200 protein-coding genes and 1 pseudogene (2 of these 201 cut by a window edge) are annotated in these 230,686 nt (G+C 55.9%); 107 read left to right on the top strand and 94 right to left on the bottom strand.

The window, feature by feature from the left end; genetic code table 11:
- The 11 genes from fdhF to ACFL9S_RS05100 form a co-directional block, all read right to left on the bottom strand.
- Window positions 1-778, bottom strand: partial view of a formate dehydrogenase subunit alpha gene (gene fdhF, locus ACFL9S_RS05050; RefSeq protein ID WP_405260650.1) — the 5' portion only. The gene continues 1,394 nt to the left of window position 1, outside the view; 778 of the gene's 2,172 nt are visible here — the first part of the coding sequence; the start codon lies at window positions 776-778; the stop codon falls past the left edge of the window.
- 23 nt (window positions 779-801) lie between these two features.
- Window positions 802-1,347, bottom strand: coding sequence for an electron transport protein HydN (gene hydN, locus ACFL9S_RS05055; RefSeq protein ID WP_405260652.1), 546 nt, complete (start codon window positions 1,345-1,347; stop codon window positions 802-804).
- Window positions 1,348-1,676: 329 nt separating this feature from the next.
- Window positions 1,677-2,162: a hydrogenase maturation peptidase HycI gene (gene hycI / locus ACFL9S_RS05060; protein ID WP_405260654.1), complete on the bottom strand. Its 486-nt coding sequence runs from the start codon at window positions 2,160-2,162 to the stop codon at window positions 1,677-1,679.
- A complete protein-coding gene (gene hycH / locus ACFL9S_RS05065; RefSeq protein ID WP_405261062.1) occupies window positions 2,155-2,634 on the bottom strand; it encodes a formate hydrogenlyase maturation protein HycH in 480 nt (159 codons plus the stop codon). The genes hycI and hycH overlap by 8 nt, the downstream gene beginning before the upstream one ends.
- The gene (locus ACFL9S_RS05070) at window positions 2,634-3,431 is read right to left on the bottom strand and encodes an NADH-quinone oxidoreductase subunit B family protein (RefSeq protein ID WP_405260656.1); all 798 of its coding nucleotides are present in this window, start codon (window positions 3,429-3,431) and stop codon (window positions 2,634-2,636) included. Before ACFL9S_RS05070 ends, hycH begins: the two co-directional genes overlap by 1 nt.
- Window positions 3,428-3,985 carry a formate hydrogenlyase complex iron-sulfur subunit gene (locus ACFL9S_RS05075; protein WP_405260657.1) on the bottom strand — a complete coding sequence of 186 codons (558 nt, stop codon included), beginning with the start codon at window positions 3,983-3,985 and terminating at the stop codon, window positions 3,428-3,430. The genes ACFL9S_RS05070 and ACFL9S_RS05075 overlap by 4 nt, the downstream gene beginning before the upstream one ends.
- Window positions 3,986-4,000: 15 nt before the next feature.
- Window positions 4,001-5,725 (bottom strand): NADH-quinone oxidoreductase subunit C, encoded by a 1,725-nt coding sequence (locus ACFL9S_RS05080; protein ID WP_405260659.1) that lies wholly within the window; start codon window positions 5,723-5,725, stop codon window positions 4,001-4,003.
- A gap of 44 nt (window positions 5,726-5,769) precedes the next feature.
- Window positions 5,770-6,723, bottom strand: a complete 954-nt coding sequence (locus ACFL9S_RS05085) for a respiratory chain complex I subunit 1 family protein (RefSeq protein WP_405260661.1) — start codon at window positions 6,721-6,723, stop codon at window positions 5,770-5,772.
- Window positions 6,724-6,733: 10 nt separating this feature from the next.
- Window positions 6,734-8,641: a proton-conducting transporter membrane subunit gene (locus ACFL9S_RS05090; RefSeq protein ID WP_405260663.1), complete on the bottom strand. Its 1,908-nt coding sequence runs from the start codon at window positions 8,639-8,641 to the stop codon at window positions 6,734-6,736.
- Window positions 8,641-9,249, bottom strand: coding sequence for a 4Fe-4S dicluster domain-containing protein (locus ACFL9S_RS05095; RefSeq protein ID WP_405261063.1), 609 nt, complete (start codon window positions 9,247-9,249; stop codon window positions 8,641-8,643). Before ACFL9S_RS05095 ends, ACFL9S_RS05090 begins: the two co-directional genes overlap by 1 nt.
- A 174-nt stretch (window positions 9,250-9,423) precedes the next feature.
- Window positions 9,424-9,891, bottom strand: coding sequence for a formate hydrogenlyase regulator HycA (locus ACFL9S_RS05100; RefSeq protein ID WP_405260665.1), 468 nt, complete (start codon window positions 9,889-9,891; stop codon window positions 9,424-9,426).
- Between the two features lie 326 nt (window positions 9,892-10,217).
- Between ACFL9S_RS05100 and hypA the strand changes: the two genes are divergently transcribed.
- From hypA to rluB, 10 genes are all read left to right on the top strand, one after another.
- Window positions 10,218-10,562: a hydrogenase maturation nickel metallochaperone HypA gene (hypA, locus tag ACFL9S_RS05105; protein ID WP_405260667.1), complete on the top strand. Its 345-nt coding sequence runs from the start codon at window positions 10,218-10,220 to the stop codon at window positions 10,560-10,562.
- Between the two features lie 28 nt (window positions 10,563-10,590).
- The gene (hypB, locus tag ACFL9S_RS05110; protein WP_405260669.1) at window positions 10,591-11,388 is read left to right on the top strand and encodes a hydrogenase nickel incorporation protein HypB; all 798 of its coding nucleotides are present in this window, start codon (window positions 10,591-10,593) and stop codon (window positions 11,386-11,388) included.
- Window positions 11,379-11,663 carry a HypC/HybG/HupF family hydrogenase formation chaperone gene (locus ACFL9S_RS05115; protein ID WP_405260671.1) on the top strand — a complete coding sequence of 95 codons (285 nt, stop codon included), beginning with the start codon at window positions 11,379-11,381 and terminating at the stop codon, window positions 11,661-11,663. The genes hypB and ACFL9S_RS05115 overlap by 10 nt, the downstream gene beginning before the upstream one ends.
- Window positions 11,663-12,823, top strand: coding sequence for a hydrogenase formation protein HypD (gene hypD, locus ACFL9S_RS05120; protein ID WP_405260673.1), 1,161 nt, complete (start codon window positions 11,663-11,665; stop codon window positions 12,821-12,823). Before ACFL9S_RS05115 ends, hypD begins: the two co-directional genes overlap by 1 nt.
- Entirely contained in the window at window positions 12,820-13,842 is a 1,023-nt protein-coding gene (hypE, locus tag ACFL9S_RS05125) for a hydrogenase expression/formation protein HypE (protein ID WP_405260675.1), read from the top strand. The genes hypD and hypE overlap by 4 nt, the downstream gene beginning before the upstream one ends.
- Window positions 13,843-13,944: 102 nt before the next feature.
- The gene (flhA, locus tag ACFL9S_RS05130; protein ID WP_405260677.1) at window positions 13,945-16,059 is read left to right on the top strand and encodes a formate hydrogenlyase transcriptional activator FlhA; all 2,115 of its coding nucleotides are present in this window, start codon (window positions 13,945-13,947) and stop codon (window positions 16,057-16,059) included.
- A gap of 144 nt (window positions 16,060-16,203) precedes the next feature.
- Entirely contained in the window at window positions 16,204-16,524 is a 321-nt protein-coding gene (locus ACFL9S_RS05135) for a metalloregulator ArsR/SmtB family transcription factor (RefSeq protein ID WP_405260679.1), read from the top strand.
- A gap of 51 nt (window positions 16,525-16,575) precedes the next feature.
- Window positions 16,576-17,865 carry an arsenic transporter gene (locus ACFL9S_RS05140; protein WP_405260681.1) on the top strand — a complete coding sequence of 430 codons (1,290 nt, stop codon included), beginning with the start codon at window positions 16,576-16,578 and terminating at the stop codon, window positions 17,863-17,865.
- Between the two features lie 13 nt (window positions 17,866-17,878).
- Complete coding sequence (gene arsC / locus ACFL9S_RS05145; RefSeq protein ID WP_405260682.1) at window positions 17,879-18,301, top strand: glutaredoxin-dependent arsenate reductase; 423 nt, start codon at window positions 17,879-17,881, stop codon at window positions 18,299-18,301.
- A 202-nt stretch (window positions 18,302-18,503) separates the two neighbouring features.
- Window positions 18,504-19,397: a 23S rRNA pseudouridine(2605) synthase RluB gene (rluB, locus tag ACFL9S_RS05150; protein WP_405260684.1), complete on the top strand. Its 894-nt coding sequence runs from the start codon at window positions 18,504-18,506 to the stop codon at window positions 19,395-19,397.
- A 60-nt stretch (window positions 19,398-19,457) separates the two neighbouring features.
- On the opposite strand, the gene cobO is transcribed toward rluB, so the two are convergent.
- Window positions 19,458-20,051 (bottom strand): cob(I)yrinic acid a,c-diamide adenosyltransferase, encoded by a 594-nt coding sequence (gene cobO, locus ACFL9S_RS05155; RefSeq protein WP_405260686.1) that lies wholly within the window; start codon window positions 20,049-20,051, stop codon window positions 19,458-19,460.
- Window positions 20,051-20,812: a YciK family oxidoreductase gene (locus tag ACFL9S_RS05160; protein ID WP_405260688.1), complete on the bottom strand. Its 762-nt coding sequence runs from the start codon at window positions 20,810-20,812 to the stop codon at window positions 20,051-20,053. Before ACFL9S_RS05160 ends, cobO begins: the two co-directional genes overlap by 1 nt.
- Before the next feature lie 206 nt (window positions 20,813-21,018).
- Between ACFL9S_RS05160 and sohB the strand changes: the two genes are divergently transcribed.
- Window positions 21,019-22,068, top strand: coding sequence for a protease SohB (gene sohB, locus ACFL9S_RS05165; protein WP_405260690.1), 1,050 nt, complete (start codon window positions 21,019-21,021; stop codon window positions 22,066-22,068).
- A 36-nt stretch (window positions 22,069-22,104) separates the two neighbouring features.
- On the opposite strand, the gene ACFL9S_RS05170 is transcribed toward sohB, so the two are convergent.
- The 5 genes from ACFL9S_RS05170 to ACFL9S_RS05190 are packed head-to-tail and all read right to left on the bottom strand — an operon-like array spanning window position 22,105 to window position 32,508.
- Complete coding sequence (locus ACFL9S_RS05170) at window positions 22,105-24,132, bottom strand: SWIM zinc finger family protein (protein WP_405260691.1); 2,028 nt, start codon at window positions 24,130-24,132, stop codon at window positions 22,105-22,107.
- Window positions 24,129-25,265, bottom strand: a complete 1,137-nt coding sequence (locus ACFL9S_RS05175; RefSeq protein WP_405260693.1) for a vWA domain-containing protein — start codon at window positions 25,263-25,265, stop codon at window positions 24,129-24,131. The genes ACFL9S_RS05170 and ACFL9S_RS05175 overlap by 4 nt, the downstream gene beginning before the upstream one ends.
- Window positions 25,266-25,274: 9 nt before the next feature.
- Window positions 25,275-27,605 (bottom strand): DUF5682 family protein, encoded by a 2,331-nt coding sequence (locus ACFL9S_RS05180; RefSeq protein ID WP_405260695.1) that lies wholly within the window; start codon window positions 27,603-27,605, stop codon window positions 25,275-25,277.
- A complete protein-coding gene (locus ACFL9S_RS05185) occupies window positions 27,602-28,681 on the bottom strand; it encodes an AAA family ATPase (protein WP_405260697.1) in 1,080 nt (359 codons plus the stop codon). The genes ACFL9S_RS05180 and ACFL9S_RS05185 overlap by 4 nt, the downstream gene beginning before the upstream one ends.
- Before the next feature lie 29 nt (window positions 28,682-28,710).
- Window positions 28,711-32,508 (bottom strand): DUF4132 domain-containing protein, encoded by a 3,798-nt coding sequence (locus ACFL9S_RS05190; RefSeq protein ID WP_405260699.1) that lies wholly within the window; start codon window positions 32,506-32,508, stop codon window positions 28,711-28,713.
- Window positions 32,509-33,122: 614 nt separating this feature from the next.
- Here ACFL9S_RS05190 and topA point away from each other — a divergent pair.
- From topA to acnA, 5 genes are all read left to right on the top strand, one after another.
- The gene (gene topA / locus ACFL9S_RS05195; RefSeq protein ID WP_405260701.1) at window positions 33,123-35,720 is read left to right on the top strand and encodes a type I DNA topoisomerase; all 2,598 of its coding nucleotides are present in this window, start codon (window positions 33,123-33,125) and stop codon (window positions 35,718-35,720) included.
- A gap of 252 nt (window positions 35,721-35,972) precedes the next feature.
- Window positions 35,973-36,947, top strand: a complete 975-nt coding sequence (gene cysB, locus ACFL9S_RS05200) for an HTH-type transcriptional regulator CysB (RefSeq protein ID WP_062743153.1) — start codon at window positions 35,973-35,975, stop codon at window positions 36,945-36,947.
- 503 nt (window positions 36,948-37,450) lie between these two features.
- Window positions 37,451-37,609: a YmiA family putative membrane protein gene (locus ACFL9S_RS05205; RefSeq protein ID WP_405260704.1), complete on the top strand. Its 159-nt coding sequence runs from the start codon at window positions 37,451-37,453 to the stop codon at window positions 37,607-37,609.
- 2 nt (window positions 37,610-37,611) lie between these two features.
- Window positions 37,612-37,779, top strand: coding sequence for an AraC family transcriptional regulator (locus ACFL9S_RS05210; RefSeq protein ID WP_405260705.1), 168 nt, complete (start codon window positions 37,612-37,614; stop codon window positions 37,777-37,779).
- Between the two features lie 546 nt (window positions 37,780-38,325).
- Window positions 38,326-41,007 (top strand): aconitate hydratase AcnA, encoded by a 2,682-nt coding sequence (gene acnA / locus ACFL9S_RS05215; RefSeq protein WP_405260707.1) that lies wholly within the window; start codon window positions 38,326-38,328, stop codon window positions 41,005-41,007.
- Window positions 41,008-41,070: 63 nt separating this feature from the next.
- On the opposite strand, the gene ribA is transcribed toward acnA, so the two are convergent.
- Entirely contained in the window at window positions 41,071-41,661 is a 591-nt protein-coding gene (gene ribA, locus ACFL9S_RS05220) for a GTP cyclohydrolase II (RefSeq protein ID WP_405260708.1), read from the bottom strand.
- A 228-nt stretch (window positions 41,662-41,889) separates the two neighbouring features.
- Here ribA and pgpB point away from each other — a divergent pair, with 228 nt between their 5' ends.
- The 3 genes from pgpB to lapB all read left to right on the top strand — a co-directional run bounded on the left by pgpB (window position 41,890) and on the right by lapB (window position 44,317).
- Window positions 41,890-42,657 carry a phosphatidylglycerophosphatase B gene (pgpB, locus tag ACFL9S_RS05225; protein WP_405260710.1) on the top strand — a complete coding sequence of 256 codons (768 nt, stop codon included), beginning with the start codon at window positions 41,890-41,892 and terminating at the stop codon, window positions 42,655-42,657.
- Window positions 42,658-42,832: 175 nt separating this feature from the next.
- On the top strand, window positions 42,833-43,141 hold the full coding sequence (locus ACFL9S_RS05230; RefSeq protein WP_405260711.1) for a LapA family protein: 309 nt from the start codon (window positions 42,833-42,835) through the stop codon (window positions 43,139-43,141).
- Window positions 43,142-43,147: 6 nt separating this feature from the next.
- Window positions 43,148-44,317 carry a lipopolysaccharide assembly protein LapB gene (gene lapB / locus ACFL9S_RS05235; protein WP_405260713.1) on the top strand — a complete coding sequence of 390 codons (1,170 nt, stop codon included), beginning with the start codon at window positions 43,148-43,150 and terminating at the stop codon, window positions 44,315-44,317.
- A gap of 162 nt (window positions 44,318-44,479) precedes the next feature.
- Here the strand turns inward: lapB and ACFL9S_RS05240 are convergent, their stop codons facing one another.
- A complete protein-coding gene (locus tag ACFL9S_RS05240; protein ID WP_405260714.1) occupies window positions 44,480-45,472 on the bottom strand; it encodes a 2-hydroxyacid dehydrogenase in 993 nt (330 codons plus the stop codon).
- 191 nt (window positions 45,473-45,663) lie between these two features.
- Between ACFL9S_RS05240 and ACFL9S_RS05245 the strand changes: the two genes are divergently transcribed.
- Genes ACFL9S_RS05245 through ACFL9S_RS05255 form a run of 3 tightly spaced genes read left to right on the top strand, consistent with a single transcriptional unit; the run spans window position 45,664 to window position 48,804 of the window.
- Window positions 45,664-48,294, top strand: coding sequence for a YdbH family protein (locus ACFL9S_RS05245; protein ID WP_405260715.1), 2,631 nt, complete (start codon window positions 45,664-45,666; stop codon window positions 48,292-48,294).
- Window positions 48,278-48,469: a YnbE family lipoprotein gene (locus ACFL9S_RS05250; protein WP_405260716.1), complete on the top strand. Its 192-nt coding sequence runs from the start codon at window positions 48,278-48,280 to the stop codon at window positions 48,467-48,469. Before ACFL9S_RS05245 ends, ACFL9S_RS05250 begins: the two co-directional genes overlap by 17 nt.
- Before the next feature lie 11 nt (window positions 48,470-48,480).
- A complete protein-coding gene (locus ACFL9S_RS05255; protein ID WP_405260717.1) occupies window positions 48,481-48,804 on the top strand; it encodes a YdbL family protein in 324 nt (107 codons plus the stop codon).
- Between the two features lie 67 nt (window positions 48,805-48,871).
- Here the strand turns inward: ACFL9S_RS05255 and ACFL9S_RS05260 are convergent, their stop codons facing one another.
- Window positions 48,872-49,477, bottom strand: a complete 606-nt coding sequence (locus ACFL9S_RS05260) for an FMN-dependent NADH-azoreductase (protein ID WP_405260718.1) — start codon at window positions 49,475-49,477, stop codon at window positions 48,872-48,874.
- A 237-nt stretch (window positions 49,478-49,714) separates the two neighbouring features.
- Here ACFL9S_RS05260 and hrpA point away from each other — a divergent pair, with 237 nt between their 5' ends.
- Window positions 49,715-53,614 (top strand): ATP-dependent RNA helicase HrpA, encoded by a 3,900-nt coding sequence (hrpA, locus tag ACFL9S_RS05265; protein WP_405260719.1) that lies wholly within the window; start codon window positions 49,715-49,717, stop codon window positions 53,612-53,614.
- A gap of 74 nt (window positions 53,615-53,688) precedes the next feature.
- Here hrpA and ACFL9S_RS05270 read toward each other — a convergent pair whose 3' ends face one another.
- The 8 genes from ACFL9S_RS05270 to rstA form a co-directional block, all read right to left on the bottom strand.
- Window positions 53,689-54,579 carry an N-acetylmuramoyl-L-alanine amidase gene (locus ACFL9S_RS05270; protein WP_405260720.1) on the bottom strand — a complete coding sequence of 297 codons (891 nt, stop codon included), beginning with the start codon at window positions 54,577-54,579 and terminating at the stop codon, window positions 53,689-53,691.
- 108 nt (window positions 54,580-54,687) lie between these two features.
- A complete protein-coding gene (locus ACFL9S_RS05275) occupies window positions 54,688-55,494 on the bottom strand; it encodes a trypsin-like serine peptidase (protein WP_405260721.1) in 807 nt (268 codons plus the stop codon).
- Between the two features lie 289 nt (window positions 55,495-55,783).
- The gene (asr, locus tag ACFL9S_RS05280) at window positions 55,784-56,251 is read right to left on the bottom strand and encodes an acid resistance repetitive basic protein Asr (protein ID WP_405260722.1); all 468 of its coding nucleotides are present in this window, start codon (window positions 56,249-56,251) and stop codon (window positions 55,784-55,786) included.
- A 207-nt stretch (window positions 56,252-56,458) separates the two neighbouring features.
- A complete protein-coding gene (locus ACFL9S_RS05285; protein WP_405260723.1) occupies window positions 56,459-57,943 on the bottom strand; it encodes a carboxypeptidase M32 in 1,485 nt (494 codons plus the stop codon).
- A gap of 18 nt (window positions 57,944-57,961) precedes the next feature.
- Window positions 57,962-59,251, bottom strand: coding sequence for a two-component system sensor histidine kinase RstB (gene rstB / locus ACFL9S_RS05290; RefSeq protein ID WP_405260724.1), 1,290 nt, complete (start codon window positions 59,249-59,251; stop codon window positions 57,962-57,964).
- Window positions 59,252-59,479: 228 nt separating this feature from the next.
- Window positions 59,480-59,893 (bottom strand): type II toxin-antitoxin system HicB family antitoxin, encoded by a 414-nt coding sequence (locus tag ACFL9S_RS05295; protein ID WP_405260725.1) that lies wholly within the window; start codon window positions 59,891-59,893, stop codon window positions 59,480-59,482.
- Window positions 59,894-59,948: 55 nt separating this feature from the next.
- The gene (locus ACFL9S_RS05300; protein ID WP_405260726.1) at window positions 59,949-60,131 is read right to left on the bottom strand and encodes a type II toxin-antitoxin system HicA family toxin; all 183 of its coding nucleotides are present in this window, start codon (window positions 60,129-60,131) and stop codon (window positions 59,949-59,951) included.
- 146 nt (window positions 60,132-60,277) lie between these two features.
- Window positions 60,278-61,006, bottom strand: a complete 729-nt coding sequence (gene rstA / locus ACFL9S_RS05305) for a two-component system response regulator RstA (protein WP_405260727.1) — start codon at window positions 61,004-61,006, stop codon at window positions 60,278-60,280.
- A gap of 177 nt (window positions 61,007-61,183) precedes the next feature.
- Here rstA and ACFL9S_RS05310 point away from each other — a divergent pair, with 177 nt between their 5' ends.
- Window positions 61,184-61,615, top strand: a complete 432-nt coding sequence (locus tag ACFL9S_RS05310) for a hypothetical protein (protein ID WP_405260729.1) — start codon at window positions 61,184-61,186, stop codon at window positions 61,613-61,615.
- 3 nt (window positions 61,616-61,618) lie between these two features.
- On the opposite strand, the gene ACFL9S_RS05315 is transcribed toward ACFL9S_RS05310, so the two are convergent.
- Together ACFL9S_RS05315 and ydgH are read right to left on the bottom strand one after the other, a co-directional pair.
- The gene (locus ACFL9S_RS05315) at window positions 61,619-63,010 is read right to left on the bottom strand and encodes an amino acid permease (RefSeq protein WP_405260730.1); all 1,392 of its coding nucleotides are present in this window, start codon (window positions 63,008-63,010) and stop codon (window positions 61,619-61,621) included.
- A gap of 210 nt (window positions 63,011-63,220) precedes the next feature.
- A complete protein-coding gene (gene ydgH / locus ACFL9S_RS05320; protein ID WP_405260731.1) occupies window positions 63,221-64,171 on the bottom strand; it encodes a DUF1471 family protein YdgH in 951 nt (316 codons plus the stop codon).
- 518 nt (window positions 64,172-64,689) lie between these two features.
- On the opposite strand from ydgH, the gene pntA reads away from it, so the two are divergent.
- Together pntA and pntB are read left to right on the top strand one after the other, a co-directional pair.
- Window positions 64,690-66,219: a Re/Si-specific NAD(P)(+) transhydrogenase subunit alpha gene (gene pntA, locus ACFL9S_RS05325; RefSeq protein WP_405260732.1), complete on the top strand. Its 1,530-nt coding sequence runs from the start codon at window positions 64,690-64,692 to the stop codon at window positions 66,217-66,219.
- A gap of 10 nt (window positions 66,220-66,229) precedes the next feature.
- A complete protein-coding gene (gene pntB / locus ACFL9S_RS05330) occupies window positions 66,230-67,618 on the top strand; it encodes a Re/Si-specific NAD(P)(+) transhydrogenase subunit beta (protein WP_405260733.1) in 1,389 nt (462 codons plus the stop codon).
- An 85-nt stretch (window positions 67,619-67,703) separates the two neighbouring features.
- On the opposite strand, the gene ACFL9S_RS05335 is transcribed toward pntB, so the two are convergent.
- The 6 genes from ACFL9S_RS05335 to ACFL9S_RS05360 form a co-directional block, all read right to left on the bottom strand.
- Window positions 67,704-67,970, bottom strand: a complete 267-nt coding sequence (locus tag ACFL9S_RS05335) for a DUF2534 family protein (RefSeq protein WP_405260734.1) — start codon at window positions 67,968-67,970, stop codon at window positions 67,704-67,706.
- A gap of 23 nt (window positions 67,971-67,993) precedes the next feature.
- Window positions 67,994-70,018: a TonB-dependent copper receptor gene (locus ACFL9S_RS05340; protein ID WP_405260735.1), complete on the bottom strand. Its 2,025-nt coding sequence runs from the start codon at window positions 70,016-70,018 to the stop codon at window positions 67,994-67,996.
- Window positions 70,019-70,174: 156 nt separating this feature from the next.
- On the bottom strand, window positions 70,175-70,672 hold the full coding sequence (locus ACFL9S_RS05345; protein WP_405260736.1) for a DUF2946 domain-containing protein: 498 nt from the start codon (window positions 70,670-70,672) through the stop codon (window positions 70,175-70,177).
- Window positions 70,673-71,057: 385 nt separating this feature from the next.
- On the bottom strand, window positions 71,058-72,008 hold the full coding sequence (gene uspE / locus ACFL9S_RS05350) for a universal stress protein UspE (protein ID WP_405260737.1): 951 nt from the start codon (window positions 72,006-72,008) through the stop codon (window positions 71,058-71,060).
- A gap of 116 nt (window positions 72,009-72,124) precedes the next feature.
- The gene (locus tag ACFL9S_RS05355) at window positions 72,125-72,880 is read right to left on the bottom strand and encodes an FNR family transcription factor (RefSeq protein WP_133841937.1); all 756 of its coding nucleotides are present in this window, start codon (window positions 72,878-72,880) and stop codon (window positions 72,125-72,127) included.
- A 309-nt stretch (window positions 72,881-73,189) separates the two neighbouring features.
- Complete coding sequence (locus ACFL9S_RS05360; RefSeq protein ID WP_405260739.1) at window positions 73,190-74,113, bottom strand: LysR substrate-binding domain-containing protein; 924 nt, start codon at window positions 74,111-74,113, stop codon at window positions 73,190-73,192.
- 346 nt (window positions 74,114-74,459) lie between these two features.
- On the opposite strand from ACFL9S_RS05360, the gene ACFL9S_RS05365 reads away from it, so the two are divergent.
- Window positions 74,460-75,785: an MFS transporter gene (locus ACFL9S_RS05365; protein WP_405260740.1), complete on the top strand. Its 1,326-nt coding sequence runs from the start codon at window positions 74,460-74,462 to the stop codon at window positions 75,783-75,785.
- A 56-nt stretch (window positions 75,786-75,841) separates the two neighbouring features.
- Here ACFL9S_RS05365 and ACFL9S_RS05370 read toward each other — a convergent pair.
- Window positions 75,842-76,141: pseudogene (locus ACFL9S_RS05370) on the bottom strand (DoxX family protein); the annotation flags it as partial.
- 114 nt (window positions 76,142-76,255) lie between these two features.
- Between ACFL9S_RS05370 and ACFL9S_RS05375 the strand changes: the two are divergent.
- Together ACFL9S_RS05375 and ACFL9S_RS05380 are read left to right on the top strand one after the other, a co-directional pair.
- Complete coding sequence (locus ACFL9S_RS05375) at window positions 76,256-77,785, top strand: carboxylesterase/lipase family protein (RefSeq protein ID WP_405260741.1); 1,530 nt, start codon at window positions 76,256-76,258, stop codon at window positions 77,783-77,785.
- A gap of 238 nt (window positions 77,786-78,023) precedes the next feature.
- The gene (locus ACFL9S_RS05380) at window positions 78,024-79,673 is read left to right on the top strand and encodes a methyl-accepting chemotaxis protein (RefSeq protein WP_405260742.1); all 1,650 of its coding nucleotides are present in this window, start codon (window positions 78,024-78,026) and stop codon (window positions 79,671-79,673) included.
- Here the strand turns inward: ACFL9S_RS05380 and ACFL9S_RS05385 are convergent.
- Window positions 79,670-80,518 (bottom strand): LysR family transcriptional regulator, encoded by an 849-nt coding sequence (locus tag ACFL9S_RS05385; RefSeq protein WP_405260744.1) that lies wholly within the window; start codon window positions 80,516-80,518, stop codon window positions 79,670-79,672. The two genes, ACFL9S_RS05380 and ACFL9S_RS05385, sit on opposite strands and share 4 nt — an antisense overlap.
- Window positions 80,519-80,650: 132 nt before the next feature.
- On the opposite strand from ACFL9S_RS05385, the gene ACFL9S_RS05390 reads away from it, so the two are divergent.
- The 4 genes from ACFL9S_RS05390 to ACFL9S_RS05405 all read left to right on the top strand — a co-directional run bounded on the left by ACFL9S_RS05390 (window position 80,651) and on the right by ACFL9S_RS05405 (window position 83,825).
- Window positions 80,651-81,820 carry a pyridoxal phosphate-dependent aminotransferase gene (locus ACFL9S_RS05390; RefSeq protein WP_405260746.1) on the top strand — a complete coding sequence of 390 codons (1,170 nt, stop codon included), beginning with the start codon at window positions 80,651-80,653 and terminating at the stop codon, window positions 81,818-81,820.
- Between the two features lie 24 nt (window positions 81,821-81,844).
- A complete protein-coding gene (locus ACFL9S_RS05395; protein ID WP_405260747.1) occupies window positions 81,845-82,621 on the top strand; it encodes a transporter substrate-binding domain-containing protein in 777 nt (258 codons plus the stop codon).
- A gap of 70 nt (window positions 82,622-82,691) precedes the next feature.
- Window positions 82,692-83,393, top strand: a complete 702-nt coding sequence (locus tag ACFL9S_RS05400) for a helix-turn-helix transcriptional regulator (protein ID WP_405260748.1) — start codon at window positions 82,692-82,694, stop codon at window positions 83,391-83,393.
- 63 nt (window positions 83,394-83,456) lie between these two features.
- Complete coding sequence (locus tag ACFL9S_RS05405) at window positions 83,457-83,825, top strand: VOC family protein (RefSeq protein WP_405260750.1); 369 nt, start codon at window positions 83,457-83,459, stop codon at window positions 83,823-83,825.
- Between the two features lie 146 nt (window positions 83,826-83,971).
- Here the strand turns inward: ACFL9S_RS05405 and ACFL9S_RS05410 are convergent, their stop codons facing one another.
- The 3 genes from ACFL9S_RS05410 to pepT all read right to left on the bottom strand — a co-directional run bounded on the left by ACFL9S_RS05410 (window position 83,972) and on the right by pepT (window position 86,548).
- Window positions 83,972-84,391 (bottom strand): hypothetical protein, encoded by a 420-nt coding sequence (locus tag ACFL9S_RS05410; protein WP_405260751.1) that lies wholly within the window; start codon window positions 84,389-84,391, stop codon window positions 83,972-83,974.
- A gap of 4 nt (window positions 84,392-84,395) precedes the next feature.
- A complete protein-coding gene (locus ACFL9S_RS05415) occupies window positions 84,396-85,091 on the bottom strand; it encodes a hypothetical protein (RefSeq protein ID WP_405260753.1) in 696 nt (231 codons plus the stop codon).
- A gap of 224 nt (window positions 85,092-85,315) precedes the next feature.
- Window positions 85,316-86,548 carry a peptidase T gene (gene pepT / locus ACFL9S_RS05420; RefSeq protein ID WP_405260754.1) on the bottom strand — a complete coding sequence of 411 codons (1,233 nt, stop codon included), beginning with the start codon at window positions 86,546-86,548 and terminating at the stop codon, window positions 85,316-85,318.
- Window positions 86,549-86,675: 127 nt separating this feature from the next.
- Between pepT and ACFL9S_RS05425 the strand changes: the two genes are divergently transcribed.
- Window positions 86,676-88,268: an ABC transporter substrate-binding protein gene (locus ACFL9S_RS05425; protein ID WP_405260755.1), complete on the top strand. Its 1,593-nt coding sequence runs from the start codon at window positions 86,676-86,678 to the stop codon at window positions 88,266-88,268.
- A 172-nt stretch (window positions 88,269-88,440) separates the two neighbouring features.
- Here ACFL9S_RS05425 and ACFL9S_RS05430 read toward each other — a convergent pair whose 3' ends face one another.
- The gene (locus tag ACFL9S_RS05430; protein ID WP_405260756.1) at window positions 88,441-89,364 is read right to left on the bottom strand and encodes a LysR family transcriptional regulator; all 924 of its coding nucleotides are present in this window, start codon (window positions 89,362-89,364) and stop codon (window positions 88,441-88,443) included.
- 159 nt (window positions 89,365-89,523) lie between these two features.
- On the opposite strand from ACFL9S_RS05430, the gene ACFL9S_RS05435 reads away from it, so the two are divergent.
- Complete coding sequence (locus ACFL9S_RS05435; RefSeq protein WP_405260758.1) at window positions 89,524-90,948, top strand: M20 family metallopeptidase; 1,425 nt, start codon at window positions 89,524-89,526, stop codon at window positions 90,946-90,948.
- A complete protein-coding gene (locus tag ACFL9S_RS05440) occupies window positions 90,945-92,216 on the top strand; it encodes an MFS transporter (RefSeq protein WP_405260759.1) in 1,272 nt (423 codons plus the stop codon). Before ACFL9S_RS05435 ends, ACFL9S_RS05440 begins: the two co-directional genes overlap by 4 nt.
- 35 nt (window positions 92,217-92,251) lie before the next feature.
- On the opposite strand, the gene ACFL9S_RS05445 is transcribed toward ACFL9S_RS05440, so the two are convergent.
- Both ACFL9S_RS05445 and ACFL9S_RS05450 read right to left on the bottom strand, forming a co-directional pair.
- Window positions 92,252-93,286: an acyltransferase family protein gene (locus ACFL9S_RS05445; protein WP_405261064.1), complete on the bottom strand. Its 1,035-nt coding sequence runs from the start codon at window positions 93,284-93,286 to the stop codon at window positions 92,252-92,254.
- A 475-nt stretch (window positions 93,287-93,761) separates the two neighbouring features.
- On the bottom strand, window positions 93,762-95,660 hold the full coding sequence (locus ACFL9S_RS05450; protein ID WP_405260761.1) for an aliphatic sulfonate ABC transporter substrate-binding protein: 1,899 nt from the start codon (window positions 95,658-95,660) through the stop codon (window positions 93,762-93,764).
- A gap of 275 nt (window positions 95,661-95,935) precedes the next feature.
- Here ACFL9S_RS05450 and ssuD point away from each other — a divergent pair, with 275 nt between their 5' ends.
- From ssuD to ACFL9S_RS05480, 6 genes are all read left to right on the top strand, one after another.
- Window positions 95,936-97,108 (top strand): FMNH2-dependent alkanesulfonate monooxygenase, encoded by a 1,173-nt coding sequence (ssuD, locus tag ACFL9S_RS05455; RefSeq protein WP_405260763.1) that lies wholly within the window; start codon window positions 95,936-95,938, stop codon window positions 97,106-97,108.
- Between the two features lie 46 nt (window positions 97,109-97,154).
- Window positions 97,155-98,534, top strand: coding sequence for an FAD/NAD(P)-binding protein (locus ACFL9S_RS05460; protein WP_405260765.1), 1,380 nt, complete (start codon window positions 97,155-97,157; stop codon window positions 98,532-98,534).
- A gap of 86 nt (window positions 98,535-98,620) precedes the next feature.
- Complete coding sequence (locus tag ACFL9S_RS05465; RefSeq protein ID WP_405260767.1) at window positions 98,621-100,030, top strand: LLM class flavin-dependent oxidoreductase; 1,410 nt, start codon at window positions 98,621-98,623, stop codon at window positions 100,028-100,030.
- Window positions 100,027-101,040 carry a methionine ABC transporter ATP-binding protein gene (locus ACFL9S_RS05470; RefSeq protein WP_405260769.1) on the top strand — a complete coding sequence of 338 codons (1,014 nt, stop codon included), beginning with the start codon at window positions 100,027-100,029 and terminating at the stop codon, window positions 101,038-101,040. Before ACFL9S_RS05465 ends, ACFL9S_RS05470 begins: the two co-directional genes overlap by 4 nt.
- Window positions 101,037-101,741 carry a methionine ABC transporter permease gene (locus ACFL9S_RS05475; RefSeq protein WP_405260771.1) on the top strand — a complete coding sequence of 235 codons (705 nt, stop codon included), beginning with the start codon at window positions 101,037-101,039 and terminating at the stop codon, window positions 101,739-101,741. The genes ACFL9S_RS05470 and ACFL9S_RS05475 overlap by 4 nt, the downstream gene beginning before the upstream one ends.
- Window positions 101,738-102,613: a MetQ/NlpA family ABC transporter substrate-binding protein gene (locus tag ACFL9S_RS05480; RefSeq protein ID WP_405260773.1), complete on the top strand. Its 876-nt coding sequence runs from the start codon at window positions 101,738-101,740 to the stop codon at window positions 102,611-102,613. Before ACFL9S_RS05475 ends, ACFL9S_RS05480 begins: the two co-directional genes overlap by 4 nt.
- Before the next feature lie 36 nt (window positions 102,614-102,649).
- On the opposite strand, the gene ACFL9S_RS05485 is transcribed toward ACFL9S_RS05480, so the two are convergent.
- On the bottom strand, window positions 102,650-103,018 hold the full coding sequence (locus ACFL9S_RS05485) for a CHAP domain-containing protein (RefSeq protein WP_405260775.1): 369 nt from the start codon (window positions 103,016-103,018) through the stop codon (window positions 102,650-102,652).
- A gap of 245 nt (window positions 103,019-103,263) precedes the next feature.
- Between ACFL9S_RS05485 and ACFL9S_RS05490 the strand changes: the two genes are divergently transcribed.
- Together ACFL9S_RS05490 and ACFL9S_RS05495 are read left to right on the top strand one after the other, a co-directional pair.
- On the top strand, window positions 103,264-104,727 hold the full coding sequence (locus tag ACFL9S_RS05490) for an MFS transporter (protein WP_405260777.1): 1,464 nt from the start codon (window positions 103,264-103,266) through the stop codon (window positions 104,725-104,727).
- On the top strand, window positions 104,720-105,925 hold the full coding sequence (locus ACFL9S_RS05495; protein WP_405260779.1) for an acyl-CoA dehydrogenase family protein: 1,206 nt from the start codon (window positions 104,720-104,722) through the stop codon (window positions 105,923-105,925). The genes ACFL9S_RS05490 and ACFL9S_RS05495 overlap by 8 nt, the downstream gene beginning before the upstream one ends.
- 83 nt (window positions 105,926-106,008) lie before the next feature.
- Here ACFL9S_RS05495 and ACFL9S_RS05500 read toward each other — a convergent pair whose 3' ends face one another.
- A complete protein-coding gene (locus ACFL9S_RS05500; RefSeq protein WP_405260781.1) occupies window positions 106,009-106,959 on the bottom strand; it encodes a sulfonate ABC transporter substrate-binding protein in 951 nt (316 codons plus the stop codon).
- Between the two features lie 170 nt (window positions 106,960-107,129).
- Window positions 107,130-108,569 carry an aldehyde dehydrogenase gene (aldA, locus tag ACFL9S_RS05505; protein ID WP_405260783.1) on the bottom strand — a complete coding sequence of 480 codons (1,440 nt, stop codon included), beginning with the start codon at window positions 108,567-108,569 and terminating at the stop codon, window positions 107,130-107,132.
- A 380-nt stretch (window positions 108,570-108,949) separates the two neighbouring features.
- Between aldA and rhaT the strand changes: the two genes are divergently transcribed.
- Entirely contained in the window at window positions 108,950-109,984 is a 1,035-nt protein-coding gene (rhaT, locus tag ACFL9S_RS05510; protein ID WP_405260785.1) for an L-rhamnose/proton symporter RhaT, read from the top strand.
- 667 nt (window positions 109,985-110,651) lie between these two features.
- On the opposite strand, the gene rhaR is transcribed toward rhaT, so the two are convergent.
- Together rhaR and rhaS are read right to left on the bottom strand one after the other, a co-directional pair.
- Complete coding sequence (rhaR, locus tag ACFL9S_RS05515; protein WP_405260787.1) at window positions 110,652-111,524, bottom strand: HTH-type transcriptional activator RhaR; 873 nt, start codon at window positions 111,522-111,524, stop codon at window positions 110,652-110,654.
- An 8-nt stretch (window positions 111,525-111,532) separates the two neighbouring features.
- Complete coding sequence (gene rhaS, locus ACFL9S_RS05520; RefSeq protein ID WP_405260789.1) at window positions 111,533-112,360, bottom strand: HTH-type transcriptional activator RhaS; 828 nt, start codon at window positions 112,358-112,360, stop codon at window positions 111,533-111,535.
- Window positions 112,361-112,658: 298 nt separating this feature from the next.
- Here rhaS and rhaB point away from each other — a divergent pair, with 298 nt between their 5' ends.
- From rhaB to rhaM, 4 genes are read left to right on the top strand one after another with little or no spacing between them, the layout of a single operon-like run.
- Window positions 112,659-114,131, top strand: coding sequence for a rhamnulokinase (gene rhaB / locus ACFL9S_RS05525; protein ID WP_405260791.1), 1,473 nt, complete (start codon window positions 112,659-112,661; stop codon window positions 114,129-114,131).
- Window positions 114,128-115,384 (top strand): L-rhamnose isomerase, encoded by a 1,257-nt coding sequence (locus ACFL9S_RS05530; RefSeq protein ID WP_405260793.1) that lies wholly within the window; start codon window positions 114,128-114,130, stop codon window positions 115,382-115,384. The genes rhaB and ACFL9S_RS05530 overlap by 4 nt, the downstream gene beginning before the upstream one ends.
- A 10-nt stretch (window positions 115,385-115,394) precedes the next feature.
- Window positions 115,395-116,237 (top strand): rhamnulose-1-phosphate aldolase, encoded by an 843-nt coding sequence (rhaD, locus tag ACFL9S_RS05535; protein ID WP_405260794.1) that lies wholly within the window; start codon window positions 115,395-115,397, stop codon window positions 116,235-116,237.
- Window positions 116,227-116,541 (top strand): L-rhamnose mutarotase, encoded by a 315-nt coding sequence (gene rhaM / locus ACFL9S_RS05540; RefSeq protein ID WP_405260796.1) that lies wholly within the window; start codon window positions 116,227-116,229, stop codon window positions 116,539-116,541. The genes rhaD and rhaM overlap by 11 nt, the downstream gene beginning before the upstream one ends.
- A gap of 747 nt (window positions 116,542-117,288) precedes the next feature.
- Here the strand turns inward: rhaM and hpxO are convergent.
- The gene (hpxO, locus tag ACFL9S_RS05545; protein ID WP_405260798.1) at window positions 117,289-118,446 is read right to left on the bottom strand and encodes an FAD-dependent urate hydroxylase HpxO; all 1,158 of its coding nucleotides are present in this window, start codon (window positions 118,444-118,446) and stop codon (window positions 117,289-117,291) included.
- A gap of 256 nt (window positions 118,447-118,702) precedes the next feature.
- On the opposite strand from hpxO, the gene ACFL9S_RS05550 reads away from it, so the two are divergent.
- Window positions 118,703-119,335, top strand: a complete 633-nt coding sequence (locus ACFL9S_RS05550) for a hypothetical protein (protein WP_405260800.1) — start codon at window positions 118,703-118,705, stop codon at window positions 119,333-119,335.
- On the opposite strand, the gene ACFL9S_RS05555 is transcribed toward ACFL9S_RS05550, so the two are convergent.
- Genes ACFL9S_RS05555 through ACFL9S_RS05565 form a run of 3 tightly spaced genes read right to left on the bottom strand, consistent with a single transcriptional unit; the run spans window position 119,327 to window position 123,476 of the window.
- On the bottom strand, window positions 119,327-120,511 hold the full coding sequence (locus ACFL9S_RS05555; RefSeq protein ID WP_405260802.1) for an MFS transporter: 1,185 nt from the start codon (window positions 120,509-120,511) through the stop codon (window positions 119,327-119,329). The genes ACFL9S_RS05550 and ACFL9S_RS05555 overlap by 9 nt on opposite strands.
- Entirely contained in the window at window positions 120,508-121,500 is a 993-nt protein-coding gene (locus tag ACFL9S_RS05560; RefSeq protein WP_405260804.1) for a class I SAM-dependent methyltransferase, read from the bottom strand. The genes ACFL9S_RS05555 and ACFL9S_RS05560 overlap by 4 nt, the downstream gene beginning before the upstream one ends.
- Window positions 121,497-123,476, bottom strand: a complete 1,980-nt coding sequence (locus ACFL9S_RS05565; RefSeq protein WP_405260806.1) for a TonB-dependent receptor — start codon at window positions 123,474-123,476, stop codon at window positions 121,497-121,499. The genes ACFL9S_RS05560 and ACFL9S_RS05565 overlap by 4 nt, the downstream gene beginning before the upstream one ends.
- 120 nt (window positions 123,477-123,596) lie before the next feature.
- Here ACFL9S_RS05565 and ACFL9S_RS05570 point away from each other — a divergent pair, with 120 nt between their 5' ends.
- The 3 genes from ACFL9S_RS05570 to ACFL9S_RS05580 all read left to right on the top strand — a co-directional run bounded on the left by ACFL9S_RS05570 (window position 123,597) and on the right by ACFL9S_RS05580 (window position 125,513).
- Window positions 123,597-124,523 (top strand): helix-turn-helix domain-containing protein, encoded by a 927-nt coding sequence (locus tag ACFL9S_RS05570; protein ID WP_405260808.1) that lies wholly within the window; start codon window positions 123,597-123,599, stop codon window positions 124,521-124,523.
- A gap of 69 nt (window positions 124,524-124,592) precedes the next feature.
- The gene (locus ACFL9S_RS05575) at window positions 124,593-125,039 is read left to right on the top strand and encodes a DUF441 domain-containing protein (RefSeq protein WP_405260810.1); all 447 of its coding nucleotides are present in this window, start codon (window positions 124,593-124,595) and stop codon (window positions 125,037-125,039) included.
- Between the two features lie 48 nt (window positions 125,040-125,087).
- The gene (locus tag ACFL9S_RS05580; RefSeq protein ID WP_171148436.1) at window positions 125,088-125,513 is read left to right on the top strand and encodes a hypothetical protein; all 426 of its coding nucleotides are present in this window, start codon (window positions 125,088-125,090) and stop codon (window positions 125,511-125,513) included.
- 238 nt (window positions 125,514-125,751) lie between these two features.
- Here ACFL9S_RS05580 and ACFL9S_RS05585 read toward each other — a convergent pair whose 3' ends face one another.
- From ACFL9S_RS05585 to ACFL9S_RS05595, 3 genes are all read right to left on the bottom strand, one after another.
- The gene (locus ACFL9S_RS05585) at window positions 125,752-126,582 is read right to left on the bottom strand and encodes a sugar phosphate isomerase/epimerase family protein (protein ID WP_405260812.1); all 831 of its coding nucleotides are present in this window, start codon (window positions 126,580-126,582) and stop codon (window positions 125,752-125,754) included.
- A 273-nt stretch (window positions 126,583-126,855) separates the two neighbouring features.
- Window positions 126,856-127,875 (bottom strand): LacI family DNA-binding transcriptional regulator, encoded by a 1,020-nt coding sequence (locus ACFL9S_RS05590; protein ID WP_405260813.1) that lies wholly within the window; start codon window positions 127,873-127,875, stop codon window positions 126,856-126,858.
- A 129-nt stretch (window positions 127,876-128,004) separates the two neighbouring features.
- Entirely contained in the window at window positions 128,005-129,279 is a 1,275-nt protein-coding gene (locus ACFL9S_RS05595) for a Glu/Leu/Phe/Val dehydrogenase (RefSeq protein ID WP_405260815.1), read from the bottom strand.
- Window positions 129,280-129,681: 402 nt separating this feature from the next.
- Here ACFL9S_RS05595 and ACFL9S_RS05600 point away from each other — a divergent pair, with 402 nt between their 5' ends.
- The 3 genes from ACFL9S_RS05600 to ACFL9S_RS05610 all read left to right on the top strand — a co-directional run bounded on the left by ACFL9S_RS05600 (window position 129,682) and on the right by ACFL9S_RS05610 (window position 133,155).
- Complete coding sequence (locus ACFL9S_RS05600; protein WP_405260817.1) at window positions 129,682-131,022, top strand: D-serine ammonia-lyase; 1,341 nt, start codon at window positions 129,682-129,684, stop codon at window positions 131,020-131,022.
- Between the two features lie 192 nt (window positions 131,023-131,214).
- On the top strand, window positions 131,215-132,414 hold the full coding sequence (fabV, locus tag ACFL9S_RS05605; RefSeq protein WP_405260818.1) for an enoyl-ACP reductase FabV: 1,200 nt from the start codon (window positions 131,215-131,217) through the stop codon (window positions 132,412-132,414).
- A gap of 183 nt (window positions 132,415-132,597) precedes the next feature.
- Window positions 132,598-133,155: a hypothetical protein gene (locus ACFL9S_RS05610; RefSeq protein WP_405260819.1), complete on the top strand. Its 558-nt coding sequence runs from the start codon at window positions 132,598-132,600 to the stop codon at window positions 133,153-133,155.
- A gap of 72 nt (window positions 133,156-133,227) precedes the next feature.
- Here the strand turns inward: ACFL9S_RS05610 and ACFL9S_RS05615 are convergent, their stop codons facing one another.
- Window positions 133,228-133,731 carry a phenolic acid decarboxylase gene (locus tag ACFL9S_RS05615; protein ID WP_405260820.1) on the bottom strand — a complete coding sequence of 168 codons (504 nt, stop codon included), beginning with the start codon at window positions 133,729-133,731 and terminating at the stop codon, window positions 133,228-133,230.
- Window positions 133,732-133,837: 106 nt separating this feature from the next.
- Between ACFL9S_RS05615 and ACFL9S_RS05620 the strand changes: the two genes are divergently transcribed.
- Complete coding sequence (locus ACFL9S_RS05620; protein WP_405261065.1) at window positions 133,838-134,722, top strand: LysR family transcriptional regulator; 885 nt, start codon at window positions 133,838-133,840, stop codon at window positions 134,720-134,722.
- 191 nt (window positions 134,723-134,913) lie between these two features.
- A complete protein-coding gene (locus ACFL9S_RS05625; protein WP_405260822.1) occupies window positions 134,914-135,291 on the top strand; it encodes a hypothetical protein in 378 nt (125 codons plus the stop codon).
- Between the two features lie 17 nt (window positions 135,292-135,308).
- Here ACFL9S_RS05625 and ACFL9S_RS05630 read toward each other — a convergent pair whose 3' ends face one another.
- Window positions 135,309-136,340 carry a LacI family DNA-binding transcriptional regulator gene (locus tag ACFL9S_RS05630; protein ID WP_405260824.1) on the bottom strand — a complete coding sequence of 344 codons (1,032 nt, stop codon included), beginning with the start codon at window positions 136,338-136,340 and terminating at the stop codon, window positions 135,309-135,311.
- 111 nt (window positions 136,341-136,451) lie between these two features.
- Between ACFL9S_RS05630 and ACFL9S_RS05635 the strand changes: the two genes are divergently transcribed.
- On the top strand, window positions 136,452-137,456 hold the full coding sequence (locus ACFL9S_RS05635) for a Gfo/Idh/MocA family oxidoreductase (RefSeq protein ID WP_405260826.1): 1,005 nt from the start codon (window positions 136,452-136,454) through the stop codon (window positions 137,454-137,456).
- A gap of 133 nt (window positions 137,457-137,589) precedes the next feature.
- On the opposite strand, the gene ACFL9S_RS05640 is transcribed toward ACFL9S_RS05635, so the two are convergent.
- Both ACFL9S_RS05640 and ACFL9S_RS05645 read right to left on the bottom strand, forming a co-directional pair.
- The gene (locus tag ACFL9S_RS05640) at window positions 137,590-137,889 is read right to left on the bottom strand and encodes a DUF1161 domain-containing protein (protein WP_374760119.1); all 300 of its coding nucleotides are present in this window, start codon (window positions 137,887-137,889) and stop codon (window positions 137,590-137,592) included.
- A 50-nt stretch (window positions 137,890-137,939) separates the two neighbouring features.
- Window positions 137,940-138,287 carry a DUF1283 family protein gene (locus tag ACFL9S_RS05645; RefSeq protein WP_405261066.1) on the bottom strand — a complete coding sequence of 116 codons (348 nt, stop codon included), beginning with the start codon at window positions 138,285-138,287 and terminating at the stop codon, window positions 137,940-137,942.
- Window positions 138,288-138,418: 131 nt separating this feature from the next.
- On the opposite strand from ACFL9S_RS05645, the gene ACFL9S_RS05650 reads away from it, so the two are divergent.
- Complete coding sequence (locus tag ACFL9S_RS05650; protein ID WP_405260828.1) at window positions 138,419-138,745, top strand: YnfA family protein; 327 nt, start codon at window positions 138,419-138,421, stop codon at window positions 138,743-138,745.
- 22 nt (window positions 138,746-138,767) lie between these two features.
- Here ACFL9S_RS05650 and ydfG read toward each other — a convergent pair whose 3' ends face one another.
- The 4 genes from ydfG to ACFL9S_RS05670 form a co-directional block, all read right to left on the bottom strand.
- The gene (ydfG, locus tag ACFL9S_RS05655) at window positions 138,768-139,514 is read right to left on the bottom strand and encodes a bifunctional NADP-dependent 3-hydroxy acid dehydrogenase/3-hydroxypropionate dehydrogenase YdfG (RefSeq protein WP_405260830.1); all 747 of its coding nucleotides are present in this window, start codon (window positions 139,512-139,514) and stop codon (window positions 138,768-138,770) included.
- Window positions 139,515-139,674: 160 nt separating this feature from the next.
- Window positions 139,675-140,103 carry a hypothetical protein gene (locus ACFL9S_RS05660; protein WP_405260832.1) on the bottom strand — a complete coding sequence of 143 codons (429 nt, stop codon included), beginning with the start codon at window positions 140,101-140,103 and terminating at the stop codon, window positions 139,675-139,677.
- Entirely contained in the window at window positions 140,100-140,801 is a 702-nt protein-coding gene (locus ACFL9S_RS05665) for a hypothetical protein (protein WP_405260834.1), read from the bottom strand. The genes ACFL9S_RS05660 and ACFL9S_RS05665 overlap by 4 nt, the downstream gene beginning before the upstream one ends.
- A 261-nt stretch (window positions 140,802-141,062) precedes the next feature.
- Window positions 141,063-141,212 (bottom strand): type VI secretion system tube protein Hcp, encoded by a 150-nt coding sequence (locus ACFL9S_RS05670; RefSeq protein ID WP_405260836.1) that lies wholly within the window; start codon window positions 141,210-141,212, stop codon window positions 141,063-141,065.
- A 442-nt stretch (window positions 141,213-141,654) separates the two neighbouring features.
- Between ACFL9S_RS05670 and guaD the strand changes: the two genes are divergently transcribed.
- The 5 genes from guaD (at window position 141,655) to dcp (ending at window position 149,753) form a co-directional block, all read left to right on the top strand.
- Entirely contained in the window at window positions 141,655-142,986 is a 1,332-nt protein-coding gene (guaD, locus tag ACFL9S_RS05675; protein ID WP_405260838.1) for a guanine deaminase, read from the top strand.
- Window positions 142,983-144,425 carry a xanthine dehydrogenase small subunit gene (gene xdhA / locus ACFL9S_RS05680; protein WP_405260840.1) on the top strand — a complete coding sequence of 481 codons (1,443 nt, stop codon included), beginning with the start codon at window positions 142,983-142,985 and terminating at the stop codon, window positions 144,423-144,425. The genes guaD and xdhA overlap by 4 nt, the downstream gene beginning before the upstream one ends.
- Window positions 144,415-146,781 (top strand): xanthine dehydrogenase molybdopterin binding subunit, encoded by a 2,367-nt coding sequence (gene xdhB / locus ACFL9S_RS05685; RefSeq protein WP_405260842.1) that lies wholly within the window; start codon window positions 144,415-144,417, stop codon window positions 146,779-146,781. The genes xdhA and xdhB overlap by 11 nt, the downstream gene beginning before the upstream one ends.
- The gene (gene xdhC / locus ACFL9S_RS05690) at window positions 146,771-147,544 is read left to right on the top strand and encodes a xanthine dehydrogenase accessory protein XdhC (protein WP_405260844.1); all 774 of its coding nucleotides are present in this window, start codon (window positions 146,771-146,773) and stop codon (window positions 147,542-147,544) included. The genes xdhB and xdhC overlap by 11 nt, the downstream gene beginning before the upstream one ends.
- A gap of 64 nt (window positions 147,545-147,608) precedes the next feature.
- Entirely contained in the window at window positions 147,609-149,753 is a 2,145-nt protein-coding gene (gene dcp, locus ACFL9S_RS05695; RefSeq protein WP_405260846.1) for a peptidyl-dipeptidase Dcp, read from the top strand.
- A gap of 62 nt (window positions 149,754-149,815) precedes the next feature.
- Here dcp and ACFL9S_RS05700 read toward each other — a convergent pair whose 3' ends face one another.
- The 3 genes from ACFL9S_RS05700 to bglF form a co-directional block, all read right to left on the bottom strand.
- On the bottom strand, window positions 149,816-150,799 hold the full coding sequence (locus tag ACFL9S_RS05700) for a nucleoside hydrolase (RefSeq protein ID WP_405260848.1): 984 nt from the start codon (window positions 150,797-150,799) through the stop codon (window positions 149,816-149,818).
- 99 nt (window positions 150,800-150,898) lie between these two features.
- Complete coding sequence (locus tag ACFL9S_RS05705) at window positions 150,899-152,293, bottom strand: glycoside hydrolase family 1 protein (protein ID WP_405260850.1); 1,395 nt, start codon at window positions 152,291-152,293, stop codon at window positions 150,899-150,901.
- Window positions 152,294-152,313: 20 nt separating this feature from the next.
- Window positions 152,314-154,203, bottom strand: a complete 1,890-nt coding sequence (gene bglF / locus ACFL9S_RS05710) for a PTS beta-glucoside transporter subunit IIABC (RefSeq protein ID WP_405260852.1) — start codon at window positions 154,201-154,203, stop codon at window positions 152,314-152,316.
- Between the two features lie 481 nt (window positions 154,204-154,684).
- Here bglF and zntB point away from each other — a divergent pair, with 481 nt between their 5' ends.
- The 4 genes from zntB to dbpA all read left to right on the top strand — a co-directional run bounded on the left by zntB (window position 154,685) and on the right by dbpA (window position 159,059).
- The gene (gene zntB / locus ACFL9S_RS05715; RefSeq protein ID WP_405260853.1) at window positions 154,685-155,668 is read left to right on the top strand and encodes a zinc transporter ZntB; all 984 of its coding nucleotides are present in this window, start codon (window positions 154,685-154,687) and stop codon (window positions 155,666-155,668) included.
- Between the two features lie 279 nt (window positions 155,669-155,947).
- The gene (locus tag ACFL9S_RS05720; protein ID WP_405260854.1) at window positions 155,948-156,118 is read left to right on the top strand and encodes a hypothetical protein; all 171 of its coding nucleotides are present in this window, start codon (window positions 155,948-155,950) and stop codon (window positions 156,116-156,118) included.
- Window positions 156,119-156,234: 116 nt separating this feature from the next.
- Window positions 156,235-157,128 carry a tRNA 2-thiocytidine(32) synthetase TtcA gene (ttcA, locus tag ACFL9S_RS05725; RefSeq protein ID WP_405260856.1) on the top strand — a complete coding sequence of 298 codons (894 nt, stop codon included), beginning with the start codon at window positions 156,235-156,237 and terminating at the stop codon, window positions 157,126-157,128.
- A gap of 551 nt (window positions 157,129-157,679) precedes the next feature.
- On the top strand, window positions 157,680-159,059 hold the full coding sequence (dbpA, locus tag ACFL9S_RS05730; RefSeq protein ID WP_405260857.1) for an ATP-dependent RNA helicase DbpA: 1,380 nt from the start codon (window positions 157,680-157,682) through the stop codon (window positions 159,057-159,059).
- A gap of 59 nt (window positions 159,060-159,118) precedes the next feature.
- Here dbpA and ACFL9S_RS05735 read toward each other — a convergent pair whose 3' ends face one another.
- Window positions 159,119-159,406, bottom strand: a complete 288-nt coding sequence (locus tag ACFL9S_RS05735; protein ID WP_405260858.1) for a putative quinol monooxygenase — start codon at window positions 159,404-159,406, stop codon at window positions 159,119-159,121.
- A 283-nt stretch (window positions 159,407-159,689) separates the two neighbouring features.
- Here ACFL9S_RS05735 and ACFL9S_RS05740 point away from each other — a divergent pair, with 283 nt between their 5' ends.
- The 3 genes from ACFL9S_RS05740 (at window position 159,690) to yciH (ending at window position 161,167) form a co-directional block, all read left to right on the top strand.
- Window positions 159,690-159,962: a DUF333 domain-containing protein gene (locus tag ACFL9S_RS05740; protein WP_405260859.1), complete on the top strand. Its 273-nt coding sequence runs from the start codon at window positions 159,690-159,692 to the stop codon at window positions 159,960-159,962.
- 159 nt (window positions 159,963-160,121) lie between these two features.
- Window positions 160,122-160,838, top strand: a complete 717-nt coding sequence (gene pyrF, locus ACFL9S_RS05745; RefSeq protein WP_405260860.1) for an orotidine-5'-phosphate decarboxylase — start codon at window positions 160,122-160,124, stop codon at window positions 160,836-160,838.
- A 2-nt stretch (window positions 160,839-160,840) separates the two neighbouring features.
- Entirely contained in the window at window positions 160,841-161,167 is a 327-nt protein-coding gene (gene yciH / locus ACFL9S_RS05750) for a stress response translation initiation inhibitor YciH (RefSeq protein WP_405260861.1), read from the top strand.
- Window positions 161,168-161,221: 54 nt separating this feature from the next.
- On the opposite strand, the gene osmB is transcribed toward yciH, so the two are convergent.
- Window positions 161,222-161,440, bottom strand: coding sequence for an osmotically-inducible lipoprotein OsmB (gene osmB, locus ACFL9S_RS05755; protein WP_405260862.1), 219 nt, complete (start codon window positions 161,438-161,440; stop codon window positions 161,222-161,224).
- 406 nt (window positions 161,441-161,846) lie between these two features.
- Here osmB and araD point away from each other — a divergent pair, with 406 nt between their 5' ends.
- Complete coding sequence (gene araD / locus ACFL9S_RS05760) at window positions 161,847-162,545, top strand: L-ribulose-5-phosphate 4-epimerase (RefSeq protein ID WP_405260863.1); 699 nt, start codon at window positions 161,847-161,849, stop codon at window positions 162,543-162,545.
- A gap of 276 nt (window positions 162,546-162,821) precedes the next feature.
- Window positions 162,822-163,691, top strand: coding sequence for a crotonase/enoyl-CoA hydratase family protein (locus tag ACFL9S_RS05765; RefSeq protein WP_405260864.1), 870 nt, complete (start codon window positions 162,822-162,824; stop codon window positions 163,689-163,691).
- Between the two features lie 8 nt (window positions 163,692-163,699).
- On the opposite strand, the gene pdeR is transcribed toward ACFL9S_RS05765, so the two are convergent.
- From pdeR to ACFL9S_RS05780, 3 genes are all read right to left on the bottom strand, one after another.
- A complete protein-coding gene (gene pdeR / locus ACFL9S_RS05770) occupies window positions 163,700-165,691 on the bottom strand; it encodes a cyclic di-GMP phosphodiesterase (RefSeq protein WP_405260865.1) in 1,992 nt (663 codons plus the stop codon).
- 578 nt (window positions 165,692-166,269) lie between these two features.
- Window positions 166,270-168,213, bottom strand: a complete 1,944-nt coding sequence (locus tag ACFL9S_RS05775; protein ID WP_405260866.1) for an exoribonuclease II — start codon at window positions 168,211-168,213, stop codon at window positions 166,270-166,272.
- 123 nt (window positions 168,214-168,336) lie between these two features.
- Window positions 168,337-170,643: an FdhF/YdeP family oxidoreductase gene (locus ACFL9S_RS05780; RefSeq protein WP_405260867.1), complete on the bottom strand. Its 2,307-nt coding sequence runs from the start codon at window positions 170,641-170,643 to the stop codon at window positions 168,337-168,339.
- A 477-nt stretch (window positions 170,644-171,120) separates the two neighbouring features.
- On the opposite strand from ACFL9S_RS05780, the gene ACFL9S_RS05785 reads away from it, so the two are divergent.
- Window positions 171,121-171,843: a YnfC family lipoprotein gene (locus ACFL9S_RS05785; RefSeq protein WP_405260869.1), complete on the top strand. Its 723-nt coding sequence runs from the start codon at window positions 171,121-171,123 to the stop codon at window positions 171,841-171,843.
- A gap of 12 nt (window positions 171,844-171,855) precedes the next feature.
- Window positions 171,856-172,752, top strand: a complete 897-nt coding sequence (locus ACFL9S_RS05790) for a LysR family transcriptional regulator (protein WP_405260871.1) — start codon at window positions 171,856-171,858, stop codon at window positions 172,750-172,752.
- Between the two features lie 2 nt (window positions 172,753-172,754).
- Here the strand turns inward: ACFL9S_RS05790 and ACFL9S_RS05795 are convergent, their stop codons facing one another.
- The 10 genes from ACFL9S_RS05795 to pspF all read right to left on the bottom strand — a co-directional run bounded on the left by ACFL9S_RS05795 (window position 172,755) and on the right by pspF (window position 188,201).
- Window positions 172,755-173,903 carry a CMD domain-containing protein gene (locus tag ACFL9S_RS05795; RefSeq protein WP_405260873.1) on the bottom strand — a complete coding sequence of 383 codons (1,149 nt, stop codon included), beginning with the start codon at window positions 173,901-173,903 and terminating at the stop codon, window positions 172,755-172,757.
- A 285-nt stretch (window positions 173,904-174,188) separates the two neighbouring features.
- The gene (gene sapF, locus ACFL9S_RS05800) at window positions 174,189-174,995 is read right to left on the bottom strand and encodes a putrescine export ABC transporter ATP-binding protein SapF (RefSeq protein ID WP_405260875.1); all 807 of its coding nucleotides are present in this window, start codon (window positions 174,993-174,995) and stop codon (window positions 174,189-174,191) included.
- Entirely contained in the window at window positions 174,995-175,987 is a 993-nt protein-coding gene (gene sapD, locus ACFL9S_RS05805; protein ID WP_405260877.1) for a putrescine export ABC transporter ATP-binding protein SapD, read from the bottom strand. The genes sapF and sapD overlap by 1 nt, the downstream gene beginning before the upstream one ends.
- Entirely contained in the window at window positions 175,987-176,877 is an 891-nt protein-coding gene (gene sapC / locus ACFL9S_RS05810) for a putrescine export ABC transporter permease SapC (RefSeq protein ID WP_405260879.1), read from the bottom strand. Before sapC ends, sapD begins: the two co-directional genes overlap by 1 nt.
- Window positions 176,878-177,406: 529 nt before the next feature.
- Window positions 177,407-180,232: an autotransporter domain-containing protein gene (locus tag ACFL9S_RS05815; protein ID WP_405260881.1), complete on the bottom strand. Its 2,826-nt coding sequence runs from the start codon at window positions 180,230-180,232 to the stop codon at window positions 177,407-177,409.
- Window positions 180,233-180,357: 125 nt separating this feature from the next.
- Complete coding sequence (locus tag ACFL9S_RS05820; protein ID WP_405260883.1) at window positions 180,358-181,536, bottom strand: tetratricopeptide repeat protein; 1,179 nt, start codon at window positions 181,534-181,536, stop codon at window positions 180,358-180,360.
- Between the two features lie 2 nt (window positions 181,537-181,538).
- Window positions 181,539-183,653, bottom strand: coding sequence for a sulfotransferase (locus ACFL9S_RS05825; protein WP_405260885.1), 2,115 nt, complete (start codon window positions 183,651-183,653; stop codon window positions 181,539-181,541).
- A 655-nt stretch (window positions 183,654-184,308) separates the two neighbouring features.
- On the bottom strand, window positions 184,309-185,274 hold the full coding sequence (gene sapB, locus ACFL9S_RS05830; protein ID WP_405260886.1) for a putrescine export ABC transporter permease SapB: 966 nt from the start codon (window positions 185,272-185,274) through the stop codon (window positions 184,309-184,311).
- Window positions 185,271-186,899, bottom strand: coding sequence for an ABC transporter substrate-binding protein SapA (gene sapA / locus ACFL9S_RS05835; RefSeq protein WP_405260888.1), 1,629 nt, complete (start codon window positions 186,897-186,899; stop codon window positions 185,271-185,273). The genes sapB and sapA overlap by 4 nt, the downstream gene beginning before the upstream one ends.
- Before the next feature lie 309 nt (window positions 186,900-187,208).
- Window positions 187,209-188,201, bottom strand: a complete 993-nt coding sequence (gene pspF / locus ACFL9S_RS05840; protein WP_405261067.1) for a phage shock protein operon transcriptional activator — start codon at window positions 188,199-188,201, stop codon at window positions 187,209-187,211.
- A gap of 163 nt (window positions 188,202-188,364) precedes the next feature.
- Between pspF and pspA the strand changes: the two genes are divergently transcribed.
- The 7 genes from pspA (at window position 188,365) to tyrR (ending at window position 194,247) form a co-directional block, all read left to right on the top strand.
- Window positions 188,365-189,030 (top strand): phage shock protein PspA, encoded by a 666-nt coding sequence (gene pspA / locus ACFL9S_RS05845; protein WP_405260890.1) that lies wholly within the window; start codon window positions 188,365-188,367, stop codon window positions 189,028-189,030.
- Window positions 189,031-189,086: 56 nt separating this feature from the next.
- Window positions 189,087-189,314: an envelope stress response membrane protein PspB gene (pspB, locus tag ACFL9S_RS05850; protein WP_133845034.1), complete on the top strand. Its 228-nt coding sequence runs from the start codon at window positions 189,087-189,089 to the stop codon at window positions 189,312-189,314.
- Window positions 189,311-189,658 carry an envelope stress response membrane protein PspC gene (gene pspC / locus ACFL9S_RS05855; protein WP_133845032.1) on the top strand — a complete coding sequence of 116 codons (348 nt, stop codon included), beginning with the start codon at window positions 189,311-189,313 and terminating at the stop codon, window positions 189,656-189,658. The genes pspB and pspC overlap by 4 nt, the downstream gene beginning before the upstream one ends.
- Before the next feature lie 29 nt (window positions 189,659-189,687).
- Complete coding sequence (gene pspD / locus ACFL9S_RS05860) at window positions 189,688-189,894, top strand: phage shock protein PspD (RefSeq protein WP_405260893.1); 207 nt, start codon at window positions 189,688-189,690, stop codon at window positions 189,892-189,894.
- A 224-nt stretch (window positions 189,895-190,118) separates the two neighbouring features.
- On the top strand, window positions 190,119-191,516 hold the full coding sequence (locus ACFL9S_RS05865; RefSeq protein WP_405260894.1) for a YcjX family protein: 1,398 nt from the start codon (window positions 190,119-190,121) through the stop codon (window positions 191,514-191,516).
- A complete protein-coding gene (locus tag ACFL9S_RS05870; protein WP_405260895.1) occupies window positions 191,513-192,580 on the top strand; it encodes a TIGR01620 family protein in 1,068 nt (355 codons plus the stop codon). Before ACFL9S_RS05865 ends, ACFL9S_RS05870 begins: the two co-directional genes overlap by 4 nt.
- 101 nt (window positions 192,581-192,681) lie before the next feature.
- The gene (gene tyrR, locus ACFL9S_RS05875; protein ID WP_405260896.1) at window positions 192,682-194,247 is read left to right on the top strand and encodes a transcriptional regulator TyrR; all 1,566 of its coding nucleotides are present in this window, start codon (window positions 192,682-192,684) and stop codon (window positions 194,245-194,247) included.
- A gap of 3 nt (window positions 194,248-194,250) precedes the next feature.
- Here the strand turns inward: tyrR and ACFL9S_RS05880 are convergent, their stop codons facing one another.
- Window positions 194,251-195,144 carry a LysR family transcriptional regulator gene (locus ACFL9S_RS05880; RefSeq protein ID WP_405260897.1) on the bottom strand — a complete coding sequence of 298 codons (894 nt, stop codon included), beginning with the start codon at window positions 195,142-195,144 and terminating at the stop codon, window positions 194,251-194,253.
- A 97-nt stretch (window positions 195,145-195,241) separates the two neighbouring features.
- Here ACFL9S_RS05880 and ACFL9S_RS05885 point away from each other — a divergent pair, with 97 nt between their 5' ends.
- The gene (locus ACFL9S_RS05885; RefSeq protein WP_405260898.1) at window positions 195,242-195,946 is read left to right on the top strand and encodes an SDR family NAD(P)-dependent oxidoreductase; all 705 of its coding nucleotides are present in this window, start codon (window positions 195,242-195,244) and stop codon (window positions 195,944-195,946) included.
- 123 nt (window positions 195,947-196,069) lie between these two features.
- On the opposite strand, the gene tpx is transcribed toward ACFL9S_RS05885, so the two are convergent.
- Window positions 196,070-196,573 (bottom strand): thiol peroxidase, encoded by a 504-nt coding sequence (gene tpx, locus ACFL9S_RS05890; protein WP_405260899.1) that lies wholly within the window; start codon window positions 196,571-196,573, stop codon window positions 196,070-196,072.
- 119 nt (window positions 196,574-196,692) lie between these two features.
- Between tpx and ycjG the strand changes: the two genes are divergently transcribed.
- A complete protein-coding gene (ycjG, locus tag ACFL9S_RS05895; protein WP_405260900.1) occupies window positions 196,693-197,676 on the top strand; it encodes an L-Ala-D/L-Glu epimerase in 984 nt (327 codons plus the stop codon).
- Here ycjG and mpaA read toward each other — a convergent pair.
- The gene (gene mpaA / locus ACFL9S_RS05900) at window positions 197,656-198,363 is read right to left on the bottom strand and encodes a murein tripeptide amidase MpaA (protein ID WP_405260901.1); all 708 of its coding nucleotides are present in this window, start codon (window positions 198,361-198,363) and stop codon (window positions 197,656-197,658) included. The genes ycjG and mpaA overlap by 21 nt on opposite strands.
- 152 nt (window positions 198,364-198,515) lie before the next feature.
- Between mpaA and ACFL9S_RS05905 the strand changes: the two genes are divergently transcribed.
- The 3 genes from ACFL9S_RS05905 to licT all read left to right on the top strand — a co-directional run bounded on the left by ACFL9S_RS05905 (window position 198,516) and on the right by licT (window position 201,669).
- On the top strand, window positions 198,516-200,132 hold the full coding sequence (locus ACFL9S_RS05905; RefSeq protein ID WP_405260902.1) for an ABC transporter substrate-binding protein: 1,617 nt from the start codon (window positions 198,516-198,518) through the stop codon (window positions 200,130-200,132).
- Window positions 200,133-200,309: 177 nt separating this feature from the next.
- Entirely contained in the window at window positions 200,310-200,633 is a 324-nt protein-coding gene (locus tag ACFL9S_RS05910) for a hypothetical protein (protein WP_405261068.1), read from the top strand.
- Between the two features lie 172 nt (window positions 200,634-200,805).
- Entirely contained in the window at window positions 200,806-201,669 is an 864-nt protein-coding gene (gene licT, locus ACFL9S_RS05915) for a BglG family transcription antiterminator LicT (protein WP_405260903.1), read from the top strand.
- Window positions 201,670-201,731: 62 nt separating this feature from the next.
- Here the strand turns inward: licT and ACFL9S_RS05920 are convergent, their stop codons facing one another.
- Complete coding sequence (locus ACFL9S_RS05920; RefSeq protein WP_405260904.1) at window positions 201,732-202,916, bottom strand: sugar transporter; 1,185 nt, start codon at window positions 202,914-202,916, stop codon at window positions 201,732-201,734.
- Window positions 202,917-203,177: 261 nt separating this feature from the next.
- On the opposite strand from ACFL9S_RS05920, the gene glsB reads away from it, so the two are divergent.
- Both glsB and ACFL9S_RS05930 read left to right on the top strand, forming a co-directional pair.
- Entirely contained in the window at window positions 203,178-204,101 is a 924-nt protein-coding gene (gene glsB, locus ACFL9S_RS05925) for a glutaminase B (protein ID WP_405260905.1), read from the top strand.
- 154 nt (window positions 204,102-204,255) lie between these two features.
- Window positions 204,256-204,432, top strand: coding sequence for a hypothetical protein (locus tag ACFL9S_RS05930; RefSeq protein WP_405260906.1), 177 nt, complete (start codon window positions 204,256-204,258; stop codon window positions 204,430-204,432).
- A 99-nt stretch (window positions 204,433-204,531) separates the two neighbouring features.
- On the opposite strand, the gene ACFL9S_RS05935 is transcribed toward ACFL9S_RS05930, so the two are convergent.
- Window positions 204,532-205,950 carry an MFS transporter gene (locus ACFL9S_RS05935; protein ID WP_405260907.1) on the bottom strand — a complete coding sequence of 473 codons (1,419 nt, stop codon included), beginning with the start codon at window positions 205,948-205,950 and terminating at the stop codon, window positions 204,532-204,534.
- A gap of 116 nt (window positions 205,951-206,066) precedes the next feature.
- Here ACFL9S_RS05935 and ACFL9S_RS05940 point away from each other — a divergent pair, with 116 nt between their 5' ends.
- The 12 genes from ACFL9S_RS05940 (at window position 206,067) to ACFL9S_RS05995 (ending at window position 216,927) form a co-directional block, all read left to right on the top strand.
- Window positions 206,067-206,921: a helix-turn-helix transcriptional regulator gene (locus tag ACFL9S_RS05940; protein WP_405260908.1), complete on the top strand. Its 855-nt coding sequence runs from the start codon at window positions 206,067-206,069 to the stop codon at window positions 206,919-206,921.
- Between the two features lie 62 nt (window positions 206,922-206,983).
- On the top strand, window positions 206,984-207,859 hold the full coding sequence (locus ACFL9S_RS05945) for an NAD(P)-dependent oxidoreductase (RefSeq protein WP_405260909.1): 876 nt from the start codon (window positions 206,984-206,986) through the stop codon (window positions 207,857-207,859).
- A gap of 206 nt (window positions 207,860-208,065) precedes the next feature.
- Window positions 208,066-208,521, top strand: a complete 456-nt coding sequence (locus tag ACFL9S_RS05950) for an RrF2 family transcriptional regulator (protein WP_405260910.1) — start codon at window positions 208,066-208,068, stop codon at window positions 208,519-208,521.
- A gap of 237 nt (window positions 208,522-208,758) precedes the next feature.
- Window positions 208,759-209,103: a helix-turn-helix domain-containing protein gene (locus ACFL9S_RS05955; RefSeq protein WP_133844997.1), complete on the top strand. Its 345-nt coding sequence runs from the start codon at window positions 208,759-208,761 to the stop codon at window positions 209,101-209,103.
- 330 nt (window positions 209,104-209,433) lie between these two features.
- Complete coding sequence (locus tag ACFL9S_RS05960; protein ID WP_405260911.1) at window positions 209,434-210,462, top strand: isopenicillin N synthase family dioxygenase; 1,029 nt, start codon at window positions 209,434-209,436, stop codon at window positions 210,460-210,462.
- A gap of 17 nt (window positions 210,463-210,479) precedes the next feature.
- Window positions 210,480-211,283 carry a MetQ/NlpA family ABC transporter substrate-binding protein gene (locus ACFL9S_RS05965; protein WP_405261069.1) on the top strand — a complete coding sequence of 268 codons (804 nt, stop codon included), beginning with the start codon at window positions 210,480-210,482 and terminating at the stop codon, window positions 211,281-211,283.
- Between the two features lies 1 nt (window position 211,284).
- The gene (locus ACFL9S_RS05970; RefSeq protein WP_405260912.1) at window positions 211,285-212,076 is read left to right on the top strand and encodes a methionine ABC transporter ATP-binding protein; all 792 of its coding nucleotides are present in this window, start codon (window positions 211,285-211,287) and stop codon (window positions 212,074-212,076) included.
- 23 nt (window positions 212,077-212,099) lie between these two features.
- The gene (locus tag ACFL9S_RS05975; RefSeq protein WP_405261070.1) at window positions 212,100-212,732 is read left to right on the top strand and encodes a methionine ABC transporter permease; all 633 of its coding nucleotides are present in this window, start codon (window positions 212,100-212,102) and stop codon (window positions 212,730-212,732) included.
- Between the two features lie 88 nt (window positions 212,733-212,820).
- A complete protein-coding gene (locus tag ACFL9S_RS05980; protein ID WP_405260913.1) occupies window positions 212,821-213,840 on the top strand; it encodes an AI-2E family transporter in 1,020 nt (339 codons plus the stop codon).
- Window positions 213,841-214,044: 204 nt separating this feature from the next.
- Complete coding sequence (locus ACFL9S_RS05985; RefSeq protein WP_405260914.1) at window positions 214,045-215,001, top strand: AEC family transporter; 957 nt, start codon at window positions 214,045-214,047, stop codon at window positions 214,999-215,001.
- Between the two features lie 253 nt (window positions 215,002-215,254).
- Window positions 215,255-216,067, top strand: a complete 813-nt coding sequence (locus ACFL9S_RS05990; RefSeq protein WP_405260915.1) for a hypothetical protein — start codon at window positions 215,255-215,257, stop codon at window positions 216,065-216,067.
- Window positions 216,068-216,462: 395 nt separating this feature from the next.
- Window positions 216,463-216,927 (top strand): fimbrial protein, encoded by a 465-nt coding sequence (locus ACFL9S_RS05995; RefSeq protein ID WP_405260916.1) that lies wholly within the window; start codon window positions 216,463-216,465, stop codon window positions 216,925-216,927.
- Between the two features lie 542 nt (window positions 216,928-217,469).
- Here the strand turns inward: ACFL9S_RS05995 and ACFL9S_RS06000 are convergent.
- Window positions 217,470-217,628, bottom strand: coding sequence for a hypothetical protein (locus ACFL9S_RS06000; RefSeq protein ID WP_405260917.1), 159 nt, complete (start codon window positions 217,626-217,628; stop codon window positions 217,470-217,472).
- A 208-nt stretch (window positions 217,629-217,836) separates the two neighbouring features.
- On the opposite strand from ACFL9S_RS06000, the gene ACFL9S_RS06005 reads away from it, so the two are divergent.
- Both ACFL9S_RS06005 and ACFL9S_RS06010 read left to right on the top strand, forming a co-directional pair.
- Entirely contained in the window at window positions 217,837-218,754 is a 918-nt protein-coding gene (locus ACFL9S_RS06005; protein WP_405260918.1) for a sugar ABC transporter substrate-binding protein, read from the top strand.
- A gap of 182 nt (window positions 218,755-218,936) precedes the next feature.
- Entirely contained in the window at window positions 218,937-219,848 is a 912-nt protein-coding gene (locus tag ACFL9S_RS06010; RefSeq protein ID WP_405260919.1) for a LysR family transcriptional regulator, read from the top strand.
- Here the strand turns inward: ACFL9S_RS06010 and ACFL9S_RS06015 are convergent, their stop codons facing one another.
- Both ACFL9S_RS06015 and ACFL9S_RS06020 read right to left on the bottom strand, forming a co-directional pair.
- Window positions 219,849-220,961, bottom strand: coding sequence for an alkene reductase (locus ACFL9S_RS06015; protein WP_405260920.1), 1,113 nt, complete (start codon window positions 220,959-220,961; stop codon window positions 219,849-219,851). It abuts the gene before it with no gap.
- Between the two features lie 126 nt (window positions 220,962-221,087).
- Entirely contained in the window at window positions 221,088-222,269 is a 1,182-nt protein-coding gene (locus ACFL9S_RS06020; RefSeq protein ID WP_405260921.1) for an MFS transporter, read from the bottom strand.
- A 201-nt stretch (window positions 222,270-222,470) separates the two neighbouring features.
- On the opposite strand from ACFL9S_RS06020, the gene ACFL9S_RS06025 reads away from it, so the two are divergent.
- Both ACFL9S_RS06025 and ACFL9S_RS06030 read left to right on the top strand, forming a co-directional pair.
- Complete coding sequence (locus tag ACFL9S_RS06025) at window positions 222,471-222,941, top strand: ribonuclease domain-containing protein (RefSeq protein ID WP_405260922.1); 471 nt, start codon at window positions 222,471-222,473, stop codon at window positions 222,939-222,941.
- 1 nt (window position 222,942) lies between these two features.
- On the top strand, window positions 222,943-223,227 hold the full coding sequence (locus tag ACFL9S_RS06030) for a barstar family protein (RefSeq protein WP_405260923.1): 285 nt from the start codon (window positions 222,943-222,945) through the stop codon (window positions 223,225-223,227).
- Here ACFL9S_RS06030 and ACFL9S_RS06035 read toward each other — a convergent pair.
- The 3 genes from ACFL9S_RS06035 to ACFL9S_RS06045 are packed head-to-tail and all read right to left on the bottom strand — an operon-like array spanning window position 223,224 to window position 230,019.
- On the bottom strand, window positions 223,224-225,614 hold the full coding sequence (locus ACFL9S_RS06035) for a virulence factor SrfC family protein (RefSeq protein WP_405260924.1): 2,391 nt from the start codon (window positions 225,612-225,614) through the stop codon (window positions 223,224-223,226). The genes ACFL9S_RS06030 and ACFL9S_RS06035 overlap by 4 nt on opposite strands.
- Window positions 225,611-228,595, bottom strand: a complete 2,985-nt coding sequence (locus tag ACFL9S_RS06040; protein WP_405260925.1) for a virulence factor SrfB — start codon at window positions 228,593-228,595, stop codon at window positions 225,611-225,613. The genes ACFL9S_RS06035 and ACFL9S_RS06040 overlap by 4 nt, the downstream gene beginning before the upstream one ends.
- Entirely contained in the window at window positions 228,595-230,019 is a 1,425-nt protein-coding gene (locus tag ACFL9S_RS06045; RefSeq protein WP_405260926.1) for an SrfA family protein, read from the bottom strand. Before ACFL9S_RS06045 ends, ACFL9S_RS06040 begins: the two co-directional genes overlap by 1 nt.
- Window positions 230,020-230,315: 296 nt before the next feature.
- On the opposite strand from ACFL9S_RS06045, the gene ACFL9S_RS06050 reads away from it, so the two are divergent.
- Window positions 230,316-230,686 carry the 5' portion of a hypothetical protein gene (locus ACFL9S_RS06050; RefSeq protein ID WP_405260927.1) on the top strand. It continues 388 nt past the right edge of the window, so only the first 371 of its 759 coding nucleotides appear in the window; the start codon lies at window positions 230,316-230,318; the stop codon falls past the right edge of the window.

Raw genomic sequence — 230,686 nt, forward strand, 5'->3', positions numbered from 1 at the left:
CAACGTTTCTGCGGTATTCCTCGAAGCCTTCGGTGTATTTCGCCACGTAGTCGTGGTCATACAGATTTTCTTCGATCAGCACATGGGCGAACGCATTGACCAGCGCCATGTTGCAGCCGTTTTTGATTTGCAGATGCTGATCGGCAATGCGCGCGGTTTCGATACGGCGCGGGTCACAGACGATAATCTGTGCGCCTTTTTCTTTGGCTTTGATCACGCGGCGCGCGACGATCGGGTGGGAATCGGCGCAGTTATAGCCGATCACCAGCAGGCATTTTGAATTCTCAATATCGCTGATGGAGTTACTCATCGCACCGTTGCCCAGCGTCGCCTGCAAACCGGCGACGGAGGGACCGTGACACACGCGGGCGCAGCAGTCGACGTTGTTGGTGCCGATAACCGCGCGGGCGAATTTCTGCATCACATAGTTGGTTTCGTTGCCAGTACCGCGGGAAGAACCGGTGTGCATGATGGCGCGCGGGCCGTGTTTTTGTTTGATTTCTTTCAGGCGCTGCGCGGTATAGCGGATCGCCTCATCCCAGCTGACCGCTTCAAATTTTCCGCCCTTCTGGCGGCGGATCATGGGCTGTGTCAGGCGCGGGGTCAGCAGTTTGGTGTCGTTCAGGAAATCCCAGCCGTAATAGCCTTTCAGACAGAGTTCGCCCTGATTGGTCACGCCGTTGGCAGCTTCGGCGCGAATGATTTTTCCGTTATCCACAACCAGATTCAATTTACATCCGGCCCCGCAATACGGGCAGACAGTGGTGACTTTTTTCATGTGATGACTTCCTCTATCCGGGGTTAAAACAGCAGGGGAGATGTGCTGTCGAGCGCAGCGCGGCGGCGTTTTTCTGCGTTCATGGCCTGTAAGTGATTACGATCGATGGCGTAAAGCGCGTTGGTCGGGCAGATTGCCATGCAGGCCGGGCCTTCTGCGCGGGTGTGGCACAGGTCGCATTTATGCGCTTCCGCTTTGTCCGACGTGGCAACCATCGCTGCGCCGTTCTGGCGGAAAATCGGTTTGGTGACCACTTCCATCGCGCCATACGGGCAGGCGACGACGCAGGTTTTGCAGCCGATACAGCGTTCCTGCATCACCTGAACGTGGTCGCCGGTGCGCAGGATCGCGCCATTCGGGCAGACGTTGGCGCAAGGTGCGTCTTCGCACTGGCGGCACATCACTGGCGTACTGAGATTCACACCTTTAATGACGTGCAGGCGCGGGGCGAAAGTGGCGGCATTCAGCAGCGAGATGTCCTGAGAATCGCTGTGCGCCATGACGCAGGCAATTTCACAGGTACGGCAGCCGATGCACTTTTTAGGGTCGGCGATGATGAACCGGTTCATGTCTACTCTCCAAATCCCCGTCGTCCCTGGCACCGCAGGTGCGTTGGCTGCGTTCACTCGCCCGAATCACTGACGCATGTCAGCTCATCGGGACTCCTTCGCTTGCCGCCTGCCTGCAATGCCAGTGCCTTAGGGAATTTCTGTGTACTTAAATTGAAGTGGTTAAACGTTTTCATCTACTGCTATACATAAACCATGCCAGTTCTGCGGGAGGGTTTATCTTGCGGTAATTCAATCTGTTACCGTTTTTTTAGCCTGGCGGTGTCGACGCGTGTCACTGACGACATCTCTGCTTCGTCACCGCATCGACAGTTATGTCGATAGCGCGATCAGGCGGTTTCCGCCTGAAACGGCGCGATAACAGTGCCCTGTTCCAGCGTCGGTAACAGCTGATGCAGGCGGCCAACGGCCTGTTCCACGGCGTCGCTCATCGGGTAATAAAATGCGACGACGTCCGGCTGAATGCCGACAAACGTGATCTGCGGGATATCCTCACGCAACTGCTGCATGAGAAACGTCAGCGGCAAATTGTGGGTGGTCATCATGAACATGTCGCCGATGTCGCTTTCTTCGAGAATGCGCATCTCGCCGGGCGCAAGGCCCATGTCGGTGGCGTCCACAATCACCAGATGCGTCGGGCGCAGCTCGCGTAAATAGCCGATGTCGTTTTCCGGTGCGGCACCGCCGTCAACCACCGTCCAGCCGCTGAGCGGCTGTTCCGCGCACAGTTCTGCCAGCCGGGGTCCGGCGCCGTCATCGCCCATCATGCTGTTGCCCACGCACAGCAGCGCGTAGCGGGAAGCGGAATCAGGCATCGTATCTCCTGACCATCAGGTACATCGCAGGGTCGTTTTCGATTTGTCCCAGCAGGGCGATAAGCTGGTCGCTCCAGCTCTGCTGTTCTTCATTCATTTGCGGGCGCGCAGCGCGCAGCGCCAGCGCCAGTAAATGGGTGTGGCTGCTGTCGATATTGATTTCGCCAAACCGCTGCACGCCCGCCAGTTTACGGTACGCTTCGCCCTGTTCGGGCAGGCAGCTGACCCATTGCTGGTAGCCGGTGAGCGGGCATTCGAGGCGGGATTTCAGGCAGTCGATCACCCCGAGGTGGTGGCCGATGGCCAGGCTGTAATACATCACTTCCTGCACTTTCTGCGCGTTGCGCTTTTGCGCACGTTTCTCGTCGACAAATTTGCTGCTCAGCGAGTAAAAAATCACGGTGTTCTTTTCGGCCCGATGGCCGGAAAAAGGCTGATGCTGCGCGTAGCGCTGGTCGTTTCCTGATGTCATCACAAACGCACCTCCCCGCGCAGAACCTGCTGATAAATCCGTTGCAGGTTGCCGACAATTTCAGTGAGACGCAGATCGCCGCGTTCGCGGAGGTAGGTTGAAACGCGCTGCTCCACCGGTTGCAGGCCGGGTGCGGCCACGATAGTCATAAACTCATCGGCAATCTGGCGGCCATAACGGTAACCGGCCATGCGGCGCGCTTCGCGGTCGAGTAACACGCGCAGCGGCTGCGGCAGATCCGGGTGCAATAATTCTGCCGGAACCGCAGCGGCTTCATCGTGCTGCTGGCCGTTGATTTTCTGATCCAGCAAACCGAGCGCCATCGCGAAGCCGTAGATGGTGGCCGCCGGTGTTGGCGGGCAGCCCGGAATATACACGTCGACCGGCACGATTTTGTCGGTGCCGCCCCAGACGCAGTACAGGTCGTGGAAAATGCCGCCGCTGTTGCCGCAGGCACCGTAAGAAATGCAGATTTTCGGATCCGGTGCGGAATCCCAGGCGCGCAGCGCGGGCATGCGCATGGCGCGGGTGACCGCGCCGGTGAACAGCAGAATGTCGGCGTGGCGCGGTGACGGCACGACTTTGATGCCAAAACGCTCGGCGTCGAACAGCGGTGAAATCGCCGCGAAAATCTCAATTTCGCAGCCGTTACAGCCGCCGCAGTCCACGCGGTAAACGTAGGCAGAGCGGCGGATGCTGTGCAACAGGGTGGATTTCAGCTTTGCGATGCTCTCGTCAAGCGTGACGGGCACCGGCAGGCCATTTTCGTCACGCGGTGCAATCGGGTTATGACTCATGAGCGGGCCTCCGTGGTCATATGGCGGCCGAGATCGATACGGTCGGTGGAAGACAGGCTGTGCATTTTTTTGCACGACGGGCAGGTTTCGTACTGGACGCGGCGATCGGCGATTTGCCGGTCGCTCAGCGCCGCGCTTTCCTGTAACAGGCTAAGCGCGAAGTCGATTTCCTTTTGCACGGCGTAAGGTTTGCCGCATTCACGACAATGGCAGACAGGGAAATCCGCCGTTTCGTACAGATCTTCTTTGTGCCATACCGCCAGTTCGAATTCCTGCGACAGCTTGATGGCCGCCGTCGGGCAGACTTCCTCGCAGCGGGCACAGAAAATACAGCGGCCTAAAAACAGCTGCCAGCGCAGGGTTTCGCCGTCTTCCGCCGTCGTCATGGTCAGCGCGTTAGACGGGCAGGCGTTAGCGCAGGCACCGCAGGCAATACACTGCTGTGCGGTGTACTGCGGCTTGCCGCGAAAATTCGGCGCCAGATCCAGCGGCGTAAACGGATAGCCCACGGTGGCTGTGCCCGTTTTCAGCACTTTTTTAATCAGTTTCAGCATGATGTAAGCGATTCCTTAGAGCGGCGAATTTTTGCGTTCGATGCCGTAACGTTCGATCTCTTTGTAAGGGACGATGATGGTCGTTTTCTTACGCACATCGACCACGGTCATGCGGTCGGTGCAGGAATAACAAGGATCGAGGCTGCCGATGATCAGCGGTGCGTCAGACACCGTATTGCCGCGCAGCATGTAGCGCAGCGTCGGCCAGTTGGCGTACGTGGCCGCCCGGCAGCGCCAGCGGAACAGCTTCTGGTTATCGCCGGTCATGCTCCAGTGGATGTCATCGCCGCGCGGGGCTTCGGCAAAACCGAGGGCAAAGCGGTGCGGAATATAGGTAAACCCTTCTACCGCCAGCGGGCCGCCCGGCAGGCTTTGCAGGCCAAATTCAATCATATTCAGGGCGTTGTAGACTTCGTGAATGCGAACTTTCAGACGGGAATAGACGTCGTTGCCGGTTTCGCTGCAAATTTCAAACGGCAGTTTGGCGTAACCGGCATAAGGATGATCCTGACGCATATCGCGGCGGTGGCCGCTGCCGCGCACCATCGGGCCGACGTTACTGAAATCACGCGCCACCTGCGGGTCCAGAATGCCAACGCCGACGCTGCGCTGTTCGGTATTCGGTGTGCTGAGCAGAATATCCACCAGCTCACCCAGGTCACGGCGCATACTGCCCGCCAGCGCAATGGTCTGGATCATGTCGTCTTTTAAGATGTCGCGACGCATCCCGCCGATCAGGTTCATGCCGTAGGTTTTGCGTGCGCCGGTGAGGATTTCGGCCATCTTCATCGACTGTTCGCGGATGCGGAAAAACTGCATAAAGCCGGAGTCAAAACCAACGAAATGGCAGGCCAGCCCGAGGTTCAGTAAATGGCTGTGCAGGCGTTCCACTTCCAGCAGCACCGAGCGGATCATCTGTGCGCGTTCCGGCACCACAATCCCCATCGCATTTTCCACTGACGAGGTATACGCCACGCTGTGGGTAAAGCCGCAGATGCCGCACACGCGGTCGGAAAGGAACGTCACTTCGTTATAACCCATGCGGGTTTCGGCCAGTTTTTCCATGCCCCGGTGGACGTAAAACAGGCGGTAGTCGGCGTCGATAATGTCTTCGCCATCGACAAACAGACGAAAATGCCCGGGTTCGTCAGACGTGACGTGCAGCGGGCCAATCGGCACAATTTTGCTGCCTTCTTTGGCTTCAGAAATAAACGGATAGGTTTCGTCGTCGGTGGTCGGTGCCGGGCGCTGACGGTAATCCATCGAATCTTTGCGCAGCGGGTATAAATCATCCGGCCAGTCATCCGGCAGCACCAGACGACGCTCGTCCGGCAACCCGACCGGGCGCAAACCGTACATATCACGGACTTCGCGTTCGCCCCAGACTGCGGCGGGTACGCGCGGCGTGACGGACGGAAATTCCAGCGAAACCGGATCCACTTCGGCACGCACGGTGATCCAGCACTTCACGCCTTTTTCCATCGACAGCACGTAATACAGCGCGTAGTTGCCGCACAGCGTGCGTTCGTCATTGCCGAATAACACCGAAAGCCAGCCGCCCTGCTGGTAATACAACCACTCGACCACGTCCGGCAGTGCGTTCAGCTTGATGGTCACCGTCGCCTGCGTATCGGTCTGCCATTCGCTGCCTAAGATGGCCGCCGGGAACTGTTTCGCCAGTGCGGCAAGATAATGTTTGCCGACCGGGTGTTGATTTAATGCGTTATTGAACTCACTCATTGCAAAGCCTCTTCCCGCCGTGGCGGGATAAGAAAAATGTCAGGTCAGCCTGCGACCAGCCAGGACACCAGCGCCAGAAATGCCAGCCCGAAGCCCGCCCATGTGGTGCGGGACGTTTTAAGAAAACGCAGACGGGCAACGCTGTTCTCGATCAGCGCCACCAGAAAAACGGCGATCAGCAGTTTCACCAGGCTCAGCACCCCGGCAATCAGCAATGCCACCGGCGTGAGGTGTGCCACCTGTCCGAACGGGAAGAACAGGCCGAGAAACAGCTGCAACACCACCAGCTGTTTCAGGCTGATGCCGATTTTCAGTACGCCCAGCGCGGCACCGGAATATTCGGTCAGCGGGCCTTCCTGCAATTCCTGCTCGGCTTCGGCCATATCAAACGGCAATTTGCCCATTTCGATATAGGTGGCAAACGCACAGGCCAGACCAGCCAGCATGAGCGTCAGGGAAGACGACACCGGCCAGTGCAGCACGCGGGTAGAGATCGCACCCAGCGAGGTGGAACCCGCCACCAGCGCGGCGACCCACAGGCCGAGCAACAGAATCGGTTCGACCAGCACGCCTAACACCGCTTCACGGCTGGCACCAAGGCCGGTGAACGTGCTGCCGGTATCCAGCCCGGCGATGGCGAACACAAAGCGCACCACGGCAAACAGATAAATCACGGTGATCAGGTCGCCCGCCGCGCCCATTGGCGAAGCCAGCGTGACCACCGGCAGGGCGGTGGCGATAACCAGCAACCCACCGGTCAGCAGATACGGCATGCTGCGAAATGCCGGACCGGACGCCGCCGGTGCTACGCTCTGGCGTGTGAGTAATTTGGCGATATCACGGTATTCCTGTAATACCCCCGGCCCGCGGCGGTTGTGCATCCGGGCGCGCATCACGCGGCTGAATCCGGCAAACAGCGGTGCCACCGCCAGCAGCGCGACGGCCTGAATCAGCGCCAGCGGCCACAGAGAACTGTTCAGCAAAAAGGGATAATTCATAGTCAGTTCCTCAGGCAAAAGCCACGACCAGCAACACGGCCAGTTCGATGAAAGCCAGGCGACGGCAGAAAGCCCCGAGCCTGCCCTGATGCAGCGTGCTCACCAGTCTGTCGGGCATGACGTGCTGGCGCAGGCGGTACAGCGAGCCGAACATCACGCGCAGAGGCTGGGTAAAACCGGTCGCGGTGACCACCATGTCAGCGGAATGCCCGTAACCACAGGCCCAGGCCTCGCCGCGCAGCCGGTTTGGCATGCGCGCACCGCGCAGAACGGCGGCAATAATCCACGGCAGCAGCGGCATCCCTAAAAGCAAGATCGCCACCATCGGTGCGGAAACGGCGGAGGTGGTGGAGAATACCGCGCCATGCTGCGCTGCCTGGAGAACCGGAGTGTTCAGAACGGAAGCGGCAACGGCGGCGAAGTGCGCAATACTCCACGGCGAGGCAACACCGAAGACGATGCACAACAGCGCCAGCAAAACGCTGCTCAGCGTCATCGCCAGCGGCGCGGGCGTGGCATCTTCAGCCGCCTTGCTGCGTGGCGCGCCAAGGAACGTCACGCCGAACACTTTCGCCACACACATCAGCGCCAGCGCCCCGGTAAGTGCCAGACCGACCGCCAGCAGCGGGCCGAGCAGACGTGCAATAAACAGCGGCGCAGCGCTCAGCTGGAACAGTGACTGATACAGCAGCCATTCGCTGGCAAAGCCGTTAAGCGGCGGCAGCGCGGCCATCGACATCAGCGCGATCAGCATAGCCACTGCGGTCCACGGCATCAGACGGGCGATACCGCCGAGCTTTTCCATATCCTTTATGCCGGTCTGCATTTCAATTTCACCGGCACCGAGGAACAGCGCGGTTTTAAACAGGCCGTGATTGAACAGATGGAATAATCCGGCCAGCAACGCCAGCGCCGCCAGTTCCGGTAGATCCAGCGCCACACCGGTCATCGCGCCGCCGACGCCAAGCAGAATAATCCCGACGTTTTCCAGCGTGTGATAGGCCAGCAGGCGGCGGATATCGTGTTCCATCAGTGCATACAGCCCGCCGATAAACGCGGTCAGGATTGCCAGCACCAGCACCAGCAGGCCCCACCAGAGTGGCGGTGCGCCGAGCACATCCAGACCGACTTTTACGATGCCAACAATGCCGATTTTCATCAGCACGGAAGAGAACAGCGCTGCGGCATGCGCCGGTGCGCTGGCATGCGACTGCGGCACCCAGGCGTGCAGCGGAATAACCCCGGCGTAAAGCCCGAAGCCCGCCAGCGCCAGCAGAAAGGCCAGTGATTTGGTCCCCGCCGGGAAGGCCGTGTGGCGCAGAACGTCAAAATCCACACTGCCGCTGACGTGATGTAAAACCGTGAACGCCAGAATCAGGCAAACCGTGCCGAGGCGGCCGGATAAAAACTGATTCAGGCCTGCGCGGCGGCTTTTCACATCGTCGGGTTGTACGATCAGGAAGTAGGCGCACAGCGCGGCCAGTTCCATCATCATCAGCAGCTCAATGGCGTTATGCGCAACCGCCGCCGCCGTCAGCGCCGCCATCAGGACATTGCACAACAAGCCGGTGCGGCCACGTTGGCGTGAGGTTGTCCCCGCCAGCCACGCGCAGGCGTACAGGCTGCTGAACAGCGCTGCAACTGACATCGCCAGCAATAACAATCCGTTCAGCGGGCTGAATTCTGCGGTGAAAGGCAGCACGGGCAATGCCGCTGTCGGCACCGCGCCGCCGGGGTGAACGGTCTCAACGGCGGCGACGATGACGGCCGCAGAAGCCAGCATGCCGCCCAGCCCGGAAAGCAGGCTGCTGAGCCGCGCGGCGGCAGAAAATACCCAGCCAGCCACGCCGCTCACCAGCCAGATAAGCAGCGCCAGCGCCAGCAACGCAGCGGGTTCTAAAGCAAACAAAGCCGTCATTATTTGGCCCCCGCATCAGGCGTGGTGAAGGTGGAATAACCGGCAGGGAATGCGTTCATCGCATTCAGGCGTTTTTGCTGGCTGCTGTGCTCGGCCAGACTGGCGGTCACCAGCGTGATGGCCTGCGTTGGGCAGGTTTTGATGCACGCCGGTCCGTCCGGGCTGAAGCTGCATAAATCGCATTTCACCGCCACGGCGCGTAATCCGGGCACGCAATCGAGGAACGGGCTGACGGCGCGCGGCGCACGCGGGGCGGGCAGCGCTTTGGCGGTATGGCAGTCGCGCGGAATATCCAGCGGCGTGCTGCCGGAAAAGGTGATGGCGCCAAACGGGCAGGCAATCCCGCACAGTTTGCAGCTCACGCACAGGCTTTCGTTGAGATGAATGGCCTCGTCCTGACGGGTGATGGCATTGACCGGGCACACCTGGGCGCACGGGGCATCTTCACACTGGTGACACATGACCGGCGCGGAATCGAGCCGGTTGCGCATCACCTGCAAACGGGGCGCAGACTGCAAGCCGTGCAGCTGATGTTCCTGCGAACAGCTGGCCATACAGGTGTTGCAGCCGATACACAGTTTCGGATCGGCGATCACATATTGATTCATGGCGGCGACGCGACTCATGAAGTCTCCTTTCCATTTCGTCAAAGGTGACGAAATCGGCACGTAAATTGACATTTCGACACTTATGTCGGCATTGATCCCCGTAAAAAACGGTAATCAAGCGACGCGGAACCTATTTCCGTCAGACCGGCGTAATACGGTCTGCCTGAATATGAATCAGGCGTGGCTGAGTAATTTTTCTAATTGCGCCTGAATAGGTTGATTGCTGTGCAGAGAGTCGTAAATACACTGATAAATAGCGGAGATCTTATTTAAATAATGTTCCAGTACGGCGTTTTTATCGTGGATATCCACGGTGCCGTCGATCTTGCCTTCTTCGCTCAGCGTGGCGTGGGCAAAGGTGGTGAAAACAGGTTCTTCACTGTTGTGCGCCATGTTCAGGCTGTACACGATGTCCTGACTGTAAAAGTCATCGCTCAGATAGATGCTGACGGTGAAATAGTTGAACAGCGTGAAGCGAATACCCTGATCTTCACTACAGGAGAATTCGTGATTAATCTTTTTATTTGAATGTGTTACTGCCTGAGTCAGGCTGTTCTGGTAAGTGCGCCACTGTGATTTCAGGCGACTATTTTTGCTGGCAATATAGTCGGCCTTCGTGGTCAGTTCGCTGAGAGTGCTCATGTCATACCCTGTTATTGTGTTGTGCGTGAGTGTCATTTTTCATCGCCCCGTGACGACAAAAAAATGGCGCATAACCTTCTAGGGGCATAAAGCGTGCCAGGTGCGATATTTATTTTATTAATGATTTAAATCAGTCTGTTGTCAGGGTTTCTGCCCCTAAGGGGCTGAGGGCAGGCGAATCAATGCGGTGTCGATGACATCTTATTTCGACAGTTATGACGCACAGGTTCCGTCACCGGGGAACGCCGGTGTTTTAATTAGTCTGATGAACTCTGGCATTAATATTGCAAAAGCCCTGTTATCTGACTCCATCGCGAGGGGGGATCATGCACGAAATAACGTTGTGCCAGAATGCCGTGGAAATAATGCAGGAATTTGGCCGGAAAAATAATGCGCGGAGAATTACTGCGGTGTGGATGGAAATTGGGGCTTTTTCCTGCGTTGAGCCGGAAGCGCTGCAATTTTGTTTTGAGCTGGTTTGCCGGGAAACACTGGCCGAAGGCTGTGTGCTGTATCTCGATACGCCCACGGCGCAAAGCAGGTGCCACGATTGCCAGAAAGCTATCCGTCTGTTCCGCCCCGACGTGCTGCTGTGCCCGGAATGCGGCGGCCGCAATGTGCGGGTGATCGCTGACGACGGCATGAAAATCAAACGTATTGAAATCGAATAACGGGTGCCCGTCACCTGGGGAGAAAACTATGTGCAGTACCTGCGGTTGTGCCAGCGGCGAGCTTCGGATTGAAGGCGTCAGCTGCGAACATTCTCACCACGACCATTCTCACCACGAACATTCTCATCCACACGAACACGAACATGGCCATGCGCACGGTGTGCCGTTTGCGCCGCGTCGGCTGGTGGATATCGAAATGGATGTGCTGGCGAAGAATAATCATATCGCCGCGCATAACCGCGAGCATTTTGCGCAGGCTGCCATTCTGGTGCTGAATCTGGTGTCCAGCCCCGGTTCCGGCAAAACGACGCTGCTGACCAGCACGCTGACCCGTCTCGCGCCCAATGTCGACTGCGCGGTGGTGGAAGGCGATCAGCAAACCACTCACGATGCTGACCGTATCCGGGCGACCGGCGTTCCGGCGATTCAGATCAATACCGGCAAAGGTTGCCATCTTGATGCGCAGATGGTGCATGACGCCGTTCATCAGCTGTCGCCGAACAATAACAGCCTGCTGTTTATCGAAAACGTCGGCAATCTGGTGTGCCCGGCCAGTTTTGATCTCGGCGAACGGCACAAAGTGGCGGTGCTTTCCGTTACCGAAGGCGAAGACAAACCGCTGAAATATCCGCATATGTTCGCGGCCTCGCGCCTGATGATCCTTAATAAAATCGACCTGCTGCCGTACGTCAGTTTTGACGTCGAAACCTGCATCGCCAATGCGCGACAGGTGAACCCGGAGATTGACGTGATCTGCCTTTCGGCCACCACTGGCGAAGGCATGGACGCGTGGCTGGCGTGGCTGGAGCAGCAGCGATGTGCATAGGCATTCCGGGGCAGATCGTTGCACTGCATGAGCAACAGCCCGATCACGCCTGGGCGGAAGTCTGCGGCCTGCGGCGTGAGGTGAATATCGCACTGGTCTGTGAGGGCATGAACGAACGCGAACAGCTGATTGGCGGCTGGGTATTGATTCACGTCGGGTTTGCGCTGAGCCGTCTTGACGAGCACGAAGCGCAGGAAACGCTGGCGGCGCTGCATGCGATGGAAGAAGTGGAAGCCGACGTCGCGATGTTCCTCGGCGCGGGGGAGGCGAGATAATGCGTTTTGTCGATGAATTCCGCGACCCGAAACTGGCGAAAACGCTGATTGAACGCCTGCATAAACGGGCTGCCCAGCTGCCGTATAGCGCTGAAAAACCGATGCAGATTATGGAAGTCTGCGGCGGTCATACGCACGCTATTTTCAAATTTGGTCTGGATAAACTGCTGCCCCCGCAGCTGGAGTTTATCCACGGTCCCGGTTGCCCGGTGTGCGTGTTGCCAATGGGCCGGATTGACGCCTGCTGCGAAATTGCGGCGCATCCTGAGGTGATTTTTTGCACCTTTGGCGATGCGCTGCGGGTGCCGGGAAAACAGGGTTCGTTGCTGAACGCGCGCGAACGCGGCGCGGATGTGCGGGTGGTGTATTCACCGCTCGATGCGCTGAAACTGGCGCGGGAAAATCCGCAGCGACAGGTGGTGTTTTTCGCACTCGGTTTTGAAACTACGCTGCCGGTAACGGCGGTCACGCTGCAACAGGCGCGGCGTGAAGGGCTGACCCATTTCAGCGTCTTTTGCCAGCACATCAGCCTGATCCCGACGTTGCGCAGTTTGTTGCAACAAGACGATGTGCGCATCGACGCCTTTCTCGCGCCCGGCCACGTCAGCATGGTGATCGGCACCGCCCCGTACCATTTCATTCCTACGCAATTCGGCAAACCGCTGGTGATCAGCGGGTTTGAACCGCTGGATATGCTGCAAAGCGTTTTAATGCTGGTGGAACAAGTTTGCGAGGCATCGTGTAAAACCGAAAACCAGTACCGACGCATCGTGCCGGAAGCGGGGAATGTGCTGGCTCAAAACGCCATCCGCGAAGTCTTTCAGCTTTCCGGCAGCAGCGAATGGCGCGGGCTGGGGCTGATCGCGGCATCGGGGATTTCCCTGACGGAAACCTATTCGGCCTTTGACGCCGAACGCCGTTTCAGCCCGCAGGCACACTCGGTGGCCGATGATCCGCGTTCGCGCTGCGGCGAAGTGCTGACAGGGCGCTGCAAGCCGCATGAATGCCCGTTGTTTGGCACCGGCTGCACCCCGCATAACGCGTTTGGCGCGCTGATGGTCTCCTCTGAAGGGGCCTGCGCCGCCTGGTATCAGTATCGGCATCAGGAAAATGCCCCCGCACAGGAACAGCACGAGATGAAACAGAGGGTGGCAGGATGAGCGAGCGCAATGACGTTGTGACGATGGCGCACGGCAGCGGTGGCCGCGCGATGCAGCAGTTGATTGAACGGATGTTTCTCCGCGTGTTTGATAATCCGTGGCTCAACGAACGTGAAGACGGCGCGCGGTTATCGCTGGCCGCGCTGAGCCAGCAGGGCGATCGTCTGGCTTTCACCACCGACAGCTATGTCATTGATCCGATTTTCTTTCCCGGCGGCAATATCGGCAAGCTGGCCGTGTGCGGTACGGCAAACGATTTGTCCGTCAGCGGCGCGACACCGGCATATCTCTCCTGCGGATTCATTCTGGAAGAAGGGTTGCCGATGGACGATTTGCAGAAAATTGTCAGCCTGATGGCGCAAACCGCGCGCGACGCCGGGATCGCGATTGTCACCGGCGACACCAAAGTCGTGCAGCGCGGCGCAGCCGACAAGATTTTTATTAATACCGCCGGGATCGGCGTGATCCCCGGCGATGTGGCGTGGGGCGCGGGGCACATTCAGTGCGGAGACAAAGTGATCGTCAGCGGCACGCTGGGGGATCACGGCGCCACAATACTCAATCTTCGCGAGCAGCTGGGTATGGATCTCGGTATCCAGAGCGATTGCGCCGTACTGGCACCGATGGTGGCGCCGCTGCGCGCCGTTTCCGGCGTTCACGCCCTGCGCGATGCGACGCGCGGCGGGGTCAACGCGATTTTGCATGAGTTCAGCGAGGCCAGCGGTTTCGGCATTTCGGTGGATGAAAATGCGCTGCCAGTCAAACCCGCTGTGCGGGGCATTTGCGAACTGCTGGGGCTGGAACCGCTGAATTTTGCCAACGAAGGCAAGCTGGTGGCGGTGGTGTCTGCACAGGCGGAAGACACCGTACTGAAATTGTTGCGAAGCCATCCGCTGGGCGCCGATGCGGTGACGATCGGCGACGTCACTGAAAATCCGCAGGTTTGCCTGCGCGGCGCGCTGGGCGTTTCCCGACAAATGATGCTGCCACATACCGAACCCTTACCCCGCATTTGTTGATTTCATCAGGGGGCTGAGTCCCGCGAAAGGCGTAGACTTTTACGTATTGCCCTTTTTTAACACACCAGGTTATCCCGAGCTAACGCTATGCAAAGTGCAACCATGAGCACCACAAAACACCAAGGATTGCTGGAACTGACGCGCAAACTGCTGCAACAACAGACCATGACTTCGCTGCTGGAAATCCTGACCCAGGTGGTGCGGAGTGCGGGTATTGCAGAATCGGTGACCCTGATTCTGTTTGACAGCAACAGCGAACGCGTCAGCTTTTACGGCTTCGATTCACATCATCAGCCGATGAATTATGAAGATGAAACCTTGCTCGCCACCGGACCGGTGCATGGGTTGCTCAGTAATCCGAAAATACAGGCGTGGCGCAGCGAGGCGCTGCATTTGCGTTACCCGCAGCTGGCCGTGCTCAACCTGTATCCGGCGTTTACCGACTACTGCCTGGTGCCGTTGCTGGCGGCTTCCGGCCTGCTTGGCGGTTGCGAGTTTACCCGTCAGCGCGCGGTGCCGTTCAGCGAAGAAGATAAAAACGGGCTGCATGAACTCTGCATGCTGGCGGCGGTTGCGGTCGAACAGATAACGTTGCGTGAAAATGCGCTGCTGCAGCAATCGCTGCTGCGCCACGAACGCGATGATTTCCGCATTCTGGTGGACATCACCAATGCGGTGCTTTCCAAGCTTGATCTCGACGAACTGACCGGTGAAATCGCCAAAACCATCCATCATTTTTTCCACATTAACGCCATCAGTATTGTGCTGTACGATGCCGACAAAGACAGCGAACAGGCCAGCGTCTACGCCACACATTATGTGCAGACGCATGTCGCTGAACGCGAACTCACGCGCATGACGCTGGCGGGATCGCTGGAACAGCAGGTGATGAAAAACGGCGAGATGCTGCTGACCAACGTGCGGCCTTCCGACGAACCGGAAGGCGATGAGAGCATCCTGTCCCAGCTGTTGTGGCGCGACCAGACTACAACGCTGTGCATCCTGCCGCTGCGTTTCGGGCATAAAACGCTGGGCGTTCTCAAACTGGCGCAGTGCCAGCCGGATAATTTCAATTCCACCAACCTGCGGCTTTTGCAGCAAATCGCTGAACGTATTGCCATTGCGGTGGACAATGCGCTGGCCTATCAGGAAATCAAAAGCCTGAAGGAAAAGCTGCAACACGAAAACCTGTATCTGACCGAGCAAATTAACAGCAATAACCCGGACTTCAGCGACATTGTCGGGCGCAGTTCGAGCATGTCTGCGGTACTTAAACAGGTTGAGATCGTGGCGAAAAGCGACTGTTCAGTGCTGATCCTCGGGGAAACAGGCACCGGCAAAGAACTGATCGCCAGAGCGATTCATAATCTTGGCGATCGCCGCGATCAGCGAATGGTTAAAATGAACTGCGCGGCAATGCCCGCCGGGCTGATGGAAAGTGACCTGTTTGGTCATGAAAAAGGGTCGTTCACCGGCGCAACCGCCCAGCGAATGGGGCGTTTTGAGCTGGCCGATCAGGGCACGCTGTTCCTCGATGAAGTCGGGGAAATTCCGCTGGAGCTGCAACCTAAACTGCTGCGTATTTTGCAGGAACGTGAATTTGAAAGGGTGGGTGGCAACAAACTGATCTCGGTGAATGTGCGCATGATTGCCGCGACCAACCGCGACCTGCGACAAATGGTGGCCGACAAAGAATTCCGCAGTGACCTGTATTACCGGCTGAACGTATTCCCGATTGTCATCCCGCCGCTACGTGAACGCCCGGAGGATATTCCGCAACTGGTGAAATTCCTCACCTATAAAATCGCGAAACGTATGAAGCGGACTATCGACAGTATCCCCGCAGAAACGCTGCGTTTGCTGAGCCGGATGCCCTGGCCGGGGAACGTGCGGGAACTGGAAAATGTGATTGAACGCGCCGTGCTTCTGACGCGCGGAACGGTGCTGGATCTGCAACTACCCGAGCTGAATTATCCGCTGCCGATGGCAGCCGTTGCCGCACCGGCGTTATCTGAACCTGCACCGCAACGGAATGAAGACGACGAGCGCGAGCGCATTATTGCCGTGCTGAAAGAAACCAATGGTATCGTCGCCGGGCCACGCGGGGCCGCAATACGTTTGGGGCTGAAACGCACCACGCTATTATCCAGAATAAAAAAAATGGGGATTGACGTTAATCGTGATGGCCATGTCACCCCGGGTGATCCCCTTTTCTGATGAAATGAGCGTGGCTTGCCGCGTGTTTTTGCCTCACGACGGCCCGATCCCGGCCGCTGACATTCTCCCGTGATTGAGATCTGCTTTTACTTTTAACATATATGAATTAGCATATGTATCCTGTTTTCACGGGAACTCTTGCTTATGCACCCTGTTCAACTTTTCAAACTGCTTGCTGACGAGACGCGGACGACACTGATTTTACTGTTGCGGGAAGCAGGAGAGTTATGTGTGTGTGACCTTTGTGCAGCGACAAGCCAGTCACAGCCGAAAATTTCCAGGCATATTGCCTTGCTGCGTGATGCCGGGTTAGTCCTGGATCGCCGTGAGGGCAAATGGGTCCATTACCGTCTTTCACCGCATATGCCTGCCTGGGTTGCCTCGATTATTGATACTGCCTGGAGCAGCCAGCGCGACGACGTGCGTGAGTCACTGAAAAATGCCCACGCTAAGGTGTGCGGCTGAAAACAAAACACATTCACTAAAACGAATGTGTTTTCCGTATGGGAGATTTCAATGTTACTGGCAGGCGCAATATTTATTCTCACCCTGGGTTTTGTCATCTGGCAACCTCGCGGACTGAGCATCGGCTGGAGTGCGTCGATGGGGGCCGTTCTGGCATTGGCGACCGGCGTTATCCAGTTGGATGACATTCCGGCTGTCTGGCATATCGTCTGGAATGCAACGGCTGCATTTATCGCTGTCATCATTATCAGCCTGTTACTGGATGAATCGGGGTTCTTTGAGTGGTGCGCGTTGCATGTTGCCAGATGGGGTAATGGGCGAGGGCGGCTGCTGTTTACGTATATCGTTCTGTTAGGCGCTTCGGTTGCTGCACTTTTTGCTAATGATGGCGCGGCGCTCATTCTGACGCCCATTGTTATCGCAATGCTGCTGGCACTGGGTTTCAGCAAAGGAACGACCCTGGCTTTCGTTATGGCAGCCGGCTTTATCGCGGACACCGCCAGTTTGCCGCTGATCGTTTCCAATCTGGTGAATATCGTTTCAGCGGATTTTTTCCGACTGGGGTTCACTGAATATGCATCGGTCATGATACCGGTAGATATCGCCGCTATCATTGCCACGCTGATGGTGCTGCATCTTTTCTTCCGTAAAGACATTCCTGCCAACTACGATATTTCGCTGCTGAAATCCCCAACGGATGTCATCAAAGATCCGGCGACATTTAAAATGGGCTGGCTGGTGATGGTTCTGTTGCTGGCGGGCTTCTTCCTGCTTGAGCCGATGGGGATCCCTGTGAGTGCCATTGCCTCGTTTGGCGCACTCATTCTGTTTATCGTGGCTAAACGCGGCCACGCGATAAACACCGGGAAGGTCCTGCGAGGCGCACCCTGGCAGATCGTCATTTTCTCACTGGGGATGTATTTGGTTGTCTACGGCCTGAAAAATGCCGGGTTCACCCACTATCTCACTTCGTTGTTGAATACCTTCGCCAGCGGTGGTCTGTGGACTGCCACCTTTGGCACGGGTTTAGTCACGGCGCTGCTTTCATCAGTGATGAACAATATGCCTACCGTTCTTATCGGTGCGCTCTCAATCGACGCCAGCGCGGCGGAAGGCGTGGTGAAAGAAGCCATGATTTATGCCAACGTGATTGGCTGCAATCTGGGGCCTAAGATGACACCGATTGGCAGCCTTGCGACGTTGCTCTGGCTGCATGTGCTTGCCCAGAAAAACATCAAGATTAGCTGGGGTTACTACTTCCGTGTTGGTGTGGTTATGACACTGCCGGTGTTGCTTGTCACCCTGAGTGCGCTGGCTGTGCGCCTGGCGCTGACCCAATGATAGGAGAATGAACATGACGGATATTACTCTCTACCATAATCCTGCCTGTGGAACATCGCGCAACACGCTGGCGCTGATTCGCAATAGCGGCGTTGAGCCAACGGTGATCCTCTATCTGGAGACGCCGCCCGATCGTGAAAAGCTCGAAGAGTTGATTGCCGCAATGGGGATCACGCCCCGCGCACTGCTTCGTCACAACGTGGAGCCTTATGAGCAACTGGGGTTAGCAGAGGACCGGTTCAGCGATGATGAAATAATCGCGGCTATGCTGGAACATCCGATTCTGATTAATCGCCCGATTGTTGTCACGCCGATTGGCACCAGATTATGCAGGCCGTCAGAAGCTGTTCTTGATATTTTGCCCGACCCGCAGCAGGGCGAATTCAGTAAGGAGGACGGCGAAAAACTGCTCGATAAACAGGGGCGGCGGGTGTAACCCAACAACGCTCACTCTTTCAACGGGTCGCATTGAGTGTGGGGCGACGTTTTAGGCTTTTTTTGAGCCTGTGCGGTGTAAGAAGGTTACACAGTCGTAAAAAGGCTGTATAATGACACGCGATACACACGTTAAGTTATTGAAAACAAAAGAAATTCTGTTTTCACCATGACGCCTGGGAAGGCGACACAGAGGTAGCTCCATGAGCGAGAAATTACAAAAAGTTTTAGCACGCGCCGGGCACGGTTCCCGTCGTGAAATCGAAACCCTGATCTCTGCCGGACGCGTCAGCGTTGATGGCAAGCTGGCTACACTGGGTGACCGTGTTGAGCCAAGCGCATCAATGAAGATCCGTGTTGACGGCCATATTGTTCCTGTTACTGAATCCATTGCCGAAGTGTGCCGCGTACTGGCGTATTACAAGCCGGAAGGCGAGCTTTGTACCCGTAATGACCCGGAAGGCCGTCCGACAGTATTTGACCGTCTGCCAAAGCTGCGCGGTGCGCGCTGGGTGGCCGTTGGCCGTCTGGATGTGAACACCTGCGGTCTGCTGCTGTTCACGACCGATGGTGAACTGGCAAACCGCCTGATGCATCCGAGCCGTGAAGTTGAGCGTGAATATGCCGTACGCGTATTCGGTGCAGTGGATGACGAGAAGATCAAACAGCTGAGCCGTGGCGTGCAGTTAGAAGACGGTCCGGCCGCCTTTAAAACCCTGAAGTTCACGGGCGGCGAAGGGATTAACCAGTGGTACAACGTAACGCTGACCGAAGGGCGCAACCGTGAAGTGCGTCGTCTTTGGGAAGCGGTCGGCGTGCAGGTGAGCCGTCTGATCCGTATTCGCTACGGCGATATCGATCTGCCGAAAGGCCTGCCGCGTGGTGGCTGGACGGAGCTGGAACTTCAGCCGACCAACTACCTGCGTGAGCTGGTCGGTCTGGCACCGGAAACGGTCACCAAAGTCGCGGTGGAGAAAGATCGCCGTCGTACTAAAGCGAACCAGATCCGCCGTGCGGTTAAGCGTCATACCACCACCACCACGAAAGCCAGCAAGCCGGGCAGCAATCGCCGCTCGTCTAAGCGTCAGCAAGGCTAACGTTGCGTGATGTGCATGATGTAAAAAAGGGACCTTCGGGTCCCTTTTGCGTTATAGCACTTACCAGTCAATGCCTTGTTGCGCCTGAATTCCGGCATCAAAGGCATGTTTCACCGGGCGCATTTCGCTGACGGTATCCGCCCGCTCCAGAATCTCCCGGTGACAGCCGCGACCAGTGATAATCACACTCTGATGAACAGGGCGCTGTTGCAACGCCTCAAGCACCTCTTCCAGCGGCAGATAGTCAAAACTCACCATATAGGTCAGCTCATCCAGCACCACCAGATCCAGCGTGGGATCCTGCAACATCCGTTTGCCATGCTGCCACACGCTCAGGCAGGCGGCGGTGTCCGTTTCACGGTTTTGCGTGTCCCAGGTAAACCCGGTGGACATCACCTGGAACTCAACGCCATGAGGCTCCAGCAGGTTACGTTCACCGTTCGGCCATTCGCCTTTGATGAACTGAATCACCCCGACACGCTTCTGATGCCCGACCGCCCGCGTGGCGGTGCCAAATGCGGCCGTGGTTTTTCCTTTACCGTTGCCGGTAAAGACCATCAGGATACCGCGCACATCGGTGGCTGCGGCAATGCGCGCGTCCACCTGCTCTTTCAGCCGTTGCTGGCGCTGTTGATGACGATCTTCTGCGGCCATTATTCTGCCGCTCCGGCTTTACGTCCCGGCTGGGCATCAAAGCTGATCCCGGTTTTACGTTTACTGTCATCGCCCATCAGCCAGAGGTAGAGCGGCATAATGTCGGCAGGGGTTTTTAGCTTATTGGCATCTTCCTGTGGGAAGGCACTGGCGCGCATTTTGGTGCGGGTGCCGCCGGGGTTAATGCAGTTTACCCGCAGCTGGCGTGGGTCGTACTCTTCCGCCAGGACCTGCATCATGCCTTCGGTGGCAAATTTCGATACCGAGTAAGCGCCCCAGCCTGCGCGGCCCTGGCGGCCAACGCTGGAAGAGGTGAACACCAGCGAGGCGGCCTCCGACTTCAGCAGCAGCGGCAGCAGTGCCTGGGTGAGGAAAAACGTGCCGTCGATATTGACGCGCATCACCTGCTGCCAGGTAGCCGGGTCCTGCTGGTCCATCGGCACCACATCGCCTAACAGCCCGGCGTTATGCAGCACGCCATCCAGACGCGGCACCTGAGCGGCCACTGACTGCGCCAGCTGGTGGCAACTTTCCGGCGTCGCGGTTTCCAGGTCGAGGGTAAACCACAGCGCCGGGGCGTTGCCGTGCTGATTCACTTCATCACAGACCCGTTGGAGTTTTTCAGCATTACGGCCCAGCAATACCACCTGCGCACCGTAGCGGGCATAGGAGAGGGCGGCCTCGCGCCCGATGCCATCGCTGGCGCCGGTCACAAGAATAATTCGGTGATTAAGCAGATCGCTTTTCGGTTGATAGTGCACGTAAAGATCCTCTGGCGATGGGGGGATATCCGTGGGGCGGTGAATTGTCGCCTGACGTAAACCCTTGCACGGATTGAACAAAGTGATTTATGCCTGAAAACGGCGATGAGTTCAATCGCGCAGCCCGGATTTAGTGTGAAGTGACGTCAGCAGGCGACTCCGCTACACTGTCGTATCTCTAACATATGTAAATCAAGGCGGTGTGAGTGGACTTACTCTCTTATTATGGACTTTTTCTGGCAAAAACCGTCACTGTGGTGGTGGCGATTGTCGCCATCGCCGTGGTGATCGCTAATCTTGCCATGCGCAAACGTGCCCAGAGCGGCCAGCTAAAACTGACCCACCTGGATGAACGCTACACGGAAATGCAGGATACGATGCGGCTGGCGAAGATGAAGCCGTTACAGCAAAAACTGTGGCACAAAGAGCAGAAGAAAAAAGAGAAGCTGGAGGCAAAAACCGCCAAACAGCAGGCGAAGCTGGGGCGTCCACCGCAAGCGGCGAAACCCACGCTGTATGTGATCGATTTCAAAGGCAGCATGGATGCTGGTGAAGTCTCCTCGCTGCGTGAAGAGGTCTCTGCGGTGATGGCGGTGGCGACGGCCGGGGATGAAGTCCTGCTGCGTCTGGAAAGCCCTGGCGGCGTGGTGCATGGTTACGGTCTGGCAGCCTCTCAGCTTCAGCGCCTGCGTGAGAAAAAAATCCCGCTGACGGTCGCCGTCGATAAAGTGGCTGCGAGCGGCGGTTATATGATGGCCTGTGTGGCGGACCGTATTGTGGCGGCCCCGTTCTCCATCATCGGCTCGATTGGCGTCGTGGCGCAGATTCCTAACTTCAACCGTCTGCTGAAACGCAATGAGATCGACGTTGAGCTGCACACGGCCGGGGAATACAAACGGACGCTGACGCTGTTTGGTGAGAATACCGAGCAGGGACGTGAGAAGTTCCGTGAGGATCTGAATGAAACGCACCTGCTGTTTAAGCAGTTTGTACACCAGATGCGCCCTTCGCTGGATATTGACAGCGTAGCGACCGGGGAACACTGGTACGGCACCCAGGCGCTGGAGAAAGGCCTGGTTGATGCCATCAGCACCAGTGATGACCTGATTATCGATCAGATGGACAAACACCAGGTGATCGGGGTGCGTTATGCGCGCCGCAAAGGGGTGATGAGCCGCTTTACCGACAGCGCCACCGGCAGCGTTGAACGTCTGCTGCTGCGCCTCTGGCAGCGTGGTGATAAACCGCTGCTGTAATCCTCATCACGCCCGCGCCTGCGGGCGTGATGCTGTTTAACTGGCGTCCGCGTCCTGCGGCGTCAGCAGACACTGTTGTTCCAGTTCATCCCGCAGCAACACCACCGCATGTAACGTATTCACCAGCCGCTGTTGATCCGTGCCCGTCAGTAACGCAGGCAGTTGACGAAGCAGGCGCGCCAGCCGTTCAAAACCACACTCATTCAATGCCTGCGCCAGCGTTTCAGCGTCACGACAGACACGCTGTTCCTGGTGGTGCAACCCGTTGTGTAGCCACTGGATCAGCATCTGCTGGCAGCGCTGTAGCAGGGACAGTGTCAACGGTAATGCCGGGGGCGATGAGCGGGCTGGCAGCGTCTGAGACGGCTCGCTTGCGGCATTCAGCACCCAGGCACGCTGGCGCGTCATGATCGCCAGCGGCTCCAGCACCAGAACACCGTCAATCACCGACACCCGGCCGGAGACCTGGCAGGGCGCATCGTCCTGCTGTTGCAGCAGGGCAACCAGGCAGTCAATGGCGTACGGGGCCGCGGGCGTTGCACTCAGTGATAACCGCAGCACATTCTCTTCACCCGCACCGCTGATGATATCCACTTCCAGCGTCTGCCGCCCGGCATCCCAGCGGATGTCCAGACATTCCCCCAGCGGCAGGATAAACAGGTTATCACTGTGATTGAGGGGGCGGGTGAAGGCGGGTTGCTGTTGTCGCAGATGGTGTCGCAGGGCTGCCACGCCCGGCTGGCAAAGAGGGAACTCGGGCATCTCCCACGCGGAGGGCGTGAGGGGGGCAACCGTGCTTAGACGATCGCGGGCAGCCAGGTGCAGCTCCCCGCGTGCATCGCGCTGTGCGGCCTGGGAGATGATTTGCCCGCCAGCCAGGATCGACGCCTGGAACCCCGCAATACGGCGCTGCCAGCCCGGTGCATTCTGCTGTTCTGCCCGCGGCCACTGGCGCGACAGATGCAGGATGCTGCCGGTGTCCGGATCGGTAAACCAGATGCGCACCGCGTAATGGTGGTCATCCTGCCAGCACTCCATGCCCAGCGAGACCAGGCGCAGATGGTCGAGTTTGACCCGATCCTGAATCCCGAGGCCGACGATATTGCGCCAGGGTTGAGCGGGCGTTTTGCCCTCTGAGGCTTCGCGCGCCATCTCGCGGGCGGCCAGCACGCGCGCCGTCAGCCCGGCGAACTGACTGAGAAACGACCCGGCGCGATAATGGGATGCGCGCTGGTGAAAGCGGTCGATACCTTCAGTGACTTGCTGGAGTGACAGTGTCACCCAGCGCCAGCCGGCCTGTTGCGCGCTGCGCTGTGCCTGGGTCAGCAACGGAGCAACGCTAACGGAAGGCTGGCTGATGCCGCCGCTCCACAGCTGATAACTGAGCTGATACAGCTGCGCCAGGCTGTCATCGCTCTCCGCCAGCTCAGCGACATCGTCCTGTCGTTCGCCCTGTAACTGCCAGACGAGGTGCTCAAAACCCGGATGCCGGGCTTCAGCAGCGGCAAAGGCCTGCACCGCGAGAATAATATGTTCACACAGCGCACCCTCAACGCAGTCGCAGCGGGCAAACTGCATGCTGCTGCGCGAGAAAAAGCGCACATCACTCATGGGCAGTTTCGCTGCGGGCACTTTGCCGGGTTCACAGTGTAGCTCTACCACCAAGCCTTTATCCGCCAGCTGCTGCGCACGTTTAAGCGTTGCCGCAGGCAGTGCGCTCAGTTCTTCCAGCCATGCGCCGGGGAGCCAGCGTGCAGGGGCTGCGGCTGCTGTCGCCTCAGTGGCGCACAGTTGCTGATAGCCGAGCACCAGCATCACGCGATGGCGGCACATGCTGCTGGCTCCACAGCTGCAGTGCGCCTCTTTCAGCGCCTGGCCCTGACTCAATCGGGTCTGGATGCCATCGCTAAACTGCGCCGTCAGCACGCCGTCATTATCGCTGAACGACGGCAGGTTTCCGGCGGCGATCTCTTTCTGGCCGCGTTTCACAAAACCGGCATTGCTGAGGGCGATGAGCGCCTGCGGGGTCAGTTCAAGCAGTTCACTGCGCACGGTCACACTCATGATTGCAGGTTCTCCGCCAGCCAGGCCGCCAGTTCACCTGGGGTCATGGCAGCAATCTGCGCCCCGGCATTGACCAGCCGCTGCGCCATTTCACGGTCGTAGCTGGGGGCGGCTTTACTGTCGAGTGCCGCCAGCCCCAGCACTTTGCTGCCGCTCTGCACGCACTGCCTGACCTGATTCACCAGCAGTGAGGGCGACCCGCCTTCAAAGAAGTCGCTGACCAGCACAATCGCGCTTTTCTGCGGCTGTTCGATCAGCTGCCGTGCATACTGCACCGCTTTGCCAATATCGGTGCCGCCCCCCAGCTGGACTTTCATCAGCAGATCAACCGGGTCCTGCACGTCGGCCGTCAGATCCACCACGCTGGTATCGAATGCCACCAGATGGGTGCGAATTCCCGGTAACTGCCAGAGGCAGGCGGCCATCACGGCGGAGTGGATCACCGAATCCACCATCGATCCGCTCTGATCGACCAGCAAAATCAGCTGCCATTTCTCGCTGTGGCGTTTAACCCGGCTGATAAATACCGGGGTTTCAATATACAGCCGCCCGCGCTGCGGGTCCCAGCGGTGCAGGTTATCGCGCAGCGTGCCTTTAAAATCGAAGTTACGCGCAAGGGCAATCGGTGAACGGCGGCGGGGGTCGCGGGTGCCGGAAAATGCCTGCCGGACCTCGGTCGCCAGCCGCGCCATAATCTGCTCCACCACCTGGCGCACCAGACGGCGCGCGGCCTGTAACACCTGCGGGTTCATCAGGTGTTTGGTATGTAACACCGCACGCAGCAGGCCTTCAGAGGGGGCGATGCGTTCCAGTACCTCAATGTTGGTGACCACATCATCGATGCCGAAGCGTAATACGGCGTCACTCTCCAGCCGTTCGATCACCTCAGCCGGAAACAGCTGGTGGATGGCGTTGATCCATTCCGGGGTGGTGAGCTGCGAACCCTGGCTGCCCCCGTGGCGCTCGCCGCGTTGCAGGCGCTGCGGATCGCGGCCGTACAACCATTCCAGGGCGTTATCCACCGCGCGGGCGTGTTCATCCAGGCCGCCGAGGCTGCTTTCCGCCGCGTCCCCCAGCATCAGCCGCCAGCGTTGCAGCGCGGGGCTGGTTAACATATCGGTGAGTTCAGGCATCCGGGGTCCTCAAAGTATGCCCCAGGCGCGCAGCGCAGCGACGGCGCGTTGCTCCTGCTGCTGGTGACGAAGAAAAACGGCAGGTGCGCAGGCTTCCGGCTGCGGGGTTTGTAACAGATGTTCCGGCAGGTGCGAGAGCTGGTAATGCGCCAGCACCTGACGCGCCAGCGCTGCGCGTTCACGCGGTGGCAGCCATGCCAGAGCGGCACGCAGATCGGGCAGGGCGGCAATAAACTGATCGTCCGCCAGCTGCATCAACTGCTGATTAAACCCGGCGACAAACGCCGGGTGTGTCGCCAGCTGGTGGCGTGCCAGCGCGATTAATCCGTGCAGCGCTTCGCCCAAACGTGCGGACGGTAGCGTGGCCAGCAGCGCCAGCGCGGCCTCTGCATCGGCGCTGGGGTGTTCCAGACGGATCAACGCACCCAGCGCCGCGCCGCGACTGAGTGCGCTGGCATCCGCTGCACGAAAACGGCGTTCCAGCACCGCCAGCGCGCGCGGCAGCAGCACCAGACGGTCGTCAGCCTGCGGATGATTCTGTTCATCGCGCAGAATATGGCACAGTGCCTGCCAGCTGTGCAGATGGGCGTTGATCTGCGTGGCATCAATCAGGCCGGTCGACTCCGCCAGCCACAATGTGCGATCTATCGCGGCACGTAAGGTGGTGAGCAGGATGGCGGCATCCCGCATGCCGTTAACGGTGTCGTGACGCCACAGCGCGTAGAGGATCTCCAGCGCTGGCCCCATCTGCTCAAACTCGCTCTCCAGCGCGATCTGCTGCTCCAGACGGGCAAGCAGTTGCAGGCTGAATGCGGACAGCCCGGCAAGGGCGGCACGTTGCAGCCAGGCGGCCAGCGGCGCAATGCCTTCGGCCTCGGTCATCGCGGATTCCAGGCGGTTACGCGCGGCTTCCTCCAGCGTGGCACCGTAGCGTGCAGCTTCGATCAGGGCGGCATGCTGTTGCAATGGCCTGGTCAGCGTCCACTGTTCTTCGCCATCACCGGAAAGCGCCAGCGTGCTGCCCTGCTGGCAGAGAATGCCGGGGATATCCAGTACGGCGAGGCGGTGCAGCACCTGGCTTTGCAGCAATCCTGCTGCATCAAAGCGGTTCAGCGTCAGGGTGGCCGGAAGCGTAATAGTGACGCGTGCCAGCTCGCGGAATGCATCCTGAGGTAACGGCGGTTGCGGCGTGTCGGCGGCCAGTTCGCCAAAGCGATCGCCTGCCAGCACATCCACCAGAGTGACCAGGATCGGATCCGTTCCCGCCTGGAGTTGCCCGCGGTAGCTCCACGGCAGCGGCGTGTGCAGGGCTTCTTTTATTAAGCTGCCCGCCAGCGCATCCAGCCAGTCGTTCCGCAGCGGCAGCCGGTGTCCGCGTAGCGCCGCCAGCGCGCGTGCCATAGAGACAACGTTGGTCATATCCGCCGTTGAGGCGGGCAGATGCTGGCGGCGCAGATGCGTCAGAACGGTCTTCAGCAGATGCTGCCCCGCCTGTTCCTGCCCGTGTTGCCAGCACCAGTGCTGCCACACCGGCGCGGGCATCCCGGAGAGATAGCCTGCCAGCACATCCAGCCGCTTTTCACTGTAAGGGGTCAGATAGCTGCCGGTGACGGCACCGGGAAGGAGGGGTTCCGGCAGGCCGGGTTCCCCGGTGTCTGATACGCTGCGCCACAGGCGGGCAAGGGCAGGTGCATGCCAGCCCCCGCAGACCACCAGTACCGGGCCAGTGTTCTGCGCCATCGCCCAGGCGATCCAGCGCGCCATATACGCCTCACGCTGCCGATCCTGAGGGCTACCGGAATAACCGTCACGTAGCTGCTGAAACCACAGATCCAGCGTGCGGGGGAGGTCGCTGTGCTGAGATTCATCTTCGAACAGATGGTCCCATAACGCATCGCTGCTCTCCATCCCGCAGGCCGCCATCATCGCCTGCTGGCGCTGGTGGTAATGCTGGCTGCCACGGTCGTCGTCTTCATCGTCGGTGGTTTGCGCCCAGATCGGCACATCGATAAAACGCGTTTCCGCGTTCAGCCGTTGCGCCGCCAGCAGGGCCTGCCACTCCGGCGACCACTCGGCAAATGGCGTCCAGGCACCGATGCCCGGCGTATCCTGATCCTGAAACTGGCAGTAACCGTAAATGGCGATCGGCAACTGATGCGGCAGCCGCAGTTCGTCGAGTCGGGGATTAAAATCTGCCGGGCCTTCAATCAGTACCCAGGCCGGGCGCAGCTGTTCGATGCTGTGCTTCACCCACCTGGCGCAGGCCGGGCTGTGGTGGCGGATGCCGATGATCAGCGGTTCACCCGCTGGCGGCAGGCGTTCGGTTGCCGGGAGGGTCATGGCAGCCGGTGACGCGCCTGGTAATAGGCCTGCCAGTGCGCCTCTTTACGGCTGCCAACGCGCTGCTCAAAGTAGCGCTGCAACCGGGCGCGGTCGTCTTCATTATCTTTGACGATGGTGCCGCCAATGCAGTCCACCAGGTCGGCCGGTTCCCCGGCACGCTGTTGCAGGAACCAGGCGCGCACGCCTACCGCATGCGCCACGTTGACCGCTTCGGCCGTCGACATAATGGCGTTCAGGCTGTCCATCGCGCTTTTTTTCTCTCCGCCGCTGCGCAGATCGCGGAAGGTTTGCACCAGCAGTTCCAGCACCGCATCCGGGACTTTATGTGGGATGCCGCTGTGCGTCAGCAGACGTGCTGAGGCTGATGAGACCAGCGCCAGCTCCTGCTGGAAATTCATAATCGGGAAGACGGTTTCAAAATCAAAGCGCCGCTTCAGCGCGGCACTCATCTCGTTAACGCCCCGGTCGCGGGTGTTGGCGGTGGCGATAATATTGAAGCCTTCGCGGGCATACAGCTGGCTGTCATCACCGCTCAGTTCCGGCACGGCCATGACCCGGTCCGATAGCATCCCCAGCAGGCAGTCCTGCACCTCCAGCGGTGCGCGGGTGATCTCTTCGAAACGCACGATTTTGCCATCGCGCATTCCCTGATAGAGCGGGGCCGGGACCAGGGCGTCGGTTGACGGCCCCTGGTTGATCAGCAGGGCATAGTTCCAGGCGTATTTGATCTGATCTTCTGTCACCGATGCGCCCCCCTGGATGGTCAGCCCGGCATCACCGCTGATGGCGGTGGCCAGCAGCTCAGACAGCAGCGATTTTGCGGTGCCGGGTTCACCGACCAGCATCAGGCCACGCCCGGTGGCCAGCGTCACCAGCATGCGCTCAACGCTGGCAATCGACGTAACGACTTTGGCACTGATCCCCCGGGCGTCATCGCCCAGGATAAACGCCCGCGCCGCGGGCAGACTGAGCTGCCAGCCGGGCGGCAGGGGGCCGCTGTCATCCTGCTTCAGCCGCGCCAGTTCAGCGGCGTAAAGGAGCGCGGCCGGCGGCCGCTGTAATACATCAGACATGATCTTTCCTTAACAAACGGCTTCAGGCGTTAATCAAACAATGCATCGATATCACTCAGCATTTCGCTGGCGGTAATCGGGTGCAGCGTTGAGAACGGATGCTTCTGCGGATGCTGCTGGCCCCAGCCATACTGGTGGGCATCGCCGTGCCACAGCCAGAGACTGTCCAGCGACTGCTCCTTGTTAAATTCATCCGGTGCCATGCCCACGCCCAGACCTTCACTCATTTCCAGCACCAGCGTCAGATTCCCCATCGGTTTGAGCATCCAGCAGATCCAGCCCGCATCCTGTGGCACGCCACGCAGCCAGCCTTTGCTGGTCAGCCCGGCCAGGCGTCCACTCGGGCAGAGCCTGCCCTGCCAGCGTTGCAGATCGGTGGCGTCACGCTCTTCAGCGGTCAGCAGATAGCGGTTACGATCCAGCTGGCGGAACGGCGGCAGCAGCTCATAGTCAGCAAACAGTTGACCAAAGGCGGCGGCATCTTCGGGCGGCATCTCCAGAATATGCGGAATGCCGATCTCCACGGCGTGATGGGGCAGCGTGAACAGGTCATCGTCTGCGGTGCTGTAACTGTTGTCTTCCGCCACGCGGAAGCAGCTCAGCAACTGGTTATCTGCATCATAGGCGCCCCATACCAGGCGGCGGGTCAGGTGACCGACCAGCGGATGTCCCACCAGGAACTGGATGAACTGGGCTTCTGTCCAGCGGCGGCGCAGGCACATCGCGCTTTCCAGGCGGGCAATCTGCTGACTGGCGATGGTGCGCGCATCTTTCTTCAGTAACTTAAAGCGGTTCACCGCGTCTGTCGCCAGCGTGGCATCGTCGCTCTTGTTCGGTTTGGGCAGGTCTTTCAGACGGCTGCCGCTGCTGTCACGGACGAAAGGTTTCAGCGATTCATCGAAACTGACGCTGAACTGGCGTGGGCCGAAATCAAGCTGCAATGAGCCGTTGTCATCCAGCCCCAGGTCCGGCGCGAGACGGTCTTCCAGCTCTGCCACGCTCAGTTCGCGTTTTTCGGCTATCTGGCTGATCTTCTCGCGTGCGCGCTCCTGTAGCGCTTTGAACTTCAGCTTCTGCGCAATGCCGTTCAGCTGCATCAGGGCGATATCTGAGCCAATATCCGCCAGAATATCCAGGCCAGCTACGGCGCGTTTATGCTGGGATTCACCCGGCCAGCTGCGGATCAACGGGGTTAGCTGACGGGCGATATCATCATTACCGAACAGCCCCAGCGTGCTGAACGCCCAGCCCTCTTTTGACGGCGCCGAGGCGGCCATCCAGGCGGTATACAGATCCCAGGCAAACGCCGCCAGCGAGTCCGGCGTGCAGGACTCTTTGACCTGAGTCAGCCCAGGGTACAGGCCATTTTCCGTCGGGAAACGCAGCATGGTGCCGAGGTGCATCAGGGCGTCCTCCGGCAGGGCTTTGCCGTTATGCAGCTGCGGGCGCGCCCACAGCACGGGTTGCCAGAAGTCCGGCAGCGCAGGGCGCTTCGCCGGGAAATCATCCAGCGGATCAAGCTGCACCAGGGCAGTGACCGCAGCCAGCACCTCGGGCTGTTGATAACGTCCTGCCACCTCTTCCAGCAGTGCCTGATGCCCGTTGTCCAGCAACAGGCGCAGCGCCAGACGTGCGTGATCCTGCGCTTCTCCGGCTTTGCCGAAGGCAAGCGGTAGCAGACCGGCGACGGTATGTTCCGGGTACTTCAGCAGCCAGTGACGCGCCTCTGCACGCAGGGTTTTTAATTTGGAAAACGCGCGTGAAACCAGCGGCGCGAGGTCGGTGCTACCGACGCAAAGTGCGACGGGCAGCGCTTCCTGCGGCTGTCGGCCGACACTGTTGATAAAGCCGGGCAGGCCGTCCAGGCCGAAGTGGGCCATCACCAGCGCAATACCGGTGTGATGTTCGCTACTGAGGGCATTCCACAGACTCAGTCCTTTCTCACGCGGCAGACCGGGCAAAACGTAGAGGTTCCAGTCGCTGGCATAATGCGGGTGGTTGGTCGCCCAGTCGGCGATCAGCTGGGGATAGTTGCCGGAATCAAACGCGGCGACGGCGGTGTCTGGCAGCGACTGATTCCATGAGTTGAAGCCAAGACGTGCGAGGATCTCTTCCGTCTTCAGCCCTTCCACTTTGATCTTGCGGTGATTGGACCACATCGACAGCTGGTCTTCGGGCACGCCATCGAACTCAGGTGCCACAGGCTGTACTGCTAACGTCAGCAGCGGGATCGTGCCCACCTGTTTTTTGACGGTCCACGGCGGAGATACGAGGATCGCCGGTAACATCTCCGCGCTGGCACAGTCGGTTTTAACGTTCAGGCGTTCAAGGCTGCTCTCGACCAGATCGCGCTCTTCAGCAGAGAGCCAGGGAATGACCTCAGCAGCCAGCTGCGGCTGATTGTGCAGCAGGGCATGAAGCTGGGTACGCCACAGCGCATCTTCTTTGCCGTTCAGCAGACGAACCAGGGCAGCGAACGTGGCGTGCGGGAAGCGTTTACTGGCTTTTGCCGCACGCTCATAGCTGCGTTTTCCCTGACTGGCGGCTTCGATCAACATCATCAGCGCCTGCGGATGGTTGATGTGCATCAGCACTTCGCCGCAGCGGTCACCGTGAGCGTAAGGCGCCAGGCGTGGCAGTGCGCGCACGCCCTGTTCCAGCAGCACGGTGCTGGTGAGTATTTCGCCGTAATACCAGCTGTCAAACAGCTCTAATGCCTGGTAATACTCCAGCACTTGCAGGGTGGCTGCATCGGTGGCAGTCATTTTCAGCCACTCCAGCGCCGTTAAATCCTTGTCGCGCCCGGCGCGCAGGGTGATCTCATCGGCCAGTGCGGGGCGTTCCGGCAGCAGCAGAGACACCAGCGGCTGACGCCAGAGTGGGATCTGCGGCAGGGCGGCGACCAGACGGTCAGCGCAGCGTTGCCACAGATCGGGCTGCGCGGCTGAGAGATGCCAGCGCAGGCGCATTTCATAATCGACAATGTTCTGCTGGTAACCCAATGGTGGGTTATCCGCCGGATAAAACGTGATGTTGCGCGTACGGTAATCACGCTCGAGGCCAATTTGCAGGCTGGCGATGATCATCTCGACGGCATACTCCAGGCCGTAGCTGGCAACGATGGCATCCATCAGCAGCGGGGTATCGCGACCGGCGAAGGTCTGATTGATTTTCATCAGGGCCGCAGCGGCCATCGGGGACGCCTGCGGCAGAGGTTTCGCTTCAGAGAGGCAGGCCTGCGCGATGGCGATGGCCTGCTGCCAGCTGCCGTCACAGTGACTGCCGTCCAGCGTCATGCCGCCGTTCTTTTTAGTTTCCTGGCTCAAGACCTTCAGGCGACGTAACTGCTCTGCGGGTTCTTCAATTTTACCGGCGGGCGGCAGCGGTCGGTCACGGTGACTGAGCGCCAGCACCGACAGTTTCTGCGGCAGCGTAATGGCTTCGTCTTCTGTCAGCCACAGCGGTGCCGTATTGCTGGCCACGACGCTGAGGGGAGCCGCTACGGTTGAAGGGCCTGGCGGTTCGTCAGCCGCCGGGGCGGGGGTGTTTTTAGGCTGAGCTGGTGCCACGGCGGCAGGAACGGAGGCGGTACTGGCTGCGGGTGCCAGGGGGGGATTTTCTTCACCTGCTGCCAGATAGCCTTTTCGGCTCTTCTCTTTTATTAATTTCTTGCACGCTTGAAGGGCCTGTTCATCATCGTCAAAACGTTTTATCTGGCTTTGCCCCTGAGTTCCCACACGTCCCCAGCTGAGATGGAGTTCCTGTTGTTTTTGTACAATGGTCCAGAATTTGTGGGATTTTTCATCCTGATAAATCAAGGTGGTCATGTCGTTTCCATGTGTGTTGAACAGGAGATCGATAGCGCAGCGATATCCGTAAAAGAGAAGCGATTCTCTGCCTCCGGTCACTTTTTTGTAGCCGCAGCATTGGTAGACCGGTTGGTCAATGTAATCAACGCCCGAAAGGGGTTCAAGCGGAAAAATCTCGCTTTTATCAATCGGTTGATTATCCAAATATCATGCCCATCGGAAAAATCGTATTTTCCTTCCTTTATAAGGCTGCCGCCAGGGGGGAACAGATGCTGCACATCGCCGTGCCCGGTTGTGGCGAAAAACGGCACAAATTAACCTCTTTTTGCCGCCTTTCCTGGCGTAAGTGTGGGCTTAATGCTAATTAAGTTGCGTAACAGATTTTATCAGGTAGAGTGTGGGCGTTTCGGGTTCCGGGCGTAAAACAGACTTTACGCTCTGTTAGAGATTCGCTTAACAGACGGTAAAAAGTACTGTTAATCAACTGGTTGCAACGTGCATTATTATGTTGAAATTGATAAAAAGTTAACCGGGTTGAATCTGTTATCCCGATAACCCTATCGTTAGTGCGCGATGTGACGAGTCAAAACGGCACACTTACTCTCGGATGTTTTAATCAGGTAAAGGTAACTATGGGAAAAGCTCTCGTAATAGTTGAGTCCCCGGCAAAAGCCAAAACGATCAATAAATATCTCGGTAATGACTTCGTGGTGAAATCCAGCGTAGGCCATATCCGTGATTTGCCGACCAGTGGATCAACAGTTAAAAAGAGCGCTGACTCTACAACCAGTAAAACAACCAAAAAGGTCAAAAAAGACGAAAAGACGGCGTTAGTTAACCGTATGGGCGTCGACCCTTATCACGGATGGGAAGCGAATTATCAGATCCTGCCGGGCAAGGAAAAAGTGGTCGCCGAACTGAAGGCGCTGGCTGAGAAAGCTGACCATATTTATCTCGCAACGGACCTTGACCGCGAAGGGGAAGCCATTGCATGGCACCTGCGGGAAGTGATCGGTGGCGATGAATCACGCTATAGCCGCGTGGTGTTTAACGAAATCACCAAGAATGCGATTCGTCAGGCGTTTGATAAGCCGGGCGAACTGAACATTGACCGTGTTAATGCCCAGCAGGCGCGTCGCTTTATGGACCGTGTTGTGGGTTACATGGTCTCTCCACTGCTGTGGAAAAAAGTGGCTCGTGGCCTCTCCGCTGGCCGCGTCCAGTCGGTCGCCGTGCGGCTGGTGGTTGAGCGTGAGCGCGAAATCAAAGCGTTTGTCCCGGAAGAATACTGGGATCTGAACGCGGACCTGACCACGCCGAAAGGGGTGGATTTGCCCATGCAGGTCACGCACCAGGGCGATAAACCGTTCCGCCCGGTGAACCGCGAGCAGACTTATGCCGCCGTCAGCCTGCTGGAGAAAGCCCGCTATGTGGTGGCCGATCGTGAAGATAAGCCAACCAGCAGCAAGCCAGGTGCACCGTTTATTACCTCTACGCTTCAGCAGGCGGCCAGTACCCGTCTTGGCTTCGGCGTAAAGAAAACCATGATGATGGCCCAGCGTCTTTATGAAGCCGGTCATATCACCTATATGCGTACTGACTCAACCAACCTGAGCCAGGATGCTGTTGGCATGGTGCGTGGCTACATCGAAGATGAGTTCGGCGCGAAATACCTGCCGAAAGCCGCCAACGTATACAGCAGTAAAGAGAATTCTCAGGAAGCACACGAAGCCATCCGTCCATCGGATGTGAAAGTGCAGTCTGAAGCATTAAAAGATATGGAAACCGACGCGCAGAAGCTGTATCAGCTGATCTGGCGTCAGTTTGTTGCCTGCCAGATGATGCCAGCGCAATACGATTCGACCACCCTGACGGTGGAAGCAGGCGATTTCAAACTGAAGGCGAAAGGGCGCACGCTGCGCTTTGATGGCTGGACGCGTGTGATGGCTGCGCTGCGCAAAGGCGATGAAGATCGCGTGCTGCCTGCCGTGGAAGTGGGCAGTGAGCTGAGTCTTCAGCAACTGGTACCCAGCCAGCACTTCACCAAACCACCGGCCCGCTTCAGCGAAGCCTCGCTGGTTCGTGAGCTGGAAAAACGCGGTATCGGCCGTCCTTCTACCTATGCATCGATTATCTCGACTATTCAGGATCGTGGATATGTGAAGGTAGAAAGCCGTCGTTTCTATGCGGAAAAAATGGGTGAGATCGTTACCGACCGTCTGGAAGAGAACTTCCGTGAGCTGATGAACTATGACTTCACCGCGAACATGGAAGACAACCTCGATAAAGTCGCGAAGAATGAAGCCCAGTGGAAAGCCGTGCTGGATAAATTCTTCAGTGAGTTCAGCGAGCAACTGGCGCAGGCAGAGAAAGATCCTGAAGAGGGCGGTATGCAGCCTAATCAGATGGTCCTGACCTCGATTGACTGCCCAACCTGTAGCCGCCAGATGGGCATCCGTACTGCCAGCACCGGCGTGTTCCTCGGGTGTTCTGGCTATGCGTTGCCGCCGAAAGAGCGTTGTAAGCAGACCATTAACCTGATCCCTGAGAATGAAGTCCTGAATATTCTTGAGGGTGATGACGCGGAAACCAACGCACTGCGCGCCCGTCGCCGCTGCCAGAAATGTGGCACTGCGATGGACAGTTATCTGATCGACCCTCAGCGTAAGCTGCACGTCTGTGGTAATAACCCGGAATGTGATGGTTATCAGATCGAGCAGGGCGAGTTCCGAATCAAGGGTTATGACGGCCCAATCGTTGAGTGTGAGAAATGTGGTTCCGAAATGCACCTGAAAATGGGGCGTTTTGGTAAGTACATGTCTTGTACCAATGACGATTGCAAAAATACGCGTAAAATCCTGCGCAGCGGCGAAGTGGCGCCACCGAAAGAAGATCCGGTGCCGTTGCCTGAGTTGCAGTGTGAGAAGTCAGATGCGTATTTCGTTCTGCGTGATGGTGCGGCCGGTGTGTTCCTCGCGGCCAATACGTTCCCTAAATCGCGTGAGACTCGCGCGCCGCAGGTGGAAGAGCTGCAACGCTTCCGTGACCGTTTGCCGGAAAAACTGCGCTATCTGGCCGATGCGCCAGCGACCGATGACGAAGGCAACAAAGCCGTCGTGCGCTTCAGTCGTAAAACGAAACAGCAGTACGTCAGCACGGAAAAAGACGGAAAAGCCACTGGCTGGTCTGCCTTCTTTGTTGATGGAAAATGGGAAGTCGCCAAGAAGTAACGTTGCGTGAAATCTCCCTGTCGGGGGCGGCAAGTGATTGTCGCCCCCGCCCTTTTTTTCTTCTGATCCCGCTTACGAATTCCCCTGGCTGTGCTATACATATCCCACATTTTTGATATAGTTGTTATAGATAACCCCTTTCTTATTATCTAATTGCATTAGAGCGATTGCCTTATTACAGCGCCAGCCACAGAGTTGAACACTGTTGCTCGGTTTTCGGCGCATTGTTTCAAACCCTGGATGGAACGAAAAATGAAATTGCAGCAGCTGCGTTACATCGTTGAAGTGGTGAATCACAATCTCAACGTCTCTTCAACGGCCGAAGGACTCTATACCTCGCAGCCGGGTATCAGTAAGCAAGTACGTATGCTGGAAGATGAGCTTGGCATCCAGATTTTTGCCCGTAGCGGCAAACATCTGACTCAGGTGACGCCGGCGGGGCAGGAGATCATCCGCATTGCGCGTGAAGTGTTATCGAAAGTGGATGCGATTAAATCCGTCGCTGGAGAGCACACCTGGCCAGATAAAGGGTCTCTTTACGTTGCTACGACCCATACGCAGGCGCGTTACGCACTGCCCAATGTGATTAAAGGCTTTATTGAGCGCTATCCGCGTGTCTCCCTGCATATGCATCAGGGCTCGCCGACGCAGATCGCTGAGGCGGTGTCGAAAGGCAATGCCGACTTCGCGATTGCTACCGAAGCGCTGCATCTTTACGACGATTTGATCATGTTACCGTGCTATCACTGGAACCGTGCCATCGTCGTCACGCCGGACCATCCGCTCGCAGCGAAGAGCAAAGTCTCCATTGAGGAACTTGCAGAATATCCATTAGTGACCTACACCTTCGGCTTTACGGGCCGCTCAGAACTGGATACCGCGTTTAACCGTGCCGGGCTGACCCCGCGTATTGTCTTCACTGCGACCGATGCAGACGTGATTAAAACCTACGTCCGGCTGGGACTGGGCGTTGGGGTGATTGCCAGTATGGCGGTGGACCCGGTGTCCGATCCGGACCTGGTGCGTATCGAAGCAACCGATGTGTTCAGCTTCAGTACCACCAAGATCGGTTTCCGTCGCAGCACCTTCCTGCGCAGCTATATGTATGACTTTATTCAACGCTTCGCCCCACACCTGACGCGCGATGTTGTTGATACTGCTGTAGGTTTGCGTTCGAATGAAGATATTGAAGCGATGTTTAAAGATATAAAACTCCCCGCGAAATAATCACTCAGGTTATGAACAATCCTGCCCGGAGCCGCTATGCGGCTCTTTTTTTTATCCATGGATGCCACCTGAGACTCCATTCGTTAATGTCCTTTGATTATTTTTCCGTAAATGAAACATGTATCACATGTTCTCCTATTGTTATTTCTTAAATGAGAAACAGTACACAGTTTTCATTGTCCCCCTTTGCTCTTGGTTAGGATGATTCTCATACTCTAGTTAAAAGAGGTGGAGATCACCTGTAACTAAAGGATTAGTAATAAAAACTCTAATTTAAAATGGCACTAAAATGAAACGAGCAGGTGTTAATTTGTGTTAAGTGGTAATTAATCAGGTCGAGTTGAGTTAGGACTTTTAATTAATCTTCTTCACGGTTGATTAATCCTGTTAATCGTTTTGTTCAATAAAAATTACTGGATTTTGCAACAGAGAATGTTTAGGATTCATCCTAATTTCTGATTGGTTAAAACAATCGTTTTCAATGCGAGTGATTATCAAAAACTATGGCTACTAGATTATCTGTACAACCCGGCTTCGGGGACAAAACCATCAAGGTTGAGCGTAACAGCAATCTGAAACGCAAAGCCTGGATGACGGTATTCGCTGCCTCAGCACTGTTTTGGGGAGTCGTTGGCTTATTCATATGGCGTATATGGGGGTAACAATGTACCTGAGACAGCCAGAGCAAAAAGCACAGCAAGTCCGCAAAACGAACGATCGTCTCTGTAAAGGCAAAAACAAGGCTCAGGACGCCATTCCGGCATCATGGGATTTGAGTGACCTGCAGCGCAATTTTATTGAGTCAATGTTCGAAGATAAAAAAGTTAAATAAAGCAGTTACTAACATTCACCCGGCGTTTTGCTGAGAATAAAAATTAAAACAGCGTTATTACTCTTTAGGCCGATTATCTGGTCAGGGCATTTTTACGCCCATTTTTGATGCTAACCCCATCATTTAACGGTAAAACCTTCGCATCTAATGTTGACGGTTTAATGTGGTACGTTTTGGTCAGAGATGGCCTGCAGGAGTATTGATATGAACTTAACCCAAATTACCTGGTTCAGCACCTGGACGTTTTCAGCACTGTTCTGGACCAGCGCGGTATGGATTGGAATGATGGTGCGTTAAACGGCCCCAATTAATAATCAATCGCGCAATCACTAATAACGCCTCGCTGACGAGTACAGCGGGGCGTTTTTGTATTTTAATTTCAGTTTGTTTCAGCTGTTGTCAATTAGTGTAGTTAGCAAATCGTTGCGATTCGCGTGTGCTATGTTTAAACAAACCTTGTGCTTGCTAAGGTTTTACCTTTTATCCCTGAAGCAGCATCTCCGGTGACTCAAGGTAAATGTGAAAAGAATACGCAATGGAGGAGCAATGTCGACGACCCTACGCCAACTCAGTCAGGATGTGCTGTCTGTCCACGAGCACCGCTACCAGTATTACAGCCTTAGCCTGGCTGCCGCTGAACTGGGCGATATCTCGCGCCTGCCTAAATCAATGAAAGTGTTGCTGGAAAACCTGCTGCGCTGGCAGGACGGTGACTCGGTGACCGCTGAGGACATCCATGCACTGTCTGGCTGGCTGAAAAATGCCCATGCCGACCGCGAAATCGCTTATCGCCCGGCGCGCGTGCTGATGCAGGACTTTACCGGCGTGCCCGCCGTGGTCGATCTCGCTGCCATGCGTGAGGCGGTAAAACGGCTCGGCGGTGATGTTGCCAGGGTGAATCCACTGTCACCGGTTGATCTGGTGATTGACCACTCGGTGACGGTTGACCACTTTGGTGATGACGATGCGTTTGCAGAGAACGTGCGTCTGGAAATGGAGCGTAACCACGAGCGTTATGTTTTCCTGCGCTGGGGCCAGAAGGCATTCAATCGTTTTAGCGTTGTTCCTCCCGGCACCGGGATTTGTCACCAGGTTAACCTCGAATATCTCGGGCAGGCCGTCTGGCATGAAGAGCAAGCAGGGCAGGAAGTGGCCTGGCCGGATACGCTGGTCGGCACGGATTCACACACCACAATGATCAATGCTCTGGGCGTGCTGGGCTGGGGCGTTGGCGGTATTGAAGCAGAAGCCGCAATGCTGGGGCAGCCCGTATCGATGCTAATCCCGGATGTGGTTGGTTTTAAACTCACGGGTAAACTGAATGCCGGGATCACCGCCACCGACCTGGTGCTGACCGTCACTCAGATGCTGCGTAAGCATGGCGTCGTGGGCAAATTTGTTGAATTTTACGGTGATGGTCTGGATGACTTGCCGCTGGCGGATCGTGCCACTATCGCCAATATGGCACCGGAATACGGCGCGACCTGTGGTTTCTTCCCCATCGATGCCGTGACCCTTGGCTATATGAAACTCACCGGGCGCAGTGAGCAGCAGGTGGCGCTGGTGGAAGCCTATGCCAAAGCGCAGGGCTTGTGGCGGCATCGTGGCGACGAGCCGGTATTTACCAGCACACTGTCGCTGGATATGGGTGAAGTGGAGTCAAGCCTGGCCGGGCCAAAACGCCCTCAGGACCGCGTGGCGCTGGGCGATGTGCCTGCGGCGTTTCATGCCAGTAACGAGCTGGAAGTGAACCACGCGCAGAAAGCCCACAAGGCGGTCAGCTATCAGGATCGACGATCTGGGCAGCGCTATCAGCTTGAGGATGGTGCGGTGGTGATTGCCGCCATTACCTCCTGTACTAATACCTCCAACCCCAGCGTTTTGATGGCTGCCGGGCTGCTGGCGAAGAAAGCGGTTAGCCTGGGGCTGACACGGCAGCCCTGGGTGAAAGCCTCGCTGGCACCGGGATCAAAAGTCGTTTCTGATTATCTTGCCGCTGCACGCCTGACACCGTATCTCGACAAACTCGGTTTTAATCTGGTGGGATATGGTTGCACCACCTGCATCGGTAACTCAGGCCCGCTGCCGGATGAAATTGAAACGGCGATCAAGCAGGGCGATCTCACTGTGGGTGCGGTACTTTCCGGTAACCGTAACTTCGAGGGGCGTATTCACCCGTTTGTCAAAACCAACTGGCTGGCCTCACCGCCGCTGGTGGTGGCTTACGCGCTGGCAGGAAATATGACACTGAATCTGCAAACCGATCCGCTTGGCAATGACACGACGGGTAAGCCGGTTTATCTCAAAGATATCTGGCCCTCGCCGGAGGAGATCGCCGAAGCCGTGCAGATGGTATCGACCGATATGTTCCATAAAGAGTATGCCGCAGTCTTCGAAGGCACCCCGGAATGGCAGCAGATCAAAGTCAGTGAAGCGGCGACCTATGACTGGGATGACAGCTCAACCTATATCCGTCTGTCACCGTTCTTTGATGATATGGAAAAACTGCCGAAGCCGGTGCAGGACATTCATGGCGCGCGTATTCTGGCGATGCTGGGTGATTCCGTGACGACTGACCATATCTCCCCGGCAGGGAGCATCAAAGCCGACAGTCCGGCAGGGCGCTATCTGCTCGATCATGGCGTGGAGCGCACAGACTTTAACTCTTACGGTTCGCGCCGTGGTAACCATGAAGTGATGATGCGCGGCACCTTTGCCAATATCCGTATTCGTAACGAAATGGTACCGGGCGTGGAAGGCGGAATGACGCGTTACATTCCTGGCGATGAACAGATGGCGATCTACGATGCCGCCATGCGCTATCAACAGGCGGGCGTTCCGCTGGCGGTGATCGCCGGGAAAGAGTACGGCTCTGGCTCCAGCCGCGACTGGGCAGCGAAAGGCCCGCGTCTGCAAGGGGTTAGGGTGGTGATTGCGGAATCCTTTGAGCGTATTCATCGATCGAATCTTATCGGTATGGGGATCTTGCCGCTGGAGTTTCCGTCAGGTGTCACGCGTAAAACGCTGGGGCTGACCGGGGATGAGCAGATTGATGTACAGGACTTGCAGCAGTTAACACCGGGAGGCGTGGTCAATGTGACGCTAACGCGTATTGATGGGCGTCAGGAGGTGCTGGAAGCGCGTTGTCGTATTGATACCGGTAACGAACTGACGTACTACAAAAATGATGGCATCTTGCATTACGTGATCCGCAATATGTTGCAATAGCCAGCGCTATCTCTCCCTGGCGACCGGCATGATAGTGGTCGCCAGGGCATCAACCCGGAAAGGTTATTTGGACAACAGATGGCCCATTTTCGCGGCTTTCGTATCCAGGTAATGCGCATTGTTCGGGTTTCTTCCCACAATCAGTGGAACACGCTCAACAATGTTGATACCTGCTTCAGTCAGGATTTCAACCTTGCGCGGGTTATTCGTCAGCAGGCGGACTTCGTGGATACCCAGCAGTTTGAACATATCTGAGCAGATCGTGAAGTCACGCTCATCGGCCGCAAAACCTAACTGGTTGTTGGCTTCAACCGTATCAAAGCCTTTATCCTGCAGCGCATAGGCGCGGATCTTGTTCAGCAGACCGATATTACGGCCTTCCTGGCGGTGATACAGCAGAATACCGCGTCCCTGTTCAGCAATCTGCGTCAGGGCGGCTTCCAGCTGGAACCCACAATCGCAGCGCAGGCTGAACAGCGCATCGCCCGTTAAACACTCAGAATGAACGCGTGACAGCACAGGTTTGCTGTCTGAAATATCGCCGTAAACCAGGGCGACATGATCGTGCCCGGTGGCGATTTCTTCAAAACCGACCATGAGGAAATCACCCCAGGGCGTGGGCAGATTGGCTTCTGCTACCCGTTTAAGCTGCATGAGACTCTCCAGAAACTTCAGGTGTTGCGCTATCATCAGATATCGCTGTGTCAGTTGCCTGACGCAAACAATTGTGCCTATTTTGCCACAACATATCGCGTGGCAGTTAACAGGTTAGAGCGATTGTTTTAATACCGCAGAATTATCACTATCACAATCCTTATGTTATTATTTTTTAAGATAATCTTATAACAAACTCGTGAACACGACGGTTCGGAAGGAAGAGAAATGGCAGAGATCCTCAAACGTACCACCCTCGGCATGCTGGTATTGTTGCTTATGCCAGTTGGGGTGATGCTGTCGGGCTGGCACTGGCAGCCGGTATCAATGGGGTGGGGGCACAAGCTGCTGTTCTGGTTTACCGAAACAGTCACCAGCCCCTGGGGAACGCTGACCAGCGCCATTCTTTGCGGTTGGTTTCTCTGGTGCCTGCGTTTTCGCTGGAAACCCGCGGTATTCCTGCTGGGGATTATTATTGCCACGCTGCTGTCGGGGCAGTACACCAAAAGTCTGATTAAAGAACATGTTCAGGAACCGCGCCCTTATGTACTGTGGCTGGAAAAAACCTACGGTATTAACGCGCAGCAATTCTACGATCAGAAACGCAAACAGCGTAGTGAGATGGTGCTCGCCGCCGTCGCGGAGGATACCCAGCTACCGGACTGGCTAAAAAAACACTGGGCATTTGAAACCGGCTTTGCTTTCCCCTCGGGTCATACTCTGTTTGCTGCCAGCTGGGCGTTACTTGGCGTGGGGTTGCTGTGGCCGCGCAGACGCTACGTCACTATTGTATTACTGATGAGCTGGGCGATAGCGGTAATGGGTAGCCGCCTGGTGCTGGGGATGCACTGGCCGCGTGATTTGATTTTTGCCACGCTTATCAGTTGGTTGTTTATTACCCTTGCGACCTGGCTGGCACAGCGATTCTGTGGACCGCTGACGGTGCCGCCGCAGGAGCAGCAGGAGATAGCGCAGCGGGAAAATGAAACCTCCTGATTGTAAAAGCGCTAAGAGTCCCCATATCTTCTGTTCGGCTGTTTTATTGCCGCTCGATGGCAGCAAGTGCAGGGAAAAGTGGTGAGGTGGCCAGTAGCACGTGACATCAATGCAAGCATAAGGCCGATTTTTTTGGCATAATTCATCTGGTTAACACCAGGGTATGGGATGAACTGTGAAATATTTGCTGATTTTTTTAGTGGTCCTGGCGATTTTCGTCATTTCAGTCACGCTGGGCGCGCACAACGATCAGGTAGTGAAGTTTAACTATCTGCTGGCGCAGGGCGAATTCCGTGTTTCAACGTTGCTGGCTTCACTGTTTGCCGCCGGATTTTTGCTGGGCTGGGCAATTTGTGGGTTATTCTGGCTGCGTGTGCGGGTTTCACTGGCCCATACGCAACGCAAACTTAAACGTCTTCAGCAGCAACTGGGGCAGACAGCGCAATCCGTGACAGCGTCACAGACGCCGGTCGTCAAGGAATAATCATTTATGTTAGAACTGCTGTTTCTGTTACTTCCCATCGCCGCCGCCTATGGCTGGTATATGGGGCGCAGAAGTGCGCAACAGGATAAGCAACAGGAAGCCAGCCGCCTGTCGCGAGACTATGTGACCGGGGTGAACTTCCTGCTCTCTAACCAGCAGGACAAAGCCGTCGACCTGTTCCTCGATATGTTAAAAGAGGACAGCGGCACGGTGGAAGCGCATCTGACGCTGGGGAATCTGTTTCGTTCCCGCGGTGAAGTGGATCGCGCTATCCGCATTCACCAGGCGCTGATGGAAAGCGCATCCCTCACTTACGATCAGCGTTTGCTGGCGATCCAACAACTGGGCCGTGACTATATGGCGGCGGGTTTCTATGACCGCGCTGAACAGATGTTTGGTCAGCTGGTGGACGAAACCGATTTCCGCATCAGCGCTTTGCAGCAACTGCTGATTATCCACCAGGCCACCAGTGACTGGCCGAATGCCATTGAAGTGGCTGAGCGGCTGTTGAAGCAGGGTAAAGATCGCCTGAAGATGGAAATCGCGCATTTCTATTGCGAACTGGCCTTGCAGGCCATCAGCAGTGATGACCTCGATCGTGCCATGAGTTTGCTGAAGAAAGGCGAGTCTGCCGACCGCAACAGCGCCCGCGTCTCTATTATGATGGGCCGCATCCATATGGCGAAGAGTGAATTTGCCAAAGCCGTAGTGAGTTTGCAGCGGGTGATTGAACAGGATAAAGAGCTGGTCAGTGAAACCCTTGAGATGCTGGAAGGGTGTTATGAACATCTTGGTCAGCCTCTTGCCTGGGCCGAATACCTTAAACGCTGCGTAGAAGAAAATACCGGTGCCGCAGCCGAACTCTACCTTGCGGGGATACTCGACCGGGAAGAGGGCGCCGAGGCGGCGCAAACTTATATTACCCGCCAGCTTCAGCGCCATCCGACGATGCGCGTTTTCCATCGACTGATGGATTTCAACTTGCAGGAAGCCGAAGAGGGTCGCGCCAAAGACAGTCTGATGGTGCTGCGCGATATGGTTGGCGAGCAGATCCGCACCAAACCCCGCTATCGCTGCCATAAATGCGGCTTCACGGCCCATGCACTTTACTGGCATTGCCCATCGTGCCGTGCCTGGTCCTCCGTTAAACCTATTCGTGGTCTCGACGGCCAGTAATTCGGGCCGTTTCTTTTTATGCTGCGCCCCTTTTTTAGTTACAACATACTAATTGATGTAAAAAAAACGGTGTCAGTAAGCCGGAGTCGTTATGGGTCTTCAGAGGAAAATGGCATAACCGGGGAGGTTGGCTATGCCAGCGTTTCAGGTCACGAATAGGGATTATGCGGTCAACGCATTGTCACAAGGTTCACCTTTCTCCAGCCGACGCAAATTATCCAGCGTCGTCTCAGAAATGCTGGTCAGGGCTTCTGCGGTCAGGAAAGCCTGGTGACCGGTAAACAGTACGTTATGACAGGCTGACAGACGACGGAACACATCATCCTGGATCACGTCGTTAGATTTATCCTCAAAGAACAAATCACGTTCGTTTTCGTAAACATCCATGCCCAGAGCGCCAATTTTTTGCTGCTTCAGGGCTTCAATCGCTGCCTGTGAATCAATCAGAGCACCCCGGCTGGTGTTGATCACCATGACGCCATCTTTCATCTGTGCAAATGCGCTGCTGTTCAACAGGTGATGATTATCCGCCGTCAGCGGGCAGTGCAGGGTGATAACATCGGACTGGCTAAACAGCGTTTTAATGTCGACGTATTCCGCGCCCAACTCCAGCGCCTGTGGGCTTGGATAAGGGTCGAATGCCAGCAGACGCATACCGAAACCTTTCAGAATGCGCATCGCTGCAATACCAATTTTCCCGGTGCCGATCACCCCGGCAGTGCGGCCATGCATGTTGAAACCGATCAGACCTTCGAGGGAGAAGTTCGCATCACGCGTGCGCTGGTAGGCGCGATGAATACGGCGGTTCAGGGTCATCATCATGCCGACCGCGTGTTCAGCCACCGCTTCCGGGGAGTAAGCAGGAACACGTACCACCTGAATACCCAGTTCACGCGCCGCGTCGAGATCGACATTATTGAAACCAGCGCAGCGCAGGGCAATAAACTTCACGCCCAGTTCGGCCAGCTCTTCCAGCACCTTGCGGCTGCCATCATCGTTGACGAAAATGCAGACAGCGTCACAGCCAACGGCGTTTTTCGCCGTACGTTCACTTAACAGAAAGTCGAAAAACTCCAGTTCAAAACCGAAGCCTTCATTGACCTGTGTGAGGTATTTCCGGTCATACTGCTTAGTGCTATATACCGCAAGTTTCATCGTCTTTTCCTTTCGCAGTGCGTCAGTGATAAAGCAGTGTAACAATAATTTATCCATGCGCGGGAGAAGACCGCTGTCTGGGTGGTGTTAAAAGCAGCGAATCATTTGATTTTTGGCGAAAAACTTCACCCTTCAGGGATTCCATGCCATCATTCAGGAGATAATCACGGAATGAACAGGATGTCACCGCCATGAATCGGGGCTGGAAAATAGCGCTTGCTGTGCTGATGGCAGTTATCCTACTGCTGACCGGCATACTTCTTACTGTTACCCAGTGGCTGCCAAGGCTGGCCGGTATCTGGCTGCCTGCAAAAACCTCCGTCGTCCTTGACGGTAGCCCTGGCTGGCATCAAGGCGCGTTACATCTGCCTGGCGTGCATTATCGGGTCGGTGACTGCGAACTGGTGGGCGTTAAAGGCGTGGCGCTTGGATATCACCAGCGCCGCTGGCAACTGGTTGTCGATGACGCCACGGTGAATACCTCCTGTGCCGCCAACCTCGCCAGCGCTGAGAATCAAGATGCCCCGCGTACGCTGGCCGAATGGCAACAAATGCTTCCCGCCGCCAACGTTACCGTCCGGCAGCTCACGATTACGCCCTGGCAGAACTGGGCCGGGCAGCTTCAGCTTAATCTCGATCCTCAACGCCAGCACCTGCGCTATCAGGGAGACAACCTGTCGCTGGATGCCGAACTGAACGCGCAGCAGCTGACGCTGACCACATTGAACATTCAGGCACCAGGCGTGCCGAAACCCATCAGCCTGAGCGGCACGCTGACGTTGCCGCGTATCCCTGTTGCGTTACCTGAAGGCGGTGCCTTGCAGGGCGATCTGGCACTGGATAGCGTGCCTGAAGCGCTGCACCTGCGTCTCGACTGGCAGCAGCAGAACGGCACGCTGATCGTGACAGCAAAGGATCAAAAAGTACCGTTGCTGACGCTGCCCTGGAACATCACGCGTGAGGAGATTGTGGTGCAACAGGGGCAGTGGAACTGGCCCTGGGCGATGCAGCCGCTTTCGGGTGGTTTCGCGCTGACGGCAAAAGGCTGGCAGCAGGGCTTAGCGGCGACGGAACTGAATGGCCGCTTTAATATGCTGACCCAGGGACGTGGCGGGAAAGGAAACGTGGTATTAACACTGGGACCGGGAAATCTGGACTGGCTCAACAGCCAGCTGCCGTTCCGGCTGACAGGTGAAAGCAAGCTCGCCAGCCTGCAATTCTTTGCCGGTTTACCCGGAGAGTTGCGCGGAGCGCTGCTGGATCCGCAGGTGGTGATGCGCCCTGGTGCGCTGCTGCGAATGAAAGGGCGGCTGCTGTCGACACTGGAAGTGGATGAAGCGCGCTGGCCGCTGGCGGGCGTCTCACTCTCTTCCGCCGGTATTGATGGGCGGTTACAGGCGATCCTCAGTGCTCATGACCGGGAAATGGGGCGGTTCCGTCTACATCTGGACGGGCGCGCCAGCGATTTCTGGCCGGACAAAGGCGAGTGGCTATGGCGCTATTGGGGGGAGGGTTATCTGGCTCCGCTGAGCGCGAAATGGGATGTTAAAGGGCAGGGGCGCTGGCAGGATCGGCTAATTGAATTAACATCGCTGTCGACCGGGTTTGATCATCTGGCCTATGGCAGCGTGACGATGGATGCGCCGCGATTAACGCTGGACCAGCCCGTGCGCTGGCAACGTGACCCGGAGTCCCCCTCGTTCAACGGCCAGCTAAGCCTGAAAGCCAAAGAAACGCACTTCAGCAGCGGCGGCTATCTGCCCCCGTCGACTCTGACCCTGGCTGTAAAAGGGCACGATCCGGAGGCGTTTCTTTTCAAGGGGAGTTTGCAGGCGCAAAAAATTGGCCCGGTTCAGGTCCGGGGCCGCTGGGACGGAGAGCGCCTGCGTGGTCAGATGTGGTGGCCGGAACAACCCTTAAACGTATTTCAGCCGCTGATCAGCCCGGAGCTGAAGCTGGCTATTCAGGGGGGCATGTTAAAAGCCCAGGTCGCTTTCTCTGCGGCCAGCGATCAGGGGCTGAAAGCGGGCGGGCACTGGCTGGTCAGCAACGGCAGCGTGCTGCTACCGGATAATGAATTTGAGGGTATCGACTTCTCGTTACCGTTCCGTATGGAATCTCATCGCTGGTATTTCGGCGCTCACGGGCCGGTGTCTCTGCGGATCAAAAAGATTAAAAACCAGTTTGCGATGCAAAATGTGACGGCCGATCTTCAGGGCTGGTATCCCTGGAGTGATAAACAGCCGCTCACACTGAGTGACGTAAGCCTCGAGTTGCTCGGCGGGCAGCTGAGTATGGCCAGCTTGCAGATGCCACAAACGGAGGCAGCCACGATACAGGTCACTCATCTGAGTTTGTCCGAACTGATCACCTCGATGAAACTGAAACAGCTGGCGATGTCGGGCTACATCAATGGTGCGCTGCCATTGTGGCTGAATAACTCACACTGGCTGGTGAAAGGGGGCTGGATTGCTAACAGCGGGCCGCTTACCGTGCGTATGGATAAAGACATGGCCGATGCCATCAGCCGCAATAATTTTGCCGCCGGAGCCGCAATCGACTGGCTGCGTTATATGGAGATATCGCGCAGCTGGGCAACGATCGACCTCGACAATCTGGGCGTGATGAACATGACCGCCAAAGTGGATGGTACCAGCCGTTTCAGTAATAAAAACCAGCGTGTTTCGCTGAATTACAGCCAGCAGGAAAATCTGTTCCAGCTCTGGCGCAGCCTGCGCTTTGGCGATAACCTGCAATCCTGGGTGGAACAAAATGCCACCTTGCCGTCGCAAAAGGAAAACAGTGATGAAACCCCTCAGTAGCCTGTGGATAGCGGGTGGAACGATGTTGCTTTGCGGGTGTATCCCGCGCATTGAACTGGCCGCCCCGAAAGAACCGATCACCATTAATATGAATGTGAAAATAGAGCATGAAATTCATATCAAGGTGGACAAGGACGTGGAAGCGTTATTAAAAACCCAGAGTGGTCTGTTCTGAGGACGGGACAAATGAAACGACTTAACTGCGCTATATTGCTGGGCTGTTTGCTGCTGTCACCTGCGGTGATGGCACTGACGCTGGATGAAGCCCGCCAACAGGGACGCGTGGGTGAAACGCTGAATGGTTACATTGCGGCGGTGCAGCAGGATGCGGAAACGCTGACGTTGGTGAAACAAATTAACGAGGGTCGTACGCGTCAATATCAGTTGCTGGCGCAGCAAAATAATACCACCACGCGCGAAGTTGCCAGCATTGCCGGTGCGAAACTGGTTGAGAGAGCAAAATCAGGGGAGTACGTGCGAGGCATTAACGGTCAGTGGTTGAAGAAGTAGCGGCGGCACCGACACAGTGCCACCGCGCAGGTTGAGGAGGGTTATCTCAACCTGTATTCTCGGATAATCAGGCAGTAGCGATCTGAGAAATCAACGCTTTTGCATCGCTGGCGGCTTTCGCTGCCACTTCAGGGCCGTAACCAATGCCTTCCGCGAACACGAACTGCACGTCAGTCAGACCCAGGAAGCCGAGGAACAGAGTCAGGTAAGGAGTCAGCAGGTCGCTTGGGGTATCTTTATGGATACCACCACGGCTCGACAGAACCACGACTTTTTTGCCTTTGATCAGGCCTTCAGGACCCTGCTCGGTGTAACGGAATGTCACGCCAGCACGGGCAATCAGGTCGAAGTAGTTCTTCAGCTGAGTTGGGATGTTGAAGTTGTACATTGGGGCGGTGATCACGATGGTGTCATGCGCCTGCAGTTCAGCAATCAGTTCGTTGGACAGGTCCAGCGCTTCCTGCTGACGTGGGGTCAGTGCTGCATCGGAAGGACGCAGCGCGCCCACCAGCTCACCATCCAGAACCGGGATTGGGTTCGCGGCCAGGTCACGTTCGGTGACTTCATCGCCAGGGTGAGCGGCTTTCCACTCGGAAACCAGGTGGTCGGCCAGTTGGCCAGACTGAGAATAACCGGCAAGAATACTTGATTTCAGTACTAATACTTTGCTCATGGCTCTTTTTTCCTGTTGTGTCACGCGGATCACATTCCGCTCAATAGGGAACACTCTACGGATAAATTGCCGACAGTGTAAGTGCGAGTTTTCGATATCAATGTTCGAAAATATTGAATAAGACGCACCGGGCAACTAAAACCCTAAGTGCTTGTCTGTGTTACACTACGCAGAATTCTGATCCCATATTTAATCCATGTTGCCCGATGTCACGGCGACAAAGCGAGCTTTACTACCATGTCTGATACGCCACAATCTGCCCTGACGCCTCTCTATTCGCGGCTGGATTCGCTGATGCTGCGCGACCGCCAGCGTCTACAGCGCCGCCTTCAGGGGGCAAAAAAAATGAAAAACCCAACGGCGCTGAACGCGCTGATTGAGGAGCTGAGCGGCGACATTGCGGCTTCAGAGCTGCGGGTAAGTACGCGTCTTGCTGCAAGGCCAGCTATCCGCTACCCGGAAAATTTACCGGTCAGCCAGAAGAAACAGGATATCGCTGACGCGATCCGCGATCACCAGGTGGTGATTGTGGCGGGGGAAACCGGTTCAGGTAAAACCACGCAGCTGCCGAAGATTTGCATGGAGCTGGGGCGCGGTATTCGCGGGCTGATTGGTCACACTCAGCCGCGCCGTCTGGCGGCGCGTACCGTTGCCGATCGTATCGCCGCCGAACTGGAAACCTCGCTGGGTGGTTGCGTGGGTTACAAGGTGCGATTTAACGATCAGGTTGGCGACACCACGCAGGTGAAGCTGATGACTGACGGTATTCTGCTGGCGGAAATTCAGCAGGACCGTCTGCTGATGCAGTACGACACCATCATCATCGATGAAGCCCACGAGCGCAGCCTGAATATCGACTTCCTGCTGGGTTACCTGCGCGAGCTGCTGCCAAAACGCCCTGATCTGAAAATCATCATCACCTCGGCGACCATCGACCCGCAGCGTTTTTCGCGACATTTCCATAACGCGCCGGTGATTGAAGTGTCCGGCCGCACCTATCCGGTGGAAGTGCGCTACCGTCCGGTGGTGGAAGATGCCGACGATACTGACCGCGATCAGCTTCAGGCCATTTTTGATGCGGTGGATGAACTGGGCAAAGAGAGCCGTGGCGATATCCTGATCTTTATGAGCGGCGAACGCGAAATTCGCGACACCGCCGATGCGCTGATGAAACGCGATCTGCCGCATACCGAGGTGCTGCCGCTGTACGCGCGTCTGTCGAATGCCGAGCAGAATCGCGTATTCCAGTCCCACGTTGGACGGCGTATTGTGCTGGCGACCAACGTAGCCGAAACGTCACTGACGGTGCCGGGCATCAAATATGTGATTGATCCAGGTACGGCGCGTATCAGCCGTTATAGCTTCCGTACCAAAGTGCAGCGCCTGCCGATTGAGCCGATATCTCAGGCGTCAGCCAATCAGCGTAAAGGGCGTTGCGGGCGCGTATCTGAAGGGATCTGTATTCGTCTGTATGATGAAAATGATTTCCTCAGCCGTCCGGCGTTCACCGACCCGGAAATTCTGCGTACTAACCTGGCATCCGTTATCCTGCAAATGACTGCGCTGGGGCTGGGTGATATCGCCGCGTTCCCGTTTGTGGAAGCCCCCGATCAGCGCAATATTCAGGATGGTGTGCGCCTGCTGGAAGAGCTGGGCGCGATCACCCTGAACGAGAGCCAGCATTATCAGCTGACGACGTCTGGCCGGGCGCTGGCCCAATTGCCGGTTGATCCGCGTCTGGCAAAAATGGTGCTGGAAGCGCAGAAATATGGCTGCGTGCGCGAAGTGATGATTATTACTGCCGCGCTGTCGATCCAGGATCCGCGTGAACGACCGGCGGAGAAAAAGCAGGCATCGGACGAGAAGCACCAGCGATTTGCCGACAAAGACTCTGATTTTATCGCCTTCGTTAACCTGTGGAACTACGTGCAGGAGCAGCAGAAAGCGCTGTCTTCCAGCCATTTCCGTCGTCAGTGTAAAACGGACTACCTTAACTACCTGCGGGTGCGTGAGTGGCAGGACATCTACACGCAGCTGCGTCAGGTGGTGCGTGAGCTGGGTCTGCCAGTGAACAGTGTTCCGGCCGAGATGCGCGAAATCCATACCGCGCTGCTGACCGGCTTATTGTCACATATTGGCCAGAAAGATGTGGATAAACAGGAGTTTACCGGTGCGCGTAATGCGCGTTTCGCCATTTTCCCTGGCTCCGGTCTGTTTAAGAAACCGCCGAAGTGGACGATGGTCGCCGAACTGGTGGAAACCAGCCGCCTGTGGGGGCGCATCGCCGCCCGTATTGAGCCGGAATGGATTGAACCGGTGGCACAACATCTGCTCAAACGCAGCTACAGTGAACCGCACTGGGAAAAAGGCCAGGGCGCAGTGATGGCCAGTGAAAAAGTGACGCTGTACGGGCTGCCGATTGTCGCGGCGCGTAAGGTGAATTATGGCCAGATCGACCCGGTGCTGTCGCGCGAGCTGTTTATCCGCCATGCGCTGGTGGAGGGCGACTGGCAAACTCGCCATGCGTTCTTCAAGGCCAACCTCAAACTGCGCACGGAAGTGGAAGAGCTGGAGCACAAATCCCGCCGCCGCGACATCCTGGTTGACGACGAAACCCTGTTTGATTTTTACGACCAGCGCATCAGCCACGAGGTGGTCTCTGCCCGGCATTTTGACAGCTGGTGGCGAACGGTCAGCCGTGAAGAACCAGACCGCCTGAATTTTGCCCGTGAAATGCTGATCAAGCAGGGTGCGGAGAACGTCAGTAAACTCGATTACCCAAACTTCTGGCATCAGGGCAACCTGAAGCTGCGTCTGAGCTATCAGTTTGAACCGGGTGCCGACGCGGATGGGGTGACGGTTTATGTGCCGTTGCCGCTGCTCAATCAGGTCGAAGAGAGAGGCTTTGAGTGGCAGATCCCGGGTGTACGCCGGGAACTGGTGATTGCGCTGATCAAATCACTGCCTAAACCGCTGCGTCGTAACTTTGTCCCGGCACCAAACTACGCGGAAGCGTTTCTCGGGCGTGCTACGCCGCTGGAGCTGCCGCTGCTGGAGTCGCTGGAGCGTGAGTTCCGACGTATGTCAGGCGTTACGCTGGAGCGCGAAGCCTGGCAATGGGAACAGGTGCCCGATCATCTTAAAATCACCTTCCGCATTATTGACGAAAATAACCATAAGCTGGCAGAAGGCAAAGATCTTTCTGCGCTGAAACTGCAACTCAAAGGCAAAGTGCAGGAGACGCTGTCGAAAGTGGCAGATGACGGCCTGGAACAAAGCGGGCTGCATATCTGGAGCTTTGGCGATCTGCCGGACCACTTTGAGCAGAAGCGCGGCAATTACAGTGTGAAAGCCTGGCCTGCGCTGGTGGATGAGAAAGACAGCGTGGCAATCCGCCTGTTTGACTCTCAGCATGAGCAGCAAAAAGCGATGTGGCGCGGGCAACGGCGTTTACTGCTGTTGAATATTCCATCGCCGATTAAGTATCTGCACGAAAAGTTACCGAATAAAGCCAAGCTGGGGCTGTATTTTAACCCTTACGGTAAAGTGCTGGATTTGATTGATGACTGTATTGCCTGTGGTGTTGATAAGCTGATCGCTGAATCAGGTGGCCCAAGCTGGCAGGAGCAGGGATACGGTAAGCTGCATGATAAAGTGCGCGCCGAACTGAACGATACGGTGGTGGTGATCGCCAAAAAAGTCGAGCAGATCCTGACCTCTGTATTCAATATTAATAAACGCCTGAAAGGGCGCGTTGATATCACGATGGCGCTGGCGCTGTCGGATATTAAAGCGCAAATGAGTGGCCTGGTGTATCGCGGCTTCGTGACCGGCAACGGCTGGAAGCGACTGGCGGATACACTGCGTTATTTACAGGCGATTGAACGGCGTATGGAAAAACTGGCGGTCGATCCGCACAGCGATCGTGCGCGTATGCTCAAGGTCGAATCTGTACAGCAGGCATGGACACAATGGTTCAACAAGCTGCCACCAGAACGTAAAGATGATGAGGACGTGCAGGATATCCGCTGGATGATTGAAGAGCTGCGTGTCAGCTTCTTTGCCCAACAGTTAGGAACGCCTTATCCGATCTCGGAAAAACGTATCATCCAGGCCATTGAGCAGGTGGCGTTGTAACAAATGAGCGGGTAGCCCATTACCTTGCAGGTAACAAATACCCTGCCAGCCTGTTCGCGCTGGCAGGGTAAACGTTATAAATCCGTATTACTTACCTGCTGAGTAGAGACAAGTTGCGTACCGCCACGATATTTCTCCACCAGAGCAGCCGCAATAGCCTCGGTTTCTAGATCGGCGATACCGCTATAATCGGCCGGGCGGAAGTGCATCTGAAACACCGCGATAACCTGCTTCGTGGTTGCATCCATAATGCCCGTTTGTGGGATTGAATAACCATAACGGGCCAAATCGGCCTGAATGTTACGGACCGAACCGGCATCATAACGTGCACGACCGGCCAGATACTTCTGCACGGTAGCGCTGTCCGGCCAGGCACCGATGCCTTCACCGGCTAACTGCTTCCACGGGAAGAGCGGGCCTGGGTCAACTTTGCGCGTGGGTGCCACATCGCTATGAGCGAGCACATTATCCGGCGTAATGCCGTAGCGCTTGATGACGTCGCTGGCGAGGCGGGCGACCAATTTGATTTGCCGGGTATCCCACGGATACCATTCGCGTACCATCAATTTCTGTTCGTAGCCCAGATTCACAATTTCGACGCCAATTGAGCTGTCATTCAGATTAGTGCGTCCGTTCCACTCACTAAGACCGGCATGCCACGCGCGCTTATCTTCGGCAACCAGTTGATAAACTGTATTTTGGCTGAGTAACGGGCTGCTGGCAGACGGTACGAGATAATGGGCGCTGACATTACCCTGGGTGAGCAGACGCATTGAATCAGCATCATTTGCCGCCGTGTAATGGAGGATCAGAAATCGTACGCGTTCATTCTGGCTCTGCGAAGGATGCTGGGTGTTAACCCGATAACCAGTCCGTTGGATCTGATTATCGGATTGCGGGGGATTTTGGGTTTTAACACAGCCCGTAATAAAGAAAATCAGGGTTATCAACGCTATTTGTTTCATACCTCATCCTTGATCACTGAAAAGTCAGTGACATTATCGACAAGGGTCTGATATGAGAATATCCATTAAATAGCCATAAAAACCGACTGACCATCCCAACGCATTTTTTTACTGTGCCAGCGCTTCCAGGCTGTCACGAAATGCGGTCACGGCAATCGCCCGGTTATCGGCCAGATAGCGATCTTTGGCCGCAGGTGCTGAGCTTTGGACTGCAATCAACTGCCACTCGCCATCAACCTTTAACAATAACGGCGAACCGCTGTCACCCGGCAACGTATCGCACTGATGTGACAGCACGGTTTTTTGCGCCCAACCGGTGATCAGACAGTCGTTATGCGAGTAGAGCGTATCAAGATGATCTTCCGGGTAACCCGCCTGTGTGACCCGGCGGCCCGTCATTTTTAACGCCGCAGTAAGCTCTTTGCGCGACCCGGAAAACAGGGGAATAGGGACAATCCCGGAAGGGGGGTTACGCAGAATAATCAAACCAAAATCATAAGGTGCAGCAGAAGCCGGAACAATCCAGCCGTCACCGTCTGCCTTCAACTTTTTTCCCAGGGCCGGATCAACACGGGCTTCGATATCGTGGATCTCATAACGCCAGCTGCCGTTATCACCAGAGATAAAGCGCAGGGCAACGGCTTTGTCGGGTTTCCCCGGAGGGGCAAGCAGGCAGTGTCCGGCGGTCAGTGCCAGGTGAGGTGCAATCAGTGTGGCGCTGCACAGGTTACCACTTTCCGTTTCCAACTGGCCGATGGCTTCCCAGGGCGCTGAGGAAGTATTGCTTACTGGCTGACGGTCATCTTTGCCGAAGAATAGCGTTTGGGTATCGGCATCGCTCCTTTCATCTTCATCAGCGTGGGTGTAAAACGAAAAAGCCAGGCAACCCATCAATAACACAACGGTCAGACGCATATTTTTCTCAGGCTGGAAAAACGTGGATATTAGGGATTATCTCAGTGAAGTAACTATAGACGGATAGTGCTGGAAAAGGGAGATTAATTTGAAATATCAGCACGCTACAGCCACCCTTATTAAAGGTAGAAGCTGGCGGCCACCAGACCACATAAGATCATCACAGCCAGAATGATTTCGAATAAATAGCGACGCACCATCATCCGAAACTCCTTAAAGAAACACCCGGCAGAACCGGGTGTTTGAGTGAACTAATGTACGTGAGGTGTGATACCCCGGCCGTCAGTCATTACGCTTTAGGAGCGGTTTTCTTCACTGCTTTGTGGTGTTTTTTAGCAGCCTGCGCTTTCTGCGCTACAGGTTTGGTTGCTGCTTTGTGGTGTTTTTTAGCAGCCTGGGCTTTCTGAGCAACAGGTTTGGTCGCTGCTTTGTGGTGCTTTTTAGCAGCCTGGGCTTTCTGAGCAACAGGTTTGGCTACTGCTTTGTGGTGCTTTTTAGCAGCCTGAGCTTTCTGTGCAGCGGCTTTTTTCGCTTTGTGGTGTTTTTTAGCGGCCTGTGCTTTCTGTACCGCAGCTTTCTTGTGTTTTTTCACATGCTTAACAGATGCTTTCACTGGCGCTGGAGCAGCAGTAGTGGTGGTGGTAGCAGCAACAGTTGGTGCAGCGGTCGTTGCTGGAGCAGCCGTTGTTTCAGCAGCGAAAGCAACAGAAGACAGACCCATTGTAGCAGCGACAACCAGAGCAAATAATTTTTTCATTGCAAAACCCTCAAGGTGTTTTTAGTTCAGGTGTCAGCCCACTCTGGGGCCGGTGAAAAGACTATAAGGGAATACCCGAGTGCTTTCCGTGAGTGATTGGTATCGGCGTGTAACCGATTGTACAAGAGGGGAAAGACGAGGTGCTTAGCGGTGTTTTAGCGCAGTTCGCCCCTGTGCGTGTGCGCAGGGGCAAGTAAATAACCTGGGTTATTTCAGATAACGGCTTTCCAGGTGCTGGCGGAAATAGTGCGGGTTCAGGTCTTCTCCGGTGGCATTTTCAATCAGCTGGCGGGTGCTGAAACGGCTGCCATGCTGCCAGATATTCTGCTGTAACCAGTCAAACACCGGTTGCAGGTCACCCTGGCGGATCTGCTCATCAACCTGCGGGATCGCCCGCTTCAATGCCTGGAACAGCTGCGCGGCATACATCGCGCCCAGTGTGTACGTTGGGAAGTAACCGAAAGCACCGTCCGTCCAGTGAATATCCTGCATACACCCGTCACGGTAATTGCCACGCGTATCCAGGCCCAGCCAGGACAGCATTTTCTCGTCCCACAGCGCTGGGATGTCATCGACTTCAATCTCACCGCCGATCAGTGCGCGTTCAATTTCATAGCGCAGGATAATGTGTGCCGGATAGCTGACCTCATCGGCATCCACGCGGATCAACCCTGGCTTCACGCGCTGGTTCAGGGCGATAAAGTTCGCTTCGTTCAGCTCCGGGCGGTCGCCCAACAGCAACTGTACCTGCGGGCGGATCAGGCTGAGGAACTCCGGGCTGCGGCCGAGCTGTTTTTCGAAGAACAAACTCTGCGATTCGTGAATAGCGGTAGAACGCGCCAGAGCCACAGGCTGATCCGCCCACTGTTTTGGCAGATTTTGTTCGTAGCGCGCGTGACCCGTTTCATGGATCACCCCCATCATGGCGCTGATGAACTCGGCTTCGTTATAGCGCGTTGTGATGCGTACATCCTGCGGCACGCCGCCACAGAAGGGGTGTGCGCTGATATCAAGGCGCCCGGCGTTAAAATCAAAGCCCAGCTGCTGCATAATCGCCAGGCCCAGCTGTTGCTGTGATGCCTGAGGGAATGGGCCTTCAGGGCGGTCGACAATTTCACCGGCCTGCTGTTCAACGATTTGCTGTAACAGATTGGGCAGCCACTGTTTCAGGTCACCAAAGGTTTTATCCAGTTTGGCGCTGGTCATGCCGGGTTCGAACACGTCCAGCAGGGCATCGTAACGTGATTTTCCACTGGCCTGAGCGCGGATCTCGGCTTCCTCACGGCTCAGCTTCACCACCTCTTTCAGGTTGGCGGAAAACCCGCGCCAGTCATTCGCCGGGCGCTGCTGGCGCCAGGCGTGTTCACAGCGTGATCCGACGATAGATTTGGCTTCTACCAGTGATGCTGGCAGCAACGAGGCTTGCTGCCAGGCGCGCTGCATTTCAGCCAGGTTAGCCTGCGCCACATCATCCAGATCTTCCTGCTGTGCCTGTTGCAGCCAGACGCCCACCTCTTTAGCGGTGAGGATTTCATGGCGCAGGACGCTCAGTTCCGCCAGTGCTTCACCGCGTGCACGGCTGCCACCGGCAGGCATCATGGTCATCATATCCCAGCCCGCAATGGCCGACAGATGGCCGAAGCGGGAGAGGCGCTGGAAGGTACGTGTCAGGTTTGCATAGGAAGAAGACATAAATTTCCTTACTTGAGATTAAGAGTGTGGATCGGGCGTGACCGGCCAGCAAAAACGCACGCTGGCCCCCCCAAGCGGACTGCTGTCGATGGTGACATAGCCGCCAAAAGCCTGGGCTACGGAGTGGACAATGGCCAGACCAAGCCCACAGCCTCCGGTGGCGCGATCGCGGCTGGGGTCAAGGCGTACAAAAGGTTCAAAGACTCGCTGACGTTCATCCAGAGGGATGCCTGGGCCGTCATCCTCAACCTGCAGGAACGCCATATCGCCATCAAACCACAGACCAACCCGCAGACGCTGGTCGGCGTAACGCAGGGCATTATTCACCAGATTATCGAGCACGCGCTCCATCAGGCGGGTATCGGCAACACCAATATTTTCCCGCTGCGGAGTATCCAGCGCAATATCAAACGCAGGTTGAACAGAACGCATATCATCCAGCCGTTCGTGCAGCCATTGGGCAAGGTCGAGGGTTTGCAGATTCAGGTTAACCTGTGGGCGGTCGAGGCGGGCATACGTTAACAGCTCCTCGATCAGCGACTCCAGCTGGCCGATATCGCGATTAAGGGCTGCGGACTCTGCTTCCGTCAGGTTATCGCTCATTTCCAGACGATAACGCAGACGCACCAGCGGGGTACGTAACTCATGCGCGATGCCGTCAATCAGCTGTTTCTTACTGGCGACCAGCGTATTGATATTATCGGCCATCTGGTTAAATGCCACGCCAAGGCGCAGCAGACTGGAGGCGCTGTCAAAATGTATACGCTCGTCGAGGTGACCCTGACCAAAGCGCTGCGCGGCATTCTCCAGCTTTAGCATGTCCTGCCAGTGTGGTCGCATCCAGATAAACACGGGCAATGCCAGTGAAATGCCAATAAAGGCCAGCAGCGCAATATCCAGAATGCGCATCTCATGCAGGTAAAACAGATAGGGGATCGGGCCTACAGCCAGCACATAGTGGCTACGAGGAATATGCTGTAAGAAGGTGTATTCATCATCCAGCGCCACGATCTCGCCCGAACGCAGACGGCGTAATGTTCCGGGATCGAGCTGGTATTTGCTCATCGGCTCAATGTGCAGCTTAAACGACAAATTGAGGTCGAGGTTGTCGATGGTTTTGTTCCAGTCACGCGGGGGGATCTCCCGCAGTTCGCTGCGCATCAGGTACAGTGAGCTTTTCATCAGGTCATCCATCGACTGACGCCCGGCACGCTCGGCGGTAAATTTGTATACCAGCCCGACCAGCATTGCCATCACCAGGAAACAGACAAACAGCAGCAGGTAAAACTGGATAAACAGCTTCTTCATGTTTTATGGCCTTTTAATCAATGAATTAGCTACGCTGCTTAAACACATAGGGGGCATTATATCCACTGATGCGCTGATTCAGTAACCCTAACTGATCGCCATCAAGGGCACGTAGCCAGCAGAATACACCGTATAAACCCTCTCTGCATTCTCATGTGTTCCTGACTGGCTAATGAGTGACAATTAAAGCCCCGGCATAACCGGGGCTGGAGAGACGAAGAAGAGGGGTTAACCTGCTTTACGCAACTCTTTTCGGGTAGCCGAGGCAATAAACCCGCTTCTGCTCCTGTACTCGGGTTTGTTTCTAACGGCATCATCAATTTGATGTAACAGACGGTGCGGCAATGTGATATTGACCCTTTCTGCCCTCCCGTCAAATTTGTCCATATCGACCCATACCAGTGCCCACTGACCGCCAACGTATTGCGCCGCATCATTTACGATGTGGTACTGCATAGTTTTGGGAGTGGGAACGTCCATTTCATTCTCTGCCAGCGCTTCAAAGTGCGCATCAATGGCGCTTTGAGCATCAGAATAAGCATCATCGATAGAGTTTCCGGCAAAAATACAGCCATCAACGTCAGGAAACCATCCGCTGGCTGTACCGTCTTTATCGATCTCAATAAATGCTGGGTAGTGCATATTTATCTCCCCGTGGAGTTCATCGTAAAGGAGCGCCCCTAAGGACGCTGCCTGATTACTTGATCCCGGCCTTCTTCAATATCTGCCTGAGGGTTCCAGGTTTAATATCTTTGGTGGGATGGGGTACCGTAACTAAGTTAGGGGAAACTGGACTTTTGAACGTGTGGTGACTTCCTTTAACCCTGATCAATGTCCATCCATTTTCTTCTAACACCTCTATCAGTTTCGAACTCTTCAAGCGTCCTCCGTGTCGCTAACTGACGAAGGTATTATACACATGATGTGTATGATTGGGCGATTGATTCGTGCGCATAGTGTGTGTCATTACATGACTGACTGGACGTTATGAATTCCATCTCTGGTAAAACTGGATAAACAGCTTCTTCATTGCGCATCCCAGGCGTGCGGCGCAAACAGGTAGCCTTTATTACGGATGGTTTTAATCCGGTAAGGCTCAGTGGCGCTGTCCAGCAGCTTCTTGCGCAGACGGGAAATCGCCACATCAATGCTGCGGTCCATGCCGTCGTAGCTGACGCCACGCAGCGTTTTCAGCAGCGCATCACGATTCAGAATGGTACCGGCATGGGTTGCCAGCTCCCAGAGTAGATCGAAATCGGCGGTTGAAAGGGCGACGATGTCATCGGAGAGGGTCACCTGGCGGTTAATCGGATCGATGCTTAAGGTGCCAAAACGCAGGGCTTTCTGACCGGAAACACCGGGGGCAATCTCTTCATGCTGGCTGCTGATCCCGGCCTGGCGCAGATGCAGTCGCAGGCGGGCAAGCAGCACGGCGGGCGGCGTGGTCTTAAGAATATAGTCGTTTGCGCCCATCTCCAGCGACAGGATATGATTCATATCGCTGTCCAGCGACGTCAGCAGCACGATAGGTCCTGACCAGGTGTTACGCGTGCGCAAATCGCGGCACAGCGTCATGCCATCTTTGCCTGGCAGCATAATGTCGAGCATCACCAGATCGGGATTCGCGGCAGCAATAGTCTCTTCCGCACGATCGCCACGGCTTTCTACAATCACGTCAATATCATGCCGACCCAGGTAGGCAGCAATCAGTTCACCAACATCTTTATCATCTTCGACAAATACAATTTTGTTCATAGGGCCGGGTATCTGGCTATTGGAAACCGTAGCTTATCCTTTCCTGCCAGTAACGACTATTAATCAGTGCTAAATGTTGGGGGGAATGGAGTACAAACTCGGCCGAATATGTCATTATATCCCGCGCCTGAAAAGGTGTACTGCGTCGAACCCAGTCAGGGCTGTTCTTGCGTCGAAATGGATAAGGAGAGAAGAGTGTCAGAAGAGAAGCTGGCTTCAGCAGAGTACAGTGATCGTATCTGCCTCAACTATATCGATTTCCTCTCCGCATCCTGTAAAAAACGCTGGAGTTTCGTTGACGCCATTTATGGTGTGATCCCGTTTTTTGGCATGATTACCCGCAAGTCCGCTACCAGCCTGCCGTCATCGACCGAACCTCTGAAAGACCTCGCGTTGCAGATCATCTCGACTCAGGTGAGCGATGAAATCAATATTGCCCGTCTGATCACTCTGGCTCAGCAGCAGCATATCGGGCAGTTTGATATCCTGATGCCTTATCCGTTGTCAGAATCACAGCTGGTCGCGATTCGTCAGGAGTACGCCAGGCCGCTTGACCTGGAGCAGCATGACGATCGCCTGAGCGTGATGCTCCCACAGCTGGCGCACTGACCCTCAGCGGGTCAGCATCCATACGGCTGGCAGGGCGGTGATCACCAGCAGCACCATGATCGATTTTTCAACACGGTGCAATGCAGTCCCGGCGCGGCCGCCACGGCGGGCAAAGAGAAACAGCAGCATCCCCGGCGCGTAAAGCACCACCGACAGCAGCAGATGCATCGGGCCTGATGCGTACAGCAACCACAAACCATAGACGCTGGCACCCAACGCGACCATCATCGCCCCAGGCTTATTTAAGTGACGCGCCACTTTAAACAGATAAGCACCGACCAGCAGATAGGGCACCAGAATCATTTCAGAAGCAATCGTCAGCAACGTGTTGTAATCAGAACCGGTCAGCCAGATCAGGATCAGACACACCTGCACACACCCATTGGTCAGCCACAGCGATGCAGAAGGGGCTCCCCGCGTATTCTGTCGGCTAAGGCCACGCGGGAACGCGCCGTGCTGTGCTGCCACCAGCGGCACTTCCGCCGCCATGATCGTCCAGCTCAGATAGGCTCCGCAGACAGAAACAATCAGTCCGCTAATAATCACCAGATTGCCCCAGGGACCGATCAGCGCGGTCATCAATCCGGCCATTGAGGGATTACGCATTTCCGCCAGTTCGGCACGCGGAACGATCCCCAGTGACAGCAAGGTGACCAGCAGATAGATCGCCAGTGCTGCGCCAACCGCCAGCAGCGTGGCACGGCCCACGTCATGACGGTTTCGCGCTCGCGATGACACGACCACCGCACCTTCAATACCAATAAACACCCACAGCGTGATCAGCATGGTGTCTTTCACCTGCTGCCAGACCGGTTTACCCAGCGCCACACCGCTGAAGTCGAAGCGAAAACGATCGTAATGGAATGCAGCAATCCCCAGCAGGACGAATAAACCCAGCGGCAACAGTTTGCCGAGTGTCGCGACCAGATTAATGCTGGCCGCCGTCTGTACACCGCGCAGGACCAGCGTATGCACCAGCCAAAGCAGTACAGATGCTGCGAGCATGGCTTGCCATGTGTTGCCATTGCCGAAAATGACATGGCCGGGAGAATCCGTGAAGAAACTCATGGCTGAGAAGACGATCACCAGGTAGGACACATTGGCGATCACGGCACACAGCCAGTAACCCCAGGCCGAACAGAAGCCTATGAGTTCGCCAAATCCCGCCTGCGCGTAGGTGAAAATGCCGCCATCTAACTCGGGTTTTAACCGGCTCAGCAGCAGCATAGCCAGTGCCAGCAGCACGATACCCACACCGGTGATGGCCCAGCCAATCAGGAGGGCTGCCGGGCTGGCGACCGCCGCCATATTTTGTGGCAGGCTAAACACGCCCGCGCCCAACATAGAACTGAGTACCAGCGCCGTCAGTGCGGTAAGACCTAACTTTTTGTCCAAAAAAAACTCCGGTTACAGAATAAAAAACCAGTTGTAACGAACATGTTGGTTTTAACTCAGGATTTAAGGCCAGAAAAAGCAACGAAACGCCTGAAAGTGGCGGGGGATTCTACGGACAGCGGCGGCAGGATGCAATGACTTACTATGCAAAAAGAGACGGGAATTATTCAGAATAACGGGGCAACCAGGCAGCTGCCCCGCAGGGACGCGTTACTTGAAGAGGTCCGCAGAGATGGTCAGGTTACCACCGCTCTGATTCGACCACTGACGAGTGACGTGATAATACTTGGCACCTTTGGCGATCGCACGGCGACCCACTTCTTCAGACACTTCCGTTGGTGTGCTGTAGTGGCCGGTGAAGGTCACGCTATCATATGGCTGCATCTGCGCCGCCGTAATGGCATTCACTTCCTGCACACTTTTGCCATCCGGCGTCGTCACTGTATAACGCTTACCGGTAGAGCTTTGGGTTTCATAGAAACGACCCACTTTATTGCTTGGGGTTTCATTAGACGCCACGCCCGGCAGTTCAACCGTTTTCGCTGCCGCACCGCCCGCTGCCAGCGCTGCTTTGCCGGCTTCGGAATCCGCAGGGATCAGGTTAGGGGACTGTACCTTACGCTTAGGCGCATCAGCTTTATAGATGTAAGCCGTGATGATCTGATTGCCACCGCTGTTGGTGTCGATCTGACGCACAATAAAGAAAGACTCTGCGCCTTTATCTTTTGCTGCACGGGTAATGGCATCATTGACATCAGGCTGGCTGCGGAAGAAGCCGCTGGCGCTAACGGTGTCGTAAGGCTCAATAGTAAATGCTTCTGCTTTAGTCAGTTCACGCACGCCATTGATGATGCGATCTTTATTTTTCGGCGCGGCAGGTGCATCGGCATGATAGAGGTCGGCAGTCACATTCCAGTTGCCGCCGTTGCCGTTAGTATCGTTGATACCCTGAATATAGTAAGAGGCTGCACCCAGCGCATCAGCACGTTTTGATACGGCATCGCTGGCTTCGTAAATGGCATTAAAACGCCCGCTAATGGTGACCCGATCAAACGGTTTCAGCGCAGCGGCTTTCTCCGGCGTCAGTTCCTGCGCCGCGTGAGCGGACAATGCTGTGAGTGACAACAGGGCTGATGCCAGAATGGTATTCTTCAGCTTCATAAAAATTAATCCTTCGCCTTACGCAAAAAATGAGTACAAAAACGTGCTGGACTCTTGATGTGCAACAGATTAGCGGATGATTATTGCATGTAATAATGTTCGCTGTCTCAGCCATTTTGTGGGGATTTGACGGCCGCGCAATTCTTATTTTCAGAATAATGAAGAAAGCTGGCTGAATCGTGTCATTTTTCAATCATTAACCACTTAAGCTGGTAATTGTTAACACTTATTACGTTAAGGTGTTGTTAATCAAAGTTTTTTGATAAAAACTATCGGTAATTGTTAAATTCTATCGTAGCAGATCGTGCGTTCTTTTCCCCCTGATTAAGGCTCAATATATCGTTAGCAGGGGGCTGTACTGCTTTTTTATCGGTTAGTCATCACCAGGCACTGACTGTAGCTGGATCGGAACGCGTATTTTCAGTAGGTTATAACCAGTTTGAGCCTGTTACGTTTCGGTCATAAGGGCCGGAATGATGAGAACAAACCATCGTACTCTCTGAAGAAAAGGGAAGATTATGCTTATTGGTATTACCAAAGAGCGGTTGCCCAACGAAGCCCGTGCTGCTGCTACACCGAAAACGGTTGAACAGTTATTAGCACTGGGTTTTCGCGTCGCTGTAGAAAGCGGCGCGGGTAAACTCGCCAGTTTTGAAGACGCGGCCTTTGAAGCGGCTGGTGCAACCATTACCGATTCGGTGAATGTCTGGCAGTCCGATATCGTATTAAAAGTGAATGCACCGACCGACGAAGAGATTGCTCTGACGCGCGCCGGAAGCACGCTGGTGAGCTTTATCTGGCCTGCGCAAAACCCGGAACTACTGGCAAAACTGGCAGCGCGTAACGTCACTGTGATGTCAATGGATGCCGTGCCACGTATTTCACGTGCGCAGTCGCTTGATGCGCTGAGTTCGATGGCAAACATTGCCGGTTATCGTGCCATTGTTGAGGCCGCGCATGAATTTGGCCGCTTCTTTACCGGGCAGATTACCGCTGCTGGTAAAGTGCCACCCGCCAAAGTGATGGTGATTGGTGCCGGGGTGGCCGGCCTGGCCGCTATCGGCGCGGGTCGTAGCCTTGGCGCTATCGTCCGTGCCTTTGATACCCGCCCTGAAGTGAAAGAGCAGGTACAAAGCATGGGTGCGGAATTCCTCGAGCTGGATTTTGAGGAAGAAGCGGGCAGCGGTGATGGTTATGCCAAAGTGATGTCTGAAGCCTTTATTAAGGCTGAAATGGCACTGTTTGCGGCTCAGGCGGAAGAAGTGGACATTATTGTCACCACCGCGCTGATCCCAGGCAAACCGGCACCGACGCTGATCACCGCAGAAATGGTGGCTTCCATGAAGCCGGGCAGTGTGATCGTCGATCTGGCTGCACAAAACGGCGGTAACTGTGAGCTGACCGTGGCCGATACCATCACCACCAGCCCGAACGGGGTGAAAATCATCGGTTATACCGATCTGCCAAGCCGCCTGCCTACCCAGTCTTCTCAGCTTTATGGCACCAACCTGGTGAACCTGATGAAGCTGCTGTGCAAAGAGAAAAACGGTGAAATTACCATCGACTTTGACGATGTGGTGATCCGTGGTGTGACCGTGATCCGTGATGGCGAAATCACCTGGCCAGCACCGCCGATTCAGGTCTCTGCAGCGCCAAAAGCAGCCAAGGCGGAAATCCCGGTCGAAAAACCGGCAGAGAAACCGGCTTCACCGCTGCGTAAGTATGGTCTGCTGGTGCTGGCGATTGTGCTGTTTGGCTGGCTGGCAAACGTGGCTCCCCCTGAGTTCCTGTCGCACTTTACCGTGTTTGCGCTCTCCTGCGTGGTGGGTTACTACGTAGTGTGGAACGTCAGTCATGCTCTGCATACGCCGCTGATGTCGGTGACCAATGCCATTTCCGGCATTATCGTGGTCGGCGCCGTGTTGCAGATTGGTCATGGCGGCTGGGTCAGCTTCCTTTCCTTCGTCGCGGTGCTGATTGCCAGCATCAATATCTTTGGTGGCTTTACCGTCACCCAGCGCATGCTGAAAATGTTCCGTAAAAACTGAGGGGAAGTCCATGTCTGGCGGATTAGTGACTGCAGCCTATATTATTGCTGCGATCCTGTTTATTTGCAGCCTTGCCGGGTTGTCTAAACATGAGACCTCGAAGCAGGGGAATATTTTTGGTGTAAGCGGAATGGCGCTGGCGCTGGTGGTGACCATCTTCGGCCCGGATACGGGCAACGTTGCCTGGATCCTGCTGGCGATGGTGATCGGCGGTGCCATCGGTATTCGTCTGGCGAAGAAAGTCGAAATGACCGAAATGCCAGAGCTGGTGGCGATGCTGCACAGCTTTGTCGGTCTGGCTGCGGTGCTGGTGGGCGTTAACAGCTACCTGGACCACGGTCCTGGCCTGCTTCCGGTGATGGAAAACATCCATCTCACCGAAATCTTTATCGGTATCTTTATCGGTGCTGTGACCTTCACCGGTTCTATCGTGGCCTTTGGTAAGCTGTGCGGCAAAATTTCTTCACGCCCGCTGGCACTGCCTCATCGCCACAAGCTGAACCTGCTGGCGCTGGTGGTTTCACTGGCGCTGTTGATTATGTTTGTGCGCAGTGACAGTACCGGAACCCAGGCCTTTGCCCTGGTGGTGATGACGCTGATCGCACTGGCCTTCGGCTGGCATCTGGTGGCGTCTATCGGCGGTGCGGATATGCCTGTCGTGGTCTCCATGCTGAACTCCTACTCGGGTTGGGCGGCAGCGGCAGCGGGCTTTATGCTCAGCAACGACTTGCTGATCGTGACCGGGGCGCTGGTCGGTTCGAGCGGTGCAATCCTCTCTTACATTATGTGTAAGGCGATGAACCGTTCATTCTTCAGCGTGATTGCGGGTGGGTTTGGTACTGACAGCAGCTCAACCGGTGAAAGCGAAGAGATGGGTGAATATCGCGAAATCGATGCCGCTGGCACCGCTGAACTGCTGAAAAACTCCACCACGGTAGTGATCACTCCAGGCTACGGCATGGCGGTCGCGCAGGCGCAGTATCCGGTGGCAGAAATTACCGCCAAACTGCGTGAGCGCGGCATCAAGGTGCGTTTCGGTATTCACCCGGTCGCCGGTCGTCTGCCTGGCCACATGAACGTCCTGCTGGCCGAAGCAAAAGTGCCGTATGACATCGTGCTGGAAATGGATGAGATCAACGATGATTTCAGCGATACCGACACCGTGCTGGTTATCGGCGCGAATGACACTGTGAACCCGGCGGCGCTGGAAGATCCGCGCAGCCCAATTGCGGGTATGCCGGTGCTGGAAGTGTGGAAGGCGCAGAATGTGGTGGTGTTTAAGCGTTCGATGAATACCGGCTATGCCGGTGTGCAGAACCCGCTGTTCTTTAAAGAGAACACCCAGATGCTGTTTGGTGATGCGAAAGCAACGGTAGAAGCGATTCTGAAAGCGCTGTAACAGAGAGCGGGGCGACCGGGGCATGGTCGCCCAATACAACAAAAGCTGACCTTTAATACGGGGCAGCTTTTTTTTTGCCTGTGATTCAGCCCCGGCTATTGGGATCCTGCTCGCCGATAAACCAGTACCACAGCGGAATAGACAGCAGCACGGTAAACACGGAGCTGTAAATCATAATCATAAAGAACTCAGAAACATACAGCTCCACCGGCCAGGTTGAGAAGGGCATATTATATTCATCGATGGCACCACCGATGATCGCTTTGGTCATCACGATAGCGGCACAAACCCAAAGACAGGCCTGAGCGATAAAGAAATTCCGGCTTTTTTTGCCTGGAGGGAATAATGACATGATGTGTACTCCTTTACGGTTTTCTAAAATTTAACGTTAACTTTGGCCCACCAGGTGCGGCCAGGCTCATTAACTGCAGTATTTGCCGAATAGCCAAAGGCGCTGTTTCCGGCAAGATTAAGGTGTTCGCTGTAGGTCTTGTTCAATATGTTGTCCAGCCCGGCGCTGAGTTTCAGGCTTTTATTGACCTGCCAGGCGGTATTGGCTGAGACGGTGGCAAAGCCTGCACTGCGGTCGAAATCTTTACCCACAACATTCCCTTCATTCTGCGCAATGCGCGACTGGGCGCTGACCATGCGCAGCAAGCCGCTGGTGCTCCAGTTGCCTTGCTCCCAGGTCAGCCCCACGCGGCTCTCCAGCGGGGGCATCTGTGGCAGCGGGCGGTGGTCAGCGGTATTTTCACCCCAGGACCAGGCCAGACTGCTGTCGACCTTCAGGTTATCCGTGAATTGATAACTGAAGCCCGCTTCGCCTCCCATAATGGTGGCATCAACGTTGCCTGCGCGGCTTATCTGAGCATTGCTGGCATCGTAACTGAAGAGAATAAAATCGCTGACATGCCCGACATAACCTGACAGCCAGCCCTCCAGCCGCTCACCCGAATATTTGGTGCCAATGTCCAGCTGCGTGGTTTTTTCCGGTTTTACGGAGTCGAAGGCGCTTGAATGACCATCGGCTCCGGTCGTCGGAGAGAACAGCTCCCAGTAATCAGGGAAACGCTCTGTGTAGCCTACGCCTGCGTAGAGCATCAGCGGCAGGTCTTGCAGAGTATGCTCCAGCCGCATAAATCCTGCGGGCATTGTAGCGTTTCTTGTACCCTGGCCGGAAGCACTGAAATTATCTACCCAGGCGCGGTCGAGACGGGCACCGCTGACCAGCGTGTTGTGCGTATCTGCCGCCCAGCTCAGTTCACCGAAAAGGCCCACATCATGAAAACGGGCATCTTTAATCCAGTTATCCGCGTCGCGGCTGCGATGACTGCTGGTCTGCATATCCATGCCGCTTTTCAACGTATAATCTGACCACAACCAGGTTCCCATTGCGCGGCCGCCAACCGTCCGGCGATCAAGCTGCATCGCCATCCCGGAATGCATGCTCATTCCCATGCCGCCCATGCCGCCCATGCCGCCCATGCTTTCCGGGCTACGCAGGCTGGTATTGTCCATAATATGATTGGCGTAGTTGTAGTACATCTGCGCCTCAAATTTGTCGAATATCTCACCGATGTTCGACTTCTCTACCCGCATGCCAAGGCTTTCCCGTTTGAACTGCGAACCATCCATACTGCGCCCGGCATAGCGTGCTTCCCCGTTGCCACGTCCGGCGGTCAGCTCCACCAGCGTGTCCTTATCCGGGGTCCAGCCCAGCGCTATGTCACTGTTCCACTTATTCCAGTGCGATGGTACGCGGTCGCCATTGCCATCTTTATAATCGCCAGCAATCGAGTGATTGCCGATAACGCGCAGGTAGCCCCGATCGCTACCGACACTGAGATCGGCATTCTGGTCCCAGCGGTTATTGGAGGCGCCAAGCAGGCTGGCATCACCCTGTACGCCTGGTTTATCGAAATGCGGGGTTTCACGCTCAAAACGAACGGTCCCGGCGGAATTACCTGGCCCCCAAAGCACCGTTTGTGGCCCTTTGGTTATCGTCAGCAGGTCGAAACTTTCCGGGGAGATATAAGAACTGGGCGCATCCATCCTCGCCGGGCAGGCACCTGGCATTTCACTGCCGTCCGTCAGAATGCGCAGGCGTGAGCCAAACATTCCACGAAACACTGGATCGCCGTTCGTTCCGCCATTACGTATCTGGGAAAAACCCGGGATAGTCTTCAGATAGTCAGAGCCATCGCTGGCGGGCACGGGCTGACGCGGTGTTTTAGGTGATGTGACAATCTCCAGCGGCGAATTAAGCGGCGCGGTCACCGTCATTACCGCAGGGTCATTGGGCAACTCAGCATTCTGGTGCCCCTCGTCGGCGATAACGGAAGAGCAGACAGACATCAGCGCAACGCTGAGCACCGATAAGCGAAAGTGGCGGTGATTCATTTTTCCATCCTTGTTTGAAATACAATAATCCATGCAATCGCAGACTATTGACGGTAATAATGTCTTATTTTATTGGTTTATTTATGACGTAATAAGGCCTGCGAATATCGCATGTTAATTTCAGGCGCAAGTCGTCCCCGAAATAAAATAACAACCTTAGAAAGAAGATGAAAAGACAGGCGGTGCGCGCGGTTGCGAAATACTCAGGAAGAAGGCAGAGGAGAACCAGGATTGATAGCGTGATGATGGCGCCTGTAACGTCAGACGGAACAGCAGCCAGATTAACGGGATAAAGACGAGGAGCAGTAAGGGGAAATGTACCAGGAGCTGGCAGTAACCGCAGGCAAAGTCATCCATCATTGCCATACCACTCGGCATGGTATGGTGCTGTCCGTGATCAGACGGAGGCGCTGCTGTCATTGACGATGGCGGCGAGTGCAGGGTGGTCATTTCATCCATCGTCATGCCGTTCATGTCTCCATGATGCATCGACGACATCGATGAGTGATCTTCTTGAACAGAGGCATCCGGTGCCGATGCACGCTGATGCTCCAGACTTTTAGAGACATCCGGCGCAATAAAGAGCAGCAGGATCGCCAGGATAGCGATAAATGCAGGTATCCGACGCTGCGACAGGCGATAAAAAGAAACCAACAGGCAACCCATAGCAGAGTGAAAAGGTAGACTGAGTGTAGCGATTTTTATTCATGATGTTAACGAGTAAATTAACTAATCTTCTTATTTTCCTTTTTTCCCCCTTTATTTCTCCACGAACCTCATTGCAGGGCGAATATCAGCCGTTAATAGCCTGTGGCTTTTAGTGACATGACAGAGTTTGTTCAGCGTATGAGACGGTAATGGGTCATATTTCCCCCATCGTACTCTGGTTAGATAAGACTCCGCCGGAACAGAGCGTTATTTTATTGTTACCGGAGAGCATCCATGAATATTATCGCCACCACCGCCTGTCTTTCCGGGCGATCATCATAACGCAGGAGGAAGAGGGCGAACCTGCGGTTCAGGCTCGCCCGTGGTGCCATTAATCGTCTTCGTCATCATCCAGTTCGACCGGGGAAGCGAAGCCGTCAGGCTTAATCGCCAGCAGGTCACAGCGCAGATGGTCAATAACCTGTTCTGCGGTATTACCGAGGAACGCTGCCGACAGCCCGGTACGGCCAATGGTGCCAAGCACCACCACACCCGCATCAAGATGTGCGGCCAGCTCCGGGATCACCTCTTCAGGTAGCCCTTTTTCCACATGGGTAAACTTCTCATCAATGCAGAATGACTGACGCAGCGCCTTCATCGCCACCAGATGCTGACCACGGATGGCATCGTTATAGACGCTCGGATCAAAGTCGGGCAGCTCAATGGCGATATTAATCGGCGTAACGGGATAAGCGCCGACCAGATGCACTTCCGTATGGTTAACCCGTTCAGCCAGCTCCAGCGTTTCTCTGACCAGCTTGCTGTTTAACGGATCGTGGTGCGGCTCTTCGCTGGCGAGGTTTACTGCCACCACCGCCTTGCCGCCTTCAGGCCAGGCTTGGTCTTTCACCATCCAGACCGGGCACGGACATTTGCGCAGCAGGTGCCAGTCGGTTGGGGTAAACACCACCGCCTGTAAGCGGTCATGCTGGTGCGCCATCTTAATGACCAGATCGTGTTTGCTGTTCAGCACTTCCTGGATAATCGCTTCGAACGGACGGTTGTGCCAAATCACCTTGATATCAATTTGCACGCCGGCCGCAAGATAAGCCTGAGCCTGTTCGCGGATCCACTCAGTACGTTGGCTAATCACCCCTTTGCGCATCGTGACGCGTTCATCCGGTGACAGCAGCGTGGTCATCTCGTAGGAGAAGTCGTAAATGGGAAGAAAACAGGTAATCTTGCCGCCAAGTCGCTGATTAAGGTAAACAGCGCGACGAAGTGCGGGCTGGTCGTCCTGTTGCGGATCGATCGCCACCAGAATGTTTTGATATTGAGCCATAACGGTTTCTCCTTGCACTGAGCGTGTCAGTTTAAAGATAGCCCAATCGAGGCAAAGGAAGAAGGGGAAAAGTTGTTGCCGGATCAATAAAATAACAAATATTGATCCGGTAAGGGTCAGGCGATAGCGCGGCTTTGTCCCGCCAGTTCTGACAGAATTTCATGATTTTCGATGGTGATGTATTTGCCTTTCACTGCCAGCATGCCACTTTTCTGGAAGCGGCCGAGCAGACGACTGATGGTTTCTACCGTTAATCCAAGGTAGTTACCAATATCACCACGGGTCATGGTCAAACGGAATTCACGCTGCGAGAAACCGCGCTGGCCGAAACGGCGCGACAGGCCGTAAATAAAGGCAGCCAGACGTTCTTCCGCATTTTTCTTCGACAACAGCAGGATCATTTCCTGGTCGCCCTTAATTTCGCCGCTCATCAGGCGCATCATCTGCTGACGCAGGCTGGGCATTTTACCGGAAAGGTCGTCGAGAGTTTCAAAAGGAATTTCGCACACCATGGCGGTTTCTAACGCCTGGGCAAAGCTGGGATGCTGGTTACCGCTGATGGCATCAAAGCCGACAAGGTCGCCCGCCAGATGAAAACCGGTAATCTGCTCATCACCCTGTTCGGTGATGGTGTAGCTTTTAATGGTTCCGGAGCGAATCGCGTACAGGGAACGCAGTTCGTCACCCGCTTTAAACAGAGTTTGTCCTTTCTGAATCGGTTTTTTACGCTCGATGATGTTATCAAGCTGGTCCAGTTCATGCTCGTTGAGCGTGAAGGGAATACAAAGCTGACTGATGCTGCAATCCTGGCAGTGAATGGCGCAACCACCCGATTGTATGCGTCTAGTGATAATTCGCTTTTCCGGAATCATTATGTACGCTCGATGATAATTGACTAACATCAATTTACCATTTTTCCCGCGCACAAGGGAACTCATCTGAACCGTTTTAGGCACAATAAATATGGGGATGTTATTAATAATCGGTATCCCTGTGAAATTCGTGTGATAAATAATCCGCTATCAGATGATTCGCAGGTTAACCTTCGCCAAAAAGGCTTAATTTTAGCGTTTATCGTTATACGCACCACGGGAGCCACCTCCATGATGCGTATCAAGAAGCGCATAAACACCGCCGGATGACGCGCGGCTGGAACATCACGAATGCAATGCGCTAAAGAGTCAGCCAGAATGGGATTTTCGGATCGTAGCCAGCAGGATCTCAGCACTTAACGTCAGAGACACACCCGAGCGGGTCATGATGCCGACGGCTTCGCCGGGGCCATGTGAGGCAATTGGCAGTGCAGCCAGCGCGTTGTGCAGTAAGTCTTCTTTAATCGCGCCCGATGGCACAAACCACACATAGTTGTAACGCAGCGCCAGCTGGCGTGCCAGAGAGGTTGAGGATGTCTCCACCAGGGTGCCGGGTAACACACAACCTTGTTCCTTCAGCATCGCTTCGGCAATCCGGCGCGGGGCAGTGCCCTCCGGTGAAATCACCACTGGCCAGGAAAGTGCTTTAGATAGCGTGACATTGTCACTTAGTAGTGGGTGTTCCGGCCGTACCACCAGGCGTAACGACTCCAGAAACAGCAGTTCGTAGGTCAGCCCGCTCATCAAATCGGGATCGGCCATGCGCCCAATCCCAACGTCAAATTCTCCGGCTTTCAGCGCGGCGATCAGCACGTTGTTATGCAGCGTGGCCACCTGCACAATCGCCTGCGGCTGTTGCTGGTGAAAACGATCGAGAATGGACGGCAATATACCCAGCGCCACAGTGGTCAGCACACCGAGGCGCATCACCTCAGGGGATTTTTCCTGCGGTAACGTAAACGACTGCCCGGCATGATTCAGTGCATCCAGAACACGCACCGCATGGGTGAGAAACTGCTCGCCCATGGTGGTCAGCTGCGCCCCCAGACGTCCGCGCTCAAACAGCCGCACACCGGCCAACTCCTCCAGCTCGTTCAGTGTTTTCGACAGAGCGGGCTGGCTGAGTGACAAGGTTTCGGCGGCACGCCCCAGCGTCCCTTGCTGTGCAACGGCGACAAAGGTATGTAAATGGCGCAGACGAATACGCTGATTAAACTGATATTTTTTGTCCATCAGGCAGAATAATAACGGCCCGGATACACTGGCAAGTTTTCTATGAGTGTTTTGTTAACCTTATTGCAAAATTTGATTAACATTTGCTGCGTTTCCGACGTTATCCATTACTTCTGGTATGACTACAGAGCGAATGGGTATGGCAGAGATTATTAATCCTTTGAAAAAGTCAGTGAATATCCTAATAGCGCATTGAGATCATCTCCGTCGCATTTCAGAATAAAACCGACATATTTTCCCAGGAGAATTCCATAACAATCCGTTATGATAGCCGGCACTTTTTCTACAAACCTCTGCGACGTTGTCATTCGGGCAGGGTGAACACTGGCCTGTTATGGAGCGCGAAGTGGACAGTACCGCAGCGATCGATATCCGTACGTTGATTAATCAGGGGTCGTTGAGTCGTTATCAAAAACGCATCATCGCCCTGAGTTTTGCCGTTGTGGCAATGGATGGTATGGATATTGCCCTGATGGGTTTCATCGCCCCGGCGTTGAAAAGCGCATGGGGAGTGACTAACCATCAGTTAGGTGCCGTCATCAGTGCCGCGCTGATCGGGCTGGCGCTGGGGGCTATGTTTGCCGGGCCGCTGGCCGATCGGTTTGGCCGTCGGGTAATCATCATTAGCAGCGTGTTCTTCTTTGGCTTATGGACGCTGGCCACCGCATTTTCGCAAAACCTTGACCAGATCATGTTGTTCCGCTTTCTCACGGGGCTTGGGCTGGGCGCTGCCATGCCGAATGTCGGTACGCTGGTGGCGGAATACTCCCCCGAACGTAAACGAGCCTTTCTCATCACCGTGGTGTTCTGCGGGTTTACCTTTGGTGCAGCCAGCGGAGGATTTGCCGCCTCATGGTTAATCCCCAACTTCGGCTGGCATGCGGTGCTGGTGATGGGGGGCATCCTGCCGCTGCTGCTTGTGCCGCTATTACTACGCTGGCTGCCGGAGTCCGTGCGTTTTATGATCGCCCGTAACGCCCCGGCGGCGCAGATCCGGCAAATCGTCGAGAAGATGCATCCAGGCTGCGTAGGTGAAGAGTGCATCTTCACGCGCAGTGAAGCGGCAGCCAGTGAAGGCGCGGTAAAAGTTGTGCTGTCGCGCCGTTACCTCTTCGGCAGCATGATGCTGTGGGGCAGCTACTTTATGGGGCTGTTCCTGGTCTACCTGATAGGCTCGTGGCTGCCGTCGCTGGTGAAAGATGTCGGTATGACGGTGACACAGGCGGCGCTGGTCACCGCGATGTACCAGGCGGGCGGTACCGTAGGCTCACTGTTTGCGGGCTGGATGATGGATCGCTTTAATGCCAACCTGGCGCTGGCGGCGATCTATTTCACCGGCTCCATTGCCACGGTCTGCATTGGCTATGCGCCAGCGGATGTCTGGGTGCTCGGCTCGGTGGCCTTTTGCAGCGGTTTTTGCCTCAACGGGGCCAATACCGGTATGAACGCGCTGTCAGCCAGTTATTACCCAACACATGCCCGTGCCACCGGTTCCAGCTGGATGCACGGCGTGGGGCGTATCGGCGCTATCCTCAGTGCGTTCGCGGGTGCGCAGATGTTGTCGCTCGGCTGGAATATCACGGATGTTTTCTCTTTCCTGGCGATCCCTGCGGTGCTGACCACCCTGATGCTGGTAGCGAAATATCGCTATGGTTACCAGCGCGAGGCATAAATCGAACGGCTTTTCTGGATCAGGGGCCGACTTTTTTCTGGTCGGCCCGATAAAACCTACTGCAACTGACTATTACTGACCATCGTAAACCGACCTGCACCCAGAAACATCACGGCCAGCGCGCCAAAGAAATAGAGTGATTCTCCCTCCAGTGCCCAGGCACCCACGCCGCTGCGATCCCATATCGCGCCTGTTTTCACCAGCAGCGTTGCCACCGCCAGATTCACGGCAATCACAAACGCCGCCGGACGCGTCATCAGGCCAATGATGATCATCAATGGGGCCACGACTTCACCAAGATAAGCGCCATAAGCCACAAAACCGGGGATGCCGTGTGCATGAAGCGGTCTGGCGATCATCGCACTGAGGAGAACACGCGTCATATCAGCATAATCTGCAAATCAGAAGCCGTGATGGACTTTCGCCCCCCGTCTGTAAATAATTAACTCAGAGATGATGCGGAAGGATCTATGAGAAACGAACGATCATTACGGATTATGACGGCGGAAGGCAGCCTGTGCGGGAGTGTGGAAGAGGGGGTTTTCGTCTTCAAAGGGATCCCTTACGCGGCACCGCCGGTGGGCGAACTGCGCTGGAAAGCACCGAAGCCGGTGACGGCCTGGCAGGGAGATAAAGACGCTACGGCCTGGGGAGCGGCCAGCTGGCAAAGTCGGGAGTATTGTCTGGCCGTTGGCGGTGGCGATCCCGGACGTTTTCACGAAGACTGTCTGTATCTCAACGTCTGGACGCCGGAGGTCTCCCCGGCCACACTGCTACCGGTGATGGTGTGGATCCACGGTGGCGGCTACGCCGTTGGCTCCGGTGGGTTAACGCCGTATCTTGGTACGCCGCTGGCGCAACGTGGTGCGGTGATCGTGACCATCAACTACCGTCTTGGCCAACTGGGCTTTTTTGCCCATCCGGCGCTGGACAGCGAATATGCCGACGGTGAAGTGGTTAATAACTTCGCCTTACTTGATCAGATTGCCGCCCTGCAATGGGTACAGCGCAATATCCGTGCTTTTGGCGGGAACCCAAAAAACGTCACGCTGATGGGAGAATCCTCCGGTGCCCGCAGCGTCCTGGCACTCTATGCTTCACCGCTGGCCCGGGGATTATTCCATAAAGGCATTGTCCAGAGCGCCTACGGCGTGCCAGATGTATCACGCGCCGAGGCACTGAAAAAAGGGGAAGCGCTGGCTCGCCACTTTAATCTGCCGCATGCCAGCGCGGAACAGCTGCGGGCCTTACCTGCTGAATCATTCTGGCCGCTGGATCGTGCGCTGGGTATCGGTCCGGTGGCGATCCACGGCGATCGCGTGCTGCCACAGCCGATGCTCAGTGTGTTTGCTGCCGCCCAACAGCAGCGACTGCCGCTGATGATTGGCAGCAACAGTGATGAAGCCAGCGTACTGGCCTATTTTGGCGTGGATGCCGCGAAGGTCATTGCGGATATGCGCCGCAAACATCCGCTGGCGTTAAAGCTGATCAAACTGTTGTACCCGGACGTCTGGGACGATGACGAGCTCGGCAGGCAGGTGGCGCGTGATATGACCTTTACCACGCCAGGCTACATTGTGGCGCTGGCACAGCACCGCGCAGGGATGCCGGGCTGGCGCTACTATTTTGATTATGTCTCTGAAAATGCCCATGATCTCTATCCTCACGGCACCTGGCATGGCAATGAAATTCCGTACGTTCTTAACACGCTGGGGCAGTTAGATCCCGCTGATCCCGCACGTCCTTTTACAGAGGGGGACCATGATTTTTCGCGGCGCGTCAGCGAATACTGGTTACGTTTTGCCCGCGATGCGAGTGCGTTCTCACATCAGATAAACGGAGAAACTGACTGGCCCGCCTGGCATCCCTGGCGCGACGTCACGCTGCGCTTTGGTCGTCACGGCCTGGCCTGTATTGCCCCTGAAAAACGCTTTATGCGGCGCAGAATGCAGGTGTTTCGTTTGCTGATGCGCGTTTTTGTCCATCTTAAACACCAATAAAAACGTTTCTCTGGCAGAATACTTAATATTTTCTGCTGTGTTTTTAATGGCCTAAATCACCATAAAACTGCGTGATAGCAATAGTTTATGTTTTACCCTGGAGAATATAAGGGATAAAACGCAGCAATATAAATCGTGTTAATTTCTTAATTTTTTAAAGTCTCCGTGCCGATAACCTTTCCTGATAGCCCCTTGATAACAACACTTTTAATCGGTATCACCAGGTCACGGAGTCACTATGAAATTATTAAAAAATTATACAATCCGCGCAGTTTTGCTGTGGATTTTGGGTTTTTTCTCCCTGCTTTGGGGCGCTGTGGGAATGTACAGCGTCTATTCACTTAATCAGTTAAGTGAAGGTAATGCTGTCGATCGCCATTTGGTCAGTCAGATGAACACCTTAAGTAAAGGTAACGATCAGTATTTCCGCGTCATCACCCGTTTAACGCGCGCGATAGATTCCAAAAAGCCGGAAGACATGGCTTCGGTACAAAAAGCGCTGGATAACATGACCACGCTGCTGGCTGATTTTAAACAGCAGTCGCCTGGCCCGCTGGATGAGCAGTACGCCGCAGGCGCTATTGCCAGCTGGCAGAAGCTGCTGGATGACGGTGTTACCCCGCAGGTGCGTCTGGCACAGCAGGGTTCACCTGATGACTACCGCCACCATGCGGCCAGCATTACACCCGCCCTGAGCCGTGATTTTGGTGCCAGCATGGAGAAATTCAACGCGGCGGCAGCGGATAAACTGGATGACACTCGTGTCAACGTCGACCATCTGACCAGCATCACTAAAACCGTGCTGGTACTGGCTGTCATTGCAGGGTTGATTATTTTGCTCTTTACCGACCGCTATCTGGTGGTGATGCTGGTGCGTCCGCTCGACACTATCCGCGAGCACTTCCGCGTGATTGCTGAAGGGGATCTGACCCAGCCGGTTAACGACTTTGGCCGTAACTGTGTCGGTAAACTGGTGCCACTGCTGCGGGCGATGCAGGACAGCCTGCGTGAAGCCGTCAGCTCCATTCGCAGCGGTACGGAAAATATTCATCGCGGAGCGGCAGAAATCTCCTCCGGCAACAACGACCTCTCTTCACGTACTGAAGAGCAAGCCTCGGCGCTGGAGCAGACGGCAGCCAGCATGGAACAACTGACCGCCACGGTGAAATTCAACGCCGACAACGCGCGTCAGGCCAGCTCGCTGGCAGACACCGCCTCCGTGACGGCCAGCAAAGGCGGCAAGCTGGTGAATGAAGTGGTTAACACCATGCAGGGCATTGCTGGCAGCTCGAAGAAAATTGCCGAAATCACCACGGTGATTAACAGCATCGCCTTCCAGACCAATATCCTCGCACTGAACGCCGCGGTTGAAGCCGCCCGTGCCGGTGAGCAGGGGCGTGGTTTTGCCGTAGTGGCCAGCGAAGTGCGTAACCTTGCACAGCGCAGCGCCGGTGCAGCGAAAGAGATCGAAACGCTGATTGCGGATTCTGTTTCCCGCGTCGATATCGGTTCGAAACTGGTCGGTGAGGCCGGAAGCACGATGGACGACATCCTGACCTCGGTTGCGGAAGTGACGGAAATCATGAAGCAGATTGCATCGGCTTCCGAAGAGCAGAGCAAAGGCATTTCTCAGGTGGGCACCGCGATTTCAGAAATGGACAGCGTGACCCAGCAGAACGCCTCGCTGGTGGAAGAGGTATCTGCGGCGGCCAGCGCACTGGAGCGTCAGACGGAAGAACTGACACTGTCGGTGGCCAAGTTCCGCCTTTCCGCCAACAGCGAGCCAGGCCGGTCGGCTGCGGCACCTGCTGCACTGAAAAGCCCGCTGAAAACCCTGGGTGCGCCAAAAAACAGCGCAGCCTCCGCTGACGACTGGGTTGCTTTCTAAGGCTGTTCACATAGCCACGCCACCAGCTCATCCAGCAGCGGTGGCGATACTGACGGCGGGCGACGGATCAGACTGTAGACCGCGCCCGTTTTCACACTGCCCGCAAACGGCGCGACCAGGCGCCGCATCGCCAGATCTTCCGCTATCAACGTCACATCTGCCACGGTTACCCCAAATCCCTGAATCGCGGCGCTGATCGCCAGATCCATCGTCGAAAAATGCTGATTCCGTTTCATTGCCAGCGGCTGTTGCTGTGCCTGTAACCACAGCTGCCAGTCGCGATTGTCGGTGGTGGGATGCAAAAAAGTCATCTCTGCCAGCGAGGGTGCGACATTTCCTTCGGGCAACAGCGACGCGGCCATCACCGGCGTCAGCGCCTCTTCAAACAGCAATACGCTGTTACGCGGGCTGCTGCCATACAGAATCGCTGCATCAAAATTATCCAGCTGGCTGCTGTGATCGACGGTAGTGGTTAGAGATACGTGCAGCTCCGGGCGTGCTTTTTCCAGCGCCACCAGTTTCGGCACCAGCCAGCGCATCGCGCAGGTCGGGGCTTTCAGGCGGATCACCGCATTCTGTCTGCTGGCCTGCTGCGCTGCATCATGCATCTGCTGATAACCAGTTTGCAGTGCAGGCAGCAGGCTGGCGCCCTGCGGGGTGAGATTCAAACCGCGTGCATGACGATCGAACAGCGCAAAACCCAGCCAGGCTTCCAGCGCGGCAATTTTACGGCTCACGGCACCCTGAGTAATACAGAGTTCGCTGGCGGCACGCGTCAGATTGAGATGACGGGCGGTAACAATAAAAGCATGGATCGCATTTAATGGCAGCGGGCGCTGAGGCATCGGATTCTCTGAGCTATGATTAAACGTCATGGCTATTATGACAACAATTCGCTTGTCGCCTCAAGTGCCGCCGCGTTGAATAGGGTTAACGAATTTCACCCTGTTTGGCTAATGTCCTGACCTGGAGCTTCCATGACCATCACCTCTTCGGTGCAGCAGCGTTCTAAATTACCCGATGTCGGTACCACTATCTTTTCGGTGATCGGCCAGCTCTCTGCGCAGTACAACGCGATTAACCTGTCGCAGGGCGCGCCTAACTTCCCGTGTGATCCTCAGTTGGTGAACGGTGTGACCCGCGCCATGCAGCAGGGTCATAACCAGTACGCCCCGATGACCGGCCTGGCCGCGCTGCGTGAGGTCCTGGCGACGAAGGTCGAAACGCTGTACGGCCAGAAGTACGACGTCGCCAGCGAAGTGCTGATCACCGCCAGCGCCAGCGAAGGGCTGTACTCGGCGATTGCCGGGTTGGTTCATCCTGGTGATGAAGTGATTTTTTTCGAACCGGCTTTCGACAGCTACGCACCGATTGTGCGTCTGCAAGGCGCAACGCCCATCGGCCTGAAATTGCAGGTGCCTGATTTCGCCATCAACTGGGATGAAGTTGCTGCTGCGATCACGCCAAAAACGCGCATGATCATCATTAATACCCCGCATAACCCGAGTGCTCAGGTGCTCAGCGCTGACGATCTCGACCGTCTGGCCGCGCTGACCCGCAACACGGATATCGTGGTGCTGTCAGATGAAGTCTATGAACATATTCTGTTTGATGGCCGTAAACACCACGGAATGGCAACGCATCCTGAACTGGCGCAGCGTAGTGTCATTGTCTCGTCCTTCGGTAAAACCTTCCATGTGACCGGCTGGCGGGTCGGCTATCTGCTGGCCCCGGCTGAGCTGATGGATGAAGTGGTGAAAGTGCATCAGTTTATGATGTTCTCCGCCGACACCCCAATGCAGGTGGCGTTTGCCGACTATCTGCATCAGCCCGCTAACTATCTGGGACTGGGCGAGTTTTATCAGCGTAAGCGCGATACGCTGGCCACGCTGCTGAAAGATTCACCGTTTACGCTGCTGCCTTCGTCCGGATCGTTCTTTATGTTAGCCAGTTATGCAGATTTCAGTGACGAGACTGACAGTGAAATGGTAAAACGTTTGATTGTTGATCACGGCGTGGCCACCATTCCGCTGTCGGCGTTTTATACCGATGGAACCGACAATAAATTGATCCGTCTTTCTTTCGCAAAAGACGAAGCCACCTTGCAGGCGGGCGCTCGCGCACTCTGTCAGGTCAAGCCTCGCTAACAGCATCACTCTGAGGGTAAATGAATGAAAAAACTGAATGCGTTGTTTGTGGCAGTAGGGTTGCTGACGTCTGTGTCAGCGCTGGCACAGGAAACCCTGCGTTACGGTCTGGAGTCACAGTACCCACCGTTTGAAAGCCGCAACGCCTCAGGCGAGCTGGAAGGGTTTGATATCGAACTGGGCAAAGCGATTTGCCAGGTGGGAAATTTCAAATGCAGCTGGGTGGAAAGCAGTTTTGATGCGCTGATCCCGGCGCTGGCCGCGAAGAAATTTGATGCCATCAACTCGGCGATGAACATCACCGAAGCGCGTATGAAAAGCATCGGTTTCACCAACCCTATTTACCGCATCCCGAGCATGCTGATTGTCAAAACCGGTTCCGGCCTGCTGCCAACCGTTGACAGCCTGAAAGGCAAAAGCATCGGTGTGTTGCAGGGTTCCGTGCAGGAAACCTTCGCCAAAAAACACTGGGAGCCACAGGGTGTGACCGTGACGCCTTACCAGGATCAGAACCAGGTTTACAATGACATGGTCGCGGGCCGCCTTGATGGCACGCTGGTGATGTCGGCTGCCGGGCAGTCTGGCTTCCTGGAAAAACCGCAGGGTAAAGAGTTTAGCTTTGCCGGTAAGGCCGTGGAAGACCAGGTGGTACTGGGCGTGGGTATCGGTTTTGGCCTGCGTAAAGACGATGCCAAACTGAAAGAAGCGCTGGATGCCGCGATTGTGAAAGTGCAGAACGACGGCACCGTCACCAAACTGGCCGCGAAGTTCTTCCCAGGTATTGATGTGGCGGTGAAATAACCTTACGCCACTCCGGCGGCCAGCTTTGCTGGCCGCTCCTTACATTATCCCCGAACCGCCGATAGCCACTATGTCACGTGCTCAACGTCTGCTCGACCTTCTGCAACTGTTGCGTAACCACCGTTTCCCGATTACGGCTGAACAACTTGCCTGCGAATTACGTGTCAGTACGCGCACGCTTTACCGCGATATTGCCACTTTGCAGCAGCAGGGGGCAGACATCGTGGGTGAAGCCGGGTTGGGTTACGTGTTAAAACCGGGGTTTACACTGCCGCCGTTAATGTTTAACACCGCAGAAATCGCGGCGCTGGTACTGGGGTCACGTTGGGTCGCGCGCCGAACCGATAACGAACTCGCGGCGGCGGCGCACTCCGCATTAAGTAAGATTGCCGAGGTTTTGCCAGCCGACCTGCGTTCGCAGCTGGAGTTATCCCCGCTGATGGTTGGCCCGGCGAAAGCGGCGTTGGCTATCAGCATTGATGTCGGCGCATTACGTCAGGCTATCAGCCAGCAGAACATCATTGAAATCGACTATCTTGACCTGAAAGACGTCAGCTCCCGGCGCAGAGTCTGGCCGATTGCGATTGGCTTTTTTGACTCTGCGCAGGTGCTCGTTGCCTGGTGCGAAACACGCGAGGATTATCGCCATTTTCGTCTGGATCGCTTCACCCAACTGCACGTCACCGCGCAGCGCTATCAGCGTGCCCGCACGCAGCTGATGAAAGCGTGGCGGGAACGCCATAATATTCCGGCTCAGGGGTTTGGCTACTGACAAAAACTGTCAGTCGCATCGCATAGTCTGTTCCCGTCCAATCACTGAAACGGGAAACCCCAAATGAAAGCACTTGATTTCACCATTCTGTACGTCGCCAGCCCGGCTAACAGCGCGGCTTTTTACCAGCGGATACTGAACGTCGACGCCATCGAATTTTCACCCACCTTTGCGATGTTTATCCTGCCTTCTGGCGGTCGTCTTGGGCTGTGGGTTACATCAGGAGTGACGCCACCGGTCAGTGCCGGAGCCAGCCAGTCGGAGATTGTGTTTACCGCCGAGAGTCGTGATGAGGTGGACAGTATCTTCAATCAGTGGCAGCAGTGGGGCGTTGAGATCCTCGACCCGCCAGCCACGCTGGACTTCGGTTATACCTTTACCGCCTGCGACCCGGACGGGCATCGTCTGCGTGTGTATGTCTATGAGGAGTAATTATTATTCGGTGACAGGCGGGTTTTAAAAACATCGCGATAAGATGATTATTGTTAGACCGTCTTGCCAGTAACCTGGCAAGACGTCGTTCAAGGTTATATCAGGCAATCGCTAAGCAAAAATTCAATGAGTCGCTGCCTGTTAAATTACATAAAACTGACTTTACTGAGCGTCATTGTCTGCGTTCCCTTATCCAGGGAGAGAGAGAAATAGGGTAAAACCTCATCATTTCTTGTCCACCTTTCCACCGCTCCGTCATAGGATGAAAGGCTGTATCCCAGGGACGTGAGATATTTTCTAATCTCCGCTAAATGCGTATCATCGCGACAAACCATACTGCTTTCATCAGGTTGGCTGCCGTCCTGCGCGGTAAAGATAAAATAGCAAGATTCACTGTCTCTCGGGGCTGAGCGTATATCTTTGTCCGTATGCAGATAGTATGCCCATAAATTTGACTGCGTATATCCCTCTCTATTCTCCGCGACCTTCTGCATACTGCAATCGATCAGAATAAAAATGGCAACAATGACCAGGAAAAGAAGAACAGGTCTTTTCAATGATTTCATTATGTTATTTACCTAGCGCATTAATGACACCCGCTTTTTTACTGGTAAAAATAACAGTGTTATCATTGGGGTGTAATTTATAAGGCATAACCTGCATCATAAATCTCGGTAGTCTGCCTTTATAGGGTTTTGGACAGAGGAGTTTTTCCACAGGATCAGGGAACAGAAGGGGTAAAAAGCCAGTGTTTTTATACCGTCCAATAGGACCATAATGATCCCATCGGCGCAGCGCTGAAGCTTTACTAACAATCTTTAATTCATCCCAATATGTACGGGAGAAATTGGCTCTGTAGAAACCGAATAAATCTGAGATAAGATCTTCGCCACTGAATCCACTGTCAGTATGCCAGCTGAAAAAGGACATCGACTGCCAGTTTTCGAATGCCACAGCAGTGTTCATCATCATAGCTAAAGCGATGCTTCGTTGTTCAGAGAGCGACCTGCCTTTTTTTATGTGCCAAACGTTAAAACGTCCTGTAGCAAACCTGTAAAGTCTCATTGTTTGTTCATAACGAACTGGATAATATGGTTTACCGCTTGATTCACCAGAAGAAAATGAATGCATAAGGCTACGAATATCATCACCCTGTGCATGTCCCATATCAATCCAACCCAATACCTCTGAATAAACAAGTCCATATTTGAGGCCGTTTTCAGAGCTTATTCTGGATGTATCTAAAATATCTTCACGCTTACTCATCCTTGATATCCTTCTTTGTTTGAAAAATCCTTGTTATAGAGGGTGATGTATCACCAGAAACTATACATAATGGTTAACTTAACTCAAATTATTTTGTGGTAACAGATCTTTTTTTCAGCCAGCATTGCCGACCTGATCAGTGGTGCACATCATCAGCACGGGGCGATCGAAAAAGATGATCGCCCCCTACGCAAGGCCGTATTTACCGTTCAGTCCCGGAAAGATTACTCCGCCGCCAGCAGGCAGATTTTTTCCGCCAGCAGGTAAGACTTCACAAACGACGGAATGGGCAGAAACTCAAACTTCGAATGGAAGTTATGCGCGCCGGTAAAGAAGTTCGGCGTTAATAATCCTTTTGCCGACAACGCCGCACCATCGGTGCCGCCGCGCATCGGGATCACCTTCGGTTCAATGTCCAGCTGCTGCATCGCAGCAAAAATAAGCTCAATAGGGCGCTTATCGGCGCCAATCGCGTTACTGATATTGCTGTAGGTATCCGAAATACTCACCTCCACTTTACCCGTTGGATACGCCTGGCGAATGATTTCCGCCACCTGATGCATCTGCTGTTTACGCTGCTCAAAGCTCGCCAGATCGAAATCACGAATCGAGGCCTTGAGGCGCGTCTCGCTGGCGTTGGCCTGCATATCATTAAACCAGGTGTAACCTTCACGCCCGGCGGTATGTTCCGGCGTCTGCTGGCGATCAAAGTGGCCGATAAAGTCCCAGGCCATCAGCAGCGGGTTAACCAGCACGCCTTTGCCCGACATCGGGTGCGCGGTCACGCCGGTCAGGATGATCTCCGCGGCGGCGGCATTGAAGTTCTCATACACCACTTCTCCCAGCTCGCAGCAGTCGATGGTATAAGCAAAGTCGACATCAAAGCGCGTCTTCAGATCCAGCGCTTTCGCGCCGCGCAGGCCGATCTCTTCATCCGGCACAAACGCCACCACAATATCGCCGTGCGGCTGCGCATCAGTCAGGTTTTCCATCAGCGTCATCACCACCGTTACAGCGGCTTTATTGTCGGCACCCAGCACGCTGGTGCCATCGCTGAAAATAATCTCCTGCCCGTGATAAGCGGCGATCTCCGGGTGTTGCGCCTGGCGCAGCCAGATGTCCTGTTCGGCATTCAGGCACAGATCTTTACCCTCGTAACGCAGGGTCTGTGGGTGAATATGTGGGGAGAGACCCACATCCACGGTATCAATATGCGTGATAAAACCGATGCGCGGTGCCCCGGGGCGATTGCCGGGTTTCACGGCGGTCACGGTGGCGAACTCATCAATCACCACGTTGTGCAGCCCCAGCTGAAGCAGTTCATCCGCCAGCAGACGCGCCATATCATGTTGTTCCGGGGTGCTGGGCAGAACGGTGGACGCGGCGTCACTCTGGCTGGTGACCGCCAGATAGCGGTAAAAACGTTGCGTGAGCTGACGTGCCAGTGAATCAGTCATAAGCTTTCCTTATTTGTCTCGGGCAGTATGATTTCGGTAATGTGCAAAATCATGTTATTCATGAATAGGTTATTTACAGGTTTACGCACCACCCCCTGATAATGTCAAATAAAAAGCGAGGATGGAGATGAAGAAAGCGGTATTACGCACGGTTCTGGCGGCTCTGGCGCTGACCGTCACTTCAGCGGTTTCGGCCAAAACGCTGGTGTTCTGCTCTGAGGGATCGCCAGAAAACTTTAACCCGCAGCTGTACACCTCAGGCACCAGCGTGGATGCCAGCGCGGTGCCGATTTATAACCGACTGGTTGATTTTACCCCTGGTACCACCCAGCTGATCCCTTCACTGGCGGAAAGCTGGGATATCAGCCCGGACGGCACGGTTTATACCTTCCATCTGCGTAAGGGCGTGAAGTTTCAGAGCAACAAAAACTACAAGCCGACGCGTGATTTTAACGCCGACGATGTCATCTTCTCGTTTATGCGCCAGAAAGACCCGGCCAACCCGTATCACAAGGTCTCTAACGGCAGTTACACCAACTTCGAAAGCCTGGAGTTCGGCACCTTGCTGAAAGGCATCGATAAAATTGACGATCACACCGTGCGCTTTACCCTGGCTCACGCAGAAGCGCCATTCCTCGCCGATCTCGGCTGGTACTTTGCCTCCATCCTCTCCGCCGAATACGCAGATGCGATGCTGAAAGCGGGCACGCCGGAAAAAGTGGATCGTGAACCCATCGGCACCGGGCCATTCGAACTGGCGCAGTACCAGAAAGATTCGCGCATCCTGTACCGTGCGTTCCCGCAGTACTGGCAGGGCAAGGCGAAGCTGGACCGTCTGATCTTCACCATCACGCCGGATGCCGCAGTGCGTGCCGCCAAGCTGGAGAAAAACGAGTGTCAGGTGATGCCGTTCCCGAACCCGGCGGACCTCAAGCGTCTTGAGGCGAACCCGAATATCACCATGATGCAGAAAGCGGGGCTGAACACCGGATTCCTCGCCTTCAATACGCAAAAAGCCCCGCTGAACAATGTCAAAGTGCGCCAGGCACTCAGCATGGCGATTAACAAGCCTGCGATTATCGAAGCGGTATTCCAGGGTACGGGCACCGCAGCCAAAAACCTGCTGCCGCCGGGCGTATGGAGCGCGGATAAAGATCTGAAAGATTATGACTACGCGCCGGACCAGGCGAAGGCCCTGCTGAAAGAGGCGGGTATTGCTCCGGGGACGACGATCGATCTGTGGGCAATGCCGGTTCAGCGCCCCTATAACCCGAATGCGCGGCGTATGGCAGAGATGATCCAGGCGGACTGGGCGAAGGTTGGCATCAAAGCCAATATCGTCAGCTTCGAGTGGGGCGAATATCTGTCACGGGTGAAAAACGGCGAACATCAGGCAGCACTGATGGGCTGGACCACGGCAACGGGCGACCCGGATAACTTCTTCGGCCCGCTGTTCAGCTGCACCTCCGCCAACGGCGGTTCCAACTCAGCGAAGTGGTGCTATGCGCCGTTTGATAAGCTGATAACAGCGGCGCGTGCCGAGCAGGATCACGACAAGCGGGTAGTGATGTACCGTGAGGCGCAGCAGATCATGCACGACCAGGCACCGGCGGTGATGATTGCTCACTCCACCATTTTCGAACCAGTACGCAAAGAAGTGACAGGTTATGAAGTGGACCCGTTTGGTAAACACATCTTCTATCAGGTGGATGTGAAATAAGACGCAGCGCTGCTGAATGCCGCCTCAACGTCAAAAACGATACGTAGGGGCGGACCTTCTGTTTCGGTCCGCCCGTGCTGATGAGCAGGGTGCAGATCCGGCGTTACGGGGCGATCGGAAAAGATGATCGCCCCCTACGGGTCATGGCTGACTTCCTGGATTACATCTGACCCTAAAAATCAAACGCCGCCCGGATAGCCTCATCCTTCTGCTTCAACTCATGCCGCACAAACTCCAGAAACAGCACCAGTGCCGTCCCCGGTTTACGGCCAATAGCGGTCTGCACCTGTAGCGAACGCTGGCTGAGTTGCTCGGCACCGACCGATTTCAGCACCAGCCCGTGTTCAACCGCCTGATACATCACCGTGAACTGGCTGCAAATGGTGATCGCCGTCGGTGTCTGTAACAGGAACTGATACAGCGTGCTGAAGTTATTGCAGGTCAGCGCCGGTTCCACAAACGTCCCGCTCATCCGGCAGGAGAGGTCAAACAGCTGGCGCACCGTGGTGCCCGCGTCCGGCAAGGCCAGCGGATACGCCATCAGGTCGCTCAGCCGCACCTGCTGTTGCGCCAGCGGATGGCTCTGCTGCATCACCAGCAACACCGGGGCGGGCCAGGCGGCCACCACCTCCACACCGCGTTCCGGGTGCAGACTGAACTGGAAGGCCACATCACATTCTCCACGCCGCATGATTTCCGCCACCTCCAGCGCGCTGGCGACCGTCAGATGAAAGCTGACGCCGGGATGTTGCTCACGAAACTGCGTAAAGAGCACCGGCAGCAGGCTGAATGCCATACCGTCGGTGCAGGCGACCCGCAGCGCGGTGCGGCGAATGGCTTTCAGCCCTTTGATCTCGGCGATGGCATGTTCCATATCCATCATGCTCTTGCGCACATGATTTTCGAAAATCTGCCCGGCATCGTTCAGCACCATGCCCCGCGCATGACGTTCAAACAGCGGCGCGCCCACCCGCGCCTCCAGACGCTGGATCTGGCGGCTGATCGCCGATACGGCAACAAACAGCTGCTGGCTGGCGGCACTCAGCGAACCGCTGTTGGCGACCGCAAGAAAATAGCGAATTTCACTGCTGTGCATCGGGCTGCCTCTTTGTCGTGCATGGTCACTGATCGTGCAGAACAGCGTTGCTTTTAAAGCAACACTAACTTGATTATTTGATGATTGTGGCAAAGAGCGATTCTAGCTTAAAACAGGGGTGCAAACACAAAAAGTAACACAATAAAAACGGACAGACATATGACAGGTGAACAGGCGGTAGCGCAGGCCACGGCGTACTTTGACAGTGGTAAATTCAAACAGGTGCTGGCTCGCCGCGTTGCCCTGCGCAGTGAAAGCCAGCGTGAGGATCGCGATGACGTGATCCAGCGTTATCTCGATGAAGAGATGGCCCCGGCGATGCAGGCACTGGGATTCACCACCGAACAGCTGGCGAACCCGCAGGCACCGTTACGGCCTTTTCTGCTGGCAACCCGCATTGAAGATCCGGCACTGCCGACCGTACTCTGCTACGGCCACGGCGACGTGGTGTTTGGTGATGATGAAAACTGGCGCAGCGGCCTGACGCCGTGGGAACTGGTGGAAGAGGGCGACCGCTGGTACGGACGCGGCAGCGCAGATAATAAAGGCCAGCACTCGGTGAATATCGCCGCGCTGGAGCAGGTCGCGGCGGCACGCGGTGGCACGCTGGGCTTTAACTGTAAATTCCTGTTCGAAATGGGCGAAGAGATCAGCTCCCCAGGCCTGATGGAGCTGTGCCAGCGCCACGGCGAGCAGCTGAAAGCCGATATCTTTATCGCCTCCGATGGCCCGCGCCTTAACGCGGTGCGCCCGACGCTGTTCCTCGGCTCACGCGGCGCAGTAAACTTCCGCCTCAGCATTGAGGCCCGCGACCGCGACTACCACTCAGGCAACTGGGGCGGCTTGCTGACCAACCCCGGCACCCAGCTGGCGAATGCGCTGGCCTGCCTGGTGAATCAGCACGGTCAGTTACAGGTAGCGGCACTGAAACCGCCCGCCATCAGCGCGGCGGTGAAAGCGATCCTCAGCGACATCGAAGTGGGTGATGAAAATGGCCCGCAGATTGATCCGAACTGGGGAGAAGCCGGTCTGACGCCAACCGAACGCCTTTACGGCTGGAACACGCTGGAGGTGCTCTCCTTCCTCGCCGGTAACCCGGCACGCCCGATGAATGCCATTCCCGGCAAAGCAACCGCTGTCTGTCAGCTGCGTTTTGTGGTGGATACCGACTGGAAAAACATCGCAACGCATCTGCGTAAGCATCTGGATGCGCACGGTTTCCCGCAGGTGACGGTGGAGGTGCTGCGCGGCTCCCCGGCGACACGTCTTGACCCGAGCGACCCGCTGGTGGACTGGGCGCTGGAGGTGATTGCCAGCACCAGCGGCAAAAAACCGGCGCTGCTGCCTAACCTCGGCGGCTCACTGCCGAATGACGTCTTCGCCCACGCGCTGGGATTGCCGACGTTGTGGATCCCGCACTCCTATCCGGCCTGTGGCCAGCATGCGGTGGATGAACATATGCTGAAGTCGATTGCCCGCGAAGGATTACAAATCATGACCCGGCTGTTCTGGGATTTAGGCGAACAGGGCAGCACATTGCTGGCCCGTCATCGTGTGCATCGCGCACAGGAGGGAGGCCAGTGAGCACCATCGTACAGCAACAACAGGCGGTGACACCGAACCTGTATAAAACCCTGTTTGCCACCTGCGTCGGTAATGCGCTGGAGTGGTTTGATATCGCAGTATACGGCTTTTTTGCCAGCTATATTGCCCATGCTTTCTTCCCGACGCAGGACCCGTCAGTATCGATGCTGCTGACCTTCGGCAGCTTTGGTGTCTCGTTCCTGATCCGTCCGCTGGGTGCCATTGTGCTCGGAGCTTACGCGGATAGAGTTGGACGCAAAAAAGCCTTGCTGATGTCGATCACCCTGATGATGCTGGGTGGCCTGATGATTACCGTGATGCCGTCCTATGAAACGATTGGCCTGCTGGCACCGATCATGATCCTGCTGGCGCGTCTTATTCAGGGCTTCTCTGCCGGTGGTGAGTTCGGTAGCTCCACGGCTTTCCTGGTGGAACACTTCCCGGAACGTCGCGCCTTCATTGCAAGCTGGCAGTTTGCTACCCAGGGCGCGAGCACCCTGATGGCATCGGCATTTGGCCTGGGGCTGACCGCCTGGCTGACAGAGGCACAAATCCAGGACTGGGGATGGCGCATTCCGTTCGCATTTGGTCTGTTGATTGGTCCGGTGGGCCTGTATATTCGCCGCCATGTGCATGAGCCAGCCAGCTTTGTTGCCCAGCCTAAATCACATGCTCCGTTGAAGGACCTGATGGGACGCCAGAAAACATTGCTGCTGCTGGCAATGGGGCTGATGGTGATCTCGACGGGCGTCAACTACATGCTGAACTATGTGCCGACGTATGCGACAAAAACGCTGCATCTGCCAGGTTCTGCGGCCTTCACCGCCACGCTGGTGGCCGGGATTATTCTGACGGTGGTGACACCGCTGATGGGACTGTGGGCGGAGAAAGTGGGGCGCGTACCGCTGATGTGGGGATCGCTGATCCTGCTGGCGCTGACCATTTACCCTGCCTTCAAGATGGTGGCGGATAACACCACGCCAACCACCTTGATCCTGCTGGTGGGCTGGATGGCCTTGCTGAAATCGGTCTACTTCTCTACCGTGCCGTCAATGATGGCCGACCTGTTCCCGATGTCGACCCGCGCAAGCGGCATGGCGATCAGCTACAACGTCGCGGTAACGGTGTTTGGTGGCTTTGCACCACTGATTTGTACACTGTTGATTAGCATGACGGGTTCCAGCCTGGCACCGAGCTATTATCTGATGTTACTGGCGGTCTTCAGTGCGGTGGCACTGTTTAAAAGTCAGTACCGGGTAGGGCGTTAAACAATGAAAGGGCCGGATAATCCGGCCCTTTTGCTTTAGCTGGTTTTAACGCGGAAGGTCATGGTGGCGCGTTTCTCGATCATCCAGTAAATCAGGTAACCGACAACGGCAGACGCCGCACTGAGGATCACCATCGCCAGATACATCGTGGCGGTACTGGGGGTGGGCATCAGCACATGCAGCACCTTCTGCAATGCGCCCATAAACAGGCGGTGACAAAGATAAATGGAGTAAGAAGCCAGGCCAATACCGGTCACCATGTGCGTAAAGCGGGTCTGATGCTGTGAGGCGAACTCCAGCCCGGTGAGCATAAAGAAACAGACCGACAGCAGCAGTAATTGCGCATAGCCCTGCAACCACAGCGTTGATACCGTCAGCAAGGCAATAATCACGACAAGGGATAATGCATTATGGGCATAACGCTGACTGAAACGTTTTTGCAGCATAAAGCAGACAATCCCACTGAGGAAATAGAGCATGATTCCATTGGTATAGAACTGGAAATAAGGCCGCTGGGAATCGCCTAAAGAACCAAAGGCAATTAAGGCAATAATAGTGATAAAGATAAACCACATTCCGCTGCGCCGATTGAACAACATACCTATGGCAAACACCAGATAGAACAGCATTTCATAACATAGCGTCCAGCCCACAGATAATACCGGTGTCAGTGTATCCAGCTCTTTAATATACACGGATGGAATAAACAGCAGGGACAGAATATCATCCAGTGGTGTTAATATCGTCGACGGGAACCAACCCGGATTGATCACCCAGGCCACAATCGTCAGCAGGGTAAACAGATAGTACATTGGCAAAATACGCACCAGGCGTTTTTTGACAAACAGCCCCATCTTACCCTGACCAAAGTCCTCCCAGTGTACGCAGGCCATCAGGTAACCGCTGATCATAAAGAACAGGTATACGCCGAGTTTGCCCACGGCGCCGCCGTAACCAAACAGCCCGGAAAAATAAGCCGGACTCAATTTGGCAGAAAAACTTTCAGCATGACAAACGACCACCAGCATACAGGCAATGGCCCGTAGATAAGTAATCGACAGGATATTCATTTTCACCGACAATCTCCCTCGGGTTTTTGAGTTTCCAGAAATCAATTAATAGCAAGGATGTAAAATCAAATGTTCTTAAATAAAATTAAGGCAAAAGATGGCTAATAACAGCCGGTTTTATAAGTCTGCTATGGGGAAGAGATTCCCTGGTGTTATTACGCAACCGTATATCATCTCGGAAAATAGCGATCTGACAGGCTGCGGCAAATAAACCTTACTCCACCAGAGCGCTAAATTCCAAAGGTAAACTATTGTCAGGAGGGTATTTAGGATTAACTCGCAGGGTGCTGGAAAAAACTCATTAGCCTTGCCTGACTTATTTATCAGTTTATTTGATGTTTTCTCGTCGAAATAAATCTTATTATCTTTCTGATTTATAACGATAACCTTACGCAATACTGACGGTTACCATTGGAAACATTATCATAAAGGTTAAATTATTCAGACAAACAGGGTAACGAGTAAGCTGTGCTTATCATTGGCCTGACTCACGCCACACGGCATCACGCACATTCACCGCTTTTGGCAGTAATCCCAGCGCAAAAAAACGGTCAGCAATCGCCTGTTGGGCGCGGATTACCGACAAATCCATACGGCGGGTTTGATGGCTTCGGCGCTGTAAAGCCAGTGACAACGCCTGCGGGGAGAGGCCAAGTTCAGCAGAGAGCAGGGCGGCGGATTCATGACGATGAGCATCAATGTAACTGCCGGTCTGGACCAATGCCGCCAGCAATTGATGTAACAAATCCGCGGAATGCGCAGCAAAATCACGGTGCGCCAGATAGAACTGATGGTTGTTTACCCGCCCACGCCCATCGGCAATCACGCGCAGCTGGCCGCTCAGTTCCGCATCGCTCAGCAGCGGGTCCCACATCATCCAGGCATCAACAGCATGATGATCGCTGGGCGTCAGGGGATATTTGGGCGGCGCGTACAGCACGCGCACATCATTCAGCGTCATACCGGCTTCATCCAGCATCTGCACCAGCAGGTAATGCACATTAGAGCCTTTATTCACCGCAATACGCTTACCGCGCAAATCCGTCATCGTCTGGATCGGGCTGTCCTGCGTCACAAGCAGGGCGACACTCTGCGGTGCGGCGGGTTCCCAGGCCACGTACAGCAGCGGGCTGTTGCCTGCCTGGGCGAAAACCGGCGGCACTTCACCGGTGGTGCCAAAATCGATTTCGCGATTGTCCAGTGCATGGAGCAGCTGCGGCCCGGCGGGAAACTCACTCCACAGCACGCTGATCCCCCGATGGGTAAACTCGGCTTCAAGACTCTGGCGCGCTTTCAGGATGCCGAGATTGCCAAATTTCTGATAGCCGATGCGCAGTTCACGATCCTGAGCGTTCGGGCGCGAAGCATCACGTCGATCGGTGTTGACCAGGCTGCGCCGGGCTTTAATCAGCCCAAGATGGCCTAAGTGAGTACGCAGGGTATTGCGGCTGATCCCCAGCAGTGCGGCGGCCTGCAGTTGATTTTCGCCGCTCAGTTCAAACGCATTGCGCACCAGCGCATCCAGCACCCGCTGATACAGCGGCCCGCCGTCGCCCTGCAACTGCTGACGCAGAAACGTATCCAGCGCCTGTTCGCTGACCGGCTGGGGATCGAAAATTTCGGTGTTCAGCCGCAGCTGATGCGGCAAGATCAGCGACTCTTTACTCAGCAGAACGGCGTTGTGCAGGGTATTTTCCAGCTCACGGACATTGCCCGGCCAGGCATAATCCATCAACGTGGCGATGCTCTCTTCGCTGAGCCGCAGCTGCGGACGCCCCAGGCGGCGCGCATACAGCGTGAGAAAGTGATCGGCCAGCAGCGGGATATCTTCGCGTCGCTGGCGCAGCGGTGGCAGGGTCACGGCGGCCACATTAAGGCGATAAAACAGATCTTCACGAAAACGGCGTTCGCGAATAGCATGGGCGAGATCAACGTGGGTGGCGGCAATCACCCGCACATTGACCTTCACCGGACGGCGTGAACCGACGCGCGTCACCTCCCGCTCCTGCAATACACGCAGCAGCTTGACCTGCAACGGCAGGCTCAGCTCCCCAATTTCATCCAGCAACAGCGTGCCGCCCTCGGCCGCTTCAAACCAGCCCTGATGACGTTCGGCCGCCCCGGTAAAGGCGCCTTTCTCGTGGCCGAACAGTTCCGACTCCGCCAGGCTCTCGGTCAGCGCCCCGCAGTTGACAGCCACAAATGGCTGCGACTGACGCAGGCTGTGATGATGCAGATAGCGCGCCACCACTTCTTTGCCGGTGCCGGTTTCTCCGACAATCAGCACCGTGGCGTCAGTCGGTGCCAGCCGATCCAGTACGCTTTGAAACGCAATAGACGCGGGGTCGATCAGTAACGGGCCGGGGTGCGACATGCGGTATTCCTGGGCAAGAGATGGGAGGGAAAGAGTATCCTGGCGCGTCATCCGGGGCGAGAGCGGAAACGGCAGGATTGCTGCAAATGCAACAGCAATCGGTCAGCGGCTGCTGCATTTGCAGCAGGAAAAGCCGATAACAGCGAAAAGCAATATGATGATAAATAAGGGATTTTACAGCAGTAACAGTTGGCACACTTCCTGCTAATGGTTTTATAACCAAAGCGTAACTTTGTATCGAATAAATTCAGATATAGTTATATAGGAAGCAGATAATGAGCGAGTCAGCGCAGGACAATATCAACGTATTCTGGTTTCTCCCGACCCACGGAGATGGCCGCTACCTTGGCACCACCGAAGGCGGGCGTCCCGTCGATCTGCCGTATCTGCAACAGGTGGCGCTGGCCGCCGATAACCTCGGCTATTACGGTGTGCTGATCCCGACCGGGAAAAGCTGTGAAGACGCCTGGCTGGTCGCAGCTGCGCTGGCACCGATCACCAAACGACTGCGCTACCTGGTGGCCGTGCGTCCCGGCCTGCAACCGCCCAGCCTTGCCGCCCGTATGGCCGCCACGCTGGACCGCCTGTCCGAAGGGCGGCTGCTGATCAATGTGGTGACCGGGGGCGACCCGGTTGAGAACAAAGGCGACGGTATTTTCCTCAGCCATGCGGACCGCTACCAGGTCACGCGTGAATTCCTTGAAGTGTATTCACGCCTGCTGAAGGGGGAAAAAGTCGATTTCCACGGCGACCATATCCGCGTGGAAGGTTCGGAGATCCTCTTCCCGCCAGTACAGGAAAATGGCCCGCCGCTCTACTTCGGTGGATCTTCCGATGAAGCCATTGATGTCGCCGCCAGCCAGATCGATACCTACCTCACCTGGGGTGAACCGGTGGCGCAGGTCGCGGAAAAGCTGGCCGTGGTGCGTCAGCGTGCAGAAGAGCGCGGCCGCACGTTGAGCTACGGCATCCGTCTGCACGTTATCGTGCGGGAAACGGAGGAAGAGGCATGGGCAGCCGCTGACCGTCTGATCTCCCATCTGGATGATGACATCATCGCCGCCGCGCAGAAGATTTTCTCCCGTATGGACTCCACCGGCCAGGCGCGCATGAGCGCGCTGCACAGCGGTTCGCGTGAAGACTTAGTGATTGGTCCGAACCTGTGGGCAGGCGTTGGCCTGGTGCGTGGCGGAGCAGGCACCGCGCTGGTGGGTAGCCCGCAGCAGGTGGCGGATCGTATTCGCGAATATCAGGCGCTGGGCATTGAAAACTTTATTCTGTCGGGTTATCCGCACCTGGAAGAAGCCCACCGTTTTGCCGAACTGGTGATGCCGCTGCTGCCGCTGGCCTCGAATGCCGAAACACGCCAGCGTACCGTGAATACCGGGCCGTTTGGCGAAACCATCGGCGGCGACCGCCGTCCGGCGAAAAACAGCAGCGCCAGCTGAAGGGCCTATGCTGACTATCAACTTATCTGAACGGCGGGGTTGAATCATGACTGAGCGTCATATCGTTATCGTCGGCGGCGGTTTTACCGGCACCGCCGTGGCCATCCATCTGGCACGACTCGGTGACGCCGGTCTGACGGTAACGGTGATTGAGCCGCGTTCACAGCTGGCGCGCGGTGTGGCCTATGGCACCCGCGATCCCTCGCACCGCATCAATGTCCCCGCTGAGCGCATGCAGCTCTCGGCGGCGGAACAGGGGGATTTTGATCGCTGGTTCCGCGCGTCACCGGCTTACCTGGCGGACCCGGGCGCACGCTGGCACGACGGCAAAGTCTATCCGCAGCGCGGCCAGTTTGGCGCCTATATCGCCGAACAGTTTGCCCGCGCACAGCTGCACTCCCCGGTCAGATTGCATCATCTCTGTGACCGGGCGATAGCGCTGGAGCAGGGAATGCTGCGCACCGCACTGGGTAAGACGCTTCAGGCCGATGACGTGGTACTGGCGATCAGCCATCCCCCTCCGGCCCTGCCGCGTGCGGTGGCACTGGCGCTGGAAGGGCATCCGGGGCTGATTGCCGATCCGTGGCGTCATGATGCACTGGCCGCGATTGCCCCCGATGAGCGGGTGGCGATTATGGGCAGCGGTCTGAGCATGTCGGACGTGGTGGCAACGTTACACCGTCACGGGCATCGCGGGTCGATTATGGCATTTTCACGGCGGGGCCTGCTGCCGCGCCCGAATCTCAGCGGCCAGTTCGAACCGCGTCCTCTGGATTACCAGCAGCCGCAGCACGCCTCAGCGCGCGCCTGGCTGCAACGTATTCGCCAGGAAGTGGCCGATGCCGCCGGGCAGCAACTGCCCTGGCAGCTGGTGCTCGACGATATTCGCCTTAACGGGCAGCGCCTGTGGCAGCAGCTGTCGCTCAATGAACAACGCCGGTTCCTGCGCCATCTGCGCCCGTGGTGGGATGTGCATCGTTATCGCATTGCGCCGCAGGTCAGCGCGGTACTGGCGCAGCAGCAGCAGAGCGGCCAGTTAACGGTGCAGGCTGCGCGTCTGGCAGGCGTCGCGGCGGCAGGTGCAGAAATCGCACTGCGCCTGCAACCGCGCAGTGGTGAAGCGCAGCACCTGAACGTGGATCGGCTGATTATCACCACCGGACCCGCGCACGGCGGCCTGTTGCAAAGCGATGCGCTGCTGCACCAGCTGGCCTCAGCAGGGATGGTGCAGGCCGATCCGCTGGCGCTCGGCATTCTCATCAATGCCCGTTCGCAAACAGTGCGCCATGACGGCACCGCCAACCCCCATCTCTGGGTCGCCGGCCCGGCCGCCCGCGCTCACTTTGGTGAGCTGATGGGATTGCCGCAGGTGGCGGAGCATGCGGAGAGCGTTGCCAGGCAGTTGCTGGAGCGATGTCCCGCCTGACGCGTTAACTCACCGAATAAATCATCCTAATAAAAACCACCTGTAACAGTTGGGTCGTACCCGGCTGTCTGGAATCTGGAGATCATATGTCTCAACAACGTGAAATTCGCCTGAACGCCTTTGATATGAACTGCGTCGGTCACCAGTCACCGGGCCTGTGGGCACATCCGCGTGACCGCTCTTGGCAGTACAAAGATTTAAGCTACTGGACCGATCTGGCGCGTCTGCTGGAACGCGGCAAGTTCGATGGGCTGTTTATTGCCGATGTGCTGGGGGTTTACGACGTGCTGAACGGCGGTAACGAAGCCGCGATTCGTCATGCCACCCAGGTGCCGGTGAACGATCCGCTGGCGGTGATCACCCCGATGGCGCTGGTCACCGAGCATCTTGGCTTTGGCCTCACCGCCTCGCTGTCGTTTGAACATCCGTATCCGTTTGCCCGTCGTATCTCGACCCTGGATCACCTGACCAAAGGGCGTATCGGCTGGAATATCGTCACCTCCTATCTGGAGAGCGGCGCACGCAATATCGGCCATCAGTCGCAGACCGATCACGATGCCCGCTATGACTACGCCGACGAATATCTTCAGGTGATCTACAAGCTGCTGGAAGGGAGCTGGGAAGAGGGGGCGATCCTGCGCGATCGTGAGCGCCGCATCTTTAGCGACCCGAGCAAAATCCATCCGATTAACCACGAGGGCACCTTTTTCCAGGTGCCGGGCATCCACCTGTGCGAACCCTCGCCGCAGCGCACGCCTGTGCTCTATCAGGCCGGAGCCTCCAGCCGTGGCAAGCAGTTTGCTGCGGAACATGCCGAATGCGTTTTTGTTGCCGCCCCCTCCAAAGTGCTGCTGAAGAAAACCGTGGCCGATATTCGCCGCCGTGCAACAGAAGCGGGACGCGACCCGCGCAGCATCCTGATATTCAACCTGCAAACGGTGATCGTCGATGAAACAGACCAGGCGGCCCAGGCCAAATGGCAGGAGTACAAAAGCTACGTCAGTTACGAGGGCGCGCTGGCGCTGATCTCCGGCTGGACGGGCATCGACTTTGGCCAGTATCAGCCCGATCAGGTGCTCAAACACCTGCACACCAATGCGATCCAGTCAGCCGTGGAAACCTTCTCCACTGCCGATCCTGATCGCCAGTGGACGGTGCAGGCGCTGGCCGACTGGGTAGGGATTGGTGGCTTTGGCCCGCTGCTGGTCGGCAGTGCGCAAACCGTGGCCGATGAGCTGCAAAGCTGGGTGGAAGAAACGGACGTTGATGGATTTAACCTCGCCTATGCGGTGACCCACGAAACCTTCAGCGATGTGGTGGAACACCTGATCCCGGAACTGCAAAAACGTGGCGTCTACAAGAAAGAGTACCAGCCTGGTACTCTGCGCGAAAAGTTGTTCAACCAGGGCGCGCGTCTGGCCGAGCCGCATCCGGGCGCAGGTTACCGCCGTGCATCACAGCCTGCTGCCGTCGCAGAAGATGAGGTCACGCCATGATTGAAATTGACGGCCTGCGTAAACATTACACCGCCGCCGGTGGCCGCACGGTCGAGGTGCTGAAAGGCATTTCACTGACGGTGCCCGCCGCGTCGATCACGGCCGTGGTTGGCCCGAGCGGGGCCGGAAAGTCGACGCTGGCAAAGTGCATCAGCCTGCTGGAGCGCCCGAGTTCCGGCAGCATTCGGGTTAACGGCGAAGATCTCTCACGCCTGTCCGGTGCCGCGCTGCGGCGCGAACGGCGGGCCATTGGCACCGTGTTTCAGTCCTCCGCGCTGCTGCAACGCAAAACCGCCTGGGAAAATGTCGCGCTGCCGCTGGAGTGGCTGGGCGTGGTGCCAGGTGACATTAAACGCCATGTGGGTCAGCTGCTGGACAGCGTCGGGCTGTCGGACAAAGCAGAATACTACCCGGCGCAGCTCTCCGGCGGTCAGCGTCAGCGCGTCGGAATTGCCCGCGCCCTGGCGCTGAAACCCTCCGTGCTGCTCGCCGATGAAGCCACCTCCGGGCTGGACCCGCAGGCGACCGATGCCATCCTGCTGTTGCTGAAACAGCTGCGTCAGCAGTTTGGCTTGTCGATCATCTTAATTACTCACGAGATGGACGTGGTGCGCAGCACCGCCGATGCCGTGGCGGAAATCCGCGACGGTCAACTGGTGCAGCAGGGACCCTTACAGCAGTTGCTCAGTACCCCTGATTCGGCGCTGGCCGCGCAGCTGTTCCCGCTGCGTCCGGTGACCGCCAGCGGCGACCTGTTGCTGCGCCTGACCTGCGCACCGCCGCTGGCAACGGACTGGATCAGTCGGCTCAGCGTGCAGCACAACGTCCAGGTTGATCTGCTGGCGGCGCATGTGGAAGAGGTGGCGGGGCAGCTCGCCGGGCGGATGCAGATTGCGGTGCGTTTTAACCAGCGCCCGCTGTCACCTGAAGCGCTGATTGCTGCCCTGGCGCAGCTGGGTATGAAGGCACAAATCATCGAGGCGCACCCGCGCTTACAGGAGGCCGGATGAAACCCGTTGACGTCACCAGCCAGGATACCCCCTGGAACCAGATCCATGAGCTGATGCTGCCTGCCTACGGTGAAACCTGGCTGATGGTCGGCATTGTGATGCTGTTTGTGGTGACTCTCGGCGGAACGCTGGGTGTGGTGCTGTTTAACACTTCACGCGCCGGATTATTCCCGCAGCCGGGGCTGAACCGCAGCCTGAGCTGGCTGGTGAATATCGGTCGTTCATTGCCGTTTCTGGTGCTGATGGCGGCGATTATTCCGTTCACCTTCTGGCTGACCGGCACCACCATCGGTATTCCGGCGGCGGTGATCCCGATGATTGTTGCCGGAACGCCGTTTTTCGCCCGCCTGGTGGAGAACGCGCTGCGTGAACTGCCGCCGGAAGTGACGGCGGTCGGGCTGGTGTCCGGTGGTTCGCGCTGGCAGGTGATCACCGGGGCGCAGCTCAGTGAAGCGCTGCCCGCTATCGTGGCCGCTATCACCCTGAACGTGATCTCAATGATCGAATACTCGGCCATTGCGGGCACCATTGGTGCCGGGGGCATCGGCTATCTGGCGGTGGTGTATGGCTACCAGCGTTTTGATCATCACATCATGATCGCCACCATTGTGGTGCTGATTGTGACCATCCAACTGATTCAGTTTATTGGCGACCGCCTGGTTGCCGCACTTCAACACTCACAGGGTACACACTCATCATGACGCAGCAGAAATTTGAACTGAAAAAGAAGAAAACCTGGCCGTGGCTGGTCGCTGTTATTGCCATTGTGCTGATCGCTGGCCTGGGCTGGTACTTCACCGCGCAGCAGCGACACAGCGTGACCTTTGGCACCACGCTGAAAGTGCATTTTGAACCGGCGATGGCCGGGGAGCAGCGCTTGATCGACTATGTCGCACAGAGTATTGCGCCGGATTATGGCATCAAGCTGGAAGCGGTCGGGTTGCAGGACCCGGTGCAGGCTGACCGTGCCGTTGCGGAAGGGCAGTATGCGGCAACCATCTATCAGCATCAGTGGTGGCTGAAGCAGGTGGTGGATGCCAACAAGTTCGAACTGACTTCAACTCTGCCGGTGTTCCAGTGGGCATTTGGTATCTATTCTGAACGCTATAAAACCCTCGCTGAACTGCCGGAAGGCGCGGAAATCGTGGTGCCGAACGACGGTGCTAATCAGGGGCAGGCGCTGTGGCTGTTACAACGTATTGGTTTGATTGGGCTTGATCCGGCGGTAGAACCCCGCACGGCGAAATTAAAAGATATTAAAGAAAATCCGCATAAATTTAATTTTAAGGAGCTGGATCTGTTAACCATGCCACGGGCATTAAATTCTGTGGATGCGGCGATTGGTTATGTTTCCCAGTTTGATGCCGGAAAAGTTTCTCGCGATAAAGGCATATTATTCCCGCCTGCGCCACAGACCTTTGCCTCACAGCTGGTGATTGGTACGCCTTATTTAAATGACGAAAATATTATCAAGCTGAAAAAAGCGTTTGCCGATCCCCGCGTGCAGCAGTGGTTAAAAGAAACCACCGATCCGCTGGTGCAGGGTGTTCTGGTGCCGGTTTCGGGGAAATAAAAAATTTTAGCCCGGAATAATCCGGGCTTTTTAACATCAAGGCATTCTGTAAAGGGTAAATAAAGGTTGAGCCTGTCGATAGGCGAGGTCCGGGTACATTGCGCGCTGTCTGAAATCTGAAATCCAGATTGAACCATCAAACATGGCCATGTGGCCGACCGGATCTTCTTCATTATGTGGTTGAATAACAACAATATCACCAGCGTGAGCAATAGCGTCAGCAGGCAACTCGGCAAACCCTGCACGAGATAATGATGCGCTAAAGTTTTTTGCATTATTGGTGCGATGCAGAGTGATTCCACCGGCTTCGATTGCCTGTTTAGTAAATTCGGCACAACTATTTTGGGATGCCACTTTTGCACGGCTTCTCAAGTGTTTTAATGCCTTATCTCTGTTCCATTTCATATCGTTCTCCTTTTAAAATAATCGCGTACTCTAATGAATTTGGCATGCCTCTTGCTAAGCTAATCGTGCTATTTTCATTTATTGTGCTGTTTAAGCGTTTTATTTTGGTCGCATTATGAATTTGACGCACATTCAAATAATTTTTCCTTGTTTGTTGTTACAGATTTTTCTCTTTATAAAAGCATGGTGGCACCTGAAAAATAACAGGTGAACCTGCAAATAAAATAACAAATATTGGGGATACTATGAGTTCAATTAATATTGACGATGGCATTGCAATACCGCCATCCCATTCAACACCGGTTCGATCCGTCAGCGATGTGGCGCAGCTGATTAACACCAGCACCAGTAAAAATAGCTACGCACGCTGGATAGTCTTTCTGGCCCTGGGCGGCGTTTTTCTCGATGCCTACGATCTGACTACGCTCTCCTACGGCATTGACGATGTGGTGAAAGAGTTTGGGTTAACTCCGGCGATCACCGGGCTGGTGACGTCATCTATCATGATTGGCACCATTGTGGGTAATCTTCTGGGTGGCTGGCTGACCGATAAATATGGCCGCTACTCGGTCTTTATGGCCGATATGCTGTTCTTTGTGGTCTCGGCGATTGCTGCCGGATTAGCGCCGAACGTCTGGGTGCTGATCGGTGCCCGTTTCCTGATGGGCATTGGCGTGGGCATCGACTTGCCGGTGGCGATGGCCTATCTGGCTGAGTTCTCGAAGTTCGCGGGTAAAGGCAACAAAGCCGCCCGACTGGCGGCCTGGTGCCCGATGTGGTACGCCGCCTCATCCGCCTGCTTCTTTATTATCTTTGCGCTCTACTTCCTGCTGCCCGCCGAGCATGCCGGCTGGCTGTGGCGCGCATCGCTGCTGTTTGGTGCCGTGCCTGCGCTGTTAATCATCGCCGTGCGCAGCAAGTTTATGAATGAATCCCCGCTGTGGGCTGCTAATCAGGGCGACCTGGAAGGGGCGGCGCGTATTCTGCGGGATTCCTATGGCATTACGGCGCATGCCGCCGAACCGCATGAAAGAGAGCCAGTGAAAAAAGCACCGCCGAAGGTCAGCTTCCGCGTGCTGTTCCAGAAACCGTACCGCGAGCGCACCATTGTCACGGCGGTGATGAATATCTGTATCTCGTTTGAGTACACCGCGATTGCCTTCTTCCTGCCGTCAATTCTGGCGCAGTTCCTTGGCGCGGGCGTGTTCGAAACCATCTCGGCATCGCTGGGGCTGAATGCGCTGTTTGCCTTTACCGGCGGCCTGTTGGGGATGCGTCTGGCATGGAAATTCCCGTCACGTCATGTGGCGATTGCCGGCTTTGCCCTGCAATTTATCGCGTTGATCTCGCTGGCGCTGATTGGTCACCCGAGCGCCACGATTGGCGTGGTGTTCGCCATCCTGATGCTGGGTCTGTGGCTGTTTGCTGAAGGTTTCGGCCCAGGCGCACAGATGATGATCTACCCGGCACTCTCTTACCCCACGCATATCCGCGCCACGGGTGTTGGCTTTGGCCGCTCCCTCTCTGGCGTGGGCAGTGCGCTGGCGCTGTTTATCCTGCCGATTTTGCAGGCCTCTTTTGGCACCAATATGTTCTGGATTGTCTCGCTGGCCGCGATTATCCCGATTATTTTCCTGCTGGTGATCCGTTTTGAACCGACAAAGCAGGACATCGATGACCAATCCGAAAATGGAGAATCCCATGCCTGAATCTGTTGCTGATTACACCGCGCTGGCGGCGCGTTTTCGCCCGGTATTTGCCCGCATCGCTGAAGGCGCAGCCGAACGTGAAGTGAACCGCACGCTGCCGCTGGAGCCGATTCGCTGGCTGAAAGAAGCCGGTTTCGGCACCTTACGCATTCCGCAGGCGCAGGGCGGTTTCGGGGCTACGCTGCCGCAGCTGTTCCAGCTGCTGACAGAGCTGGCGGAAGCCGACTCTAACCTGCCGCAGGCGCTGCGCGCCCACTTTGCTTTTGTTGAAGACAGGCTCAATCAGCCGGACAGCGAAGCGCGCCAGCGCTGGTTCCGTCGCTTCGCGGATGGCGAGCTGGTGGGCAGTGGCTGGACGGAAATTGGCACGCTCAAACTGGGTGAGGTGCTCACCCGCGTCACCCCGTCAGAGAATGGCTGGTTGATCTCCGGCGAGAAGTTTTACAGCACCGGTACGCTGTACGCCGACTGGATTGATGTGTACGCCCAGCGCAACGATAACGGTCGCGATGTGATTGCGCTGGTGAATACCCATCAGCAGGGCGTGGAGCGTAAAGACGACTGGGACGGTTTTGGTCAGCGTCTGAGCGGTAGCGGCACCACGCGTTTCCGTGAAGCGCAGGTGGAGCAGGCGCACGTCTATGATTTTACCGAGCGTTTTCGCTATCAGACGGCGTTCTATCAGCATGTTTTACTGTCGACGCTGGCGGGTATTGGCCGCGCCGTGAAACGTGATGCCGCCGCAGGCGTCGCCAGCCGTAAACGCATCTACAGCCACGGCAATGCCACGCAGGTGAAAAACGACGTGCAGGTGTTGCAGGTGGTGGGGCAGATCTCCAGCTGGGTCTATGCGGTAGACGCCGCCGTTCAGCAGGCGACCCATGCGCTGCAACGTGCTTATGAGGTACATAACAGCGGAGATGAGGCCGTGATCCAGCAGGCGAATGTGCTGGCGGAACTGGAGTCAGCCCAGGCGCAGGTGATCGCCAGCGAGCTGATCCCACGCGCCGCCACCGAGCTGTTTAATGCGCTGGGTGCATCGGATACCCGCGTCAGTAAAGCGCTGGATCGCCACTGGCGTAATGCGCGTACTGTGTCATCGCATAACCCGGTGATTTATAAGATCCGTAATGTGGGTGACTGGGAGGTGAACGGCAAGGAACCGACGTTTATCTGGCAGATTGGGCACGGGGAGTAAAACCCAAACCCAATCACTCTTAGCCGCGGGTCGCCCTTTTCTGGTTGACCCGCGATATCGATTTGGTGGGATTCAGGCCGAAATTATTTCTTATCCAGCGACCACGTCGCCGAACTGACATCGACCTTCACTGGCAACAATCCAATCTGTGTAAACTTATCTGCCAGCGCCTGCTGCTGCTTAAACACCTCTGGCGTCATGCGCTCGGCACCGTACGGCATTCTCGCCAGTGCGCGCTGCCAGATGGACTGTGGCAGGCCGGTCGACGTCGACAGGATCTTCGCGGCGTCTTCCGGGTGGGCGTTAGCCCAGGTACTCAGCGTGCCCAGCTCATCGACAACCTGCTTCGCCGTTTGTGGGTAGGTATCGGCAAACTTACGGCTGGCGAGATAGAAGGTGTAGTGCGGCACCAGACCTTCGGCATTTTTCACCAGACGCGCTTTAGCATTGGTTTCAACTTCAGCGTAGTACGGGTCCCAGATGACCCAGGCATCAACTGCGCCGCGCTGGAAGGCCGCGCGGGCATCGGCCGGAGGCAGGTAAACCGGAGTGATGTCTTTATAGCTCAGGCCAGCATCTTCCAGCGCGCTGACCAGCAGGTAGTTCACGTCGGAGCCTTTGTTGAGCGCCACACGTTTGCCTTTCAGATCGGCAACGGTTTTGATCGGAGAGTGCTCAGGGACCACAATCGCTTCGGTTTTAGGGTTCGCCGGGGAGTGGGCGAGATAGACCAGATCGGCCTGAGCCGCCTGGGCGAAGGTCGGTGGAGCATCGCCTGTAGCGGCAAGATCGATACTGCCCACGTTCAGGCCTTCCAGCATCTGTGGCCCGGCAGGGAATTCCACCCAGCGTACGTCGATACCCTGTTTTTTAAACTGTTCATCCAGCGTGCCGCGATATTTCAGTAACGCGAAGATATTGGCTTTTTGATAGCCGATATTGAGGGTTTTCGGTGCGCTTTCGGCGGCGTTGGCGGAAAAAGTCGAGCTAATAACGATCCCGGCAATCAGACCGCTGAGCAGTGCTTTATTCATGTTATTTCCCCTGGTAATCAGTGCTGTGGGAAAAACATAACAAAATGCATGAAGCGGGCTTAACGAGGAGTTCTGATAACGATAGAACAGAGATGGATAAGGAAGGCGGCGCAGACCTCACGTTGGGGGCGATCGCAAAAAATGATCGACCCCTACGGCAGAAATGTCGGTTACTGATATTGCAGATATGCAACGTGGGTTTGCAGATACTCCTCCAGGCCATGACGGCCATCGGCCCCGCCGATGCCGGACTTACGCCAGCCCGCATGGAAGCCTTGCATGGCTTCGAAGTGCTCGCGGTTAATATAGGTTTCGCCGAACTTAAGCTGCTTCAGGGCCAGCATCGCGGTGTTAATGTTCTGGGTGAAAATAGAAGAGGTCAGGCCATATTCGCTGTCGTTCGCCAGCGCGATGACTTCATCCAGCGTGCTGAATTTCATCACCGGCAGCACCGGGCCGAATGTCTCTTCCTGCATAATGTTCATCTTTTGTGTTACCTGGGTCAGCAGGGTCGGTTCGAAGAAGAAACCGGTGCTGCCCGCACGCTTGCCGCCGGTGACCACCTTTGCCCCGGCCGCTACCGCCTCTGCCACTTTTTGCTCCACGCGTTGCAGTGCCGCTGCCGTGATCAGAGGTCCCATATCCAGCCCTTTCTGGCTGGCCGGGTCGCCCCAGGTAACCTGCTTAAATGCCGCACTCAGGCGCTCAACCACCTCGTCATACACGCCGTCCTGCACGTACAAACGTTCAGCGCAGTTACACACCTGCCCGGTATTGATCATGCGTGATGCCACAATCGCTTTTACCGCCAGATCGAGGTCGGCGTCATTCATAATGATGGCCGGGGCTTTACCGCCTAACTCCAGCGACACCTTGGTAATGTTCTTTGCCGCCGCCTGCATGGTGGCGATCCCGGCGCCTACGCTGCCGGTCAGGCTGACCAGGCCGACTTTCGGATTTGCCGCCAGTTCGTGGCCGACCACCGGTCCGTAGCCGGTAACAAGGTTAAACACCCCGGCAGGCAGGCCGATCTCATCGACAATCTGCGCAAAAATAATCGCATTGTTTGGGGTCAGTTCACTCGGTTTCACCACGATGGTATTGCCCGTCAGCAGCGCCGGAGCCGCCTTACGGGCGATCAGGAAAAACGGGAAGTTCCACGGCAGAATGCCTGTGGTGACACCAATTGCTTTCTTAAATACCAGGATGTTCTCCTGCGGGCGGTCGCTCTGCACGATCTCACCTTCATAGCGGCGCGCCCATCCGGCCATATAGTCGAGGTAGTCCGCTGTAAAGAACACTTCCGTTTCGGCGAGTTCCTGGGTTTTTCCCCCTTCGGCAACGATGGTGGCGGCCAGCTCAGCGGCACGCTGGCGCACACCCTGAGCGATTTTTTGCAACCAGTTACCGCGCGCGATAGCGGGCAATGCTTCCCAGGCGGGCTGGGCCGCCGCTGCCGCATCAATCGCACGTTGTGCATCTTCTGCGCTGCCTTCAGGAATACGTGACAACACGACTTCGGTTGCCGGGTTGATCACCTCGATCCAGCGATCGGCGCGATTTTCGACAAATTCACCATTGATATACATTTGTTGCTGAACTGGGTTCATGGCAGGTTCTCCGTGACACACTTTTTACAGGATTGTTAATGAACAGCGTAAAAACTGTTGCAGGCCTGAGAGGGTGCTACAGCGGGCGGTGAACCACCTTGATGTGGTTGCCATCAATGAGAGCTGGCTGGCAAAAATGGCAAGAACCCCATGCCGGGACTGGCATTATTTCTATTTGGTAATGAATATGAACAACTTAGGGAAAAAAACGATTTAGCAGGTTGCGGCGAATCAGATGATTGATTTGTGACGGCGGAGGGGAGAAGGTGCTCAATTTTGCCAGGTTTGGTGCCAGGAGGGCAACCAGCCTAAGGTTGAGCACCTTACCTTCTCCGTAGACTCCTTCGTCATCAGGGCAAACAACAACGAAGGAATAAAAAATGAGTGAAGCCATTGTCTCCGGTATTTTGTGGCATCTGGTCGGGGCCGCAAGTGCTGCCTGCTTTTATGCACCGTTCAAAAAAGTTCGCAACTGGTCGTGGGAAACCATGTGGTCGGTGGGCGGGATCATGTCGTGGATCGTGCTCCCCTGGACTGTCAGTGCGATCCTGCTGCCAAACTTCTGGGCCTACTACAGTTCGTTCTCGCTCTCGCAATTGATGCCGATCTTCCTGTTCGGTGCCATGTGGGGCATTGGTAATATTAACTACGGCCTGACCATGCGTTATCTCGGTATGTCGATGGGCATTGGTATCGCCATCGGTATCACCCTGGTGGTGGGCACGCTAATGACGCCGCTGCTTCAGGGGCGCTTTGTGGAGCTGTTCAGCTCTTCCGGGGGACGTATGACGCTGCTGGGCGTGCTGGTTGCCCTCGCAGGCGTGGCGATCGTCTCCCGGGCCGGGCTGTTAAAAGAGCGGGCAATGGGCATCACGGCGGAAGAGTTCAACCTGAAAAAAGGGCTGGTGCTGGCGGTGATGTGTGGGATTTTTTCGGCGGGGATGTCATTTGCGATGGACGCCGCTAAACCGATGCATGAAGCTGCGGCGGCGCTGGGTATTGACCCGTTGTATGTGGCGTTGCCGAGCTATGTGGTGATTATGGGCGGCGGGGCGCTGGTTAACCTCGGATTCTGCTTTATCCGTCTGGCGACTAAATCCAACCTGTCGGTGAAAGCAGACTTCTCCGTGGTGAAATCACTGCTGATTGCTAACGTCTGTCTGTCGCTGCTGGGCGGCACCATGTGGTATCTGCAGTTCTTCTTCTATGCCTGGGGCCATGCGCGCATTCCGGCACAGTATGACTTCGTCAGCTGGATGCTGCATATGAGCTTCTACGTCCTGTGTGGCGGCCTGGTGGGGCTGGTGCTGAAAGAGTGGAAGAGCGTTGGGCGTAAGCCGGTGTGGGTACTGAGTGTCGGCTGCATGGTGATTATTCTTGCGGCCAATATTGTGGGATTGGGGATGGTGGCCTGACGGTTGGGCTTGGTTTTGTTTGGTTTGGTTTGGCTTGGCTTGGCTTGGGCTAAGGTCAACGTCAAGGGCGTTTCGCTTTCCCACGTTGTGGGCGAAGCGACCAAAGGGCGGCAGTCGCCCCGCCCTTTGGAATCCGGGCTTGCGGCAGGCGCAGCGCCCGCTTTGCGGGTGCCTTCGTCAGCTCCGCTCACCGACGGACCGCTCGTGACGGGACGTCCCTGTCCCGGCACGACCTTTCCCCGCCGTCCTGGCGGTGAATCCTGGTTCACATCGCCTCCTCAGCGCGGCTTAATTGCCGCCTCAACGTCAAAACCCAATTCAAAATCCAAAACCTAAGAAATAAAAAAACACCAAAAGCCAAAATGGCCAAAAAGGCGCTTTTGTGTCTGGTTTGTTTTTTGGTATGCCTTTGATTTTTCTTTTGGTATTGACCTTTGAGCGGCAATTAAGAAGCCGATAGACTGAGGGAACCCACGCAGTGGGCGATGCGCCTGCCGCAAGCCCGGGTCCCCAGGGTGGTGGCGACTGGCCACCCTGGGTCGCTCAGCCCGCGTAGCGGGAAAGCGAAACGCCCTTGATCTGGAACTTGACCTTGACCTTGACCTTGACCAAACCCAAACCCAAACCCAAACCCAAACCAGAACCCGAACCGGGATCGGGTTTGGTATCACAACGATGACGTATTTTCCGGCCGTAAAGGCAAATGGGCAGGACGCACAAAGCGCTGGCGCCAGGCGCTGGGGGTCAGCCCGGTATCACGGGTAAACACCACGGAAAAATAGTTACTGTCATCGAAGCCGCAGCGCGCCGCCACCTCACCGATCAGGCACTCGCTGGTACGCAGCAGGTGCTTCGCCTGGCAGAGCTGCAGCTGGCGTAAATAGTGCCCGATGGTCATACCGGTTTGCTGACGGAAGAGTTGCTTCAGTGCGCGCTCTGATAACTGGTGCTGGTCGCAAAAGGTGGCAAGCTCAAAGGGGATGGCAATCTGACCCTGAATGGCGGCCATCAGCAGATCGAGCTGTTCCCCCTCCGGCATTTGCCAGGCCCGATCGGACGCATAACGATGCCGTTGCAGCACAAGGGCCAGCTGTAAAAACAGCGCTTCCGTCAGCTGGCGCGACAGCACATCACTTTTCCTGCTTTCCAGTTCAAGCTGCTGGATCACGCCACGCGCCAGCGCCATGCCGCGGGTGGTTAAACGCCAGGCGGCAGATTCACGTGGAGGGATAAGTTGTTGCCAGTCGAGGCTCAGCTGAAAGCGCTCCGGGCAGTAAAGAATATTATCCAGTGCCAGTTCATTGACCGATTCATAACTGTGGCAGTCATTGGCGTTGAGATAGAAGATATCACCGCAGGTGACCCGCCAGGGCCGCTCATTCATCACGTGCAGACCATTACCGCGCCACACCAGGACAATCTCATTGAACTCGTGAACGTGAGGCGGGAAGGAGGGTTGAGAGGTGCGTTCAGCCACCGCGACAGGCATCTGTTCAGAAGGGAAATAGTCAGCTTTTGCCAGTCGCAGGGGAGCTGTCACGGGTCACCTCATTCGTCATTTTGTCGCAGTGTACGTGGAGAACGGCCAAATTCACGCTTAAACAGCGTAGAAAAGTGATTGCTGTCACCAAAACCGCAGTGAAACGCAATATCGGTCACTCGCATCTCACTGTGGCGCAGCAGGTGGCGCGCTTCCAGCAGCCGCAGGCGATTAAGATAACGCTGTGGCGTGCTGCCGGTTTGCTGTTTCAGCTGGCGGTGCAGGGTACGCAGCGACAGCGAGAAACGGTCAGCAAGGTTTTCCCAGTCCACATCCTCACTGTAGTGATCCGCCAGCCAGTCGAGCAATCCACGCAGGCGGCTGTCCTGATCGTCGTTGCTGGTGCTACTGCATCCCTGGCGAAGCAGCACCAGCAGGCGCATAAAATGCATCTCCTGCTCTGCCTGGCTGGCCAGACTGTCACTGAGCGGCGGCTGCTCTAACTGCTCGATTAACTGCCTTGCCTGAGCCAGCACCTTGCTACCGATGCGCCAGTGGGAAGGGTAGTTTCCATCCTGCTCCTGCGGAAGCAGATGCTGAAGGCCGGAGAGAAAACGGAAGGACTCCGGTCCGCGATACAGCACGTTGGTCAGGCACAGATTTTCCGTTTGCTCATACAGGTGGCGATCGTGGCTGCGCACAAAGCAGACGCAGCCGCTGCACAAAGGCTGTGAATGACCGTTAAACACATGAATACCTGAACCCTGCTCAATAATGACAATTTCATGAAAATCATCATGATAATGCTCCGGAAACACGCCCTGCGGCGCACGGGGTTCGATGGCGACCGGGAAATGCCCGGCCGGGAAGAAATCAACGCTGTGTAATACGGTCATGATCGTTTCCTCTTTAACATCCAGGCAACAGAGTCTACTCAGCACGACACCGGGGCACCTTGAATTTTTGACAGGGAAAGCGTCTATCCCGGTGATATTTTTAAGAAAGTAGGGGAAAGAGTAAAAAGTGCGGACAGGGTCACATCCCGTGATTTTGTGCGTCATCAATCAAATTGTGATCTGCTTCACGTTCATCTTTGCCAGACTGCCAGCGGTCAGATCCGGCTGGCAGTAGCGAGAAGGTCGTAAAATCAGGCTCTTTTACACTGGTGACATCGAATCATCAGGAAGCTAACACATGAGCCTTCGTCATTTTGTCGCCATCGATCTTGGCGCGTCCAGCGGCCGCGTTATGCTGGCCCGGCACGACTCTCAGAGTGGTGCGATTACGCTGAATGAAGTCAGCCGCTGCGTAAACCAGCTTGTCACCGTCGATGATCATCAGTGCTGGGATCTTGATGCGCTGGAACAGTTTATGACTGCCGCACTGGAAAAAATTGACCGTCAGGGCATCGTGCCTGAAAGCATCGGGATCGATAGCTGGGCGGTGGATTATGTGCTGCTGGATGCGCAGGGGAACCGGGTGGGCCTGCCCGTTGCCTACCGTGATGGCCGCACGCAGGGCGTAATGGCGCAAGCCTGTCGTGAACTCGGGCATGAGCGTATCTATCAGCGCACCGGCATCCAGTTCCTGCCGTTTAACACCCTGTATCAGCTGCGTGCGCTGTGCCGCGATGCCGCGCCAGAACTGGCGCAGGTGGCTCATGCGCTGATGATCCCGGACTATCTGCATTACCGCCTGACGGGCGAACTGAACTGGGAATACACCAACGCCACCACCACGCAGATGCTGAATATCACCAGTGGTGAGTGGGATGCGGAGCTGCTGCGCTGGAGCGGGGCGAACCCATCATGGTTCGGCAAACCGTCACAGCCAGGTAAACGCGTCGGAGTCTGGACCAGCCCGTCAGGCAAGGCGATCCCCGTGGTGGCGGTTGCCACCCATGACACCGCCAGCGCCGTGCTGGCAACGCCGCTGGTGGGCCACAATGCGGCTTACCTCAGCTCCGGCACCTGGTCATTAATGGGCTTTGAAAGCCGCCAGCCCTTTACCAGTCAGGCTGCGCAGGATGCCAACATCACCAACGAAGGCGGAGCCGAAGGGCGCTTCCGCGTATTGAAAAACATTATGGGTCTGTGGTTGCTTCAGCGCGTATGTAGCGAGCTGGCCATTACCGATCTCTGCCAGCTCATCGCGGATGCAGAGCAGCAGCCCGCCTGTCAGTGGCTGATTAACCCGAATGAAGAGCGCTTTATTAACCCTGCCAGCATGGTGCGAGAAATTCAGGATGCCTGTGCCGGGCAGCGGATGCCGGTGCCGTCCACCCCGGCAGAGCTGGCGCGTTGCATCTTTGATAGCCTGGCATTCTGCTACCGCCAGGTGTTGCAGGAGCTGGAGCAACTGCGCGGTGCGCGCTTCAGTCAGCTGCATATTGTCGGCGGCGGTAGCCAGAACCCATTCCTTAACCAGCTGTGCGCCGATGCCTGCGGCATCCCGGTGTTTGCCGGTCCGGTAGAAGCCTCCACGCTGGGCAATATCGGCAGCCAGCTGATTACCGCCGGTGCGGTGGCCGATGTCACCGCTTTCCGCCAGCAGCTTGGTCAGCATTTCCCTCTTACCCGTTTTGACTCTCACGGTAGTGATGTGTTTCGCCGCAATCTGCCGCGTTTCGTGTCACTGACCTCTTCAGCAAAGGAGCTATGTATATGACCCAGGCAATCGAACAGGCTTTCGCCCTGGCGAAACAGCGTTTCGCCGATATCGGTGTTGATGTAGAAGCCGCACTGTCACAGCTCGACCAGATACCCGTTTCCATGCACTGCTGGCAGGGCGACGACGTGCGTGGTTTTGAAAACCCGCAGGGCGCGCTGACGGGCGGTATTCAGGCCACGGGAAATTATCCGGGCCGGGCGCGTAATGTGGACGAGCTGCGTTCGGACCTCGACCAGGCGATGGCGCTGATCCCCGGCCCGAAACGCCTCAACCTGCATGCGATCTATCTGGAAAGCGAGCAGGCCGTAAAGCGCAATGAAATCAAACCGCAGCATTTTGCCGGATGGGTCGCCTGGGCGCGCGATCGTCAACTCGGGCTGGATTTTAACCCCAGCTGCTTCTCGCATGAGCTGAGTGCCGATGGTTTTACCCTCGCGCACAGCAATGCCGACATTCGTCAGTTCTGGATCGAGCACTGTCAGGCGAGCCGTAAGGTGTCGGCTTACCTGGGTGAGCAGCTTGGCTCCCCTTCAGTGATGAATATTTGGGTGCCGGATGGCATGAAAGATCTGACCGTTGATCGCCTTGCACCGCGCCAGCGCCTGATGGAGTCACTGGATGAAGTGATCGGCGAAAAACTCAACCCGGCTCACCATATCGATGCCGTCGAAAGCAAGCTGTTCGGTATTGGCGCGGAGAGCTACACCGTCGGTTCGAACGAGTTCTGCCTCGGTTACGCCGCCAGCCGCCAGATTGCGTTGACGCTGGATGCCGGTCACTTCCATCCGACGGAAGTGATCTCCGATAAGATCTCTACCGCGATGCTGTATGTGCCACGCCTGCTGCTGCATGTCAGCCGCCCGGTGCGTTGGGACAGCGACCACGTGGTGCTGCTCGATGATGAAACCCAGGCGATTGCCAGTGAAATTGTGCGTCAGCGCCTGTTTGACAAGGTGCATATCGGTCTCGACTTCTTTGATGCCTCTATCAACCGTATTGCGGCCTGGGTGATCGGCACGCGCAATGCCAAAAAAGCGCTGCTGCGCGCCCTGCTGGAACCGGTCGATATGCTGAAAGCACTGGAAAATGACGGGGATTACACGGCACGCCTGGCGCTGCTGGAGGAGCAAAAATCCCTGCCGTGGCAGGCGGTGTGGGAAGCCTGGTGTCTGCGCCATGATGTCCCGGCCGGGGCCAGCTGGTTAAGCGACGTCCGTCATTACGAACAACAGATTCTCAGCCAACGTTAAGGGTAAACACATGAAGCAAATTCTCAACGCCTGGTTCGTCCAGGGCATGGTTAAAGCAACCACCGATATGTGGCTGAAGGGCTGGGATGAGCGTAACGGCGGTAACGTCTCACTGCGTCTGCTGGACGAGGAAGTGCAGCCGTTTGCGGCCGATTTTGACCGCCAGCCGCGCACGCTGGAACTGAGCCAGCCTGCACCGCAGCTGGCTAATGACTGGTTCCTGGTCACCGGTTCGGGCAAGTTTTTCCGCAATGTGCAGCTCGATCCTGCTGACTGTCTGGTGCTGCTGCGCGTCAGTGACGATGGGCGCGCCTTTACCATTCACTGGGGCCTGACCAACGGCGGTGTGCCGACCTCCGAGCTGGCCTCACACTTCCAGTCACACAGCGTGCGTAAGCAGCTGACTAATGGCGCGGACCGCGTGATTATGCACTGCCACGCCACTAACTTTATGGCGCTGAGCTATGTGGTGGATCTCGATTCTGCCAGCTTCACCCGCCTGTTATGGGAAGGCAGCACCGAGTGTCTGGTGGTGTTCCCGGATGGCGTAGGCATTGTGCCGTGGATGGTGCCGGGCACCGATGGGATTGGCACTGCTACCGCTGAGAAAATGCAGTCACATACGCTGGTGATGTGGCCGTTCCACGGTATTTTCGGCACCGGGCCAACGCTCGATGAAACCTTTGGTCTGATCGACACCGCTGAGAAATCCTCCGAAGTGGTGGTGAAGGTTCTGTCGATGGGCGGTATGAAGCAGAGCATGACCACCGAAGAACTGGTGGCGCTGGGTGAGCGTTTCGGTGTTCAACCCTGGCGTGCGGCGCTGGAGGCAAAGCATAGCCATGTTGCGTAAAGCCTTTGTGATGCAGGTGCATCCTGATAAGCATCAGGAATACCAGCAGCGGCATAACCCCATCTGGCCGGAGCTGGCGCAGACGCTGAAGGAACACGGGGCGCACCATTACAGTATTTTCCTCGATGCGCCGCGCAGTCTGTTGTTTGCGGTGGTGGAGATAGAGTCTGAGGAGCGCTGGAATGCGGTGGCTGAGACGGAGGTGTGCCAGCGCTGGTGGCAATCGATGTGTGAGTTGATGCCGTCGCATGCCGATCACAGTCCGGTGAGTGCGGAGTTAACGTCGGTGTTTTATCTGGCGTAAGAAACCGCTGCACGAGGGCATTTAGTTGTACGGCTCGACCCTTATGATGGAACGCCGCACGGGCATTCTGCTGTAGGGGTCGACCATTTTTTCCGGTCGACCCGTGCCAGGTCAAGGGCGTTTCGCTTTCCCATGTTGTGGGCGAAGCGACCTAAGGGCGGCAGTCGCCCCGCCCTTAGGGATCCGCGCTTGCGGCAGGCGCAGCGTCCACTGCGTGGATACCTTCGCAAGCGTTGCTCACCGACGGACCGCTCGTGACGGGACGTCCTGTCCCGGCACGACCTTTCCCCGCCGTCCTGGCGGTGAATCCTGGTTCACATCGCCTCCTCAGCGCGGCTTAATTGCCGCCTCAACGTCAAAACCCAATTCAAAATCCAAAACCTAAGAAATAAAAAAACACCAAAAGCCAAAATTGCCAAAAAGATTTTTGTGTCTGGTTTGTTTTTTTGTCTGCCTTTGCTTTTTCTTTTGATGTTGACCTTTGAGCGGCAATTACGGGACAGGGATGTCCCGTCACACCCGGTCCGGCCGGAAAGCCGGTTGACTGAGGGAACCCGCTTTAGCGGGCGATGCGCCTGCCGCAAGCCCGGGTTCCCAGGGGGGTGGCGACTGGCCACCCTGGGTCGCTCAGCCCGCGCAGCGGGAAAGCGAAACGCCCTTGACCTTAAGACCTTGACCTTAAGACGTTGGCGTTGACCTGGCTCTGGCCGTTGGCCTTAAAACGCGGGCCCTGGCCCAAAACCCATCCTACGCCAGTGGCCCACCCCGAATCGTCTCGCACATCCCGCTGATAATTCGCTCCCCGGTTTCCTGCTTCAGCCCGGCATACCACTCAGCGGTTATCGCCGGGTCCTTTGCATGCGTCACATCGCAGCGCTTACGTGCTTTCAGCACCAGGTCTTTCACCCGATCGGCGCGTTTATGCTGGTAACGCAGCAGGGCATCATCAATTCCCAGCGAGTTACAGTGTAACGTCATCGCCAGCACCACCGCATCTTCCATCGCTGCACAGCCGCCCTGGCCGATATCCGGCGTGGTGCTGTGGGCTGCATCACCCAGCAGCGCCACGCGGCCCTTCACCAGCTGCGCGAAAGGTTCGATGTCATGGATCTCCACGCGGTTGGTGGTTTCCGGGTTCAGCTGCGCAATCAGCTGTTGCACTGGCGCTGCCCAGCCCGCGAAGTAACGGGATAAATCATCGCGCAGGCTGATGCGATCTTCCGCTAACCCCTTCGGCAGCGGTACGTCGAAAAAGAAGTAAAAACGATTACCCGCAATTGGCATCAGCGAAACACGCTTGCCTTCACCGACAAAGGTCGTCCACTGGTTGGCCGGTGCCAGCGACTCATCAATCTCGACCAGCCCGTTCCAGTTCACATATCCGGCGTAACGGCGTTCGCTGGCGTAGCCCAGCACGAACTGGCGCACCACGGAATGGGTGCCGTCACAGGCGATGAGCAAGTCACCGTGCGCTTCGCTGCCATCCTCAAAAAAAGCCGTGACGCCGTCACTTTTTTGCTCCACGCGACTGACGCGTTTACCGAACTGCACGTTATCAAAGCCCCAGCTATGCAGCAGCATCGCCTGAAGTTCGGCGCGGGCCACCGGGTAAGGGCGCTCGCCAGAATCCTGCACCAGCGGATCAAGGCTGAACTGCGTCAGCGTTTCCGCGTTCTGATAATCTTTATAGGCCATCGACTGCATCGGGCCGCCAATGGCGCGCAGGGCCTCTTTCATCCCAAGGTAGTTGAGGCATTTAACGCCGTTGGGCCAGATGGAGATGGCCGCGCCGACCGGTTTGATCTCTTTCACCGCTTCATACACTTCGCTGTCAATCCCGCAGCGCTTCAGCGCGATCGCCGCACACATCCCACCGATACCCGCACCTATGATTATTGCTTTCATCTGTTACTCCTCCTTCTGTTCTATTGATTGAAGAAGCAATTTCCATACCAGCCTCTCAGGGTGCGAAGAATGCCGTTCTACGGGCCACGGACAGGAGAGTGAAACAAAGGTTGCAGTGATTCACCGCGCAATAATGATGCAGCGCACGCTTATGGTGCTTTGACGTTGAAACTTTTGTTCGGGCGTTCACAGTTTCGCTGGCAATTCCTGTCATTTTTGCCAAAGTAACCTTCTGCCCCTTAAGAGAGATGCGGTTATGACCATCATTGCCTGCCTGCATGCAGCCAGAAGCAATATCGAGGTATTTGAGCAGGCGTTAACCACGCTGGATTACGATGATGTTGAACTGCTGCACCGTGTGGAGAGTGAGCTGTTTGCACAGACGCAGGGCGAACAGGGCGTCACGCCCGAGATCGTGGCGGCCACGCGCCGTGCAATTGACGAGTTGTGCCAGCAGGCCGATGCGGTGATTGTTACCTGCACCACGCTGGGTGTGGCGGTGTGGGAAGCGGAGTTCAGCAAACCGGTGCTGCGGGTGGATGCCACGCTGGCAAAAGTCGCCTCTCGCTATCACGGCACAATTTTGGTGCTCTGTACCGCCCAATCGACGCTGGAGTCGACCACGCAGTTGTTCAGTGCGTTTATCCCCGGCGATCGTCTGTATGTTGAGCTGGTTCCCCGTGCCTGGGCCTGGTTTAACCAGGGTGACATCGACGGTTATCATCAGCAAATCGCCGACTATATTCAGCAACGGCCGGAATGCGCACTGGGCTGCATTGTACTGGCACAGGCATCAATGAGCGGAGCAGAGAAACGGGTGAACAGCACGCTGGCGGTACTCAGCGGCCCACAGGTCAGCTTGCAGGCCGCTCTCGATCTTCTACATTAACAGACGCTGACCCATGGCCTGGCGCTGATGCCAGGCATATATCGCCACCAGCAGCGTCAACAGCGCTAACGTCGAGAGCATGGCTCCCGCGCCCAACTGGTCCAGCAGCAGCCCACTGAACATCGGAACCGTCAGGCGCGACAGCGTAAACAGGCTGGCCTGCAAACCGTAATCCACCGCCCGGTTCTCCGCACGGCTGAAGGCCATCATCAGCATAAACATCAGTGCCGACAGCCCGCCAATCGCTGCTGCCATCAGCGTTGAGATCGCCAGCAGATAACGGGCAGGCAGTTGCAGTATCACTCCCAGCGCCATCACGCCCAGCGAGAGACTGGCAAATATCAACCAGCCCGGCAGCGCCGCCGACGCATTGCGGCGTGTCAGCCAGCGGGCGCTGAGTAAACTCACCACCGCCCCCAGCGAACTGCCACCGACGCCGACCCAGAGGATCACCTGTTGCAGCGGCAGCCCGGCATCCAGCAACAGGGGTTTTAGCCACAGCCAGCCGCAGCCCAGAAAGGGAAAGGCCAGCAGGCAGATCGGTAACCAGCTTTTACCGCCAGGCTGATGCAGGAAACCCCGCACCGCCACGGCAGGACGATCGCCCCGGTCGGGTTCCGGCAGCAGGCGCAGCAGCAGGGCACTGACCAACGCCGCCGCACTCATCACCCAGCAGGGAAACGCCCAGCCGAAGTGCTGCCACAGCAGCAGCATCACACCACTGCCTCCCACTGCGCCAGCAAACAGCGCCGCAGCACGTACGCTGCCTGCCCGGGGTTGTTCGCTGTCGCGAAACAGGGCAATCGCCAGCGCATTGACCGGCACATCGCACCAGGCCAGCAGCAGGCTTCCCGCGAGCAGCAGGATAAACAGCACCGTTTTATCCTGCTGCAACGCTATCTGGCTCAGCAGCGCAAAAAGGGCTGCCAGCAGCAGCCATAACAGGCTGCCCCAGTCTTTATAGCGCTGGCGAAACAGACGGCTGCGCTGCACCGGGAACGCCAGCCACAGCTTGATCACGGCGGGCAGGGCGGCAAGCTGAAACACCCCCAGTTCACTGCCGCTCCAGCCCTGCTGATGCAGGATCAGTGGCAGCCCCAGCATCAGCCAGGTGACGGGCAACGTCAGGCTGAAGTTAAACCAGAAAAACAGCAGCTGTAATCCTGCGCGCCTCATGGTGCGCTGCCCTGAAATGCCACATGCACCATCAGCGGTGCCATCGGGAACGGATACTCCTGGCAGCGGATGCCGCTGAATCCGGCACCCTCCAGCAGCTGCGTCATTTCACCGTGATGGAACACATGTTTGCCGCGCAGCATCAGCGGCAGGAAGAACGGCAGCACTTCACGCGCCTGCTCTGGCTGCGAACCAATTTCGGCATGGGCGGCGATCAGCACGCCACCGGGGCGCAGTCGCGCATGCAGCTGGTGTAACGTCTCCAGCGGGTCGGCGACAAAATGCAGGAATGACGAGCACCAGATAATGTCGAAACGCTCATTTTCTGTCAGTTCACTGCGCGCGCTGAAGCGGCCGTCCAGCCCGGCGGCAGTGAGATTTTTTTGTGCCACGGCGGCGGTTAAGGGCAAATCCTGCACCACGCCGTGCAGCTGAGGATAGCGCTGCCCCAGCGCGGCACTGACCAGCCCCGGTCCGCCGCCCATATCCAGCAGAGTCGCCGGACGGGTAAAGTGCGGTAGCGTAGCGGCAATGGTGCAGGCCGTCTCCGCCGTCAGCGCCCGCTGTTCCTGAGCAATCTGCGTGCTGGCGGCTTCGGCCCAGGCGGCATCCTGGGCCAGCTGGGCGCTGAAGCCGGGGCGCGGTTGGCTGACCAGCGCCGCAAGCTGCTGACCTGAGGCGCGCAGTGAACGCAGACGAAAGCGCCAGGCATCGCCCAGATAACGCTCCCCCTGCGGGCAAAGTAATCCCTGCGTCGCCGGGTTTACCACATAGTGTTCGTCTTCGCGATCCAGCCACCCGCCGCTCCACAACAGCTCCAGCAGCGGGGCAGTAGGGTCCGGGTGCCAGCCGAGTATGGCCGCCAGCTGTGCTGCCGTTTGCGGCTGTTGCAGGTGATGGAACAGGCGATGATCCAGCGCCAGAGCCAGCGCATCGGCCATTACGCTACTGGCGGCCAGTCGATCCAGTTTTTTCAGCATCGTCTTCATAGTTGATAGCTCACTTTGAGGCCCATTTCGCGTGCCGGGCTGTAAACACGTACGGTGCCGTTGATATAGCCCACTGCGTCGTACTCTTTATCCGTCAGGTTATCGACGTACAGCGATACATCGAGGTCACGCCAGGCGTAGCCGACGGTCATATCCAGTACGCCGTAGCCTGCCTGCTGATACTGATTGGCGGCATCGAGGAAGCTGTGCCCCACGCCGTGCCATTGCAGCTGGCTGTAAGCACCGTTTTTATGGTCGTAACGCAAACCGAGGCTGGCGGTGGCATCCGGGGCGAAGGGGTTATGGTTTCCGGCGTAGTTATTCGCGCCGTCCTGATAGCGGTCAAAACGCGTATGGTTCAGGCCCAGCGAGCCTTGCACGCGCAGCTCTGGCAGCAGGGCGTAATCCGCCTCCAGCTCCCAGCCGGTTGAGCGGGCTTTGGCGGCATTACCGATGTACACCACGCCCGCCTGGACGATCTGCTGCACCTGCATATCACTGATATCCATCAGATAAACTGAGCTGCTGTAGCGCAGTCGTTTATCGTCGGACAGCCCTTTGATCCCCAGCTCCCAGGACGTCACTTTCTCCGGGTTGTAGCTGGCGTATTGCGTGGCCGGGGAGAACAGGTTAAAGCCCCCGGCCCGGAACCCCTGGCTGTAGCTGGCGTACGTCTGGACATCAGGCAACCACTGGTATTGCACAGCCAGTTTGGGCGACAGGCTGTGCCAGCTGGCTTCGCGCTTATCTGCCGTGGAAGGCGTTACGCTGATGGCGCTGCGTTCGGCGCGGCCGCCCAGCGTCAGGCTCCACGGCCCGCTCAGTGTCTGCGTCCATTCACCAAACACTGCCTGCGTATTGCCGCGCTGTGCGATGCGTTGCCCGGTCAGCATCAGCGGCAGTTTCTGCTGGTAGCGGAAATGATGATCGTCGGCATCAAAATAGAGCCCGGCCAGCCAGCGGTGGCGGTCGCCTTCGCCCTGTAAACGAAACTCTTGCGAACGGGTGGTCAGATGGTAGTCGCGTTGCAGATGCAGACGATCAGCGGCGCTGAAATCCGTGTCCTGCTGCACCCGATCCCAGAAGTCGCTTTGCGCGCTGATGGAGCGGAACTGCCAGCCGTTCTCCAGTAGATGGCGGTAGTCGAGGGAGATCACGCTGGCACGCGAATGGTTCCAGGAATCGGTGCCGCTGTTGACCACCCGGTCACGGCTGGCGACCTGGCCCCACTGCGAGCCGCCGTCGTGATAGTTCTGATGGCTGTAACGCAGACGGAGATCGTCGGCATCGGTGGGCGTCCAGCGTAGTTGCAGCCGCTGGTTATCACGCTCACGGTCATCGGCTTTGCCGCCGCGCAGGGCATTATTAATATCGCCATCCTGGGATTTCCACTCCCCGGCGACGGCCATATACAGCCGATCTTCAACCAGCGGCGTGCTGAAGCTGCCGCGTAGCTGCTGACGGTTGCGGCTGCCATAAATGGCATCGATCCTGCCGCGTTGCAGGTTGTCCGGGGTGCGGGTCACCACATTGATTACCCCGGCTTCGGCGTTGCGGCCATACAGCGAGGATTGCGGCCCACGCAGGATCTCTACTCGCTCCACGTCCATAAAGGCATTATCAAATCCCTGATTGGTCAGCTGCGGTACACCGTCTTCGCTCAGTAATACCGAGGAGGAGAATCCGGTAGCACTGCCGCTCAGGCCGCGCATCACCGGCAGGTTGGTGCCTGACTGGCCCCAGGGTTGAAACACCAGGCCCGGGGTGCGCGCAGCCAGCTGGCTTATCCCATCGACTCGCTGCGCCTCCAGATCTTCGCCATACAGCACCGACAGTGAGGCAGGCACCTCGACGGCAGGCAGGGCAGTTTTAGTGGCGGTTACCACCATTTCATCGGCGGCGTTGTTGGTGGACTCTGTGGCGGCGGCAGAGATGCCTGGGAGGGCCAGCAATAGCCCCCAGTAAGCTGTACTCATGGTGATCCTCATTGTTGTCGGTAGCGCAGAAACGCCAACTATGCTATCTATAAATGAGAATGCTTATTATCCTCGTTTATCTGCGAGGCGGTGATTTTACTCTGGGAAACGGTGAGCCTGATGATCCAGCCTTTTCAGGGCACAAAAAGTTATCGCGTCAGCGCTGCTGATGCGCAGGTTTCGGGTGCCATCCGTGCACTGCCTGCAACGGTCGGTGACTGCCGCTCGCATTTCACCACGCTCGCGGACGGCATGACGCTGGTGCGTTCGTGGTATCAACCCCAGCGGCCGCTGATTGAAGAAACCTGTAATCCTCATGCGCAGCCGATGCTGGTGCTGACCTTTGGTCTGGCGGGCCATTCGGTTTATCAGGGGAGGGAAGGGCAGGAAACCCGTTTCAGCCAGCAGTATCTGACCATGACCAGCTTCCACGGCAGCGTGGGCGAGCGGCACTATCGTGCATTTGAAACGGTCAGTCAGCTGCGCCTGCTGATGGGGGCCAGCTGCGTGCAACACTACTTTGGCGAAGAAGTGTGCGAACGGCTGTTCCAGCAACCGACTCTGACTCACCATGCCTGGACGCCGTTTAACCCGGCAACGGAGACGCTGCTGGCCCAGCTGGAAGGCAGCCGTCATGACCCGCTGATGCAGCAGATCCACGCGCTGAATCTGCTGGCGCTGTACCGGCATCTGTTGCTCTCGGCAGGCAGCAGGCCGCTGCACCCGCAGGACGACCGACGGCTGGAGCAGGCGCGGGAATGGATGCTGGCGCATCTGGCCGAGCCGTTCTCTCTCGGCACGCTGGCGATGGCGGTGGGGTTGAGTGATTACAAACTTAAGCAGGGTTTTCATCAGCGTTTTCACACGACGCCGGGGCAGATGCTGTTACAGCTGCGTATGGAACAGGCGCACCGCCTGCTGGAGCAGGGTTACCAGGTGGCGCAGGCCGGATGGCAGGTGGGTTATCGCCATGCGAACAACTTCAGCGTGGCATTTCATCGCTATTTTGGCCGTCATGCCAGCGCGGTGATGGGAAAAAAACAGTAGAGTCGATACGGAAAATGCTTATGCTGTGAGCACAAGATGTTATGTAACTGGTATTTCAGGAAGAGAAATATGTTCGATCTGACCCTCGTTATTCTGTTGTTTCTTGCCGCTTTAAGTTATTTCAGCCACAACCTTACCGTGACGATTGCCTTGCTGGTGCTGGTCGCCATCCGTATGACGCCGCTGCAACAGACGTTTCCGTGGATTGAAAAGCAGGGGGTTACGGTCGGGATTATTATTCTGACCATCGGCGTGATGGCACCGATTGCCAGTGGAACATTGCCTGCCACCACCCTGATGCACTCCTTCCTGAACTGGAAATCACTGCTGGCGATCGCGGTGGGTATTTTTGTTTCCTGGGTTGGCGGGCGCGGCGTGGCATTAATGAGCAGCCAGCCGACCGTGGTCGGAGGGTTGCTGATCGGCACGATCATTGGCGTCTCTTTATTTCGTGGGGTGCCGGTTGGCCCGCTGATTGCCGCAGGGCTGGTATCGCTGATGATCGGGAAATCCTGAGCAAATATGTTATCCTGCCGCCAGAATTTTATCTGACAGAGAAACAGTGTGAGCACTAAACAAGATAAACGTAATAAACGCGCCAAACTGAAGCAGAAACAGGCGAATAAAACCCGCGCCCACGGTCGCCAGATGGATGCCATCGGCCGCCAGAACTATGAAGCGACGCCAGAGATGGTGGAACTGTTTGCCACGCTGCCGGAGCTGGATGAAAGCGGCGATATGCCGTTTGTCGTGCCGGTGTATCACTGGTCGCTGGCGGAGTATCAGTTTGATGGCAGCAACGACGAAGGCGATAAACTTCAGGTTGCGGCATTGTGCGTGATGTACATTCACTGGAAAACCAGCGAGGGTGCAACCACCCTGGTGCAGAACGAGCTGGTGGAAGCGGCACTGCGTCTGGTAGAAGAGAACGAGGCCTTTAAGCAGCGTTACCAGCAGGCAGAAGTGGAAGCCGGTATCAAAGAAGCCTAAAAAAAGGGCAGGCGCCTTACGGTGCCTGCCTAGTCATCTTGCCAACCCTACTTCAATTTATCCTTTTAGCCTTCATACTTTGAGCTGCAACGGCGTTGGCTGCGGCTGCGCGCCCCGGTCACATAGTTATCTATGCTCCCGGGGACTTACAGCCTGACCGCCTTGTTGCAACTCAAATTATTTCGGCTAACTATTTTTCATACTTCGAGCTGCAACGGCGTTGCAGCATCTGAACGTCTCAGATGTCCTGCGTGTACGCGGTCAGGCTGCTCATGGAGTCCTGAGCGATCTGCCATAAATCATCTTCCCAGTGCGTCGGGCTGAGCAGCTCCGGGCACCACACGCCGTTGTAACCACTCTGTTTGACTGCCGCGACCCAGCGTGCGATATCCACTTCACCTTCGCCCGGCGGATAATTACGCTGTACGCGTTCGTCCCAGGCCTCACCCGGGTGCAAGCGACGACCATCGCAGAAATGCACGCCATAAATCAGATTCGCATCCATTGCGGCGACCTCTTCCGGGGTCGTATCGCCACCGGCATACAGATGCCAGAAGTCGACCACCACGCCCACGTTGTCAGCGCCCACGGCCTGAATGATCGCCAGACCCTGTTTCAGGCTGTTGAACGGGGTAAAGGCCACCACTTCAATCTGGAACTTGATCCCGTACTGCGCGCCGATGGCGGCAATATCGCGAATATTCTCTGTCAAAATGCGGGTGCGGTCTGCGGCAGAAAGGTCATCAATTTCGTTCAGCGCCATCACCTGCACCACCGGGCAACCCAGCGCCTGGGCAGCACGACAGATCTTATCGGCCTCATCCAGCATCTCGCGACGCTCCTGCGGCTGGTGGCGGCCAATGCGCTTCAGGGCATTGATGCAGCTAATCTCAATCTGATACTGCTGCATCAGTTGCTTGTATTTTTCCAGCGTGCCGCCGTGTTCCAGATAACGGAATAAATGTTCCGGCAGCAGCTCCAGGGCATCAAAACCCGTTTCATGCGCGATACGTAACTGTGTCACCGCATTGCTGTGTAAAACGGAAACGCCATGCAGAGCCTTCTTCATTGGTCATCCTTCATCTTGAGCTGAGAGTGTCAGCGAAAGCATTGCGCTCAGAGCTATCAGTATAAATGATAGAAAACTATCAACCCTTAACCGGTTGAATCGCGTTCTGAGGCGAAACTGTCTGTTGCAGAGGGGTTCAGACTAAGTGAAAAGGAATTTAAATTCTATTTATTGTCACGATGAAATATAAATTCTTTGAGGTGTGTCAAAATTATCAGGAGGGAAAGTCAGTTAATGATAGATTTGATAGAAACCATCATCAACTGACGGCGATCAGGATCGACGGTGAGACTGGCGCAGCTGTAATTCGCCGGGATAGAGCTGATTGTGTTCTTCATCCCAGGGCGTGGTCAGCCGCCTGATGGCATCCGGCACCAGGCGTGAAAACGGCTGAGCGCAGGTGGTCAGGGCAAAGCTGGGGGAAGCGGCCAGTTCAATGCCGTCAAAACCGACAATGCCTACATGCCGTGCGGGCGTGACTGCGCGCATCGCTTCAATGGCCCCGATCGCCAGGATGTCATTCTCACAGAACAGCGCATCAACCGGTGATCCCGCTTGCAGCGCCTGTGCAAAGGTACGGTAACCGCTGTCGCGCTGATAATGCCGCGCATCAAAGATGATAATGCTGGCCGCATCCACCCCCAGTTCTGCCAGACGGTCACGGTAGCCGTCATAGCGCAACAGCTGGCTGGAGTCAGTGTCCGGGCCTTTCATATAGGCGAAGTGCTGGTAGCCCTCGGCATGCAACAGGTCGGCGATTTCACGCCCGGCACGATAACCATCGGTGGTGACCACCTGGATATAAGGATCGGCGCTGCTGCGGCCAATCTGCACGAGGGGAACCTGATAAATGTCTTTCGCCAGACGGATCATCTCTTCACTGAGCAGGGTGCCCATAAACAACAAACCATCGACCTGCAGCTGAGCGGCCAGCGTGAGGATCGCTTCGTCGCGCGGGCTGCTGCTGATATTCAGCAATAGCGCCAGGCAGCCGTACGTCTGCAACTGAAGGGTGACTTCATCCAGCAGCGGGATCAGATTCGGGTTGTGCATCTCATCAACCACTACACCGATGATGCCGGAACGCTTTTTAGACAAGCTACGCGCCAGCAGATTGGGCCGCCAGCCCAGCTCGCTGGCCGCTGACATTACCCGCTCCAGCGTCCTGGGCGAAATTGACGCACCGTCGGTAAAGGCGCGCGAGACAGTCCATTTGGATACGCCAGCGCGCAGGGCGACCTCTTTGGCCGTGACTTTACGTACCGGGGGTTTCAGGGCAGGTTTACGCGTCATCGTCCGTTCATCATCCGTGGAAAGGGGCTAACAGCCTGCCGCGACGGAGGAAAGATAGCAAGATGTTCGAGAGAAGGATGTCGAGTCAGGCGGGTAAAAGCGGGGTGGTGTGCACCACCCCGTTGGGCATTAGCCAGGGTAGATACCGCGATCTTTACGCGCCATCAGGATGCGTTCGCAGGCCACAATGTAGGCTGCTGTGCGCAGGCTGCATGTTTTCTCACGGGATTTATCCCAGACGTGAACCATCGCTTCGGTCATGATCTTATCCATGCGTTCGTTGATTTCGCTTTCGCTCCAGAAGAAGCTGGCCATATCCTGAACCCACTCAAAGTAACTGACGGTCACGCCGCCTGCGTTACAGACCACGTCCGGCACCACGGTAATGCCGCGCTCAGCCAGCACATCATCGGCTTCCGGGAAGGTAGGGCCGTTAGCGCCTTCCAGTACCAGGCGGCAGTGCAGTTTTTCTGCGCGCTGACGGGTAATCTGACCTTCCAGCGCTGCCGGGATCAGGATATCCATTTCAACGTCCCAGAAGGCTTCATCATCAATCACCTGCGCGCCGCTGAACCCGGCAATCTTCTTATTGGCTAACTGCCATTCGCTCAGTGCTGCCAGGTCAATCCCCGCCGGGTTATACAGGGTCGCGGTATGATCCTGAATAACGATCACGCGGGCGCCAGCCTCATTAAACAGACGTGCCGCTTCGCTGCCCACGTTACCGAAGCCCTGCACGGCGACTTTCGCCCCTTCGATTTCGATGCCGCTGCGGCGCGCCACTTCACGTCCGGTAATAAATACGCCACGACCAGTGGCTTTTTCACGGCCCAGGGAACCGCCGAGGTGGATCGGTTTGCCCGTGACCACACCCGTAATTGTGGTGCCGTGGTTCATGGAATAGGTATCCATCATCCATGCCATCACTTTGGCGTTGGTCCCCACGTCTGGCGCAGGAATATCTTTTTGCGGGCCGATAATCAGACCAATTTCGCTGGTATAACGGCGGGTCAGGCGCTCAAGCTCACCTTCTGACAGGGTAAACGGATCAACACGAATACCGCCTTTCGCCCCGCCGTACGGCAGGTTGACCGCCGCACATTTGATGGTCATCCAGGCAGAAAGCGCCATCACTTCGTTCAAGTCGACGTTAGGATGGTAACGCACACCGCCTTTGCCCGGCCCGCGTGACAGGTTGTGCTGCACGCGGAAGCCTTCAAAGTGGCGAATGCTGCCATCGTCCATTTGCAGCGGGATATCAACAATCAGGGAACGTTTAGGGTGACGCAGGGTATCCACCCAGCGCGACAGGTCACCGAGATAGGGTGCGACACGATCGATCTGTTGTAAGTAAGTAGACCAGGCCGTTTTGCTGCCTTCAGAAACGTAAGAGAGCTTTTCCATAACAAACCTTTTTGTTTAGCGCCTGTCCGTCTGGCGTGCTTCATCATCGCGGGCGGGTGGCGCTTAGTTATAAATACTGTCATACCGTGGATGGCTCAGTGCATATCACTGAGCTGCTCATAATTTAACATCAAAAAAAGGTTTCCAAGTTTTTAAAATATTGTGAAATTATGAGTTAATGAGGCAATTCATGGGGGTTAAATGCATAGTTAGCAGGTCATAGCGCAGTAGCCTGTTATGTTGCTCGTTGGCAGACGGTAATTATGCAGATAAAATGCATATGAGGATTTTCTTTATATTTTTCAAAAATTTGAATGCGATCAAACTTTGGGCTTTCGCAGGCGCGACTGCGGCAAGGGCCGGATGTGATCCCGATTAAATTCAAAGACAGGAGAAGTCACCATGTTACCGGACGTCGAACATCTCAGGCAGATTTTTCCACTGCTTAACATGCTAAGTGCCTTACAACCGGCTACCTGGTTCAATCCAGGCACCACCTCGCTGGTTGAAGGCTATCCTCATGTCGGATTGACGCGTGAACAGGTTGCTGATGCCAGCGCACGGCTGCAACGTTTTGCCCCCTGGCTGATGGAGGCATTTCCGGAAACGCATGCGCGGCAGGGAATTATCGAGTCCGATATCTGCGCGTTGCCACGGCTTCAACCGGTGCTGGATGCCCGTTATAACCAGGTGCTGGCGGGCAAACTGTGGCTGAAAAAAGACAGCCATCTGCCAGTATCTGGCTCGATCAAAGCGCGCGGCGGCATTTATGAAGTGCTGGCCCATGCCGAGCAGCTGGCGCTCACCGCCGGATTATTGACGCTGGATGAGGATTATCGCTGTCTCGCGTCACCTGCCTGTCGGGAGCTGTTCAGCCAGCAGCGAATTGCCGTTGGCTCAACCGGTAATCTTGGCCTGTCGATCGGTATCATCAGCGCCAGCCTTGGGTTTGATGTCACGGTACATATGTCGGCCGATGCGCGCGCCTGGAAGAAACAGAAGCTGCGCGATCATGGCGTGAACGTGGTGGAGCACACGCAGGATTATGGTGTGGCGGTGGCTGAAGGTCGTCGTCAGGCGGCATCCGACCCGCAGTGTTTCTTTATTGATGATGAGAACTCGCACAACCTGTTTCTTGGCTACGCAGTGGCCGGAGAGCGGCTGAAGCAGCAGTTTGCCGCCGAGAATATAGTGGTGGATGCAGACCATCCGCTGTTTGTCTATCTGCCTTGTGGCGTGGGCGGCGGTCCTGGCGGTGTGGCATTCGGCCTGAAACTGGCTTTTGGCGACCATGTGCATTGTGTGTTTGCGGAACCGACGCACTCTCCCTGCATGCTGCTGGGGGTACATACCGGGCTGCACGATGCTATCTCGGTGCAGGATCTGGGCATTGATAATCGCACCGCCGCCGATGGCCTGGCCGTGGGGCGCGCCTCCGGTTTTGTCGGGCGCGCTATGGAACGGCTCCTCAGCGCCTTTTATACGCTGAGCGATGAGGAGATGTTCGCCCTGTTGGGATTATTGCAGCAGCATGAGTCGCTGGCGCTGGAACCCTCGGCGCTGGCCGGGATGTGCGGGCCGTGGCGCCTCAGTGCTGAACCGCTGCGCCTGGCAGAGCAGGGCATTAGCGCCGCATCGCTTGCCGGTTCCACCCATCTGGTGTGGGCCACGGGCGGCGGCATGGTGCCGGAAAAAGAGATGGCGCAATACCTCGCGCAGGCTCGCAAGGTGCTCAACCCCTGAACAAACATCGGTCATAAAGTGACGGGATAACGATAAGAATGTTTCGGCACTTTGCCTGAACCGGCATCCGCGGTATTCTAGCGCGCTAATTTCATGAAAAAGACGATGAATTATACCCGGAAGCGTCCTGTTGCAGGCTACGCACCAACAACAAGAAGCATGACGGGTATAGTGACTATTACTGAGGTCAATATGATTATTAAACCACGCATCCGTGGCTTCATCTGTGTTACTGCCCATCCAGAAGGCTGTAAAGCTAACGTAGAAAAACAGATCGAGTACGTCACCGCTCAGGGCGCGATTGCCTCCGGCCCGAAAAAAGTGCTGGTGATTGGTGCCTCTACCGGTTACGGCCTTGCTGCCCGTATCTCTGCGGCATTTGGCTGCGGTGCTGACACACTGGGTGTGTTCTTCGAGCGCGCAGGCGAAGAGACCAAACCGGCCACCGCTGGCTGGTACAACTCTGCTGCATTTGAAGCGTTCGCGACGGAAAAAGGCCTGTATGCGAAAAGCATCAATGGCGACGCGTACTCCGATGCCGTTAAGCAGAAAACCATCGAACTGATTAAAGAAGATCTGGGTCAGGTTGATCTGGTGGTTTACAGCCTGGCTGCGCCACGCCGTACCCATCCGAAAACCGGTGAAGTGTTCAACTCAACCCTGAAGCCGATCGGCAAACCGCTGACTACGCGTGGCCTGAACACCGATAAAGAAACCCTGACCGATGTGTCGCTGGAGCCTGCTTCCCAGGAAGAGATCGACGGCACCGTCGCGGTTATGGGGGGTGAAGACTGGCAGATGTGGATTGATGCGCTGCTGGAAGCCGGTGTGCTGGCTGAAGGCGCGAAGACCACGGCGTTCACCTACCTGGGCGAGAAGATCACCCACGACATCTACTGGAACGGCTCTATCGGCGAAGCGAAAAAGGATCTGGACAAGCGTGTTCTGACCATTCGTGACACCCTGGCCGCTCACGGTAACGGCGACGCACGCGTTTCTGTACTGAAAGCCGTTGTGACCCAGGCAAGCTCTGCGATCCCGGTGATGCCACTGTATCTGTCACTGCTGTTCAAAGTGATGAAAGAAAAGGGCACCCACGAAGGTTGCATCGAGCAGGTTTACGGTCTGTTTAAAGACAGCCTGTACAACGCTTCTCCAATCCTGGATGACGCTGGCCGTCTGCGTGCTGACTACAAAGAGTTGCAGCCAGAAGTGCAGGACGAAGTGGCCCGTCTGTGGCAGTCCGTGACCGACGAAACCCTGAACGAGGTTTCTGACTTTGTCGGTTACAAAACCGAGTTTATGCACCTGTTCGGCTTCGGCCTGGACGGCGTAGACTACGCTGCGGATGTGAATCCTGATGTGAAAATCAAAAATCTGGTACAGATGTAATTTCTGTCACGGATATTATCGAAGGGCGACCAGTGGTCGCCCTTTTTTATTTGATTTAAGTAGCAATACACCTCGCCTGATTTATTCAATCAAAGCCATCTCAGGGTTAGAGATTAATCTGATGGTTTAATGAGTAATAATATCAATACAATGAGTCTTAATTTGAAGAAGGAAGCTCGAATAATGAAATTATCAAAATCAATGACTCTGGCAGGATCACTGTGTATGGCGATGGCATTAAGCAGTGCGGCAAATATGGCTGTGGCGGCGGAAGCTAAAGCCCCCGTTGCCAGTGCGGCAGCGGCAGAGAAAGTCTCCTTACTGGGCGGGCATCTGGCGTTTAACCTGAAGGGTTATGAGATGCAGCCTGTTCCTGGCGGTGGCCCGGGTAACATGTACGTCAGCAAAGCGGAAAAACGCGTGCTGCTGATCGGTGAAGACGCGATCCCGGTTGTTGCCCGTGGCGCGACCGATGCTGATTTTATTGATGGGATGAAATCCATCAAAGATAAACAAAAGCAGGCATCGCCGGATTATACGGTGATCAGTGAGAAGACGGAAAACGTGAAAGGCCTTGAGGTTTATCACATTGAAGCGACCGACAAAATGGACGGTAAAAATGTCCAGCAGGCTACCCTGTTGTCTGCCGCCGATAATAAATTCACCGTGATTCAGGTGATCTCCGGTTCTAAAGACAAAGTGGGCCATGCTGCCGCCGTGAATAATATTCTCGCGAAGTAACCTCCAGGCACAGCGGTCTCTCGTTGGGGTCGATCATCTTTTCCGATCGACCCGTGCCGATGGCGGCTGCCATCACAATCCCGCAGGAAAATCCGCTGGTAACTCACTGGCCGGGCAGTTAATCACCGTGTCATTATTCTCCCCGCAGTCACGAATAAATGTCAGCGTAGCAAACTCATCAATCACTTCCGTCGGATAGGCCGGGCCTGCATCACGATAGCGCTCCATCTGCGCAATATGCTCGTTCTGGAAGCAAACGGTATGTTCCGGGTTGTTGATCACCCAGCGCGGGAAGAAAATGGTGCCGTGGAAAATCTTATCCGCCAGGTTCACAATCAGGCTCACATCCGTCCCGGTGGGTTCAGTCCAGGAAATTTTGTACACCTCTGCTGCCACGCGCACGATATACGCCTGCTGATCCTTCACCCAGCGATTGGCGACAATCCCGCTATGGATGCGATAGTCCAGCGTGGTGCCATTTTTCACGTAGATCTCATAATTCCAGCCGTTGTCATAGGTATACACCAGATGCTTACCGACAAATTCACTCAGGTCATGCTGATTAAAACGCGCCATTATTGCTCTCCTTATTCTGTATTACGCTACTGTAACGCTGGATTTTTTCGATTAATAACGCTAATTTTGCGTTAAATTAATGGAAAAATTCGATGAATCAGCCATGTTGAGCAAAACCAGTCTTGAACAGTGGGCGCTTTTACAGGAAGTGGTGGCCTGCGGAAGCTTTGCCCGCGCTGCCATGCGGGTGAACCGCAGCCAGTCGGCGATCAGCTATCAGCTGGGGCTGATGCAGCAGCGGCTGGGGATCACGCTGCTCACTCCTGTCGGACGGCGTGCAGAACTGACGCCGGAAGGGCAGATCCTGCTGGCGCAGGCGCGGCCCTTACTCAGCGCATTTCACCAGCTGGAGAACCGTGCCGCCGCGTTAAAAGCGGGCAGCCGGGCGCGTATTGACCTGATCGTGGACAGTATTTTCCCGCGCGGGCCGCTGTTTGATGTGCTGCGTCAGTTCCAGCAACAGCATCCGGCCACGCAGGTGCATCTGACAGAAGTGATACGTGGCGAAAGCGCGCAGCAACTTGCGCAGCGCCAGGCTGATATTCTGATCCTGACGCGTGAAAGCTGCGGTCAGCGCCAGGCAGAAGGGCTGCTGAATATCGATTTCGTTGCCGTCGCCCAGCGCGATCACCCTCTGCTGGCGCTCCCGGCACCTCTCTCGCGTACCGTGCTGGCCAGCTATCCGCTGATTGAAATCCTTGACCGCCAGCAGCAGCAGGACGGCCAGCCAGCGGCGGCAGAAAACTGGACGTTTACCAGCATTGAGGCGGCGCTGGAGGCGGTGTTGCATCAGGTGGGTTACGGCTGGCTGCCGGAGGCGCAAATCACGCCGTGGCTGGAGAGCGGAGAACTGCAACGCCTGCCGCTCGGCAGCGGGCAGCGGCGCACCAGTTCACTCTGTATGATGACCGACGACAGTGTACAGCCAGGCGAGGGGGAGATCGTCACGCTGCTGGCCCTGTTCCGTGCGCTGAATCAAGGCGCGACCTGACCGGTTAGCCTGCCCGACACGGTTACAGCACCGCTGGCATTAATGTCAGGTTAAAGTGTCGCGAAGAAATTAAACATAAAATTTTATATATGCGGAAGAGTCATGTGGTAATGACGCGATATTTTTTGCTATTATTTGCCGAAATCCGTAAATATATCCTGCAAAAGCAGGACCCTGACTTGGGTGATATAATGACAAAGTTTGCACCGGTTTTCTTTGCCGCATTGCTGGCAACGGGTTGTACCATGCCTCCAAAATCTGCTTCATCCCATAATCCACCCCCCCCTCCGGTTGTGTCTGCGCCGCAGTCGTTATCCAGCTTTGATTCACGCGTTGCTCAGTGCCGCAAGGAATTGCAGGTAATGCAGGCTTATAACGTCACGGTATTCGAGCAATACAACCAGCGCTTCCTGCGTGTGAACGGTCAGCTGGAAAAGTATCTTGAAATCCGAGACAAGGTTGGCAGTGAGATTGATGATATCGCCACACCAAAATATCAATACAACGTGCGCCGTGTGTGTGAAGAAATTCGCAGTACGCTGATGCAGTTGATCATCAAAGAAGTGTGATTTTCTATCCGGGCCGGTTATTCCGGCCCGGGTGACATATTCTCCCGCGTATAAAGCATAAACTCGACTTTCCCGTCCTGATATTCATCAGGTCTCTTTTGGCATTCCAGTTTTGCCAGCATCAGCGTCAGCGCGCGCTGCGCATGTTCACGGGTATTTTGATCCAGCGTCAGCACCACTGACTCGTCTGCCAGTAACTGACGCGTGGTGGGGTAGAGTTCGTGGGTGATAAACACCGACTTTTTCAGCAGGCGATGACGTGCCAGTACGTCAGCGATCGCCTGGTTTCCCAGCCCGGTGTTATAGATGCCGTGCAGATCGCGGCTGCGATAGAGCTGCTCCTCCAGCATCCGGCCAACCTGTTGACGATCGTCTAGCGCAGCCAGCACCTGGTGTACGTGCAGATGCGGAAACTTGCTGCCGATCACTTCGCTAAAACCCTCCACCCGCTGGCGGTGTGCCAGATAATCAAAACGTCCGCTGATAATGATGATATCGCCAGCAACATTCAGCATATTGCCCATCAGTAACCCGGCGGTACGTCCGGCCTGGCGCTGATTAATGCCCACATGGCACAGACGCGCCGCGCCGGGCAGATCGGTGACCAGAGTGATCACCGGAACCTGCTGCTTCTGGCACTGCTCCAGCGCGGAAAAAATGGCCGGATGTTCATGGGCAAAAACGATGATGCCGTCGCGCCGGGCGGCAGCCTTGATGATCTGCGCCGCCAGTTTTTCGGGTTCCGCTTCGGCTATCAGCGTGCGGTGAAGCGTGACGTGACCGTAGCCCAGTTGCCCGGCAAGCTGGCTGAAATCCTGCGAAAGCTGGTGGAAGAAAAAGGCGTCGCTGCTGCTGAGGAGCAGCTCAATTTGCCACGGCTGGTGATGCGCGTCCGGTAGCAGGCGCTTGAGTCCCGCGTCCTTTGCCGCCTGCAATACCCGTCGGGTGGTGGCAGGCGAGACGCCTCCGCGTTCGTTCATGACCCGGTCAACGGTGGCAATGCCCACGCCAGCCTGTTTTGCCACCGCTTCCAGCGTGATCTTCTTCACTCTTTACTCCGCATGATGGCTTTCCATCAAAATGTCGTTTCTGCAAGTATATTCGCGAACGCTATCCTGGCAACGAAACGTTAACATTCAACCCATACAGGCGTCGCAACAATGGTACAGAAACGTAAGTTTGCCCTGCTGGGCACAGGATTTATTGGTCAGGTTCATGCAAAAAACCTGGCGGCACATCCCGATATTGAGCTGGTGATGGTCGCGGATCAGGATCGTGCCCGTGCGGATGAGATTGCCACCCGTTACGGTGCGCGGGTGGGCAGCGTGCTGGAGGCGATTAACAGCGATGCCATCGACAGCGTATTGATTGCCACATCCACGCCGTCCCATGCCGAATTTCTGACAGCCGCGGTGGCAGCGGGCAAAGCGGTGTATTGCGAAAAGCCGATCGATCTGTCGCTGGATAAAGCGCGCAGCGTGGTGGATGAGGTGTCACGCTATCCGGCTGCCGTCACTGTCGGGTTTAACCGTCGTTTTGACCCCAGCCACAACCAGTTAAAACAGCATTTTCAGCAGGGTTTACTGGGGAAAGCCGAGCTGATCCAGATGGTGTGCCGTGCCTCCGAATTGCCGCCACTGAGTTATCTGCAAACTTCGGGCGGGCAGATGCGCGACCAGGCGATCCATTTCTTCGATCTGCTGCGCTGGCTAACCGGAGATGAAGTCGACACCATGGGCGCGCTGGGGTCTGCGCTGGCGATGCCGGCGATCGCTGAGTTTGGTGATGTGGATACCTCGGTGCTGATCATGAAGATGAACAGCGGGGCGCTGGCACAGCTCGATAACACGCGCCGAACGGGCTATGGCTACGAGGAGCGGATTACGCTGTTGGGCGCGAAAGGCATGTCAGAGTCCGGCGCACAAAGCCCGCAGGGGGCCACGCTGTACACAACAGGGGGGATTACCCACCCAGCGCTGTATGCCGACTGGTTTAACCGGGTGAAAGAGACGTATTACCTGCATCTGGATGCGTTTGTGCGTTCGCTGAACGGGGAGTCGATTGCTGTGCCGGGATTACAGGATGGTTTACAGGCACAGGCGATTGCCGAGGCGGCAGTAAAGTCGCTGGAGACGGGGCGTTTTTGTCAGGTTCAGACGCTGTAAGCGATCATTTTATCGTAGAGGATGTCTTGCCAGCGATCTGGCAAGACATATTGAAGGGGCCGACCTTTTTCCGGTCGATCAGTGATACTGACCAGACCCATGCTGATGGCCTGCACTGCACCCCTAAAGAAGGCTACTGTGCCGGTGCATCCTGCGAAGTGCCTGCGCTGGCGGGAACGCTGCTGTCACCGTCGTTACCCGTGCGTTTATAAACGATTTTCTGCGTGTCGTTTTCACAATGCCCGACAACCTGTCCTGCGGCCTGATCGGCCTGGTCGTTAGGCACAATGTCGAGCGTGAAACCGGAAGCGGGCACGCCATTGTTAATGATTTTCTGATTAATATCGGCTTTGACCGTTTCACACGACGCCTGAACGGCCAGCGGCATCGCGACGATCAGCCCGGTTAACATCCACTTAAACCCTTTCATCATTTCATCCTTATTTGCGTGAAAATCCTGCTAACTATAGCAGTTAAATCTGTTTATGGCGCAACCGCGCGGCCAGTGCGACGGTCGAGACAACGCAGCGTATTGGGTTCCCAGTAGGCATTCACATTCATGCTATGTTCACAGTCGTCACGGGTATCAAACGCACGGTCAGTTTTATCAAACTCTTTCTCCGCGCGCTTGTTCACCTTGTTACGCAAGCTGCGGGTCGCATCCCATTGCTCTTTCTGCTCGCGTGCCTGCTCAGTGGTGAGGGCGGTATCGCCTTCTGAAATAATCAGACGATCGGTACGTGCCTGAGCGCTGTGCTGGACAGAAAACAGTGCGGTTAACAGCACCAGCGGGACAGCAGCTTTTGTCAGACGGCTTTTCAGGGTATTCATCATCGGTTCCTTTGTGTGGGCAGCCACGGCTACGGCGACTGAACAGGTCATGTGCTGTAGTATATCACCAGCTTTCAGGGCCTCACCAGTCTGCCTGATACCGCCGTTTACCCACGAGAGAGAAAGAAAACGTGCTGAACACGACATTACTGTTTTTTGCCACGGCATTAGCCGAAATTATCGGCTGTTTTCTGCCGTATCTGTGGCTGAAGAAAAATGCGTCCGCCTGGCTGCTGCTGCCTGCGGGCATCAGCCTGATGGTGTTTGTCTGGTTACTCACGCTGCATCCGGCAGCCAGCGGGCGCGTTTACGCGGCGTACGGCGGGGTTTATGTGGTCACTGCGCTGCTGTGGTTGCGTATTGTCGATGGGGTAAAACTGAGCACGTATGACTGGGTGGGCGCGGCGGTGGCGTTCTGTGGCATGTTGATTATCGTGGCAGGATGGGGACGGGCCTGAAGACAGGCCCGAACCGTGTTAATTACGCTTTATGGACGCGCAGGCCCGCCTGGCTCTGGCCTACTGGCATCATCTCCAGCGCGCTGATATTCACATGCTTCGGCAGTGTGGCAACCCACCACACGGCTTCGGTCACATCTTCTGGCGTCAGCGGTTCCGTGCCGTCATACACGCTGCCCGCACGGGTATCATCACCTTTGAAACGCACGTTAGAAAACTCGGTGCCGCCAACCAGACCCGGTTCGATATCGGTCACGCGCAGCGCTGTACCGTGCAGGTCGGTACGCAGGTTAAAGCTGAACTGGCGCACAAAGGCTTTCGTGGCACCGTACACATTGCCGCCAGGGTAAGGCCAGCTTCCGGCAATCGAACCGATGTTGATAATGTGGCCGACGTTACGCTCCACCATCGCGGGCAGCAGGGCGCGCGTCATATACACCAGGCCTTTATTGTTGGTGTCTATCATATCTTCCCAGTCTTCCAGGCTGGCACGCTGCGCAGGCTCAATTCCCAGCGCCAGCCCGGCGTTATTGACCAGAACATCAATGTCACGCCATGCGGCGGGCAGGCTGGCGACGGCGGCATCGATGCCCGCGCGGTCACGCACATCCAGTACCAGCGTATAAATACGGTCACCAAACTCCTGTTGTAAGGCGTCGAGACGCTCCTGACGGCGACCGGTAGCAATCACTTTATGGCCCTGGGCGATAAAGCGGCGGGTAATGCTCTGACCAAAACCGGCGGTGGCACCGGTAACAAATACGATCATCTCACTGTTCCTCAACACATTTTGGATTTTTATCACCTTACCATCTCATGGCAGATGTGATAAGGAGCGAATTGTTATGATGAATGAGAAAGAATGGATAACACCCCTGGCAATAAAGACTGCACAAATTTTACGCACCCCTGGCTGCTTCAATGCATGATCAGAACTGTGGTGAGTTATCGACTTGCACCATCACCACATTAATTTTTGAAACGGAACTAACAGTGATAGTTTCAGCAGGGTCACTGCCTTTCCAGCAATATCCCTCTACTGAACAGAAATTTTGCTTAATGTAGCCAAGAGAAGCCAGATAAGCGTTAACCCTACTGGCATCAATTGTATTGTAAAACGTAACCGAATAGACAAGTGCTCCGGGACCCGCCACGTTATAAAAATCAAATTCATAGCGTTCAGATATTCTTGGTATTTTTTTCAGGATGTCCGGGGTGTAAAATTCATATTCCCGCTTATCTTGTTCAGTGTAGTGTGCACTACCAGCCAGCTCTGTTTTTATCGTTGGCCAGCAGTAAACAAACACGCCTGCTATCACAACGATAATGAACAGTGTTGCTTTAAGTGAGCTTTTCATACAATTAAATCCTTCCTCTTGCCATCTTGTATGAAAGAGCCATCCATGGTTGCAATAGCAACGTTTCCTGATTTCCAGTCGTTGTAGGGTTTTATGGCCTGCATGAAATTAGGCAACTGGCCTAAGCGTGGTTTAGCGTTTGGGAATCGCTCTGGGTTCGGGAATAACAATGGTCGGAAGGTTTCATTTTTCCAGGAACCGATTTTTCCGTAATAATCCCATCTTTTCAGTGCCTCTGCTTTGCTGACTGGACGCAGCATTGCGAAAGGATTATGAACGGAGATAACACGGTAAAAGCCCAGTAAGTCTGACACCAGGTCTTCTCCACTAAATCCACTGTCAGTCACCATATTGTTAGGAAATGAACCCTGAAATGCTTCAAACCTTCGCGCCATTGTCATCATCATTGCGAGTGCGATGCTTTTGCGTTCTTGATACGGACGTCCCTTTCGTATACGCCATTTGATAAATTTTCCTACCCGAATTATCCGGTACGGAGATACCATAGACTGGACATAGTTGGCATCGTAGCGATCTGCACTCATTGCTTCACCAGCGTCGAATTTGCTCATCAATATTCTGATGTCATCTCCTCTCGCATGACCAAGATCAATCCAGCCCAGCACTTCCGTATAGATCAGGCCACCTCTGGCACTTGCCGCTTGTGAGCCATCAATGATTTCACTCCGTGTACTCATTTCTCAAAATTCCCTTTCTGTTAAAAATACAATTTAATTATTGCGGCATAGCAAGGCTGGGATCCAGGCTTACGCTTAGCAGGGATGGGATTGGTTAAACCTGACAGTCAGGGTTATATCTCCCTGTTTTCTTTGATATTCCATCCTGACGAGAATTCAGCACCACGGGAACCTTCCTGTGTTTGCTCAAAATAATGATTACTGACCTCTGCTGCTCTGAAGCAATAGGTGACGCCAAATAAACTCTGTTCCGATGCACCATTAAATATTACATCCGTTACCATGACCTGCTTTATGTTTCCCATTCGATACATAGCGCATAAGACCAGATGTCGCTTTATCGATAAACGCATTCACCGTTAAGTCACGATATATGACTTTCCCGGAGCCTCCGCCGCTTCCTGTTTCCATGCCAGATGGTTGCGTAGCACCCCAGCTGAATGATTCTATCTGTATCCATCCATGAAATTATATAGATATTGTTGGTTATCCTTTTGTTGTTATTTGTCCAGCCAGGTATATCTCTGTGTTTCCATAAATATTGTCACAAGGCATATTGCACCGTCAGCGCGCAACGGCGGGAGATTCTGCGTTATCGCGGTGCAACACCATCAGGCTGATGAGGTAAAACCAGATAAAACGCTGGGTAAGTAATCGGTTGCTATGTAGGCAACCGATTGCGCAACCGTTTATCTCGACCTTTTTGCCTGGATTGACAGGATTATTAATTAACCCATTGTATTTTAATGAAAAAACATCAACGCTCCGAATGGCATAACTTTTGCTACCTTAAATCTATATGCTCGCCGTGATGACAACAGACCGGCTGGCCGCTCTCTTTTAAGGAATTGTTATGTCTCAAAATGCAACCCAGGCCATCCGCGCCAGTTTTTTTGATATCACCCAAACCGTGGACAATCCGCAGCAGTTGCCGGCGGCCGCGCGTTATATTGAAGACGGCCTGTTGTTACTCAATCAGGGCGTGATTGTCGGGTTGTCTGGCTGGGAAGAGGGGCAGCACCGGTTGCCGCCGGATATTGATCTGCTGGACTGCCGTGGCCGGCTGATTGTGCCGGGCTTTGTCGATACCCATATCCACTATCCACAGACAGAGATGATCGGCGCATTTGGCGAGCAACTGCTGGAGTGGCTGAATCAGTACACTTTCCCGGTAGAGAGCCAGTATCACTGCCCGCAACATGCAGCCCGCATGTCGGCATTCTTCCTGCAACAGCTACTGAGTAACGGCACCACCACTGCGCTGGTGTTTGGCACCGTCCATCCGCAGTCGGTAGATGCGCTGTTTACCGCCGCATCGGCCCTTGAGATGCGCCTGATTGCCGGTAAAGTCATGATGGATCGTAATGGCCCGGATGCCCTGATGGAGACGCCGGAGCAGAGCTACCAGCAGACCCGCGAACTGATTGAGCGCTGGCACAATAAAGGCCGCCTGAGTTATGCCCTGACGCCGCGCTTTGCCCCGACCTCATCGCCTGAACTGCTGGCAAAAGTGCAGCAGTTGCGCCACGAGTTCCCGGACACCTGGCTGCACACGCACCTCAGCGAAAACCCGCAGGAGATCGCCTGGGTAAAAGAACTGTTCCCCCAGCATAACGGCTACCTGGACGTCTATCACCAGTACCAGCTGACCGGCGAGCGCAGCCTGTTTGCCCACTGCCTGCATCTGGACCGACACGAATGGGACTGCCTGTACCACACCGGTTCCGCCGTGGCGTTCTGTCCGACGTCGAATCTGTTCCTGGGCAGCGGCCTGTTTGACCTGAAAACCTGCTGGCACAAAGGCGTGAAGATGGGCATCGGCACCGATGTTGGCGCGGGCACCACCTTCAACATGCTGCAAACGATGGGCGAAGCCTACAAAGTGGGCCAGCTTCAGCGCTACAAACTGTCGGCCTGTGAAGCCTTCTACCATGCCACGCTGGGCGGGGCGAAAGCGCTGGATCTCGATGACCGCATTGGCAATTTTATGCCGGGCAAAGAAGCTGATTTTGTGATCCTCGACCCGGCGGTATCCCCGTTGCAACAAATGCGGCACGCCAACAGCCGCGATATCTGGGAGAAACTGTTTGTACTGATGACGCTGGGTGACGATCGCAATATCGCCGCCACCTGGGTCAATGGTCGCTGCGTCTGGCAGCGTGAAGAGAAGGAGCGTGCCGCATGATCCAGTTCTTACTTAACCAGCGCCTGGTCAGCGAGCAGGACCTCGACCCCAATACCACGATCCTCAACTACCTGCGCCAGCACCAGCGGCGTTGCGGCACTAAAGAGGGCTGCGCCTCCGGGGATTGCGGGGCCTGTACCGTGACGCTGGGCCATGTGGAGCAAGGGAAAATGCGCTATCAGACGGTGAACAGCTGTCTGACGTTTGTCAGCCATTTACAGGGAAAACAGTTGATTAGCGTGGAAGATCTGCGCCAGCCGGACGGCTTACATGGCGTACAGCAGGCGATGGTGGACTGCCACGCTTCACAGTGTGGCTTCTGCACACCAGGCTTTGTGATGTCGATTTTCACCCTGCAAAAAAACGGCGGCGGCAATTCCCGGCAGATTGAACAGGCGCTGGCCGGAAATCTCTGTCGCTGCACCGGCTACCGTCCGATTGTTGACGCCGCCCGCCAGGCCTGCGGGCAGGCACCGCAGGACAGTTTTGATCGGCAGGAAGCGGCCACCGTGGCGCAGTTGCTGGCGCTGCAAACCCCGGAGATGCAGGAAATCAACCATCGGGGCAACCGCTGCCTGCTGCCGAAAACGGTGAAGCAGCTGTCCGACGCGCTGCTGGCCCATCCGCAGGCGAAACTGCTGGCCGGAGGAACCGACCTGGCGCTTCAGGTGACCCAGCGCGGCGAGGCGTTACCGCTGCTGATTGCGCTCGACCAGATTGATGAGCTGAAGCACTGCACGATCAGTGGCGATGAGATGGTGCTGGGAGCCGGAACGTCCCTGAGCCGCTGCTGGCAATGGCTGGAGGATGAAATCCCGGCGCTGACGCAGATTCTGGCGCGTTTTGCTTCTCAGCAGATCCGCAACCTCGGCACGCTGGGCGGCAATATTGGCAACGCCTCGCCGATTGGCGATATGCCGCCGATGTTACTGGCGCTGGATGCGTCGCTGATCCTGCAACAGGGCGACAGCCAGCGGCGTCTGCCGTTGGAGGACTTCTTCCTCAGTTACCGGAAAACGGCGCTGCGCGAGGGGGAATTTATCCGCGCAGTGGTGATTCCGCGAGCCACGATCGCGCAGCATTTCCGCGCCTGGAAAGTCTCTAAACGGCGGGAGGATGATATTTCTGCGGTGTTTGCCGCCTTCACGCTGGCAACCGATGAGGCGGGCCGCATCAGCAGCGTGCGCATCGCATTTGGCGGTATGGCCGAAACCCCGCGCCGCGCCCGTCACTGCGAGCAGCAATTGCTGGGGCAACCGCTGACCACCAGCGCGGTCGAAAACGCCTGCCGGGCACTGGAACAGGATTTTCAGCCGTTGAGCGATTTTCGTGCCAGCGCCGCGTATCGCCTGCAGCTGGCGAAAAATCTGCTGCGACGTTATCACGCCACGCTGAGTGGCGAACTGACCGTGACGGAGGTATCAGACTATGTCTTATAAACCCCCGGCCTTAAGCCCGGACGCGCTGGCCCGCCAGTTTCAACAGGATAATGCGGGTGGCGTGGGCAAAAGCACGCGGCATGACAGCGCGGCGATGCACGTTGCCGGAGAAGCCCTCTACATTGATGACCGCCTGGAACTGCCGGGCATGCTGCATCTCTGCCCGCGCCTCAGCGAACATGCCCATGCACGTATTCTCAGCATTGACGTTGAGCCGTGCTATCGCGTGCCCGGCGTGGTGCAGGTGCTGACCTGGGAAAGTGTGCCCGGCGAGCTGGATATTGGCCCGCTGGAGCCGGGCGATCCCCTGATGGCGAAAGGGATCGTGGAGTACGTCGGACAGATGGTGCTGGTGGTGGCCGCCGAGAGCGAACAGGCAGCACGCCAGGCCGCCGCGCTGGCGGTGATTGAGTATCAGCCGCTGACCCCGCTGCTGGATGTGAAGCAGGCATTAGAGCAGGGCAGTTTTGTCCAGCAGCCGCATATCCACCAGCGCGGGGATGCGGATGCCGCGCTGGAGAAGGCGACCCATCGTCTGAAAGGCGAGTTTCATATTGGCGGCCAGGAGCATTTCTACCTGGAAACCCAGGTGGCGCTGGTGGTGCCGGGCGAAGATCGTGCCTTGCAGGTTTACTCCTCTACCCAGAACCCCACCGAAGTACAGAAGCTGGTGGCGTCGGTGATGGGGCTGACGATGAACAAAGTGACCATCGATATGCGCCGCATGGGCGGCGGTTTTGGCGGTAAAGAGACGCAGGCGGCAGGTGTTGCCTGCCTCTGTGCGCTGGCGGCTCGTTTGAGCGGCAGGCCAGCCAAAATGTGCCTGTCGCGCCGCGACGATATGCTGACCACCGGAAAACGGCACCCGTTTTTTGTGCGTTATGAAGTGGGCGTGGAGGCAGACGGGCGCTTTAGCGGGGTGAAGATCGACCTCGCGGGAAACTGTGGTTACTCACTGGATCTGTCCGGTTCGATTATCGATCGGGCGATGTTCCACGCCGACAATGCCTATTACCTCGGCGATGCGCTGATCACCGGCTACCGTTGCCGCACCAACACCGCGTCTAATACCGCCTATCGCGGCTTTGGCGGGCCGCAGGGCATGGTGGCGATTGAACAGATCATGGACCACATCGCCCGTGAGCTGGGCCTTGACCCGCTGGAGGTGCGCAAACGCAACTACTACGGTAAACAGACGCGCAATGTCACCCACTATTATCAGACGGTTGAAGATAATCTGCTGGATGAGATCACCGCGCAGCTTGAACAGAGCGCAGACTACGCCGCACGACGGGCGGAGATCACGGCGTTTAATGCTGCCAGCCCGGTGATGAAACGCGGCCTGGCGCTGACGCCGGTGAAGTTTGGCATCTCCTTTACCTCCAGCTTTCTCAACCAGGCAGGGGCGCTGATCCTGATTTACACCGATGGCACGGTGCAGCTTAATCATGGCGGCACCGAAATGGGCCAGGGGCTGAACACCAAAGTGGCGCAGATCGTCGCTGAGGTGTTGCAAATCGACATTAACTGCATTCAAATCACTGCCACCGACACCGGAAAAGTGCCGAACACCTCGCCTACTGCGGCCTCCAGCGGCACCGACCTTAACGGTAAGGCAGCACAGAACGCGGCGGAAATCCTGCGCGAAAGGCTGGTCAGCCTGCTGTGCAAACTGCATAACTGTGGTGCGGAACAGGTGACGTTCAGTAACGGCATTGTTCAGGTTGGCGATAAATACTTTACCTTTGCCGATGTCGCCCAGCTGGCATGGCTCAATCAGGTGCCGCTCTCTGCCACCGGTTACTACCGCGTGCCGGGGATCCACTACAACCGCCTGGCCGGGCGCGGCCAGCCGTTTTATTACTTTGCTTATGGCGCGGCCTGTGCCGAAGTGCTGATCGACAGCCTGACCGGGGAATATCGCCTGCTGCGTGCCGATATCCTGCACGACGTGGGGGCTTCGCTAAACCCGGCGATCGACATCGGCCAGGTGGAAGGGGGCTTTGTGCAGGGCATGGGCTGGCTGACCAGCGAAGAGCTGGTGTGGAACGACAAAGGTCGGTTGCTCACCGATGGCCCGGCGAGCTACAAAATTCCGGCGATTGGCGACGTGCCGCACGACTTAAGGGTGACGCTGGTCGAGAATCGTAAAAATCCGCAGGACACGGTGTTCCACTCAAAAGCAGTGGGAGAACCGCCGTTTATGCTGGGGATCGCCGTCTGGTGTGCCTTGCAGGATGCGGTGTCCAGCGTGGGTGGCTACCGCCAGCACCCGCTGCTGGACGCCCCCGCCACGCCGGAGCGGGTGTTCTGGGGCGCGGAGAAACAGCGTTCAGGAGGTGAAGATGCGCAGTGATGACTGGATTACGATTCTGGCGAACCTGCGCGATCGCGCAGAACCCTGCGTGCTGTTGACGGTGCTGGATGATAAAGGATCTGTTCCGCGCGATCGCGGCAGTAAAATGGTGGTGACCGCCGATAAAACCTGGCTGACCATCGGCGGCGGTCATCTGGAATTTCAGTCAGTGGCCATAGCACGCGAGATGCTATTGCACGGCCAGACGCGGGCGCGCTACGAACAGTTTAACCTCGGCGCGCGCCTTGGGCAGTGTTGCGGCGGCATCAGCAGCGTACTGTTCGAACCGCTCATCCAGGCTCAGCCGCAGATAGCGGTCTTCGGTGCCGGGCATGTGGGGCAGGCGCTGGTGACGTTACTGGCTACGTTACCCTGTCACGTTCACTGGGTGGATGAGCGCGCAGAACAGTTCAACCCGGTGCCGCCGGGCGTCACCGTCTGCTGCCTGGAAGACCCGACAGAGCAGGTAAAACGCATGCCTGCGGGCAGCTACTATGTGGTGATGACCCATCACCACCCGCGCGATCTTGAACTCTGTGAAGCGATCCTTCGCCGTGACGACGCCGGTTATTTCGGCATGATCGGCTCAGACACCAAACGCCAGCGCTTTGACTATCGGCTCGAGGGCAAAGGCTTCAGCCGTGACCAGCTTAACCGCCTGCGCTGCCCGATTGGCTTGCCGGAAGTGAAAGGCAAACTGCCTGCGGAAATCGCGGTAGCCGTGGCGGCGGAAATTATTGCCTGTTATCAACGACGGGAATGATTTTGCGCGCAGGCGCGCGGGCGATTATGCTGAGGGTTCAGCCAAAGGGAATGGGAGCAGGGAAATGAAGATCGCACCGTTAGTCTGGGCCATTAGTCTTGCACTGACCGCCAGCGCACAAAGCGCATGGGCGGCAGAGCCGCAAAAGGAGAGTCGTCACATGTCGTCGCAGCACAATAGCCCCTTCAGTCAGACCAGTTCACTGCCTTTCCAGGCACCGCCTTTTGACCACATCACCACCGCAGATTACCGCCCGGCGCTGATCGCGGCGATAGTGGAAAAGCGTGATGAGATTGCGCGCATTGCGGATAACACCGCCGCACCAACGTTTAAAAATACGTTCGAGGCACTGGAGCTGAGCGGGCAGAGCCTGCGACGCGTCAACAATGTGTTCAGCGCCATGACCTCGGGCAACACCAGCGATGAACTTCAGGCGCTGGACGAAGAGATGTCACCGAAGCTGGCCGCGCTGGATGATGACATCAAGCTGAACGGCAAGCTGTTTGCCCGACTGGATGCGGTTTATCAGCAACGGCAACAGCTGGCGCTGGACCCGGAGTCGCTGCGCCTGGTCGAAGTCACCTGGCAGGCGTATGTGCTGGCCGGGGCGCGCCTGACGGAGAGTGACAAAACCGCGCTGAAAGCCCTGAATCAGGAGTCCGCCACACTCAGCACGCGTTTCACCAACCGCCTGCTGGCCGCCACCAAAGCGGGAGGCGTTGTATTTAGCGATGCGCAGGCGCTGGCAGGATTAAGTGACGCAGAGATAGCGGGCGCGGCTGAAGCGGCGGGATCGCGCGGATTGAGCCATCAGTGGTTGCTGGCCCTGCACAACACCACGCAGCAGCCCGATCTGCAAACCCTGACGGACCGGGCGACTCGTGAGAAGCTCTTTACGGCCAGCTGGACGCGTGCCGAAAAAGGCGATGCCAATGATACCCGCGAGGTGATTGTTCGCCTGGCGCAGGTGCGCGCACAGCAGGCGAAGCTGCTGGGCTTTGACAGCTACGCCGCCTGGAAACTGCAGGACCAGATGGCGAAAACCCCGCAGGCCGCTTTTGACTTTATGCGCCAGATTGTGCCAGCCGCTACCGCACGGGCGCAGCGTGAAGCGGACGATATCCAGGCGGTGATCGACCAGCAGAAAGGCGGCTTTACCCTGGCGCCCTGGGACTGGCTGTTCTATGCCGAGCAGGTGCGTCGTGCGAAGTACGACCTCGATGAAGCGCAGATTAAACCCTATTTTGAACTGAACAACGTGCTGGAAAATGGCGTGTTTTATGCCGCCACCCAGCTGTACGGCATCACCTTTAAACCGCGCCCGGATATCCCGGTGTATCACCCGGATGTGAAAGTGTATGAAGTGCTGGATAAAGACGGCAGTTCGCTGGCGCTGTTCTATGCCGACTGGTTCAAACGCGATAATAAAGGCGGTGGTGCCTGGATGGGCAACTTTGTTGAACAGTCGACGCTCTTGGGAACAAAACCGGTGATTTACAACGTCGCCAACTACAGCAAACCGGTGGCCGGGCAGCCTGCGCTGTTGTCATGGGATGATGTGATCACGATGTTCCATGAGTTCGGCCATGCGCTGCACGGTATGTTTGCCGATCAGCGTTACCCGAGCCTCTCCGGCACCGAAACGCCGCGTGATTTTGTTGAGTTTCCGTCGCAGTTTAACGAGCACTGGGCCAGCAACGCTCAGGTGTTCAACCACTTTGCCCGCCATTACCAGAGCGGTGAGCCGATGCCTGCGGCACTGCGTGAAAAGATGCTGCGTGCCAGCACCTTTAATAAAGGCTATGACATGAGCGAACTGCTGGCCGCCGCGCTGCTGGATCTGCACTGGCACAGCCTGAGTGACGGGCAGCCGCTGCAACAGGCCGACCGCTTTGAACAGGCGGCGCTGGAGAAAGAGCATATTCATCTGGCTGCCGTACCGCCGCGCTATCGTTCCAGTTATTTTCAGCATATCTGGGGCAACGGTTATGCCGCCGGCTATTACGCCTATCTGTGGACCGAAATGCTGGCCGATGATGGCTTTGCCTGGTTTGAGGAGCACGGCGGGCTGACGCGGGAAAATGGTCAGCGGTTCCGCGATAAAGTGCTGTCGCGCGGCAACAGTGAAGACCTTAAGCAGCTCTATCATGACTGGCGTGGACAGGAACCGGCCATTGAGCCGATGCTGCACAACCGTGGGCTGAAATAACGTTTTATGCAGCAGTCGGGTAAACGATAAGGGGCAGGCCGGGAAAGGCTTGCCCCTTGATTTTACTGACCGTACGCCAGCTGTAATTTGGCGTAGAAATCTTCCAGTACAAAGCGCGCATCAATCGCGTTATAGACACGAATTTCGCGATGGCTTTCATCAATGCCGTACGTCAGGTCATCATTCAGCTTGGGTGCCTTCACCATCGTATAGTGATATTCGTGATCGTCCAGCAGCAGGCCAATCGCCGGGTTGTCGCCCAGTACCCAGACTTCACTTTTCGGCCAGGGAATGCCTTTCAGATTGGCCGATGCCCAATCGTTAAATTCCAGCATCTGCTGCCAGAGATACTCCCCGGTTTTCCCCTGCGGCTTCACTTTGACCGCCAGTTCGGCCAGCGATACGCGCATCGACATATAAACATTGTGCGGCACCTGCCACAGTGGCGCTTTCGAGGCGAACAGAATGCGTCCGGCCTGCGGGTCGTTATACAGGTTGTATTCCCAGCCTCCTTTCGGATACGGATTGCCACCAATCCACACCACGGTTAAGCGGCTGGCAATCTCAGGCCGTGCCTGCAATGCCAGCGCCACATCGGTGGCCGGGCCGAGGACCAGCACAAACAGCGGGCGTTTGTCGTCGTTGAGGGCTTCGCGAATAATGCCTTCAGCACCTTCACTTAACGGTTGAGTCTGCTGATTGATTTCATGCTGAGCACCGTGCCAGACCGGGGTGGAAGCCTGCATCAGTGAGGTCAGATGCTGCAATTCCTGATAACTTTTTGGTTCCGTTGGATCAAACTTCTTCATCATGGTTGCCGTGCGCTGGTAGTGGGCAGCAATCAGCCCGCGCACATCAAATGTTGGCGTCAGCAGGGCATGCGCCACGGCAAAGTCATCATCCGCTTCATTTTTGGCATCGCTGCTGATAATCACCCGCACCTGTTTCGCCACATCGGGCTTGAACGGCAGCGGGTGCCCCGGTGTGGCGGCCAGCAGCGGGGCAGCAAACGACAATGCCAGCACCATCAATAACGGTTTGAACATAATCTCTCCAGAGGTTTGCAGATAAAACCACGCCCTGCGCGATAGCACGCATCGACACAGGGCGGGGATAAAAGGGCAGTCAGACTGCCCGAAGGGGGATTACTTCAGTGATTCGCCGTGGGTTTTAATCACGTTCTGATACCAGAAGAAACTCTTCTTACGGCTGCGGGCGAGGGTGCCGTTGCCCTGATCGTCACGGTCAACGTAAATAAAACCGTAACGTTTGGAGAACTCCGCTTTTGACGCGCTCACCAGGTCAATCGGACCCCAGCAGGTGTAACCGAGCACTTCAACGCCATCGTCAATCGCTTCACGCACCTGCACCAGGTGATCGTTCAGGTAGGCGATGCGATAGTCATCATTAATAGAGCCGTCGGCTTCCACAGTATCGCGGGCACCCAGACCATTCTCGACGATAAACAGCGGTTTCTGATAACGATCGTACAGCTCGTTCATCAGATAACGCAGCCCTTCAGGGTCAATCTGCCAGCCCCACTCAGAACTCGCCAGATGCGGGTTTGGCACCATATTCAGAATATTGGCGCGGGCTTTGTTGTTTTGTTCCTCGTTGGTGGTCACACAACCGGTCATGTAATAGCTGAACGAGATAAAGTCGATCGGCTCGCGCAGGTCTTTCTTATCCTGTTCGCTGATCTCAAGCTCGATGCCATGCTCTTTAAAGTAGCGCGTCATGTAGGCCGGGTAGTAACCCCGCGTCTGCACGTCACCAAAGAACAGCCAGTCACGGTTCTGCTTCTGCGTTTCCAGCAGATCGGCAGGCAGCGGGCTGAGTGGGTACAGCATGGCACCCAGCAGCATATTGCCGATTTTGGCATCCGGGATAATCTGGTGGCAGGCTTTCACCGCGCGCGCACTGCCCACCAGCTGATGGTGGATCGCCTGATATACCGCCTGCTTATCACTCTCTTCCGGCAAACCAACGCCCGTGAAAGGGGCATGCAGCGACATATTGATTTCATTGAAGGTCAGCCAGTGCTTGACCTTATCTTTATAGCGAGTGAACACGGTTTCGGCATAGTTCACGAAGCAGTCGATGGTTTTACGGTTGCCCCAGCCGCCATACTTTTTAATTAAACCGTAAGGCATTTCATAGTGGGACAGGGTCACCAGCGGGGCGATATTGTATTTCGCCATCTCGTCAAACAGACGGTCGTAGAACGCCAGGCCCGCTTCGTTCGGCTGTGTTTCATCGCCTTCCGGGAAGATGCGCGTCCAGGCAATCGACGTGCGCAGAACGGTGAAACCCATTTCGGCAAACAGCTTAATGTCTTCCGGGTAGCGGTGATAGAAATCAATGGCCACATCCTTGATGCCAAAATCACCTTCCTGACGTTCCACGCGCTCACCAAAAATGCCGTGCGGCTGTAAATCCGAGGTGGAAATGCCTTTACCGTCGGTCTGCCATGCGCCTTCGACCTGGTTGGCGGCGACTGCGCCGCCCCAGAGGAAATGTTGTGGGAAACGTTGTGTCATGTTGATCTCCTTATGAAAGATTATTTAATCAGCGTCAGCAGTGGCTCACCTGCGGCCACCTCGCTTTGCTGGCTGGCGGCCAGCACGTCGATATAGTCATCGCTGTTACTGATTAGCACCGGAGTGGTGAGGTCATATCCCGCCGCTTGAATCGCCGGGATATCGAATTCCAGCAGCAGGTCACCGACGCGTACTTTGTCGTCCTGGCTGACGTGAGCGATAAAATGCAGCCCATCGAGTTTGACGGTATCGATGCCAACGTGGATCAGCACTTCTGAACCGTCTTCGGCTTCCAGACCAATGGCGTGGCGGGTGCGGAACAGCGAGGCAACGGTGCCGTTAACCGGGGAAACGACGCGGCCAACACTGGGCTGAATACCGATACCTTTTCCGAGGAGACCGCTGGCAAAGGTCTCATCCGGCACCTGGTCCAGCGCCACGACAGCCCCGCTCATTGGGCTGACCAGCGTCTCTTTGTGCAGCAGATCGGGATTGATGACTGCCATCGGTGCCACGGGTGCGGCGGCTTCAGCGGCTGCCGGTTTCGCCGCAGTCAGACCAAACAGTGACGTGGTCACGGCCGCAAAGAGAAAGGCAATCAGCGCACCGGCAATCGCGGCAACCACGCTGGCATCAAATCCGGTTTTTGGAACCACCTGGCTAAAGGTAAAGACCGACGGTAAACCGAAGGAGTAGCTGGTGGTGTGGTAGAAACCGAGCACCGCAGCACCCAGCGCACCACCAATACAACCGAAGATAAACGGACGGCGGTTCGGCAGCGTGACGCCATAAACCGCAGGTTCAGTGATACCAAACAGGCTGGCACTGAAGGCCGAAGCCGCGATCCCTTTCAGTTTTACATCACGGGTACGCAGCAGCACGCCCAGCGTCGCCCCGGCCTGGCCGAGAACGGCTGGCATCAGCAGAGGGAGCAGGGTGTCCGCGCCATGTACGGCGAGGTTGTTCAGCATGATAGGAACAAGGCCCCAGTGCAGACCGAAGATCACGCACACCTGCCAGAATGCACCCATAAAGGCACCGGCAAAGGTCGGGCTGAAGCTGTAGGCATGGAGATAGCCCGCCGCCAGCAGTTCGCTAACCCAGGTGGCCACCGGGCCAATCAGCATAAAGGTGACGGGAACCACAATCGCCAGGCAGATCAGCGGGGTGGTGAAGTTACGCACGGCGCCCGGCAGGCGGTTATGCACCACGCGCTCAATCAGGCAGGAGAACCAGGCCGCGAAGATAATCGGGATCACGGATGAGCTGTAGTTAATCAGGATCATCGGAATGCCGAAGAAGTGCAGCGGCGGGCTGCCCGCCTGTGAAGCCGTAAAGGCCGCCATCATCATCGGGTGGACCAGTGCCGCACCGATAATCATGGTGGTAAAGGCGTTACCGCCAAATTTCTTGCCCGCGCTGAAACCGAGCAAAATCGGCAGGAAGTAGAAGACGGCATCACCGGCCGCCGAAAGCGTAATGTAAGTGCCGGTGGTTTCAGTGGTCAGGCCGCAGGCCAGCGCCAGAGAGAGCAGTCCTTTAAGGATACCGGAGGCGGCCATGATGCCGACAAACGGGGTGAAGATACCGGAAACAATGTCAATAAAGCGGGCAAACAGTGAACCTTTATCATCGCCCGCGTGACTGTTGTTGCTGTCATCCCCCAGTCCCGCCGTGGTGAGCAGATCCTGATAGACCTCGCTGACGTGGTTTCCAATCACCACCTGATACTGACCCCCGCTTTCCACCACCATGATCACGCCAGCGTTGGCTTTCAGCGCGGCGGTGTCGGCTTTGCGGGTGTCTTTAAGTTTAAAACGCAGACGCGTAGCGCAATGCATCACCGAATTGATGTTCTCTTTGCCGCCTACCCCTTGCAGGATCTCTTCTGATAAAACCTGGTACTTCATTTTATGCTCCTGGTTTCGACATCTATCCCCTTCATACTTCAGGTTGCAGGTGTGTTGGCTGTTTTCGTTCACCCGAATCACTTACTTCAGTAAGCTCATCGGGATTCACTTATTTGCCGCCTTCCTGCACCTTGAATTATTTTGGGTATACGTCATGCGTCATCGGGCCGTTGCTGAATTCAGGCCAAAAAAAAACCTAAACTGCTTCAACATCGCCGAACGGGCGTGAAAAGCAGTTTAGGTTTTGCCTGAAAATCAGTAGCAATCCTGTTTTTGTTGCAGCGATATTTCCTTACTCGCCGGGGGTTGGCAATAGGCAAGGGTTGGAATAAGTGGTTTTCGTGACCGGGATCGACTTTTATCCGGCAGTTTGCTTGCAGATTGTCACGATTTTTAACGTTCAGGACACGGCTCAGATTAGGCAAGCGCGGCAGCACAGGCTAGACTGCATCGTATTGATTCTGTTGAGGGCGACGCAAAAGTGGATGTTATTGCTGGTAAATCATTGCAGGTGTCTGACGCGATTATTTCCTGTCAGTTAGATGGAAAGGGCGGGTTAATCCCGATTGACGACAGCGATGTGCTGACGTGTGACAAGCCGTGCTGGCTGCACCTGAATTATACCCACCGTGAAAGCGCTGACTGGCTGGTATCGACCCCGCTGCTGCCCGATGCGGTGCGTGATGCGCTGGGCGGCGACAGTATGCGTCCACGCGTTAACCGGCTGGGTGATGGCACCATGATCACTCTGCGTAGCATCAATCTCAACAGCGAGTCGCGGCCGGAACAGCTGGTGGTGATCCGCGTCTTTATCAACGAGAAACTGATTGTCTCTACCCGGCAGCGCAAAGTGTTTGCTATTGATGAAGTGCTGACCGATCTCAAAAATGGCAACGGCCCGGTCGACGGTGGCAGCTGGCTGGTGGATGTTTGCGATGCGCTCACCGACCACACCAGCGAGTTTATCGAAGAGCTGCACGATAAGATCATCGACCTGGAAGATGCGGTGGTCGATCAGCAGGTGCCGCCACGCGGTGAGCTGGCCCTGATCCGTAAGCAACTGATTATTATGCGCCGCTACATGGCACCGCAGCGCGACGTTTTTTCACGTATTGCCAGCGAGCGTTTGCCGTGGATGAGCGATGACGATCGTCGCCGTATGCAGGATATTTCTGACCGCCTGGGGCGCGGACTGGATGACCTGGATGCCAGCGTCTCACGCACGGGCGTGCTGGCGGATGAGATCAGCACGGTAATGGCAGACGCGATGAACCGCCGTACTTATACCATGTCGCTGCTGGCGATGGTTTTCCTGCCGACCACCTTCCTGACCGGGTTGTTTGGCGTCAATCTGGGGGGGATCCCCGGTGGTGAGTGGCACTATGGTTTTGCGACCTTCTGCCTGCTGTTGACGCTTCTGGTTACCGGGGTTGCCTGGTGGTTACGGAAACGTAAATGGTTGTGAAAAATGACAATTCTTGCGTAAGAGACACGGGAAATGGGCTGAAAGCTGATCGACATCAATAAATATCCCTGTGGTCCAGGGCAAACTCTTTCCCGCAGGTGAATGCAACGTCAAGCGATGGGCGTTGCGCTCCATATTGTCTTACTTCCTTTTTTGAATTAATGCATAGCACATTTGATTCGTACGACGCCGGCTATCCGCCGGCTTTTTTTTTGCGCGTTTGCCAGCGCGGTCAGATGTCCTACGCTTAATGTTCATACAATGTTTGAGGAGGAAGGTATGCCTGTTGACCGCATCAGGGCTATTCGCTCATCGGAACCACTCAGCGACCCGGCGCCCGTTCCTGGTCCCATTCCTGTACCGCAACCGTTACCCGACCCGCCGCCAATCGATCCTGACCCGATTATTGATCCGCTACCGCATCTGCATCTGCATCTGCATCTGCAATAAAATATCTGGTCGGGAAAAATTGATAGCAGGGCCCTGGGAAACTTCCGTATAATACCCCTTTAAAGAGTCAGCTAAAACACATCGCGATAAAGCTCCCAGGGCCCAGAGAAGTATTTATGAATCAAGTGGATGTAAGAAAAGAAACCCTGGAGATTAATAAACTCCAGAAACGTCTGAGAAGAAATGTTGGCACTGCCATCACCGATTACAACATGATTGAAGACAACGATGTTGTAATGGCCTGTATGAGCGGGGGCAAAGATTCGTTCGCCATGCTGGATATTCTTCTCGGTCTGCAAAAAGTGGCGCCGATCAAATTTGAGATTATTGCCGTCAATCTCGATCAGAAGCAGCCCGGGTTTCCAGAACACATTCTGCCCGCCTATCTCGATAGCTTAAATATCCCTTATTACATTGTGGATAAAGACACCTATTCGGTAGTTAAAGAGAAAGTGCCGGAAGGAAAAACCACCTGTGGTTTATGCTCGCGTCTGCGTCGTGGCACGCTCTATTCCTTCGCCGAGAAGATTGGCGCAACCAAAATCGCGCTGGGCCACCATATGGATGACATCGTTGAGACGTTGTTCCTTAACATGTTCCACGGCGCGAAAATGAAAGCGATGCCGCCTAAGCTACGGTCTGATGACGGGCGTAATGTGGTGATCCGACCGCTGGCGTACTGCCGGGAAAAAGATCTGATTGCCTGGTCAGAATACAAAGCATTCCCGATCATCCCGTGTAATCTTTGCGGCTCGCAGGAAAATCTGCAGCGCCAGGCCATCAAGGCGATGCTGATGGAATGGGATAAAAAGACGCCGGGCCGTGTCGATAGCGTATTTAAGTCGATACAAAATATCAGCCCAAGCCAGTTAGCAGACAAAAACCTGTTCGATTTTGAGGCATTACCGCTGGATCGTAGCGGTGACAGGGCGGAGTATGCCTTTACCGAGGCCACCGTGTCGTCAACCAACATTGATAAATCCCTCTATATTGATGTTGCCAATCTCTGACGTCTGACGCAGGCAATCAGTGCCTGTGTCGTCGGTTAACTGCCCCGGTGTGTGTGACGCACGGGCGCAGTTAACCATCCCACCTAAGAATATTCTGGATTTTCCAAAAGCCCTTAAGTTTTTGCGTTTCCCGCCGTTAATCCTTTCAGTACTTACATCAAATTTTTATCGCTTATGTTCCCCCTGTTTTGCTCAGGGCCGTTTCCAGGCGCGGGTAACCTCATAATAAACAGGCGACACCCGGGGCCTTGATTGACTATAATAACCACCGAGAATTTCGGATTAATCCCACCTTGTACACGCGTGGTGGAATTAAGAACGAAAGTAAGGAGAAGGAATATCTATGAAATGGACCCGGAGAAATACCTGGATTGCGATGGTGGCGGCCTGCCTGATTTTTTGGCTGTTAATCGCATTGGCTTTATCTTAGTCAGACGACACAACACACAGCGCTGTGTGGCACTACCGCCAGCGCTTTTCTCCCCGCCCCGGCGGTTTTCTGCTACACTCTGCGCCAATAATCCTGTCCGTTTTTACCAGAGAACTCTTCCGTGACTGCTTTTTCTACCCTGACACAACTCCCTGCCAGCCAGATCGAAAACCTGAATGAACTGGGCTATCTAGACATGACGCCGGTTCAGGCTGAAGCGCTGCCCGCTATTCTCGAAGGGCGGGATGTTCGCGCTCAGGCGAAAACGGGCAGTGGCAAAACCGCCGCCTTTGGTCTGGGTGTGATGCACCGCGTGGATGCCAGCCAGTACGTCACTCAGGCGCTGGTGCTGTGCCCGACCCGCGAGTTGGCCGACCAGGTTGCCAAAGAGCTGCGCCGTCTGGCGCGCTTCACCGCCAATATTAAAATTCTCACCTTGTGTGGCGGCCAACCGCTGAGCGCACAGCGTGATTCCCTGGTGCATGCACCGCAAATCGTGGTGGGCACGCCGGGTCGTATTCTTGACCATCTGAAGCGCGAAACCCTGAAGCTGGACGGCATCAATACGCTGGTGCTGGATGAAGCCGACCGCATGCTGGAAATGGGTTTCCGCGAAGACATCGACAGCATCATTCGCCATTGTCCGCAGGCGCGTCAGACGCTGCTGTTTTCGGCCACCTGGCCGCAGGGCATTGCCCAGATCAGCCAGAGCATTCAGCGTGACCCGCTGACGGTGGAAACGGGCGATGTGTCCGATTTGCCGAAAATTGAGCAAACATTCTATGAAGCCGGCCCGCGTGAGAAACTGACGGCGCTGATTGGCCTGCTCAGCGAGCGTCAGCCCGCATCCTGCGTGGTGTTCTGCAACACTAAACGCGAATGTGATGATATCGCCCATGCGCTGGAAGCGGGTAATATCAGTGCGCTGGCACTGCATGGCGACCTTGAGCAGCGTGACCGCGATCAGGTGCTGATTCGTTTCGCTAACGGCAGCTGCCGCGTGCTGGTGGCGACCGATGTTGCCGCGCGTGGTCTGGATATCAAGTCGCTGGCGATGGTGGTGAACTACCAGCTGTCGTTTGACCCTGAAGTCCATGTTCACCGCATTGGCCGTACTGCCCGTGCCGGAGAGGAGGGCTGCGCTGTCAGCTTCGTGGCGCAGGATGAGATGATCCGTGCCCATGCGCTGGAAGATTATCTGCAACAGAAACTGGCCTGGCGCAATGTGTCCGAGCTGAAGTCTGTTGCGGCGAAGCCGTTACCGGCAGAGATGGTAACTGTGAGTCTGGACGGCGGGCGTAAAGCCAAAATTCGTCCGGGCGATATTCTCGGCGCATTGACCGGTGACGGCGGGCTGACTGGCGATCAGGTCGGGAAAATTGATATCGGTCCAACGCTGGCGTACGTCGCTATCCGTCTGTCGCAGGCGCGTCAGGTGATGGGGCAGCTGAAAGACGTGAAAATCAAAGGGAAGTCGTGCCGGGCGCGTTTATTAAAATAACGGTCCTCATCTCTGCTCAAGGGGCTGACCTTCTGTTTCGGTCAGCCCGCTAACACAATTTAGATCTTCGTAATCACCGGCGGTGCTGCCAGCAGACCGTCAACGCCCGCCAGCAGCGCTTTAAAGTGGGGCTGCGTTTCATGCAGTTCAATAGCCGCCGCGCTTTTCCAGGTTTCGTGGAACAGGAACAGATCGCTGTTCTCAACGCTACGATACAGATCGTAATGTACGTTTCCTTCCTCAAGGCGGCTCGGCGCCACGCAGCGGTTCAGCACTTCATACAACGCATTGCCTTTACCTGTTGCAGCAGCAAAAGTGGCAACGATCAAAATCGGTGTATCAGACATCTGTCTCTCCTTTAGAAACGTCAAACGGCGGCGTCGATAACGGAATGCTATCCCACCACCAGAATTTAACAGCCTGTAAGCCTGGCATGATTAGGCGGTTTTGACATGATCTTTTCAGGCCTCACGGCATTTCACCGGGTGCGGCAATAAATTAAGACGTCGTGCTATTGATATTTCCATCAGAATGATTTTGTAAAAATCCGTGACAGCTATCGACCTGATGTGCAACGTAGCTTATGCTGGCCCTCGCATTCCAACCTACACTCACCCGGAGCCTGACCTAATGAAAGCAGCGACATTTTTGCTGGCGGCAGCCACGTTATTCCTGTCAGCCTGTAGTAGCGACAGTGATAATGAGCCAACGCAACAGGCGACAGCAGCCCATGTGCCAGCCCGGGTGGTGATGGCCGAGATGGCTGAAAGTGCCTGTGCCAATGCGGGCGGTTCGCTGGCGTTATCGCGTCAGTTGGATGGCAGCTCGGTGGGCATGTGCCAGATGGCTAACGGCCGACGCTGTGGTGAAAGTGCCTTGATGAACGGAAGCTGTGCGCGCTGATTGAGCCATCTGCTTCTGTTGCCCGTCCTGTCACGCTTTTTCCTCTATTGATAACGATAATTCCCAACAGCTTAACTGTGCATTTGCCTGCGTCGCAGGTAGAATGCATGCCGTTTATCGTTTGCGCCGTGCGGTGCTCCACTCAAAGAGGGTCAATCCATGCTTTCACCTCAGGTTACCGGCTCACCGATTGTGGTGGCGTTAGATTATGCGGACCGCAATCGCGCTCTGGCGTTTATTGATCAGATTGACCCGGCCAGCTGCCGTCTTAAAGTCGGCAAAGAGATGTTTACCCTGTTTGGCCCGCAGTGGGTGCGCGATCTGCAACAGCGTGGCTTTGACGTGTTCCTCGATCTGAAATTTCATGATATCCCCAATACGACCGCTCATGCGGTGGCAGCAGCTGCCGACCTCGGCGTATGGATGGTAAACGTCCATGCCAGCGGCGGGGCGCGGATGATGAGCGCAGCGCGTGAAGCGTTACTGCCGTTTGGCAACGATGCGCCTCTGCTGATTGCGGTCACGGTACTGACCAGCATGGATGCCGATGATTTACGTGGTCTGGGGATCGCACTCTCCCCGGCAGAGCAGGCCGAACGACTGGCACGTCTGACACATCAGTGTGGTCTGGATGGTGTGGTCTGCTCCGCGCAGGAAGCCCGTCATTTCAAACAGACAATCGGGCAGGACTTCCGTCTGGTGACACCAGGTATCCGCCCGGAAGGCAGCGATGCAGGCGATCAGCGCCGCATCATGACGCCACAGCAGGCGAAACAGGCTGGGGTGGATTATATGGTGATCGGGCGTCCGATTACGCAATCAGCCGATCCCGCAGGTACACTGCGTGACATCCTTCGTTCCCTGCAAGAGGCATAATCATGGCCGATGACAACAGCCGCCTGGTGTATTCCACTGAAACCGGGCGCATTGATGAGCCAAAAGTTATCGTGCAGCGGCCAAAAGGCGATGGCATTGTGCGTATTCAGCGGCAGACCAGCGGCCGCAAAGGCAAAGGGGTTTGTCTGATTAGCGGTGTCGATCTGGATGATGCTGAATTGAACAAGCTGACGGCCGAACTGAAGAAAAAATGTGGCTGTGGCGGCGCGTTGAAAGACGGGGTGATTGAGATTCAGGGCGATAAACGTGACCTGTTAAAAACCCTGCTGGAGGCGAAAGGCTTTAAGGTCAAACTGGCCGGAGGCTGACACAGTACTACTATCATGGGCCGAACTGTGTTCGGCCCGCGACAGGCTGCTTTATTATTTGTCGATCTGATGTCCGATGATCCCGCCAACAGCGGCGCCACCCAGGGTGCCTAATCCACTTCCGTTTGTCAGAATAGAACCGCCAATTGCGCCAGCACCAGCGCCAATCGCCGTATTTCGATCGCGTTTAGACCAGTTTGAGCAAGCGCTCAGAGAAAGAACTAAGGTTGCAGCCAGCACGGCGGCGGTGATACGTTTTGCAGTGATAGACATAATGACTCTCCTAAAGAACAGCGACGAGATACCTCTACATTATAGAGGACGCTCTGTAATCCCGACCCGAATCCATCGCCTTTTCAGGTGACTTCTGTCACTGAACAGGCAAAAAGCAGTATAAAAAATCGCCTAAAAGGTCTGGGTTACATCTGGGGTCAGCAACGGCATACCTGAATGCTTAGATAGCTCACTATCACCCAGGTTAATTTATGTGACCTATTTTCAATGATTACCGGATGTATTAACAGGTAAAAACTCTTAATTTCTCGTGTCTATTCAGCCAGTCTGATCTCTCAAAACCAGCTGAACAGCCGGATTCAGCCGTTGATCCAGCGAATGTCTCCATACCCCGATCGCCCCCTGGCGCTGACAATAAATCAGCAGCCACAAGGGGGAAAACAACATGCTGGAACAATTGAAGCAGCAGGTACTGGACGCCAATCTGGCGTTGCCGCGCTACGGACTGGTGACGTTCACCTGGGGAAACGTCAGTGCCATCGATCGCCAACAGGGTCTGATGGTGATAAAGCCTTCAGGCGTCAGCTATGAGGACATGAAGCGGGACGACATGGTCGTCGTGGCGCTGGAGTCCGGGGAAGTGATAGAAGGGGACAAACGCCCCTCATCGGATACCGACACGCATCGCGCACTCTATCTCGCCTGGCCAGAGATTGGCGGTATCGTCCATACCCATTCGCGTCATGCGACAATCTGGGCGCAGGCCGGCAAAGATCTCCCCGCCTGGGGCACGACACACGCCGATGACTTCTATGGCGCCATCCCCTGCACGCGTCCTATGCGCGATGATGAAATTCTTGAGCGTTACGAGTGGCAAACCGGGCAGGTGATTATTGAAACGCTGCAACAGCGCAATATTGATCCCCTGGCGATCCCCGCTGTGCTGGTGAACTCGCACGGGCCGTTTGCCTGGGGCCGCAGCGCGGAAGAGGCGGTCCACAGCGCTGTTGTGCTGGAAGAGGTGGCCTATATGGGTATTTTCAGTCAGCAACTGACACCGCAGCTGCCAGCAGTCCAGCAGGTATTGCTGGATAAACACTATCTGCGAAAACATGGCAAAAATGCCTATTACGGCCAGAAATAGCCGCTAACGTCAGCAGCAGGCGCCGGGTTATCACGGCGCCATATTAAGATTTTCCTTATCAATTGTCCTGCCGCGCTTGAGTATTTGGTTATTATTCTTCTGCATTTCTCTCCTGTTAGCCCGTCAATTCAACGCTTCCGATTACGTTTAGCGACGCCGACCTTTCGTGCGGAATTCGGTTATTTTATCTTAAAAATCAAACACCCGTTTAGCATGGTGACACTCTGGATTAGGCTGGAGCTGCGAAGTACGCATAACCAAACAGAGGATAATACGATGACCGTTATAAATCAGACTACCTGCCGCTTGTTCAACGAAGCTGGACAAATGACGCAGCTCTCCGCCTATTATGAAGAAGAGCGTCGCACCATGTGGATGATGCTACGCGCTCAACCTCGCCCGAGTTTTAATCATCAGCTGATCGAGGAGATCATGAACCTCAGCTACGCTGCCCAGCGTTCCGGTTTGAAGATCGATTTTTGGGTCACCGGTTCGCTGGTGCCGACCATGTTTAATGCCGGAGGCGATCTGCGTTTCTTTGTCGAATCGATTAAAAATGGTCGTCGCGAAGCCCTTCGGGCTTATGCTCGTGCCTGCGTGGACTGCATTCATGCGGCTGCGCGTGGCTTCGATACGGGGGCTGTCACCATCGCGATGGTGGAAGGGAGCGCGCTGGGCGGTGGATTTGAAGCCGCGCTGGCGCATCACTTCATCCTGGCCCAAAACACCGCCCGTATGGGTTTCCCGGAAATTGCTTTTAACCTGTTCCCTGGCATGGGCGGTTACTCGCTGGTGGCACGCCGTTCCGGCATGAAACTGGCAGAGGAGCTGATCTGTGAAGGGGAGTCGCATACCGCAGAATGGTTTGAAACGCGCGGCCTGGTGGATCGCCTGTTCCAGCCGGGAGAAGGCTATCGCTGCACACGTACGTTTATTGATACCCTGAAACCGAAATTGAACGGGGTGAGAGCCATGCTGAAAGCCCGTCAGCGGGTGCTTCAGCTGACGCGCGCAGAACTGATGGATATCACGGAAGACTGGGTTGATTTCGCCTTTACCATGGAGCCGAAAGATATCGCCTATATGGAGCGTTTAGTTCAGCTGCAAAACCGCCACAGCGCGCAGTCATTGCTGAAAGCGGGCTGATCATCTAGTCAGGAAGTGGTAATGGCATGATGCTGCGTAAGCCAGTGCTCGAGTTCGTCAGCGGGCATTGGCTTCGCATAGAGGAAGCCCTGGCGGGTATCCACACCATTCGCCATGACAAATTCTCCTTCTTCTTCCGTCTCAATCCCTTCTGCAATCACCTGTAAGCTCAGCGCCTTGGCAACGGCAACAATCGCCCTGACCAGGGACTGAGACACCACCTGCTCATTCACGCCACGGATAAAGCTCTGGTCGAGCTTAATCGCATCGATCGGCACGCGCGCCAGCTGCGAGAGTGAAGAGTAACCCGTACCGAAATCATCCAAATGTACCGCTGCACCCAGCGTTTGGAACTGTTTCATCAATGCCAGCGCCTGTTCTTCATTCTCAATCAGGCAGCTTTCAGTCAGCTCAATATCAATCGGGCAGGTCTCCAGCCCCGCTTGCTCCAGGGCGAGTTTCAGGTCGGTGTAGATGCTCTGGTCAATCAGCTGACGCGGCGACACATTCACTGCCACTCGCAGGTCAATGCCCTGTTTGCGCCAGTGTAGAATTTGCTCCAGCACGCTCAACATCACCCAGCGGCCCAGCGGGATGATCAATCCTGACTCTTCGGCATAGGCAATAAAACTGTCCGGCGACACCAGCCCACGCTCTGGCGACATCCAGCGCACCAGGGCTTCCACGCTGGTGACCGTGCCATCGGCATTCAGTTTCGGCTGGTAGTAAAGCACCAGCTGATGATGCTCCAGCGCTTTGCGCAGGTTAGTGTCGAGCCAGAGATATTCAAACACCCGTTGATTCATTTCGGCTGAGAAAATGCAGAATTTACCGCGCCCGTTCTCTTTGGCCGTGTACATGGCGGTATCGGCATTGCGGATCAAACTTTCACGATCTTCGCCGTGCTGCGGGGCGAGGGCAATACCGATTGAGCATCCCGAATAGACCTCGATCAAACCGATACGGAATGGCTGTTTCAGGCGTTCCAGAATACGTGACGACATCGCTTCCAGTGCGGCCTGGCTGGTCTCTTCGGCCAGAACAATAAACTCATCGCCGCCGAGGCGCGCCAGCGTCTGATCTGTATCAAGGCAGCTTAAAATCGCGAGAGAAACGGCCTGTAACAGCTGGTCGCCGAACATGTGTCCGTAGGCATCATTCACTTTTTTGAAGTTGTCGAGGTCAAGGTAGACCACGCCAATCTGCTGGTTAGCGCGTTTTTCCAGTGCTTCGGTGATTTCGTGATTAATGGCATTGCGGTTCGGCAGGCCGGTAATGGTATCGGTATTGGCCAGCACGCGCAGACGCTCCTGGGCGCGGCGCTCTTCGGTAATATCCGTGCCGGAGCAAATCAGGTAGATCTCATTTTTTCCGCTGCCGCTGTGGACGAATTTATTGCGGAACAGGAACAGACGTTGGCCTTTCTTCGTTTTGATCCAGCGCTCAACCTCATAGGAGCTGCCTTCACGGAAAAACGTGCTGATATTGCGTCGTGAGGCCGCCGCTTCCTGGCGTGACATAAACAGCTGAAACACATTACGGCCGATCACTTCCTGCTCTTTAAGGCCGGTGTACTCTTCACTCAGGCGGTTAAACCGCTGAATTCGCCCCTGCTGATCGACGATCACAATGACGGAATTAGCTTCAGATACCACCTGTTCTGCAAAAGACAGGCCCAGCACCAAATCGCGGGCGACTGAGGAGGTGTCTCCCCAGGCTGATGCGGTTCCTGCCCAGGCAATCTGGGAGACTTTCCTGCCGACCAGATGCATGGACAGTGTATTACCGTACAGCGTGATGGTGAGATTCACGCTGCTGGTGATTACCGTCATATTGCGAAGCAGGCTGGCTTGCGGAGGCGTGAGCGGGACGGCGATGTTAGTTTCGCCGCCTTCGTCTTCGGCAAAATGCAGCGCATCGCTGTCGGAGGATAAACGCCAATGAGGGCTACTGGTGCCAAAATATGCATACAGTAGCGTCTGCCCCTGTTCATCGGTCATTTTTGTCTCCCTTGGTGCTACTTTGCAGGTGGTATCTTCTTATTTTAGCAACAGTATTCGGCAAGCAGCAGAATCACAAGATACGAAGACAATATATTTTTTCGGTGAGAATAAATTTTCAGCATAAAATTCCCCTGTATGGCTATCGGATAGGTGTATTAGCAGGGTAATTTGACTAAGGATGCTGCTTTGTCTGGAAAATATCTTTTAAGATGGTTGCGTTTAAAACACTTTACTGTCCGTAGATTATTCATCAGATATTGACTTTTTCGTCGCGCAGTATTGCCGGGCTTTCCCGTACCGTTGGCAAATCGCTGTGCAACGTGCGTCGGATGGCAAACAGTGCTGCCATCAGTAAGGTCGTTGCGCCACCTACGTCTCGCCGACATCGCGCACGATGGCGGTTAACACACAGCCCCAGTTATTGATCGCCTGACTGGCACTTTCAATGGTAGTGCCTGTCAGCGCAGCCAGGGTGGTAAGGTGTGCGAGGCGCAGGAGATTTTTTCGTCAGGAAGAGGACGTGTAGTCACAGCAGAAAATGCGGGATAGCCGCCAGGCTATCCCGTTGAAGACAATCAGACGACCGGTCGTGCCACGACGCTGCGAGTTTCCATACGCACTTCGGCGATAGTCACTTCGATCAGGTCGGTGACGCGGTAAGCCTCATCGCCTTTGATCTGCACGGTGCCATTCTCGTTGCTGCACACCAGCTCATCACGCACCGCGTGGATGAACGGGGCAGGGACAAAGGCAACCGCGCCGTTTTCCTGGAGGCGTACACGCATACCGCCACGGGAAACATCGATCACTTCCGCGCTGAAACGCTGGTCAGTGCCAACGGATTTCTGCAGGAAACGCGAGTACAACCAGTCTCCGACATCGCGCTCTGCCATACGGTTCTGACGGCGGCGTTCGCTCATCTTCACCGTGACATCATCGGCAGGGCGGCTGGCCGCTTCTCCTTTGATGATCGATTTCAGCAGGCGGTGGTTAACCATATCGCCATACTTACGGATCGGAGAGGTCCAGGTTGCGTAAGCATCCAGACCGAGGCCGAAGTGCGGTCCTGGCGTGGTGCTGACTTCCGCAAATGACTGGAAGCGACGAATACGGCTGTCGAGGAACTGCGTCGGCAGCGTATCCAGCTCGCGGCGCAGCGTGCGGAAGCCTTCCAGCGTTGCAATCGCAGCTGGAACAGCCGTCACACCGTGGTTCGCCAGCACGGCCGCAGCCTGTTCGGCATTCACATCGTCGAAACCAAGGTGCACGTTGTAGATCCCGAAGCCCAGCTTGTCACGCAGCACGGCGGCAGCGCAGATGTTGGCCAGGATCATCGACTCTTCAACGATGCGGTTAGCAATGCGACGATGCTCGGCAATGATATCCAGCACTTCGCCTTTCTCGCCCAACAGGAAGCGGAAATCAGGGCGGTCTTTGAAGACCAGCGCATGGGTTTGACGCCATTCGCTACGTGCCAGGCACAGGCGGTGCAGCAGACGAATCTGTTGTGCAATCGCGTCGCTTTCCGGCTGCCATTCACTCGACTCGTTGGTTTCCAGCCAGTCAGAGACATTGTCGTACGCCAGCTTGGATTTAGACTCAATCCAGGCCGCGAAGAACTGAATGTCTTCACCCGGCGTTCCGTCAGCGGCAATGGTCACGCGGCAGGCCAGCACAGGGCGGCGCTCATTCGGGCGCAGCGAACAGATGTCATCAGACAGCTGGCGTGGCAGCATCGGAATGTTAAAGCCCGGCAGATAGTTGGTGAACGAACGCTCAGCGGCAACCGCATCGAGTTTGCTGTCAGCAGGCACATAGGCCGTTGGATCGGCAATCGCGACGGTCAGTTTCAGCGCGCCATCGGCGGTTTCTTCCACATACAGCGCATCGTCCATATCTTCGGTGCTGGCGCTGTCGATGGTGACGAAGGCCAGGGCAGTGAGGTCTTCACGCTCCAGCTGCTCGTCCAGCATCTCTTCCGGCGTTGCCACATCCGGTGCTTCACGCTCCAGGTTATGGCGAGACAGCGTGACCCACCACGGCGCCAGATGGTCATCCGCAGTGGTAATAAATTCGGTCAGTTCGGCATAAAAACCGCGATCGCCTTTGAGCGGATGACGGCGCATCTCCGCCACAGCCCAGTCACCGGCCTGGAAGTCATGCTTCACATTACGGTCAGGACGGCACTGAATGGCGTCTCTCAGCAGCGGATGATCAGGAACAATCGACAGGCGATCGTCTTTCTTCTGAACGCGGCCAACAAAACGGGTCAGGAAGGGGTCAATTAATGTTTCAGGGTCGGCAACTTCACGATCTTTGTCGGTCTGAATCACGGCACTAACGCGGTCGCCGTGCATGACTTTTTTCATGAACGGTGGCGGAATAAAGTAGCTTTTCTGTGCATCGACTTCCAGGAAGCCGAAACCTTTTTCAGTGCCTTTTACCACACCCTCAACACGCGGCGTCTGGGAGTGGAGTTTCTCTTTAAGCTGCGCGAGCAGCGGGTTATCCTGGAACATAATTTCAACGTTTTCGTGGCCTAAGAGCGGCAGATAGTTTTACGCGATTAACCGCTCCACGGCAAGTAAAAAGCCTTTTCTGACCCCGCTGCGAGCGGCCATTTTTGCGGCCGCCCTGGCGTGTCAGGCAATACGTATTCCGGCCACCACAGGTGACAGGCTGATCTTCACTGGCACCGATTTCGAGGTGGGCGTTCCGCTGCCGTCACCAAAACTGGAAAGCGGCACCAGCGGATTGGTCTCAGGATAATAAGCAGCGAGATTGCCACGCGGAATCGCATAAGGCACCAGCTTAAACCCGCTGACTTTACGGGTGATGCCATCATTCCACAGCGTTTCGATATCGACGTTATCCCCGGCGGCGTAGCCCATGCTTTCCATATCTTCCGGGTTGATAAACAGGACTTCACGCTGGCCGTAAACCCCACGATAACGGTCATCCAGCCCGTAAATGGTGGTGTTGTACTGGTCATGAGATCGCAGCGTTTGCAGGGTGAACGGCACCACAACATCGAGCGCCGGGAACAGCGACGTCGGCAGGCTGGCGGCACTGAACTGGGCTTTTTCATGCAGCGTATTGAACCGCAGTTCGGCTGCAGCATTGCCTAAATAGAATCCGCCTTTCAGGTCGCATTTGGCATTGAAATCACTGAAGCCGGGTAGGGTGGCCGCAATATGATCGCGGATTTTGTTGTAATCATCCGCCAGTCCACGCCAGTCAACTTTCTCGCTGCCCAGCACTGCATCAGCAATGCCCGCCACGATCCAGGTTTCCGAACGTTGGGTATCCGCAATCGGTTTACCCACGCCTTCTGACGCATGCACCATGCTGAAGGAGTCTTCGACGGTAATAAACTGCGGACCACTGGCCTGAATATCCTGCTCGGTACGGCCAATTGTCGGCAGGATCAGGGCATCAATCGCGCCAGGGCACAGATGACTGCGGTTGAGCTTGGTGCTGATCTGCACCGTCAGGCCACAACGTTTCAGGGCCTCTTCGGTACGCGGGCTGTCCGGTGCCGCAGCCGCCAGGTTGCCCCCGAGGGCGATCAACACTTTTATCTCATCACGCAGCATCGCTTCCAGCGCCTGTACGGTGTTGTGCCCGATGTTGCGCGGTGGCTCGAAGCCAAAATGTTCGCCCAGGCTATCAAGAAACGCCTGAGAGGGCTTTTCATCAATGCCCATCGTGCGGTTACCCTGCACGTTACTGTGACCACGCACCGGGCAAAGACCTGCGCCTTTTTTACCCAGTTGCCCGAACAACAGTTGCAGGTTGACGATTTCGCGCACCGTATCGACGGAGTGTTTATGCTGGGTGATGCCCATCGCCCAGGTACAAATCACGCGTTCGGCGCTCTGGTAAATGGTTGCCGCTTCACGGATTTGCTCTTCGCTGAGGCCGGACTGGCTGACAATCTGTGACCACTCTGTGGCATCCACGGCGGCAAGATAGGCATCCAGACCTTCCGTTTTGGCATTGATAAACATCTCATCAAACAGGCCTTTCTCACCCGCTGCAACCCGCGCACGGTGGTTCTCGGCCAGCACTTTGACCATGCCACGCACGGCGGCCATATCCCCGCCCAGGTTCGGTTGGTAATAGGTTGAACTGATTTTCCCTGCCATGCTGGTCACCACTTCCAGCGGTTTCTGCGGATCGGCAAAGCGTTCCAACCCACGTTCGCGCAGCGTATTGAAGGTGACGATTTTAGCGCCGTTGTCGGCCGCGTGACGCAGGCTGTGCAGCATACGTGGATGGTTGGTTCCCGGGTTCTGCCCGAAAACAAAGATAGCATCCGCATGGTCAAAATCGTCCAGACGGATGGTGCCTTTCCCCACGCCAATACTGCGCTTCAGCCCGACGCCGCTGGCTTCATGGCACATGTTCGAGCAGTCAGGGAAGTTGTTACTGCCGTTCATACGGCCGAACAGCTGATACAGCCAGGAGGCTTCATTACTGGCGCGGCCGGAGGTGTAAAGCTCCATACGGTCGGGATGATCCATCGCTTTAATATGGCGGGCGATCAGTGAAAAAGCCTCGTCCCAACTGATGGGTTCGTAGTGGTCAGTGGCGCGGTTATAGCGCAGCGGCTCGGTCAGGCGCCCCTGGTATTCCAGAAAGTAATCGCTCTGCTGATACAGGGCGGCCACGCTGTACTGGGCGAAGAAGTCAGCACCGATATGGCGGCGGGTGGCTTCCCAGGTCACGGCTTTGGCACCGTTCTCACAAAAGCTGAAGGTGCTTTTGTTGTCATCGCCCCAGGCGCAACCCGGACAGTCGAAGCCCTTTGCTTTATTCATACGCATCAGATTGCGCATGTTTTTTAACACTTGTTTGCTGTCAAAAACAAAACGGGTGGTGGCTTCCAGTGAACCCCAACCGCCCGCAGCGGCCTGATATGGCTTAATCGCTTCTTTAAATTTCATAATGTCGCAGGCTTATGTTGAATAGTTGTTAAAAATTATTGCTTATTTTTGGCGATCTTGCGTTCCATGCGAAGAATTGTCTAATTGATTGCAGAGATGGTGCGATAGGCCGTGTTTATCGCGATAAGGATCAACGGGTGAATGGGTTAAAAATTATTCCCTCCCAATCCCCCTATCTTTGTTTCCCCGGTGCAATGGGATCAACCGTGTCTGCGATCACGATGTTCAGGTAATTTATGGCCGCAGGGGGGAAAAATCGCGAATGAAGTCAAAAGTGCGTTGGGTCTGGCCTGAATGGCCCGGTATGATAGCGCTTGAAGAATGGCGCTAACCTGCCGATAACACTCAATATACCCTAAATAATACGAATTGCAGGAAGGCGGAAAGCCAGGGAGCCTCCAGGAGATGTGACTGGGGCGAGCGGGGGCAGCCAACGCAGCTGCAATTTGAAGTATGACGGGTAAGGACTCACGGTGCATGGACAAGATTAAAACGACGATAGCCTTGCTGTTGCCGGTGCTTCTTCTTGCGGGCTGTAAAAAAGAAGAAGATGCAGGCATTTCATTAACAATCAAAAATCTGTCTTTTCTTTATCAGTTTGAAGCCATTCCTGGCAAGATAAAAAGCACCCATCAGACCGTTTTCGATGCCAACGGCGAGAAACGTTACGACGGTGTATTTCATTTTGATAAAGAGGGCTGTGTCACCGATTTCGATGTCACCAACCTCGACGTCGGTAATATCAGCGTGCGCCGGGAAAAAGACCAACTGGTCGGCGAAGAGAACGGCAATCCGGTCGTATTGAAACTGGATAGCCAATGCAACGTGTTGTCCAAAACCAGCGGCAATTTCACCATCGACATTCGTTACAACGACAGCGGGCTGATTTCCGGGCTTTCCTCTACGCAGTCTGACTATCGTGTTGAACTGACCTATGATGCTCAGGACCGTCTGGTTGCGCAGCATGCGTTTAGCGGCGATCGCCAGATCTCGGAAGGGGTTCAGAAATATGCCTCGGATGCCGGTGATAAACCCTCTGATGCCGTGACCGTCAGTCAAACCCCGGAAGGCACACGGGAAACGACCACCCGCTGCGACTATCAGCAGGGCGTGCCCGTGACCTGCCGTTTTACGATCAAAACCACGCCGGGTGACAAGGTGGTTGAACGCCATGCGCAGCTGGCCACGACGTTTTACTAAAGCGTAAATATTATGGATATCAAACAGCTTATTTATCTGGTTAATTTAGAGCGCGAACGCCACTTTGGCCGCGCTGCTGAGGCTAGCTTTGTTAGTCAGCCAACGCTGTCGATGCGTCTGAAAAACCTCGAGCGAGAGCTGGGCTTGTCGCTGATTAATCGCAGCAACAACTTTGATGGTTTCACGCCGGAAGGGGAGCGCGTGCTCTCCTGGGCGCGGGAAATCGTCTCGGTGTATCAGGGACTGAAGCTGGAAGTGGAATCACTCAAACACGGCGTTAACGGTACGCTGCGGATTGGCGTGGTGCCGCAGTGCAGTATCTCGCTGCCAGTGATGCTGAAAGCGATCGGCGATCGTTACCCACAGCTCGACTACCGGGTGGCGGTGCTGAGTGCCGATCAACTGCTGGATGCGCTGAACAGTCATACGGTGGATGTGGGGATTGGCTTCTTTGAGCTGGCGACGCTGCGTGAGCTGCATTTCCAGGCGGAAACGCTGGACGATAACGGCATTGAACTGCTTTATCATCCGCAGCATTTCCCCCAGTTAGAGGGCGATGAGCCGCTGACGCTGGAAGACGTTGCCGCGTTGCCGCTCTGCCTGGCCGAGCAGACGCGCTATTTTCGCCGCTATATTGATGGACATTTCCGTGATGCGCAGCTGACTCTGCGCGTGGTGCTGGAAACCACATCAGTCTTTCAGTTGTTACAGGGGGTTCAGGTTGGGTTGGGATGTATGGTGTCGCCGGTCGGCCATCTGATCGACGGCATGACCAGCGGGCTGCAACGCCGTCGGGTAGCGATGCCGCCAATGTCCCGACAGGGTGCGGTGGTGATTGCTGAACCGGGGCGCGCTACGCCGCTGGCCCAGCATTTCTTTGATGAAGTCCGGCAGTGGTTAAAGGGCTAGCGCTATTCGCTGCTAATGCCTAATCCCTGCATCAGTCGGTTACCCCAGCTGGCTGCCGCCACACTCAAAATGATATCGAATATCTGCGCGCCGTTCAGGCCCGCGTCTTTCAGCGGCTGAATATGGGCGGCATTCACTCTTTCCGGCGAACGTGTCAGCTGCGCCGCCAGTGAAATCAGCGCCTGTTGCGGGGTATCCGCAACGCTCAGGGCCTGTTCCACGCTCTCCTGTAATGCCGTTCGCCGTTCGCTGCCTGCGGCATAACGTTCAAAACAGCTCACGCTGCCGTTGATACGCGAGGTGACTGCCGCAGCCAGTGCAGAGTGGGGGCTGCTGCGCGCCGCCTCCAGCTGATTGATAAGGCGCCCCCAGCCATAAAGCGCTTTGCCATCATGAGCAAACAGCCAGGCGGCTGTTTCAAGTTCGGCCAGCGGCTGGCAGAAGGTGAGCGCTTCCAGCTGTTCCGGCGCCGCATAGCGTAATTCCAGCGGTGGCAGCGCAGGGCGCCAGACGAGGGGGTTCAGGAACTGTTCGCGGGTCGCATCCGGCGGAATGGTGACACCGGGCATCCAGCGCACCGGCAGTGCCATCAGGGCATGGACCCCAGCGACAACCCGGGCCTGATAACTGACAAAGCCGACAATTTGACTGAGTGTGATGATATCCGGCGCGCTCAGGCCCACATCGTCAAGCCGCTGCACGGAGAGGGCATCAATCAGCGTTGGCTGACTGGCAAGCTGGCGCGCGTATTCAGTGATTTGTGTCAGGCGATGATTACTCTCGCGTGATGAGTCTGGCCCCGGGAGCGGATTGAGGCGTGCCGCATAGTGATTGCACAGACGCTGTACCCCGGTCACCTGTGCCACCGTCAGCGCACTGCTGAGGCGATCATACAGCGTCAGCGTATGGCTGAGCGTGGTGGTCAGTTCCGAGGGGAACAGCAGTTGATAGAGATCGCGTGAAGCCAGCAGTGCGGGCTGCACCTGCTGCAATAAGGTGTTCAGTTCTCCTTCTGCCTGCTGCGCCAGACCAAGCAAAAAACGGTCTTCAATGGTGGCCGCTTCAGGCATCAGCGGTGCGCGTTGGGCGGGCAGGCTGGTCTGGGTTTCATGATACCAGTGGTTGTTGCCGGTAAAGCGGCGCTGTTCCATGATCATTCCTTTTCGGGTTCAAAGGCTCGCCGGGAGGGCGCCAGGAAAAGGCACCATGACCAGCGGGCCTGAATGTCATGGTTATCCTGGCGTAAGCTGCAACACGATAGAAATAATGATCTGTGCTATCAAATAGCTGAATGGCATATACCTCTCTGGCTGACCGGAACTGTAGGGGCCGATCCTCTTTTCCGATCGGCCCGTGTTGTTGGTCTGCACCGTTCTGGCTGACCGGAACAGAAGGTCAGCCACTACGCGTGAGGGGGCAATATTTCGTGATAATACTTAGCGGTCTCTGCGCCAGGCATCAGCCGTCAGGGCTTCGCCAAAATGGCTGGAGATAAGACGTTTGGTCAGGTCATGCAGTGGGCAGGCCAGCACATCGGCGGTGCTGCCGCGTTCGACAACTTCCCCCTGGTGCATCACCAGCACCTGGTCGCTGATATGTTTCATCATCCCCAGATGCTGGGTGACGTAAATATAGGCGATACCGTGTTTATCCTGTAATTCCAGCATCAGATTAATCAGCTGAGAGCGCATCGACATATCCAGCGCCGCCAGCGCTTCATCAGCCACAATCACCTTCGGCTGTAAGATCAGCGCACGTGCCAGCCCGATACGCTGTTTTTGACCAGGGGCCAGCATATGCGGGTAGTAGGAGGCGTGATCGCGCAACAATCCGACCTGGCGCAGCGTGGCAATAATGCGTTTTTCCCGCTCGGCGGAATTGAGATCGGTATTCAGGCGCAGGGGAAAATCGAGGATCTGGCTGATGCGCTGACGTGGATTCAGCGAGGTTGACGGATCCTGGAAAATCATACGAATTCGCTGACTGCGGTAACCATAATCACCGTACTCCAGCGCATGGTCGTCAATGACGATCTCTCCGGCCGTCGGTGCGATCATGCCGCTAAGCATTTTTGCCAGCGTCGATTTTCCTGAACCGTTCTCGCCAATAATCGCCAGCGTCTGGCGTTCCTGCAAAGTGAAGCTAATCTCTTTGACCGCCTCAACGTGCTGACGCCGGAACAGTCCGGTGCGGTAGCGATAGGTTTTGCTCAGATTGCGCACTTCCAGCAGCGTATCAACCATTACTGACTCTCCATATTCAGTGGGAAGTGGCAGGCAAACAGATGACTTTTGGTGCCTGCGAGGCGCGGTGTTGCCATACAGTCTTTTTGCGCGTAAGGGCAGCGTGGGCCAAGGCGGCAACCGATTGGCAGGTGTTCCAGCGAAGGGATGGTGCCCGGCAGGGTATTCAGGCGGCTTTTATGCGGCAGAGAACGACCAAAATCTGGCATGGCGCGGATCAGGGCCTGGGTGTAAGGATGGTGCGGTGCCGTAATCAGCTCTTCGCTGACGGCGCTTTCCACTGTCTGCCCGCAGTACATCACGTTAATCCGGTCTGCCCAGTGGCTGAGCATTTGCAGGTCATGGCTGATCAGCAGGATCGTGGTGTTGTTATTCTGGTTCAGTCGCGACAGCAGGCGGAAGATCTGCGCCTGCGTGGTCGGTTCCATGGCGTTGGTCGGCTCATCGGCAATCAGCAGACGCGGCTGGTTCGCCAGCGCAATGGCAATCATCACTTTCTGGCATTCGCCATCCGTCAGCTCGTAGGGGAAGCTGCTCATGATGTCTTTATGATCTTTGATCCCCACGCGGTGCAGCAGCTCAATGGCGCGGCGGTGACGCCAGCCGAAGCGTTGATACCAGCGGCCTTTCCAGGTCCAGCCGGGGATGGCCTGTTTTAACTGGGTACCGATACTTTCAGACGGATCAAGGCACGATTGCGGTTCCTGAAAAATCATCGACACGTTATGGCCGACGATTTTACGTCGTTCGCGCGGCGACAGATGCAACAGGTCAATATCATCAAAACGCATACGGTCAGCGGTGACGCGCCAGTTGTCGTTGGTGACGCCACAAATCGCTTTGGCAATCAGGCTTTTTCCTGACCCTGATTCACCGACAAGGCCACGAACTTCACCTTCTGTCAGCGTAATACTGACCCGATCCACGGCTTTCACCGGCCCATCGGCTGTCATAAACTCAATGGTCAGGTTACGAATATCGAGTAGCGGCATTATTCAACTCCCGCATCGATGGCGCGGCGTACACCGTCACCCAACAGGTTAACGATCAATACGCTTAGCATAATGGCTGCACCGGGTAACATCACGGTCCAGGGCGCAACATAAATCAATTCCAGCGAATCGCCCAGCATTGCGCCCCATTCTGGCGACGGTAACTGTGCACCAAGATCGAGGAAACCCAGGGCGGAAATGTCGAGAATGGCCATCGACAGGGCACGGGTAAACTCCGTCACCAGTAACGCCAGAATATTGGGCAGAATGGCGTACCACAGGATATCCAGGCTGCTGGCACCATCAAGGCGCGATGCCACCACATACTCTTTTTCCAGTTCATCATGCACCGCACTGTAAATAGCGCGCACCAGACGCGGCAGGATCGCGAGATACACCGCGAGCATGGCATGTTCCAGTCGTGGCCCGAGAAACGCCACGACGATGATCGCCAGCAGCAGGGAGGGAATCGAGAGTAAAGTATCGAGCACATGGTTAAGTGCCGCCGAGCGCAGCCCGTGAGTCAGGCCGGCCAGCACACCGAGCACCATTGCGCAGACGGAAGCCACCAGGGTGACGACTATTGCCGAACCAACAGTGGGGGCCGCTCCGCTCAACAGGCGGCTTAGCAGGTCGCGGCCGAGGTCGTCGGTGCCGAGAAAGAAGGAGACATCGCCGTAATGTGACCAGGACGGCGGCAACAACTGATAGCCGAGAAACTGCTGATCAAGCCCGTAAGGCGCGAGCAGGCCGCCAAAAATACACAGCAGCAGCACGGCGATAAACGCATAGAAGCCAATCATTGCCGTGGTGTCACGGTAGAACAGTCCCCAGGTATGGCGAAGAGGGCTGGGCGGTCGCTTCTCAGCGTAAATATTATCGGTGGGCATTGGTTTTCACTTCAATTCTTCTGGGTGTATTGTCGTCTGCTATGGTTTTTTGATTCATATCATAACCTTAGTCTGCATCATCCCTTGATCGTCTCGTCATGTCAGTTTTTTTATCTCAGGCGATGTGACAATTTTCACTGTGCATGCTGAAAAGCACAGTCTGTAAAGATCCGCACAGGCGATTATCCTTCGAGATCAGGGTCGCAAGCAAGGGAACAGCGGCTTCAATTTCACCTCTCCGGCTGTTTCTGCTGTCTTTCCTCGTGGCCTGCCTTTCGTTTGGGGCGACCCGTGCGGCTGTTTTGCACAATCGGGCAGGGCAACACACCGCTGTTGCGATCGTTAAAATGAAAATGGCCCTGAAACAGGGCCAGCGTGTTGCTTTTTTTTCTCTCATGTCATCGACGGCAGGGACTGAATCTTCTCGTGGAGTGGTAGGTTGCGGTTTACCCTTACGAGTCGATCATCGCCTGCGAAAACACGTCAGGATGGGGCTGCCCGTGAGGGGCAGTCCCGTCTTGATTCAGATTTAAAACAACTGCTTAATGCGCAGGCTTACTGACTGGTTAGTATAATTCGGTGCCAAACCTAAATCATAGTAGGCGGTCAGACTGGTATTTCCGGAACCCAACAATGTCGCACCCACCGTCAGGTCAGCAGAATCTTTAACCGGCGTGATACCCCGTGACACAAAATTGGTCTCGTCTGTCGCAGCAGCATAAGCAGCGGAAACGGCCATTCTGTCGTTGTTGTACTGATGGTTCCACAATACCTGAGTATATGGCACCACATCACCCCAAGGGGTAGACAGCGTGGTTTCGAGTTTAGCTCCCAAGCCAGATTTAACTGAATCTGTGTGAGCCGAGTCCACCTGGAGAGCAGCACCATTGCCACCGCTTTCGGTATAGCCATCCTGATGGAGATAGCTATAGCTGGCATTAGCCAGCGGGGTCAGGACCACATTTTCGGAAAGAGCAATCGGGTAACCAAATTCGGCCTTAAGGGCATATTGCTGGCCGTCAAAATCTCCGTTGGCCACACCGTCATAACCCGTGAAACTGACCTGTCGCTGGGTGCTGTAATTTTGCTGAAGCACGGCGGCATACAGATTGGAATACCACTTAGGCGCCACATAGCTGGCATAACCGGTCAAACCATAAGACTTAACATTGGAGCTGGAGCCCTGAACATTGTCCTTGCCGTTAACGCTGGTATAGGTATAGCTAACCGCGCCGCCCAGACGCCAGTCATCGGTTATGGCATGATCATAGCCAATGACGGCACCGCCATAGTTGGCGCGATAACCGGAGATATCATCGGTTGCGTCTTGACGGGCACGGCCACCAAAGATTTGCCCCCAGCCAGCCTGTTGCAAGAAGTCATCTCCGGTAGAAATACCGCTCTCACCCTTGCCGGACTGCGCTATTTTGATTGAGTCAACGTTACTCAGACGGTTGCCGATCACATTGATCATGTCAAAGGTCGCGGATGTGGTGGCAGAGCCTGCGCTGACGTTCTGATTGGGAGAAAGTTGCTCACCGGCTTTGTTACCTTCAGCTGTGGAGCTGATGGCGAGAGACGCGTTATACAGGTTCAGCAGGTCGGCATCAGAGATACCTGAATACCGTTGCAACCCTTCCAGAGAGGCGACAGCATTCGGTGTTGTGGCCTGTGCATTATTACCCGGGGTAGGCGTAACGGGGGTCGGCGTAACAGGGGTAGGACCGGCCACCAGCGCCAGAACCAGATTGTTATTCGCGCCATCGACGACGGAAGTCCCAACAATGGAACCCGTGTAGCCTGTTGCCGAGTAGTTCAGCGTACTTGCATTGTAGTTGGTGCCTGCTGTAGCGGCATTGATCACCACATAGCGCTGACCGGTTGCAAAGGCATAGCCCAGGCTTTTGAGACCAATTGACGAACCCGAAGCGATATTGGCTGCTCTTGATACCACCAGACGGCCATAACCGAGATCGCTGCCGTTTACGCCTTGCGTTGTGGCGCCGCTGGCCACGCCGATCAAGAGGCTGGCATCTGCACCCTGGGTATAGTTGCCGTTGATGTTGAGGACATTGTTAACCTGTAACGTCGCGCCTGTGTTGTTAACAGTATTGTTGCTGACGTTGATATTGTCGTTGAGCAGCAGGTTACCGGAATCGAAATACAAACTGGCACCGCTCAAGAAAGCACCGATATCGGCACTGCCGGTACCGCCACTGGAACCGGTAAGAGTACCAAATGTCGTATTGCTGCCGCCGTTGATAGTCATGCTGCGACTCGACAGATTGGCAATCGTACCGGAGATCAGACCACTATTTTCAACAGGACCCAGTGTACCGTTCGACGCGGTATAAATCGCATAGCCGCTACTGGTAATCGTGCCACTATTGACCAGGGAACCCATATTGCCCGCATTACCGATACCACCCTGAGCGCCCGAAATGACACCGCTATTGGTCAGCCTGCCGATGCTGCCATTGCTACTGGTTCCGACGCCAACATTGGTCGTGCCAGATATACTTCCAGCATTGCTCAACGTACCGACGGTGATTGTGCCCGTGGGGGTCAGGTTACCGATAAGAACCCCAGTCCCGCCACGAATGAGACCGGTACGGGTATTTTCCAGCGAGGTAATGTGGCTTCCGTTATCACTCTGAATACCGTAAGCGTTGCCGACAATTGAGCCATCATTGGTCAGTGAGACGATCGTAGAATTAGCGCCATTATAGACACCGATACCGCTACTGGTTATTAGACCATCATTGCTCAGTGCAGAGATCGTTGCATTATTTGAGTTAATGATGCCGTATGAAATGCCCGTGATCGTTGCGCCTGACATATTGTTCAGGATGTTGACAGACCCGTTGGTATCGTTAAAGAGACCTGCATACGAGGCTGAAATCAAACCGTTATTTGTCAGGCTGCCGATCGTTCCCTGATTTCGAATGCCATAAGATGAACTGGCCGAGATGGTACCGTTGTTAGTGACAGCCCCGACTGTATAGGTGCTGTTAACTCGAAAGCCGGTTTCCCCACCTGCTATCCTGCCGTTATTGGTCAGGGTGCCAACGTTGTTGACCGCTACCAGTGCCGGCGATCCGCCTGATATGTTGGCGCCAGAAGCAATGCTACAATCACCCGCGCCCCAGGACTCGGTACCCGAGGCGTTGCTGACGAAGCTGCCACCCGTTACACAATCTGCCTGTGCAACTACAGGTGCAAAGCAGGCTGCTAATGCCAGACTCAGGATGCTTATTTTTTCCATGCTTAAAGGAGTCTGCTTAATACCCGGCCTGACCGCATGGCGGTGAGCGGGAACGATGAATTCCTCTGAGACCACAACTTTTTTCGACACTTTCCACCCCTTTGTATGAGTTTTTTATTCTTCGCTGAGAATTTAATCAATGTAATGCTAACTAAGCATTAATAGACACATATTTTAGTGTTTGTTTACAATATTTTTTTTGACTTTATACGAAATTAAAATTTCATGGTGTCATCTCGCCACTGACCTAACGCGGTGGAGACCGATTGAAGCATCGGCGGCCATGCACCTCGTGCGGGTTGTCGAAACAAACGCATGCCCGGATACCAGGGGGTGTCATCACGCTGAATCAACCAGCGCCATTCAGGCACGAAAGGCAGCAGCACCCAGGCCGGACAGCCCAACGCCCCCGCCAGATGCACTGGCGCCGAATCGACTGAGATAAGCAGATCCAGCAGACTAAGAATGGCTGCCGTGTCGTCAAAGTCGTCGATCTGGTCACTGAGCGAAACCAGTTCCATACCGGGTGGTGGATTTGCAGCCTGTTGCGCTGCCGGACCCTTTTGCAGCGCAACAAAGGTAATACCGTCCTGGGCCAGTGGTGCCATATCGGACAGCGACATCGAACGCTGTGCATCATTGCCATGCGTGGGTCGGCCAGCCCAAACCAGTCCGACGATGGGTCGCGGCAGATCGGCCAGACGCGCACGCCATTTCTCAACTCTGGCCGGGTCAGCGTTCAGATAGCCAACGCTTCCCGGAAGATCACTCAGTTGCAACCCCATGGCCATGGGCAAGCTCATCAGTTCACAATGCACATCAAACGCCGGTGGGATAGCGCCGCGAACGACAAGTTCGTCATAGCCAACATAGCGCTGTGCCAGTCCGAGGCTTTCGGCATTCACTTCCAGGATCACACGCGCACCGCTTCGCTCTCGCGCCCATGCCACCATGCGAAGGAACTGAAAGGTATCGCCAAAACCCTGCTCGTCATGAATCAGTAAGGTCTTGCCCTTGATAGGCTGACCTTCCCAGCGCGGCGTCTGTACATGACGTTCGAACATGACGGTATGTTGCAACTTGTACCTGAAGCGATATTCACGCCAGCCACGAGTGAACTCCCCCTGAGATAACAGAACTTCTGCCAGGTCGAAGCGCGATGCCATGTCACCGGGGAGCGAGAGCACGATCATTTCCAGGATCTGTCTTGATTCGTCAATCCGGCCTTGTTGCCGTAACGCATGAAACAATTGTCGCCACAACGGAATCGGGCCAGAGCCAGAGGCCAGAGCCTCACGCAAGATAGTTTCAGCTTCAACGAAGCGCTGCGCGGTGAGCAGTTCGTCGACCTGCCGCAGAATTGCAGCGTTATCAAACACTGGGGGTATCAGCATATTCATGGATTCGTCGACGTGTTGGTTGCGCCCGACGGGTCGATACCGAGCGCAGCCAGCAGAGGCCCGAGATTCGCTGCATGGCAATGCCAGCGTCCTTTTGAGGTGGTGTAGATCGGTTGCCTGACCTGACTCACGCTGGCGGTGCGTACAACACGTCTGGTTTTGTGGAAATCGAGGCAGGCTTCATCCCAGGGCAGGCCGACAAACGCGATCAGGCGCCGCGCCTGTGTTTCCAGATCGTCGACCACGCTTTCGTAATCGACCTCGATAAAGCGATCTGCTGGCAACACCTGACGCAAATTTTCCATCAGTGCCTGATAATCGCGATGGAATGTACCCAGCTCGCTTTGTTCGTAAGTAAATAACTGTTCGCCGGCAAAGAGTTTGCTGTAGCAGGACAGGCAGGTATCAACCGGATCCCGGCGACAATGGATGATACGTGCGTCAGAAAGGATGAGCGGAATCAAACCGGCATAAAGAAAATTGGCAGGCATTTTATCAACCACACGTAACGCATTCGGTGCCAGGCTGTCGACCCGGGAAAGATAGTCACGCCCAGCACGTGCAAAATCGTCCGCCTTCCAGCCCGACATGTTCTGTGGGAAGTTGCCCGAACCATCGACAGCAAAACGCAGGGCACTCAGTTCTCCTGCGCCGAAGATGTCGGCATGAGAAGCAAGAATCTGCTCGATCAGCGTCGTGCCGGAACGCGGCATACCGACAATGAATACCGGGCGCTCGGACGCTGCACCGGCATGCCTGAACGTGTTCATCAGGGCCGGCGTAAATGTCGCGCCAATGCTGCGCAACCACTGGCCGGTCTTGTTCGCATCATAGGTCACGACACTGCGTTTAATCGCATTTCCTTTATCGAGATGATAAAAGGCACGCCCGGAATCGGCGAGATCGAGGTAGGCTTTGCCGAGCGCAAAATGCAGACCCATTTGATCGTTGAGCGTTGGCTTGACTGACCGTACCAGCGCGGATTCCATCAGCGAAATATCGGGGTCGTCATGACGATAGGTCTTGGTGTCGGTGCGCGCCATCGCTACCCGAATCGACTCAGGAAACTGCACCTGCGTAAGATCGAAAGCTTCAATGGCAGCCTTCTTGTCGCCCATTTCCAGCAGCAGCAGGGCGCGGGCCGTCATTGACTCCTCAACACTGGTGCCGGGTAGCGTTGCTGCCGTGTCGAAACTCTCCAGTGCCTGCTTATGCTGATTGAGTGCCTGCAACGCACGACCCAGTGTGTTGTGCGCCCTGGGATTGTCAGGTGCCATCCTGACAGACTGCTGCGCGTATACCAGTGCGTCCTGGGGACGCTCGGTTTTCAGCATGACCTGCGCCAGCGCCGCCAGTCCGCCGGGATGTTGCGGGGCAAACGCCATCAATGCATTGAGCCGCTGCAAGGCATCGCCATAACGCAAGCGAGACAAGTCTATTTCGGCCAGATTTAGATAAGCATCGGCCAGGTGCGGGTTGAGATCGATAGCGGTTTGGGCTGCCACGGCGGCTTCATCGAACTGACCCAGCTCACATAAAAGGAAAGCCAGATTGCTATGCGCTTCGGCGTAGTTCGGATGCAGTGACAGGGCTTGTTGGTAACTGGCCTTTGCCTCGTTCAACTGACCCAACAACTTGTAGGTATTACCGAGATTGTTATGGGCTTCTGGGTTATCTGGCTCAAACGAACTCACCCGTTGCAGGCATTCCAGACTGTCATCAAGTTTGCCGCACTCCTGCAGAATGATGCCCAAATTATTCCAGCCTGCAGTCAGTTGCGGCTCCCGCTCTACAGCACGCCGCGCCGCTCTTTCTGCCTCTTCCAGCAGCCCCATCTGACGACAGATTTCGGCCATATTAGAGCAATACCGTGCTGGAACATCTGGTAGCAGGCAGGCGCGGCGTAAGTAATCGATCGCCAGCGCGGATTTACCATAGGCATGAGCCATCAGACCCAACAAATGCAGGGCATCCGGCTGAGATGGAATGACGTGCAGTACCTGCATCGCGAGATGTTCAGCTTCCGCTGCCTGCCCGGCATTCCAATGCGCATAGGCACGATTCAATGCGTCAGGAATCGTTATCTGGTCAGCAATCGGGAAATTATTCATCTTTAGAAACTCCATGCAGTCGGAACATTCAAAGGCCAGACCCCACATACTGACAAGAACGGACTTGTGATACTGGAAATCAGTTAAGTCAAAATGACTTCACAACAATTCAGGCATGATGTCAGGCCATTAAACACGTGCCAGTATTGAGAAATGGGAGCAGTCCAACATAGCGCACCATCCTGCGTATTAAAACAGTGTCAGTGTCGAGTGCGCTTACGCTCAAATAAATGTCCATCCTGAAAATTTTGAAGATATCGATGCTTTTTTGATAACCTCTTATGAAAAGAGTAAAAAGGCAGCGGTCATCGTTAGAGCCTTAACAGGTTTGTAGCAATATTATCGGCGAGATTCGCGATTGCTTTAGCATCACTTAAAAATTCAGGCTTTTGCGTGATGATCTTCTCAAAAAGCATGTGGGGGATTTAGGCGGGGGGAAACTAAAACGTACAATAATAATACAATTCATTTTTTATCGGGTTTTACTTCTCCGTTCTCATTGCATCATCGCCTCCGGTAGCATGAGTGGAGGCGACCCCAGCACACCGCTGGTTTTAGAAACGCAGCGGTATATTCAGGAAAGTAAAATCAAACGTCATTAAAGACCGGTTAACGTAGCGTTATTCGTGATGTAACGCATCTGTTTATATTTTCATTAACGCAGCGCATACCACTCTTTGTGTTTCAGCGGATTGGTCATGGCACCTAAAATATCGGACAGTACGTTAACCGCAATCACCAGGCTGCCCACCACCATCACGCCTGCCGAAATAGCGGCGTAGTCCTGCTGGCGAATGGCATTAATCAGCCAGCGTCCCAGTCCTGGCCAGCTGAATACCATTTCGGTGATCATCGCCAGCGTCAGCATGGTAGAAAATTGCAGGCCAAGGCGCGGGATCACGGGGGGCAGGGCATTATGCAGGACGTGGCGGCGAATAATGGTGAACAGTGACAACCCGCGCGTGGCCGCTGCTTTCACATAGTTCTGCTCCATCACTTCGCGGGTGCTGAGGCGCAGCAGGCGAATCACTTCCGTCGTAGGCGCAACGGCCAGCGCTGTCACCGGCAACACCATATGCTTCAGGGCGCTGATAATCATTTCATGACGCCACGGCGAATCAGTAATCCAGGCGTCAATAAGAGCGAACCCGCTGATATGCTTCACCGGATAGAGCAGATCGAAACGACCGGAGACCGGGAACCAGCCGAGATTCAATGAGAAAAACAGCGTTAACAGCAGCGCCAGCCAGAACACCGGCAGCGAAAATCCAAGCAATGCCACGGCACTGATGGCTTTGTCCTGCCACTTATTACGCATCACGCCTGCGGCAATACCCAGCGGGATCCCCAGCAGTAGCGCCACGCTGAATGCCATAAAGCAGAGTTCCAGCGTGGCAGGAAAGACCTCGCGCAATTGCAGATTGATCGACTGACCGTTAATGCTGGAAACACCAAAGTCGAGCTGCAAAATCCCTTTGAACCAGAACACCCAGGCATCGGATAACGACGCGCCCTCTAAAGGGGCATGCGGCGTAAAGTAACTCAGGCTGAATCCGAGCAGCGTCAGCATGAACAACGTAACAACAAACAGCACCAGACGGCGCAGCGTATAGATAATCACGGTGACTTCTCCTCGCCGCTATCGCGGTAAACACCCGCAAATGAAGCGTTGCCAAACGGGCTGAGTACCAACCCTTTAATATCGTAGCGATAGGCCTGCAAACGCAGGGAGTAGGCCAGCGGCAGAACCGGTAGCTCCTCCGACAACATTGCCTGAGCGCGGTCATAATAATCGATACGGTTTGCCAGCTGCTGTGAGAGCAGCGCCTTGTGCAGCAGCTCATCAAAACCGGAGTGGCACCAGTGCGCGTAGTTTGTCTGAGAGGCAATCGCCGCACAGCTCAGCAACGGCCGAAAGAAACTGTCCGGGTCATTACTGTCCGTTGCCCAGCCGGTCAGCGTCAGGTCGTGGTTCATCTCCATCAGCCTGGCCTCCTGGAAACGGCCCTCGACCTGCACGATGGTCACTTTGACGCCCACCTGGGCCAGGTCTGCCTGAATCAGCTCGGCGGTTTTCATCGGGCTGGGATTCCACGACTGCGATGCCGACGGCACCCACAGATTCAGGTGCAGATCTTCAATGCCCAGTGCCTTCAGCTGGTCACGAGACTTTTGCGGATCGTAAGGTGTCACGCGCGCCTCGGTGTCATAAGCCCAGGAAGCGCGCGGCAGAATGGATGCAGCGGTTTCCGCGGTACCGTAATAAATCGACTCCATCAGGCGTTCGTTGTTGATCGCCAGCGCCAGTGCCTGGCGCACTTCCGGGCGATCAAGCGGGGCTTTACGCGTATTAAATGCCAGATAGGCAATATTCATCCCCGGCCGCAATGTCAGGCGCAAACGCGGGTCATCCCGCAGAATGGAAAGCTGGCTGGCGGCAGGATAGGCCAGCACATCGCACTCGCCCGTCAGCAGTTTGGATAGCCGCCCGGTGCCGCCCGCACTCATATCGATCACCACCTGCGACATACGCGGCTGACCTTTCCAGTAGGCCTCGTTGCGTTGCAGGCGCACATACTGCCCGGCGTGATAGTCATTCAACATAAATGGCCCGGTGCCGACCGGTTCACGGTCAAGCTGCTCCTGACGATCTACTTTGGTCAGTTGATCGGCGTACTCGGCCGACAGCACGGGCGCGTAGTGGGTCGCGAGATGCCAGAGGAAGGAGGCATCCGGGCTGTTAAGGCGGATTTCGACCGTGTTCTTGTCGATTTTTTTCACGCTCTGCACGCTGTCAGAGAATTGAAGGCTGTCAAAATAGGGATAGCTGCCGCCGTTGACGTTATGCCACGGATGCTGGCGATTAAACACCCGCTCAAAGCTGAACACCACATCATCGGCGTTCATGGTGCGGGTGGGGGTGAACCATGCGGTCTGCTGAAAGGGCACCTTCTGGCGCAGATGGAAACGGTAGGTCGCGCCGTCGTCAAGCACTTCCCAGCTCTCAGCCAGTTCCGGCATCAGCCGATAGGTATAGGGGTCAACGTTGAGCAGACGGTCATAAAGCTGAGCAGCAAGGGTATCCACCACCAGCCCACTGCTGGCCATCTGCGGGTTAAAGGTATTCATTACGCCATTAACGCAATACACAAAGCCGCTCTGACGAATATCGCCAGGCGTGGATGACCATACAGGAAAGCTCAGCACGCTGAGGCTGAGAAGCAACGTCGAGAATAGTTTGCGCATAACTCTTCTGAAAATTCAGGCAATAAACAGAGTGTACCGCACTCGGAGGCTGCACCCAAAGTTTGCGAGGGTGAGTGGGCAAAAAATGCCCACAGCAGGTTAAGGGGGGTTAACAATAAGCCTGAACTTGTTATGGAAATGAGAAAGATTCTCAACAAAGTGCTTTACAGATCGGCTTGAGAATGATTATTATTCCCCTGCGCTTCAACGGTGGCTCTACCGTGGAAGAGCACGACATTGCTCACATTGCTTCCAGTATTTTTTAGCCCGCCTTGAGCGGGCTTTTTTTTTTGCCTGGCTCTCCGCCTCTCAATCCTCACTGACACTGATATCATGCTTCTTTAACATGGCGCGCAGCTGATGATAGGTCACGCCCAGCAGCTCGGCCGCCCGGCGTTGATTGAAGCGGGCCTGAGCCAGCGCTTTCTCGACCAGTGCTTTTTCCTGCTGATATTGCCAGTGACGTAAATCAAGCGGCAAGGCAGGCAGCGCATCTTCACCCTGCGGTTCTGCCGTTGCGTCAGGCTCCACGCGCTGGAAAGGGTTAAGAATGATGTTGTCGAGCGGCTCCTCGCTGCTGGCATGGCGATAAACCGATCGCTCCACCACGTTTTTCAGCTCGCGCACGTTACCCGGCCAGGCATAACCCAGCAGACGTTGTTCCGCCTCCGGGGTAAAACCTGGAAACAGCGCCAGCCGCAGTTCGCGGCACATCTGAATGGCAAAGTGCTGCGCCATCACCAGGATATCGCTACGGCGTTCACGCAGCGGCGGCAGCTGCACCACATCAAACGCCAGCCGGTCGAGAAGGTCGGCGCGGAATTTACCCTCGCGGGCCAGCAGCGGCAGATCGGCATTGGTGGCGCACACCAGCCGCACGCTGACCTGCAACGGCTGGCTGCCGCCCACACGCTCTAACTGCCCGTATTCAATCACCCGCAGTAATTTTTCCTGCACCAGCATCGGCGCAGTCGCCAGCTCGTCCAGAAACAGCGTGCCGCCATCGGCGCGTTCAAATCGCCCCAGATGGCGCTTCTGCGCCCCGGTAAAGGCACCGGCTTCATGACCGAACAGTTCCGAATCCAGCAGGCTTTCATTCAGAGCGGCGCAGTTAAGCGAAATAAACGGTCCCTGCCAGCGGTCAGACAGGTAGTGCAGGCGGCTGGCAATCAGCTCCTTGCCGGTGCCGCGCTCACCGATGACCAGCACGGGCTTATTCAGCGGTGCCAGGTGGGAAACCTGCTCCAGAACATCAATAAAGTTATTCGACTCGCCGAGCAGGGTATCAGAATTGTCACTCATCATTAATTTCACCAAGTGTTAGTGATAAAAACCACTCTAGTCGCTGTGTGACATCCTGTAAAGTCACGCATCCATTGAAAATCAATAAGATAAAAACTGGCACGACTTTTGAATAGTGTTATGCAGCAAGAACAACAGACACTAACTCAAGAGGATTTTGATTATGGGTATTTTTTCCCGCTTTGCCGACATCGTGAACGCCAATATCAACTCGCTGCTGGAGAAAGCGGAAGATCCGCAGAAGCTGGTGCGCCTGATGATTCAGGAGATGGAAGATACGCTGGTTGAAGTTCGTTCCACCTCCGCCCGTGCGCTGGCAGAAAAGAAACAGCTGCTGCGTCGTATCGATCAGGCCGAAAGCCAGCAGGCTGAATGGCAGGAAAAAGCCGAACTGGCGCTGCGTAAAGACAAAGACGATCTGGCCCGCGCAGCCCTGATGGAAAAACAGAAACTGACCGACCTCACTGCCTCGTTGCAGCAGGAAGCCAGCCAGGTGGAAGAGAGCCTGACCCGCATGAAAGGGGAAATTGGTGAACTGGAAAGTAAACTGAGTGAAACCCGTGCCCGTCAGCAGGCATTGACGCTGCGCCATCAGGCGGCATCGTCTTCGCGTGATGTTCGCCGTCAGCTAGACAGTGGTAAAATTGATGAAGCGATGGCGCGTTTTGAATCTTTCGAACGTCGTATCGACCATATGGAAGCGGAAGCCGAAAGCCACAGCTTCGGTAAAAAGAAATCGCTCGACCAGGCGTTTGCTGAGTTACAGGCTGACGATGAAATCAGCCAGCAGCTGGCCGCGCTGAAAGCGAAAATGAATCGCAGTGAGTAACGGAACTGGCCACGGCAGTGGCCAGAACAGTTAAGCTTAACCTTCAAGGAACGTGAATGAGTGTCTTCATTATTGCCTTACCCCTGACGCTGTTTCTGCTGTTCGTCGCGCCGATCTGGCTCTGGCTGCATTATACAAAACGCCAGAATGGTGGGGCGGAACTGTCACAGAACGAACTGCAACGCCTTCAGCAGTTGACCCAGGACGCCCGCAAAATGCGTGAGCGTATTCAGGCGCTGGAAGCCATCCTCGACGCCGAGCATCCCCAGTGGAGGCAGCCATGAGTCAGAAGAAACTGTACTGCATTCCTGAGCAGGGAAAGCTCAAAGGCGTTTGCGCGGGAATTGCCGACTATCTTGGTGTTCCCGTCCTGCTGGTGCGCGTGATTGTGATCATGTCGCTGTTTTTCGGCTTGTTTTTACTGACCATCGTGGGTTATCTGCTGCTGGCCGCCATACTGCCGGATATGCCACCCAGTGAGCAGGGCCGCGACAAACCGCTCAGCGCCCATCAGTTGCTGGATGAGCTGAGCGCCGAGCTGAATGGCGGCGAGCGCGAACTGCGCGAGGTGGAGCGTTATGTCACCTCAGAAACCTTTAGCGTGCGCAGCCGTTTCAGTCAGCTGTAATCTTCCGGTCCTTTTTCAGGAGTCATAGTATGCGTCACTGGCAGCCCCATCCGCGCCTGAAAAAGGCCGGGAAATTTATACTTATCAGCGCCATCACCTATGGTCCGGCCGGATTAAGCGGCTGGGCGGTCAAATCGGTGGCGCGCAGGCCGTTGAAGTTCCTGCTGGCCTGGGCCCTGGAGCCATTACTGAAACGTGTAATGCGCCGGGCGACGGCGCGTTGGGTGAAACTGTAACCTGAGTCTGTATACCCAAGATAATTCAAGTCCCCTCATGGGGCCTACTGTTGGTGCATGAAGGCAGCAAACGCGTGAATCCCGATGAGCTTACTGCGGTAAGTGATTCGGGTGAACAAGAGCAGCTAACGCACAGGCAGCTTGAAGTATGACGGGTATAAAGCAGCAATGGCATGAGGATGTTACGATAAGGAACACACAACAATAAGGTGCCAACGCCACAGATGAAACGACTACAACATGAATTGCTGTCGCTGGTGAATCGCGGCGCGGATCGCCATCTGCGCCTGGCCGTCACCGGATTAAGCCGCAGCGGAAAAACCGCTTTTATTACCTCGCTGGTGAATCAACTTCTTAACGTCAATTCCGGCGCGCGGTTGCCGATGTTTTCTGCCGCGCGCGAACAGCGCCTGCTGGGCGTAAAACGCGTGCCACAGCGCGATCTCGGTATCCCCCGGTTTACCTACGATGAAGGCGTGGCCCAGCTGTACGGCACGCCGGCCGCCTGGCCAACGCCCACCCGTGGCGTCAGTGAAATCCGCCTGGCGCTGCGCTACCGTTCGCAGGGATCCCTGCTGCGACACTTTAAAGAGACCTCCACGCTCTATCTGGAGATCGTCGATTACCCCGGTGAATGGCTGCTTGACCTGCCGATGCTGGAACAGGATTACCTGAGCTGGTCGCGTCAGATGACGGGCCTGTTACAGGGCGATCGCGCCGAATGGGCGCAGCACTGGCGCCAGCTGTGTGAAGGGCTTGACCCGCTGGCCCCGGCAGATGAAAACCGTCTGGCCGATATCGCCGCCGCCTGGACCGACTATTTACAGCGCTGTAAACAGGAAGGCCTGCACTTTATCCAGCCGGGCCGTTTTGTGCTGCCCGGAGAAATGGCGGGTGCGCCCGCCCTGCAATTTTTCCCCTGGCCCGAGGTGGCAGAAGGGGGCGAAACCCGTCTGGCGCAGGCCGATGCGGGCAGCAATATCGGCATGCTGCGCGCCCGCTACCAGTATTATTGCCAGCACGTGGTCAAAGGATTCTATAAAAATCACTTCCTGCGTTTCGATCGCCAGATCGTGCTGGTGGACTGTCTGCAACCGCTGAACAGCGGGCCGCAGGCGTTTAACGATATGCGCCTGGCATTGACCCAACTGATGCAAAGCTTCTCCTACGGCCAGCGCACGCTGTTTCGCCGTCTGTTTTCCCCGGTGATCGATAAGCTGCAATTTGCTGCCACCAAATCCGACCATGTGACTGCCGATCAGCACGCTAACCTGGTGTCGCTGCTCCAGCAGCTGGTGCAGGATGCCTGGCAGAATGCAGCGTTTGAAGGCATCAAGATGGACTGCATCGGGCTGGCCTCGGTGCAGGCTACCCAGAGCGGCCGCGTTGATCACCAGGGCGAAAGCATTCCGGCGCTGCGCGGGCACCGTCTGTCTGATAACACCCCGCTGACGGTTTACCCTGGCGAAGTGCCGCCGCGCTTGCCGGGCCAGGCTTTCTGGCAGGATCAGGGGTTCCATTTTGAACAGTTCCGCCCGCAGGATCTGGATGTTGACCGGCCTTTGCCGCATATCCGCATGGATGCTGCGCTGGAGTTTCTACTGGGAGATAAACTGCGATGACCGCACCGATTAAACCAAGAATTGATTTTGCCCAGCCGCTCAGCGAAGACGTTGTACCGGTGTTACGCCCGCAGCAGGCATTTGCTGAGCAGCAGGCTAATTTCGTTGCCACGGAGCCAGAGCTGGACGTTGAACCGGAAGGTGCCGGAGAGCTGGCGGTGGAAGCGGCGCTACGGCCCAAACGCAGCCTGTGGCGCAAAATGGTGATGGCGGGGCTGGGCCTGTTTGGCGTCAGCGTGATCGCGCAGGGCGTACAGTGGACGCACCAGGCATGGATAACCCAGGACTGGATCGGCCTTGGCGGCACCGTGGCGGGCGGCTTGATTGTCGCGGCAGGCGCAGGGTCGCTGATCGGCGAATGGCGCCGCCTGTATCGCCTGCGTGAGAGGGCGGAAGAGCGTGACGTGGCGCGTGAACTGCTGGCCAGCCACGGCAGCGGCCACGGCAGCGGCCAGGGCCGCGCTTTCTGCGAAAAACTGGCGCAGCAGGCGGGGCTGGAATCGGGCCATCCGGCCCTGCAACGCTGGCAGGCTTCGTTGCATGAAACGCAAAACGATCGTGAAGTCGTGGCGCTGTATGCCCAACTGGTGCAGCCCGTCCTGGACCGTCAGGCGCGGCGTGAAATCAGCCGTTATGCCGCTGAATCGACGCTGATGATCGCCGTCAGTCCGCTGGCGCTGGTGGATATGGCGTTTATCGCCTGGCGCAACCTGCGGCTGGTGAACCGCATTGCCGCGTTGTATGGCATTGAGCTGGGTTATTTCAGCCGGCTGCGGCTGTTCCGCCTGGTGCTGCTGAACATCGCTTTTGCCGGTGCGTCAGAGCTGATCCGCGAAGTGGGCATGGACTGGATGTCACAAGATCTTGCCGCCCGACTTTCCACTCGCGCCGCGCAGGGGATCGGTGCCGGGCTGCTGACTGCCCGCCTCGGGATTAAAGCGATGGAGCTGTGCCGCCCGCTGCCGTGGCTGGAAGGGGATAAACCGCGCCTGGGTGATTTCCGCCGTGAGCTGATAGGGCAGTTGAAAGAGAGCGTGCAACGCAGCGGTAAAGACAATCGGTAGATAAACTGTCAACTTTTCATGACAGAACACTTCTGGCCTGACGAGGGATAGCGTATTATCAATAAATACGCTCCGCACTGTGATAATAAAGGTTAAAACGCATGCGTCTTGAAGTCTTTTGCCAGGATCGAATCGGTCTGACCCGTGAACTGCTGGATCTGCTGGTTGAACGCAGCATCGATCTGCGCGGTATCGAAATTGCCGCCATTGGCCGCATCTACCTTAACTTTTCCACCGTCAGCTTTGAGCAATTCAGCCAGCTGATGGCGGAAATCCGCCGCATCCCCGGCGTCACTGACGTGCGGACCGTCTCCTATTTGCCCTCCGAGCGTGAACATCGTGCACTGAGCGCGCTGCTGGTCGCGCTGCCTGATCCGGTGTTTTCTATCGATCTGAAAAGTAAAGTAGAACTGGCGAACCCGGCGGCCCAGGCCCTGTTTTCCCTTAATGAAGAGAAGATGCGTAATTACAGCGCCGGTTCGCTGATCGCCGGTTTCAATTTCCAGCGCTGGCTGGAAAGCGAACATATTGAGCCTGAAGCGCATCACGTGGTGTTGCAGGGTCGCGACTTTCTGATGGAAGTCACGCCGATTTATGCGCAGGACGAAGAGACGGTGGCCCCGAACCCGGTCGGCGGCGTGGTGCTGCTGAAATCCACGGCGCGCATGGGCCAGCAGTTGCAGAATCTTATCGTCAATGATGACAGTGAATTCCAGCACATTGTTGCTGTCAGCAGCAAAATGCGTCAGGTGGTGGATCAGGCGCGTAAACTGGCGATGCTGGATGCGCCACTGCTGATTATCGGCGATACCGGCACCGGAAAAGATATGCTGGCGCGTGCCTGCCACCTGCGCAGCGCGCGCGGCAAAAAACCCTTCCTGGCGCTGAACTGTGCCTCACTGCCGGATGATGTGGCCGAGAGTGAGCTGTTCGGTCATGCGGCTGGGGCTTACCCCAATGCGCTGGAAGGGAAAAAAGGCTTCTTCGAGCAGGCCAGCGGCGGCTCTGTGCTACTGGACGAAATCGGGGAAATGTCACCCCGTATGCAGACCAAACTGCTGCGTTTTCTCAACGATGGCACCTTCCGCCGCGTCGGAGAAGAGCACGAAGTTCATGTGGATGTGCGGGTGATCTGCGCCACGCAGAAAAACCTGATGGAAATGGTGCAGCGCGGAGAGTTCCGTGAGGATCTGTTCTATCGCCTGAATGTGCTGACGCTTAACCTGCCACCGCTGCGTGACCGCCCGCAGGACATCCTGCCGCTGACCGAAATGTTTGTCGCACGCTTTGCTGATGAGCAGGGCGTACCTCGGCCAAAACTCTCTGCGCAGCTGAACGCCTTCCTGACCCGCTATACCTGGCCGGGCAATGTGCGCCAGTTGAAGAATGCGCTGTATCGTGCACTGACTCAGCTGGACGGCTATGAGCTGCGTCCGCAGGATATCGTGTTGCCGGAATATACGATGGAGATGCCGCTGGGGGATGATGCCATTGAAGGATCGCTGGATGATATCACCAGCCGCTTTGAGCGCTCGGTATTGACCCGGCTTTATCTCTCTTATCCCAGCACGCGCAAATTGGCAAAACGTCTGGGTGTTTCTCACACCGCGATTGCCAACAAACTGCGTGAATATGGCTTGAGCCAGAAAAAGAGCGATGCGGAATAAGGATTATCGCGTTTCGCGCAGGTAATCTATCAACGCTCGCAGAGGCGTGGGCACCACCGTATTGCCGGGATAATAGAGTGAGTATCCGGCAAACGGCGGTGTCCAGTCGTTGAGGATCGGCACCAGGTCTCCGTCCGCTATCGCCTCGTCCACCAGAGCACCGAACAGATAACTGATGCCCGCTCCTTGTTTCACTGCAGCAACCAGTAATTCTGGTTCGTTGACGCGTAACGGGGCAGCGATATCCACCTCCAGCTTTTTTCCGTTTTTCTCAAATTCCCATCGCCACAGTGTGCGATCCGACGGTCGAAAGTAAGAGAGACAGCGGTGCTGGTGCAGTTCTGCAGGATGCTGTGGGTATCCGTTTTGTGCCAGATACTGAGGGGATGCTACAACGCGCATTTGCACTTCGCCTCCCAGCGGTACGGCAATCATATTCTGATGCAGTTTTTCACCCAACCGTATCCCCGCGTCATACCCTGCGCTGACAATATCGATCAATCCCTCTTCTGAGACAATCTCCAACTCAATCTCTGGATAACGTGCCATAAATCCGGCCAGTTGAGGGGCCAGCAGGTGCAGCGCTGCTAACCGTGGCGCATTGATACGCAACGTGCCCCTCGGGATGCGGCTGTGGCTGGCAAGGTCGGCTACTGCCGCATCCAGCTCGGCCAGCAGCGGATGCAAACGGGCAATAAGTGCAGCCCCGGCTTCCGTAGCAGCAACGCTGCGCGTGGTCCGGTGCAACAGGCGAACGCCGTGGCGCTGTTCCAGAGATTTGATGGTCTGGCTGAGTGCTGAGGGCGTCAGCGCCAGGCGAGCGGCAGCCCGCGCAAAATTGCCGCATTCTGCAATAGCCATAAGTGCCCGTAACTCCATAAATTCACTGCCACGCATTCTGTCTTTCCACTTAATACTCCATGAAGATTAAGCAGTATTATTTAATAATCCGCTCAGTGCCAGAATCTCCTCTCTGAAAACGAAGGAGTGAACCATGAGTTTTAAACAGCAACGCATTCTGATTACCGGTGGTAGCAGTGGTATTGGTCTGGCAGGCGCGCAGCAGTTGGCACGTGAAGGCGCTGAACTAATTATTACGGGTCGCAATCCAAAACATCTGGCAGAGGCAGCCCAGTTATTACCAGTGAGAACCCGGGTACTGCACTCGGACAATAGCGACCCCGACGATCTGACGGCATTAGTGGAGTGCGTCAAACAGGCGGGGCCGCTGGATGGATTGTGGCTGAACGCGGGTTATGCTGCGACAGCGACGTGCGATCGGCAAGACAAGACGTTCTTTGATGCGATGATGGCCGCGCTGTCCGCTTTCCTGAAACCGGGTGCGGCCGTTGTTGTGACGGCCTCCTCTTCAGCCTATGAAGGTGCGGCGGCGACCAGTATTTATGCCGCCAGTAAAGCCGCGCTGATAGCCTTAACGCGCTGTTGGGCAACGGAACTGGCAGCACGCCAGATTCGGGTTAATTGCCTGGTGCCAGGCCCTGTAAGCAGCGAGCTGCGCAGCTTCCTGCCAGCGGATCAGCGCGAGGAATTTGAACAGGGTGTGCTGGCTCAGGTGCCGTTAGCGAGGATTGGGCGTGCGGAAGAAGCGGCGGCGGTCGCACTGTTCTTGCTGTCAAACGCTGCGAGTTATGTGACCGGGAGTCAGTACTGCGTGGACGGGGGATTGCTGATGCGATAGAACAGGCCACAAGGGCCAACAAACTGCGTGAATATGGCTTGAGCCAGAAAAAGAGCGATGCGTCGTAGGGGCGAGGCACGCCTCGCCCTGGGTCGGGCATGCCCGACCCCTACGAAAAAAATATTACTTCAACGCTGCCAGAGCGGCATCGTAGTCTGGCTCGGTGGTGATTTCATTCACCAGCTGGCTGTAGATGACGTTATCTTTTTCATCCAGAACCACAACCGCACGCGCCGTTAGTCCGGCCAGCGGGCCATCCACAATCGCTACGCCGTAGTCTTTTTTGAACTCGCCGCCACGCAGGGTGGAGAGTGTGACCACGTTGCTCAGGCCATCTGAGCCGCAGAAACGTGACTGGGCAAACGGCAGGTCTGCTGAAATGCACAACACAACGGCGTTATCAACATCACCCGCCAGCTGATTAAACTTACGCACGGACGTTGCACACACGCCGGTATCAATGCTTGGGAAGATGTTAAGCACTTTGCGTTTGCCCGCATACTGGGACAGAGAGACATCGGAGAGATCTTTGGCCACCAGGGTGAACGGCTTTGCTGGCTGGCCCGGCGCTGGCAGTTGCCCGTCAACGGAAACCGGGTTGCCCTGGAAATGTACGGTCTGAGACATAATCTATCCTTTTAATGTTAATGGTGTTTAACCTGCTTCAGTGTATGCCATGCTGGAGCAGTGAGACAGTATAAATGCGACACAATGTGCTGGCATCAACTCAGATTAAGGATTTAAGCATGAGAAGTGTGAAAACTTACCCGGAAAGCTGGCCGTTACATACACCGTTTGTCATCGCTCGAGGTGCCCGCAATGAAGCGGGTGTGGTGGTGGTTGAGCTGGAAGAAAATGGCATTAAATCCATCGGTGAATGCACGCCTTATGCGCGTTATGGCGAGAGTGAGGCCTCGGTGCTGGCGCAGATTACCGCGTTGTTGCCCGCGTTGCAGCAGGGACTCACGCGTGCTGAACTTCAGCAGCAGCTGCCAGCGGGGGCCGCGCGTAATGCCATTGACAGTGCGCTGTGGGATCTGGACGTGGCGCGTGCCGGGCAAAGCCTGTGGCAGCTCACGGGAAGCCAGGCGCCTGCGCAGATCGACATGGCGCAAACCGTCAGCATTGATGTGCCGGAAATGATGGCCAGCAGCGCGCTGGCGTTGTGGGAGAACGGGGCCAGACTACTGAAAATTAAACTCGACGATCATCTGATTACCGAACGGCTGGTGGCGATCCGCAGTGCCGTGCCGCAGGCGACGCTGATTGTCGATGCTAATGAGTCCTGGCACAGCGAAGGGCTGGCAGCGCGCTGCCAGCTGCTGGCTGACCTCGACATCGCGATGTTGGAACAGCCGCTGCCTGCGGCTGACGATGCCGCGCTGGAGAACTTTATCCACCCCTTGCCGATCTGCGCTGACGAGAGCTGCCACACCGTAGACAGCCTGCCTGCGCTGCACGGGCGCTATGAAATGGTGAATATCAAACTGGATAAAACAGGGGGGTTAACGGCCGCGCTGGAACTGGCGCAAGCGGCGCAGGCACAGGGTTTTGCCATCATGCTCGGCTGTATGCTGTGCACCTCGCGCGCCATTCGTGCCGCGCTGCCGCTGGTGCCGCAGGCGCGCTTTGTCGACCTTGATGGCCCCACCTGGCTGGCAGTGGATGCCGAACCTTCGCTGCCGTTTAGCTGCGGACGTATCGAACTGTCACGGCTGCCAGTAGAGTAAATCGACCAGCGGCCCCAGATAGCGTTCGGTCGCTTCATCGGCGGCAACGGGGGGAAATTCGGCCGTGATGCACGGCAGATTGATATCGGCGCACCAGCTGCCAAACGAACCCGGCGTGGCATAACCCACGCTGGTGACCAGCGGCAGGCCGGTTTTTGCGGCCAGCCAGTGCCCCAGCGCGCTGCTGTGCGGATCTTCAATACAGGCCAGCGGTTCATGGAAGGTGACAATCCAGGACGGGGAGAGCCGGTGAATCAGCTGGCACAGCGCTTTGGTTTCCGGTTCGGAAGCGGCATGCTCACCGGTGGACAGCAGCACGTCGCGTTCCTCTGCTACGCTGTTCCAGCGGTAAACCGTGTCGCCAGGCTGCCAGTTCGCGGCAGGGAAATTACGGTTAAGATCCACGCCGTTAGCGTTGGCCCGCAGCCCGAGCTGGCAACCGTCGGGGTTCACCGCCAGTACCACATGATGCCGACGGTGACTGTCCTGTAAGGTACGCATTGCGCAGGAGAGGGTTACCACGGCAGCGGTTTCATCACCATGCGTACCGGCAAGGATCAGCCCGCTGTCATCGTCTGCCAACGGGGCCGGAAACCACAGCAGTGGCGCCCCCAGCACTGACTGTCCATAATGTTGCGTGAGCGCATCCAGACGACCACGCAGGGGCCGGGGGTGAAGTAATGACATGGTCCTGCTCCTGAAAAAAAAGTTCTGCGCTTAGCCTGGCACATCACCCGCTGCGGTTCACCATAAAAACGCTGTTTCGCAGCGTGCAATTTGCGTTAGAGTGCCAGCAGTAAAAAACACCCGCCGTTTCGCTGACAGGTAAGGATATCTCCATGAGGACATTATCATCTTTTGCGCTGGCTGCTTTAGCGCTGAGTATCAGCTCAACTTCGCACGCTGCCGATGTTCCGGCAGGCACCCAACTGGCCGCACGCCAGGAAATTGTTCGTCATATTAAAGATGAACCGGCCTCGCTGGACCCGGTAAAAGCGGTCGGTTTGCCTGAAATCCCGGTGATACGCGATCTGTTTGAGGGGCTCACCAATCAGGATGCCAGCGGGAAAATCATCCCTGGCGTGGCTACGGCCTGGCAGACTAATGACAATAAAACCTGGATTTTCACGCTGAGGAAAGATGCCCGCTGGTCAAATGGTGACACTGTCACGGCATCAGACTTTGTCTACAGCTGGCAACGCCTCGTGGACCCCAAAAATACCTCAACGTTCGCCTGGTTTGCGGAGCTGGCCGGGATTGAAAATGCGGGTGCGATTGTTAAAGGTGAGATCAGCCCGGATAAGCTGGGTGTCAGCGCCATTGATGCCACTCATCTGAAAGTGACACTCGACAAGCCGGTCCCTTATTTTGTCAGCCTGACGGCCAACTTTAGCCTGTTCCCGGTGCCGCAAAAGGTGATTGCGGAATATGGTGATCAGTGGACGCGTGCGGGCAACCTGGTCGGTAACGGTGCCTATCAGCTCAGCAGTCGGGTCGTGAATGAGAAGGTCGAACTGGTGCGCAATCCACACTACTGGGACGATGCACATTCGGTGCTGACCAAAGTCACCTTTGTACCGATCAGCGAAGAGTCCAGCGCCACCAAACGTTACCGTGCCGGGGATATCGATATCACCGAGTCCTTCCCGAAAGAGCTTTACGGGCTGCTGAAGAAAGAGATCCCCGCAGAGGTCTACACGCCTGACCAGCTCGGCACCTATTATTATGCGTTTAATACCCAGAAGGGGCCGACGGCGGATGTGCGCGTGCGTCAGGCGCTCTCCTGGTCGATTGACCGCAAAATCATCGCAGAGAAAGTGCTGGGCACCGGTGAAAAACCTGCCTGGCATTTTACGCCGGACGTTACGGCAGGTTTTTCCCCGAAAGCCAGCTTTTTGCAGCAGCACAGCCAGGAAGAACTTAATGCGCAGGCTAAGTCACTGCTCGCGGCGGCAGGTTATGGTCCTGGGCATCCGCTAAATCTGACGCTGCTGTACAACACCTCGGAAACGCACAAGAAGATTGCCATTGCCGTGGCCTCCATGTGGAAGAAAAATCTTGGGGTGAATGTGAAGCTGCAAAACCAGGAGTGGAAAACCTACATTGATAACCGTAATAGCGGGAATTTCGATGTGATCCGCGCGTCCTGGGTGGGGGATTACAACGAGCCTTCGACGTTCCTTAGCCTGCTGACCTCCACGCACAGCGGTAATATCGCCCGTTTCAACAGCCGCGAATATGATGCGGTGCTGGCGCAGGCCAGCCGTCAGACCAATGACAAAGCGCGTAACGACGACTACAACCGTGCTGAACAGATGATTGCCGGGCAGGCACCGATTGCACCTATCTATCAGTACACTAACGGTCGGCTGATCAAACCTTATGTGAAGGGATATCCCATCACTAACCCGGAAGATGTGGCCTACAGTCGTACGCTGTATATTTTGAAACACTAGAGGCTGATGGCCTGCATCACGGGTCACTGGCTGAGCGGAAAAGAGGGGTAGCGTTGCTTTTCCGGTTGAACCGTTCGTACCTAAAGCCTGGAAAAGCAGCAGTTAACGCTGCTGCTTATGCCATTGAGTCGCACAGGTTACGTGCACAATGGTGTCATTCTGTCTGGAACGGTAATGATGATGAAACTGACCCCTCTGCTGTTACTCTCGCTGTTGCTGAGCGGCTGCGCCTTGAAGCAATATCCCGATTCGCCGCCGGTCAGCGCCGTGCAGGCGGATCAGCTGGACTGCCAGGGCGTGCAGCTGCAAATTGCCGAACAACAAAAGGTCCAGCAGGATATCGACAAAACCGGGGAGTTTGATGCGTTGACGGTGGTGGGTGCCGCCATGGACTTCGGTATTGGCAACGGTATCGCGAAACATCAGGCGCAGAAACAGGCGACAGAGCGCGAGCAACAGTTACAACAGCTGGCCGCAACGAAGTGTCACCGCACGACTTGAGAAACAAATCGTAACAAACCGGGAGTTATGTCACAGATCGGCAGCCTGGCACTTGAGGCCTGCGCATAATCCCTTATCGTGTTCACCACTGGATTGTTACTGCATTTATGCAGGCAAAACCTGGCCGCTGGAGCATATCCGGCTGTCAGGTTTTTTTGTTTCAGGCAGGGAAATGAAAATAGCAAAAGTTCTGAATAATAATGTGGTCATCGTTCATGACGAACAGGGTCATGAACAGGTGGTAATGGGCCGTGGACTGGCGTTTAAAAAACGCAGTGGGGACGATCTCGACCCGACGCTGGTCGAAAAAACCTTTTCCCTGAAAAGTCGGGAGCTGACCGGGCGCCTGAGCGAACTCTTGTCCGAAATTCCGCTGGAAGTGGTGATTGCCAGCGAATGCATTATTGCGCTGGCGCGTGAGCAGCTGTCCTGTGCGCTGCACGAAAGCCTGGCGATTGCGCTGACCGACCACGTGAATTTTGCCCTGACCCGTCATCAGCAAAATCTGCCTATCCGCAATGTGTTGCAGTGGGAGATCCGCAGCCTGTATCCGAAAGAGTATGCGGTCGGGCTGGCGGCACTGGATATCATCGAAAAACGCTTAAAAGAGCGCTTACCGGAAGACGAGGCCGGGTTTATTGCCCTGCATCTGGTCAATGCTCAGCTGGGCAGCGAAATGCCCGCAGTGATGCATATCACCAAATTTATGCAGGAAATTCTGCATATCGTTAAGTATCAGCTGCAACTGGATTACCAGACCGACTCGCTGAGCTACAACCGTTTTGTGACCCACCTGAAGTTTTTCTCTCAGCGTATGCTGGGCAAACGCGGGGTCTACAGCGACGATGAATCACTGCACGATGTGGTGCGCGATCGTTATCCTGCTGCGTATAAGTGCGTGGAGAAAATCGACCGCCATGTGATGAAAAACTACGAATATACGCTGGGCAGTGAGGAGCGGATGTTTTTGACGATCCACATCGAGCGGGTGAGAAAGGAGACGCTGGCGCTGGGGGAAAGCCCGGACGAGGCGTGATTTTCGGTTTGAACCGGACGCGGCCAGGAGAGGGCATTCACCCCGATCCTGGCCGCCCTGTATTAACCGTTCAGGCGCAGCTGCGGATAACGCTTCATGCTGATCGCACACCACAACAGTGACAGCACGCCGATGGCACCGCCCACGTAGCCTACGCTGGCCATATTCAGATGCAGACTCACCTGATTTCCCAGCAGTGCGCCCGCACCGATACCAATATTGTAGATCCCGGACAGCAGCGACATCGCCACATCGGTCGCATCCGGTGCCAGGGCCAGTACGCGCACCTGCACAGCCAGACCAATCACCATCATCGCCATGCCCCAGATAATACACAGGGTGGAAATCGCCAGCGTGTGGGTTGCAGACACATACAGCGACAGCATCGACAGCGTAATTAACGCAATTGCACCGAGCAAAAAGGCGGCCGGATATTTATTGCCGTAAATGCTGAACAGAATGCTTCCCACAATGCCCGCAGCGCCGAAAATTAACAGCAGGAAGGTGGTGAAGCCGCCGCTCAGTGATGCCACGCTCTGAATAAACGGCTCAATATAACTGTACGCGGTGTAGTGCGCCGTCACCGTTACCGCAATCAGAAGATACAGCGCGACCAGCGCCGGGCGGCGAAACAGCATCGGAACACTTTTCAACGATCCGGTATGTTCACTGGGTAATTTCGGCAGCAGTTTCACCAGCAACAGCATGGTAACCAGCGCCACGACGCCGATCACCGCAAAGGTGATGCGCCAGCCCAGCAGCTGACCGATCATGCGACCAATCGGCAAACCGAGCACCATAGCCAGCGCAGTACCGGTAGCCAGCATACTCAGCGCCTGGGTTTTTTTTCCTGCCGGTGCGACGCGGATCGCCAGTGAGGCGGTAATCGACCAGAAAATCGCATGCGAAAACGCAATACCAATGCGCGAAGCCACCAGCGTCGTGAAGTCCCACGCCACCGAGGAGAGCGCATGGCTGGCAATAAACAGCACAAAAATCACAATCAACAACAGGCGACGCTCAACATTACGCGTCAGCAACATCATTGGCAGTGACATCAGCGCCACCACCCACGCATAAATCGTGAGCATCAGGCCGACCTGCGCCGTCTGCATGGAAAAACTGCTACCGATATCCGACAGCAGGCCCACCGGAACAAACTCCGTGGTATTGAAAATAAACGCAGCAATAGCGAGCATGACCACGCGTAGCCATGCGGTCTTACGGGAAACAGTAGTTGATTGCATTGAAGTTAGCGATGTGTTGAGAGAATGTTAACCCGAAAGAGCAGGTCAAAGAATAAAGTGGCGATATTGTCTTTTATTTATTCGCCAGATGAAATAAAAAAATCAATAAAATTGTAAATCAGAACGTTTATATAAGCGGGGGTGATGGCGAGGCCTTATTTTCCTGGGTTCATCCACCTCAGTATTTGACGCCACAGCGGCCAGGCCGCAGAATCGCGCAGGAATTCAATTCATCAAGCCAGCAGCAGAGGAAAGGTATACGTGAGCGTTCTGGATAATGCATTGTTGACGGACATCTTGCAGCAGGTCCGGCCATTAATAGGTCAGGGAAAGGTGGCTGACTACATTCCGGCACTGGCCGATGTGCCTGCTGACCGCCTGGGAATTGCGGTCTGTATGCTCGACGGCACCGTGTATCAGGCCGGGGATGCGCAGGAGCGGTTCTCCATCCAGTCAATCTCCAAAGTGCTGTCACTGACGCTGGCGCTGACGCGTTATCAGGACAGTGAACTCTGGCAGCGGGTCGGCAAAGAACCGTCCGGTCAGCCGTTCAACTCACTGTTGCAACTGGAGCTGGAGCAGGGCAAACCACGAAATCCGTTTATCAATGCCGGTGCGCTGGTGGTGTGTGACATGCTGGAAACCCGTCTGACCGCGCCGCGCCAGCGCATGCTGGAGGTGGTCAGGAGCCTGACCCAGGAACCGGACATTGCCTATGATCGCTATGTAGCGCGTTCGGAGTATGACCATTCCGCACGCAATGCCGCCATCGCCTGGCTGATGAAATCCTTCCGTAACTTCGACAATGATGTACCTAAGGTGCTGCAAACCTATTTCCATTACTGCTCAATGACGCTGAGCTGCGTCGAACTGGCGCGCTGCTTCCTTTATCTTGCCAACCACGGTAAAGGTCTGGGGCAGGAGGCACCGCTGCTGACGCCGAAACAGACCCGGCAGATCAATGCACTGATGGTCACCAGCGGTATGTACGATGGTGCGGGCGAATTTGCCTGGCGTGTGGGGATGCCGGGTAAATCAGGCGTCGGGGGTGGGATTGTTGCCGTGGTGCCGGGGGAAATGAGCATCGCCGTATGGTCGCCGGAGCTGGATGGTTCCGGTAACTCGCTGGCGGGGACGGCCGCGCTGGAGCTGCTGGCGGAGCGTATTGGACGGTCGATATTTTGATGCCGGGGCAGGTGCTGTTCACCTGTGATTAATCACATAGCGCAATCAATGATTGATCGTAGTCAACGTCCGGTTTAGCATGAATTGCTAATATTTCGGGTAGTGAAATAATTCGACGATACGCACAGCAATCCATGAACCTGAGAGGATATGCATGACTATTCAGGCACGGCAGTTAACGCTTAATCATCAATTGCGCCAATTTGGCGCGCTGGTCAAACTGGCTATGATCCGCTCTACGCCGCAGAGTGTGGAAGTCTGGACCATGAGCGGCAATCGTCTTCGTTTTACACCCACTCAGCAGGTTGAAGCCCAGTTCGTCGCCTGTTAAGTGACCCCCGTTGCGAAGAACGCCCGGCACCGCTGTAAAAGTGGGGTCGGGCATTCCTGACCCCCAGCTCCTTCTTTCAGAACCTTTATCGCTGCCGCGTCAGCCCGTCTGCGTTGCCATTCTGCGACGTGACATTAGCGTCCGTACCACCAGTAACAGCATAATCAACCACTCTGCTGCCAGCGCCGTCAGCACCGCATGCTGATAATTACCCTTAACTTGCAGCGCCTGGCTGAACACCGTCCCCAGCAGCATCGGTCCCAGACCAAACGCGGCTTGTTGCACTGTCGACAGCATCGCGCTGCCTGCGCCTGCGTGATCTTTCGGCACCTCGGCCAGGCCAATGCGGAAGAAGCAGCTGACGATAAACGACTGCCCGAAGCCGATCAGCGCCGTCGCCGGGATCAGGCTTATCACCCCAATTTGCTGCCACTCTGTGTTAAACGTCAGCATCAGCGCCAGCAACCCTGTCATCTGCACCAGACAACCGATCAACAGCGTGGTCACTTTGCCCAGTCGCTCGACGATGCGCGTCGACAGTAGCGAACCGATAAAGTAGGCCACGCCCAGAGCAATAAAGGCATTACCTGACTGGAAGGCGCTCAGACCCAGGCCCGATTGCAGCGTCAGCGCCACTACAAACATAAAGCCGCTCCAGCAGGAAAAAAACAACACGGCAATCGATAAGCCGAACCGCACGCTATACAACTGCATCAGTGCTGGCGGCAAGAGTGGCGCGCCGCCCTGTTGTTCGATGCGCTCTTCTACCTGCCACAGGCGTTTCAGAAGCAGTGGGAAGGCGGCAAGCAGGGCAATACATGGCCACGACCAGTGCAGCAGCGGGCCTAATGCCAGCGCGACCAGCAGGCAGCCAATGCCGCCAGCCAGATACAGCGTTCCCGCCCAGTCGATGGCGACGCGCTGCTGTTTTTTCGTTTCAGGTATGGTGCGGTGGGCCATCAGCAGAACCAGCAGGCAGATGGGAATATTAATCAAAAACACGCTGCGCCAACCGTAGCCGCCCGGATTGGCGTTTATCAGAAACCCCCCCAGCACCTGACCAATGATAAATGCCATGCCGCCAATGCCGCCGTACAGGCCGAGTGCGCGTGAATGCTCACGTCCGTGCAGCGTCACATGGAGGGTGGCCAGGATCTGCGGCACGATCAGCGCAGCGCCGATCCCCTGCAAGGCGCGCGCCAGCAATAACGTCCACACATCAGGGGTGATCCCGCACAGCAGGGAAGCGATGGCAAACACCACCACGCCGATGCAGAAAATACGGCGGCGGCCAAAGTTATCACCGAGGCGGCTTCCCATCGCCAGGCTGACGGCAAAGGCGATGCCGTAGATCGCGACTATCAACTCCAGTTGGATGGGGCTGGCGTGCAGCGAGGCGGACATGGCATCGAGTGCCACATTGACGATAGAAAAATCAATCATCGGTAACAGCTGACCCGCTAACAGCACTATCAGACCGCTATGGCCGAGAGAGGTGGAATCAAAACCGCTTTTCATGGTGCGTAACCCTTGTGTTAATCAGTATCCGGGCATAGCATCAGGGCATTCTTAAACGGGTACCAGTTCTTGATTATCATAGTACCTGAACTACCTGCCTGAGTGGAGCGAACCCCATGAGCGAGATCCCGCTGTCGTTGAGCAGCAGTGAAAAAAACCGCCAGCTGCTGGCAACATTTTTACGTAGTCGCCGTGAAAGCATTGACCCGGCACGGCTGGGGATGCCGCATCATCGCTCACGACGCACGCCGGGATTACGCCGTGAAGAGGTGGCCCAACTGGCGGATGTGGGCGTCACCTGGTACACCTGGCTGGAGCAGGGGCGTGAGATAAAACCGTCATCGAAAACGCTGGCCGCGATTGCGACGGCGTTACAGTGTAACGAGGCTGAAACGCAGCATCTGTACCGCCTGGCCGGGCATCCGATGCCCGCCACCGCAGCGGCAAAAACCTGTGCCAAAGTATCGGCGCATGGGCAGATCCTCCTCGACAGCCTTAATCCGCTACCCGCCATAATCCAGACCCCGCGCTTCGATATTCTCGGTTATAACCCGGCGTGGTGCCGCCTGATGAATGTTGATCTGGAAAGCATTGCGCCAGAAGACCGCAACTGTATTGTACTGGCGTTCACCCATCCGCAATGGCGGCAGGCGGTCGTGGATCAGGAACAGCTGATGCCGCATATGGTCGCGCTGTTTCGTACCCAGATGGGCGAACACCTCGACGACCCGCGCTGGCAGGAATTACTGGAACGCCTGTTGTCAGAATCCGATGAATTTCGCGCCATGTGGCAGCGCTATGAGATCCGCGCCATCGACAATCACGTCAAGCGCTTTTACCATCCTGATGTGGGCATTATCACGCTGCGGCAGAATAACTGGTGGTCTGCACCGCGCAACGGCGACCGTCTGTTGGTTTATATTCCCGATGATGAACCGAGCGCGGCGGCACTCAAAAAAATCACCGATTAACTCTTCTAAGGTTCAGGCATCCCTGAGCCAATCACGAAACATGACAAGGACAGGAAGTGACAATGAATCAACACCCTTCGGTCGCGGTGCTCGGACTGGGCGCTATGGGCCACGCTTTCGCAGCTAATCTGCTAAAAAAATCATTTCATGTTTCCGGCTGGAATCGTACACGAGCGCGAGGTGAGGATCTCATCGCAGCCGGATTGATACTGTGCGATACCCCGGAACACGCAGTGGCAGATGCGGAAGTGATTATCGTGATGCTTTCTGATGGCGACACCACGCTGGCGACCTGCGCGCAGATCTTGTCATTACTGAAACCGGGTGCGGTACTGTGCCAGATGGGCACCATCGGCGTTGACGCCACACAACAGCTGATTGACAGCATTCACCAACAGCGCCCGGATGTGGTACTGCTGGATGCCCCGGTATCTGGCACCAAAGCTCCCGCTGAACAGGCACAGATTCTGGTGCTGGCCAGCGGCGACCGTCAGCGTGCTACCGCTATTGAACCGGTGTTTGCGGCGATTTCCAAAGGGGCAAAATGGCTGGGCGAAGCGGGCGCGGGTTCTAAAATGAAACTGGTGGCTAACGCCTGGCTGGTTTCTGTGATGCAGGGTGTGGCGGAGAGCACGCAGCTGGCACAGCAGTTTGGCTTCACCCCGGATGATTTCTGGCAGGTACTGGACGGCGGCCCGCTGGCGGCACCTTATGTGAAAGGCAAACTGGCGATGATCGCCGCTGGCGAGTACCCGGCGCAGATGCAGCTGACCTGGGCGCTGAAGGATGCCCGGCTGGCGCTGGATGCGGCAGGCGACCGGCCGATGCCTGTGCTGCACACCATTGCCACCCAGTGGCAGGGCGCAGTCGATGCCGGTTATGGCGATAAAGACTTGTCCGTGGTCTATCGTTACCTGCACGAGCAGAACAAAAAATAGCCTATAAGGCGGGCAGGGCGCTGTGTATAAATCCCTGCAAATCATCATGATATGTCCAATAGCCCATAGTGCTTAGTCCACTGCTTCATAAATGTGTCAAAGTTTGTTATATTATCAACTCATATATTTTATAGTTTACTGATTTTTAATGCTTTTTATTGCAGTGATTCGTTTCCAGATGAACAGAAAAAAGCAAGGATCACATCATGCTTGATATTCGCTTTCCCACCGCTTTACAAATGGTGTTGTGTATCGCCAAGGCGGATGGCGAGGGGCACCGCTGCACCAGTAAAATCCTCGCCGATGGTTTAGATGCCAACCCGAGTTTTGTGCGCAAAATGATGGTGCCCCTGACGCGTGACGGCATTATTGTCTCGACGCTGGGCCGCTGCGGGACGATCCGTCTTGGCCGCCCGGCAGAGCAAATTACGTTGTGCGAGATTTATACGTCAGTGATTGAAGATAAACCCTTGATGGCAGGGCGCCCGGAGGTTCCGGCGCTGTGTGTGGTCAGCGCCAATGCCTGCTGGTACTTCAAACAGCTGGCAAAAGAAGCCGAACAGGCTTCCCTTGATGTACTGGCAAAACGCACGATCGCTGATGCCCTGCGTGACATCATGCAGCGTGACTGCCTCAATCCGGAGCCGCGCTGCGCATCCTGAGCCTCTCCTGACCCCCTGCACACACTGCGTGCGGGGGCCTCTCTTTTTGAACCTCCCCAAATAGCCCGATATCGACAATGTACGAAAGACTGTGGATCGCACTTAATGCAACAATAAAACTTGCATTATAAGAGTGGCTGCCTTACCGTAATTAAATGCATTCGTGAAAGTTGCTTTTTAGCATTCACCCATAAATATTCATCTATAAATAGTGACCAACAAATCAGGGGAAGTCCGATGAGCCATGATGATTTTATTAACGATCTCGTAAAGTGGATCGATACGCATATTGAAGGAAAGATGGATTTAGACACCGTTTCTGCCCGTGCCGGTTACTCAAAATGGCACCTGCAGCGTATGTTTAAACAACATACTGGCCATGCGCTGGGTGAATACATCCGTGAACGCCGCCTGAAAAAATCCGCTGAACGTCTCGCAAGGGGCGGTGAGCCGATTCTGGACGTGGCGATCAGTTTTGGTTTTGATTCTCAGCAGTCGTTTAACCGTAGCTTTAAGCGTCAGTTCGGCCAGTCGCCGGGCGCATGGCGTCGTCAGGTTCAAATTGCGGCCCACGCCGCCTGACAGCAACCGCCCCTGATAGGTGAGCGGAGACAGTTTCTCCGCTCACCTCAGTCATCAATTGCCATTTCACGGCGCCACGTTGTCAAATACCCGCCCAGTCCCGATTCCACCCCCATCATGTCTGCCGCCACCTTCGGATAATCGTCACTGACGAAAATAACAATCACGCATTTAGAATTGCAGATTGACGTTATCCATCTATGTATAAACCTTTGCCACTATTGATATTTTACCGCCAGCCCAAAACACGGAATATTCTCCTTATAAGACAGCAATAAGGAGAAGGGCAGCGCGGTTCGTTGTGCTCCCTGAACCCGTTACGGAGCCACCATGACCCAGATTACTTCATTACCGATCCTCGACTTCTCGCAGCTGGATGGCACTGCCGAACAGCAGCAGGCGTTTTTACAAAAACTCAGCCGTTCCGCGCGCGATGTCGGTTTTTTCTACCTGATTAACCACGGCGTTGATGCGCAACTGTCGACGCAGGTGCAGCAGCTGTCGCGTCAGTTTTTTGCCCTGTCGGACGACGACAAGCAGCAGGTATCGATGATCCACTCTCCGCATTTTCGCGGCTATAACCGGGCGGGATCGGAACTGACGCGCAGCCAGCCTGACTGGCGTGAACAGTTTGATATTGGTGCCGAGCGCCCGGCGCTGCCGCTGCAATCCGGTGAAGCGGGCTGGAAGCGCCTGCAGGGACCGAACCTGTGGCCGGAAGCGCTGCCGCAACTCAAGCCAACGCTGCTGCACTGGCAGCAAGAAATGACCGCCATGTCCCAGCGTCTGCTGCGTGCTTTCGCTCAGGCACTCGAACTGGCCCCGGATGCCTTCGACCCGCTGTACGGTGAAAAACCTAACGAACATATCAAGCTGATCCGCTACCCCGGCCAGACCGCAGACACCACCAGCCAGGGCGTGGGTGCGCACAAAGACTCCGGCTTCCTCAGCTTCCTGTTGCAGGATCAGCAGCGCGGTTTGCAGGTGGAAGTGGAGCCGGATCGCTGGGTGGATGCACTGCCATTACAGGGGGCCTTTGTGGTCAATATCGGCGAACTGCTCGAGCTGGCCAGCAATGGTTACCTGCGTGCCACCGTTCACCGCGTGGAATCCCCTCCCAACGGGCAGGATCGCCTGTCGATTGCCTTTTTCCTTGGCGCACAGCTGGATGCCGTGGTGCCGGTTTTCACGCTGCCGGAAGAGATTGCCCGTCTGGCACAAGGCCCGGCGAGCGATCCGCTCAACCCGCTGCTGCGTGATGTCGGCTGGAACTATCTGAAAGGGCGGCTGCGCTCCCACCCGGACGTCGCCGCCCGCTGGTATCAGGAATTACAACAACAACCTCAACACACCGCTTAATTGAAGGAACTGAAATGATTAAACATGCTCCATTTTCTCTGGCAGGGATCGCATTATCCGTAACACTGGCTTTTTCCGCCCATGCGGCAGATACGCTGCGCGTCGCGGCCGATGCTGTGCCGCACGCTGAAATTCTGAACTATGTGAAAAAAATCGACCCCTCACTCGACATTAAAATTATCGAGCTGACCAGCGGCATCAATGCCAACGAACTGCTGGCGCATGGCGATGTCGACGCCAACTATTTCCAGCATGTGCCGTATCTGCGCGATCAGGAAAAAGCCCTGGGGCAGAAATTCACCGTAGCGGCCACAGTACATATTGAACCGCTCGGCATCTATTCACATAAAGTGAAAAACCTGAAAGATGTGCCGCAGAACGGGACCGTTGCGGTGCCAAACAACGTCACCAACCTGAGCCGCGCGCTCTATCTGCTGCAAAGCCAGGGCGTAATCACCCTGAAACCGGGCTTCGACGACCCGGCAAAAAATCAGGCGACGCCGAAAGATATCGCCACTAACCCTAAGAACCTGAAAATTCTTGAAGTGGAATCACCACAGATCCCGCGCTCGCTCGATGATGTTGATCTGGCGATCATCAACGGCAACTATGCGCTGGAAGCGGGGCTGAACCCGGCCAAAGACGCACTGGGCCTGGAAAGTGCCAAAAATAACCCGTATGCCAATATCCTGGTGACCACACCCAAATTGGCTAACGATCCGCGCATCAAACAGCTGGCGAAAGATCTGGAGTCGAAGCAGGTCGCTGAGTTTATTCAGCAGACTTACAACGGCTCGGTGATCCCGGTCGGGGGGAAGTAACATGATTGATATCGAGAATGTCACCCGGCGCTACAGCCCGGACCAGCACCCGGCGCTGGATAATGTCTCGCTGACCGTCCCTGACGGGTCGATATTCGGCATTCTCGGCCGCAGCGGGGCAGGGAAAAGCACCCTGATCCGCTGTCTTAATTTGCTCGAACGTCCCGACGCCGGTCGGGTGCTGGTCGACGGGCAGGACATCACCCGCCTGAGCCAGACCGCCTTGCGTCAGCAGCGGCAGCGCAGTGGGATGATTTTTCAGCATTTCAACCTGCTGCACTCGCGCAGCGTGGCGGGTAACGTGGCCGTGCCGCTGGAAATTGCCGGGGTAAAAGCCCCACAGCGGCGGGCACGCGTGGCGGAACTGCTGGATTTGGTGGGGCTGAGTGATAAAGCTCACGCTTTTCCCTCCCAGCTTTCCGGTGGACAGCAGCAGCGGGTCGGTATTGCGCGGGCGCTGGCAGCACAGCCGGGATATCTGCTCTGTGATGAAGCGACAAGCGCCCTGGATGTGGAGACGACGTCATCGGTGCTGGCGTTATTGCAGCAGATTAATCAGCAGTTTGGTCTGACGATCGTGATGATCACCCATCAGCTGGAAGTGGTGAAAGCGATTTGCGATCGCGCCGCGCTGCTGGAGGGCGGCAAAATCGTAGAGATCGGGGCGCTGAGCACGCTGCTGCGTCAGCCTGGCTCGGTGCTGCGTAAAGCGCTGCTGCACGATCCGCAGGCGGAACAACGTTTCCTGCAACGTCACGGTATCCACGGAGGTGAACTGTGCGCGGTAGCCTAGATCTGAATGAACTGTGGGAACTGATGTCGGCGGCAACGCTGGAAACCCTGTATATGGTGGCGCTGGCCGGGCTGTTTACCTTTCTGATTGGCCTGCCGCTGGGCGTGCTGCTGAAGGTTGGGCGCCACGATGGCATTCTGCCGCTGCCACGCCTGAATGCGCTGCTGGGTGCGGTGGTTAACGTAGGGCGTTCGCTGCCGTTTGTGGTGCTGCTGATTGCGCTGATCCCACTGACGCGCATCATTGTCGGTACCACGCTGGGCAGCAGTGCGGCGGTGGTGCCGATCACCATTGGCGCCATCCCGTTTTTTGCCCGCATCGTTGAAAATGCGCTGGATGAGGTCAACAAAGGGCGCATCGAAGCCATTGTGTCGATGGGCGGTAGCGGCTGGCATGTGGTCAGCAAGGTTCTGCTGCCGGAGGCGCTGCCCGCGCTGCTGGCGGGCATGACGCTGACGCTGGTGATGCTGATTGGCTTCTCCTCGATGGCGGGCGTCATTGGCGGTGGCGGGTTAGGTGACCTGGCGATCCGCTACGGTTACCAGCGCTTTAACCAGCCGGTCATGATTGGCACCGTAGTGGTGTTGATCCTGCTGGTGCAGGGGGTACAGATGGTGGGCGATCGGCTGGTGCGACGGCTGGCTTATCGTCGTTAATTGAGTAAAATCTAACGCCCGCGATTTCACGTCCGCATAGTATACTGTCTGAATTCGCTTCATTTTTTTCCTTCAGACAGGATTAGTCATGGAAATACGGAACGTTAATCGGGCGCAATTATGCCAGGTCACCAGCTACGGCTTGATATTTATTGCGCTATTTGCCATCTTCCCGCTGCGTTTGTTGCCCTGTTTTCTTGCCGGTTTTATCGTTTATGAAACCATTCTGGCCTTGACACCGTTAGTGGAACGCCTGGTGAAGGGGCCGATTGCCCGCTGGATCAGCATTATGTTCCTCAGCGTGGTGATTATTCTTTCGCTGGTCACCGGCATCACCAAGCTGATCGGCTTCCTGTTGCATGACTTCCAGAACCCCGCCGCCTTCCACGCCACGGCCAGCAAACTGCTGGAGGATGCCCAGCACACGTTGTCGCCCGTTATTACGCGCTATCTGCCCTCGGACATTGATGATCTGCAAAACCAGGTGGTCACCTGGCTGCGTGAACATCTGGTGGTGGTGCAGACCTTTGGCCGCAGTGCCGCGCATACCTTTGCCACCATGCTGATTGGCATGTTGTTGGGCGCGATTATCTCGCTGCGCAACAGCAGCGGTATCCGCCCTGAAGCCCCCCTGAAACAGGCGATGCTGGACCGTTTATCGACGCTGGTGGCGGCTTTCCACAATGTGGTGTTTGCGCAGATTAAAGTGTCGCTGGTCAATACGCTGCTGACCTGCGGCTTCCTGTTCGGCGTGTTGCCGATGTTTGGCCTGCATTTCCCGTTTGCTAAAACCGTGGTGGTGCTGACCTTTATCGCCGGGTTGCTGCCGATTATTGGTAATCTGATTTCCAATACGGTGATTGTGCTGATCGGACTCTCTATTTCGCTGGAAGCCGCGATGATTGCCCTGATTTACCTCGTGCTGATCCACAAGCTGGAATACTTTATCAACGCGCGGATTTTTGGCAGCCGTATCAGCGCCAAAACCTGGGAGATCCTGTTGGCGATGCTGGTGTTTGAATCGGCCTTTGGCCTCGCCGGCGTCGTTGCCGCCCCGGTATATTACGCCTACCTGAAAGCGGAGCTGCGAGCGAGCAGACTGATTTAGGGGTTAGCGATTTAGTGGTGTGGCCTGTTTCATTAGGCGTAATTGTCGCAGCCAGTTTGGACACGGACAGCGCTTCAATCCCGGAGCGTACACGAAGTACGTGAGGATTTTGAGCACTGCCCTGGTTCAAATTGGCAAGTAAAATAGCCTAATGAGACAGGCTAATATTTTGGCCGGGTCAAAACCGGCCCTGACGGATAATCCATGTCGCTATTTGCCACGCTGCTCCATCAGATCTTTATTTCCATGCCGCTGTTTGTCCTGATTGCTCTGGGATGGCTGCTGGTGCGCTGGCGTCAGTGGCCGGAGAGTATGACCAGCGCCATTAACCGGCTGGTGTTCCGCGTGGCGCTGCCTGCCATGCTGTTTCGCCTGATGTGTGATTTCAGCGACGGTCCCCCGGTGGATGCCCGCCTGCTAATCGCCTTCTTTGGCGGCTGCCTGCTGGTGTTTGTCATTGGCCGGGTGGTGGCCTCTAAGGTGTTTAAACTCGATGGCGTGGCAGGTTCAGTGTTTGCCCTCGGCGGGATCTTCTCCAATAACGTGCTGCTCGGCCTGCCTATCGCCCGCGTAATGCTGGGCGATGAGGCGATCCCCTCCGTTGCGCTGGTGCTGGTGTTTAACGGCTTAATTCTCTGGACGCTGGCAACCGTGTCGGTGGAGTGGTTTAAGCACGGCGCGCTCAACCTGAAAGGCTTCGGGAATACCGCGCTCAGCGTACTGAAAAACCCCCTGATTATCGGCATCCTCTCCGGCACCTTATTCAGCCTGACCGGGTTGCCGCTGCCTGTCTTCGTTGACCAACCCGTCACCATGCTGGGACAGATCGCCGTGCCGCTGGCGCTGGTGGCACTGGGCATGAGCCTGGCGAGCTACCGGATTAAAGAAGGGCTGGCCATCAGCTATGCGCTCAGCGCCATCAAGCTGATCGTGCAACCGCTGGTGGTGTGGGGGCTGGCCTGGATGATTGGGCTGCCGCCGCTGGAGAGTAAAGTGGTGGTACTGCTGGCCTCGATGGCCGTGGGCGTAAACGTGTATTTGATGTCGCAGCAGTTTAACGCTCTCACCGGGCCAGCGGCGACGAGCATGTTGCTGACCACGCTGTTCTCAGCGCTAACGACACCGCTGTTTATGCTGGTGATGGGCGTGGTTTATGGGTGAGTTTCTATTTTCATCCCGACCATCGTTATACTTATCGGTTGTTAATTTGCTTTGATGGTCCACAAGGGTCTGCGTATCGATACCTTGTTCCTGTTCCAGGTATAAGCGCTCGGATAACGACTGCTGTTTATGAAGCCAGGCGGCGTTCCGGATGACCAGCGTAGCTCAGATTTACTATGGACTCTTGAGAAGATAATCGTTAATACTGCATGGGAAATCGACGAGATTCACCAATGTGTATAAGGAGGATGGTATGTATTGGAAAGGTATACCTTTTGAACTCAGTAGTAATCAAATAGCAGAGCGTGTCAGCCTTGCGTTGGAGTCAATTCCTAAAATTGTTATTGATTCCCCGCCTGATTACACGTCGACAATTTCAACAGTAATAGTAAGTATTATTGCGGGTCTGATTCCTGCAGCAATTGCTATATGGACTTTTAAGCGTAATGCGGATAACACCAGAAAAGAAAGGGCTTCTCAAGAGGACTTTTTGGTAAAAGAAAGAGCAGCGCAGCATGATTTTTTACAAACTGAACGTCTTGCTCAACAGGAGTCGCTTGCACAAGATAGAGAAATTCAGCTATTGATTTCAAAGCAGAGTTTCAATATGCAGGTTTTATCTGCAAATCGACAAGCATGGATAAATTCCCTCAGAGATTATAGCGCAGAGTTTGTTGCGGCGGCACATCAAGCTATCTCTGACACAGTTGACTATGCTTTCAATGTTAACTTTGGAAATAAAATTAATGATACCGGTGCTAGAGAAAGTAATTTTATAGCTCGCGAAGCCATTCGGATTAGAATGAATAATTCTCTAGGTATGGTAAGGCTTCTTTCCACAAAAATAAATATGATGCTAAATCCACTTGAAGATGATTTTGAAAATGTTAGCGGTGTTTTTGGTCGTATTTTAAATTTAAATTCAAATGCTTTGAAAAAAGTTATAGATGATGGTGTTGTTTATGAAGGATTGTTCCCTGAGCTTAATCTTGCAACTAATGATTTCACCCGAATCATTCAGTGTATTTTAAAGAAGGAGTGGGAAAGAGTTAAATTAGGTGTTTAATAGTTAAATATGAAATCAATCTTGCGGTGCCTTTGCCCTCTACCCAAAAAACCACACATGGCACCAGCGGTAATCGTAGCCGGTACGGCCAATTTATTAGTTAGATATTCAATAAGAAAATGGTACAACCTTGCGGTTTCGATATCTGAGAATTATTGGATGAACTGTGAGTGTTCGTTCTGAAGATCTGACTCATAGAGTATCCAATCCGGCATCATTTATTTACCCTATAAGTCACAATTCCCCACAAAACTCCTGCCACACCTTACACAACACCCCTCCATCGCACAATAAATCACCACGTGGTGTTATAGCTGCAAGGCGTTATTGGCGCTGAGTAATAACCAAGTTAAACACTCTCATTATTTATTAACGGTTGTATTAAAGGAGTTCGTATGACTAACGGAATTGTTAATTTCAACGCAGCAGTGATTAGTGGATCAATGACCCTCCCATTCGTCCGTCGTGCTATTGAATCGGGCGTTACGGGGCCAACTGAAGATATTCATGTTGATATGGGGCAGGTGAGTGAACATCATTTTCCTGTGGTGGGTGAAACGGCCTCAGTCGTGATGTTTGAAATGCGCTTTAATAACCAGGATGCACAAAAAGTTCGTATCACTTTTAACGGCATTGCTTCCGACGTCATCAATGGGGTGATTGGCACAACCAATCCCACGGTAGGTGTTCAGTTGCGAGACGAGAGCGGCAATATTGTGCCAGTGAACGAAGCACGCGACTATCCGTTATACCCAGGCCCGAATGTTATCAGGTTCACCTCCAGCCTGATTGCCACGCGCGTCCCTGTGATGGCAGGTCCTCTCGGTGCCATTGCCGTCTTCACACTGGCGTACATGTGATACTGAGTTAGCTAAACGTCAGCCCCGGCATCGTCCGGGGCTTCGTTGTTACTGCGGAGGTGCAAAACCTTCCCTGATGTACTCCTGCAGTTCTGCCCCGAAGTACCAGGCAACCAATCCAAAACCAATAACGACAACAGTAATAATTTTCTTGTTCATGGCGACGACATCCTGCGTTGATAGGGGGATATCTTGCCATGTGTGGCGCAGAGGCTGAAGTGTTTAACAGGGTGTTTACCGGAATTTTATTTTATGCTGCCAACCGTATAATTATCAGGCAATCAATAGCATAAACATGCTGCTTCTTCGATGCCCGGTCTCGCGTTCCTCGAGGGCTATCATTTCGACTCTGGCATAATGTGCTGTCTGGCCTGCGGTGAATCGGTCAGGCAAGGGAGTCAGTCTCCGATCGCCAGGCATAAAAAACCCGGCTTTCGCCGGGCGGTATAATCTGCACCATTAACGGAACCAGCAATGATCCCGAGCTAAGAATAGTCACAGGTCATAAAAGCGCCAGCCAGAATGGGAAATATAATTTTTTCTTAACTCACCATAATGCCAACCACCAGATTGACCAGGCCCGCCATCATCATTACCCCGCCAGGGATAAGATAGTTTTTGTCTTTGTTACGCAAGAAAAGGGCGATAAAGAACAGTCCGATAGCCAGTATTGGCAGGCCTGTGAGGATAAATGTCGACATGCTGACTCCTTAGCAAGACGTCTTTCAGTCCAATAGAAAGGGAGCACAGTATAACCCAGGCAATGGCGCTTAACGGTAAAGCGTGACCGATGTTATGGTTTCGTTAAATTTAGATTGCTGACAAATCATTTATTTCATTATTCTCTAAAGGCGGTTATTAAATTTCATTTACCCCGTGCGAACATCTTGCTGCCTTTGGAGAATAATAATGAAACATATGAAAAAACTGCTGCTGGTTGCGGCGCTGAGCTGCTCCACGTCGGCACTGGCTGAAACCATTGGTGTCTCGATGGCGTACTTCGACCAGAACTTCCTGACCATTATTCGCCAGGCGATCGATAAAGAAGCGAAGGCGCGCGGGATCACCGTACAGTTTGAAGATGCACGCGGCGACGTGGGGCGTCAGACCGATCAGGTTCAGAGTTTTATCAGTGCCGGTGTAGATGCGATTATCGTGGACCCGGTCAACTCGGCGGGCACTCCGGCGATGACCAAACTGGTCAGCCAGGCGAAAGTGCCGCTGGTGTATGTCAACCGCACGCCGGGTGATAAAACACTGCCGCCGGGCGTGGTGTTTGTAGGCTCTGACGAAAAGCAGTCAGGCACCCTGCAGATGGAAGAGCTGGCGCGGCTGGCTAACTACCAGGGCAAAGTGGGCGTGATGATCGGTAACCTCAGCGATGCGGGTGCGCTGCAACGTACCAAAGATGTTGAGCAGGTGGTGGCCAAATACCCGAAAATGAAGGTGGTGCAAAAGCAGAGCGCTAACTACTCGCGCAGCGAAGGCATGGACCTGATGCTGAGCTGGATCACCAACGGAGAAGAGATCGATATCGTGGCCGCCAACAACGATGAAATGGCGATCGGTGCCATTATGGCGCTGCAACAGTCCGGTAAAAAAGAGAGCAAAGTGCTGGTGGGCGGGATTGATGCGACGCCGGACGGCCTGAAAGCGATGTCCTCCGGTAAAATGCAGGTGACGGTATTCCAGGATGCGGTAGGCCAGGGCAAAGCCTCAGTCGATGTGGCCCAGCGTATGATCAAAGGCGAAAAACTCGATTCCTATCACTGGATCCCGTTTGAGCTGGTCACCCCGGACAATATGAAAAAGTACGAAGATAAGTAATCCTCCCACCTCTACGGCCCTGTGAATACGGGGCCGGTTCCCCGCTATTGTTGCCCTCTCTTTTTAGCGTCAGCGCGCAATAATCCGCTTTCGCTCACCACTCTTCGGACATAGATTCTACAATGAAGCCAGGCAGTAAAGGGTAAGCTGATGCCCGCAAGCAGGCTGAAGAGGAGAAATCTGTGCGTAAAACCGATCATCTGGGCGGCATCACCGCCTTTGTTACCACGGCGCAGCAGGGCAGTTTTACGGCCGCCGCCGAACGGCTGGGCCTGACAAAATCCGCCGTAGGAAAAAGTGTCGGGCGCCTTGAGGAGCGGCTGGGGCTGACGCTTTTTCAGCGTTCCACCCGCAGATTAAGCCTGACCCCGGAAGGTGAACGTTTTCTTATCAGCTGCCAGAATGCGATGGATATCCTTGAGCAGGCAGAAGCCGAGCTGACCTCGCATATCTGCCATCCGTCGGGGCGGCTTCGGGTGGATTTACCCGCCGCCTTCGGCCGACAGCGCATTCTTCCCATTCTGTTAAGCATCACCCGCCGCTATCCCGATCTGGCACTGACAGTCACCTTTAGTGAGCGCTTTGTCGACCCGATCGAAGAGGGCATCGACCTGGTGATCCGCATTGGTGAACTGGCCGACAGCAGTGGGCTGGTGGCACGCAGGCTGACCACGCAAAAACTGGTGATCTGCGCCGCGCCGGACTATCTGCAGAACAGAGGTGAACCACAATCGGTGGAAGAGCTGAGCCAGCATCACTGCGTACTCGGGTTCCGCCGCAACCAGCCGATCTCGTGGCTGCTGAAGGAAGCCGATGGGCAGGTGACGCGCTATACGCCGCCGCCAACGCATGAGTTTGCCGATGGCGATGCGATATTGTCCGCGACGCTGGCCGGATGCGGGCTGGCGCAACTGCCGCTCTGGCTGGTGGGAAAACATCTGGAAAATGGCGAGTTGCGAGAGGTGTTAAGCGGCCACTCCGGCGGCGAAATGCCGGTCAGTGCGCTGTGGCCGAAAAGCCGTCAACTGCTGCCTAAGATACGCCACGTGGTGGATACCCTGATTAAGGCAGCAGAAGACGGCCAGCTGGACTGATTACGTATTGTTAGCCGCATCCGTGTAGAACGGATAGTCGGTATAACCTTTCTCATTGCCGCCGTACATCGTCGCCCGATCAACCTCATTGAGCGGCCAGTCATGGGCCAGGCGCTCGACAAGATCAGGGTTAGCGATAAAAGGGCGGCCGAAGGCGATCAGATCGGCTTTGCCTTCCTGTAAATACGCTTCGGCACGCTGCTTATCAAAGCCACCGGCGATAATCAGTGTGCCGTCATAAGCGGCTCTGAATTTTTCGACAAAACCATCAGGAATGGCCTGTGCACCCAGCGTCTGCTGATCGCTGAGGTGTACAAAAGCCAGATTGCGCTCGCTGAGTTTTTTCGCCAGTGCCAGCCATGTCTCTTCCTCTCCCTCAAACGCGTGCATATCAAACAGGCGGCCAAAAGGTGCCAGACGGATACCCGTTTTTTCTGCACCAATCGCCTGCGCGATAGCATCGGTGACTTCAAGTACAAAACGCAGACGGTTTTCCACGCTCCCGCCGTATTCGTCATCACGGGTATTCAGGCCGCCGTTAATAAACTGCTCCAGCAGATAGCCATTTGCCGCGTGGATCTCCACGCCGTCAAACCCGGCACGAATAGCATTTTCAGCGGCATGAACGTAGTCCTGTACCACTGCCTTTATTTCTTCGGGCGTCAGCGCATGGGGAGTGGAAACCGGTACCTGCCCTGGCTGCCCCTGATCGTCCAGGGCATAACAGTTGGTGTTCTGCGCCCGCACGGCAACCGAGCTGACGGGCGCCTGGCCATCAGGTTGCAGGCTGGCATGCGAAATACGGCCAACGTGCCAGAGCTGGATAAAAATTTTGCCATTTTTATCATGCACGGCCTGGGTGGTTTTTTCCCAGCCCTTAACCTGCGCGTCGTTATAAATGCCAGGTGTGTAGAGGTAACCCTGGCCCTGAACGGAGATCTGCGCACCTTCGGAAATAATCAGCCCGGCGGAGGCCCGCTGCTGGTAATACGTTGCGGTCAGATCATCGGCGCTATCACCGTCTCTGGCCCGCGAGCGGGTCATCGGTGCCATGACGATACGATTAGTCAGGGCGGTATCACCGACGGTGAATGGGGTAAAGAGTTTGTCCATGTTTTTCTCCTTTAGTTTCATCAGGTTGCCTTTATGATGGGGGCAGGAAGCGGCAGAGAAAATAGCTGTCTGTTCCGAACAGTGTTGCCATAAATTCTACTCTGCCGCTGTCTTGTGGCAGGCCGTTTAGCGGGCGTGCTGTGCCAGTACTGTCAGGGTTTTGGCATCTGAACGCTGCTTGATCACAATGCTGACAAAGGCCAGCAGCGCAAAAATAACGCTACTCAGCACCACGGAATGCGTTCCCAGATGGGCAATAAACCAGCCGCCTGTCAGAGAACCCATGGTGATGCCGAGATTGGAGAAGGACATATACAGACTGTTGGCAAATTCAGGCGCTTCGCTGGCTTCACGCATCAACCATGTCTGGCTGACCACCAGACCGGAGGAGTGAAACACGCCCCAGAACAGCGTCAGCAGGCACATGGCAGGCAGTGAGAAACCAAAAAGCCAGACCAGCAGGAAAATCAGCGTATACAGCAGCGGGTAAAACAGGGTGGTTTTCACCACGCTTTTTTGCAGGAAGTGGCTGAAGACGAAATTGCCGATAAACCCGCAAAGGCCAAACAGGATCAGCATCGCGCTGATGCTATTATTCCCCAGATGAGTAACCCGGGAGAGGTAATCCGCCACGTAGCTGAAGCTGGAAAACATCGCGGCAAACACCAGCGTGACGGTCGAAATCGTCAGCCAGAGTTTCCCCTTGCGCAGCACAGAAATCTGGCTGGCAAACGACACCTTTTGCGTGGCAGGCATCGACGGCATAAAGCACAACACGCCGATCAGCGCCAGCACGCAGGCCGCCGCCCCGAAGTAAAACGCCGCTGCCAGCGAAAGATGTTCAGCAATCAGCGAGCTCAGCGGCACGCCAAGCACCAGCCCGATCGCCACCCCGGCAAACACTTTTGCCGCCGCACCCGCCGCTTGCTCTTTCGGCACCGCGTTCGCCGCCACAACCAGCGCCACGGCAAAGAACACCGCATGCGCGAGGGCGGGCAGAATGCGAAACAGCAGCATCATATTAAAAGCATCAGTGGTGGCATAAATCAGGTTAGAAACGATAAACACCAGCAGAATGGTCAGCAGCACCTTTTTTTTATTTAACCCTGACAGCAGCAGCGTAATAAACGGGCCGGTGATCGCCACAATCACCGCATAAATACTGACGAGGAACCCGACCTGAGTCGGCGTGACATGAAGTTGTGAAACCAGCTTTGGCAGCAGGCCGATAATCGCGATCTCCGTGGTGATCACCCCGAAAACGGCGACAGACAGAGCCAGTAAAAGCAGTGTGCTTTTATTTTGCATAAAAAACCCTAATGGAAAGCGTGCAGATGAACAGGTGTTATGGTCCGGCGTAAGGCCCGGAGCGCCTATCATCGCGAACTTCCACGACATCGGAAATAGGTGTATGGACGCTTCACTGGCGACATAACTTCGCCAATCTTTTGTGTGCTGATCCTCTGTTTTTCCCCTCGCCTGATATCGCCGTTTTGCTAAAATGCCCAGATGAACAAAAAACTCATTATTGCCGCCATCTTAGCGATTGTTGCCAGCTACGCCGGTCTGCGCCAGCAGGGCGAGTCGCGGGCGCCCGTCACCCGCCATGAACAGAGCGCATCCAGCCCACAGAGCAGCAGCAACGACATCAGCACGCTGACGCAGCAGCAGCGCGTGGCGGACTATCTACATCAGCACCAGCGGCTGCCGGACTATTACCTCCGCAAAGGAGATGCACGGCGTCAGGGCTGGGATCCTTCCAAAGGTAATTTGTGCGATGTGCTGCCAGGCCGGGCCATCGGAGGCGATCGCTTCAGTAATCGTGAAGGGGGCTTGCCGGAGAAAAACGGGCGGCGCTGGTTTGAGGCTGACGTCAACTATCAGTGCGGTCGGCGCGGAACGGATCGCATGCTCTATTCCAGCGATGGGCTGATCTATGTGACCCGCGACCATTATCGTCACTTTGAGCAGGTGAACTGAAATGCAGATGGTGACGTTTGATCTCCAGCAGGTGCGCGACAGCGAAGATTTTTACCGTCAGTTTGCGCTGAAATTTGACCTGAGCTATTTCGGCAACAATCTCGATGCGCTGTGGGATATGTTAACGGCGGGGATTGCACTGCCGGTGCGCATCACCCTGCGTCATCTGGACAGGCATCCGCAGCAGGTGGCGCTGGCGCGTATTCTAGCGGTGATGCAGGAAGCGGAAGAGGAAACCGGCGGGGCATTCAGCGTACGTGTCAGCCGAATGCCCGCCGGGGATTAGCGGCGGATAAGCTTCAGGATTTGCGCCAGCTTCTCGCGCTGTTCCAGACTGATTTCGCGCGACGCGGCATAACCGGCATTCTGCACAATCATCTCATTTAACCCCACCAGCCAGTCGTAGATATAAAACGCCGCATGGTTGTTGGGCTTCAGTGCCAGACGCGTCAGACGCTGGCCCGGCCCGAGGTTGACGGTCTGCGCTTCCGGTTTGGCAAAAATCTTCTGTCCACGGTTGATACGGCTTTCCGGGCGCTGGGCTTCCGGCAACTGCTGGAACCCGAGCCAGGCAACAAAATCACCCAGCACGCTGAGCGCCCTGGACACCTGGCGGTCGGCAATCTGTTCAGCAGGCAGCCCCTGCGCATCGCTGTCGGCCAGCACGCGCATCAGTGAATTTTCCAGTTCCTGGCGCACGCTGGCGGTGATCAGCTCTTCCGTCAGCATCTCCAGCGTTGGTTTACTCACGCCCAGCAGTTCCAGCAAAGGACCGTTATCCGGCAGCAGGCGCAGCTGGTTCACCCAGTGGCGATACACGCTCTGAGCAAACTCCGCTTCCTGATCGACGGCGGGCACGCTGTGATAGCTGGTCTGCACAGCCGTCAGCGGCTCGTCGCTGAGCAGATCGATGGTCATCCCGATGCCAAACGGATCGTCTTCGCTGATGCTGTATTCATCGGCGGCGGTGCGTTCGGTGCGCATCTGGCGTTGCAGGAACAGATGGCGCAGCGTATCACGCACCGGCACCAGGCGCTCCAGCAGCTCGCCGTGTACCCCGGTACGGGTTTGCAGGGCTTTCAGCAGGGATTCCGCAATACGCAGACGTTCCGCCGGATCTTCCCCTTCGGCTGCCTGATACCAGCGGCCGAGCAGGTTTTCACTCAGTTCGCGCTGGATCTCGGCACGTTGCGTGGCAATCCGCGCCAGTTTGCTGTCGGCACGCACTTCATTGACCAGATAACCGGCCATGCGCTGCACGCCTTTCTCATCCATCGCCAGCATGGCGCCCCAGGCGTCACCGGGGTTACCCACAAAGCGCTGCACGGCGGCATCATGATTGTGACCGTGGGTAATGCGCTGATCGAACGGTGTCATCGCCCAGATCAAACCCGGTTTGCGCCCGCTGCGCTGCGCGGTGGTTTCGCCCTGGGTCTGCTTCACCCAGAAGTCGAGCAGGCGGCCAATCTGACGGGTTTCATTACGGTGCGCCGAGGCGCTGCACACCAGCAGATGGGTCACATCCTGCTCAATCGCCGCACGTTGTAACAGGAACGGACGACGTGCCTGTAAAAACTCCAGCGCCAGCTCATGATGCTCGTCGTCGGGCAACACGGTTAAATCAATAAAGCCTGGGAAATCGAGCAGATCGACTTCGGTAAACAGCTCTTCACGCGGCGCGCTGTACAGCGGCAGCAGCACTTCGCGGCTGAGCAGCGTCAGTTCGGCCAGCGCCACGCTGACCGGAGGCAGTGCGCGACCGTTATGACGCGGCACCACCTGCAACGTCAGGTCGGCAGTGGCATTAAACTGGCTGACACCGGAGCTGTTTAACAGACTGTAAGAGGGTTCATCCAGCACGCTTAACGGTGCCAGCACCTGAGGCACGCAGGCGAGGTGATGCAGCACGTGGGCCAGCTGGCGATACAGCGCCGTCAGCTGACGATCTTCGCCCCACAGCAGAGAGAAAAGTCTGGCGCGATCGTCAACGCCAAGCTGCGGCGCCAGTTCAACGGCCTGCGGCCAGAAATGACTGTCCAGCGCACTGTTGCGCGCCAGGCTGATGGTCAGTGAATCCCACAACGCCACCATCTGATGGCGGTTAATGCCTGCAACCGCCTCCGGCTGGCGGTACATCGCCACGTTTTGCACGCGCTCACCCAGCTGCGGCTCATCCAGTGGCGTGACAGTGTCACTGCCGCGTTGAGCGTATTGCAGTGCCAGCACCGCCACGAGGTCGCATTCGGTCAGCAGGGCAAGCTGTACCGGCCAGTTGCTGTCGCTGCTCTGCTGCTGGCCGCTGAAGCGCTGCACCAGATTCGCCGTATGCTGCTGTGGATTGAGCTGGCTGGTGTAATCCACCACGCTGTTGCCCAGTGCGCATTCAAGGCGGCCTTTTTCGCTGGATGCCAGTGCGCCAATCAGATAAGACTTGCCCGCCTGGGCCAGGCCAAACAGCCCGATGGCACAGTTCTGCGGGGTATTTCGTGCCAGCACGCTGGCATGGTTATGCTGGCGCAGCAGTTTGATCGCCAGACGATCGGCTTCCATATTCAGGCGCGGTGCCTGCGGGCGGTTGACATCCAGCCAGGCCAGCGCCTGCTCAATGCCCTGCGTCAGGGCATCACGTTTTTTATTCGCCTGGGCGGTCAGGATTTTATTAAGAGATTTCATTTCTTGTAGACGCTCCCGCTGTCAATCCAGTAATGCGCCATACCTGAAGCGCTGCTGGCCAGCGTATTCAGACGCAGGCGCAGATGCTCCAGCGGCACCTGGCTGCCATCATCCAGAGTGGCATCGGCAATATCAAACCGTTCCGGGCCAAATTCACCAAACGGACGGGTGACCGCCAGCTTGATACGTAACACTTTATCGCCCGCCACGCTGCGCGCCAGCTGAGGATCGACAATGGTCAGTGTATACAGCGGCGAAGCAGGCCAGCGGTCATTATCCAGCTGACGGAAGCCAAGCGTGATGGCCCCGCGCACCTGGAAGCGGCTGCGCACATCCAGCGTGAAATTGTGCTGATCGAGATCGATATCGCTGTACCAGACGTTATCGGCCGTCAGTGCGCCGGTGCCGTCGAGCATTCCCAGATAGCGGATGGTTGAATACGGCTGGAAATCCCCGGCCTTAAACCAGAAGTTCGCCAGGCGCAGATCGAGCGACAGCAGGCAGAGCATCGCACCCACAGCCGCCGTTGATTTCGGGTTCTCGATTTTTCCCTGCTTGTTGAACGGATACCAGTCATTGGTGTGGTAACCGTCCAGCGACAGAATGCGGCTCACCGGCAGCGGTTGCAGATGGCGGAACAGCGCCTGCACGCCAGGAAAACGCGAAGGGCGCCCGGTCAGCAGCAGCACGTCACAATCATAAACGGCCACCACTTCGGACATGGAACGCAGGCTGTGCGTGATATTCATACGCGGGGAGAGAAACTCCGCATGCAGCTTGCTGAGGCGCACAATCAGCGGCACCGCGAGAATATCAAAGCCTTTGGCTTCGCCCGGCAGCTCGCGCTGGATCTCGCGGTTAATATAGTCGAGTAATTTTTCCGTCGGCGCCTGCGCCAGCAGTTCACCGAAGCGGGCATCAATTTCAGCCGTCAGATCGAGCGGGTCGAAGGTTTCATAGGCTTCGAGGATCGCCTGGCCCAGCGGAATAAACAGTTGTAATGTCACCTGCTGACGCAGCGTCGAGTGCCCGTCAAGGCGGCCTTCATGCCCAAACAGACGCGTCATCACCGCTTCCGGGTTGACCATTCCCGCCTGCTTAAATGCCGCCTGCAAGGCAGGCAGCACGTACAGCTGGATCACATCCAGCAGGATATCGTCACCTGCCAGCTTAAAGCCTTCGCGGAACAGCAGGCGCGGCATGATTTTGACGTTGTTGCCCACGCCATCATCCAGGCGGTATTGGGTGATTGCCAGGTCGGTGGTGCCGCCGCCAATATCAATGGAGGCAATGCGCAGGGTTTTGCCCGCCTGCTCATCGGCGGCGCGGGCGCGGTCAGGGCGCGCCATGCTGGCGAAGAAGGCTTCGGCGCGGCCGCCAAAGTTCACCTGGGTTTCGTTATACAGATACACCATCTGCCCGCAGGTGGCTTCATCCCACTCCATCTGTACATCCGGCACCGGCACGCTGCTTTTGGCTTTATCGGCGGCGCTGGTGAAATCATCATCCATCGGGTGCCAGCCCATCGCTTTCCACACCAGCGCGATAGCTTCCAGCATCCGGCGGCGGAAGATTTCACGCTCCGGCTTCGGCATCGCCGACGGCAGGGTGAGGATAATATTGCGCAGCTGGCGCGGGGCGCTGCTGTGCAGCATCTTCTGGCGCTGTAACGGGCTGTTCATCTGTAACAGCGCCTGCGCCAGCAGTTCAGAGAGCATCAGGCTCATCACCGAGCTGCGGCTGTAGTGCGGCGCGAACACCGGCAGGCGATCCTCCAGCGGAATGCTGTACAGCGGCTGGCCTTCGTCATTGATCAGATAGGTCAGCGGCAGCGCAGTCGCCAGCGGCTCCTGCAACACATTGCCCGGCGTGCGGCTGAAGCGCCAGCCGGGCGTGTAGCTCTCTTCATCCCACAGATAGCGACGCGGGCTGGAGAGACCGGTGGCGCCTTCGGTACCGAGGCGCTGTAACGCCAGCTGCCCGGCTTCACGGCCCACGCGGGTAATGGATGGCCAGATAAAGGCATCATCGCGGCCACTTTCCAGCGAGAAGTTCTGCTTACCAAAGCTGGCCTGGGCGAACTCCACGCGGCTCTCAAACAGTTCGTTATACAGCTGATGCGGTTCGCTGAGGTTGCGCATCTGCAATTCGTAGGTGTGTTTCAGCCCCTGATGATCGTCAACATGATCTTCCACCATGATGCCGCAGGTGTGCGAGTTGCCGACGTCGAGGATTAAATCAACGGCAATGGCGGGTTCCTGAAGAGTGGCTGCGCTGATTTTCAGCTCCGGCACGGACAGCTGCTGACCGAGCAGATGCAGAATATTCAGATAGTGTGCCTGATACTCAAACTCGCGCAGTGACGCTTTGATATTGACCTGCGGGCGCTGTTCCAGCGTGGTGGCCGCCTGAGTAAAGGCCTCGCGCAGCCAGCCGTCGATCCAGGTGTGATCGAGAAACTCGCCCAGCTCATCGCTGCGATGGGCCAGCGCAAAGCTGACGCCATTTTTCACATCGTTGACATTCAGCGCCAGCGACTCATCCTCGCCATCGGCCCAGACTTTGGTATCAAACGCCAGCACCACGCGGTGAGTGTTGCCATTGGCGTCCGGCGTAGCCAGCGCCACGACGCGCACGCGTGCCCAGTTATCCGGGCCACCAATAAAGGTGCGGGGAGGATTAAAACGGAAGAACGGCAGCGGTAACCACTGGCCATTAAGCAGCGTCAGTGACTGTGCCAGCGGGAAGCTGAATTCGGGTTTCACCACTTCCGGTGGCGTGCCCGCCGCCTGTGGCAGCAGATATTTCCCAGCCTGCGCGTGATAATTCAGGCGCAGCAGTGGGCCATTTGCGGTCTGGCGGACAAATTTTCCCGGCCAGTCAGCGTTCAGATCCGGGTTCAACGCAAAGTCGAGGAACTGAATGCCGCTATTCTGTACCAGCGTCATATTCGGTTTGAAATCAGCAATTGTCGCCAGCATTATGATTTACTCTCACGCTTCATGGTCATTGGCAGCACGGTGTCTTCGTTATAGCGACCGCTGCATTCGGCAGCGCCAGTCAGCCCCTGTTTACACACCAGTTCCGGCATCTGATAGCGGGAACCGTCTGTGCAGCGTGCTTTGGTGCGGCTGTTAATCACCAGGTTACCGGAAGACATCAGCCCGGCAAACACATCCACTTTACAGGTGACGCCGCTACCCTGGGTAATGCGGGCGGTTCCTTTGCCGTTTTTCAGCTGATATTTCAGCATCGGCGGGGTGCCGGTCGGCAGATTTTTCTGCACCAGCACGCGCCAGTTGCCGTTGAGGAATTTCGTTGAACCAATCTTAACCGCATCCTGCGGCATCACCAGGTCATCTTTGCCAGCCGGACGCGCATCCGCGACCGCGTCAGGTGCCGGAGCAGACTCTGCTGGTGCCGCCTCTGGGGTAGCAGGAACAGGCGCAATCACCGCGGCGGCCAGCGGCAGGGTGGTGGTTTTCACCGGAGCCGCCGCAGGGGCGGCGACCACGGGCTGAGGTTCAGCTGCTGGTTTGGCGGACGCTTCATGCGGTTCTTCTGCGGGTTTATCGCTGCGGTTTTTCAGCTGCACACCAAAAGTGATCAGCAGGGCAACGGCGGGCAATACCCAACTGTAACGCAGCCAGATTTTAGCTTTCGGTTTGGTGACCACAGCGGCAGGTGTTGGTGCTTCGGGTTCGGCTTCTGCAACCGCTTCTGGCTCATCGATAATGTCCAGTGCGGGCATCGGCGGAACCACCACCGGAGGCGGCACCGGAACGGGCGCGGCAGCAACAGGTTCGGGCGCGATCAGCGGGGCAATCACCGGGGAGACTGTCGCGGCAATCGATGTCGGCGTAACCAGCGGCGCAGCAGCAGCAGGGGCCAGGCGCGACAGACCGAGCGACGGCACATCGTCTTCTTCAGTACGCAGACAGTCGAAGACATCCTGACGTGATTTTTTATCCAGGCTGACAAAGCCCCAGAAGGTAATCACCGGTTTGCCTCCGACAAGGTAAACGTAGTTTTGATCGGGAAATTGCAGGGCTTTGTTCAGCAGGGCGCCAAACAGTTTCTGGCTGGGTTTATCCGACTGCTGCGCACGTTCGCCAATGTCGGCAATCGTGGTCTGGCAGGCCAGCAGTTGATTCAGTGCCGCGGTACGCGCGCTGTTACTGGCGGCGGCCCAGGAGGTGACTTTTCCCTCCACCGGGGAGTACCAGTCAAGGCGGTCTCCGGCATCATTCGGCTGCGGGATGGCCAGGCAGTCGGCGACCTGCGATTGTTTTCTCAGGCGCAGGGTTTCGCGCAGTTGCAAAGCCGAAAGATAAACTGGCTGCCCGTTCTCACCGAGGGCGAGGATGGCGTCGAGATTACCGCTGCGTAAGAAGATTTTTGCCACGCAAAGAGACCTTATAGTCAGAGTTCGGATGTAAAAAGCGTGTGTAATCAGACTATTTTAGTTGTATGTGACTTAAATCAAATGCGCAAATAAGCAATAAAACAGGCGAGTACTTGGGGCATAACCTTGTGATGCGGTGAAGATTTCGCCAGTGCTGGCAGCGATTCTCATCGGGAAGGCTGCTGGCTGCACGTTCAGTTCTGACATGCAATTTATATTAGTTTCATTAATGACTTCTAATATTGAATCGCCTAAAATCGCGTTTTTGGGATATTAATCGCGATGGAGTCGTAAAATTGTTAAAGAAAATGGTGATGATCTGCGTGCTGGTATCAACGGGGTGTACAGCTCCGGCGGAAAAACAGCAGCCAGTAAAATCGCAGGTGACACCTCCGGTCACGCCACAATCAACAGTGCCAGCTACTGCCCGGTTAAAAGCCCCGATTCGCAAGTCCGGGCCGGACGCGGTTTTCAAATCAACACGTTCACCTTCTTCGATAGCAAGTTGTCTTGTCGACCACTGGTCTCCAGTTACTAGACCCCCAAGTTTGATAATGAAGACGGAACGTATCGAGTTGAAAGATGAAAATGATGTGACGCACAAATTTACTCGCGAAATAGTCGATGAAGTTGCCACTAAAGCCGCAGAAGAAAACTGGAAAAAACA

The sequence above is a fragment of the Erwinia sp. AnSW2-5 genome (assembly GCF_045107195.1).
Lineage (GTDB): Bacteria > Pseudomonadota > Gammaproteobacteria > Enterobacterales > Enterobacteriaceae > Erwinia.

What these genes read in the sequence shown, in the direction of transcription:
- hydN (WP_405260652.1), bottom strand. Translation starts at nt 1,347, where the DNA reads ATGAACCGGTTCATCATCGCCGACCCTAAAAAGTGCATCGGCTGCCGT.
- hycI (WP_405260654.1), bottom strand. Translation starts at nt 2,162, where the DNA reads ATGCCTGATTCCGCTTCCCGCTACGCGCTGCTGTGCGTGGGCAACAGC.
- hycH (WP_405261062.1), bottom strand. Translation starts at nt 2,634, where the DNA reads ATGACATCAGGAAACGACCAGCGCTACGCGCAGCATCAGCCTTTTTCC.
- ACFL9S_RS05070 (WP_405260656.1), bottom strand. Translation starts at nt 3,431, where the DNA reads ATGAGTCATAACCCGATTGCACCGCGTGACGAAAATGGCCTGCCGGTG.
- ACFL9S_RS05075 (WP_405260657.1), bottom strand. Translation starts at nt 3,985, where the DNA reads ATGCTGAAACTGATTAAAAAAGTGCTGAAAACGGGCACAGCCACCGTG.
- ACFL9S_RS05080 (WP_405260659.1), bottom strand. Translation starts at nt 5,725, where the DNA reads ATGAGTGAGTTCAATAACGCATTAAATCAACACCCGGTCGGCAAACAT.
- ACFL9S_RS05085 (WP_405260661.1), bottom strand. Translation starts at nt 6,723, where the DNA reads ATGAATTATCCCTTTTTGCTGAACAGTTCTCTGTGGCCGCTGGCGCTG.
- ACFL9S_RS05090 (WP_405260663.1), bottom strand. Translation starts at nt 8,641, where the DNA reads ATGACGGCTTTGTTTGCTTTAGAACCCGCTGCGTTGCTGGCGCTGGCG.
- ACFL9S_RS05095 (WP_405261063.1), bottom strand. Translation starts at nt 9,249, where the DNA reads ATGAATCAATATGTGATCGCCGATCCGAAACTGTGTATCGGCTGCAAC.
- ACFL9S_RS05100 (WP_405260665.1), bottom strand. Translation starts at nt 9,891, where the DNA reads ATGAGCACTCTCAGCGAACTGACCACGAAGGCCGACTATATTGCCAGC.
- hypA (WP_405260667.1), top strand. Translation starts at nt 10,218, where the DNA reads ATGCACGAAATAACGTTGTGCCAGAATGCCGTGGAAATAATGCAGGAA.
- hypB (WP_405260669.1), top strand. Translation starts at nt 10,591, where the DNA reads ATGTGCAGTACCTGCGGTTGTGCCAGCGGCGAGCTTCGGATTGAAGGC.
- ACFL9S_RS05115 (WP_405260671.1), top strand. Translation starts at nt 11,379, where the DNA reads ATGTGCATAGGCATTCCGGGGCAGATCGTTGCACTGCATGAGCAACAG.
- hypD (WP_405260673.1), top strand. Translation starts at nt 11,663, where the DNA reads ATGCGTTTTGTCGATGAATTCCGCGACCCGAAACTGGCGAAAACGCTG.
- hypE (WP_405260675.1), top strand. Translation starts at nt 12,820, where the DNA reads ATGAGCGAGCGCAATGACGTTGTGACGATGGCGCACGGCAGCGGTGGC.
- flhA (WP_405260677.1), top strand. Translation starts at nt 13,945, where the DNA reads ATGAGCACCACAAAACACCAAGGATTGCTGGAACTGACGCGCAAACTG.
- ACFL9S_RS05135 (WP_405260679.1), top strand. Translation starts at nt 16,204, where the DNA reads ATGCACCCTGTTCAACTTTTCAAACTGCTTGCTGACGAGACGCGGACG.
- ACFL9S_RS05140 (WP_405260681.1), top strand. Translation starts at nt 16,576, where the DNA reads ATGTTACTGGCAGGCGCAATATTTATTCTCACCCTGGGTTTTGTCATC.
- arsC (WP_405260682.1), top strand. Translation starts at nt 17,879, where the DNA reads ATGACGGATATTACTCTCTACCATAATCCTGCCTGTGGAACATCGCGC.
- rluB (WP_405260684.1), top strand. Translation starts at nt 18,504, where the DNA reads ATGAGCGAGAAATTACAAAAAGTTTTAGCACGCGCCGGGCACGGTTCC.
- cobO (WP_405260686.1), bottom strand. Translation starts at nt 20,051, where the DNA reads ATGGCCGCAGAAGATCGTCATCAACAGCGCCAGCAACGGCTGAAAGAG.
- ACFL9S_RS05170 (WP_405260691.1), bottom strand. Translation starts at nt 24,132, where the DNA reads ATGAGTGTGACCGTGCGCAGTGAACTGCTTGAACTGACCCCGCAGGCG.
- ACFL9S_RS05175 (WP_405260693.1), bottom strand. Translation starts at nt 25,265, where the DNA reads ATGCCTGAACTCACCGATATGTTAACCAGCCCCGCGCTGCAACGCTGG.
- ACFL9S_RS05180 (WP_405260695.1), bottom strand. Translation starts at nt 27,605, where the DNA reads ATGACCCTCCCGGCAACCGAACGCCTGCCGCCAGCGGGTGAACCGCTG.
- ACFL9S_RS05185 (WP_405260697.1), bottom strand. Translation starts at nt 28,681, where the DNA reads ATGTCTGATGTATTACAGCGGCCGCCGGCCGCGCTCCTTTACGCCGCT.
- ACFL9S_RS05190 (WP_405260699.1), bottom strand. Translation starts at nt 32,508, where the DNA reads ATGACCACCTTGATTTATCAGGATGAAAAATCCCACAAATTCTGGACC.
- topA (WP_405260701.1), top strand. Translation starts at nt 33,123, where the DNA reads ATGGGAAAAGCTCTCGTAATAGTTGAGTCCCCGGCAAAAGCCAAAACG.
- cysB (WP_062743153.1), top strand. Translation starts at nt 35,973, where the DNA reads ATGAAATTGCAGCAGCTGCGTTACATCGTTGAAGTGGTGAATCACAAT.
- ACFL9S_RS05205 (WP_405260704.1), top strand. Translation starts at nt 37,451, where the DNA reads ATGGCTACTAGATTATCTGTACAACCCGGCTTCGGGGACAAAACCATC.
- ACFL9S_RS05210 (WP_405260705.1), top strand. Translation starts at nt 37,612, where the DNA reads ATGTACCTGAGACAGCCAGAGCAAAAAGCACAGCAAGTCCGCAAAACG.
- acnA (WP_405260707.1), top strand. Translation starts at nt 38,326, where the DNA reads ATGTCGACGACCCTACGCCAACTCAGTCAGGATGTGCTGTCTGTCCAC.
- ribA (WP_405260708.1), bottom strand. Translation starts at nt 41,661, where the DNA reads ATGCAGCTTAAACGGGTAGCAGAAGCCAATCTGCCCACGCCCTGGGGT.
- pgpB (WP_405260710.1), top strand. Translation starts at nt 41,890, where the DNA reads ATGGCAGAGATCCTCAAACGTACCACCCTCGGCATGCTGGTATTGTTG.
- lapB (WP_405260713.1), top strand. Translation starts at nt 43,148, where the DNA reads ATGTTAGAACTGCTGTTTCTGTTACTTCCCATCGCCGCCGCCTATGGC.
- ACFL9S_RS05240 (WP_405260714.1), bottom strand. Translation starts at nt 45,472, where the DNA reads ATGAAACTTGCGGTATATAGCACTAAGCAGTATGACCGGAAATACCTC.
- ACFL9S_RS05245 (WP_405260715.1), top strand. Translation starts at nt 45,664, where the DNA reads ATGAATCGGGGCTGGAAAATAGCGCTTGCTGTGCTGATGGCAGTTATC.
- ACFL9S_RS05250 (WP_405260716.1), top strand. Translation starts at nt 48,278, where the DNA reads ATGAAACCCCTCAGTAGCCTGTGGATAGCGGGTGGAACGATGTTGCTT.
- ACFL9S_RS05255 (WP_405260717.1), top strand. Translation starts at nt 48,481, where the DNA reads ATGAAACGACTTAACTGCGCTATATTGCTGGGCTGTTTGCTGCTGTCA.
- ACFL9S_RS05260 (WP_405260718.1), bottom strand. Translation starts at nt 49,477, where the DNA reads ATGAGCAAAGTATTAGTACTGAAATCAAGTATTCTTGCCGGTTATTCT.
- hrpA (WP_405260719.1), top strand. Translation starts at nt 49,715, where the DNA reads ATGTCTGATACGCCACAATCTGCCCTGACGCCTCTCTATTCGCGGCTG.
- ACFL9S_RS05270 (WP_405260720.1), bottom strand. Translation starts at nt 54,579, where the DNA reads ATGAAACAAATAGCGTTGATAACCCTGATTTTCTTTATTACGGGCTGT.
- ACFL9S_RS05275 (WP_405260721.1), bottom strand. Translation starts at nt 55,494, where the DNA reads ATGCGTCTGACCGTTGTGTTATTGATGGGTTGCCTGGCTTTTTCGTTT.
- asr (WP_405260722.1), bottom strand. Translation starts at nt 56,251, where the DNA reads ATGAAAAAATTATTTGCTCTGGTTGTCGCTGCTACAATGGGTCTGTCT.
- ACFL9S_RS05285 (WP_405260723.1), bottom strand. Translation starts at nt 57,943, where the DNA reads ATGTCTTCTTCCTATGCAAACCTGACACGTACCTTCCAGCGCCTCTCC.
- rstB (WP_405260724.1), bottom strand. Translation starts at nt 59,251, where the DNA reads ATGAAGAAGCTGTTTATCCAGTTTTACCTGCTGCTGTTTGTCTGTTTC.
- ACFL9S_RS05295 (WP_405260725.1), bottom strand. Translation starts at nt 59,893, where the DNA reads ATGCACTACCCAGCATTTATTGAGATCGATAAAGACGGTACAGCCAGC.
- rstA (WP_405260727.1), bottom strand. Translation starts at nt 61,006, where the DNA reads ATGAACAAAATTGTATTTGTCGAAGATGATAAAGATGTTGGTGAACTG.
- ACFL9S_RS05310 (WP_405260729.1), top strand. Translation starts at nt 61,184, where the DNA reads ATGGATAAGGAGAGAAGAGTGTCAGAAGAGAAGCTGGCTTCAGCAGAG.
- ydgH (WP_405260731.1), bottom strand. Translation starts at nt 64,171, where the DNA reads ATGAAGCTGAAGAATACCATTCTGGCATCAGCCCTGTTGTCACTCACA.
- pntA (WP_405260732.1), top strand. Translation starts at nt 64,690, where the DNA reads ATGCTTATTGGTATTACCAAAGAGCGGTTGCCCAACGAAGCCCGTGCT.
- pntB (WP_405260733.1), top strand. Translation starts at nt 66,230, where the DNA reads ATGTCTGGCGGATTAGTGACTGCAGCCTATATTATTGCTGCGATCCTG.
- ACFL9S_RS05335 (WP_405260734.1), bottom strand. Translation starts at nt 67,970, where the DNA reads ATGTCATTATTCCCTCCAGGCAAAAAAAGCCGGAATTTCTTTATCGCT.
- ACFL9S_RS05340 (WP_405260735.1), bottom strand. Translation starts at nt 70,018, where the DNA reads ATGAATCACCGCCACTTTCGCTTATCGGTGCTCAGCGTTGCGCTGATG.
- uspE (WP_405260737.1), bottom strand. Translation starts at nt 72,008, where the DNA reads ATGGCTCAATATCAAAACATTCTGGTGGCGATCGATCCGCAACAGGAC.
- ACFL9S_RS05355 (WP_133841937.1), bottom strand. Translation starts at nt 72,880, where the DNA reads ATGATTCCGGAAAAGCGAATTATCACTAGACGCATACAATCGGGTGGT.
- ACFL9S_RS05360 (WP_405260739.1), bottom strand. Translation starts at nt 74,113, where the DNA reads ATGGACAAAAAATATCAGTTTAATCAGCGTATTCGTCTGCGCCATTTA.
- ACFL9S_RS05375 (WP_405260741.1), top strand. Translation starts at nt 76,256, where the DNA reads ATGAGAAACGAACGATCATTACGGATTATGACGGCGGAAGGCAGCCTG.
- ACFL9S_RS05380 (WP_405260742.1), top strand. Translation starts at nt 78,024, where the DNA reads ATGAAATTATTAAAAAATTATACAATCCGCGCAGTTTTGCTGTGGATT.
- ACFL9S_RS05385 (WP_405260744.1), bottom strand. Translation starts at nt 80,518, where the DNA reads ATGCCTCAGCGCCCGCTGCCATTAAATGCGATCCATGCTTTTATTGTT.
- ACFL9S_RS05390 (WP_405260746.1), top strand. Translation starts at nt 80,651, where the DNA reads ATGACCATCACCTCTTCGGTGCAGCAGCGTTCTAAATTACCCGATGTC.
- ACFL9S_RS05395 (WP_405260747.1), top strand. Translation starts at nt 81,845, where the DNA reads ATGAAAAAACTGAATGCGTTGTTTGTGGCAGTAGGGTTGCTGACGTCT.
- ACFL9S_RS05400 (WP_405260748.1), top strand. Translation starts at nt 82,692, where the DNA reads ATGTCACGTGCTCAACGTCTGCTCGACCTTCTGCAACTGTTGCGTAAC.
- ACFL9S_RS05405 (WP_405260750.1), top strand. Translation starts at nt 83,457, where the DNA reads ATGAAAGCACTTGATTTCACCATTCTGTACGTCGCCAGCCCGGCTAAC.
- ACFL9S_RS05410 (WP_405260751.1), bottom strand. Translation starts at nt 84,391, where the DNA reads ATGAAATCATTGAAAAGACCTGTTCTTCTTTTCCTGGTCATTGTTGCC.
- ACFL9S_RS05415 (WP_405260753.1), bottom strand. Translation starts at nt 85,091, where the DNA reads ATGAGTAAGCGTGAAGATATTTTAGATACATCCAGAATAAGCTCTGAA.
- pepT (WP_405260754.1), bottom strand. Translation starts at nt 86,548, where the DNA reads ATGACTGATTCACTGGCACGTCAGCTCACGCAACGTTTTTACCGCTAT.
- ACFL9S_RS05425 (WP_405260755.1), top strand. Translation starts at nt 86,676, where the DNA reads ATGAAGAAAGCGGTATTACGCACGGTTCTGGCGGCTCTGGCGCTGACC.
- ACFL9S_RS05430 (WP_405260756.1), bottom strand. Translation starts at nt 89,364, where the DNA reads ATGCACAGCAGTGAAATTCGCTATTTTCTTGCGGTCGCCAACAGCGGT.
- ACFL9S_RS05435 (WP_405260758.1), top strand. Translation starts at nt 89,524, where the DNA reads ATGACAGGTGAACAGGCGGTAGCGCAGGCCACGGCGTACTTTGACAGT.
- ACFL9S_RS05445 (WP_405261064.1), bottom strand. Translation starts at nt 93,286, where the DNA reads ATGAATATCCTGTCGATTACTTATCTACGGGCCATTGCCTGTATGCTG.
- ACFL9S_RS05450 (WP_405260761.1), bottom strand. Translation starts at nt 95,660, where the DNA reads ATGTCGCACCCCGGCCCGTTACTGATCGACCCCGCGTCTATTGCGTTT.
- ssuD (WP_405260763.1), top strand. Translation starts at nt 95,936, where the DNA reads ATGAGCGAGTCAGCGCAGGACAATATCAACGTATTCTGGTTTCTCCCG.
- ACFL9S_RS05460 (WP_405260765.1), top strand. Translation starts at nt 97,155, where the DNA reads ATGACTGAGCGTCATATCGTTATCGTCGGCGGCGGTTTTACCGGCACC.
- ACFL9S_RS05465 (WP_405260767.1), top strand. Translation starts at nt 98,621, where the DNA reads ATGTCTCAACAACGTGAAATTCGCCTGAACGCCTTTGATATGAACTGC.
- ACFL9S_RS05470 (WP_405260769.1), top strand. Translation starts at nt 100,027, where the DNA reads ATGATTGAAATTGACGGCCTGCGTAAACATTACACCGCCGCCGGTGGC.
- ACFL9S_RS05475 (WP_405260771.1), top strand. Translation starts at nt 101,037, where the DNA reads ATGAAACCCGTTGACGTCACCAGCCAGGATACCCCCTGGAACCAGATC.
- ACFL9S_RS05480 (WP_405260773.1), top strand. Translation starts at nt 101,738, where the DNA reads ATGACGCAGCAGAAATTTGAACTGAAAAAGAAGAAAACCTGGCCGTGG.
- ACFL9S_RS05485 (WP_405260775.1), bottom strand. Translation starts at nt 103,018, where the DNA reads ATGAAATGGAACAGAGATAAGGCATTAAAACACTTGAGAAGCCGTGCA.
- ACFL9S_RS05490 (WP_405260777.1), top strand. Translation starts at nt 103,264, where the DNA reads ATGAGTTCAATTAATATTGACGATGGCATTGCAATACCGCCATCCCAT.
- ACFL9S_RS05495 (WP_405260779.1), top strand. Translation starts at nt 104,720, where the DNA reads ATGCCTGAATCTGTTGCTGATTACACCGCGCTGGCGGCGCGTTTTCGC.
- ACFL9S_RS05500 (WP_405260781.1), bottom strand. Translation starts at nt 106,959, where the DNA reads ATGAATAAAGCACTGCTCAGCGGTCTGATTGCCGGGATCGTTATTAGC.
- aldA (WP_405260783.1), bottom strand. Translation starts at nt 108,569, where the DNA reads ATGAACCCAGTTCAGCAACAAATGTATATCAATGGTGAATTTGTCGAA.
- rhaT (WP_405260785.1), top strand. Translation starts at nt 108,950, where the DNA reads ATGAGTGAAGCCATTGTCTCCGGTATTTTGTGGCATCTGGTCGGGGCC.
- rhaS (WP_405260789.1), bottom strand. Translation starts at nt 112,360, where the DNA reads ATGACCGTATTACACAGCGTTGATTTCTTCCCGGCCGGGCATTTCCCG.
- rhaB (WP_405260791.1), top strand. Translation starts at nt 112,659, where the DNA reads ATGAGCCTTCGTCATTTTGTCGCCATCGATCTTGGCGCGTCCAGCGGC.
- ACFL9S_RS05530 (WP_405260793.1), top strand. Translation starts at nt 114,128, where the DNA reads ATGACCCAGGCAATCGAACAGGCTTTCGCCCTGGCGAAACAGCGTTTC.
- rhaD (WP_405260794.1), top strand. Translation starts at nt 115,395, where the DNA reads ATGAAGCAAATTCTCAACGCCTGGTTCGTCCAGGGCATGGTTAAAGCA.
- rhaM (WP_405260796.1), top strand. Translation starts at nt 116,227, where the DNA reads ATGTTGCGTAAAGCCTTTGTGATGCAGGTGCATCCTGATAAGCATCAG.
- hpxO (WP_405260798.1), bottom strand. Translation starts at nt 118,446, where the DNA reads ATGAAAGCAATAATCATAGGTGCGGGTATCGGTGGGATGTGTGCGGCG.
- ACFL9S_RS05550 (WP_405260800.1), top strand. Translation starts at nt 118,703, where the DNA reads ATGACCATCATTGCCTGCCTGCATGCAGCCAGAAGCAATATCGAGGTA.
- ACFL9S_RS05555 (WP_405260802.1), bottom strand. Translation starts at nt 120,511, where the DNA reads ATGAGGCGCGCAGGATTACAGCTGCTGTTTTTCTGGTTTAACTTCAGC.
- ACFL9S_RS05560 (WP_405260804.1), bottom strand. Translation starts at nt 121,500, where the DNA reads ATGAAGACGATGCTGAAAAAACTGGATCGACTGGCCGCCAGTAGCGTA.
- ACFL9S_RS05565 (WP_405260806.1), bottom strand. Translation starts at nt 123,476, where the DNA reads ATGAGTACAGCTTACTGGGGGCTATTGCTGGCCCTCCCAGGCATCTCT.
- ACFL9S_RS05570 (WP_405260808.1), top strand. Translation starts at nt 123,597, where the DNA reads ATGATCCAGCCTTTTCAGGGCACAAAAAGTTATCGCGTCAGCGCTGCT.
- ACFL9S_RS05575 (WP_405260810.1), top strand. Translation starts at nt 124,593, where the DNA reads ATGTTCGATCTGACCCTCGTTATTCTGTTGTTTCTTGCCGCTTTAAGT.
- ACFL9S_RS05585 (WP_405260812.1), bottom strand. Translation starts at nt 126,582, where the DNA reads ATGAAGAAGGCTCTGCATGGCGTTTCCGTTTTACACAGCAATGCGGTG.
- ACFL9S_RS05590 (WP_405260813.1), bottom strand. Translation starts at nt 127,875, where the DNA reads ATGACGCGTAAACCTGCCCTGAAACCCCCGGTACGTAAAGTCACGGCC.
- ACFL9S_RS05595 (WP_405260815.1), bottom strand. Translation starts at nt 129,279, where the DNA reads ATGGAAAAGCTCTCTTACGTTTCTGAAGGCAGCAAAACGGCCTGGTCT.
- ACFL9S_RS05600 (WP_405260817.1), top strand. Translation starts at nt 129,682, where the DNA reads ATGTTACCGGACGTCGAACATCTCAGGCAGATTTTTCCACTGCTTAAC.
- fabV (WP_405260818.1), top strand. Translation starts at nt 131,215, where the DNA reads ATGATTATTAAACCACGCATCCGTGGCTTCATCTGTGTTACTGCCCAT.
- ACFL9S_RS05610 (WP_405260819.1), top strand. Translation starts at nt 132,598, where the DNA reads ATGAAATTATCAAAATCAATGACTCTGGCAGGATCACTGTGTATGGCG.
- ACFL9S_RS05615 (WP_405260820.1), bottom strand. Translation starts at nt 133,731, where the DNA reads ATGGCGCGTTTTAATCAGCATGACCTGAGTGAATTTGTCGGTAAGCAT.
- ACFL9S_RS05625 (WP_405260822.1), top strand. Translation starts at nt 134,914, where the DNA reads ATGACAAAGTTTGCACCGGTTTTCTTTGCCGCATTGCTGGCAACGGGT.
- ACFL9S_RS05635 (WP_405260826.1), top strand. Translation starts at nt 136,452, where the DNA reads ATGGTACAGAAACGTAAGTTTGCCCTGCTGGGCACAGGATTTATTGGT.
- ACFL9S_RS05640 (WP_374760119.1), bottom strand. Translation starts at nt 137,889, where the DNA reads ATGATGAAAGGGTTTAAGTGGATGTTAACCGGGCTGATCGTCGCGATG.
- ACFL9S_RS05645 (WP_405261066.1), bottom strand. Translation starts at nt 138,287, where the DNA reads ATGAATACCCTGAAAAGCCGTCTGACAAAAGCTGCTGTCCCGCTGGTG.
- ydfG (WP_405260830.1), bottom strand. Translation starts at nt 139,514, where the DNA reads ATGATCGTATTTGTTACCGGTGCCACCGCCGGTTTTGGTCAGAGCATT.
- ACFL9S_RS05660 (WP_405260832.1), bottom strand. Translation starts at nt 140,103, where the DNA reads ATGAAAAGCTCACTTAAAGCAACACTGTTCATTATCGTTGTGATAGCA.
- ACFL9S_RS05665 (WP_405260834.1), bottom strand. Translation starts at nt 140,801, where the DNA reads ATGAGTACACGGAGTGAAATCATTGATGGCTCACAAGCGGCAAGTGCC.
- ACFL9S_RS05670 (WP_405260836.1), bottom strand. Translation starts at nt 141,212, where the DNA reads ATGGAAACAGGAAGCGGCGGAGGCTCCGGGAAAGTCATATATCGTGAC.
- guaD (WP_405260838.1), top strand. Translation starts at nt 141,655, where the DNA reads ATGTCTCAAAATGCAACCCAGGCCATCCGCGCCAGTTTTTTTGATATC.
- xdhA (WP_405260840.1), top strand. Translation starts at nt 142,983, where the DNA reads ATGATCCAGTTCTTACTTAACCAGCGCCTGGTCAGCGAGCAGGACCTC.
- xdhB (WP_405260842.1), top strand. Translation starts at nt 144,415, where the DNA reads ATGTCTTATAAACCCCCGGCCTTAAGCCCGGACGCGCTGGCCCGCCAG.
- xdhC (WP_405260844.1), top strand. Translation starts at nt 146,771, where the DNA reads ATGCGCAGTGATGACTGGATTACGATTCTGGCGAACCTGCGCGATCGC.
- dcp (WP_405260846.1), top strand. Translation starts at nt 147,609, where the DNA reads ATGAAGATCGCACCGTTAGTCTGGGCCATTAGTCTTGCACTGACCGCC.
- ACFL9S_RS05700 (WP_405260848.1), bottom strand. Translation starts at nt 150,799, where the DNA reads ATGTTCAAACCGTTATTGATGGTGCTGGCATTGTCGTTTGCTGCCCCG.
- ACFL9S_RS05705 (WP_405260850.1), bottom strand. Translation starts at nt 152,293, where the DNA reads ATGACACAACGTTTCCCACAACATTTCCTCTGGGGCGGCGCAGTCGCC.
- bglF (WP_405260852.1), bottom strand. Translation starts at nt 154,203, where the DNA reads ATGAAGTACCAGGTTTTATCAGAAGAGATCCTGCAAGGGGTAGGCGGC.
- ACFL9S_RS05720 (WP_405260854.1), top strand. Translation starts at nt 155,948, where the DNA reads ATGCCTGTTGACCGCATCAGGGCTATTCGCTCATCGGAACCACTCAGC.
- ttcA (WP_405260856.1), top strand. Translation starts at nt 156,235, where the DNA reads ATGAATCAAGTGGATGTAAGAAAAGAAACCCTGGAGATTAATAAACTC.
- ACFL9S_RS05735 (WP_405260858.1), bottom strand. Translation starts at nt 159,406, where the DNA reads ATGTCTGATACACCGATTTTGATCGTTGCCACTTTTGCTGCTGCAACA.
- ACFL9S_RS05740 (WP_405260859.1), top strand. Translation starts at nt 159,690, where the DNA reads ATGAAAGCAGCGACATTTTTGCTGGCGGCAGCCACGTTATTCCTGTCA.
- pyrF (WP_405260860.1), top strand. Translation starts at nt 160,122, where the DNA reads ATGCTTTCACCTCAGGTTACCGGCTCACCGATTGTGGTGGCGTTAGAT.
- yciH (WP_405260861.1), top strand. Translation starts at nt 160,841, where the DNA reads ATGGCCGATGACAACAGCCGCCTGGTGTATTCCACTGAAACCGGGCGC.
- osmB (WP_405260862.1), bottom strand. Translation starts at nt 161,440, where the DNA reads ATGTCTATCACTGCAAAACGTATCACCGCCGCCGTGCTGGCTGCAACC.
- araD (WP_405260863.1), top strand. Translation starts at nt 161,847, where the DNA reads ATGCTGGAACAATTGAAGCAGCAGGTACTGGACGCCAATCTGGCGTTG.
- ACFL9S_RS05765 (WP_405260864.1), top strand. Translation starts at nt 162,822, where the DNA reads ATGACCGTTATAAATCAGACTACCTGCCGCTTGTTCAACGAAGCTGGA.
- pdeR (WP_405260865.1), bottom strand. Translation starts at nt 165,691, where the DNA reads ATGACCGATGAACAGGGGCAGACGCTACTGTATGCATATTTTGGCACC.
- ACFL9S_RS05775 (WP_405260866.1), bottom strand. Translation starts at nt 168,213, where the DNA reads ATGTTCCAGGATAACCCGCTGCTCGCGCAGCTTAAAGAGAAACTCCAC.
- ACFL9S_RS05780 (WP_405260867.1), bottom strand. Translation starts at nt 170,643, where the DNA reads ATGAAATTTAAAGAAGCGATTAAGCCATATCAGGCCGCTGCGGGCGGT.
- ACFL9S_RS05785 (WP_405260869.1), top strand. Translation starts at nt 171,121, where the DNA reads ATGGACAAGATTAAAACGACGATAGCCTTGCTGTTGCCGGTGCTTCTT.
- ACFL9S_RS05790 (WP_405260871.1), top strand. Translation starts at nt 171,856, where the DNA reads ATGGATATCAAACAGCTTATTTATCTGGTTAATTTAGAGCGCGAACGC.
- ACFL9S_RS05795 (WP_405260873.1), bottom strand. Translation starts at nt 173,903, where the DNA reads ATGGAACAGCGCCGCTTTACCGGCAACAACCACTGGTATCATGAAACC.
- sapF (WP_405260875.1), bottom strand. Translation starts at nt 174,995, where the DNA reads ATGGTTGATACGCTGCTGGAAGTGCGCAATCTGAGCAAAACCTATCGC.
- sapD (WP_405260877.1), bottom strand. Translation starts at nt 175,987, where the DNA reads ATGCCGCTACTCGATATTCGTAACCTGACCATTGAGTTTATGACAGCC.
- sapC (WP_405260879.1), bottom strand. Translation starts at nt 176,877, where the DNA reads ATGCCCACCGATAATATTTACGCTGAGAAGCGACCGCCCAGCCCTCTT.
- ACFL9S_RS05820 (WP_405260883.1), bottom strand. Translation starts at nt 181,536, where the DNA reads ATGCTGATACCCCCAGTGTTTGATAACGCTGCAATTCTGCGGCAGGTC.
- ACFL9S_RS05825 (WP_405260885.1), bottom strand. Translation starts at nt 183,653, where the DNA reads ATGAATAATTTCCCGATTGCTGACCAGATAACGATTCCTGACGCATTG.
- sapA (WP_405260888.1), bottom strand. Translation starts at nt 186,899, where the DNA reads ATGCGCAAACTATTCTCGACGTTGCTTCTCAGCCTCAGCGTGCTGAGC.
- pspF (WP_405261067.1), bottom strand. Translation starts at nt 188,201, where the DNA reads ATGAGTGACAATTCTGATACCCTGCTCGGCGAGTCGAATAACTTTATT.
- pspA (WP_405260890.1), top strand. Translation starts at nt 188,365, where the DNA reads ATGGGTATTTTTTCCCGCTTTGCCGACATCGTGAACGCCAATATCAAC.
- pspB (WP_133845034.1), top strand. Translation starts at nt 189,087, where the DNA reads ATGAGTGTCTTCATTATTGCCTTACCCCTGACGCTGTTTCTGCTGTTC.
- pspC (WP_133845032.1), top strand. Translation starts at nt 189,311, where the DNA reads ATGAGTCAGAAGAAACTGTACTGCATTCCTGAGCAGGGAAAGCTCAAA.
- pspD (WP_405260893.1), top strand. Translation starts at nt 189,688, where the DNA reads ATGCGTCACTGGCAGCCCCATCCGCGCCTGAAAAAGGCCGGGAAATTT.
- ACFL9S_RS05865 (WP_405260894.1), top strand. Translation starts at nt 190,119, where the DNA reads ATGAAACGACTACAACATGAATTGCTGTCGCTGGTGAATCGCGGCGCG.
- ACFL9S_RS05870 (WP_405260895.1), top strand. Translation starts at nt 191,513, where the DNA reads ATGACCGCACCGATTAAACCAAGAATTGATTTTGCCCAGCCGCTCAGC.
- tyrR (WP_405260896.1), top strand. Translation starts at nt 192,682, where the DNA reads ATGCGTCTTGAAGTCTTTTGCCAGGATCGAATCGGTCTGACCCGTGAA.
- ACFL9S_RS05880 (WP_405260897.1), bottom strand. Translation starts at nt 195,144, where the DNA reads ATGCGTGGCAGTGAATTTATGGAGTTACGGGCACTTATGGCTATTGCA.
- ACFL9S_RS05885 (WP_405260898.1), top strand. Translation starts at nt 195,242, where the DNA reads ATGAGTTTTAAACAGCAACGCATTCTGATTACCGGTGGTAGCAGTGGT.
- tpx (WP_405260899.1), bottom strand. Translation starts at nt 196,573, where the DNA reads ATGTCTCAGACCGTACATTTCCAGGGCAACCCGGTTTCCGTTGACGGG.
- ycjG (WP_405260900.1), top strand. Translation starts at nt 196,693, where the DNA reads ATGAGAAGTGTGAAAACTTACCCGGAAAGCTGGCCGTTACATACACCG.
- mpaA (WP_405260901.1), bottom strand. Translation starts at nt 198,363, where the DNA reads ATGTCATTACTTCACCCCCGGCCCCTGCGTGGTCGTCTGGATGCGCTC.
- ACFL9S_RS05905 (WP_405260902.1), top strand. Translation starts at nt 198,516, where the DNA reads ATGAGGACATTATCATCTTTTGCGCTGGCTGCTTTAGCGCTGAGTATC.
- ACFL9S_RS05910 (WP_405261068.1), top strand. Translation starts at nt 200,310, where the DNA reads ATGATGAAACTGACCCCTCTGCTGTTACTCTCGCTGTTGCTGAGCGGC.
- licT (WP_405260903.1), top strand. Translation starts at nt 200,806, where the DNA reads ATGAAAATAGCAAAAGTTCTGAATAATAATGTGGTCATCGTTCATGAC.
- ACFL9S_RS05920 (WP_405260904.1), bottom strand. Translation starts at nt 202,916, where the DNA reads ATGCAATCAACTACTGTTTCCCGTAAGACCGCATGGCTACGCGTGGTC.
- ACFL9S_RS05930 (WP_405260906.1), top strand. Translation starts at nt 204,256, where the DNA reads ATGACTATTCAGGCACGGCAGTTAACGCTTAATCATCAATTGCGCCAA.
- ACFL9S_RS05935 (WP_405260907.1), bottom strand. Translation starts at nt 205,950, where the DNA reads ATGAAAAGCGGTTTTGATTCCACCTCTCTCGGCCATAGCGGTCTGATA.
- ACFL9S_RS05940 (WP_405260908.1), top strand. Translation starts at nt 206,067, where the DNA reads ATGAGCGAGATCCCGCTGTCGTTGAGCAGCAGTGAAAAAAACCGCCAG.
- ACFL9S_RS05945 (WP_405260909.1), top strand. Translation starts at nt 206,984, where the DNA reads ATGAATCAACACCCTTCGGTCGCGGTGCTCGGACTGGGCGCTATGGGC.
- ACFL9S_RS05950 (WP_405260910.1), top strand. Translation starts at nt 208,066, where the DNA reads ATGCTTGATATTCGCTTTCCCACCGCTTTACAAATGGTGTTGTGTATC.
- ACFL9S_RS05955 (WP_133844997.1), top strand. Translation starts at nt 208,759, where the DNA reads ATGAGCCATGATGATTTTATTAACGATCTCGTAAAGTGGATCGATACG.
- ACFL9S_RS05960 (WP_405260911.1), top strand. Translation starts at nt 209,434, where the DNA reads ATGACCCAGATTACTTCATTACCGATCCTCGACTTCTCGCAGCTGGAT.
- ACFL9S_RS05970 (WP_405260912.1), top strand. Translation starts at nt 211,285, where the DNA reads ATGATTGATATCGAGAATGTCACCCGGCGCTACAGCCCGGACCAGCAC.
- ACFL9S_RS05975 (WP_405261070.1), top strand. Translation starts at nt 212,100, where the DNA reads ATGTCGGCGGCAACGCTGGAAACCCTGTATATGGTGGCGCTGGCCGGG.
- ACFL9S_RS05980 (WP_405260913.1), top strand. Translation starts at nt 212,821, where the DNA reads ATGGAAATACGGAACGTTAATCGGGCGCAATTATGCCAGGTCACCAGC.
- ACFL9S_RS05985 (WP_405260914.1), top strand. Translation starts at nt 214,045, where the DNA reads ATGTCGCTATTTGCCACGCTGCTCCATCAGATCTTTATTTCCATGCCG.
- ACFL9S_RS05990 (WP_405260915.1), top strand. Translation starts at nt 215,255, where the DNA reads ATGTATTGGAAAGGTATACCTTTTGAACTCAGTAGTAATCAAATAGCA.
- ACFL9S_RS05995 (WP_405260916.1), top strand. Translation starts at nt 216,463, where the DNA reads ATGACTAACGGAATTGTTAATTTCAACGCAGCAGTGATTAGTGGATCA.
- ACFL9S_RS06000 (WP_405260917.1), bottom strand. Translation starts at nt 217,628, where the DNA reads ATGTCGACATTTATCCTCACAGGCCTGCCAATACTGGCTATCGGACTG.
- ACFL9S_RS06005 (WP_405260918.1), top strand. Translation starts at nt 217,837, where the DNA reads ATGAAACATATGAAAAAACTGCTGCTGGTTGCGGCGCTGAGCTGCTCC.
- ACFL9S_RS06015 (WP_405260920.1), bottom strand. Translation starts at nt 220,961, where the DNA reads ATGGACAAACTCTTTACCCCATTCACCGTCGGTGATACCGCCCTGACT.
- ACFL9S_RS06020 (WP_405260921.1), bottom strand. Translation starts at nt 222,269, where the DNA reads ATGCAAAATAAAAGCACACTGCTTTTACTGGCTCTGTCTGTCGCCGTT.
- ACFL9S_RS06025 (WP_405260922.1), top strand. Translation starts at nt 222,471, where the DNA reads ATGAACAAAAAACTCATTATTGCCGCCATCTTAGCGATTGTTGCCAGC.
- ACFL9S_RS06030 (WP_405260923.1), top strand. Translation starts at nt 222,943, where the DNA reads ATGCAGATGGTGACGTTTGATCTCCAGCAGGTGCGCGACAGCGAAGAT.
- ACFL9S_RS06035 (WP_405260924.1), bottom strand. Translation starts at nt 225,614, where the DNA reads ATGAAATCTCTTAATAAAATCCTGACCGCCCAGGCGAATAAAAAACGT.
- ACFL9S_RS06040 (WP_405260925.1), bottom strand. Translation starts at nt 228,595, where the DNA reads ATGCTGGCGACAATTGCTGATTTCAAACCGAATATGACGCTGGTACAG.